Here is a 228,176-nt window from a genome sequence, read left to right as displayed (position 1 = left end):
CTTGATTCAGCAACGAATCAAGGGGCTTTCTGTTGTTTGGTACTTTGCAAAAAAAGTGTTATATTTGCGACCGACAATTATTTTATTAAACGTTTAAAGCAAATTTGAAAGGTATGAAAACTAAATTATTTTTGGCTGCTGTAGCAGTAACATTTTCTTTTGCAATGATGTCTTGTGCTGGTAACAAAACTACTAACGCTGCTTCTGAAGGTGAAGAAACAACCGTAGAAACTGTAGAAGCTGTTGTTGAATCTGATTCTTGCTGCCAGGCTAAAGATTCTTGTGCTACTGCTTGCGACAAAAAAGCTGATTGCGCAGAAAAGAAAGAATGTTGCGATAAGAAGTAATCTATTGATTTAGAACAATAAAGAAGAAGAGGGAGAGAATGCTGAAAAACATTCTGCTCCCTCTTTTCTTTTAGTGAAATATAGACCTGTATTCGTGATACATTTTTGGTAAAAATCGGCTTTAACTTATGAAATGATATTTTTTTCGATAAAAAAGTAACGTATTATTTGGTGGTAAAGAAATAATCCATACCTTTGCACCGTCAAACTATAAAAGAGACAAGAAATGAACCAGATGTTTATACATATTCTACTATGCGGTATTATTATTCTACTATCAAAGGTTAGTGGAAGTGAGTGCTGCGCGTAAATGTGTATAAATGAAAATATACGAAAGCCTTTCTCACTTCCAAGTGTGAAAGGCTTTTTTTAATGCTAATAATTATATAATATACATTGAATATGGACAATAGGTTATTTATTTTTGATACCACTCTTAGAGATGGTGAACAGGTTCCGGGATGCCAGTTGAATACAGTAGAGAAGATTCAGGTAGCAAAGGCATTGGAAGCGTTGGGAGTAGACGTGATTGAAGCCGGATTCCCCATTTCGAGCCCGGGAGATTTTAATTCAGTGATTGAGATTTCAAAAGCGGTGACTTGGCCTACTATCTGTGCTTTGACACGTGCAGTTCAAAAAGATATTGATGTTGCTGTAGATGCACTGAAATTTGCTAAACATAAACGTATTCATACCGGTATCGGTACTTCTGATTCGCACATTAAATATAAATTCAATTCGAATCGTGAGGAGATTATCGAACGTGCGGTAGCTGCCGTGAAATACGCCCGCCGTTTTGTGGACGATGTAGAGTTTTATGCAGAAGACGCAGGCCGTACGGATAATGAATATCTGGCACGTGTGGTGGAAGCCGTTATCAAAGCGGGAGCTACCGTAGTGAATATTCCTGATACAACGGGTTATTGCTTGCCTTCAGAATATGGTGCTAAGATAAAATACCTGATCGACCATGTAGACGGCATCGATAATGCCATACTTTCTACTCACTGTCACAACGACTTGGGTATGGCTACTGCCAATACGATAGCCGGTGTTTTGAACGGCGCACGTCAGGTGGAAGTTACCATCAACGGTATCGGCGAACGTGCAGGAAATACTGCCCTCGAAGAAATCGCCATGATTATCAAGAGTCACCACGAAATAGATATTCAGACCAATATCAATACACAGAAGATTTATCCGACCAGCCGCATGGTATCCAGCCTGATGAATATGCCGGTACAGCCGAATAAAGCGATCGTTGGACGTAATGCTTTCGCACATTCTTCAGGTATCCATCAGGACGGTGTGTTGAAGAATGTACAGACGTATGAGATTATTGATCCGCATGATGTGGGTATTGATGATAACTCTATCGTATTGACAGCCCGTAGCGGACGTGCCGCGTTGAAAAATCGTCTTTCTATTTTGGGAGTTGACTTGGAGCAGGAAAAGCTGGATAAGGTATATGATGAGTTCTTGAAGTTGGCTGATAAGAAGAAAGATATTAATGATGACGATATTTTAGTATTGGCAGGTGCAGACCGTAGCCAGAATCATCGCATCAAACTGGATTATTTGCAGGTGACGAGTGGTGTCGGCGTTCGTTCGGTAGCTAGTTTGGGATTGAACATTGCCGGTGAGAAGTTTGAGGCTTGTGCCAGTGGTAACGGTCCGGTAGATGCAGCTATCAAGGCATTGAAGAAGATTGTAGAACGCCACATGACTTTGAAAGAGTTTACTATTCAGGCTATCAGCAAGGGAAGTGATGATGTAGGTAAAGTACACATGCAGGTAGAATACGATAACCAGATTTATTATGGTTTTGGAGCTAATACAGATATTATTGCCGCTTCCGTAGAAGCTTATATTGACTGTATTAACAAATTCAAATCATAAAAAAGAGACTGACAGTCGTATCGGCATTTAAAATAGTAAATAGTAATTAGTAAAATAGTAAATAAACAGATGAATACATTATTTGATAAGATATGGGATGCCCACGTGGTGACTACTGTGGAAGATGGTCCTACACAGCTTTATATTGATCGCTTATATTGTCATGAAGTGACTAGTCCGCAAGCTTTTGCCGGATTGCGTGAACGTGGAATCGGAGTGTTGCGTCCGGAAAAGGTATTTTGTATGCCCGACCATAATACACCGACACACGATCAGGATAAGGAGATTGAAGATCCGATTTCTAAAACGCAGGTCGACACATTGACTAAGAATGCGAAGGATTTTGGTTTGACACACTACGGTATGATGCATCCGAAGAATGGAATTATCCATGTGGTAGGTCCCGAACGTGGTTTGACTTTGCCGGGAATGACGATTGTCTGCGGTGACTCCCACACTTCTACTCATGGTGCGATGGGAGCAATCGCTTTCGGTATCGGAACAAGTGAAGTGGAAATGGTATTGGCTTCGCAATGTATTCTTCAGTCAAGACCGAAAACAATGCGTATCACGGTAGACGGTGAACTGGGCAAAGGGGTGACTGCAAAAGATGTAGCTCTGTATATGATGTCTAAGATGACTACCAGCGGTGCTACCGGTTACTTCGTAGAATATGCAGGTTCGGCCATCCGCAATCTGACAATGGAGGGACGTCTTACCCTCTGTAACCTTTCTATCGAAATGGGTGCACGTGGTGGTATGGTTGCTCCGGACGAAGTGACTTTTGAATATATCAAGGGACGTGAAAGTGCTCCGCAAGGCGAAGCATGGGACAAGGCTTTGGCATATTGGAAGACATTGAAGAGTGATGACGATGCCGTATTCGACAAGGAAGTTCGTTTCGAAGCTGCTGATATTGAGCCGATGATTACTTACGGAACGAATCCGGGTATGGGTATGGGCATCACACAGCACATTCCTACGATGGAAGGAATGAGCGAAGCTGCACAGGTTTCATTCAAGAAATCAATGGACTACATGGGATTTCAACCGGGAGAATCTTTGTTGGGCAAAAAGATTGATTATGTATTCCTCGGCGCTTGTACAAACGGTCGTATCGAAGATTTCCGTGCATTTGCTTCCATCGTGAAAGGTCGCAAGAAAGCGGAAAATGTAATTGCATGGCTGGTTCCGGGTTCATGGATGGTAGACGCACAGATCCGTAAGGAAGGAATCGACAAGATTTTGACGGAAGCCGGATTTGCTATTCGTCAGCCGGGATGTTCTGCTTGTCTGGCAATGAACGATGATAAGATTCCTGCCGGGAAATATTCGGTATCTACCAGCAACCGTAACTTCGAAGGACGTCAGGGACCTGGTGCACGCACCTTGTTAGCTAGTCCTCTGGTGGCTGCTGCTGCTGCGGTGACAGGTGTGATTACCGATCCGAGAGAACTGATGTAATTTCAATCGTAAATAGTAAATCGTTAAATCGTAAATAAAAAGATGGCTAAGACAAAATTTAATATAATCACAAGTACTTGTGTACCTCTTCCTTTGGAAAACGTAGATACCGACCAGATTATTCCGGCACGTTTCTTGAAAGCAACCACTCGTGAAGAGAAATTCTTCGGTGATAACCTTTTTCGTGACTGGCGTTACAATGCAGACGGTTCTTTGAATAAGGATTTTGTGTTGAACAATCCTACTTACAGCGGACAGATATTGGTGGCAGGTAAGAACTTCGGTTCGGGTTCCAGCCGTGAACACGCAGCCTGGGCAATTGCCGGCTATGGTTTCCGTGTGGTGGTATCCAGTTTTTTTGCCGATATTCATAAGAATAATGAGTTGAACAACTTTGTGCTTCCGGTGGTTGTAACCGAGGAGTTTCTGCAAGAATTGTTTGCTTCGATAGAAGCAGACCCGAAGATGGAAGTGGAAGTGAATCTTCCCGAACAGACCATCACCAACAAGGCGACAGGTAAAAGTGAACATTTTGAAATCAATGCTTACAAGAAACTTTGTTTGATGAACGGATTGGACGATATCGATTTCTTGTTAAGCAATAAAGATAAAATAGAAGAATGGGAAAAGAAGGCGTGAAAATAGAAATCATGGACACAACGCTCCGTGATGGTGAACAAACCAGCGGAGTATCTTTCGTGCCTCATGAGAAACTAATGATCGCCCGTTTGCTGTTAGAAGATTTGAAGGTAGACCGGGTGGAGGTTGCTTCGGCGCGTGTGTCGGACGGTGAGTTTGAAGCCGTGAAGATGATTTGTGACTGGGCGGCCCGTCGTAATCTGCTCCATAAAGTGGAAGTGCTCGGCTTTGTTGACGGGCATACTTCTGTCGATTGGATTCAGCGTACCGGTTGCCGCGTGATTAATCTTCTTTGCAAAGGTTCACTGAAGCATTGTACGCAACAACTGAAAAAGACACCGGAAGAACATCTGGCAGATATCATTAATGTGGTGCATTATGCCGACGAACAGGATATAACCGTCAATGTTTATCTGGAAGATTGGAGTAACGGTATCAAGGATTCTCCCGAATATGTATTCCAGTTGATGGATGGATTGCAAGAGACGAGTGTCAAGCGTTATATGTTGCCTGACACGCTGGGTATCTTGAATCCTTTGCAAGTGATAGAGTATATGCGGAAGATGAAGAAACGTTATCCGAATACTCATCTCGATTTCCATGCGCACAATGACTATGATTTGGCAGTGAGCAACGTTCTTGCAGCCGTATTAAGCGGTGTCAAAGGACTGCATACCACCATCAACGGACTGGGCGAACGGGCTGGAAATGCTCCTCTCGCAAGTGTGCAAGCCATCCTGAAAGATCATTTCAATGCGGCGACCAATATCGACGAGAGCCGTTTGAATGATGTCAGCCGGGTAGTGGAGTCTTATTCGGGTATTATGATACCTGCCAATAAACCGATTGTAGGTGAGAATGTCTTTACACAAGTGGCAGGTGTGCATGCCGACGGCGATAACAAAAATAATCTTTACTGTAATGATTTGCTTCCCGAACGTTTTGGCCGCAAACGTGAATATGCGTTGGGCAAGACAAGCGGCAAAGCCAATATCCGCAAAAATCTCGAAGACCTCGGACTGGAGTTGGATGAAGATGCTATGCGCAAGGTGACGGAGCGTATCATCGAACTGGGCGACAAGAAAGAATTGGTGACACAGGAAGATTTGCCGTACATCGTTTCTGATGTGTTGAAGCATGGAGCGATTGGTGAGAAGGTCAAACTGAAGAGCTATTTTGTGAATCTGGCTCATGGATTGAAACCGATGGCTACGTTGAAGATAGAAATCAACGGAAAAGAGTACGAAGAGAGTTCAGGCGGTGATGGCCAGTATGATGCTTTTGTTCGTGCATTGCGTAAGATATATAAGGTGACATTGGGACGCAAATTCCCGATGCTGACCAATTATGCGGTGACAATCCCTCCCGGTGGGCGCACGGATGCATTTGTGCAGACAGTAATCACATGGAGTTATGACGAGCAGGTGTTCCGTACCCGCGGACTTGATGCCGATCAGACGGAAGCTGCCATCAAAGCTACTATGAAGATGTTGAACCTCATCGAAGATGAATACGAGAAGAGCAAGTGAGAGATAACTTGCCCAAAGAATGTTTTTTATAAGAATATATAAATAGAAGAATAAACGATTATGGATTTTAAAATTGCTGTATTAGCAGGCGACGGCATCGGACCGGAGATCTCTGTGCAAGGTGTAGATGTGATGAGTGCCGTTTGCGAGAAGTTTGGCCACAAAGTAAGTTACGAATATGCAATCTGTGGAGCTGATGCGATTGATAAAGTAGGCGATCCGTTTCCGGAAGCAACCTATCAGGTTTGTAAAGATGCGGATGCTGTTTTATTCTCTGCCGTAGGCGATCCGAAATTTGATAACGACCCTACTGCTAAGGTACGTCCGGAACAAGGTTTGTTGGCGATGCGTAAGAAATTGGGACTTTTCGCTAATATCCGTCCGGTGCAGACATTCAAATGCCTGATTCACAAATCTCCGTTGCGTGCGGAACTGGTAGAGAACGCAGATTTTATCTGTATCCGTGAGTTGACCGGAGGTATGTATTTCGGTGAAAAGTATCAGGATAATGACAAAGCGTATGATACCAACTATTATACTCGCCCGGAAATCGAACGTATCTTGAAAGTGGCTTTTGAATATGCGATGAAGCGCAGAAAACATCTGACGGTGGTAGATAAGGCAAACGTGTTGGCTTCTTCCCGTCTATGGCGTCAGATTGCACAGGAAATGGCTCCGAACTATCCGGAAGTGACAACAGATTATATGTTTGTGGACAATGCTGCAATGAAAATGATTCAGGAACCTGCTTTCTTCGATGTGATGGTAACGGAAAACACCTTCGGTGATATTCTGACTGACGAAGGTTCTGTAATCAGTGGTTCTATGGGCTTGCTTCCTTCTGCTTCCACAGGCGAGAGTACTCCGGTGTTTGAACCGATTCACGGTTCATGGCCGCAGGCTAAAGGATTGAATATTGCTAATCCGTTGGCACAAATTCTTTCCGTAGCTATGTTGTTCGAGTATTTCGATTGCAAAGAAGAGGGTGCGCTGATTCGTAAAGCAGTAGACGCTTCTTTGGATGAGAATGTACGTACACCGGAAATTCAGGTGGCTGACGGTGCTAAATACGGAACGAAAGAAGTAGGACAGTGGATTGTTGATTATATCAAGAAAGCTTGATATTCTACACCACAGATTACACCGATTCACACAGATTGCTGATGGAGCTGTATAACAGCCCTTTATAAATAATTTCACCCACGTTATAGCTATCTATAACGTGGGTGATTTTTAATATTCAGATTTTGTTTGATAACTCCACTTACTCTTCATTCTTTTTATGGAATATCTTTTTTATCATTTGAAATCTGTGTGAATCTGTGTAATCTGTGTAATCTGTGGTGAACCTTACCAGCTTTTAATTATGGAATATATAATGATACCGAGCATTGTCAGCAATCCTACATAAATAGTGACTGGCCATTGTTTTATATCTTTTCTCTTCGTACGGGTGGAAGGTTCCAAATAAATGGCTATTTTGTGAGCGATAGTACAGAATAACCAACCGCCGAATCCTCCGATAATACCTCCTACGAGTAAATCACCGGGATAATGTACCCCCAAGTATATACGTGTATAGCAGTTAAGGATTGCCCAAGTTACGATGAAAATACTTAGCCAACGTTTACGGAACAGAAATACTACAAACATGGCAAGACCCAATGAATTGGCCGCATGGCACGATGGGAAACCATAACTTCCTCCACGATACCCGTTTACGATATATACCATATCCACAATAGGGTTGTCCGGATTGGCGGGACGCAGGCGTGCCACTACCGGGCGGATGATACTGCTGCACATTTGGTCGGCAAAGGTTATCGTGAGTGCGATAGCTGCCACATAACATACGACTACTTTCCAGTGGAAATTTCTTAATAATATGTATAATATGGTGGCATACATGGGAACCCAGATTATTTTACCCGTGAAGGAACTCATGAAATAATCCCAGAAAGGGGAGTGTATACCATTGAAAGATAAGAAGATATTTGTATCTATCTCCGAAAGGAATTGCACGATTTCGCTATGTATCATCCGGCTTTATTGATCTATTTTTAACGTCGCAAATATACAATAAAGAATAGTAAATGTCCTATATTACCTTATAAATATTCCATATTTCTTAATAATTAGCGTTTGGCAAGATCATCGTAGAGCTTCTGTAAGAACGCTTTTCCTTTTTCCAGATTAGCTCCTTTGGCGGTGCCTTCGTCCAGTTGTACGGTATTGGCGTCAAGATTATACACCAATTGGTTGTCGGCAGTAATCATTCCGAAATAATCCGGCCGGGTAAAGTATGCGAAATGAGGAGAGCCCGGATTCAGGATATTCTTGCTGAAAGTAAATTCATCGTGCGGTAATCCTAATTGAGCGAGCAAAGTGGCGGCAATGTCAATTTGCGAAGCATAGGTATCTACTACCAGAGGTTGTTTAATTGCACCTCCGATTAAAATCAGCGGAATGGTTTGTCCGTCCAGCGGATTTTCTATCGGGTATGGGTATGCACCCTGATGATCGGGAACGAGTACAAACAGTGTGTTTTTCCATAACGGTGTTTCCTGATACTGTTTCACGAAATCTCCCACACAACTGTCGGCATACGCAAAGGAGTTGAGGACTTTATCATCCAGCCTGTGGAACGGAACTTCGAATGGTTCGTGGCTGCTTGATGTCTGAACCAGTTTCAGGAATGGCTCTTCTTGTTTTTCTTCTTTCAGGTCTTTCATCAGGCGCTGGAACAAAACGTGATCTTGTGCTCCCCATTTTCCGGTACGTTCGGACAGAGGGAAATCTTTATCGGAAATAATCTTCTCGATACCGGAAGATACCAGGTAAGAGCGCATATTGGTGAAATCGGCATCTCCTCCATAGTAATATTCGAGGCTGTATCCTGCATTTTTCAAGCTACGGGGGATGGAAGGAAGTTTGTCCGTCTTTTCGGGATATTTCATGATGCTGGTGCTCGGCTGTCCGGGATATCCGCTGATGATAGATGCCAGTCCGCGGTCTGTGCGGAAACTGCTGCCGTAGAAGTTGCTGAATAATACGCCTTCTTTTGCGAATTTATCCATGTTGACAGCCACATTGGGTTGTCCTCCGAAAGTTTCCATCAAGTGTGTGGAGAAACTCTCAAGGATAATGAAAATAATGTTCGGGCGTTGTGTATTCAATAATTGGGGGATGCTGTCGGTTACTGCGACGGGTTTGTCTACCATCTCTGCAAATAATTCGTCGGCTATTTTCGGGTCCATGAAGCGATACTGCTTATCGAAATTATTCTGATGGGTGGCAGAATACATGAAGCTGAATGCCGGATTAATGGCTGCATGATTCATGCGTTGGTCCTGACTGAAATACACCTTGCTTAAATTCATGGTGGATACGCTGAATCCGCCCCGGATAGGGATGAAGAGTGCCGCTGTCAGCAAAAGCAGTGCAAGCGAGACATTCTGGCGTCGATAAGGTATTTTCAGAGGCTTTTTCTCCCGGATAAGGACACAATAGAAAATACAGTATAGAATTGCTGCATAGATCAATATAGCCAGAATTCCAAGTAGTACGAACCAAAAACTGACACTTGCCATGGCATCTTTGGGAGAAGAGAAAAAATAGAAAATAGGAGTGGCGTCCAGACGGAATCCCCAAAAGCCATACAATCCCAGGTCGATGATAAAAATGCAGGCCATGACAAAGGCTATTACTCCGAAATATCCTTGCCGGATGCGGCGGAGTATGGATGAATTTGTCCAGGCGGAAGCAATGAGCAGGATTCCGGGGATAGCGGTCAGGTAGCCCGCAAGAGATAAATCCAGTGGTAATCCGTGCCACATGACGCGGAAATAGTCACCCAAAGATACATTAGTATATAAGTCATGGTAGTAAACCATGAAGATTGGTTTCTGAAGAACGAATAAAAGAACAAATAAAAAATAGGTCGTGAGAAATTGTATAATTCTCTTTTTCATATATGTAAACTTAAAAAGATTGAACGGATACAAAGTTACTATACTTTTCCTTATCTTTCTCATGATGTGATGTAAAACATACCTTTTTTTCCATATCTTTGTCGTGTCTGTGACAAAAATGAAGTAATAAGATGGCAAAGATTGCAAAGAAACTAACAGATTTAGTGGGGAATACCCCTTTGATGGAACTTTCCGGTTATAGTGGAAAGTATGGTCTGGAACAAAATATTATTGCCAAACTGGAGGCTTTTAATCCGGCGGGAAGTGTAAAAGACAGAGTCGCTCTTTCGATGATTGAAGATGCGGAAGCTCGTGGAGCATTGAAACCCGGTGTAACGATTATTGAGCCGACAAGCGGAAATACAGGTGTAGGGTTGGCAATGGTGGCTACTATTAAAGGGTATCACCTGATATTGACCATGCCCGAAACGATGAGTCTGGAACGGCGGAATTTGTTGAAAGCGTTGGGTGCGCAGATTGTATTGACAGATGGGCTGGGAGGGATGGCAGCTTCCATTGCCAAAGCGCAGGAGTTGCGTGATAGTATTCCCGGTTCGGTGATTTTGCAACAATTTGAAAATCCCGCCAATGCTGCTGTTCATGAACGGACAACGGGTGAAGAAATTTGGAGGGATACAGACGGTGAAGTGGCCGTTTTTGTAGCCGGAGTTGGTACCGGGGGAACAGTCTGCGGGGTAGCCCGTGCTTTGAAGAAACATAATCCGAATATTTATATTGTTGCTGTGGAACCGGCATCGTCTCCTGTGTTGGCAGGCGGAGAGGCGGCTTCGCATCGTATTCAAGGTATTGGAGCGAATTTTATCCCGAAGCTTTATGATGCTTCGGTGGTGGATGAAGTAATAGGCGTGCCAGATGATGAAGCGATTCGTGCAGGACGTGAGTTAGCGGCAACAGAAGGTCTGTTGGCGGGTATTTCTTCGGGAGCAGCTGTGTATGCCGCCCGTCAACTGTCACAACGTCCAGAATTTAAGAACAAAAAAATAGTAGCGTTGTTACCTGATACGGGAGAGCGTTATTTGTCGACCGAACTGTTTGCTTTTGACGCATATCCATTGGATTAATTCATTCACTATAAAAAGACCTGAACCATGGTAAGAATAATTATAGCTTTGCTTTTTTGTTTTCCGGCTGTTACCTTTGCGCAAACCTATCAGCAATTGTCCGAGAGAGCCATTGAGTGTATCGAAAAAGACAGTCTTCCCCAGGCAGAGGAACTTTTGCTTCAGGCTTTGAAGTTGGAACCGAAAAACGCAAAGAATGCACTGCTCTTTTCTAACTTGGGGTTGGTTCAGCGCCGTTTGGGCGAGTTTGATAAGGCATTGGAATCTTATTCTTTTGCACTGAACTTTGCTCCTTTGGCAGTCCCTATTTTGCTCGACCGTGCCGCCATTTATATGGAAATGGGAAAAACAGACCGTGCTTATACGGATTATTGCCAGGTGTTGGACGAGGACAAGCAGAACAAAGAAGCTTTGTTGATGCGTGCTTATATTTATGTGCTCCGCCGCGATTATCCGGCTGCGAGAATAGATTATAATCGTTTATTGGAACTCGATCCGCAGAGCTATAGCGGACGGCTGGGACTGGCTACTTTGGAGCAGAAAGAAGGAAAATTCCGGGAAGCTCTTGAGATATTGAATAAGATGCTTGCGGCCACTCCTGAAGATGCGACGCTCTATATTGCCCGTGCCGATGTGGAACGTGAGATGAAACATGAGGATTTGGCATTGGTCGATTTGGAGGAAGCCATCCGGTTGGATGCTGCCTCGGCTGATGCTTATCTGTTGCGTGGAAATATCTACCTGACACAGAAGAAGAAAGGACTGGCAAAAGCTGACTTTGAAAAAGCTATTTCATTGGGAGTGCCTCCGGCTGATTTGCACGAGCAATTGCGGCAATGCAAGTGAAGTTATTAATAAGCCAACTATATCTTTCCGGTTTACATAAGTGAGCGCCTTTTGTTATAGGCATTAGTTCGTTCCACAGTTGTTTCCCTTTAGTTCTACCTATGTGGAACTAAAGGGAAACAACTGTGGAACGGAAAGATAACCTTAGTGGAACGAATAATCATTAGTCAGGTGACTCGTTAATATATACTATTCAAGAATTTCTTTTATTCTACGAACTGTCTAATCAGATTTACGAAATCCTTTCCATATTTCTTTTTCTTGTGTTCGCCGATACCACTGATTTCTCCAAACTCTTCGATGGTGGTGGGACGTGAGATGCAAAGCAGATGCAACACTTTGTCTGACAAGACGATATAGGCGGGCAAAGCTTCCTGATCGGCAAGTTGTTTTCTTAATCCTCGCAATGCTTCGAACAAATCTTGGCTTTCGCCGCCTGCCGCGCCGAAGGGGAGTTCTTTGGCGATAACCACTTTTTTCTTTTTTCCTTTTCGGGTAACTGCTTCCTCATGCTGGATAACTACCAATGCCGCTTGTGTCCTTCCGAAGAGTACATCACTTCCGCTTGACGTTATTTTGAGATGATTATTCTCATTATAAGCTATTTCAAAGTAGCCGAGTTGCAGCATTTGAAGCAGATAGTCTTGCCAGTCACGAGGAGGAATATCGCGTCCGGCACCGAACGTTTTAAGTTCCTGATACCCTTTTCCGGTTACTTCCGCAGAATAGTTTCCACGAAGAATATCAATCAACACTCCTGTGCTGATTTGCTGTTCCGTACGTGCGATGGCACTTAATGCTTTTTGCACGATGACTGTACCGTCAAATCGTTGAGGGGGATTTTTACAAACATCGCAGTTACCGCAATCCTCTGTTGTTGTTTCTCCGAAGTAGCTTAATAAGATTCTTCGTCGGCAAATATCGGCCTCTGCGTATTGCTGCATACGTTGGAGCTTTTCCAGATTGATATTTTGCTGATTACTTTCCGAAGCGAATTTAGTTAGTAATATTAAGTCGCCTAATGAATAAAACAGGACAGTATTGCTGGGAAGCCCGTCACGTCCGGCACGTCCTATTTCCTGATAAAAGCTTTCTATACTTTTAGGCAGGTTATAATGTATCACCCAGCGGACATTTGATTTATCAATCCCCATTCCAAAAGCAATGGTGGCACATACCACCTGTATGCGGTCGTTAATAAAATCATTCTGTGTTTCGTCCCGGTGTTGAGTGGATAACCCCGCGTGATAAACCCCGCAACGGATACCCTGCTTTTGTAACATCTGTGCGACGGTTTCCGTCTTACTTCGGCTCATGCAGTAAATAATCCCGCTTTCTCCCCCGTGGCGGTGGATGAATTCTAAGATAGCCTTGTTCTTTTCCTTCGCTTGAAATCCACGTTTCACAGTCAGGCTGATGTTGGGACGGTCGAACGAGGAAATGAAGGTACGCGGATGGTTAAGATGCAATTGCCGTACGATGTCTTCGCGCGTGATTTTATCCGCGGTGGCGGTTAGTGCGACAATCGGTATTTGCGGAAATTGTTGGTGGAGCACTCCCATTTGTGTGTATTCCGGACGGAAATCATGTCCCCATTGCGAAATACAATGAGCTTCATCAATAGCAAACAGAGAGATGTTCATATCCCGCAACAAATAGTCCTTTTCAGCTAAAAGTTTTTCCGGTGAAATGTAAAGCAGCTTCAGGCGGCCTTCAATGCATGCGCGGCGCAGATTAGCGTTTTCTGTTTCGTCATTACTGCTGTTCAGCGCTCCGGCAGCGATGCCGTTTGCCAGCAATGCTTCTACCTGATCTTTCATCAATGAGATGAGGGGAGAAACGACAACGGCAGTACCTTCGCAAAGCAGTGCGGGAAGTTGGTAACAGATCGATTTCCCCCCACCAGTGGGCATTAATACCAATGCATCCTGTTTGTTCAGGATGTGGCGGATGATTTCTTCTTGCAGAGGACGGAAACTATCGTACCCGAAATATGTCTTTAAAGTCTCTCTCATTGATGCTGATTTATCCATGCTGCAAAGGTACATTTTTCTTTGGCAATTTTCATCATGTGTAGATTTCAGTTTCTGATATGAATTATAAATAAGTTAAAGTTTCTTATTATTCAAGGCTATTCCTTCTTTTTCAAGGTTTTTGATTGTTTATTTAGAAAAAAAATGCACAAAATAATTGTGTGTTTAAAAAAAAAGTAAGACATTTGTAACATGTTATGTTGCAAATGAGCAATTATTAACAAATGAACAAACCCTAACCAGTTAATTCAATGAGTGATTTAGAGAACAAAAAAACGGAAGAAACTCCGAAAAAACGTCCCTACAATTTGAGGGAAAAGAAAGAAAAGAAGGCTGCATACAGGTCTTTGATTAGACCGGAATTGGCAGACGAGTTGTATGACAAGATCCTGAATATCATCGTTGTACAGAAGAAGTACAAGGATCCTGACTATTCAGCTAAGGACTTGGCGAAAGAATTGAAGACGAATACTCGTTACCTTTCTGCAGTAGTAAACTCACGCTTTGGCATGAACTATTCTTGCCTGTTGAATGAATACAGAGTAAAAGATGCTTTGCATTTATTGACTGACAAACGTTATGCCGACAAAAATGTGGAAGAAATTAGTGCCATGGTTGGCTTTGCAAATCGTCAATCTTTTTACGCTGCATTTTACAAAAACGTAGGTGAGACTCCTAATGGATATCGCAAAAAACATCTCGAAAATAAGAAATAATTGCGCGTTCCGAAATTAGTCAAAAGGAATTACCTCTAAATGAAAGATTTTGGAGATAATTCCTTTTCTCATTTTAATTAATCAATGCTAGCATTATGAAAAAACATCTGATTTTAATGACAGTGGCCGCTACGCTTTTAACATCGTGCGGAGGAAGTAAAACAACAACTGCTGAAGCAGACAAATTTGATTATACAGTGGAACAATTTGCTGATTTACAGATATTGCGTTATAAAGTTCCCGGATTTGAGGAACTGACGCTGAAACAGAAGGAACTGATTTATTACCTGACAGAGGCTGCTTTGGAGGGAAGGGATATTCTGTTTGACCAGAATGGAAAATATAATTTGAGAATCCGTCGGATGCTCGAAGCAGTATATACAAACTATCAGGGAGATAAAACAACACCTGATTTTAAAAATATGGAGGTGTATCTGAAAAGGGTATGGTTCTCCAATGGTATTCATCATCACTATGGTACGGAGAAATTCGTGCCCAACTTCTCGCAGGAGTTCTTGAAACAGGCTGTACTCGGTATAGATGCCCAGTTGCTGCCGTTGGCGGAAGAACAGACTGCCGAACAACTTTGTGCCGAACTGTTTCCGGTGATTTTCGATCCGACTGTTATGCCGAAACGGGTAAACCAGGCAGATGGCGAAGATCTTGTGTTGACTTCTGCTTGTAACTATTATGACGGAGTGACGCAGAAAGAGGCAGAGAGTTTTTATAGCGCCCTGAAGGACCCGAAAGACGAAACACCGGTTTCTTACGGGCTGAACAGTCGGCTGGTCAAAGAAAACGGAAAGTTGGAGGAGAAAGTTTGGAAAGTAGGTGGACTCTATACACAGGCAATAGAGAAGATTGTTTATTGGCTGAAGAAAGCGGAAGGTGTAGCAGAGAATGAGGCACAAAAGGCCGTCATCACCAAACTGATTCAATTCTATGAAACAGGCAATCTGAAAGATTTCGATGAATATGCCATTCTTTGGGTGAAAGACCTTGATTCACGAATCGACTTTGTGAATGGATTTACTGAAAGTTACGGTGACCCGTTGGGTATGAAAGCGAGCTGGGAGTCTTTGGTGAATTTCAAAGATTTGGAATCAACGCACCGCACAGAGATAATCAGTAGCAATGCGCAGTGGTTTGAAGATCATTCTCCGGTAGATAAATCTTTCAAGAAAGAAAAGGTAAAAGGGGTATCGGCTAAAGTGATTACTGCCGCTATCCTTGCAGGTGATCTTTACCCGGCAACGGCTATCGGTATCAATCTGCCGAATGCAAACTGGATTCGTGCTCACCACGGCTCTAAATCGGTGACAATCGGAAATATAACAGATGCTTATAATAAAGCCGCTCACGGAAACGGATTCAACGAAGAATTTGTTTATAGCGATGCGGAAATACAACTGATCGATGCTTATTCTGATTTAACGGATGAGCTGCATACGGACTTGCACGAATGTTTGGGACACGGTTCCGGTAAGTTACTTCCGGGTGTAGATCCTGATGCTTTGAAAGCATACGGCTCTACCATCGAAGAGGCGCGTGCCGATTTGTTCGGATTGTATTATGTGGCTGACCCCAAGCTGGTGGAACTGGGACTTCTCTCTTCTCCCGATGCTTATAAAGCTCAATATTATACTTATCTGATGAACGGTCTGATGACGCAATTGGTACGTATCGAACCGGGAAATACTGTGGAAGAAGCTCACATGCGCAACCGCCAGTTGATAGCCCGCTGGGTATTTGAGAAGGGGGCTGCCGATAAAGTGGTGGAATTGGTGAAGAAAGACGGAAAGACTTATGTGGTTATCAATGACTATCAGAAAGTGCGCGAGCTTTTCGGCGAATTGTTGGCTGAAATCCAGCGGATCAAATCGACAGGTGACTTTGAAGGTGCCCGTTCATTGGTAGAAAACTATGCCGTAAAAGTAGATCCGGCTTTACATGCAGAAGTTCTGGAACGTTATAAGAAGTTGAATCTGGCTCCTTATAAAGGTTTTGTGAATCCGAAATACGAACTGGTGACAGATGAAAACGGAAACGTTACGGATGTCACGGTTTCTTATGATGAAGGTTATGTAGAACAAATGTTGCGTTACAGCACTGATTATTCTCCGCTGCCTTCCATAAACAACTGATCTGAAATGGATATTAAAGAACAATTGAAAGATATCAAGACACAGCTCCGTCTCTCTATGAACGGGGCTGTGTCCCAAAGTATGCGTGAGAAAGGGCTGGTTTATAAACTCAATTTCGGAGTGGAACTGCCTCGTATCAAGATGATTGCCGAAGGTTACGAAAAGAATCATGACCTGGCGCAGGCTTTATGGAAAGAGGAAATTCGCGAGTGTAAGATTCTGGCGGGAATGCTTCAGCCGATCGAAACGTTTTATCCCGAGATAGCCGATATTTGGGTGGAAAACATCCGGAATATCGAAATAGCAGAACTGACTTGTATGAATCTCTTCCAGCATTTACCGTATGCTCCGGCCAAATCTTTTCACTGGATTGCCGACGAACAGGAGTACGTGCAGACTTGTGGTTTCCTGACTGCCGCCCGTCTTCTGATGAAGAAAGGGGATATGACCGAACGTGCCTCCGGCGAATTGCTCGACCAGGCGATTTGTGCGGTACATTCCGACAGCTATCATATTCGTAACGCAGCTTTGCTGGTTATCCGCAAATATATGCAGCATAGCGAGGAACATGCTTTTCAAGTATGCCGCTTGGTGGAAGGTATGGCTGATTCTACCTTGGAAGGAGAGCAAATGCTCTACAATATGGTGAAAGAGGAGCTTGCTGTAGACTAATCTTATTTTCATGGAGTAAGTCCTTTTATTAAATAACGGTTTAATTTTTTAGACGCGGATAACACGGATGACGCGTCTAAAAAATAAACCGTCTTGTTATTCGTTTATTATATAAGCCAATCTACAAAACGAATGATAGCCTCCATTTAATTTATAAAAAAACTGTCTAACTCTGTGATGAACTAAAAAAACTTCTCTTTATCATTTGCTTTCCGCAAAAAAGGCTTAACTTTGTTCGCGCTAATTTTGGCTGATGATGGAAACTCAAAACGTGAAAGATACAGTAAGGCAGATATTCACGGAATATCTCACGGCGAACGGGCATCGAAAGACTCCTGAACGCTACGCCATACTCGATACTATTTATTCTATCGACGGTCATTTCGATATTGACATGCTTTATTCACGGATGATGGACCAGGAGAATTTCCGGGTGAGCCGGGCGACTCTCTACAACACCATTATTCTTCTTATCAATGCACGGCTGGTCATTAAGCATCAGTTCGGTACTTCCTCCCAATACGAAAAATCATATAATCGCGAGACACATCATCATCAGATATGTACTCAATGTGGTAAAGTGACCGAGTTTCAGAACGAGGAACTGCAGCAAGCCATTGAAAATACGAAATTGAGCCGCTTCCAGCTTTCGCATTACTCCTTATATATATATGGAGTATGTAGTAAGTGCGACAGAGCTAACAAACGGAAAAAAGTAAATAACAACAATAAAAAAGAAAAATGAAAGTAGATGTTCTATTAGGATTACAATGGGGCGACGAAGGTAAAGGAAAAGTAGTCGACGTTTTAACACCTAAGTATGATGTGGTTGCTCGTTTTCAGGGCGGCCCGAATGCCGGTCACACGCTTGAGTTTGAAGGACAGAAATATGTGCTTCGCTCTATTCCTTCCGGTATTTTTCAAGGAAACAAGGTAAACATCATCGGTAACGGTGTGGTACTTGATCCGGCATTGTTTAAAGCAGAGGCAGAAGCACTTGAAGCATCGGGTCATCCGCTGAAAGAACGTTTGCACATTTCAAAGAAAGCTCATCTTATTCTTCCGACACACCGTATTCTGGATGCTGCATACGAAGCAGCCAAAGGTGATGCTAAAGTAGGAACTACCGGTAAGGGTATCGGCCCTACTTACACGGATAAAGTGAGCCGTAACGGTGTTCGTGTAGGTGATATTCTTCATAATTTCGATCAGAAGTATGCTGCCGCAAAAGCTCGTCACGAACAAATTCTGAAGAGCTTGAATTATGAATACGATCTTACTGAACTGGAAAAAGCATGGTTGGAAGGTATCGAATACCTGAAACAATTCCATTTCGTAGATAGCGAACATGAAGTGAATAACCTGTTGAAGGATGGTAAGAGCGTGCTTTGTGAAGGAGCGCAGGGTACTATGCTTGATATTGATTTCGGTTCATATCCGTTTGTGACTTCTTCCAATACCGTATGTGCGGGAGCCTGCACCGGACTTGGAGTGGCACCTAACCGTATCGGTGAAGTATATGGTATCTTCAAGGCATACTGTACTCGTGTAGGAGCAGGTCCGTTCCCATCAGAACTGTTTGACGAAACAGGCGACAAGATGTGTACGTTGGGACATGAATTCGGTTCTGTAACCGGTCGTAAACGTCGTTGCGGATGGATCGACCTGGTAGCGTTGAAGTATTCCGTTATGATAAACGGAGTTACCAAATTGATTATGATGAAGAGCGATGTACTCGATACTTTCGAAACAATCAAAGCGTGTGTTGCTTACAAAGTGAACGGTGAAGAGATCGACTACTTCCCGTATGACATCACAGAAGGCGTAGAACCTGTATATGCAGAGCTTCCGGGCTGGCAGACAGATATGACCAAGATGCAGAGCGAAGATGAATTCCCGGAAGAATTCAACGCTTATCTGACTTTCCTGGAAGAACAACTTGGCGTAGAAATCAAGATTGTTTCTGTAGGACCGGACAGAGCACAGACGATCGAACGTTATACAGAAGAATAACCATTGATTTATTATATGGAGGAAAGGCGGAGATTGAAGAAAAACTCCGCCTTTTTTATTCAAGTCTTTGTAGTCTATTCTAAACACACAGAAAAATAATGTACGCCTTATGAAAACACGTTTTATTACTTTCCTTTTGTTGTTCGTCATGAACTTGGGAGCATTTGCACAGTCTCCTTATCAGCCTGCCGAAGAGAATCTGAAAGCACGGCAGGAATTTCAGGACAATAAGTTTGGTATTTTTCTTCATTGGGGGCTATATGCCATGCTCGCTACCGGTGAGTGGACTATGACAAACAATAATCTGAATTATAAAGAGTATGCCAAACTGGCAGGTGGATTTTATCCTTCCAAGTTTAATGCCGATAAATGGGTGGAGGCTATTAAAGCTTCGGGAGCCAAATATATCTGTTTTACTAGCCGTCATCACGAAGGTTTTTCTATGTTCGATACTAAGTATTCGGATTATAACGTAGTCAAAGCCACCCCTTTTAAAAGAGATATTGTGAAAGAACTGGCAGCTGCCTGTGCCAAGCAGGGAATCAAGCTTCATTTTTATTATTCTCATCTTGACTGGGCGCGTGAGGACTATCCCTGGGGACGTACAGGACAGGGGACGGGACGTTCGAACTCGAAAGGGGATTGGAAAAGCTATTATCAATTCATGAATAACCAGTTGACGGAGTTACTGACGAATTATGGTCCGATAGGTGCCATCTGGTTTGACGGATGGTGGGATCAACCTAAATCTTTTAACTGGGAATTACCAGAGCAGTATGCTTTGATTCATAAACTCCAACCGGACTGCCTGGTGGGTAACAATCATCATCAGACGCCTTTTGATGGAGAAGATATTCAGATTTTCGAACGCGATCTGCCGGGTGAGAATGCTTCGGGACTTTCTGGACAGGAGGTGAGTCGCCTGCCGTTGGAAACTTGCGAAACAATGAATGGTATGTGGGGATATAAGATTACCGACCAGAATTATAAATCTACAAAGACATTGATTCACTATCTGGTGAAGGCAGCCGGTAAGAATGCCAATCTTTTGATGAATATCGGCCCTCAACCTGATGGGGAACTTCCTGCGGTAGCTGTGCAACGCTTGGCAGAGATGGGAGAGTGGATGAAACAATATGGCGAAACGATCTATGGAACACGAAGCGGCATAGTTGCTCCGCATGATTGGGGAGTGACCACACAAAAAGGAAATAAACTCTATGTACATATCCTCGACCTGAAAGATGCAGCTTTGTTCCTGCCATTGACAGGCAAGAAGGTTAAGAAAGCAGTCTTGTTTAAAGATCAGTCTCCGGTTCGTTTCATAAAGACGAAAGCCGGTGTTTTGCTCGAATTCGCCGAGGTTCCGAAAGATATTGACTATGTGGTAGAACTGACAATTGACTAATTTTTAGCTAATTCTTCATAAAAGCAAGGGGAAACTATTCTGACATTGAACGTTTCCCCTTATTTTTGGCAAACAATTTGTTTATAAAGATATAGAGTAATAATTAAAATTGAAAAGTATATGATGTCTTATTGGGTATTATTTATAGGAATCGCTGTTGTAAGTTGGTTGGTACAGATGAATTTGCAAAACAAATTCAAGAAGTACTCTAAGATTCCTACAGGAAACGGAATGACAGGACGCGACGTTGCTTTAAAAATGTTGCATGACAATGGAATTTATGACGTACAGGTTACGCATACGCCGGGACGGTTGACCGACCACTACAATCCTACTAACAAAACGGTGAATTTGAGTGAAGGGGTGTATGAAAGTAACAGTATAATGGCAGCTGCCGTAGCAGCTCATGAATGTGGACACGCTGTACAACATGCACGCATGTATGCTCCGCTGAAAATGCGTAGTGCGCTGGTTCCGGTGGTAAACTTTGCCTCTTCCATTATGACGTGGGTATTGTTGGGTGGTATCTTGCTGATAGAGAGTTTCCCGCAGTTATTGCTGGCAGGTATTATCCTGTTTGCTATGACTACACTGTTCAGCTTTATCACGCTGCCGGTGGAAATCAATGCAAGTAAACGTGCGTTGGTATGGTTGAGTTCATCCGGCATTACTAATTCGTACAATCATGCACAGGCTGAGGATGCTCTTCGTTCTGCTGCTTATACGTATGTAGTTGCTGCATTAGGCTCACTGGCTACATTGGTATACTACATCATGATCTTCATGGGTAGAAGAGACTAAGAAATGAAAAAGGGAGAAAAGTACGTTTATTAACTTCTCTCCATAGAATATAAAAAGATCCTCCGCAGTCTTTTCGAAGACTATGGAGGATTTTTTGTATTGTTTAGGGTCTTACTTGAGTGTTTCTTTACGATATTGATAGGGGATGGACACAATACGGGTGATTTTTTCAAATATATGTAAGTATTGCTCGGAAATTTGCAGTAAATTTGCGCAATTAAAATTATAAACAGTAATATTATGGCAGCAAAACCAAGTATTCCTAAAGGAACTCGTGACTTTTCGCCGGTAGAAATGGCGAAGCGTAATTATATATTCAATACGATTCGTGACGTATATCATTTGTATGGTTTCCAGCAGATAGAGACTCCTTCGATGGAGATGCTTTCTACATTGATGGGAAAGTACGGCGATGAGGGAGATAAACTACTCTTTAAGATTCAGAATTCAGGAGATTACTTCTCCGGGATTACTGACGAAGAATTGTTAAGCCGTAATGCTGCCAAACTGGCAAGCAAATTCTGTGAGAAAGGTTTGCGTTACGACTTGACAGTGCCTTTTGCCCGTTATGTAGTGATGCATCGTGATGAGATCACTTTTCCGTTCAAACGCTATCAGATTCAACCGGTATGGCGTGCCGACCGCCCGCAGAAAGGACGTTATCGCGAATTTTATCAATGTGATGCCGATGTTGTAGGAAGCGATTCGTTATTGAACGAAGTGGAATTGATGCAGATTGTCGATACCGTTTTTAGTCGTTTCAATATTCGTGTATGTATTAAGATTAACAACCGTAAGATTCTTTCCGGTATTGCTGAAATTATAGGCGAATCGGATAAGATTGTAGATATTACCGTAGCAATTGACAAACTGGATAAAATTGGTCTGGATAATGTAAATGCCGAACTGAAAGAGAAGGGAATCAGTGATGAGGCTATTGCCAAGTTGCAGCCGATCATTCTTCTTAGTGGTACGAATGCGGAGAAATTGGCAACACTGAAGAATGTGTTATCAGCCAGTGAAGTAGGGCTGAAGGGAGTGGAAGAGAGTGAATTTATTCTGAATACATTGGAAACAATGGGCTTGAAGAATGAAATAGAGCTTGATCTTACATTGGCTCGCGGACTGAACTATTATACAGGAGCTATCTTTGAAGTGAAAGCACTGGATGTACAGATTGGCAGTATCACTGGTGGTGGTCGTTATGATAATCTGACCGGAGTATTCGGTATGGCAGGAGTGTCCGGAGTGGGTATCTCTTTTGGTGCAGACCGTATCTTCGATGTCCTGAACCAGCTCGAACTTTACCCGAAAGAAGCTGTAAACGGAACAGAACTTCTGTTTATCAACTTCGGTGAAAAGGAAGCTGCATACTCAATGGGAATTTTGGCTAAGGTACGTGCTGCCGGTATTCGTGCCGAGATTTTCCCGGATGTTGCCAAGATGAAGAAACAGATGAGTTATGCCAATGCGAAGAATATTCCGTTTGTAGCTATTGTCGGTGAGAACGAAATGAACGAAGGCAAAGTGATGTTGAAGAATATGGAGACAGGAGAACAGAACCTTGTTTCAGCAGACGAACTGATTGCTATTGTGAAGAAATAAGCAGATATATTAGAACTAAGTATGTCATCATAATTAGTTAATATAAAAAGGTCGTCTTAACATAAAAATGAAGTGAACCCCAAAAGTTAGATAAAGAACTTTTGGGGTTCGCTTCAAAATAAAAAAGAGAAGATTTCTTTTTTTAATATTTTATTTGATCTAGTATTCCATTGAGGAAAGCAATTGCTACTCCATAGTTCGTCATAGGAATGTGCTGCTCCCGCGCACGTTCGATGCGACTAAGTACGTATTTACGGTTAAACATACATGCTCCGCAATGGATAACTAAAGAGTAAGGAGTCAGATCTTGTGGAAAGTCGGTTCCTGCTACCATATCAATTTGCAGATTCTCTCCAATCCGTTTCCGTAACAAACGAGGAAGTTTCACTCTTCCTATATCTTCTGAAAGGGGAGCGTGCGTACAAGCTTCCGCTATCAGTACACGTGAGGATTCCGTCAGTCTTTCGATGACAGCTGCACTTTCTACATAATAGTGAATATCACCCTTATAACCTGCGAAAAGCACCGAGAAAGAAGTCAGTTCACTTTCCTTTGGTTTCTGTTCATAAATCGCTTTGAAAACTTGTGAATCGGTGATGATTAACTTCGGAGGACGGGCAAGGGCTTGTAGGGTTGCAGAAAACTTATCAGTGGTGCAAGTCATTACGAGGCATTTTTTATCCAGCAATTCACGGATAGTCTGCACTTGCGGTAAGATCAGTCTGCCTTTGGGAGCTTGGATATCCTGCGGCATTACTAAAAGTACAAGGTCATTCTCTGCAACAAGTTTCCCGGTAATATTTTGTTGGCCGAAGTCCGAAGGTAATTTTTCGAGGATGGCTTGCCGGATGAGTTCGATTCCTATCTTTTCTTTGGCACTGATAAGCAATGGACGTATTTTGCATTGTTCCTCAATATATGTAGCTGAACGATCGCTATTCTCTCGTATATCTATTTTATTCAATACCGGAATGACAGGGATATTCTTCTCTTTCAATAGCGTCAGTATCTCTTTTTCATGAGAAAAGGTAGTGTCTTCACATAATAACAATGCAATATCCGTTTTCTCAATAGCCTTTAAAGTCCGGCTGATACGTAGTTCTCCAAGCTCTCCTTCGTCATCGAACCCCGGAGTATCTATAAAAAGACAAGGACCAATACCTTGAATCTCCATTGCTTTGGACACAAGGTCGGTAGTCGTTCCAGGAGTATTTGAAACGAGCGCGGTGTCCTGTCCTGTCAACGCATTGATAAGAGAAGACTTACCACTATTCCGTCTGCCAAAAAGGGTGATATGAAGTCTGTTTGCATTTGGAGTATCTGTTAGGCTCATAATTGATAATTTTTCAACTTGTTAATTCGTGCGTAGCTAATTGGCAGATTGATATGTTAGCACATCAATGTATTATTTAAAATCTAAAGTCTCTTTGTCCTGCAGCTATTGCTTTGAGATTCCGGATCGCTATTTCCCTGATTTTGGGATTGGGGATTCGTTCAGTTTCTTTTAGAATCAGTTCCAATCCTTTCTGTCGCGTATCTTCTGAAGCATAATCTTCCAGGTACTCTTTTAGAGTCATCAGGGCATTCGGTCCGCAACAGTTTGCTATCTGACCGGATTTCACTAATGACATGAAACGGTCTCCCGTCCTTCCTTCCCGGTAACAGGCTGTACAGAAGCTGGGGATATATCCGAGTTCGAGCAACCAGTTGACCACCTCGTCCAATGTCCGGGTGTCGCTCACATCAAATTGGGCAGAATTATGATCGGGTAATTCCGTTTCAGCATATCCGCCTACACTGGTACGCGAACCGCCACTGATTTGTGAAATACCCAATTCGAGCACTTTCTTGCGTGATTCTTGCGATTCACGTGTAGAAATAATCATTCCCGTATAAGGAACGGCAATTCGGATAACAGCTACAATCTTGCTGAATATCTCATCCGAAATAGCGTTCGGGAAATCTTCCGCATCGATGTCATCTGCCGAACAGATGCGCGGCACACTGATTGTATGCGGCCCTACACCGAATTTGGCTTCCAAATGTTCGGCATGCATTAATAATCCGATAAAATCATACCGATAAGTATTCAAACCGAAAAGGACGCCAATGCCTACATCATCGATTCCTCCTTCCATCGCGCGGTCCATCGCTTCGGTGTGATAAGCGTAATTGCTTTTAGGTCCGGTGGGATGGAGAGCTTCGTAGTTATCTTTGTGATAAGTCTCTTGGAATAAGATATACGTGCCGATACCCGCTTCTTTCAATCGGCGATAATTTTCTATCGTAGTGGCTGCGATATTTACGTTTACCCGGCGGATAGCTCCATTTTTATGCTTGATACTATAAATCGTCTGAATAGATTCCAGAATATATTCTATCGGGTTCAGTGACGGATGCTCACCGGCTTCAAGAGCCAGTCGCTTATGTCCCATATCCTGCAAAGCAATTACCTCCCGGCGGATTTCTTCCTGTGTCAGTTTCTTGCGTGCAATAGTCTTGTTTTTGGCATGATACGGACAATATACGCAACCGTTTACGCAATGATTAGATAAATAAAGCGGTGCGAACATGACGATACGGTTGCCGTAAAACTTCTGTTTGATTTCTTTAGCGAGATGAAAGATACGTTCTATCAGGTCAGGTTGGTTACACTCCAGCAGAATGGCCGCTTCCCGGTGTGTCAGTCCCTTGCACAACGCTGCCTTTTCAATTAGTTGTTCAATCAGGACACGATTATCCTTATTGTTCTGTGCATATTCCAGCGTATCCAAAATTTCTTCGTGATGGATAAACTCTTCTGCTTTGGATGAATCTTTTTGGTATATCATAATATTCTTTGTTTTTTCACCACAGATTACACGGATTCACACAGATTAAAATTTAATTCGAAATAAATCTGTGTGAATCCGTGTAATCTGTGGTGCACTTAAAGTCGCCTCTTTCGGTAGATATCTCATAACCGATGGTATTCAACTGCTTTTGTAAGGTAGTCAGTCCTTCGGCGGATTCCGCTCCGAGTGAAGCTTTGTCATTGTATAATTCATATTTTCTCCGTTCCTCCCGGGGAGACAGGTTGGGCATAACCACATTTGCACCTGCCAATATACCCCGCTCTCTACCATCAGGAACAAGAGTGGCGAGAGCCGTTGTTGCCGGAATCAATGCGGATGGATGCATCAAACGGAAGATCGATAATAGAAGAATCGTCCGTTCCACCGTTCCGCTGGGATATTGGGCAAAAGGCGTATCATGATGGGGTAGGAAAGGACCGATGCCGATCATTTCCGGCTGTAGCTTTTCAATGAACAAGATATCCTCGATGATATGTTCTACTGTTTGCCCTGGGCTGCCGACCATAATTCCGGTTCCTGTCTGATAGCCGATGTCTTTTAAATCCGCTAAACATTGTAGGCGCTGTTTGCCGGACATTTCTGCCGGATGCAGTTGCCAGTAATGCGACTCATTATATGTTTCGTGACGTAACAGATAACGGTTGGCTCCGGCACGGAAGAAACGCTCGTATGCATCACGCGACTTTTCTCCGAGCGACAGTGTAATGGCACAATCCGGATAATCCTGCCTGATACGGGCAACAGTCATTTCTATCCGATCGTCTGTCAGTGCGGGATCTTCTCCTCCTTGCAGCACGAAAGTGCGGAAACCTAATTTATATCCTTGCCGGCAACAATCCAGTATACTTTCCAGGTTCAATCGGTAACGTTCGATATTGGGATTTCCTTTTCGGATGCCACAGTAATAACAGTTGTTCCGGCAGCAGTTACTGATTTCAATCAGTCCGCGGATATAAATCTTATTTCCGAAGTGGAGGAGTGCGACTTCCTGCGCCTGTTTATTGATGTAACGCAGAATTTCTGCGTCACATCCGGTCAACAGTTGCCGGAACTCTTCCGGTGTCAGTGTTCTTTCCTGTCGTAGTTTATCGATCCATTGTTTCATAGCTCTCTTTCCGTTTGAGCAGCTCTTGTGCCAGTTGGCGACGTCCCGAAACAATGTCATTATGCGTACTCGGTCCGGTGATACATCCTCCTTCGCATGCCATCACTTCAATAAACTGTCCGGCAGCCTTTCCTGTTTTGGCGCAGGCACGCAGCAGAGCGATATTCTTTTTATTGATGTCCGACACTTGTATCGCATTGATTTTCTCCGCTTCTTCTTTCAGATAAGCTTTGACAGCTCCCATCACACCACCTGCCTGTGCAAATCCGTGTGCTTCGCGAACGGAAGTATGTAATACGGAGAACTCCTGCATTTGTTCCAGCTGAATACCCAGCCCGTCAAGAATCGAACCGATTTCTTCGAACGTCAGAATATAATCCACGGCTTCATCGCGGCGTACTTCTTTTCGTTTTGCCACACAAGGACCGACAAATACAACCTTAGCATCCGGATGCTTCTCTTTGGCAATCCGTGCAGCGTAGTACATCGGTGATCCGGTGGTAGAAACATAAGGTTTCATATCCGGAATATGTTTCTCTACCAGTTCGATATAAGAAGGACAACAGGAAGTAGTCATAAACTTCTGTCCCTCTTCCAGTTTCTCCAGTAACTCGTGTGCTTCATTACTGGTGGTTGCCATAGCACCTTCGGCCACTTCGATCACATCAGTAAATCCAATTTCCTTGAAAGCACCGTACACTTGTCCGATAGAAGTTTTAAACTGTCCCAAAATAGACGGGGCGATGATGGCGACCATCTTTTCCCCTTTACGGATGCGCTGCAATACATCGAATGTTTGCGAGATTTCGAAGATAGCCCCGAACGGACAAGCATTCATGCATTTTCCACAGTAGATACACTTGCTTTCATCAATGTGCTCTATGCCGTGTTCATCTTTGCTGATAGCTTTTACCGGACAAGACTCTTCACAAGGTACGGGAATATATACAATAGCGTGATAAGGACAACTCTTGTGACAAATACCGCAACTGACACATGTGTCATGGTCAATCATTGCCTGACCGTTTTTCTTGAAACGTATCGCATCTTTAGGGCAGTTCATGTAACAACTACGTGCCACGCATCCGCGACAAAGGTTGGTTATTTCATAATTGATCTGTACACAGGAAGAACAAGCCTCGTCGATGACGCACATAATATTTTCCTTGTCCGGTTCGGGGCGGCTCAATGCCAATCGCGCATATTCGGAAAGCGGGGTAACTTCGTCGTGTTCGTCTGTCATATCCAATCCCATCAGAGGAAAAGTCTTGTACCTCCACACTGCGCGTTCTTTATGTACGCAACACCGTCCTAGGGGTTTTGATTTGCGTGGACTCAACTCAATCGGGAGCCGGTCTATCTTTTCCACTAATTCGTCGTTTTTCCAGAGTTTAACGAGGTCTGCCAGCAATTTATGCCGGACAATCATAATATTATTCGTAAATGCCATACTGTAATAAAGAGGTTGTTAGTTAGTTGGTGCAAAGATACGAACAGAATTTCAATATTTAAGTTTTTTGAAACATTCTTGTAACTTTTTTGTAGCCCTCGCGTGTTATCTTTGTAGTGGACAAAAAACTTAGAGGAGGCAGAGTTATGAATAGCAGTATTTTCGAACAACGTAGTCGTTTTGCCATGATTGGCGCATTGATGGTTATTATCAGCCTGCTGTTTTTATTCTACATGGGAAGTTCTTTGGTAAGCTCTACCAAAAAATATCTGGAGCAGATACAAGGGATAGAGATCACTTGTATCGACACAGACGAATAAAAACAAGCAACCGAAAGGTAGGATAACCCGGGGGAAATTTGTATTTTTGCCGGAAGAAAAAACAGACCTTATGGAAGAAAAGAATAGAGCCTGGAAAACGGTGAGTAGTAAATATCTATTTCGCCGTCCGTGGCTGACTGTGCGTTGCGAAGATATGTTGCTTCCCAACGGTAACCATATCCCCGAATATTATATTCTTGAGTATCCCGACTGGGTAAATACGATTGCCATTACAAAAGATGGTAAATTTGTTTTTGTTCGCCAGTACCGTCCGGGAATTGAACGAACTTGTTATGAACTTTGTGCCGGTGTCTGTGAGAAGGAAGACGCTTCACCGTTAGTGTCCGCCCAGCGTGAATTGTGGGAGGAAACAGGTTACGGAAAAGGAAACTGGCAGGAATATATGGTGATTTCCGCTAATCCAAGCACTCATACCAATCTGACTTATTGCTTTCTTGCTACAGACGTGGAACTGATAGACCATCAGCATCTGGAAGCTACTGAAGATATCAGCGTACATCTGCTTACATTGGAAGAGGTGAGGAGTCTGCTTGATAAGAACGAAATTATGCAAGCGCTGAATGCTGCTCCATTGTGGAAATATATAGCAAATCTGTAATATCGTTTGGAATTCTGTAGAGAAATAATAACTTTGGAGAAAATTTAAATTATCTAATTATGAAAACTATATTATGGAGTATTCTTTGTTTGTTTCTCTCCGGATGGGGAAGTATGCAAACAGTGTCAGCGCAGGACTTGCAAGAGATGGAAAAGAACTTGTCCGCTATCAATGAGGATTTGAATCAAAAGACAAAAGAATATAGTTGGCAGCTTGCGGCGGCTTATGCAGATTATTGTGAAGCAAACAATAAATATATAAGCTGGAACGACTTGCCTTATCTACAAACAGTTGTCGAATATGAACGTCCTGCTTCTTTGGAAACTTACCGACTGGCGCACAAAGCCAGTAAAGATGAATTGGATAAGTTTCTAAATACATATAAGGAATATAAGGATCTGACAAAGAAGCAGAAAGAAGCAGTAACCAAAGAGGAGAAGGATGCTGTATCGACTGCTTTTTCTGCATTCTGGAAGAAATTGAGAAGTGAAGAAAATCCTTATAAAGATTTGTATTATGCCGAACGGAAAGCGATCAGCAAATATCGGGCAGAAGCTTTGCGGTATGTGATTGCCCATTATAAAGAAAAAAAGCAGGAGATTCCGACTTCTTATATAAAATATGCTGAACGGTCTTATTTATTGCAGAAAGGTTCTGCTTTGGAGTTGTTGCAGAAAGAAATAAACGCATTGGAAAGTGTGCAGAGAGAACTTGTTCAGGATATAACAAGAGCAAGGTATGGGTTGGGTAAGACTGAAGATAAATAAAAGAGAGTTTCACACATAATTGATTAAGGTAATACGGGATGGAGAAATCCCTTTCTATATTGGGAGGTCTGGACTGAAAAGTTCAGACCTCTTTATCTTTTCCCTCAAGTACGTATAGAAAAGTTCTTTCCCCTCCTATGCAAACTTCTTTTGCATAGGAAGGAAACTTATTAAGGCTGTAGAGCAAACTATAATTGCAACTTTTGATTATATAAATGAAGGCTTCGTTTTTATAATTGCAAGCTTTGTTTTTATAATTGCAACTTGCGTTTATAGATTGGAGTAAGGGGAAAGTAACTTTTCCCCAAGAGAAAAGCAAGTTCTCACCTTATAGAAAAGAACTTTTCTAGTTATACTTTGGACGATAGGTAGTAGCGATTCGGGAATAGTGGTGTATGTTTGTTCAACGTTTATTCCAATACAAAAATAATAGTTTCATTTACAGGCGCCCAATCATAAATGAATTTGGCATGGGAAGTTGCATTTCGTACGCACATGTGCGAACGCGGTGTCGTTCCTAACGACGGACTATATTCTATCTGTGTCTTGCGGGGAGCATTGACCGGTACTCCGTGAATATAGGCTCCATCCGTGAAACGACTCGCATAAGGAGCATAACCTCCTGTCTCTTTCGAACCGTCTTTTAGAAATACCATCTTCGCCTTCTTTTCCTGTAATACAAACATTCCTAAAGGAGTTTCCTGTGCATACGGCGGCAGGTGGCGTCCCGTAGTGGAAGGATTCATGCTGCGAACCATCCATTGCCCTTCTCCGCTACGTTCGAGAGCAGCGATATTCTGATTGTGGCGGTCTACGAAAACAGCTTTGTTAAAAACAATCGTATCTCCGATTACTTTGACATACTTTTTAGGAATCATCCATTCATCTCCGGTAAACATTGGCTCTGCTTTTATGAATTTTTCCCCATCTTCGATAAAACGGGTTAGTTCTCCATCCTGACCGTATCGTTCGGGCACTAATGTGTCGGTCAACAAGTAAAGCGGAACGGATTGGTAACGTTCTATGCCGAGAGTATCCGCCACCCGTCCGTAAGCGTTTCTTTTGAAATTCTTCACAAGTGGTGCTTCTCCATTTCTATTTTTGTAATTCTGGAGAATTGCCCAAGTGGAAGGCTGCAATTGTATATTTTCAAGCAAAGCCAGCCGTTCTTTGATTTTGTCCCATTGAAACTGCCGGGTAGTGTCTTTATAAGGATAGGTGTCTTCCAATGTATATTGGTCATACAATAAATCTTTGGTGATTTGTATTTGCTCTGCTGTGAGTTTCTTTTCAACAGGTTTAACCTCGGGTTGAGTTATTGTATCTTGCGACAGCGAATCTGTCTGTTGTTGTTCATGTACAGGAGAAATCTCCCCTGTACGCGAAGTGCAGGAGTAGAAGACGCAAGAGGCAATGATGAGGCCGGATGCTATTCTATTCATATTATTTATACAGTGCATTTGATGGTTCGTTTACGAATATACATCATTATAAGGAATAATCCTTTTGTTTTGTTTAAAAAGTAGGTGACAAATATACTTTTTTGCCATACAGTGCAAGTTGTCAGTCATTTTGTCAGTCTATTTCTGACAAAGAATCATTTATTTACTTTGGCACGCTTTTCGCAATAACTTTAGCGTTCCGCCTGAAAGACGGTGGATAACATCTACAATTAAATGTATAACTAAAATATAACAAGTAACTATGAACATTAAACCATTAGCAGACAGAGTGCTTATCCTCCCTGCACCTGCAGAAGAAAAAACAATTGGTGGTATCATTATTCCTGATACAGCAAAAGAAAAACCTTTGAAGGGTGAAGTTGTGGCAGTAGGTCACGGTACGAAAGATGAAGAGATGGTATTGAAAGTAGGCGATACAGTTCTTTATGGTAAATATGCCGGAACAGAACTTGACGTTGAAGGTACTAAATATCTTATCATGCGTCAGAGCGATGTTCTCGCTGTTTTGGGTTAATTAATAATAGTAAATAGTAAATCTTTAAATAGTAAATAAAGAGATGGCAAAAGAAATATTATTCAATATCGATGCCCGTGACCAATTGAAAAAAGGTGTCGATGCTTTGGCAAATGCAGTAAAAGTAACTCTGGGCCCGAAAGGACGTAACGTTATCATTGAGAAGAAATTCGGTGCGCCGCACATCACAAAAGACGGTGTGACAGTAGCAAAAGAAATCGAATTGGCAGATGCTTACCAGAATACTGGTGCACAGCTGGTAAAAGAAGTTGCTTCTAAGACAGGTGACGATGCCGGTGACGGTACAACTACTGCAACCGTTCTTGCACAAGCTATCGTAGCTGAAGGTTTGAAGAACGTAACTGCCGGTGCTAGCCCGATGGATATCAAACGTGGTATCGACAAGGCTGTTGCCAAAGTGGTAGAATCAATCAAGGATCAGGCTGAAACTGTAGGTGACAACTATGACAAGATCGAACAAGTTGCTACCGTATCTGCAAACAACGACCCGGTAATCGGTAAATTGATTGCTGACGCTATGCGTAAAGTTTCTAAAGACGGTGTAATCACTATCGAAGAAGCAAAAGGTACAGACACTACTATCGGTGTAGTAGAAGGTATGCAGTTCGACCGTGGTTATTTGTCAGCTTACTTCGTGACAAATACAGAAAAAATGGAATGTGAGATGGAGAAACCTTACATCCTGATCTATGACAAGAAGATTTCTAACCTGAAAGATTTCTTGCCTATCCTCGAACCGGCTGTACAAACAGGTCGTCCTCTGTTGGTAATTGCAGAAGATGTAGATAGCGAAGCGTTGACTACATTGGTAGTAAACCGTCTGCGTTCTCAATTGAAGATCTGTGCTGTGAAGGCTCCGGGCTTCGGTGATCGTCGTAAAGAAATGTTGGAAGATATCGCTATCCTGACAGGTGGTGTTGTTATCAGCGAAGAAAAAGGTTTGAAACTGGAACAAGCTACTATCGAAATGTTGGGTACTGCTGACAAAGTTACAGTTACTAAAGACTATACAACTGTTGTAAACGGTGCAGGTAACAAAGATAGCATCAAAGAACGTTGCGAACAGATCAAAGCACAAATCGTGGCAACTAAGTCTGACTATGACCGTGAGAAATTGCAGGAACGTCTGGCTAAATTGTCAGGTGGTGTAGCTGTTCTCTATGTAGGTGCTGCTTCAGAAGTGGAAATGAAAGAAAAGAAAGACCGTGTAGATGATGCTTTGCGTGCAACTCGTGCTGCAATTGAAGAAGGTATCATCCCGGGTGGTGGCGTAGCTTATATCCGTGCAATTGATGCTATCGACGGCATGAAGGGTGACAATGCTGACGAAACAACCGGTGTTGAAATCATCAAACGTGCTATCGAAGAACCACTTCGTCAGATTGTTGCTAACGCTGGTAAAGAAGGTGCGGTAGTTGTTCAGAAAGTACGTGAAGGCAAGGGTGACTTTGGTTACAACGCTCGTTTGGATATTTACGAAAACTTGCATGCTGCCGGTGTAGTAGACCCTGCTAAGGTTGCTCGTGTAGCTTTGGAAAATGCAGCTTCTATCGCTGGTATGTTCCTGACTACTGAATGTGTAATTGTAGAAAAGAAGGAAGATAAACCTGAAATGCCAATGGGCGCTCCCGGAATGGGAGGCATGGGCGGAATGATGTAATTCCAGCTTTCGCTTAAGAATATATAAAGAAGATAAGAACCACTTTCCCTAATAAGGGGAGGTGGTTCTTTTTTTGTATTCCTGCAACATCTCTGCCTTCAATTTGTTCGATTGTTGGAATACCCTTATATTTATTGTCTAATTTATTAATAAATCGAGAGATGTTGAAAGTAGTAACATTTATGAAGCAAGTAGCCCGTGGGCTACAGATGGAGGGAAACTTTGGCACTGCCCATGTATACCGTAGCAGTCTCAATGCCATCATTGCTTATTGTGGGAAAGAGGATTTCACCTTCTATGAGGTGAGTCCGGAGTGGTTAAAAGGGTTCGAAGTGCATCTTCGTAGTCGTGGATGTAGTTGGAATACCGTCTCCACTTATTTGCGCACGTTTCGTGCAGTTTATAATCGTGCTGTCGATCTTCGTAAGGCACCTTATGTTCCTCACTTGTTCCGTTCTGTTTATACCGGTACTCGTGCCGATCATAAACGTGCGTTAGGTGAGGAGGATATAAAGAAAGTATTTGCCAGGTTATCACAGGCTTTTGTCGGTTCTCCGTCATTACGCAAGGCACAGGAATTATTTATCCTTATGTTTTTATTGCGCGGTTTGCCTTTTGTCGATCTCGCCTATTTGCGTAAAAGTGATTTACGTGACAATGTGATTACATATCGCAGACGTAAGACAGGCCGCACCTTGTCGGTGACTCTAACTGCAGAAGCGATGATTCTGGTAAAGAGATATATGAACCGTGACAGTTCTTCTCCTTATCTGTTTTCTTTGTTAAAGAGTCGTGAAGGGACTCCGGAGGCTTATCGTGAATATCAGTTGGCATTGCGCACATTCAATCGTCAGTTGATGTTGCTGGGCGAATTATTGGGGTTGGGCGATAGATTGAGCTCTTATACAGCGAAACATCATACAATCTCTATCTAATTGAAAATTAAACAGTTATTTCTGTTTAATTAATATCAGGTAACGATTTAGAAACGAGCGAATTACAATATTCTGTTTTCTTTTGCCTCTGTCAAAGAACGATTCTTTCAATGCAAATATACACTTTACTTGTGACAAAAGCAATCTTTTTCTACATTTAATCGACTTACAGTCAGCCTTAAAGAGGGTATCTGGTCTCATTCCATCTTCTTCCTCAAAAATAACATAGCAGTCTAAATTGGTTTATGTATGGGATAGGTCTTGTTCATTCGATCCGGTAGACTACTATACATAAAAGTATAAAGGCGAGATACGACAAGGAGATGCCATGCTTTTGTGTAAGGGGAATCTCTCTTAGCTTATCGCAGACCATGTATAGCTAAGTGTTTTGAGAATAAACAGTCTGTAAAAAACGGAAAGACACCGATTATGGGCCGTATCACCATCAATGGAACCCAAGCCGGTTTCAGTTGTAAGAAAGAAGTGTCCCTCGCTTTGTGGGACGTCAAAACCAACCGGGCCAAAGGCAAGTCCGAGGAGGCCCGTACACTCAATCAGGAGCTTGACAATATCAAGGCGCAAATCACCAGGCACTACCAGTACATCTGCGACCACGACAGTTTTGTTACAGCCAAGAAAGTCTATAACCGCTATGTCGGCTTCTCAGAGGAATGCCACACCCTTATGAACCTTTTCAGGGAACAGCTGGAACCGTATAAAAAGAAAATCGGCATAGAGAAAGCCGAAAGCACCTACTGCGGTCTGGTTGCCGATTACAAGAGTCTCCTGCTTTTCATGAAAAGCAAGAAGAATGCAGAGGATATTGTCATCGAAGAACTTGAGAAATCATTCATCGAGGATTACTACAACTGGATGCTCGGTACATGCGCTTTGGCAAACTCCACTGTCTTCGGGCGTGTCAATACCTTGAAGTGGCTGATGTATATCGCGCAGGAAAAAGGCTGGATACGGGTTCATCCGTTCGCATCATTCGAGTGTATGCCCGAATACAAGAGGCGTTCTTTCCTTTCCGAAGAGGAACTGCAAAGGATAATCCATATAGAACCGAGATACAAACGCCAGCGTGCCATGCGCGACATGTTCCTGTTCATGTGCTTCACCGGTCTTTCCTATGTGGACTTGAAAGCCATAACATACGATAATATCCATACCGACTCCGACGGCGGTACATGGCTGATGGGCAACCGTATAAAAACGGGAGTGGCGTATGTCGTAAAATTATTGCCCATTGCTATCGAACTGATTGAAAAATATAGGGGTACGGATGAAAAGAAAGACTCCCCGAATGTGTCTTTCCGGTAGGTGAATACAATGCCATGCGGCTCAGTCTTGGAATCATAGGCAGGAAATGCAACTCCGGGGCGAGGTCACCCCGCACATCGGACGCCACGCATTTGCCGTTCTGGCCATACTCAAGGGGATGCTGCTGGAAACTCTTCAGAAAGTGTTTGGGCATAAGTCCATCACATACGTCCTGCGCATCCATTCACTTGTCCGGCGCAGGCGGGGCAATCTTTTTCTGGAAGTCGCCCATCTGTACGACCAGCGTGCTGACCAGCTTTCTCAACTCCTAATACGCGCTTGTTTCAATAATTGTCAGTTCCATACTAAAATTCTTTTTAAGATTCTGAATATGCGACAAAGTAACGCACATCCTATATCCTTTCCAAACAGATAATATCAGAGTCTTCCGTTGGCGTGCATTGGCGTATCCAACGTTAAAAGAGAAGGTCCTTCACCTGCATCCATGCGGCAACGGAACTTCCATTCCCTTACTTGTTTTCCATAAATTTATAGGATTAATTTCTGGTGCATGATATTAATAGTCATTATTCTGTCTGCTTTTTTTGCTTGCATAATTGCAGCTAACAGTTATCTATTCCAGAACGCATTGTTATGGAAAATGGCAAGCTGTTTTGTTGGTTTATGGATATTGTGTATGATAATTACCGTCTTCGTTTGTCGTAAACTTGAATGCTCTAATTAAAACAGTACGGTTGTCATGCTTTGTGTGTTTTATTATAAATATTATGAATTATTTGGAATTGATATGTAATATAGATAATTTTGCAGTCGGGAAATGGTTTCGGGAGGTTTACGCCTTCCGAATGAAAAGGGAACCCGGTGAAAATCCGGGACAGTACCCGCTGCTGTGAGTCCACAAAAACGGACATCGAACTTTTGCCACTGGTGTAATACCGGGAAGGCACGATGACCGGGACGAGTCAGAAGACCTGCCATGACCGGAATGAGATTTACACCTGCGGGATATACGGGTCGTAATCAAATAGGGAATAGCTCATCGGCCATTCAATATTTGAAGACAGACATATTCCCGTTCGTGTAAGTCCGCACGAACGGGAATTTTTTGTGTTTGTTAATAATATGTTTTACATTAAAATGAGTGACCTATGAAAAGAAAATTACGCTTTCTGGCAGGTGCCTGTCTATTTACCGCAACCGCCTTGTTCTCTGGCTGTAGCTCGGACGATGACTTTTTGATGGACCCGGTTGATTCCGGAACTTCGCAAACCCGTGCTGTGACAAATTCGGACGGTACTTTAACTATCACTTTCGATGATTTCGATCCCGGCATGTTAGCAGGACCTACCTCGGCCGGAGAAAATCTTTATTCGTACCAAGGGTATCCTCAAGTAACCACCATTTACGACAATACTCCGGAAGAATATCTCTTCCTTTCAATGTTTAATACTGTAGGTGGAAGCACAGAGTATTCCAGCGGCGGCATCGCACTTTCCAACTGGAACATCCGCTCCAATCAGTCGGGAAATACCGGAGACTGGTGGTATTCTTATCTAAACCAATGTTCTGTCTATAACACTGCGGTGGAAGCGGAAGGACAGAATAAGGAAGCCGGGCACAGCGGTTCCAATTTCGGTGTCGTTTACGGATATGTGGATGCTTACAATCAGGCATGGATGGCTAAACCAGAATTTTATTTCAATGTTCCCCGGAAATTGGTCGGCCTGTGGATCTGCAACACCTCATACACTTATGGTGTCATTACTTATGGTAATCAGTTCGGTTCTACGGGGGTAGCGACTCCTCTGAAAGAGATGAAAGGGTATTTCCAAGTGAATCTGGAATGTTATGATGCGAATGGCGGTCTGATCCGCACTTACAAACGTCTTTTAGCCGATTATCGTAACGGCCAACAACAGGTTGATCCTATCACGACATGGGATTATTGGGAAATCAATGCCGAAGGGGTGCAAAGTGTGAAATTCAACTTCGAGGGTTCGGATTCGGGAGCATACGGTTTGAATACTCCGGCTTATATCTGTATTGATGATATCACCATACAATAAAAAGAATACAAGGATATCCCTTCTGTCGGGGGTATCCCTGTTATTTTTCTAAAATCCACACATCATGCATCGTTTTCACTATTTTATTATTTCTGCCTGTATGCTGTTCACCTCCTGCAACAAGGATGAAGTCATTACCGAAGAAGTAGGAGGACAACCTATAATAGAACTTGACAGCGAGACCGGTATTTACACGGTCAAGGTCGATCACGAATTGACTATCGCCCCGACATACCAGAATGTTGAAGATGCTCTTTTTGCTTGGACGATAGACGGTACGCTGGTTTCTTCGGGTCCGTCTCTTCAACGTACATGGAATGAATGCGGGGATTTTTATGTCAAACTAAGAGTAGACAATGCGGAAGGCTATGCCGAAGAGGAACTGAAAGTAGAAGTGAAAGAACTCACCCCTCCGGTCATCTCACTGGCACTACCTTCGCAGGGGCTAAAAGTCGTCCGGAATACCGATTACACATTTACTCCCGATATTCAGCATTCGGATGTCGAAGGGTTCAAAATCGAATGGGTACGGGAAGGAAAAATCGTTTCCACCGAGAATACTTATACTTTCAATGAAAAAGAACTCGGTGTTTATACGGTGACAATCAACGCTTCCAATATAGATGGGACAACAACGAAAGACGTAAGCGTAGAGGTCGTGGAAACGATGCCCTACGTTGTCAAATTCCCGACCCCGTCTTACCTGCAAACATCCACGGACAGGTACACTTTTGCCGACCGTCCTGTTTTCCTGCGTCCGTTGTTGGAGTATTTCGACAATCCCCGTTTTGAGTGGAGTGTGGACGGTCAGGTCATGGAAGGAGAAGTGGAACGCATGTTCAAGTTCACGCCGTCCGCACCCGGAGAATACACCGTCTCCTGTACTGTGTCGGAAGACACACCGACGGAAAAAATAAGCAGGAATATCGACAAAGGGAAAACGGCTGTCACTGCCACCGTAAAAGTCGTTTGTGTGGACAAAAAGGAACAAGACGGCTTCCGGGCTTCGGGAAGTTCCAAGCTCTGGAATAAAGTCTATGAATATACCCCAGCTCCCGGCCAATTTATCAACGAGACGAGCACGATAGGCGGTATGACCGGCAACGAAACATCCCCTGAAGCGGCTGTCGCATGGGCAACACAGCGTTTGAAAGACAAACTGCACGTCTCTTTAGGTTCTTTCGGGGGTTATATCATCGTCGGCTTCGACCACAGTATTCCCAATTCGGGTAACCAATATGATTTCTGTGTTCAGGGGAACGCCTTTGACGGCAGTTCCGAACCGGGTATCGTATGGGTCATGCAAGATATAAACGGAAACGGATTGCCGGATGACGAGTGGTACGAACTGAAAGGATCTGAAGCAGGCAAGGAAGAAACAATACAGAATTTTGAAGTGACCTATTACCGTCCGGAAGGCAAAAAAATGGATGTCCAATGGATCAGTTCCGACGGTAGAAACGGCTGGGTAGACTATCTGTCCGCTTATCATACACAAGACTATTATTATCCGGCTTGGATTTCGGAAAACAGTTATACCCTGACAGGCACTTGTCTGGCCGCCCGCAACACCCAAGATTCTCAAACCGGTTATTGGGATAATCAGAGTTATGACTGGGGGTACGTGGATAATTTCGGAAACGACCAGATAGAAGGCGGCAGTACGGTGGATGGAAGCGGACAAAGGAACGGTTTCAAAATTTCCAATGCCATCCATGCCGATGGAACGGAAGCCAATCTGCAATATATTGACTTTATCAAAATACAATGCGGTGTTCTGGCCAAAAGCGGCTGGCTGGGCGAAGTTTCTACGGAGGTATTTTCTTTTGAGGATCTAACCAAATAATAAAAATTACAAGTATGAAAATTTATTTTCTTCCCATGCTCCTATCCTTGTTCTTTTTGGGAGCGTGTGACAAAAACGATGAAATTATACCTGAAGATGCAGATGAAAATTTCATCACATCGGTCGTGATGACCGTGGACGGGAAATCGTACACGGCCGACATTACGGACAATACAGTAACAATAACCGTTCCCTATACGGTATCGCTGAACAACGCCGAAGTGGAATTCAAGTACACAACTTCTGCAACAATCATACCTGATCCTGAAACGGTAACGGACTGGGATAACGAACGAACCTTCCGGGTGACATCCTATAACGGAGATGCCCGCGAATATACCTATAAGGTCGTGAAAAGCGAGATAGAATCTGACGGAGATGTGGAGTTGAAGACCACCGAGGAGGTAGCTTCTTTTGCCGCAACCAAAACAACCGTTGTCAAAGGGAACCTGATTATCGGCTCTGATGCGGAAGAGGCAGAAAAAATCACTGACATATCTGCATTGGCATCTTTGAAAGAGGTTACTGGCAACATTGTCATTCGTAACAGTTACAACGGTGCAGACTTGACAGGGTTGGATAATATCGTTTCTGCCGGAGGTTTACAGGTAGGTTCGACCGATGTCGCCTCGAAAGCTACGGAACTTCACATGATTTCCATGAAAGCATTGGAAACGCTCTCCGGAGACATATCGGTATATAACGACCAAGTGACGTATGTCCTATTCGAGAAACTGGCAACTATTGAAGGAAGCGTGATGTTCAATGCGTCGTCGTTACAGAGTTTTGAGTTTCCGGTTCTGACTACTGTAGGTCAGGATCTGAATCTTCAAGGACTCAATGAAGAGAACACAGCAGCCGGTTCGATTGCGTCTTTGGAAATACCGGAACTGACAAGTGTCGGAGGGGTCTTGTCCGTAAACAATCTTGCCAAGCTGACTTCCATGAGCTTCCTTAAGCTGAAAGAGACCGGTGGCCTTGATTTCCATACCGTCCCCGTGATGTTGGAAACCATCAACCTTCCGGAAATCGAAACAGTAAACGGAAGTATTATTATGGAAGCCAATATGGAAGCTCCTCCTACCGGTAGTTTTGTTCCCCAACGAAATGACGTGCTTCAGGCTTTCGGTGGAATGGACAAACTGACAACGATAAAGGGACAGATAAAGATAAAGAATTTCACGGCACTCAAACAACTTCCCGACTGGAGCAAGATCACCACACTTGGAAGCATCACGCTGGATTATCTTGAAGATGTGAGCGGAACACTGCTGTTGCCGAACGCCCGATTTGAAACCTTCGGAGAAACAGCGCCCCAGATTGAAATTATAAACAAGGTGCAGCTCTCCAAAATTGAAACAGCCGAAGATTTGTCAAATGTAAATTTTGTCATCACCAGTCTCACGAATAATAAGTTCCCTGAAATCACGTTCAAGAATATCAAAGACTTCACTTGTAAGCCAACCACCAACAATACCGATTATACCATATCGACAATTCAACATGTATATGGAAATCTAAATGTGACAGGCCAAATGCGAAGCAATGCCAAATTTCCCGACTTGGAAATCATAGATGGATATGGATATATCCAAATACCCATGTTTGCTTCAATCACAATGCCAGTCTTGAAAGAAGTGGGAGGACAGTTCTATTTATCTGGAAATTTTACCAGTTGTAACTTGCCCTTACTATCCAAAGTTTGTTGTTCAGCTTCTCCTGTATATTATAAAGAGGGAGAGGGTTCGTTAGCAATATCTTTACAAAGTAAATCGCTGGATATTCCGGAATTGCTTCACGTAGGAGGTGAAGGGTTGTTCGTTAATAAAGCAACAGGCATTACTTGTGATAAATTACAGACTATAGATGGTACGCTACAGATAAAAAGTGCGACTTCTCTTTCTCAGGAAACACTTTCCATGGAGAAGTTGGAGACCTTGCATGGGGTTGTTTTTGACGGTTTGACGAAATTTACCGACTACACTTTCTTCGGCAAGTTTATAGAAAACGGAATGATTACGGGGGAAAGTTGGAGCGTGACGAAATGTGGGTATAACCCAACCTTCCAAAATATGAAGGACAAACAATATACGCAGCAGGATTAAACCTTATACCTTAACCAGAGTACCCGTAATGATTCGGGTACTCTTTTTTATCCGAATGACAATGAGCAGAACAATACAACGGATTTGCCTTTTTCTTTTCTGCCTGCCAGTTTTCGGCAGTTGCATGAAATGGGATTACGGAGAGATGGAAGATTTCTCTGTATCGGCCTCTGGTCTTTTCATTACCAACGAGGGGAATTTCCAGTACAGCAATGCCACGCTTTCCTACTACGATCCCGCCACGTGCGAAGTGGAGAATGAAGTGTTTTACCGTGCCAACGGGTTCAAGTTGGGCGATGTGGCCCAGTCTATGGTTATCCGGGACGGTATAGGCTGGATCGTGGTGAACAACTCGCATGTGATTTTCGCCATCGACATCAATACTTTCAAGGAAGTGGGCCGTATCACAGGTTTCACCTCACCCCGGTATATCCATTTTCTGTCGGATGAGAAAGCCTATGTGACGCAGATATGGGACTACCGTATCTTCATCATCAACCCCAAGACATACGAGATTACCGGCTATATCGAATGTCCAGACATGGACATGGAATCGGGTTCCACCGAACAAATGGTACAATACGGCAAGTACGTCTATGTGAACTGCTGGTCGTACCAGAACCGCATCCTGAAAATCGACACGGAGACGGACAAGGTCGTGGACGAACTGACCATCGGCATACAACCTACTTCGCTGGTCATGGACAAATACAACAAGATGTGGACCATCACGGATGGCGGTTACGAGGGCAGCCCATACGGTTACGAGGCACCGTCTCTCTATCGTATAGACGCCGAGACTTTCACCGTAGAGAAACAGTTCAAGTTTAAGCTGGGCGACTGGCCTTCGGAAGTCCAGCTCAACGGTACACGGGATACACTTTACTGGATCAACAACGATATTTGGCGAATGCCGGTGGAAGCCGACCGTGTTCCCGTCCGGCCTTTTCTGGAGTTTCGGGACACCAAATACTACGGCCTTACGGTCAATCCCAACAACGGGGAGGTATATGTGGCCGACGCTATTGATTACCAGCAACAAGGTATCGTGTATCGCTATTCGCCGCAAGGCAAGCTGATCGATGAATTTTACGTGGGAATCATTCCGGGAGCTTTCTGCTGGAAATAACGAGGAAGGAGGACAAAAATGAAAAGACATCTTATTCTATTGTTCGTGGGGGTAAGCCTGCCCTTTCTGCTTGCCGCCCAGCAGAAAAATTCCGTCAGCATTACCAAAAGGGTACTACGTATTCCGGAGGTTACGGTGGTGGGCAAACGACCTATGAAGGATATAGGCGTGCAACGAACCCGTTTCGATTCCATCGCCATGAAAGAGAACATCGCCTTGTCTATGGCCGATGTGCTGACATTCAACTCATCCGTTTTTGTCAAGAACTACGGACGCGCCACGTTATCCACCGTGGCTTTCCGGGGTACCTCTCCCTCGCATACCCAAGTGACGTGGAATGGTATGCGCATTAACAACCCGATGCTGGGCATGACGGATTTTTCCACCATCCCTTCTTACTTTATCGATGATGCCTCGCTGCTGCACGGAACGTCATCGGTAAACGAAACGGGCGGCGGCTTGGGTGGTCTGGTCAGGCTCTCCACTTCTCCGGCCAACCATGAAGGGTTCGGGTTGCAGTACGTGCAGGGAGTGGGGTCGTTCAGCACGTTCGACGAGTTTCTCCGCCTGACCTACGGTGACAAACACTGGCAGTCCTCCACCCGTGTGGTGTATTCCTCTTCCCCCAACGACTACAAATACCGAAACCGGGACAAGAAGGAAAACATCTATGACGAGGACAAGAACATCATCGGTTCCTATTACCCGACGGAACGCAACCGCAGCGGGGCTTATAAGGATCTGCACGTCTTGCAGGAAATTTATTATAACACGGGCGAAGGCGACAAGTTCGGGCTAAACGCCTGGTATATCAATTCCAACCGGGAACTGGCGATGCTCAGCACGGATTACGGGAACGACATGGACTTCGAGAACCGCCAAAGGGAGCAGACGTTTCGCGGCGTCCTCTCGTGGGATCGCGTGCGGGAGAAATGGAAGGTCGGTGTAAAAGGCGGCTATATACACACATGGATGGCCTATGATTACAAGCGGGACAAGGGAAACGGCGAAATGGCTTCGATGACCCGCTCACGCAGTAAGATTAACACGTTCTGCGGAAGTGCGGACGGGGATTATGCTCCTTCAGAGAAATGGCTGTTCACGGCCGGTGTTTCCGTACACCAGCATTTGGTGGAAAGCGCGGACAAAAATATCATCTCGCAGGAAGGTAACAAGGCTGTTGTCGGGTATGACAAGGGACGTGTCGAGTTTTCCGGTTCCGTTTCTGCGAAATGGCGGCCTGTCGATCGTTTTGCCGCCTCGCTTGTCCTTCGCGAGGATATGTTCGGTACGGAATGGGCCCCGGTTATCCCGGCTTTCTTCATCGACGGGGTACTGTCGAAAAAAGGCAATATCGTGGCGAAAGCATCCATCTCCCGGAACTACCGTTTTCCCACGCTGAACGACCTCTATTTTCTGCCGGGCGGTAATCCCGACCTGAAAAGCGAGCACGGCTTCACATACGACGTGGGGTTGTCGTTCTCGGTGGGGAAAGAAAATGTATATGCTTTGAGCGGTGGTATCAACTGGTTCGATTCGCACATCGACGACTGGATCATCTGGCTACCCACAACCAAGGGATTCTTCTCCCCCAGAAACCTCAAAAAGGTACATGCTTACGGGGCAGAGACCAACGCCCACCTTGATATAATGCTCGGAAAGGACTGGAAACTGGATATGAACGGAACTTTCTCGTGGACTCCCTCGATCAACGAGAGCGAACCGATGAGTCCGGCAGACCAATCCGTCGGCAAACAGTTGCCATACGTGCCGGAGTTTTCCGCAACGGTGACCGGACGTCTGTCATGGCGGACATGGAGCCTGCTTTACAAATGGTGTTATTACAGCCAGCGTTATACCATGTCGAGTAATGACTATACCCTGACGGGCTATCTGCCCCCTTACTTCATGAATAACGTGACACTGGAAAAACAGCTCTCTTTCCGATGGGCCGATCTGTCGCTAAAGGGCAGCATCAACAACCTGTTCGATGAAGAATACCTTTCCGTATTGTCCCGTCCCATGCCGGGCATCAATTTCGAGATATTCATCGGCATAACACCCAAGTTCGGAAAAAACAAAAATAGTAAACGATAATCTGCATCAATATGAACGCATTAAAGAATTTAAGCCTGATTTTGTTGCTTTCTCTGGCATTTACAGGCTGCCACAACAAAAGCTCAAAAATCAATGATTTCAACCTGCTGCTTTATGCTCCCGAATATGCCTCCGGCTTCGACATCAAAGGGGCGGGCGGGAAGGAAAGCGTACTGATAACCGTCAGGAATCCCTGGCAGGGAGCGGACAGTGTAACCACATGGCTGTTTATCGTCCGCAACGGTGAAGAGGTTCCCGAAGGGTTTGCAGGACAGGTACTCAAAGGAGACGCCAAACGTATCGTGGCGATGTCTTCCACTCATATCGCCATGCTTGACGCAATCGGTGAAGTCCGGTGTATAACCGGCGTTTCGGGAATCGACTACATTTCCAACCCAGACATCCAAGCCCGCCGCGACAGTATTGGCGATGTCGGCTATGAAGGGAACATCAACTACGAGTTGCTGCTCTCGCTCGATCCCGACCTCGTTCTGCTCTATGGGGTGAACGGCGCAAGCGCAATGGAAAGCAAACTCGAAGAACTCGACATACCGTTCATGTATGTCGGCGATTATCTTGAAGAGTCGCCTCTCGGCAAGGCCGAATGGATGGTAGTGCTTTCAGAAGTCACAGGAAAACGTGAGAAGGGTGAAAAAGCCTTTGCCGCAATCCCGGTCAGATACAACGCCTTGAAAAAGAAAGTGGCCGACAGTACCCTCGGCACTCCTTCGGTTATGCTTAATGTTCCCTATGGCGACTCGTGGTTCATGCCTTCAACCCAAAGTTATGTAGCCCGCTTGATTACTGATGCGGGAGGCCGCTATATCTACCAGAAGAACACGGGAAACGCTTCTATCCCCATTGACTTAGAAGAAGCATATCTGCTCGCGTCGGATGCGGACATGTGGTTGAACGTGGGAATGGCGAACTCCCTTGACGACTTGAAGGCATCATGTCCGAAATTCACCGATACCCGATGTTTCAAAAATGGAGAGGTGTATAACAACAACGCCCGTACCAACACAGCCGGGGGTAACGACTATTACGAGTCTGCCGTCGTGAATCCTGACATCGTGCTCCGCGACCTCGTGAAGATATTCCATCCTGAACTGGTGCAGGAAGAGTGTGTGTATTACAAGCAACTGAAATAGATGCGTTCCCGTTCGACTATATTATTCTCCATATTGATTACGCTCACGGTCGGTCTTTTTTTACTGGACTTGGCCGTGGGAGCTGTCAACATTCCGATCCGCGATGTATGGGCAGCACTGACCGGGGGAAATTGTTCCCGTGCCACGGAAAAAATCGTACTCAACATACGCCTCATAAAAGCTATAGTGGCACTGTTGGCCGGGGCTGCCTTATCGGTCAGCGGTCTTCAGATGCAGACCCTCTTCCGTAATCCTCTTGCCGGTCCCTATGTCCTTGGCATCAGTTCCGGTGCAAGTCTCGGTGTGGCACTTGTGGTACTTGCCGGGATCGGTTCATCAATAGGCATTGCCGGAGCAGCGTGGGTGGGTGCGGCTGTCGTGTTGCTCGTGATAACTGCCGTCGGACAGCGAATAAAAGACATCATGGTAATCCTGATTCTGGGCATGATGTTCTCATCGGGCGTAGGTGCTGTCGTGCAGATATTGCAGTACCTCAGCAAAGAGGAATCGCTGAAAGCCTTTGTCATTTGGACGATGGGGGCTTTGGGTGACGTCACCTCCGGACAACTTCTGATTCTTGTTCCATCGGTGTTTGCCGGACTGCTGTTGGCTGTACTGACCATCAAACCGCTTAACCTCCTGCTGTTCGGAGAGGAATATGCCGTAACAATGGGACTGAATATTCGGCGTTCACGCAGCCTGTTGTTTCTCTCGACAACGCTGCTCGCCGGAACGATAACCGCTTTTTGCGGTCCGATAGGTTTCATAGGTCTCGCTATGCCTCATGTCACAAGAATGCTTTTCCAAAATAGCGATCATCATGTCCTTCTGCCTGGAACAATTCTTTCGGGAGCATCGATATTGCTTCTTTGCGACATCATTTCTAAAATATTCACCTTGCCGATCAACGCCATTACAGCTCTATTGGGAATCCCAATCGTCGTATGGGTGGTTTTACGCAACAAATCCATCACCGCATGATAGAATTACAGCATTTTTCCATAGGTTACAAAGAAAACTCGTTGCTCCACGAGGTAAATGCCACGATAAAAAAAGGTCAACTGACAGCCCTTATCGGAAGAAACGGGACAGGAAAATCGACGTTGCTCCGCGCCATAGCCGGTCTGAACCGGTGTTATTCCGGAAAAATCATTCTCGACGGGCACGACATCGCCTGCATGAAAACCGAAGATATGGCAAAAACGCTGGCTATCGTCACGACCGAGCGCACGCGCATCGCCAACCTGCGGTGCAAGGATGTCGTAGCCATAGGCCGTGCTCCTTATACCAACTGGATAGGTAGGATGCAAGAAACAGATAAGGAGATAGTCATGCAATCGCTCATTTCGGTGGGAATGGAGGCTTATGCAAACCGCACGATGGATAAAATGTCGGATGGCGAATGCCAGCGTGTGATGATTGCTCGTGCATTGGCACAGGATACTCCTATCATTCTCCTTGATGAACCGACTTCCTTTCTTGACATGCCTAATCGCTACGAACTTGTGGCGTTGCTTCGTAGGCTTGTCCACGACGAGAAAAAATGTATCATGTTCTCGACACATGAACTTGACATCGCGTTGTCCATGTGCGATTCGATAGCATTGTTAGATACCCCGAATTTAAGTTGCTTGACCGCGTCTGAAATGCAGAAAAGCGGATACATTGACAGACTTTTCCAAAATGAAAACATCCGTTTCGACTCCTTATGCGGTACAATGATTTTGAAACAATGAGTATATACACTGTAGAAAATTTTACTTCAGACATCACTGTTGAAGGATACATCGCCGAATTCCGTGACGAACCACATTTTCTTGAACTTTGCAAACAATGTACCAATTACGGTAAAAGTTGGGGGTGTCCTCCATTTGATTTTGATACGGAATCGTTTCTCCGACAATACAAGTATGCACATCTTATGGCAACGAAGATAATCCCTGAAGACAAAGATATTCCGATTGAATATACACAAAAACTCATTTTACCGGAACGGATACGAATCGAGAGCGAATTATTGGATATGGAACGGAAATATGGAGGGCGTTCATTTGCCTATATAGGTAAATGTCTTCACTGCTCAGATAACGAGTGTACGCGTAACTGCGGCACACCATGCCGACACCCGGAAAAAGTGCGTCCGTCACTCGAAGCCTTCGGATTTGACATAGCCAAAACGCTTTCTGAACTTTTTAACATCGAACTTCTTTGGGGAAAGGATGGCAAATTACCTGAATATCTTGTTCTCGTAAGCGGATTTTTTCATAATGAATACGAACTTTGCAACATAGCATACTAATGATTCGGACATGAAATAAACAGACAAACTAACCACATTCGGTTCAATCTGTTTTGTGATTTCAAATGAATTATAGTTAGATATGTAAAAAGCGACGCTGGAGCTTGAAATAAGTAACGGTTTATCGGTGTATTCTCCGTTAAACCGTCCTGTTTTCGTTAAACGAAAACACAACTTGCTGTCCGCAGGAGCGGACCACATTTATCCAATAATTATTGTGTATTAGCCCATTGTATGGCTATTCTCCTGTGATTTACGAGGCATTTCCATCAGGTGTTTGCCGGCTGCTCTCCCCATAAAAGGGTGGATATCTCTCCATAATCATATGACTTACGTCCATAATTCGGGAATAAGGAGGCGAATATACGGGAAATCTGCCCTTTACATGCCCTATTGTCCATTAATGGATTGTTACTTCTACACATCTACAAATGGAGAGCGGCAGTGAGCCGTATATGGTTTATGGTTTTTCTGCATTATCTTCATTAATGGATTACTACTTCTACACTTCTGCAAATGGAGAATGTAGCCGTGTACACCTTATGGTCTTCCTTCATAATTCTCCATTAACGGATTAATACTTTTACACTCCCATAGACCGATAATTTAAGAATCCGTATCCGGACGGATGCGCGCTCTCACGCCTGCCCATAAGGATTAAAAAGGAACGGTGGACAAGGAAACGGAATCCCGCTCGCTTTTCCACACCACTACGGGCCTCTGATGTCGCCTCCGCATAGGAAGAACCGTCCGAACGGAACGGCATCTCCGTCCCCCCCGTCATGTGTATCATGACAATAACTGACTTTGGATGACTATAAGTGACAGGTGGTTTCATCCTGTTCTCTTCTTCCTTTATTTTGTATTCCGAGACAATACCAGTTGTGTAATTTAATAATTTAAGATTTTAAAATATGGATTCAGAAAAGGAAAAGAACCGGCTTTCCGATATCGTTCTCGAGAGGGTCGGACTCACGGGGAACCTTCTGTCAGCTCCCGTTTCCCCATCCCTGGAACCAGTGGTGGAGATACCAAGTCATGGAAGTCAGGTCCGGGCAGGGAAAGTGACAGGTCCGGAGGAATACAAGAGGAGGTTTCTGGTTCCCGCTCCCAGAGCCGCTGAGTGGAAGACCGCCTACATTGATGGGAGACTGCACCGCCGGATCGCCATGCTGGTCAGGGCCGCCGGCTGCGGCAGCATCTCCGGTTTTATCATCCGGTTGTTGGAACTCCATATGGAGGAACACAGGGAGGACATCGCCTCCCTGCTCGGTGAGGTCTACCGTCCCTGGGATGAGGACGGACAGCCGGGAGGAACACCTCGCCGATAAAACGTTGTCATTGTCCAAGAAGGCATATCATGACAGGAAAGAACGTAAAAGAGCGGATTGGTCTTGGCGGGATGGACGCGGACCGCATCCGTGAGATCATGGGGGAAGCGCCTGCCTGTCCCCGGAAGAGACGTGGAACGTCCGGTAACGACATTATACGTCCCGCAAGGAAAAATGGCCCCATGCAACCGTCCGTCTACGGGGAGGAATACCTGCATGGCATTGCGGGCGTGCAGCGTCGGTCGCTGCATATTCCCGCCGCCCTGCACCGGAAACTGTCCATCCTGGCGGGAGCCTCGAGAAACGGAAAGGTCACTCTGGAGGGGTTCATCAACCACCTTGTCTCGCGGCATCTGGAAGAATACAGGGAAACGACGGACATGATTCTGGAGGAGTCCCTGCCCGGCCCGGTCATAAAGGCTCGTCCCCCATGACAGGGGATCTCCCCCGATGGGAGCATTATTTTTGTTTCTGAAACAATAGTGTTTAACTTTTAATGAAAAAGAAGTATGATGAAAAAAGAAAAAGAGTTGTTGGTTGCCATCGCCAGCCAGAAGGGTGGCGTGGGAAAATCCGTCTTTACGGTACTGCTGGCCAGTGTCCTGCATTACCGCAAAGACGTGCGTGTGGCGGTTGTGGACTGTGACTCCCCGCAGCACAGCATCGCCCTGATGCGTGAGAGGGACATGGAGAATGTCATGAAAAATGACGACCTGAAGGTGAACCTGTACCGGCAGTACGAAAGAATCCGTAAGCCTGCCTATCCGGTCATCAAAAGCGACCCGGAAAAGGGGGTGGAAGACCTGCGGCGTTATATGGACGAAAAAGGGGAGACTTTCGATATCGTGCTCTTCGACCTTCCCGGAACGCTCCGCAGCGAGGGGGTGGTTCATACCGTTGCCGCGATGGACTATATCTTTGTCCCGCTCAAGGCGGACAATATCGTCATGCAGAGTTCCCTGCAGTTTACCAAGGTGCTGGAAGAGGAGCTGATCGCCAAGGGGAACTGCAACTTGAAAGGAATCCGGCTGTTCTGGAACATGGTGGATAGAAGGGGACGGAAGAATTTGTATGATGCCTGGAACCGGGTCATCCACAGGATGGGGCTGCGGCTGCTGTCCTCACACATTCCGAACACCCTCCGCTACAACAAGGAGGCGGACCCTGTCTGTAAGGGTGTCTTTCGTTCCACGCTGTTTCCACCCGATCCCCGTCAGGAGAAAGACTCCGGCCTTCCTGAACTGGTGGAGGAGATATGCCATGCCATCGGTCTGGAGGAATCCGATACCGAGCGGTAGCGGATGATAGGATACAGACACCTTGAATAAGGGCTTTTAGCCTAAGATAAAGTAAGATAATTGCATGATAATAAGTTTTTTACAGATGTGACTTCTCCTATAAAAGCATTACCTTAGTAGTGTAATGTGCGCCAAGAGGTCACACAAGTAATTGTTCAGCATCGTGTCTGAACCTATTGTTCCATCAATAGTAGCCTGAAGAGGCGTACGTGACTGGCAACGGTCGGGTGCGAAGCCCTCTTGACAACGACGTTCCAACCTAAGCATCATAGGCGAAGAATGTCAAAGCTGACTGATATGAGTAACCTAAGTGAATCGCCGTACCATCGTGACTATGAATTAGCTCACGGATATTTATGGGCCATTCCAAAAGGCAAGCAGTCAGGATAGTACGCTGTTACATCGTGCTACACGGATGTCGCACTGCTGGTGGATAGGCGGAGTCTAAGTCGGTCGTCAGTTATTTGTGCGAAACTTGGTAAGCCCGTATCTCTCCCGTCAGCCAATAACCGATGGGTGGCCAATTGTAAGAGCGGCCGAATGAGGTGCGGGTAAAGGATTGTGGAGAAAGCGAATGCCATGGTGTAATGCCCTGGATAAAGGTTTCAACGTCACCCTACGCGAAAGCGGGCAGACTTCCACAGGGTAATTCTTTGTGAAACGAATTGTAGAACTTCAAGTATAAAGAAACAGCAAAGGAACAAGGCGCAAGCCGAGTGTGCATCTTCAGCCGGACGCAAAACCGTGTGGAAAGGAATAGACTTCGCACGATGCGAACGTAAGGTATCAATCGTTCACTGACTGCTATGTTCGGTATTAATGCAGACTGAATCCTTAATCATTTATCCAAACTCTTGAAATATCAAAGCCTGATTTAAGTGCAGATAACTGATAGAGTTTGGATAAATGGAAAGTTTGAATAAAATACATTATTATCAATTTCTACAGATATTTTTCCTTGCGCTCACACCCCACTGCATATTTGAGAAAACAGAATGATTTAACATACTATTTTTCATATCCAATCTTTTTTAATACTCCCCATGATAATACTCACTATAAAAAGTCCAATCGAATAATTTTACGCGGTGATAAATGAAATTAATAGAAAGCGATTACCTTTGAAGAAAAAGTCTGTAATTTGGTCAAGAGAAAAGTACAATAGGTCAAAACATGGATATTATAATTCGCTTTATTTGCACTACCATTTTAAATCTAATTGTATTAATCCTTATTATAAACTTTAATATCTGCACTATGAAGAGAAAAGTACTATTAAGCACATTGTTTCTAATACTACATTTCACTGTAGCATTAGCACAGCAAGTAACTATTTCAGGGCAAGTGTTGGATGAGAAGAGTGAACCTCTTATCGGTGCCACGATAAATATCGAAGGTACCACCAATGCAGTAATCACCGATTTAGAAGGAAAGTTCACGATAAAAGTACTTCCTTCTGAAAAACTGGTCATCAGTTATCTGGGATATAAGCCCAAAACTATCACTATCGGAAAGAACCGAAGATTTGATATCATTCTAGACCCTTCAGTCACAGAGATGGATGAGGTGGTTGTTGTAGGCTATGGTAGCCAGCGAAAAAGTGATATTGCAACCGCCGTTGCTTCTGTGAATATAAAAGATATTGTAAACAGTAGTTCTACGCAGACGTTGCAAGCACTACAAGGCAAAATCAGCGGAGTACAGATTATCCCCACAGACGGTTCATTGTCAAGCGGAATGACTTTCAGAATCAGAGGTGTCAACTCCGTCACAGGAGGAACCCAGCCTCTCTTCGTCATTGATGGTGTACCAATGCCTACTCAACAGATCACCAATGAAGATACCGAAACGGTAAACAATCCTCTGCTGGGACTGAATCCAAATGATATTGAATCCAATTTGAATTATTGGAATCCTCGTCCTATCAAAAAGGATAATCCATATTTGACCGTCCAAAGGAAGCTCTCTCCACAGACTGTGGAGGATTTCGCCAATAGACTGTTCATCTACCAGGTAGGAAAAAACAATCATATCGGCTTTCCATTCCGCAAACCCTCCCAGATGGAAATCCTTAACTTTGAAATGAGGAACTATTTTGCAGAGACCAATACCAATTATAAAGCCTTTGCCACGGGTGGTGACAAGGCACAAAGCTGTTGGATGGCCAATTTTGTTCCTTTTGACAAGGTTACAGACATATATCTCTTTGAATCCGCTATTGACGCAATGAGTTTCTACGAAATAAACCATTATACTAAAGAAACCACATGCGCATTCATAAGCACGGGGGGATATGTCACCAAATCCCAAATAGAGAATATAAGCCGTATATTCCCATCTGATAAGGTAAAGTGGAATTGTTGCTATGACAATGATGCCAGCGGTAATGGTTTTGACATCACCACAGCATATTATCTCAAAGGTGAGGAATGTAAAGCTTTTGCAAGGACCAACACTGGAGACACATATAAGACCATCTATTTAAGTTTCCCGGATGGAAACACACAGACCTTCAAAGAAGATGCATTTTCCTCCGGCGAGTATCTTAAACAACATGGTATAGACAATGTAAATATCATCAAACCTTCACGGTACAAAGATTGGAATGAGCTTCTTGTCTATTACAAAAGATTTGATTTGAACCTGGGTCCAGGAATGAAATTCATCCCGGCTATCGAAAAGACCATATCCCAACTGAATCTAAGAGGATATGAACAATTGGCCAATAGTATCAGTTCTTCCACAAAAGAACTGGTGGATTCTCTGCTTGAGCAAGCCAATTACTGCATTTCCGCACCTCTTGCCGAGAGCGGCGCTTATACTCTTATGGTAGACTGTAATATCTTCATGGGGCTGGACACGATGGTACCGGTACCAAGCAACTTATATGTTATAGAAAAGTGCACGCAAAAAAAGATATCGGCACATGCCATAAATGAATTTCTTAAAAAAGAATATATAAACATTTTTAGAGACATGAGTTCATCTGATTTCAAAAATTTTCTAGAGAAAGACATCCTAACTTATACAAAGGGTGCTGTAGAAAAGAATTTTGAGAAAGTGATATTGACTTTCGGATGGAGCCTTAAACCTTCAATTCTAAAAAAAAAGAGTTTTGACTTAGAACATGGTATATAGCATAACAATACAGCATGATACCATAATAGTAGCTGTTTCAAGCAGACATGTTGTCACAATTCCTGCCAGGTTTAATGGAATGATTCTCGGGCTTTGGAACTTGATACAGATTTTCGTTGCCTACTGTAATGAGAATCCGAATTGGGTGAGTAATGTCCGGTCACTGTGGGGTGACCGATTCAAATAGGGACAGGTATGGAACGGATGCCTATTCATGCCCCTATTATAGCTGACACATGGACTTTTATACATTCTTGCACTTTTTAAGTGGGTAAAAAAGTACTATTTGTATTTTATACAAAAAATTGTTTGCTTAATGAAATGGAACATACATTGCCAATGATATTTAATACCTATATATAGGTATTAGATGCGTTTTTATACCCAAAAAATGGTATTTTTATAATCTTTTGTAATATCTAATTTTGCATCCTAAAATAGATCTTTTATCGAAGAGAGATACAGTTTCCTTATATTTGAACTGGGGCTTCTGTAAAGTGCGATAAATATGAGGCTGGAACGGAGCTATCAGAAGAATTTTGGAGAAAATCCGTTTTTTAACTTAGTTAGATCTATCAATGAAAATATAAGTATTTATCTGCGTTGTATTAAGATATAGCATATCAGAACTACAACCATCCCGTTTTTTATTTAGATTTGCAGTTTGCTTTTAATCACTCAAGATCCGTATTACTATGTATGGAACTTAAATAAAGTACTAATATATATTGGATTTTCCTAAATATAATGCAGTTGCTATATTGTTAGACAACAGACGGTTGAGGTCTGTGAGATTATGCAACGGCACCAACAAAAACAACATGTATTTTTAATAATTTTAGTTTTGTTACACACAATGGTTTGTTTTAATTTAAAATTTACATATAATTTTGCATTATTAATAAATATGATGTTACTTATGAAAAAAGGTATTTTGGGGTGTAATATTATATACTTGTTTATACTTATTTGCATAGGAATTGCCCTCCCTATCAAATCGCAAAACAATTACAAAGTAAAACTTACAGGCACTGTTTATGAGTACGACCACAACAACAAGCGTTTGCCTTTAGAATTTGCAGCTGTGTCTATTCCTGAAATTGCACTAGGGACAACCTCTGATGAAAATGGTAGATACATACTGGAAAACGTACCTACTGGTAAAATTCGTATGCAAATTCAATATTTGGGCAAAGTCTCCATTGACACCTTAATAAATGTAAATAAGGATTTGGTTCTTAATTTTACAATGAGGAATGAGGATTTTAAGTTGAAAGAAGTTACAGTAACTGCAACCAACAGCCGTTCAGGCAAATCCACATCTTCTCACATTTCCCGCTCTGCTATGGACCATATGCAAGCGACCAGTTTATATGATGTAATGTCATTGATGCCAGGTGGAATTTCACAGAATCAAGATATGAGTTCGGCACAACAGATTAACATCCGTCAAGTTTCCAGTTCCAGTGGTCCGGAAGCTCCGATGAATGCTATGGGCACCGCAATAATTCGTGATGGTGCCCCCATCTCAAATAATGCTAATCTATCTGCGATGAGCCCTACGGTATTAAGTGGTACGGAAACACCCGCTTCATTGGCCGGAGGTGCCTCGCCGGCTGGTGGAACCGATGTTCGTAGTATTTCTACTGAAAATATAGAGTCTATACAAATCGTTCGTGGTATCCCTTCTGTTGAATATGGTGATCTGACCTCAGGAGCAGTAATTATTAATACAAAAGCTGGTCGTGAGCCGCTACGTGTCAAAGCAAAAGCCAATCCCAATATCTATCAGGTGTCTATGGGAACCGGTTTTGAACTTGGAAAAAAGAAAGGCGCTTTAAATGTAAGTGCAGATTATGCTTATAATACGAATAATCCAATATCCAGTTACCAGCACTATCAGCGTGCCACAACAAAGTTGCTCTATTCAAATACTTTCTTTAATAATAAGTTACGTACCAATTCCAGCTTTGATTTTATTTATGGTAAGGATCAACGTGAACGTAATCCTGATGATGAACAAACTAAAACAGCTTCGGAAGGCCGCGATATAGGTTTTACTTTGAATACCAATGGTACATGGAATATAAATAAGGGCTGGTTAAAAACACTACGCTATGTATTGTCAGGTACGTATATGGATAAAGACAGTTATTATGAAACCGTATACAGTTCTGCTACATCTCCTTATTCCATGACCACTACAAACGGTGCGGTACTTAGTAACTTTGCAGGTCAGCATATCTATGATGCCAATGGTAATCAAATTACTAATTTTGGACCGGAAGACATAAATCATTATGCTGTTTATCTACCAAGCAGCTATTTGGGACACTATGAGATCGATAGTCGTGAAGTTAATTTGTTTGCTAAAGTGACGAGTTCTCTATTCAAGGCGAGCGGTCATGTAAACAACCGCATCTTGATTGGTGCGGATTTCCGGAGTGACGGTAACGTTGGTAAAGGAAAAACTTATGACCCAAGTACTCCTCCTTATCGTAGTCAATACGGTCATAATTCATCTTTCCGTCCACGTAACTATAAGGATATTCCTTTCATTAACCAATTTGGTGCATATGTGGAAGATAATTTCAAATGGTCCATAAGCGGTACGCATGATTTGAACATTCAGGCTGGTGTGCGTTATGATCATACCTCAGTAGTAGGAGGCATTTTCTCGCCACGTGTAAATGCATCCATTGATTTGATTCCGAATCTATTAAGTCTTCAGGGAGGTTACGGTATTGCTGCAAAGATGCCTTCTCTTCTCTATTTATATCCAGAAAATGCATATTTTGAATATATCAATATAAATGAGCTTACCAATGAAAATATTCCGGAAAGCCAGCGCTTGTTTATGACTACCACAGAAGTTCGGCAAGTAGATAACTCAGATTTGAAGATTGCCCAAAATCATAAAGCAGAAGTCGGTTTTAATTTACGAGTGGGTAAAACCAATCTGAATGTAATAGCTTATAAGGAGCGTCTGAAGGATGGTTATGTAATGAGCCAAACCTTCAACACCTTCAATACATTTATCTACAATGAATACCAGCGCACAGAAAACGGGATAGAGCTTAGTAGTAGCCTACCGGTATTGTCTACTTATGCAAAACCAACTAATAATTTAAATATAGAAACTAAAGGTTTAGAATTTGATTTGAATATCGGACGTATTGATGCTATCCGTACGGCCTTCCAAATAAATGGCTCATGGATGCGTACTAAGAGTTGGCGTCAGGGTTATAGCTTCTATGACAATAGCGAAGATGCTGCTTCAGCCCGTAAACCGGTGGCCATTTATTCTCAAGAAGGCAATGCAAGTTACAAACAACAATTTGTAACGACTTTACGTGCCACTCACAATATCCCGCGTATCGGTTTTGTTGTTACGATGACAGCACAAGCTATTTGGCAGCAGTCTAATTGGAATACATTTGGAAACGATTCTATACCTGTGGGCTATTTAGCATTGGAAGATGCGTCTGTAAATATGTTTCCCAAGGGGAAATATACCACTACCCAGCAAGTAAAGGATGCAGGATATGGATATATGTTGAATAATGTAAGTCATAATAATGCTATAAAAGAATCATACAGTCCTTATTTTTGTTTTAACTTGAATGTAACTAAAGAAATTAGCAATATGCTACGTGTTTCTTTCTTTGCCAACAATATGTTCAGAAGTTATCCGCGCAGAGAATCCAAACGTAATCCGGGTTCATATATTCAATTGAATAACCGATTTTTCTTTGGGCTGGAATTATCACTCACTTTATAATGTTTAGGAAGTTATGAAAAAATATTTAATATATTTGTTTACATTGGCAAGTACCCTTTTGATAGGATGCGATTCGTTCAGGGACATGTCTGGCACAGCAGAAGTGAATCCTATCACAGTGGATGTATATTTGGATATTACCGTTGAAAATATATCCACACTGAAAGATCTGACTGTAAAGTTCGACAATTACGATGAAGATTTACATTATGTAAAAGAAGTAACTGATAATAGTGTGAAAGTTGACGGAATTATCCCCGGAATTTATTCGGTAACAGTATCCGGTACAGCGATCGATACAGAAAACAATGAATACTACATCAATGGCAATTCTGTAAATGCGGCATTATTTAAGCATGGTAGCGCATTGAATATTGAAGTACAAGGGCTTAAAGTGAGCCCATTAATATTCAAGGAGATTTATTATTGCGGTAGCCGTCCGGAAAAAGGAGGAGTCTATTTCCGAGACCAGTTCTATGAGATATACAATAACTCTGCTGACATTTTGTATTTGGACGGTATTTATTTCGCAAATTTAACTCCGGGTACAGCTACCACTAAATTACCTATTTGGCCGGAAGCGGACGGTAATAATTATGCATATGGAGAACGTGTGTGGAAATTTCCAGGAAATGGAACCGAATATCCGTTAGCGCCAGGTGAATCTTGCATCATTTCTCAATTTGCCGCTAACCATCAGTTGGACATCTATAACCCTCAAAGTCCTATAGACGGCAGTAGTTCTGAGTTTGAGTTTAATATGAATAATCCAAACTTCCCTGACCAGGCAGCTTATGATATGCAACATGTTTTCTACCAAGGAAAAGCAGAGATGGGAAGTATACCACAATATTTGACATCCGTATTCGGAGGTGCTTATGTGATTTTTCGTGTTCCTGAAGGAGAAGCTTGGGATCCGGTCAACGATGAAAATATGAAGACAACAGATCTTAGCAAACCGAACAGCAATGTTTATTATGCAAAAATACCTATTAAATATGTATTGGATGCTGTTGAAGCAGTAAACAATGAGTCAAAGATGAATGCAAAACGTGTCCCCGGTGTACTTGATGCAGGTATTACTTGGGTAGGAGCTACTTATTGCGGTTTAGGTATTGCTCGCAAATTGTCCACAGACGAAGAAGGTAATCCTATTATTCGCGAAGAAACAGGTACATATATATATCAGGATACAAACAACAGTACGGATGACTTTGAACGTGGCGTTGTTCCTGTAATGCGTCGTAATGGAGCAAAAATGCCTTCATGGAATCACACATTGTAATAATTAACTAAAAAGACAGAACAATGAAAAAACAATATATGAACTATATGAAAAGCTGCCTGCTGGTAATGATAGCCTGCCTTGTAAGTATGGTGGGAGCGGCACAGGGCTTCTCTCCCGCCGCTATGGAACAATTGAAAACAAGACGACTATGGTCTCATTCACAGAATGCTGCCGGTATGCCATTCGATGATATTCAGAATTATTCGAATGTTATATTGGGATATGACTTACAGGACGGAAACTATTGCCGTCCGCAAGAGGGGCAGAAAGAGGCTATCGTAGGTGTATCCAGTGAAGGCTTTATCAATCTGAAAAATGCATATGTGTGGGGAGCATTTAATTTTGCACAAAAAAATCTGACAGATGCCGGATATAACGCCTCCATTGCCGATCCATTCAGGGGAATGCCTTACTATGTCGCAGACCAGCACTTAAGCAAATGGAGAAATCAATATTACGATCTGAAGTTTCGTGCAGCTACTCCTTTACTTGGTAATCATTGGGCATTGGGGTTGGAAGGTAATTATGTAGCTACATTAGCTGCCAAACAGCGCGACCCGCGTGTGGATACCCGTTTTTATACGCTGGGACTGACGCCGGGGATTACTTACAAGTTGAATAATTCACACAAGTTTGGTGCAAGTTTCAAGTATAGTTCTATCAAGGAAGACTCAAGAATGAGTAATGTCAACTCTTATGTGGATCAGGACTATTATATATTATACGGTTTGGGAACAGCCATAAAAGGAATAGGCAGCGGTGTAACCAGCAATTATATTGGAGACCATTTCGGTGGAGCTCTCCAGTACAACTTCAGTATGCCCTCTTTCAATTTACTGCTTGAGGGCAGTTACGATGTAAAAGCGGAAACTGTTCAGCAGAGCTATACGACTCCTAAAAAAATAGCCGGTGTAAAAGATAAAACTGCTCATGTTTCTTTAACGATGATTCAGGAAGGAAAGGACTATACCAATTATATGAGAACCACATATACAAATCGTAACATCGATGGTATTCAGTATATTTCTCAACGCGATAACTCTGAATCACAAAGTGGCTGGGTGGAATTATATAATAACATCCGTTCTACGTACAAGGCACAAACCGCTTCTCTTAATTATGCATTAAGCAGAAACCGCGGGAATGAATATAGTTGGAAAGCAGAATTAAATGTGAATTATACCAAGCAAGACGATGAATATTTAATGCCTAATTCTGTACAGAATGCAGAAAATTTATCTTTAGGCTTAGGTGGCAAAAAAAATTTTGTTTTAGGCAATAGTTTGAATCGCAGGCTTTTAATAGATGTTCATGTTGCGTATAACAATAATCTGGGAGGTGAATATGTATATGGTGGCAGCCATGCAGACTATCCAACTGTAACCGAATTACAACAAGGGCTGACTAATTATTATACCTGTGATTACTATCGTATTGGCGGGTCGATAACGTATTCGCAACAAGTCAGAGAAAACAGACGTATGAACTTATTTGCAAAAGTTGTATTCGATCGTGTAAATACCTCTGACTATGATTATGATGGGCGTACTCATTTATCGATAAGTTTAGGATGTAATTTTTAATGCTACATAACGAAATCTATATTACAAAACATGCGTAAATTAATAACTGGAAGTTTGATGCTCTGCAGCATATTATCTCTGCGGGCACAGACATTTGTTAAACCGGCTGTGAAAGTAAAGGACACCTCTTTTGCTGTAATTACAGATAAAGGGACATTTCAGGCTTGTGAAGCCGAGCTTAAAGCCTATCAGGAGATTCTAGGAATGGAAGGGTTGCCTACGTTCATCGTATACAATGAATGGAATAAACCGGAAGATGTAAAGAAAGTTATTGTTAAGCTCTACAAAAAGGATAAATTGGAAGGAGTGGTATTTGTCGGTGATATCCCTATTCCAATGCTCCGCAAAGCCCAGCATATGACTTCCGCTTTTAAAATGGATGAGAAAAACAATGACTGGAGAGATTCTTCAGTGCCCAGCGACCGTTTCTACGATGATTTCGACCTACAATTCGATTTTTTGAAACAGGACAGTGTCGAAAATAATTTCTTCTATTATAATTTGGCTATAAAATCTCCACAGCAAATTCGGTGTGACATATATTCTGCACGTGTCAAAGCTGTTGATAACGGCGAAGAACCGCATGCGCAAATCAGCCGCTATTTTAAAAAAGTGGTGGCTGAGCACCAGATAAACAATAAATTAGACCAATTCTTCTCCTATACAGGTGATGGCTCTTACTCTAACTCATTGACTGCATGGACACCGGAAACCTTTACTATTCGCGAACAAATGCCGGGCGTATTCGATAAAGAGGGACGGGCCCGTTTCATCCGTTATAATTTCAGCGATTATCCCAAGGACGATGTCATTAATATGCTGAAACGCACAGATCTGGACTTGTCTATTTTTCATGAGCATGGTATGCCCGAACGTCAATATCTTTCCGGTAGTCCCGCTACTAATAGGTGGAATGCTCATGTAGATGCAATGAAGTACTATTATCGTGGTTTAGCGCGTAGAAAGCAAAACAACAAAAAGTCTTTCGACGAAATGCTGGATATGATGAAAAACACATACGGTTTGGACACTACTTGGATTGCAGGCTATGATGATCCCAAAGTAATTGCAGAAGATTCTTTACTAGACCTGCGCACCGGTATTATCCTGTCGGAAGTTACAGAGTTTAAGCCTAATAGCCGTATGGTAATTTTCGATGCATGCTATAATGGTGATTTCCGAGAAAAAGATTACATTGCCGGACGTTATATCATGTCGGAAGGAAAATGCGTAACTACTTTTGCCAATTCAGTCAATGTACTGCAAGATAAAATGGCAAACGAGATGCTCGGCCTGTTAGGTATGGGAGCACGAGTGGGGCAATGGGCTAAATTGACGAATATTCTCGAATCGCACATTACCGGTGACCCTACTCTACGTTTTCAATCTATCAATGAGGTAGATGCCAATGCTTTGTTCAAAGAACCATATAGCGAGTCCCGCATGTTGGAGTTATTACAGTCGCCCTATGCCGACATACAGAATTTTGCTTTGCACAACCTTTATCGCAATGACTATCCGGGTATTTCTGATTTATTAAGAAAAACTTTTGAAACTTCCTCGTTCATGATGGTACGTTTCACCTGCTTGGCATTGCTTGAGAAGATTAGTGACAAAAACTTCCGGGAAGTCTTACACTTGGCCATTACGGATTCCTATGAATTTATTCGTCGCACCTCTGTTCGTATGATGCAACATGTGGGACTGAACGAGTATGTTTATCCGCAAATCAAAGCCTATGTAGAAGACAACCTATCCGAGCGTGTGGCATTTAATGTGAGTTTGGGGCTTCAAGTCTTTGATCAGGCAGCCGTACAGGCGGCAATTGATAAAGTAATGGCTGAGACCTATGTGTTGCAAGACAAGGAGGAGATGCGTAAGGTTTTGGAGAATGCCAATAATAGTCGTAGCATGCAAAAAGAGTTATTAAGCAAAGAAACTTCCGAACGTTGGCGCATCCTTTATTGCAATTCTCTGAAAAATCATATGGCACATGCCTGTGTAGACGGCCTCTTGGCTTTACTTACCGACTCCAGTGAAAGTGAAAAGCTAAAAACCTGTTTATTGGAGGCTTTTGCTTGGTTCACTCATTCTTATCGGAAGCCTGACATCCTTCGGGTATGCGATCAACTGAGAAAAGATAAGAGCTTATCCGAGAACCTTCGTGAAGAAGCCGACCGTACATATTACAGACTTAAAAATTAATTGGCCATGATTAAAAAAATAATATATCTGGCATTTCTTTTGCCATTGGCAGGAAATGCACAAACAACAGTCATAAAGCCATTGGTCAAACAACCTACCGCTTTTGCTATCATAACAGATAACCAAACTTATGCAAATACCAAAGATGCCATGCATCAGTACAAAACTGCGGTTGAAGATGATGGTTTGGCAACTTATCTGATCAGCGGTGACTGGCAAAATCCAGATCAAGTCAAACAGATAATCATCAAAACATATCAAGAATGCCCTTCATTGGAAGGTCTGGTTTTAATCGGCGATGTGCCTGTCGCATTGGTACGTAATGCGCAACACATGACTACTGCATTCAAAATGAATGAGAAAGCCTTTCCTTGGGATCAGTCTTCCGTACCTACCGACCGCTTTTATGATGATCTGAACTTAAAGTTTGAGTTCATCAGGCAAGACTCAGTAAATCATCAGCATTTCTACTACAAATTGACAGAAGACAGTCCCCAGCGGCTAAATCCTACTTTCTATTCAGCTCGTATCAAGTATCCGGAAAAAAAGGAAGGGGATAAATATGCGGCCATTGCCTCATATCTGAAGAAAGCTGCTGCTGCCAAGGCAGATAAGCATAATCAATTAGATCGGGTATTCTCATTCAATGGTGCTTCTTACAATTCCGATTGCCTGATTGTATGGATGGATGACGAAAAAGCTTATATGGAGAACTTTCCATTAGCTTTTGGTCGTCAAATGGGATTCAAACATTGGAACTTCCGAATGAAACACCCTATGAAATATAAGTTATTCAGCGAATTGCAACGAAAGGACCTTGACTTATTTATGTTTCATGAACATGGAATGCCAACAGGGCAGCTTATTAATGATGAATTGGCATGCACTGATTTCAATAATCGTTATAAAATGTTGAAGAGTACACTTTATAATGCAGTCATGTCCCATGTTGGAAAACGTGACAAAGACACCTTACGTATTCAGATGCAGGAAAAACGACAAGTGAATGAGGTGTTTTTTAAAGACCTGGACAATCCTAAGTTCTGGGAAGCAGACTCTCTTCACTACGCTGATGAACGTATCGTAACGGAAGATTTAATGAAGAGAAATCTTTCCACTAATCCGAAGATGATAATGTTTGATGCGTGCTACAACGGTTCTTTTCACGAAAACGACTATATAGCAGGACAATATATCTTTAATGACGGTCAGACATTAGTAGCACAAGGAAATACCCGTAACGTATTGCAAGACCGCTGGACTATTGAAATGATTGGTTTGTTGTCCCATGGTGTACGAGCCGGGCAATACAATAAGCTAATCGTATCACTTGAAGGTCATTTGTTTGGTGATCCCACTTTCCGTTTTGCTCCTATCGAAGCCAATACTTTAAGTACCGATATAACAATACACAAAGATGACAAAGCCTATTGGAAGAATTTGTTAAACAGCCCATACGCTGATGTACAAAGTTTGGCCATGCGTATGCTGGCTGACGCCGATACCCAAAAGGAATTATCTCCGTTGCTCCTGAAGAAGTACCGGGAAAGTGGCTTCAATACGGTTCGTATGGAAGCTATCAAGTTGTTGAGCCGTTATCAGGACGACAACTTCATCGAAGCATTACGCGAAGGTTTGAACGATACTTATGAAATGGTAGCTCGCCAAAGTGCCATTTATGCTGGATTTGTAGGTGACGATTCCTTATTGCCCGCTATTGTGGAAGCATTGGTCGAACATAATGAACGCTTACGCGTACAAATGAGTGCCAACAAGGCTTTAAGCCTTTATCCGAAAGAGAAAGTAGAAAAGACAATAGAAGACTTTTATGCAAAAGTTGACCGTTTGAATGAAAACGAAGAGAAAAAACGATTACTAAGAAGCCTGGAAAGAATGTTTGTACAAGAGGCAAAAGTCCATCAGACCTTGATGGATGTAGCTGCACCGGAAGCAAAACGTATCAGTGCAATCCGCAATGTGCGTAACTATACATTCCATTTCCACGTGGATGATTATTTGAATGTAATTCGTGATGCCGGTAATCCACAGGAAGTACGTGTAGTAATGGCCGAAGCATTAGGTTGGTTTACTAATTCTGTACAACGGCCACACATTCTTGAAGAAATAAAGAAGATGCAACAAACAGCCAATCTTCCGGAAGATTTAAAAGCAGAGCTTGAACAGACAATCAAAAGATTAAGTTTATAAATATGAATAAATACATCCTTTTGGCAATTACCGCTTTGTGCTTACAGGATATGCAGGCGCAAACAGTTGTACATCCTAGTATAAAAACAAAGACTACTTTTGCAATTGTAGTCGATCAGAAAAGTTATGATGAAGCGAAAAGTGAAATTGATGCTTATCGTACCAGTATAGAAAAAGAAGGTTTAGGTACTTACTTGCTAATTGATGATTGGAAAAGGCCCGAACCTATTCGTGAGCAACTTGTCAAATTGCATGAGAATGAGAAAACGCCTTTGGAGGGTTGCGTATTTATAGGTGACATCCCTATTCCAATGATTCGTGATGCACATCATCTATCTTCGGCTTTCAAAAGGTCTCCCAAAGCCAATTGGCAGAAATCAAGCGTTCCTTCCGACCGTTATTATGATGACTTCGGATTAAAATTTGATTATATTAAACAAGACAGTTTGATACCTGACTATCATTATATGACATTGCGTGCTGATTCTAAACAGTATATTTCACCGGATATTTATTCGGCCCGTATCCGTCCATTACATTTAGAAGGTGAGAACCGTTATCAGATGCTACGCGATTACTTAAAAAAGGCAGTTGCCGAAAAAGCAAAGCAAAATGCATTTGACCAACTGACTATGGCCCGTGGCCATGGTTACAATTCTGAAGATCCTTTGGCATGGAGCGGTGAGCAAATAGCCTTACGTGAGCAATTGCCGCAAATATTCAAATCGGGTAATACAGTGAAGTTCTATGATTTTAACATGCGCTATCCGATGAAACCATTATACTTGAACGAGATTCAGCGCGAAGGATTAGATGTCATGCTATTCCATCACCACGGTGGCCCCACCATGCAGTATATCAATGGCTATGAAAATGGTTCCGGTATTAATTTGAGTATTGAGAATGCCAAAATATTCTTGCGAAGCAAAGTGCCTTCATACGCCAAGAAACATGGGCGTGAAGCTGCTATCAAAGAATATGCCAAGCAGTATGGGGTGCCTGAAAGTTGGTGTGCGGAAGCTTTCGATGAGGAGAAAATAAAATCGGATTCCATTGTAAACCGTAATATGGATATCTATACTGAAGATATTCGTCTTTTGACTCCTAATGCGCGTTTTATATTGTTCGATGCTTGTTTCAACGGTTCTTTCCATTTGGATGACAACATTGTAGGCTCTTATATATTCAATAAGGGTAAGACCATTGCTACTATGGGATGTACGGTTAACACCATTCAAGATAAATGGCCGGATGAATTTCTCGGCTTGTTAGCTGCCGGTATGCGCATCGGGCAGTTCACTCGTTTTACCTGCTTCTTGGAAAATCATCTGATCGGTGACCCGACTTTTCACTTCACCAATAATGCCGGGCTGGATATGGACATCAACCAAGCTTTAGTTGCGCAGGAAGGAAATGTTACATTCTGGAAAAAACAGCTGAATTCCCCTATGGCTGACATGCAGGCAATGGCGCTCCGTCAATTGTCAATGGCAAATTATAGTGGTCTCGTTGAGTTGCTGAAGAAAAGTTACCACGAATCGAACTATTTCGTTGTGCGGTTGGAAGCATTACGCCTATTAGCTTTGAACTATCCGACAGAGGTTGCCGATGTATTGCAGACAGCCATGAACGACAGTTATGAACTGATCCGTCGTTATGCGGTGGAATACGTTGAAAAGAATTGCAATCCGGAATTGTTGCCGGCATGGATAGAAAGCTATTTATTACGCGGACATGAAAACCGCCATCGTTTCAGAATTTTTAGTGCTATCAACACGTTCGACCATGATATGGCTTTGAATGAATTGAAGAAACAGGCTGCCGATTGGTCTTTCTACGATTCTTCCTATGTGAATGAATTGTTAGAATACCTTCCTCGCCAAAAGAAAGGACTTGAAAGAGATTTTGCACTTATTGACAGTCCGGAAAGTACTACCAAACAGATACAAAGCGAAATAAGTAGGTTCCGAAATAAACCTATTGCTAAAGCTATTGAGCCATTACTGAACATTATAAAAAATGAAAGCCAAGAAGAAGAACTTCGCATATTGGCTGCTGAAACATTAGGCTGGTATAATTTATACTATAATAAAGCAGATATAATCAAAGAACTTAACACATTTAGAACTTCCAATCAAAAGCTAATGAACGAAGTTACCAAAACAATTAATAGGCTGAAAAGTCAAAATAGGTAGAATCATCCAAACGATGAGATAGACCGGATCCAAAGGGCGGTTCTGCCATTCCTGAGCAGCCTGGTTGACTTTGTTCGTGATGATGGAAATAGCTGATGTGGACAGTTCTATCTCATAGATTTCACGCATCTCCTCTTCTATGTCTGACACGCTCATTCCTTTGGCATATAGGGAGATAACAAGTTTTTCTTTAATATTATCGACACTATACAGGGACATTCAGTAAATGTCTATAGTATAACTCCTCAACCAGTTCCAGACACCAATCATTAAAACAGGGATATTCCTAAAATAATAAAATTTAAGGCAACTAATTCATTGCGAGTTAGTTGCCTTTTTTGTATCTTTAAGCATTCCCCCCAAAAAACGGTTTGACGGCCAAAACGGGGGTAATCTAAAATAAAAACACATGGTAAAGATACAAAAAATCTCAGAAATCGAACCTCGTTTAGGTTTTACCGAGTTCGATATGCTAAAAAAATATCGTCAAAGTTTTGCAACGAGTGAATTAGGTCGCCTCCATGCTCTGTTTCCTTTCTCGGAACTGGCCCGACAAATGCATTTGAAGTCCTCTGCTTTGGGTCGTAAAAGTTATTTTTCTCCCGAAGGTAAAATAGCCTTGATGGTCTTGAAGTCCTATACCAACTTTTCCGATGCACAACTGATTGAGCATTTAAACGGTAATATTCATTACCAGTTGTTTTGTGGTGTTCAGATTGATCCGCTTCATCCACTAACCAATCCTAAAATCGTTAGTGCAATTCGTCAGGAACTAGCGCATCGCCTTGACGTTGAGCCCCTCCAGCTCATTCTTGCCGAGCATTGGAAACCTTATCTTGAGAACCTTCATGTCTGTATGACCGATGCCACCTGTTATGAAAGTCATCTGCGTTTCCCTACTGATGTCAAACTCTTATGGGAAGGTATTGTATGGCTTCATCGTCATCTGTGCAAACATTGCCAGACCTTGCACATACAACGTCCCCGTAACAAGTATCTTGATGTACGCCGTGCCTATCTTGCTTATAGCAAACTGCGTAAACGCAGGAAATCACAGACTCGTATGATTACACGAAGGTTACTTCAGTTATTGGAAAATTCAATACTGCCAACAGATAATCCAAATGATCGCCTGTCATAATATAACAGGCATTGTTCATTACATAATTGTTGGCATCATATGCAAAAGCCATTTGGTTTCCGATTATTTTCCATACAATTTTTGGCTTAGAAAAATCCTCCCAATAACTGATGCTATCTTGTGTTTCAAACCACTCGTTACTAGTTTTCTTTCGGGCTTTTATTTTTTTGCCATTAACAATATGAGTTTCTCCTGTTTGTTCTAAACGCTCTATGCCAATTGACAGAAGATAATTTTTCACCGCAGGATAACTTTCTATATCATAATGCCGCGAAGGAAATGTGGCTATAATCCACAAGTCCGCCCATTCATATTCATATCTCTTGATATCCCTGCCACGAAGAATCGGTCGTATAAGTTCAGCCGTCCGAACACGTTCATCTTCTGTTTGACAATTCGCTAGTATCTCATCACGCTTTTCGGTAGAAATGATAAAAGCATCATTGAAACCAGTTTTTATCCCATAGTTGATTTGGATGTTCCAATCCTTCAAGGGTATTCCCACAGACTCAATCTTCTGCTTGATGCTCTGTTCAATGGGAGACAATATCACCCATGGGATAGAATCTGCAAAGTTACACTTCACGCCTTGTTGCTGCACGAAATCGCTCAAATTATTCAAGCCATTCGAATCTTGTACCAAACAAGCTTGTGTGTTAAAAATATTTGCTGCTTTTTGAGATAAAAGAATATTTGCTTCTACCGTTATTGCATCGAATATTTTTATACCTGCAAAATCTACCAACATAATAGGATTGGTCTTGCTTGCGAAATAACCTCGCAAGGCTTCACCATACCCTGCACGCATCCATTTATTAGACGTGATATAGCAAAGAAAACCATTGGGAGTAAGCAGGTTCATACCCAACTCATAGAAGAGGCAGTAAATATCACCAGTGCGTGCATAAGTTATGTAACCCATGCATTCTAATACATCGGCACTCTTACCCATAGATTGTAACTGAATGTAAGGTGGATTGCCAATGATACAGTCAAATCCCAAGAAGTTGCCTTCGGCATCGAGTACTTCTGGAAACTCTATACGCCATTCGAATGCACCAAGATAAATTTTGTTGGAGCGTATTTCCTCAAATATATTTTCTAAAGTCGCAATTTCTTTCTTTAAATCGGCAATGCGCTTGTCCGACGCTTTCTTTTCCTTTTTTGTCGGTTCAAACAGTTGAGGCGCTTGTAAGTTTGCCAACTCAGAGCGGCGTTTGTTCAATCTAACCAATCGTGCATCCCGGCGGTTGATCTCTGTTTTCAGTTTCGACTTGATTTCTGTTATAAACGTTTCCAAATCCTGCTTTTCGCTTTTACTTTGGGCATTTTTATATTTAGCTACAGCCTCCTTATATTGGCTGATGCTGATACTAGACTCTCGCAGTACGGTCTGAATACTGTCTGTCAAAGCGAATCGGTGAAGCAAAGAATTTCCACATTTGATGTTAATGTCGATATTTGGTAAGGTTTCTAAATAAGTGTAATTACTTTCAGCCGTATAGTAAGCATTCTTCAACAATTCAATCCACAGTCGTAGGCGGCAAATCTTCACAGAGTTGGGGTTAATATCAACGCCAAATAAACAGTTCTCAATGATTTGACGCTTCTCCTTGAAAAGAGTTTCCTGCATGCGGCGACTTTCCGCATTGAGTGGGTTGTAAGCAAATAAATTACCTTCGGTATCGGTAACAATCAGCTCGTCATTTTCAATGGCAAGTTGATAGTCCGCTTTGCGGATACGCTTACCGGTAGCATCTACCAAAATACCTAATTCGTATTTCAAGAGTATCAGTTCATTGAGAGCAGACACAAGAAAGTGACCCGAACCAACAGCTGGATCACACAGTCGCAAACTGTTAATTAGTTCATTAGCTTCGACTATATTGTCAATATGGTTGTATAGTTCTATACGGGTGGTACAATTCCAGCCATAATAACCATTAAACTTTTGCAACACGGTCTTGGTGATTGCTTCACGGCACATGAACATAGTGATAAAGCCTGGAGTGAATACTGAACCATCCTTGTGACCATTTATTTTCTCGAATATAAGCCCTAAAACAGAAGCATTGATGAGTGTTTTAGCCTCTTCTTGCACTTCTTCACTGCCTTCGCTCGCAAAGTTATAAGCGTCGAGAAAAGCAAACAAATATTGCAGGGTGGGTAATGCGTTGACTTGTAGATTGCGTTTTTTATTTCGTAATACGCTACTCGCCAAGACAGGAAGTACCGTACGTTGTGAAAGGCTGTTTATCTTAATTGTTTTACTTTCCAAATCTGTCACCTCGAAAAGAGAACTGTTAAGATAGGGAACGTAAGCAAAATCACGCATAATGGAGTGTGTGCGGCTGCCCATGTCACGTGCAAGCACTTGGAAAAAGAGTGTGTTGAGATCATCATAGTCATGAATCTTAGTTATTGAAAGAAATTTATAGATTGCATCTCCATTGTGGTATTTCAACATCTGAGCCTCCAACAGTTTCAAGAAAAGGATACGATTCATCCAAGTAATACACAATTCCATTGCAACATTGAATAACCGTTCCTCATAATCATTCCCATACAAACGACCATTTATGTGACGCAAACAATCTTCTGCATCCAGTTGGTTAATAGTATTCTCTAGTAATGAAGCCTCGTCACGCCGTTCCACAGCTTTGCGTACAATCACGGTTTTATTATTCTCTTTGCGTTCCTCAATACCAATAATGTGTAGCAGCTCAGTGTAGAATCCACGGTTGAGCGAATTGCTGTCATTTTGGAACGATAGCTTCAAAAGATGTGTATCGCTGAATATCTTATAAAGTTCGATAAGTTTGCGTGAAGCGCTACTGTCTGTTCTATCAAGCAGGTGTTGATAGTCTTGTAAGTTGAAGTAAGTGTATTCAAGGCTATCTTTCACCTCCTCAATATAGGTTGTTGCAATTTCAGTATAGAAGAAATCGGTTTTGTTACTGGTTTTGCGTCCATCCACAAAGTCTTGAAACTCACGACGTAATTGTTTGTTCTGATAGAATTTGCGTTCAAACTCATGGGCATCAAAAATAAAGAATTCATGAATATTAGTAGCGATGAGATATTTAATATCATTGTTCTTCTTATTGACACGTTCTTTAAGATAGTATAGCAATAATTCCTGCAAAGCCTTACGATTAAGATTGTCATTAGAAATCATCTCACCTTTGTTGGTGGTACTCTTTACTTCAATCAATAACCCTATATTGGACTTGATAGTTTTATCCAATCGGATAGCCAAATCAATATCTTCTTCGGGAGCCATGTAGTATGGCTTGTAGAACGTTTCACTCAGAAAATTACGTAAATGTTCTTTTTGCGTGTGTTCTCTTTGCCCATCCACAATATTGTCTCTCAATGTGCGAAGGGCATTTTTGAATAAGTCAAAATCTGTTGTTTCAATCGCAACCTGTCTATATGCTTTGTTCAAAACTTGATTCGGTTTGAGTAGTCCCATAATGTTTGGTAAATGAGTTAATAAAATACAAAGGTAGTCTAAAAACTTGATAATAAAGAATGAACGTATTGGTTTAACGAAAGTTTGTTCTACTGCCAGCCATTATCAACAAACAATAGCAGCAGTAGATTTGACATGATTCTACTTATTATATTGTAATAGCCAGCCAAAGTAATCTTTTCACATCCGGATCTATCACAGGTTGGATAAGTTGTTAACCTGAAGGTAACCGACCTGATGGTATAGGAACAGGAAGAAGTCTGTAATCATGGCATTTACCCGGATAGAGAAGCCACATTTTTTATTGCCGGACTTCCGGCATTGCCTCATCCATGTGTGAAAAGGAGTTTTTTCTTTCACCACAACGTTCCTTTCACATACCCAAAGGGGGTAGTGGATCCAGACCTGCTTCGGCTTTCTTTTTCCTTCCCATATGACAAAAACCGACTATCCATGACTATTCCTGCCAGTGTGCCGGTCGTGCTTGCCTCTCATGGTTTCTTCCCTTATATTCGCACTGATATTTAAACGAGTTGAAAATATGGAAATATGCTACATCGAGGCCGGTGTCCTTGAGAGGATGCTGGCGCGCGCCGAGAACCTGTCCGCACGTGTGGACAGATTGTATGAGAGAAACCGCTGTAAGGAACCCGGAGAGTGACTGGACGGCCAGGATGTCTGCCTGCGCCTTGACATCTCGCCGCGTACCCTGCAGACTCTCCGCGATACCGGACGGCTGGCGTTCACCCGCCTCCAGCGCAAGTTCTATTACAAGCCCGGGGATGTGGAGAAGTTGATGGTCTACGTCGGCATCAGACGCAAGGAGAAGGAGGTGAGAGAAAGAAGGAAGAACGGAAACCTTTAAAGAGCGGAAGAGATGGAAGGCATTATCGACAAGGAGAACGAACGTGTCCGCAGGTTCTTTGCCCTGCTGGACGACATGGAGAAAAAAGTGGAACGTCTTGCCCGTGACAACCGTCCTCCCTTCAACGGGGAACGGTTCCTGACCGACAGGGAGCTTTCCGGGATGTTGAAGATCAGCCGCAGGTGCCTGCAGGATTACAGGGACCAAGGACGGATTCCCTATATCCAGCTTGGCGGGAAGATCCTGTACAGGCAGTCGGACATCGAGAGGCTGCTGGAGGAGAACTATCACCCTGCATTGGTATAATATCGTATTTAAGTTTAAGGATTGTCGCCGGAATTGCATTTACGATTCCGGCGGCAGTTTTTATTTAGCCTGCGGCTTCCTTGCCGGCCGCGGGCTTTCTTCTTTCCATCAGCCGGTTCATGTCCGAGGATATCTTCCGGTCGGTGACCTGGGCGTAGACCTGCGTGCTGTCGATGTTCGTGTGGCCCATCATCCTGGCGATGCTCTCTATCGGAATACCTGCGGTCAGTGTCAGGGTCCCGAACGAATGCCGGGCCATGTGGTAGGACAGGTTCTCTTTCATGCCTAATGCCACGCCCATTCCATGTGCCTCATACCAGAGGACGTCGCGGACCGGCAGCGGGAATACCGGCCTGTCGTCATCCGTGGTGTTGTAAAGCTCCAGTATCTGTCCGGCTATGGGATGCAGCGGGATGAACGCCTCCACGTCCGTTTTGGCGCGGCGGATGCGGATATACCTTCTTCCTTCCGAAGTCGTTCCGATGTGACGGGGATGGAGAGCCCTCGTATCCGCGTAGGCCAGACCGGTCAGCGAGGAGAAGATGAACGTCCTGCGTGCCAGCTCCATCATCGGGTCGGGCAGCGGGGTTTCCATCATCCGCTTCAGTTCACTGCGGCTGATATGCCTTAGTTTAGGTGTTTCTTTCCTCTCGTATGCCACGTCCTCTATCGGATTGCCTCTTAGTATTTCCCGGTCCACGGCGATGTAGATGAGCCGGTTGAGCCAGCACAGGCAGTGGTTCACATGCCCGTTCCTGTGTCCCAGCTCCTTCTTGAGAAAGACCTTGAACGATTCGGCGAACTCCTCGGTGATGTCCGAAAAGGCGATGTCCTTCATCCCGCGGGATTCGATGAACTGCCTGAGGTTGAGCTGGGTGGTCTTCGACTGGCGGTAGGTGGAAGTGGAGTTGATCTCCTTGGAGCGGACCCTGAGCCGTTCGCGTTCCACCTCTCCGGCCTGCAGGAGGTATTCCGGTACGGAATTGGCGCCTGACACGGTGGTCTTGAGCAGTTCGGCCGTGACCACTCCCTGGTTCCTCAGCAGGTTCCCGTACGCCTCTTCCAACCGGCTGCGGAAGGCGGCAAGGCGGTTGTTCTCCCTGGCTGTTTTGATTTCACACTTCTTGCTGTCCCAGTCCCCGGGTTTGCAATAGACGCCTGTCGTGACTGCCGATTTCTTTCCGTCGATGCTGATCCGGCAGAGGACGGCGGTCGTGCCGTCCGATTTCACCTTGTTACGGTTGATGTAGAATAAGAGCTTGAATGTACTGCGCATGATAATGATTGTTTAGGGATTAAAGGATAAGTTTCAAATCGCGGGTTGCCTCGACGAACCTGTCCATGTCCTCGAACAGCTTCTTCGGGGTTACGCGCGCGTATATCTGGGTGGTCTTTATGTTGGAGTGTCCCAGCATTTTGCAGATGGTCTCTATCGGCACTCCCTCCTCGAGCGTGACCAGCGAGGCGAAAGAATGCCGTCCCATGTGGTAGACAAGGTCCTGGCTCAGCCCTGCCATCAGGCGCAGGGATTTCATATTGGCCCTGAGCGTGTGGTAGTCCTGCGGCGGGAAAAGAGTCTCGCGGGTATCGTCCCGGTATTTCTCAATCAACGCGACGGCTTCCGGAAGCAGCTTGACACGTCCGAGGTAGTCGGTTTTCTTTCGCTGGTATTTCAGCCAGAGGCTGCCCTCGTCATCCCGGAAGAGGTTCTTCCGGGTGATGCTTACCGCATCGGCATAGGCGGTGCCGGTGTAACAGGCGAAGAGGAAGAGGTCCCGGGTGATGACATGTGACCTGCGTTTTTCCGGTATCTCCAGATCACGCAGCTTCTCGAAATTCTCACGGCTGAGTGCTTTCGGTGTTGTCTCCTTCTGCTTGGGCAGCTTGAAGTGGCAGAAATGGTATTTCTCCGAGTGGCCCTCCTTGTAGGCGATGCGGCAGATCTTTTTCAAGATGGCCAGGTAGCCGCGAAGCGTGTCCACGGCATATCCCTTTTCCAGAAGGATGAAATCCTGATAGTCGCGGATGAACTGCTCGTTGAGCTGCCCGAAGACAAGGTCCGGAACCTTGAATTTCGCCTTGATGAATTCGGAAAGCGTGCGGTAGGTGAAGAGGTAGGTCGAGAGTGTGGTGGGCGCACGGTCCACACCGACACGGGCCTTCATTTCCCCGTTATGCCGGTCGAGAAGTTTGAGCAGGGTCATCTGCATGCCCGCATTGCCCTGGAACATGTCCCTGACCGCGGCGGCATCGAAATCCCTTTTTCTTTCCATGAGGGAATTGAAGGCCGAGTGTACGGCAAGCAGCAGTCTTTCTATTTTTTCATTGGTCTCCACCGCTTCCCGGCTCTTGCCGTTCAGCCGGCTCTCACGCGCGTTCCATAGTCCGGGGGTACAGGAGAGCTTGCAGCTGAACTGCGCCATCGTGCGGTTGAGGGTGATCCGTCCCATGATCGGGGCTTTGCCGGTCTTGTCCGGCTCGCTCTTTTTCAGGTAGAGCAGCACCTTGAATTTTTCCACTTTCATAACGCTCTTTTTTAGGTTGTAAAAATACTCCTTTGAAAAGCGTCCTTTGGCATGCAAAACATTGAGAAACAGTGAATACAAATCCGCTTTGTTCTTATCGGTAAAAATTCGGTTACCTGCCGTCGTTTCCGAAACAGGCGGCTAACAGTCTGGTAACTGAAACGTCGCAATATTTTGTTTTCTTTTGCAGGTCTGTCTGTTCTGCAATTCTCGCAAAATGCTTAATTATAAACGTTTTACGTTTAATTATCGTCATTCTGTTTTTTATTGCATTTCTAAATATTACTTATACCGCCCGCCATACCTGGGCTACAACAGCTTATTATTGTGAGATTCATCCGGGTATTATTTCCGAAGCAATGGGACATTCTTCCATCACTGTAACCGAAACGTATCTGAAGCCTTTCAGGAATAAGAAAATAGATGAAGCTAATAGACAGGTCGTTGATTTTGTGAAGCGTACTATTAGTGGATTAATCGCTTGATAAATAGTCTGTTACTTTGTAGGTAACGGGAATAAATACCGGTGCAAATATGAGCATATTTCTTAAAACAACCAAACGAAATCATACATTTTTTCTAATAAACCACTCAAAAAAGGAATAGGACAGATAAAACACGCGGATTCTTTGTATTAGGGCTTTGTTAACTTCTAAATTTTGCACAAGATTTCCCCTCCCCGCTACTTGCTTTCAAAAGCAGGGGTAAAAATGTTTCGTAGCATATCGTATCGTTTTTCAGTATTGACTACTCCCGAAGAGCAGGACAAAGGTTCTTCCGTTACCTACAAAGTAACGGGCATGCTATTATTGAAACTTAGTGTTTAATAATATATTATTAATGTAATTTTTAAGTAGTTATGAAAAGAAAATTTGTAAAAGTGATGTTCTTCGGGGCGCTGGCACTTTCTACTGTCACTTATGTAGGCTGTAAAGACTACGATGATGACATTGACAATCTGCAAACACAGATTGATGCTAATAAGGCTAGCATCGCTGATCTGCAGAAATTTGTAGATGCTGGTAATTGGGTGAAGAGTGTAGAACCTGTTACTGGTGGATTCAAGGTAACATTTAACGATGGAAAATCTTATAGTATCATAAATGGTGCTAAAGGTGATAAAGGTGACAAAGGTGATACAGGTGCTCCGGGAGTGGCTGGTGGTCAGGGAACTCCGGGATCAAAAGTGACTATTGATCCGGAGACCGGAGAATGGTTAATTGATAAAAAAGGTACTGGATGGTATGCAAAAGCTACAGACGGACATTCACCTTATATCGCGGATGGAACTAATGGTGATAAAGGCTATTGGTATTTTTGGGATGATAAGGCTAATGATGGAAAAGGCGGTTTCGTAAAAGGAGATAAAGCACAAGGCGACCGAGGCGAAGTTACGGAAGGAACAAATGGCAAATCTCCATATATTGAAGATGGATATTGGTATTATTATGATGATGCCGCTAGCAAATTTGTACAAGGTCCTCAGGCTACAGGTGCAGACGGAGTATCTCCTTTCATTGATGAGGATGGTTATTGGTGTTATTGGGATATCAATGCTGAAAATGAAGACGGAACTAAAGGTAAGTTAGTACGTGGAGATTATGCCCAAACAAGTGTATATGTTGTTGAAGCAGCAGACAGACCAGCATGGGAACTTCATGTCGGTGCACTTAATGAAGATGGATCTTATACTGATAAAACTATTATATTGCCAACAGCAGATAAATTGTCAAGTATGACTGTTGTGTCAATTGCTGATGGAAAAATTAGTGAAGGTATGAGTGAGGTAACAATGTATTATGGTATATTGGCTAAAGGTACTACTGTTAAGTTCCATAATGTAACTTATGGTTCTACAGAAAAAGCTACTACTTTAGTTGGTGCAAATAGCTCTGTAATGCATGCATTAATCAATCCGGTTAGTGTTGACTTCTCTGAATATCCTGTTGAATTGATTAATTCTCATGGGGAGGTTTGTTATACAGTTCTATCAAAAGAAAAGAATCTTTCTGAAAATCCTTTAACCACCCGTGCGGATGGCGAAAAGAAATGGAATCAGGGAATTTATGATCTTACAGTTTCTTTGATTGCTGATAAAGCAGCCGATAATAACTTGAATAATAAAGCGATAGCTTATGCTTTACGTGCTAAAGATGCTTGGGGAAATAACATCATATCAAATTATGATGTGAAGGTTATTGCTAAAAATGAGGCTTTGGATATTACTAATAAAGAAGTAGATGTGGTTTATACATCATCTGCAAAACTTGATGAATTGTTTGCTGCTGAATTGTCCAAAGTTGCAGCTCATTATTATTCTATTGAAAAGGCTGATTTGGAAGCTATTGGTGCTGTATTTGACGAAGCTACAAATACTATTTCCTCACCTACAAAACAAGGTACTATTGAAGTGAAAGTTAATTACTTGAAAACAGACGGTACAAAAGTTGAAGGAGGTAATGCTAAAACCTTTACAGTGAACTTTACTTATGACACGGGTGCTGATATTACTATCGCTGATGCTGTTGTTTGGAATCTGACTAAGGGTGCAGATGCCACAGATCCTTCAAATAATACCTCTGATCTTGTTGTTAACTCAACCGATGATTTATTCGCTATTCTGAACAAAGAGTTTACTGGCAAGAAGAAACCTACTGTAAGATTGAAGAGCATTGGATTTGCTGCTGGAGATAAGATTTCTGTTAATGGCAATGAGTATGCTTATGAAAGTGGTTCTATTGATCTTGTTGGTGCGCAACCTGTTACTATAACAGATAATAAAGGTAAAGTTACAGGATATAAGATTGCCTTCCAATTTAATCCGACTATGGTTGCAGCTGTAATGCATAATGCTGTTTTGGAAATTATTAATCCGGACTATCAACCAACATTGGGAGATGAAGTAATTAAGAAGGTAAATGTGAAAGTGGAAGTTAAGAATGCAGGTATATTTGCATTTACACCGTTAAGTGCTTATTTCACAAGTTCTGAAACTGCTATTGCTTATGGTACCCCTGATAAATCTAATGCAGTTGTAAATCAAGACTTGTATGCACTCTTTGATGAAATGAGCGCTGAAGATAAGGGACATATATCTTTTGATGAGAAAGCTCCTAACTTTGGTACTGATGATAATCCGGAAATGGGTGCAAATTGGTTAGTTAACAAAACAAACTCTGTAATTGCAGTTCCGTTGTACAAATCAACTAAGAATGATGGTGTATATTCAACGCGTCGTATGACTATTGCATACCAGCCGTTTGGAAATAAACGTTTGGCTACAATTTCTAAAGAGTTTAACTTAACTGTAAGATCTGCAATCAAAGAAGGTTCACATCCTGATATTGCTGCTAGTAAAGCTAAAGTATTGTCAATAAAGGAATCTGAAAAATTATTCAAGATTAAACCTGCTGATTTTACTGTTAAAGATGTAAAAGACGTTGCCGTGACAATTGCTAAGACAAGTAGAGATAGTAGAGTTACAGATGTTACTATAGAACTAAGTTCAGAGATTGCCAAATATGCTGAAATAGCCGGGGCAACTTCTACTCCCGTTGCGTTTGAAGGTGAATTAACTGTACAATTGAAAGCTACTACCCTATCCATTGCATCTAAAGTTGAAGGTTATGCCTTAGTGAAGATTACAGATACATGGGGAGCTGTTACAGAAGTTAAATGTCCGATAGTAATGAAAGCTGATGGAGCTAACTAAGTAACTATAAAAAGAAAACCCTTCTTCACCTTGTGTGAAGAATACGCCGAGAAGAAACAGAGTGAAGGATTTGGCTTGTGAAAGTCAATCCTTCCAATTCTGTTCTTCTTATAGAAAGGGATACCTCCCTTATTTCCCACAGGTATCTCTTTCCTTTATTTCATAACGTCTCCTTATTTGCACTAGAAACCAATTTGCTAGTCCCTTATTTCCCTATAGATTAAGGAGATGTTTTGAGAATATAGAAAACCCGGGCTTGCGAAAGTCCGGGTTTTCTTATTAGTCTTTATTTATCGGATTGAATAAGATGAAAGTCCTCATCATACAATCCCACGAGTAAACTTTGCCCTTTATCATCTACTTTTAGTCCGCCATATACGGCTTTTTGATAAAGAGTATCCTGTCCTTCTTCAAAGAAGAAAGATTCGGTGCCGAGGAAGAGGCGTCTATTTATTATTTTATATTTGATGACTAGCTCATTGTCGTTTACAGGTTCCAACGTGTTTTGTAATCGTACAATTTCTCCTACCTGATTACTGTCCGTTCGGAGTATGGCATAACCGCGTGTGTCGGTTTGCTCATCTGGCAGATTTGATGAGGCTTCCTTGTAGTTAAGTCTCATATAGTCTCCTTGCATAAGAGAGCGGGGATCGACGGGGGCTAGCTGCAACAAAACCAACTGTCCGTCTTTCAAGGTTTGCTCTTTCTGATAAACCGACCAGTTGAAATACCCCAATAGCAGTATCAGGTTTACGATAATCAATATTCGGCTATACTTTTTCATGTCTTGTTCTTTTTTGAGTGAAGAAATACCAGGCTGTAATACATGCAATTCCGATGAAGAAAAGCGTTATGGATTTGGTAAGCAGGCTCAAATTCAAATCATAATAGTATTTGGAAACAGCATAGATAAAGAGAAGGAGCGAGGCAGCACACTCCGCTTTGTAACCATAATGGAAACATATTAAAATCAGTAACAAGCTACCGGATAAATAAGGAGCAAACACGGTGGGCAGACAGATAACAATACAAAGAATGTAGATACCAACCTGATTCACCGGATGATCCACTTTCATGACCTGCATGATTCGTTGAACCATGATAAGAATTCCGATCCATATACAAACAGACAGTATGCAGGACACAAGCCAACTATTTGTTTCTGATATCATGTAATTGATTGATAATCCTCCCAGTGAGACGATACCGGATACGAATAATCCGAAATGAAATGATTTGTATTTGGAAAGGTAATTCTCTGTTCCTATACACTCAAACAACTTGTTTTCAAAGATGTTGGTAAATAGAAACACTCCAAGGATAGGGACTACGGCTATTTGCAAGGGATAAAACGAAGAAAAGACATGGGCAGCTTCTCCGAAGAAAGATATATTAAACAGAATGACTGAAAGAAAGGGGAGGATAAACCCTCTTGATAGCAAGAATGTGAGAATACTGATTCCCATAAGTGTAATGAAGAGGAGATTAATGCTGGCATTTATACCAAAGCCAATCAATACACATCCGGCTATGTATAAAGTGATGTTCATTGCATCCAGAAAAGACTGGACCACCATGCGGCTGATTGTTAGCGTAGTGAGAATTAATATACTTCCAGCAATCAGGCAAGAAATATCGGAGCGGAGGATTCTGGCAAGTGCCAGAAATCCCAAAAAGAAAATAGCCGTCAGGATTCCTCCGATAATGGATACGACTTGAATAGTGAGGTTATGCTTCTGTGCCATACCATTGCTTTTTTAGATGAAGAATGATGTAAATGAGCAAAGTTGTTCCGGTGATGACAATAACTCCTCCGTAGAAGAATATCTGAACATCCCTAAGATCACTTTGTGATATGAATGTAGTCAATAGAATTATTAATGCGGCAAACGGAATGATAGCCAGATAGAACAAGCTTTTTACTTTCCATCCATACCAAAGTCCCGCAGAAAATAGAAGGACAGTGCTTATGAGGGGAACAGACAATATAGCGTTCTCTTCGCAGATTGCCATCATTAACAGAAAACTGGTGTGTAGAATAGTAGCCAGTGAAAGAAGACTGACAAACCAACGATTGTTTCTGTCCAAATGACCTTTTGTGCTCATCCATTCCGTGATGATCGTTGCCAAGGCGCATATCCAGGTTACTGCATTGGCCAACAAAGTCATTTCCCAAGAGTTGGTATTAGCTATCTGTATATTGTACAACCATATTGTAGTGCAAAGTAATCCGATGAACGTCAGCCACAACGGAGCGAAACGGATAGCAACCGCCCAGAGAATGGTGAAAAGAGTCCATCCCAGGAAAAGATCGTAAGCATCGGCTCCCGTTTGGTAGATTTGTCCGAAGACAGCGAAAAGCGTACCTATCAGGAACGTAGCTCCGGTCAGGAGAATCTGTTTGACGAGCTTATTCCAACGGGTGAATGTAGCGAGCAGGACAAAAGCTACTAATAACACCTCTACTATTCCTAACTTTGCAAATTTAGGTAATTCATCCCAGTTGTAGGCAAAAAAGAAGATAATGCCTGCCACTGTAAAACCAACGCCCACTGCCAATAAAAAAACAGAAAGGAATTGATTCCATTGTTTTTTATCAGCGTACAGTGCTTGTCGGGATAAAGGCGAAGAGTCGGTCTTTTCCATGTGTTTTTACTTTTTGATGATTACAAACATAAGAAAATAAAATGATTATCACCTCAAGATAGACTATAAAAAGGTATGACTTACCTTATTGCAATAGACAATAATAGTAAGTCATACTTTGAGAGAGGTAATGAAAATATTAAAAATAGAATAACTTAAAATACCTCCCGTATATGTTTAAAGTTAGAATTGATCGTATCAATCACTTCTTGTGAACGGCCGTTGATTAACAACTTATACATTGACTGCGCAAAGCCCACCATTTGCCCGAATTCTATTTTGGGAGGCATAGCCAGTGCGTTCGGATCGGTCATGATATTAACAAGTACCGGACCGTCCAGTTCGAATGCATTCAATAAAGTAGTCAACACTTCTTCCGGATCGCTGACATTAAACCCGGTCATTCCCATTGCTTCGGCCACTTGAGCGAAGTCAGGATTCAACATGTTCGTTTGCCAGTCCGGCAGTCCGTCCACTTCCATTTCCAACTTCACCATTCCCAATGAACGGTTGTTGAATACGATGATTTTAATTGGCAACTTATATTGTACAACGGTTTCCAAGTCTCCTAAAGTCATCGATAATCCGCCATCTCCGCAAAGCGCAACTACCTGACGATCCGGATAAGCCAACGCGGCACCGATAGCTTGCGGCAACGCATTTGCCATCGAACCATGATTGAAGGAACCCAGCATGTGGCGTTTGCCCGTTGCTTGCAGATAACGTGCTCCCCATACACAAGTCATTCCCGTATCTACCGTAAACACAGCATCGTCCGAACTTAGTTTGTCTATTTCAGACATCACATATTCGGGATGAATCTTATTTACGCCCCCTTTATCTTCTGTGTAAGCGGCCAAATCTTTCTTTACTCCCTCGTATCTTTTGAGTTGTTTCAGTAAGAAAGAATCATCCGTTTTCGGATTCAGCATACGCAATAAAGACTGGATGCTAAGTTTGACGTCTCCGCAAAGTCCGATATCCACCTTTGCACGACGTCCCAGACGTTCGGGCTTTATATCAATCTGGGCTATCTTGATGTCATCCGGCAGGAAAGCAGAATATGGAAAGTCAGTGCCGAGCATGAGAAGCACTTCAGCTTCATGCATACTGTAATATCCCGAAGGCATTCCCAACAATCCCGTCATACCCACTTCATACGGATTCTCATATTGCACCTCCATCTTTCCTTTGAAAGTATATACCACCGGAGCATTCAGTTTCTCGGAAAGCGCGATTACTTCCTCGTGAGCTCCCCGGCAACCGATGCCACAGAAAAGAGTGATACGTGTATGTTTGTTTAGCAAGTCGGCCAATTGAGCCAAATCTTCTTCCGACGGGCAAACTTCCGGTGGGGCAGGATAGTTCCGGACCGACGAGTCGACAGCAACGGCAGAAGCCTTTGCCAAGTCTCCCGGTAGCCCGATGACGGACACCCCTTTACGGGTGACAGCCGTTTGTATGGCCGATTGGAGCATACGTGGAAATTGCTTGGGAGTAGTGGCTACTTCATTATAATAACTGCAATCGTTAAAAAGTTTGATTGTATTCGTCTCCTGAAAATACTCCGTACCGAATTCTCCGGTAGGAATCGTAGAAGCGATGGCGATTACCGGTGCCCCGGAACGGTGCGCGTCATACAAACCGTTGATAAGATGAACGTGTCCCGGTCCGCTACTTCCCGCGCAGCATCCCGGACGGCCGGTCAGTTGTGCTTCTGCAGCAGCGGCATACGCTCCTGTCTCTTCATGGCGCACATGTATCCATTTTATTTGATCGTTTTTTCTGACTGCTTCGTTTACCTCATTCAGACTGTCGCCTGTTACGGCGTAAATGCGTTCAACTCCGGATTTAACCAAAGTATCTATCAGTTGTTCTGCTATTTTTTTTGCCATAGCTGTAATTGGTTTAGGATTGATTTTTATGTAATAACAGATGTCTGCAAGGAAAAGTTCTAATTTAACATATGCTAATAACGCTTTTGTGTCGGGACACATCACCGCTTTTATGTTAAAAATAATTCTGTAACAACTTTTTAGTAAAGACGTATAAACAATTGCAATATCCTTTTGTTATCTTTATAGGCGAAATCTTAACCTAATGTATTAAACCTCTTAATTACTCTAGAAAAATGAATAGAAATGAAATCGGTATAAATGCCGGTAAGGTTTGGCAACTGCTTAGCAATAACGAGAAGTGGAGCTACGGACTTCTGAAGAGAAAATCCGGGTTGAAAGATAAAGAGCTGGGTGCCGCTTTAGGGTGGTTGTCAAGAGAGAACAAGATTGAGTTCGATCAGTGTGATGAAGAACTCTATGTATATCTCTGTGTGAATGTTTATATTGGCTAAAAGAATTTGGCACTTTAACGAAAACAGCAGAATCTCCGGAGGGATGACAGCCCGGTCAGCCCTTCGGAGATTCTCGTTTTTTATCCTTTTTCCTTTTAATGTATCTTCCTTTCAATTGATTTCCGGAAATAATTCTGTTACTTTGCACCACGAATTAAAATGCAAGAAACAATGAGAAGTTTTGCCTCTGACAATAATTCCGGTGTGCATCCGTTGGTAATGGAAGCCTTGAACCGGGCCAATATAGACCATTCTTTAGGATATGGCGATGACAAATGGACGGAAGAAGCCGTAGCGAAGATCAAAGAAACCTTCACCCCGAACTGTGTCCCTTTGTTTGTATTCAACGGAACAGGCAGCAATGTAGTAGCATTGCAACTGATGACCCGCCCGTATCATTCTATCTTTTGTGCGGAAACTGCTCATATCTATGTCGATGAGTGTGGCTCTCCCGTGAAAATGACAGGTTGTCAGATTCGCCCGATTGCTACTCCTGACGGTAAACTTACCCCGGAATTGATGCAACCTTACCTGCACGGTTTCGGCGACCAACACCATTCGCAACCCAGAGCTCTCTACATCTCCCAATGTACCGAACTTGGCACCATCTACACTCCCGAAGAGTTGAAACGCCTGACTGACTTTGCCCATCTGAATGGTATGTATGTACACATGGACGGAGCCAGAATAGCCAATGCCTGTGCCGCCCTGAATCTTTCCCTTAAAGAACTGACGGTGGATTGCGGAGTCGATATTCTTAGTTTCGGCGGAACGAAGAACGGACTGATGATGGGAGAGTGCGTGATTGTATTTAATAAAGACCTGCAATCGGAAGCCCGTTTCATCCGTAAGCAATCCGCCCAGCTCGCTTCGAAGATGCGTTACCTCTCTTGCCAGTTTACGGCATACCTCACTGACGACCTTTGGCTGAAGAATGCCAGCCACGCCAATGCGATGGCTGCCAAACTTCGTGCGGAATTAGAGAAACTGCCCGAAGTCACTTTTACTCAAAAAGCCGAGAGCAACCAACTATTCCTCATCCTGCCCCGCCCGGTTATCGACCGGATGCTGGAGTCTTATTTCTTTTATTTCTGGAACGAAGAGAAGGATGAAATCCGCTTGGTAACTTCTTTTGATACGACAGAAGAAGATGTGGACGAGTTTATAGGACTTTTGAAACGTTAAAAAGGAAATTCAGGACAACAAAAGCCTCTGAAACTCTGTTGTAATAAGAAGTTTGAAACTAACTTTGTCCGCAAAGTTTTCTACTTCTTATGATTATGAATACTAGACAGAACAGGCTAATCATATTCGCGCTTTTGTTGTTGACACAAACCCCGTTGGGCGCACAGCTGCATTCTACTAAAATTGAACTGCCGGAGGATTCTATATCTGTAACCATGGAAGATTCTGTTCCGGCAAAGCGCAGCTTCTTTAAAAAGTTTCTTGATTACTTCAATGACGCCAATAAGGAAAAAAAGAATAAAAAGTTTGATTTCAGTGTGATAGGTGGTCCCCACTATTCCAGTGACACCAAGTTCGGACTCGGACTGGTGGCAGCCGGATTATATCGCACCGATCGGAACGATTCGCTTCTTCCTCCCTCCAATGTCTCTCTTTACGGAGATGTGTCGACGGTCGGCTTCTATCTGTTGGGAATCCGTGGGAACCATCTGTTTCCGCAAGACAAATACCGCTTGAATTACAATCTCTATTTCTATTCTTTCCCCAGCCTGTATTGGGGACGGGGATATGACAATGGAGCCAACTCTGATAATGAAAGCGACTATAAACGTTTTCAAGCACAGGTGAAAGTCGATTTTATGTTCCGGCTGGCAAAGAACTTCTACATCGGCCCGATGGCCATATTCGATTATATCGACGGGCGGAACTTTGATAAACCGGAACTATGGGAAGGAATGGCGGCACGGACCACCAATACCAGCCTGGGACTTTCCCTCCTTTACGATTCACGTGATTTCCTGACAAATGCATCTCACGGCTATTACTTGCGGATAGACCAGCGATTCAGCCCGGCTTTTCTCGGCAATAAATATGCGTTTAGCAGCACCGAACTGACTACCAGCTATTATCAGCCCGTATGGAAAGGCGGAGTGCTGGCAGGACAATTCCACACATTGCTTACCTATGGCGATACCCCGTGGGGATTGATGGCAACGCTGGGAAGCTCTTACTCCATGCGCGGATATTACGAAGGACGCTATCGGGACAAAGGAGCAATGGATGCGCAAATAGAACTCCGGCAACACGTCTGGAAACGGAATGGAGTGGCAGTATGGGCAGGAGCGGGAACGATTTTTCCACGACTCTCCGAGTTTACTCCGAAGCATATTCTGCCTAATTATGGTTTCGGTTATCGTTGGGAGTTTAAGAAGAGAGTAAATGTACGTTTGGATTTAGGGTTTGGCAAACACCAGACCGGATTTATTTTTAATATCAATGAAGCTTTTTAAGAATATAAAGAATTGGTTGGAGAATCAGGAACATTTGTTTTATCTGTTCCTCTTCATCTTGATAGTACCCAACCTTGTGCTCTGTTTGACAGAGCCTTTACCGTTGATGGCAAAGGTGTGTAATGTGCTTTTGCCTTTCGGCTGCTATTATCTGTTGATGACTTTGTCGAGAAACTGTGGCAAGATGCTTTGGATTTTATTCCTGTTCCTGTTTTTCGGAGCCTTTCAGATTGTATTGCTTTATTTGTTCGGCCAGTCCATTATCGCTGTCGATATGTTTCTGAACTTGGTGACTACCAATTCGAGTGAAGCCCTCGAATTGCTTGATAATCTCACACCTGCCATTATTGCTGTCATCATACTCTACGTACCTGCCCTGATATTAGGGACCATTTCAATTGTACGTAAGCGGAAACTTACGGTAGAATTTATCCGCAGAGAACGGAAGAGAGCCTCCATAGTCTTTGGAATCTCCCTCCTTAGCCTTGTCGGAGCATATATGCAGGACCCGGGATATGAGTTGAAGTCCGATTTATATCCGCTGAACGTATGCTATAACGTAGGTCTAGCCTTCCAACGAACCGCCTTGACGCAGAATTATCACCGTACTTCGAAGGACTTTACTTTCCATGCCCTGCCTACGCATCCGAAAGAGAAACGGGAAGTATACGTAATGGTCGTAGGAGAAACCTCTCGTGCCCTGAACTGGCAACTGTATGGTTACGAACGTGAAACAAACCCGCTTTTATCCCGGCAATCGGGTTTGATTGCTTTCCCGAAAGTGCTGACAGAGTCGAATACGACACATAAAAGTGTCCCCATGTTGATGTCGGACGCTACCGCCTGCAACTACGATTCTATCTATCATCAGAAAGGAATCATCACCGCTTTCAAAGAGGCAGGTTTCCGGACAGCCTTTTTCTCCAACCAACGTTACAACCATTCGTTTATCGACTTCTTCGGAATGGAAGCCGATACGTACGATTTTATAAAAGAAGATTCTGTCAGCTCCTCCTATAATCCTTCTGACGACGAACTTCTGAAATTGGTGGAGCAGGAACTGGCTAAAGGTGCGACGAAACAATTTATCGTGCTCCACACCTACGGTTCTCACTTTAATTACCGCGAACGTTACCCGTCGGAAAGTGCTTTCTTTACGCCCGATTATCCGATGGAAGCAGAAAGAAAATACCGGGATAACCTGGTCAATGCCTATGACAACTCCATCCGTTATACGGACGGTTTCTTGTCACGCCTTATCCACATGTTGGAAAAACAGCAGATAGATGCCGCCATGCTCTACACTTCCGATCATGGTGAGGATATTTTCGACGATTCCCGCCATCTGTTCCTCCACGCTTCTCCCGTACCTTCTTATTATCAACTTCACGTGCCGTTCCTCATCTGGATGTCCGACAACTACCGTGAAACCTATCCCGAACATTGGAAAAATGCTGTGGATAATAAGGATAAGAATATTTCTTCCAGCAGTTCTTTCTTTCCGACCATGTTGTCTTTAGGCGGAATAGAAACTCCTTACCGGGATGATTCGCAATCTGTAACGGCTCCGCACTACGTCCTAAAACCGAGAGTTTATCTGAACGATCACAACGAACCCCGTCCGCTGGATGATTTGGGTATGAAGAAGCAAGACTTCCGGATGCTGGAAAAGAGGAATATCAAGTATTAAGTATTAGGTATTAATCCTTGTTAATTTCTGCATCCAAAAGCGGGATTGGCGTGTTATTTGCCGTATGATGTATGAACGATTAAATTCATAAAACATGGCCTATATAGATTATTACAAGATTCTTGGAGTAGACAAAAGTGCTTCGCAGAATGATATCAAAAAGGCTTTTCGTAAGTTGGCCCGAAAGTATCATCCTGACTTGAATCCTAATGACCCGAGTGCAAAGGATAAGTTTCAGGAAATCAATGAAGCCAATGAAGTACTAAGTGACCCAGAGAAACGTAAAAAGTATGACGAGTACGGAGAACATTGGAAACATGCCGATGAATTCGAAGCGCAGAAACGTGCACAGCAACAAGCCGGAGGCTTTGGCGGTGCAGGAGGTTTCGGCGGATTCGGCGGTGCGGGTCAGGGTTTCTCCGACGGTAACGGAAGTTATTGGTATAGTTCCGATGGAGAGGGATTCTCCGGTGGCAATGCCAGTGGATTTTCAGATTTCTTCGAATCCATGTTCGGACATCGGGGAGGAAGAGGACAAGGCTCTGCGGGATTCCGCGGACAGGACTTTAATGCCGAACTTCATCTTTCCCTTCGTGATGCTGCTCAAACGCATAAGCAGATATTGACCGTAAATGGTAAACAAGTGCGTATCACCATTCCTGCCGGTGTAGCCGACGGACAGGTTATTAAACTGAAAGGCTACGGAGCCGAAGGTGTCAACGGAGGACCTGCGGGCGACTTGTACATTACGTTTGTGATAGCCGAAGACCCGGTGTTCAAACGCCTGGGCGACGACCTGTACGTAGATGTGGAAGTAGACCTTTACTCTGCTGTATTGGGAGGTGAGAAAGTGATCGACACGCTGGACGGTAAAGTGAAACTGAAGATAAAACCGGAAACGCAGAACGGTACGAAAGTCCGACTGAAAGGTAAAGGATTCCCGGTTTATAAGAAGGAAGGACAATTCGGTGACTTGATTGTGACCTATTCCGTCAAGATTCCTACGAACTTGACCGACAAACAGAAAGAGTTGTTCCGTCAATTACAGAGTATGAACTAAAATGAATGAGCACTATGCAGACCGAATTAATTATTGTCAGTGAATACTGTCACAAATGTCATATTGAGCCTTCATTCATCGACTTGTTGGAAGAGGGCGGTTTGATTAACGTACATACCGAAGGCGGCGAACATTATCTGCTTTTGTCGGAACTCCCGAACGTGGAGCGTTACAGCAGAATGTACTACGACTTATCCATCAATATGGAAGGGATCGATGCCATTCATCATTTACTGGAAAAGATGGAAGATATGAGACGCGAAATGAGTTCGCTTCGCAAACAACTTCTGCTGTACCGGGAACGGGAAATAGAAGATATGGACTGGTAAAAAAATAGAGCCTCTGTTTGACCTGAACAGAGGCTCTATTTATAGTAAACGGAGGCTCTGATTCACTCAATCAGAGCCTCTGTTTTTTCAGGACGTTTGCATGGTTGTCAACTTATCCAATATACGTACAAATCTCTTCCAGATAGCGTGCGTCGATGGTGTCGAAACTATCTAGTTCATTACTGTCAATATCCAGCACTCCAACAACTTCACCTTGTTGGAGGATCGGTACTACTATTTCCGATTTCGAGTCCGAACTACAAGCAATGTGTCCGGGAAACTGTTCTACGTCAGGAACAATCAGTGTCCGGGCCTCTTTCCAAGCTGTGCCGCAAACTCCTTTGCCGAGGCGGATGCGGGTGCAGGCAATGGGACCCTGAAACGGACCCAGTACGAGTTCATCCTCTTTCACAAGGTAAAAGCCTACCCAAAAGAAACCGAAAGTCTGTTTGAGCGCTGCTGCAACGTTGGCAAGATTGGCTATGAGATCCGTTTCCGTACTTACCAGAGCGTGTAGTTGCGGAAGTAACTCCCGGTATTTCTCTTCCTTATTTCCTGTGCCGATGATTAAATTCTCTGCCATCTCTTTTCTATTTGATTTGGTTCAGGATGCTCGGATCTTTTATCTTATCGTCTTCTGCAAAGAAGATAATCTTAGTCAATATCTCGGCTGTCTTCGGATCTTCATCTACAAAAGGCAGGAACAGGCGTCCGCGATTTTGCGAATGTACCGGAAGAACGGCAATTTGCGCGCCGCCTTCCTGATGGATCACGCCGCTGCCCAGATGGATATTGTACTTACCCAGTTTGCCTTCGATGTGAGCGAAACTTCCTTTTATCGTCACGTTCTTGAAATGGAACAACGGCATTGTCAGTTCCACCAGCACGCTACGCATCTCGATGGTAGAGTGGCTGGTTTCCGGATCGACGCTTCCGGCATGGGCTACACTTACTGCCAAGTCTACGTCCCTCATCACTTCCGAGAAGATGACAGGAGGAATCTCCGAGATTTTCATCAGCTTGTAGTCCTTGCGGTTGTGGAAGCAGACATATTCTAACGTCGGAGCTTCGATGTCGGCAGGAGAGAACCAGTCTGCCATCGCATAGATGGTGGCGATGATGTTCTCTTTGTAATAGATCTTTTGCAAACCGTCTTCGTAGTCGGCTACCCAGCGACGTCCTTTCAGTACGGCAACCGTTTTCTGCGGTTGGATCTGATTGCCGGCGTAACGGCGGGATTGAGTGGCTTCCACTTCTTCCGGAGTCGGAACATAGAGCTCACGGAACACCTGTTTGAAAGGCTGGCGGATTGCTTTGTCGAACAGGAATTTCTGATAAGCATGCCAGTCACCGCTTGCGTACAAGTCTGTGGGATGGGCGATGCGTAACTCGTCTTTCGGTTTTAACGGTAGGCAAACGGCATTCACAGTCACCAGCAATCCGTCGGTGTAGAAGCCCGTCTGTCCGTTACAGATAAAGACAAGATGTCTCAACAATGGCCAGATGACAGGGTTCTGCATCAACTTGCGCAATTCGTTTTCTTCAAAACGGGTACAGTCTTCCATCGCCTGTTCCAGCATCACGCGGGAGCGGGTATACTGGTCTTTCAGTTTTTTGTGTACCGCTTTCAGTTCTTCTATATACGGATGCTTTTTCAGTTTGGCAGGCATACTGTTGAGCTCTTTGCCGTCTTTGATTTGTTTAATCTCCGATTTGCCTTCCTCGTTGATTTGTACGTACACTTCTACGCCGTCTATCTCTTTGGGAGACAGGTAGGGGAGAAGTTCTTTGATTAGTTCTGTTTCCATGCTCCAGGTCAGACGGGTAACGTCTCCGTAACCGGAGTTGCGTGCCAGGTTTTGCAGGGCGATGTTTACCGCTTTCTTTTCGCTTTCCTGCCTTTGAGCACCGAACTCCTTACTCTCTTTCAGGAACTTTTGCAGGTATTGATAACGATCCAGTAGTTCTTTGTCCGGTTTCCGTCCCAATGGGATGAGGCCGTAGCTCATCAATAAGTCTTTGTTGCGTTTGGCAACTATTTCTTTCTTTACATCTGCCGCCTTCACTGCGCCGTTGGTGGCATCGGCAAACTTGCGGGCACGGGTATGGCTATTGCTGCATGAGATATATTTGGCGGCATTGTAGACCACTTCGAAGCGTCGTTTGCCAATTGTCTTAAATGCATCCCTGAACCAGTCGATATCAAAAGCACCTTCCCGCAAGTCTTCCACGTCGATAGGGGTGTAGCGGGCGATGATTGCTTTTTTCTTGTCGTCACATGTTTCATTGGTATGGGCGTGGAAATAATAGGCGGCACTTGTCAGTCCTTTCCAGCCTATTGCCTTTTCGGTCAGTTCAATCCATTGCGGAGCGAACATGGCGGCTTCTACCAGTCGTTCGTCACTGATTTCGGCTTGCTTCGCCAGTTTCTTCAGATTTTCGCTGGTATCTGTCGGCAGGGGATGGCAAGCATGGAGCAAGCTGCTCAATACACCTCGTTTGGTGCTGCCCCAGTTGTAGCTGTCGCGTATGAACGTATCTTTGCCGAACGCTTGCAGAATGTGGATAAATGTGTCCGCTCCATAAATATAACTTAGTTCTTCCGCAAGGCTGGTAACTTGTGTCTCGGAGTCTCCCCGTTTCAGTTCGATTTCAAGAATCCGGTCTACTATCTTCTGTGCAAGAGAACGGAAGAGAGAGAAATCGACGTTTTTGATGTCGGCGTATCTTTCTTTTTCCTTATTGAAACGAACGTTGTCGTTCAATACCGTGGTGATTGCCTTGATCTGGGCGGGCGAACTGATGCGTCCCATCATTTCGCGGTATACTTCTTCTGTCGGGATGATTCCGAGCATCCATGCACGGGCGAAGTCCGTGGCATGAAGGTAAGAGTCTGTTTCTTCCAGTTCGGGTGTGTGTTCCATGTAGTTGGTGAGCTTGTAAAGTTGGTAGCGCACCGTGAAGTAGCGGATAAACAGATCATCACTCATAGGCTTTTGAGGCATTTCAAGCCAGAAATTCACGAACTTGTTGTTATGTATCGGGTAAACGATCTCCTTTTCTCCATATTCCAGTTTGTCCCGAAGCCATGCATGCTTGTTGGTGTACTGGCGGAAAATGTTTTTAGTATTCAGCAAAGGCAACAGTTGGAGCAGCATATTGACAGCCAATCGTTGGTAGACTGCTTCGTCTTTGTACTCGTATGACAATGCTTCGATAATATCACTCATCTGTTCGTAGTACGGCATCTTGCGGAGCTCTTTCTGCAATCCGCGGTAAGTGATGCCGGCATACATCCGGTTGACAAGCGGCTCGAAAGTGTTGCTTGATTTCTGGTCTGCCTTGATGTCTTCTTCATCCTCTTCATCGTAGTCGTCATCGTCTTTAGGTGCGCCTGTCGATGCAAGCATGAAACTCATCATCAGTAATTTGTCATAGCTTCCGATTTCTTCTTCGTAGAAGGCCTTCCACAGTTCCGGGAAACCGAGTCCGCTCAATCCTCCGTAGTTACTCCAGTTTATCAGGACACTGTTGCCTACCAGGCGTGCTTCTCCGTACCCATTCTTGAACTCTTCATTCTTATAGATTTCGATGTATTTGCTTAGTTTTTTAAATACAAGTTTAGCCCTTCCGAAGCAAATGAATTCGAATGCTTTTTTCACGTTGAATCCTTTATCTTGGGCAATCTCCGGCAGATTGACTTCAAGAGCCGGGTCGTACAGACCGAAGCCGTTATCTTTGGTATAGTGCTGTGCGGTGTTCTTTTCCGTTCCGTCGCCGATCAGAGATTCTATCAACACTTTTTCTTTCGCGTTCGGTTTCTGAATTTCTTTGACGGTGGGGATTAGTTCCTGATAGGTATCTTGCAGAAATTCTACGTTGTGAATAGTCTTCATCATATCCAATCCGGCCAGGCGGCGTTCGGCCACCTTGTCTGTTAGTAAGCGGCGGATACTGCCGGACAATTGTTCTTTCGGCTGTTTCATCAATAGATTGATGGCGTTGATACGCATCTCACTATATTTGAAGCGCAGCAACTCTTCTACTTTCTGATTCTGTTTGGGCGACAAAGTCATCTCGGACAATACTTTGTAGGCTTCGTCACGAACGTCCTGCGAACGGTCGCCCAGTGATTGCAGCACATATTCTTCCTGTAAATGGCTGGTCGGGGGATTTAATACGACGCCGATATAGCCTGCCCGCATATAGGTATCCAAAGAGGGCAGACAGGTGCAAAGATCGTCTTTCAATGCAGAATCGTTGGTCATCCAGGTGATATACGCCATCTTGAGAATGATTTCCGAACGGGTGAGCTCTGCACTTTCCCATGGGAATACGTATGGAGAATAAATCTCTTTAGCAGAGATGGACTGATAGACGTTCTTCAGATAGTCATAATGGCGGATCGCTTCTTCTTTGCTATCAAAATAATCATGGAGCGACGGGGCGTCCTTATGTCCTCCGTACCGGCTAAGATAGAGTCCGGACAGATACAGTGGCAGGATAGCCGCCACTACCGACGGTTCGTTATACCATTTTTCAAAAGCATCTTTACTGATACGGTGGTTCATGCCGGAGTATTGCGTACAGCGTAAAAAGTAAAGTAAGGTCTGCACCTGATATTTGGCACCGTCTTTAATTATTCCCGGAACAAGTGCCTGGATTTCTTCCGTATTATAGAATCCGATACTCCATAGAGCCAGATAAAGTTCGACCGTATCTTTGCTTTGAAGGGCTTTGCGTGCTTGTTCCCGGTCGTTCAGAAAACGGCGGATCAGTTCCACATATTTGTTGGTGATACGCTCGCTGCTGTCTTGTTCTCCGATACCCGTACAGACTGCAATGCCGCGTTTCACGGAGGCAAATCGTTGTAGGCCGTTGTTGCAGATCACCGAGAACAGATGGAGATAACTTTCGGGGCATCCTTCGTCCATCGTTTCCACGATAGCCTGACGGAGACCTTCCTGCAGTTTGGCTGCCAGCAGTAACTTCCCTTCCAGTTCCAGCAACGGGCGGTAACCGCTCACGGCGATAGCCTGGAGATGTCCCTGGTTGAGGCGGTTGGCATTATTCTCGCTGGTCAATACGTTGTTGAGGTATTCAATGACAGTTTGGTTGCCTTCTGCTATTTGGGCGGCCATCCAGTTTTGACAGTTCATCGCATCCTTGTATGTTTCTATTTCTTCCGGAGTGTTTCCTCCGTTCAGTATGGCTTGTTCGCTGAATCCGGTGGCACGTAGTTTTAGAAATTCCGTCAGCGCATCTATAATGTGACTGAAATGCAGAAGAGGATTCGCCGACCGCTGTGACCGGCGCGAATATCCATGAGTGTACGGACACCGTGCTTTGAGCTTCAGATAGGTGTGGAACAGGTTGGCATATTCGTCTCCCAATAGATAACGGAGCACTTTGTTCAACTTTCCGTCGAAAAGATTGGCAACACTCTTTATTTTCTCTTCCTGAATAATATGTATGATGCAAGGCTCTAGTTTATCGCTGTATGTGCCATACCGGGTATCCATGTTGAAGTATTGCATAAATACATCCAACAGTGTCATTGTCTCTTTGTCTAAACTGGTTCTCTTTTTCGTTAACCTTTCCAGGTACGGAGCAATCCGTTTGTTTAATGCGTCATTATAAATGAGTCTCATGATTATTTTCGTTTTAAGTGTGTTTATAAGAAAATGATTACCAAAGTCTTCCCGACAGCATAGCCAATCGGATGAAGGTGATGGTAGATTCTTCTTTGAGTCCGGTGGGAGAGGATAAGTCTTCAGTTTCCGTATCGTCAATGAAGATACGGAAAATTCCGTCCTCGTAAGATTGCAGGGCGTTGGTGATTGCTTCTACTTCTGCGGCAGGTTTGCCGTTATAGTTTACTGCAAACCCAACCTTGCCGGAAGTTGCTTTATTTTCCACTTCTTCCTGTGTGAGGTATTTCAGTACTTCGCTTTGTTGCAAGCGTTCATTATATTCACAGACTTGCCAACTGACGATGGCTTCAATCAACCCCTGTACATCGACAGGCGGAACAGGAAAATCGACAGGAATCTTTTCGATATTGCACTTTCGCTTTCCTAACTGTTTGACTTGGACATATACTCTCATATTCTCTTTATTGGGTGATCTGAATACTTGATGTAATAGCATTCAGATCGGTTTCGGCTTCTTCGTCATAGACAAGCATAACAATGGTAAAAGTTCGCTTCTTGCTTTCTTGGAAATAGTGTAATACAATTTGTTGTATGTCTTCTCCCGGTTCATCAGGAGCTCCGATGTGCAGAGGGTTTGTAGTTCTTGTCATGGATAGCCCGTTGATGTTGACATTGCTCTGCTTATAGTCTTCCGCTGGTTCTCCTTGTGCATTTCGCGGGAGAGTGAGCGATAACTTCTTGATATGTTCAAACTCTTTTTGTGTATCGTAGGTCAGAGCGGTAATCGTCAGTTGGTTGGCGCCGTTGACGAGCCTAAGCAACGGAGGTTCTGCGCTGGGAGTCAATCCTTTCGCTCCTGTTATTTTCCTCCAGTTGGTAGGATACTGGCAACTGAAATTTGTTTCTGCATCGTAATAAGAAAGCCATGTATCGTTATTGCCTACCGGAACGTATGGAGGATATTGACTGGTAGAAGAACTGTTGGCAGTCTCCCTGCCTGATTGGTTACCATTTTCGTTTTCTTCTTCCAGTTCACCATTCAGATAGGCTTCTACAATACCGCTTTCCCATTCGCCGCGTATGTCCTGATAAAGAGGGGGAACGTTCTTGCAAAGCATCAAGAAGCTGAACAGGAAAATACAAAAGATACCAAGCTCCCCAAGGATTGAAACGGTGCGTTGCGCATCGGCTTTTTCAAATTTATAGCTGCATACATAGATGATTCCCAGTAGGAAACCGCTTAATAACCCGCCGATATGTGCAGCGTTATCAATCCCGGCTTTCATGCCATAAACCAGATTGTAACCGACAAAAATAAGGATACTGGTCAATAACGCTTTCCGTTGTTCCTTTGCGATGCGATGGAAGAACAGGAAGGCGAGGAATATACCGTAGAGTCCGAAGATGGCTCCGGAGGCTCCGGCACTGATTGTCTCGCCGTGCATATAAAGACTGAATACTGCCGAGCATAATCCGGTCAGTAAATAAGACATGAACATCCGACGGCTTCCTATCAGTCCTTCCAGTAGAAGTCCTACGTACATGAAAGCGTACATATTCATCAGGAGATGAAAAGCACCGATATGTATGAAGTTGCAGGTCACTGCACGCCACCAGTCGCCTGTAAGGGTCAGCGGTCCGAAGTCGGCTCCCCATTTCAGCAGTGATAAGGTGGAAGGAGACATGATTCCCACTCCGGATGCAATCATCACAATAAATACAAGGATGTTGAGGTCTATCAGGATAGGTGTTGCCATAAAACCTTTGCGGGGAATAAAGAACGACCAGAAAGAGTTCCTTTTCTTTTCTTCCTCCAGATAGGCTTTCTCTTCTTCTGTGAGCGGACGGTTACACTCTTCCTCGAAATCTTTTGCCTTTTGGGTTAGCTCTTCCGGGGTAAGGGATGTTTTTATTTCTTCCATCGTCTCGCGTAGCTTTTGTATATTTTTTCTGTTCTTTCCATAGTCTACAAATTGTACGGAAGAGGATTGGCTGCGCACAGCTACTTCTCCGTCGCTTCCCGGTTCTATGGTGAAGGTTATTTCCTCTCCATGAGAATACATATTGAACGGGACTTCGAATCGTGCTCCTTCCGGAGTCACTTCCTCGATATTCCACTCCAGCTTTTGCGAAGCTTCGAGAGCTAGTATAAGGATTTCTGTTTTTGATAAACCCGGTAAATGCAGTTGGTCGTTATATGAAGGTTTGAGTGCCATATTTCTATTCTTATATAGAGTCGTCGATTAAAAATTACTTATCTCACTGACAAATGTATAGAATAATAATGAAAAATAATAGAATGTGACAAATAAAAAAGCATCCACTTCCTAAGAAGGGATGCTTTTATGAGATTTGATAGAGTATTTATTACTTTTTGTAGAATGCCAAGTCTTCTTTATCGAAGTTTTCGATGAAGTTTGAGTGCTTTTCTACTTCCGCTTCTGCATAGTTCAAATATACATGTGCAGATTTGGAGAACAGTTCGGAAGCCTTGCTGGCATCTTGAATCAGCAGGTGACACATGATAATGTCAGCAGCCATTTCCACCAGTTTGCGAGCGGTGAAGTCAAGCAATTCCTGGTCTTGTACTTCTTTCACTGCATTGGTGCTGACTTCGAATTTGTCAGCCATCTTTTTCAGACGAGACATCAGCGGTTCCATTTCCGGTGAGCAAGGAATGGTTTCGAACTCGCGGATGGTAGCGATGTACGAACCATTGGTTACGTAACGGATAGCGGCTACTGTCTGCAACTGGGTAGTTCCTTCGTAGATGCTGGTGATACGTGCGTCGCGATAGATACGTTGGCAAGCATATTCCATCATGAAACCTGAACCGCCGTGAATCTGAATACAGTCGTAAGCGTTTTGGTTCGCATATTCAGAGTTCATACCTTTAGCCAGCGGAGTAAAGCTGTCTGCTAATTTAGCATATTTCTTTTGTTCCTGGCGTTCTTCCGGAGTCAGTTTACGTTCGCGGGCGATGTCGTCCAATGCTTTGTAGATGTCTACGTAGCGAGATGTTTGATACAGTAAAGCACGTCCGGCATCCAGTTTGCCTTTCATGATAGCCAGCATGTCATACACAGCCGGGAATTCGATAATTGCTTTTCCGAACTGCTTACGGTCTTTAGCGTATGCCAAACCTTCATTGTAAGCTGCCTGGCTCAATCCTACAGATTGTGCGGCAATACCCAGACGGGCACCGTTCATCAGAGCCATTACGTATTTAATCAAACCGAGTTTGCGGTCACCGCAAAGTTCAGCTTTTGCATTCTTATATACCAATTCGCAGGTAGGAGAACCGTGGATACCGAGTTTGTTTTCGATACGGCGTACGTTCACGCCACCCTGACGCTTGTCATAGATGAACATAGACAAACCGCGTCCGTCTCTTGTTCCTTCTTCCGAACGTGCCAGTACGAGGTGAATATCCGCGTCACCATTTGTGATGAAACGTTTCACACCGTTCAGTAACCAGCATCCGTCTTTTTCGCTGTAAGTAGCTTTCAGCATAACAGATTGAAGGTCGGAACCAGCATCCGGTTCTGTCAAGTCCATTGACATGGTTTCACCTTGGCAGATGCGTGGAATAAAGCGGCTGTGTTGGTCGGAGTTACCAAACTCATAAAGAGTTTCGATACAGTCCTGCAATGACCAGATGTTTCCGAAACCTGCGTCGGCAGCAGCCACGATTTCTGCACACATGGTGTACGGGGTGATCGGGAAGTTCAGACCGCCGAACTTACGTGGCATGGTCATACCGTTCAAGCCGGCTTTCACCATTGCGTCCAGGTTCTGTTTGGTTCCTGATGCATATTCTACGCGACCATTGGCACAGTGAGGACCTTCTTCGTCTACACCTTCTGCGTTAGGGGCAATGATTTCTCCTGTGATTTCTCCGGTAATCTCCAACACTTTGTCATAAGAGTCTACAGCATCTTCGAAGTCCAGTGGAGCATAATCGAATTCATCTTTATCTCTGTAATTGCGTTCTTTGAGTTCGCAAATACGTTTCATCATCGGATTGTTCAAGTGAAACTTGAGTTCCGGTATGTCTGTATAATAATTAGCCATCTTTCCTTACTTGCTATTTTGTTTATAATACTTAATCATCTTCGGCACAACTTCTTCGATAGTTCCGTTGATTACGTAATCGGCAATCGTGTTGATCGGAGCATCCGGATCGTTATTGATGGAGATGATGATACCACTTTCCTGCATACCGGCAATATGCTGAATCTGTCCGGAGATACCGCAAGCGATGTAGAGTTTCGGACGAACCGTTACACCTGTCTGACCGATTTGGCGGTCGTGATCTGCAAAACCTGCGTCAACAGCAGCACGGCTGGCACCTACTTCTGCATGAAGTTCTTTAGCGAGGTCGAACAACAGGTCGAAGTTTTCTTTCGAGCCTACACCGTATCCGCCGGCTACGATAATCGGAGAACCTTTCAGGTTGTTCTTTGCTTTTTCTACGTGGCGTTCGATTACTTTCACTACATAGTCCGTATCAGCTACGTACTTTTTCACATCGTGACGGATTACTTCTCCCTGATAAGTCGGAGAGAGGATTTCTTTCTTCATCACACCTTCGCGAACGGTTGCCATCTGCGGGCGGTGTTCCGGGTTCACAATCGTAGCAACGATGTTACCGCCGAATGCCGGACGGATCTGATACAACAGGTTCTTGTAAGTCTTGCCTTCTTTCTTGTCTTCGTGGTCACCGATTTCAAGTGAAGTACAGTCGGCAGTCAATCCGCTGGTCAAAGCAGAAGAAACGCGCGGACCGAGGTCACGACCGATCACAGTAGCCCCCATCAGACAAATTTGCGGCTGTTCCTCTTTGAAAAGGTTCACCAGGATAGCTGTGTGAGGAAGTGAAGTATAAGGGTAAAGTCCTTCGCCGTCGAAAACGTGAAGTTTGTCTACTCCGTAAGGAAGGATTTGTTTTTCAATATCTTTGAGGCCGGTTCCGGCAACCACTGCTTCGAGCTGACAGTTCAACTGGTTGGCTAACGAACGACCTTTGGTCAGAAGTTCGAGGCTAACGTCTAAAACGTTACCTTCTTCTATTTCGCAATATACAAATAAGTTATTCATGATTATCCGATGGTGTGGTTAGCTAATAGTTCAACAATCAGGTCTTCCACGTCACGGTCGCTGCCGCTGATGGTTTTGCTCTCTTTAGCCTGGAACACGATGTTCTGGATGGCTTTCACTTTTGTCGGCGAACCGGACAGACCGCATTGTGCGAGGTCACCGTTTACGTCGGCTACGCTCCATTCTGCCAGATTCAGATAATCGCGCTTGTCATACAGGTCGGTATAATCAAGATTGCCTTGCTGCTTTTCAGTCACAGTTTTGGCATGCTTGTATTTCTGAACCAATTTAGCGTTACGCGGACGGCAAGGAGCTGCAGAACCGTTGACAGTAATCACGATAGGCAGCGGGCCTTCTACAGTTTCAACACCACCGTCGATGTGACGTTTCACCTTAATCTTACCATCGCCTACTTCCAGAATTTCTTCTGCGTATGTGATTTGCGTCAATCCCAGCTTTTCTGCTACCTGCGGACCTACCTGTGCCGTGTCACCGTCGATTGCCTGACGGCCACCGATAATAATGTCATACTCACCGATTTTGCGGATGGCAGTGGCAAGTGCGTAAGACGTAGCCAATGTGTCTGCACCAGCGAAAGCACGGTCAGTTAATAAGTAACCGTTATCTGCACCACGGAAAAGTCCTTCACGAATAATGTCGGCTGCCCGTCCCGGTCCCATTGTCAGAACGGTTACGGTAGAGCCTGGATGAGCATCTTTCAATCGGAGAGCTTGCTCGAGAGCATTCAGGTCTTCGGGGTTGAAGATGGCGGGGAGTGCCGCACGGTTAATCGTTCCGTCGGCTTTCATGGCATCTTTCCCAACGTTACGTGTGTCGGGAACTTGTTTTGCCAATACAACAATTTTCAAACTCATGCTATAAATTTTAGTATTAGTATTTCTACAAGTTAGCAGCCAGTAGTCAAGTAGTAATCTCTTGCTATCCAAACTATCCGGTTAACTATCAGCGTGCAAATTTACTCAAACGCTTGGTTCTGACAAGAAATCCGAGTAAAAAATGCACAGGTTTAAGAATTTTGAGCAAAATAGGAGGGTTTTTATAGATTTAATTTAGGGTTCCTCTTTAATAACTTATAATTAATGTGCATCCATAAACCTTTCATTCTTCCTCCTATTAAGTTGGTGATACTTTTACCCTCACACCCTCACCCTCTGGCTCAATCCATTTATTCATCGGGGTTGTAGGTGTGAGGGTAAAGGTGAGGGTAGGTGAGGGTTACTTTTTACCCTCACCCCAAACAATATCGGCAGTAAGGGGCTCCGCGATGGCATCACTTTATGTTGGTTTTAAAGTAACTATTCTTGTTATGTATTCTCTTAGGTATTTATGCGTTAATGCTTAGTAGTTCTTTTGTTAAGCTCTAATGCTTTGCAAGGGCTCACCCATGTGAACAAAGCTGTTTACGTATGTGGATATATTTGTTTGCAACTGATAGCCTGTTTGTTCACACAGGTGAGCCCTTGATAACTATTAAGCAAAGACACATAAACAATAGGGGAAAAGCATATGAAATGCGGGTATTTGTCAGATGAGATACTTGCTTCCTGGAAGATGAGCGTAAGAGTGATGATAACATGACTCAAGCGTTTGACTCCTTCAGCAGAACTTCGATGGCTCCAATAAAGTCAGTTGCTTTAGTTAGGCATCAATTCGTCTATTTCTTCCTCGCTTGAATAGGCAAAATCATCATAATCACTACTATGCCGACGTTCGAAAAGTAGGGAAAAACAACGTCCCAATTCACGTGACATACGACCGGTAGCGACGAAATGCAATCCTATCATCTGTTTGACACCTGCATGGGTACCAGGATTTAATAAGCAGAGCGACTGCTGCATAATAACAGGCATAATAAAGACGGTTTACAGCCGTATTATAATAGCCTTGTTGTTTTAGATAGGGTATTTCTTTCAGCGTTTCTTTAGCACGTAGAAAACGGTAAGCTGACAGTGCCTCAATATTTTCCCTGTTTAATTGTTCTTTCATAGTACGATCCCCTCTTTCATTACATTCATACCAAAAGGGACGGTTTTCCCAAATCTTTTTCAGCAAGACACGTGCATTTATTTGCACTCCCGTTTCTATTTCTATATCGTAGAGCGGAGTGATGATACGGTCTTCTTCTTTGACGGTCAATTTATTACCGTCAACCAATATCAATAAATCAATATCGCTATCAGGACGGGCATCCCCACGTGCCTCACTACCATATAAAATGGCTTGAGCTTCCGGTGCCACCTGTGTTAAAGCCTTCCGTATTCGTTCTACAATTTGTGGACGTTTCATATTTATTGCTTTTTATTTACGAACAAAGTTATATAAATTATTCGAGAAGCCAAGAGATACAGCTATTTATTCTCTTTAAGTGTTAAAATGACAGTTACTTATTTTATTGTATACCGATTTCGGCCAGTCCCATCGGTTTACTATCATGTATCATCCGTGTTGCTTTCAACTGAACATAGCGGGCGTTTACCGGAGTAAAGTAAACCGATTGCAGAATCGGATTATTCTTTATATTGGAAAATTCATCTTTGGCTACTACCTGATTGACAGCATTACTATCCGTGCCGACAGAGATTTCATAAGAGCTGATTATTCCTTTATTATATTCACTCTGGTCGGGGAGATAATGGAAGGAGGTAATTGTGTGTTCTTCTCCCAAATCAATCAATAATGTATTTCCGTTGATGAAACAGGTGGTCTGATTGTTTTTATCCATACATTTCTGTGCTTCCTCCGTATCTACTCCGGTGAGCGTGAACGGATAGCTCTTCAACTCTTCTGCTTTTGCAGTATATGTATCGGAAGTCTCTCCTGCATAATAGGCTTCTATGTTATTGATACAGAGGCAAGCTCGCGAATCTGTAAAACGGACACGGATCTTATCTGTGGTGACTGTCTCGAAACGAAGAAGGCGTTTATATCCGATAGTGGTCGTTTCTTCATTCAATTTTACCGGAAGCCATTCGCCTTCCTGGTTGTATTCTACAACGAATGATTTGACACGTTGCCCCAGCGGTATATATTCCTGTAACATCATGCGGTTGATCTTTTCCGTTTGAGGCAGGTCAAATTCGATTGTGGCAGAGTTGACACCGTCATTGGTAGCCCAATAAGTATCATACTCACCATCGGTTACCGCTTTTGCAGAGAATGTTTTTCCCCGTTCGTCCGATGCTTTGGGAGAAAGTCCGGCCAATAGGTTGTGTGCCAGTTGCTTTTGTACGTTCTGGTGGAAGTTTACGGCGTTGGCAGAGTCTGTCGGATGAATCAGTCCGTCACGATCGACCGGGAAGTTGAGTAACAATGTTGCGTTATGACCTACGCTACGGTAATACAGATCGGTCAATGCATCTGCTGTTTTCACACGGTCGTCTTCTTCCGGATGATAGAACCATCCCGGACGGATGGATACGTCACATTCTGCGGCTACCCATTGGTTGCCGTCGGCATGGCCATATTGCAATTCACGATATTTGGGGTAACCCGGATAAACTTCTCCGGCACGGAGAAAAGACCAGTTGGTAGCTCCTGCAAATCCGTTTTCGTTACCTACCCAACGGCAGCCCGGACCTCCATCCGAGAAGATAACAGCTTGTGGTTGCAACTCGTCGATCAACTTATAGGCTCGCGGATAATCGTAATAAGTTTTGCGGTCGATAGTACGGCTGTCTTTTGCTCCGCCATACCAGCCGTCTCCGCCATTGGCACCGTCAAACCAGATTTCAAAAACATCACCATAGTTGGTTAATAGCTCGTTGAGCTGTTTATAGAAGTATTCTACGTATTCGGGAGAACCATAGTTGGCTTGATGCCTGTCCCAGGGAGACAGATAAACAGCGAATTTAATGCCGTACTTCTTGCAGGCATCTGATAGTTCGCGAACGATGTCGCCTTTTCCGTCTTTATACGGGGTGTTACGGATGCAATATTCTGTCAGTTGAGTGGGCCACAGGCAGAATCCGTCGTGATGTTTGGCTGTCAGGATCACTCCTTTCATGCCGGATTTCACAAAGGTCTGTACCCATTGCTCGCAATCCAGTCGGGTAGGATTGAATGTTTTAGGATCGGAATCACCGTATCCCCATTCGCGGTCGTTGAATGTGTTAAGTCCGAAGTGTACGAAAGCGTATGTTTCCATTTTTTGCCATTCTACCTGTTTGGCTTCGGGAATGGGCAGGATAGCTTCCGGTGCTTTGACCGAATTACAGGCACTTAATAGAAGGAGGCCTGCTCCGAAAATAAGAAAGTGTTTTTTCATGGGGGTAATTTATTAGTTAATAATTGAGTGTAAGAATCATCTACAACGTAATTCCGAATACAAAATAAAGTTGCTCTTCATAGGGGTTGGCTATTAGTTTTCCGAATATGGGCAGAGAGAAGTTGGATGTTATTTTGATTTCTTTCGTTGCGGATAATCCGATATTGACTACATTGAATTTGTCGGAGTACATACTTTCCCAAGGGGTAAAACCAGCTTCGACACTCATGTTTACATCTTTCACGCTGAACGGATAACTCAATTCGCAATAGCTGGACCAGGCACGTTTTCCGTTTTCACGGTAGTCGTTTCCGGCAAAGGTGGTGTACCAGCTGACTGATAATGGAAATTTCTCACTAAGCATATACCCGGCTCCTACTTCAAAAGTATGTCCCGTGGAATGTGAACTGTAATTGAAGTATTTGAAAGGTTCTTCTTCTGTTTGGGTAAAATAGTTGTTGGCGTAGAGAGTCAGGTTTTTGTATTCGTACTCCAATGACAAGTCTATCTCATTATTCTTTTCGCGAAATTCGGTAGAACCCCATGCATAGACGGTCAGGCCTTTCCAGTTGAGGCCGAGCGAGGGTTGTACACTTGCATTACCGCTGTCTATACCACGCCAGATGTAGCTACTTACAAAATCTGCGGTTACAAAAACTTCTTGTGCCTGTGCAAAGGCTGTACATAATAAGATAGCAATAAGTAGGATTTGTTTTTTCATTTTATCGACTGTTTTTTCTCATTTTCGCGGGGTAAAGATACGCAATATATAGATAAATGATGACAGATGCGGAAAAAAAGAAAGCGGCTGCATCGTGCAGCCGCTTCTGAATCGGTTGTAAATTCTAAAAGTTATTTAGAAAGTAATATCCATCTTAACAACAAACGTGCGTGGAGCGGCAACTGCCATCGGGCGGTAGCTATATTCTTTATTTAACAAGTTGTTGACCATAAACTGAAAAGCTACCTCTTTGGACGCTTTTACTCCAAGGCGCATATCCACAGTGGCGTAGTCCGTATTATGTTTTTTCCAATAAGTAGCCAAAGTCTCTCCTTTAGAATAACCGAAAGCGATGCCGCGAACGTAATCCATCAAGTCGAGTTGTGCTTTCGGCCGTTCATCCATCATCAGGTAATCCACTGCGAGGATTTTACTCTTCCAGGCAACGTTCGCACCCAGATTGATACGTTTCCACTGGAAATCTACCGTCGCTTTAAAACTGTGTTTCGGACGATACTTCAGGTACTTTCCGGTGTTAGATTTTTCTTTCATTTGAAGAGGATCAGTATAAAGATCCTCCGCATCATTGCGTTCCTTATAATCCGCATCACGGGGTTCGGTGTATACATACCCTAAGTTATAGAACAACTTTGTGTTCTTGTTGAAGTTATAAACGCCGTTTGTTGATATTTCCACTCCGTAGATTTGTGCTTTCGATACGTTATGAAACTGTGCTCCGATTCCGAAACCTTGACCATCGGTTATCATCCGGATGGCATCACTGATGCTGTTAATCATCGTATAGTCCGCATTATTGAATAGTCCGAACTGGAATTCGACCATATCCTTATATTGCGTATAGAATCCTGCAACATCTACAAATCCCTGGAAATTGCCAATCTTATACCCTTGCTTGAATCCCAATTCCGCATTAAACCCTTTTTCCGGTTTGATATCCAGATTCGGGTAAACGCCGACTCCTCCGATATCCTTGCGCAGGTATTTCTCATTGATGGACGGGTTACGGTAACCTTGTCCGAAGCTGGCACGGATAAAACTGTAATCTGCCAACTGATAGTTCAATCCGGCACGGAACACGGGGCGGAATGGAACTTTAGTTCCGAACATCTTTGTTTCTGCTTCACGATGGTGATTGTTTACACGATAGTATTCGGCACGTACGCCGGCAGATACGCTTAGACGATCCCAAAAACGTTGGTCGTACTGGAAGAAAGCAGCTATGTTATCGCTTTTGTAGACTTCGTCCATGATGGCCGAATTATACCGTACATGCTCATAAGTGGCTCCGGTAGTGATTTGTGCGCCACTGTCCCATTTCTTGTTGAACTGATAATCGAGATAATAGTTAGTGCTTTTATCAGTCTGCGTCTTAGGAGTGTTTCGTGAAGGATTGAGTACGTCGGACACCCAGGGAATCAGGTCACCAGGCAATTGTCCGTTCGTCAGTCCTCCCAAATCACTGGGTAGTCCGTTGTCCATCACCCAGGAAATCAGATCACAATAATCGGCAGTTGTCGCGTTAGGGAAGATATTGCCTAATGAAGTGAATACTCCATTCATGGCGTCTTCCAGATTACCATTGATTAGTCCTGAACCGATTCCCACCAATGCCGGATAGAGCGAGCTGTAATCACCGCCTGCAATATTCTGTATCGTTTGGGCATCTGTCCCCATATTGCCCAGAATATCCATGATGGATGCTCCCTGGGTAGGACGTACGATATTGTCGGCACTATAATAGAAACGTCCCTTGATCTTATGTGACGTACCGTTTTCCGGATTCACGTAGTTGACAAACGGGTCGATATGGAAATTATTATCTTCCCTGCCCATGTTGGTGAAAGGAGAGGGCTTGTACACCTCTGTCGGTGAACGCCAGATAAAAAAGTCACCATATTGATTAGACAGGAAATCGATATTAAAACCATAGTTCAACAGTTTCATTCCCATGTCCGGTTGGTGATAGGTTAGGTTACCTCCCATGCGGAAACGTTTGTTATATCCTTGCTGGCGGTATCCTTCATCGGTGAAAAGATTGAGGCTGCCACTGACGTCGAAATTACCGATACGACGGGCGTGGGAGAGATCGAATCCTTCGTAAATCGGATTACGCACACCACTAAGAAGATTTCCGCGTAGAATTGGTTTGACCGAATATTTATCTTCTTTCCAGAAACTCTTGTCACTCCATTGGTATTCGTCATTCTCCGCATCACCATAGATACCGAGATATGCGCTGAAACGTGTTTTCGGAGCTAACCCCGGACGTGCGGTGCGGATATTGATGATACCATTCAAAGCCGATGAACCATATAAAACGGAAGAGGCTCCTTTGATTACTTCAATCTGCTCGATATTCTCCAAAGGTACGGTGTTCCAGTTGATTTCACCTGTCTTGGGATTCAGGGTACTCATACCATCCACCAGAATCTGACTGCGTGCACCTACTCCGTATGTCCATCCGCTACCACCACGTATGGAAGGTTGTTTGTCTACAATATCCACTCCCGGAAGAGTGCGGAGGGTGGACGATATATCCGTTGGTGCCTGACGGGCAATGTCACCCGCTTTCACTACATCCATGGAAACAGTGACATTACTCAATTTCTGTTCAAAGCGTCCGGCGCTGACCACGACTTCCTCCAATAGTTTGGTGCTTTCTTTCATGTAGACGTTTTTGGTAATTACCTCACGTCTGTCGATTACGATCGGCATCAGTACATCTTCGTAGCCCACATAACTGAATACGAGATCGACACCCCCTTCGGGCAGTTTGATTTCATAAGCCCCATGAATGTCGGACACTACTCCCTGATTACCCTGTAACTTATACGTAACGGCTGCTCCCACCAATGGCTCATTGGTATTTGCATCATATATATGTCCTTTCAGCGTTTGGGCAAAACTACTCCCAAGACTGGTGAAGCATAGTAGCAAATTTAGAATATATATTTTCTTCATTGTTTTCTTTTTTGATATTCATAGTTGATGTTTATTCTTGTGGCAGAAGATCCAATCCTAGGTCAATAGTATTGGCTGCATTCCATAAAACCGGCAGACCGTTTTCGTCATTTCCCATGAGAAGTCCGAGCAGGTTTTTAAATACAGTATTGTTAGCCATGCTTTCCGGCAACATTCCTTCCACTATCGGTTGTAGCCCGGGCAATAATTGAATGAAAGCAGTTGTCGACTCTTTGGTTAAGTAAAGATGGGTATGTCCGTCTTCCTCTTCTATATGAAAGATAATTCCTTCAGTCAGTAAGTAGAATACCTGCTGGAAGCTCGCCGTATCCATACTGGTTATGATACCGAGTAGTGGATTGTCGATCATGGAGTTCACGATTCCGAGCAACAGTTTCAGTTGCACAGGATTGGATTGGGCAAGAGCTTCCATAATTCCGGAAACCAGTCCTGAATCGATAGGAGTTTCACCGTCCTTGGTTGCCAGACTGATAATTGCCGGTAAGTTCAGGTTTATTTTAAGTCTACCGCTCTCCTCTGTCCAGGTGATTAGATTAATTGGTGAAGCGGTCCACGTACGGTCTGTCAATGCATTATTGATATCTTTTTCCGTCAGTAAACCAATCATAAACTTGGTGACAAATGTTGCGATGGTACCGACGTCTTTATCCGGATCTATGTTATTGATCGGTACGCTGCCGATGTAAACAGGACTCGTCGTATAATTGGCTACAAGGTTACCGTCGGGTTGTAGGGTGATTGTCTGAAGAAGTTGCGGTATGAAATAGCAAAGTGCATTTTGAATCAGTTTCATCCTTAAAAACAGTGTACTGCCCGCTTTGGTCAGTTCCACGTCATCCAGATGGACATAGAATCCTCCGGTTAAGATTTCATTCGTTTCTTTCCATACATATTGCCCTCCGCTGTAAGTGACAGTCATTTTCTTTCCTTTAGTGAAATTGGATATGCCATAACTTTTCTTCCATTTACTTTGCGGCATTACTACATCCAAATCTAGTTTCATTGTTTTCGGAGTGATGGCACCGCTGTATGTCACGGTTGCTCCTCCCATCGTGATGTTCTTGCCGCTAAATGTATAAGAGTCTTCCTGTTCGCACAGACTGATTGGAAGAGGAGTTTGTTTCTCTCCCGGAATAATGTCATTCAGTGTCAAGGTTCCTTTTTCACTGTCTTCTGTTTTAAAGTCGACAGTTTTTCCAACGAGTTTTTCCCCGCTGTAGGTCAGGTTTAAGTTCGCCGGTTTGATGTATGAGCCATACTCCTGGCAGAGTTCACCCGGCCAGAATAGCTTGTCATTATAGGTTTCCTCGCAAGATGTAAGGAGGAAAGCCGTACAAGCTACATAAAAAAGTCTTTTTAAAGTTCTCATTCTCTTCTAGGTTTTATTTCAACATATTTATTAAAACAATGCAAAGTACGGCTAATAGGTGACTGCCGTCAAGCTCCATTCTTGGGATTCAATATTCTATATTTGCTATTTTCTTAAATACAATCCTAATAAAGAAGAAAACAATGTTCTATTTGTAAGATATAATATACCATTTTTGAACTTGTTGTCCGGAATCCGGATGGAATGGATATTTTTGGTAAACTAAAAAAGAACTGACGATGACAACGAACGAATCCTTTCCTAAATTTGACCTTCCGGTTGACTTTATAGCAGATGACAGTATCACCGGAGATATCTTAAACTACTATGGTAATTTCCCCTGTAAAATAAAAGCCGGTGTCTTTGTGCTTTGTACGGAAGGGATGGTCAGAGCTACCATTAATTTGCTGGAGATTGTCATTCGTAAGAATGATTTCATCGTTGTTCTTCCTAATTCATTCATTCAGATACACGAAGTTTCGTCTGATACCCGTATTTCTTTTGCCGGTTTCTCGTCCGATTTTATGCTTTCGGGCAATTATGTGGAAATCCTGCTGGACTCTATGCCTATGATATTGAACAGTCCGGTCATTTCTCTGCAAGACGATGTTGCCGGCTTATACCGGAATGTATATCTTTTATTGATTCGTGCTTATACACTCCCACATTCATTAGAAAATAAAGAGATCATCCGTTCCGTACTGGCTATTTTTTTGCAGGGGACGAAAGAACTGTATAAACGCTATGGCAAAAAGTTCGATGAACCTTTGCGAAGAGAGCAGGAGTTGTACAGGCAGTTCATACAGTTGCTGATGGCTCATTATACCAATGAACATGAAGTGGCGTTTTATGCGAAGAAGTGTGGAGTTACTGCGGCACATTTCTCAAGTGCCATTCGCAGGGCAACCGGATACAGTCCGTTGGCAATCATTACAGAGATAATTATAATGAATGCGAAGGCCCAATTGAAAACCACCCGGTTGCCGGTGAAAGAAATAGCCTTCTCGTTAGGCTTTAACAATCATTCTTTTTTCAATAAATACTTTCGTAAAAAGGTGAAGATGACTCCGCTGGAATATCGCGAGAAATAAATCTGCGTCTGCTTAAAATTGGACTATACATAAAAATGGGATGTTTTATACATTCTCCCTGCTGTCAATCAGAGCCGGTATGCAAGAGGTTGATAAAAAATCGCTTAAATATGTATCGGGGAAATGCGAAAAGACAGCGCTTTGCTGATGGAAGATCCTTTTGGTACTTATTTGCTTTCAGAGTCGGAGTAAATGATTGATTCTTTTCCTATTATATAGCTATTTGCTATATAAAGAATCAATGGATTCTGAAGTGAATTAACTTAGAAATGGCTCTTCTTTCAGCCCAAAAATCCTTTCTCACCGATGAACGCTGGCTTGGTCGGTGAGCAAGGATGCGTTTCTCACCGACCAAGCCTGCGTTTCATTAAAAGCAAGGGTGCATTTATACCATAAAGACCGTCTGTTTTTCCTTGTATTTATGCATAATAAGGGGCTGTATGTGTATAATCTTGCATTAATTTATGCATTTTATTCTCTGCTTGATTTGATTCATAGCCACTGTCAAACGGTAGAATCTTAAAAATAGAACAAAACTGTTTACCGTTGAAATCCGTTCTTTGGTCGATTCTATTTGGAGGAAGAAAACAGCAGTCTTACTTTTGTTTCGATAACATGGAGTAATCCCGGAAAATAACTGCTTAAAAAAGCCTCAGAAGCTATTTGTAGCTAATGAGGCTTTTTATTTATAAAGGACGGGTACTCGTTTATTTGATTCCCAGTTTTTTAGCAATCTCTTTAGGCAGTGCGTCTTTGTGTACAAGAATATTCATAGTCTTGTAAGCAACGAATGCTTTGGAAGCATACCAGATACCATTGTATTTGCCTGATTTACCCCAAGAATTCTTCACCATGAAGTATTCTTTTCCGTTTTGGTCTTTAGCGATACCGTAGATTACCATTCCGTGGTCGTCCGTAGTTTCCCAATTGTCGAAAGCAACTTGGCGCATTTCTTGAGTGACGTCGATTTCCGGGTATGGTTTGGTTGTCATCATTTGACGTTTGTTAGCAGCAGTCAGGCCGGTCCAGCGAGCCATATCCGAACCGGAAAGTTCAGATTCTTTGTTTACATCCGGCATAACGGCGATACCGTCACGTGTGAATCCCTGTTCGCTGACGTCGCTACCCCATGCAAAAGTATAACCTTTCTTTATAGCATTGTCCATTACAGCCATCAGCTCTTCGATAGGCAGGTTGTAGGATAAACCATTGCGCCAATTATCCTGAATCTCGATTGCGAATTGAGAATAGAATGGATGATGTGTATAAGAAGTCAGTGATACATAGTCGTCACAGTTCAATCCCAGTGATTCAGAAAAAGTCTTCGGAGTATATTCTTTGCCTTTGTATGTGAACTTCTCCGGGCATGCTCCCAGATAAGTATCATAAATAGCGCTTAGTCCGTTTTTCCATACCGGAGTCAGTTTGCTCAACTTACCTTTCGCAATAGCATTGATGTAACCGGAAGCAACAGCATCCAGTTCGTTATGCACCGGCAACGTGTCACCGTACATGATACCCGGCATCACCTCTTGAGGAACAATACCATAATTCTTGATGCAGTACATTACATCATAAAAACTTCCGCCCGGGGAGAAAGAACTGTCACCATGATAGCGTACATAGTTTACTCCGCGATCCTGCATCGTTTTGTGTACGACAAACATTTCAGACAGGTCATACTCGCCTTTACCTAAGCGAAGCAATTCTGATTCAATGAATCCGAGAGTTGAGAAACTCCAGCAAGTGCTCGAACGATTTTGATTCTTGATAGAAGTAATCGGGTTTTCTTTCACTGTCGTGAAAACAAAACCTTCTTCAGGTTTTGCATCTTGTGCCATGATGTTTAGGCTGAACAAGCCTAAAGCAGCAATAAGGATTGTCTTTTTCATTCCTATGAAATTAATATTAAATTGTTTTGGCTACAAATATAGGAAAGTTTCACCACAGATTACACAGATTTACACAGATTATTTCACCACAGAGGACGCAGAGGACACAGAGGAAGATAAAGGAAAATTGAGATTAGGACAGACTGCAGGAAGCAGTTACCGCTCTAACTACTGGATTTACGACCCTTTGACAGACCTGTGGGATGGGGAGGATTTGACCGATTTCGAAGGAAGCACACGCTCGAAAGCTGTATGTTTTTCTACCGGAAAACGGGGAATTATAGCTACAGGAGGATCTTCCACTTATTATTACGATGATACCTGGGAGTTGAAACCATACGAATATGAAGAGAAATAAAAAAGTAATAGGTGTTAGTTGCTTTGTCTTACTGCTTTTAGTGGGAATCATGTATGTGTATGTGCATCCGGTAAATAGATACCGTTTGGAAGTGACCCGGGTTGGAGGTAGTGGGTGCGGCTATAAAATTTATGAGAGAGAGCGTTTGATAATTGTTCAACCTTTTTTATTGGCACAATCATGCCACCTTACTGGCACGACTGTGTCAATATGGTGGCACTGGAGTGCCAATACGATGGCACAAGGTAAAGCATTAAGTACAGATTATTTGTTCTCTTCTTCTTTGGGTGCTACTACATAATCTTCTTTGATAAACTCATCATACACACGCTTGGGATGATCGAATGGAGCGGTTCCATTCTTCTGTTCATTGAAGTTTTCCCTGCGGAATTGTTTCAGTTTCAGGTTATCTTCTGCATACTCTCTCAATTTCTTATGCTCATTTCCGTAGAGCGAACTTTCAGTCACGTCAGAATTGAGCAGGTTTTCTTTAGGAGTAATAGTAGGTAGGAGCACTTGTTCCAACAGACCACGATAGGCACCGTTATATTCGCACCATACAATATCGTTGGTTACAAATATACGATAGGAGTACTTTGACCATGCGGTTTTGATTTCAATAGATGTAGCATAAATTTCAATGGTAGCTTCTGAACCATACGCTTGGTCACGGATCACAACGGTCGTCCGACCGCTCAGTTCTTCCTTCACGGAAGTTTGCCACTTATCAGAGTGTAAGATTTCTTCGATAATTTCCGGCAAATTTTCTTTAATCTCAAACTGTATTCTCATGGTGCTTGCCTGCGGGCAGGACTTTTTTGATTTTTTCCTCCTTAAACAATTAAGCTAGCCTAAAGTTACATAGATTGAAGCAAAAAAACAAGATTTTATTTGAGAATTTGTTATTTTCGCCAAACTATCTGCCTTTTTCGTTTGTTTTTACCATAAATATGCACAAATCGTAAAAATAAAGTTTATGCGGAACAGGGCCCGGAAGAATTATGTCATTTATGTACTGATGTTACTCCTGTTTGGAGGGTTGATTTATGTTGCTATTGAAGAGGGTGACCGGTTTTCGCACTATGCGGTAAATGCGCAGAACATGGTACAGGGGAATCCATTCACTATGTTTCTCCAGTTTATACAGGATAATCTTCATCATCCGCTCACTACCTTGTTGATTCAGATTATAGCCGTACTGCTGATGGTGCGTCTTTTTGGCTATTTGTTCAGTCTGATCGGGCAACCGGGAGTGATTGGAGAGATTGTTGCCGGTATTGTGTTAGGCTCTTCCGTACTCGGCTTTTTCTTTCCGGATGCTTTTCATTTCCTTTTTCCGGCACACTCGCTTACCAATCTTGAACTGTTGAGTCAGGTGGGACTGATCCTTTTTATGTTTGTCATCGGTATGGAGCTGGATTTCAGTGTACTGAAAAATAAAATCAATGAAACGCTGGTGATTAGCCATGCCGGAATTTTAGTACCCTTCTTCCTGGGTATCTTGTCTTCTTACTGGGTGTACGAAGAATATGCAGCTGCCCAAACTCCGTTTCTTCCATTTGCTTTGTTTATAGGTATTTCTATGAGTATCACCGCTTTTCCGGTATTGGCGCGCATCATTCAGGAGCGGAATATGACGAAGACTCCTTTAGGGACGCTGACCATTGCTTCCGCTGCCAATGATGATGTGACAGCCTGGTGTCTGTTGGCAGTGGTGATTGCTATCTCCAAAGCAGGAAGTTTTGCCAGCGCACTTTATTCAGTGGGGCTGGCAGTTGTCTATATTGCGGTCATGTTTTTGGTCGTTCGCCCATTTCTGAAGAAAGTGGGAGAAGTATATGCCAACCGGGAAGCAATCAATAAAACATTCGTGGCATTTATTCTGCTCATTCTTATTATTTCTTCTTGCCTGACCGAGATTATTGGTATTCATGCACTGTTCGGAGCCTTTATGGCAGGGGTAGTGATGCCGTCCAATCTGGGTTTCCGGAAGGTGATGATGGAAAAGGTGGAGGATATTTCATTAGTATTCTTTTTACCTCTGTTCTTTGCCTTCACCGGATTGCGCACGGAAATCGGTTTGATAAACAGTCCGGAGTTGTGGATGGTATGTTTACTGTTGGTGACGGTTGCTGTTGTCGGCAAACTGGGTGGATGTGCCATTGCCGCCCGTTTGGTGGGTGAGTCGTGGAAGGATAGTCTGACGATAGGGACATTGATGAATACACGGGGATTGATGGAGCTTGTCGCTTTGAATATCGGTTATGAAATGGGAGTTCTTCCTCCCTCTATATTCGTAATTTTGGTCATTATGGCGCTAGTTACGACCTTTATGACTACTCCTTTGCTTCATTTGGTGGAACATATTTTCGTACGTCGGGAAGAAAAATTATCTTTGAAGCACAAATTGATATTTTGTTTCGGGCGTCCGGAATCCGGGCGTGTGTTGCTTTCCATTTATGATTTGTTATTTGGGAAGCAGTTGAAGAAAAATCATTTGATTGCAGCACACTATACGGTGGGCACGGATCTGAATCCGTTGAATGCCGAACATTATGCCAGCGAGAGTTTTGCTTTGCTCAATCAACAGGCAGCGAAATTGAATATCCAGGTAGATAACCATTATCGGGTGACAGACAAACTTGTACAGGAAATCATCCACTTTGTCCGTAAAGAACATCCTGATATGCTGCTTTTGGGAGCTAGGAGTCATTATCGTTCGGATATGCCGGGAACTCCGGGAGCTATTTTATGGTTAACGCTCTTCCGGGATAAGATTGATGAGATTATGGAGCAGGTGAAATGTCCCGTGGCCGTATTTGTCAATCGTCAGTATCGGGAAGGCTCGACGACCAGTTTCGTACTCGGCGGAATGATTGATCTGTTTCTTTTTTCCTATTTGGATAAGATGTTGCAGAACGGACACTCGGTACGTCTTTTCCTTTTTGATACGGACGATGAAGAGTTCCGTGGACGCATTGACGATTTGCAGGTGCGTTATCCGGAACAAACGATGATAGTGTGGTTTGCGGGAGTAGAAGATTTAGTGACTGAAGAGAAAGACGGATTATTGATAATGAGCCATCTTTCTTATACGAAATTATCCGAGGATGAGGCTGTGATGCGTGAATTGTCATCTTTGCTGGTAATCCGCCGGAATAAGAATACGGGAGATAAAAATGAAGGACTTGAAAATTGATGAATCTACGGGATTAGTGTTGGAAGGCGGGGGAATGCGTGGAGTATTCACCTGCGGTGTGCTTGATTATTTTATGGATCACGATATCCGGTTTCCCTATGCGATAGGAGTGTCTGCGGGTGCGTGCAACGGGTTGTCGTATGCATCACGGCAGCGGGGACGTGCCAAGTACAGCAACATTGACTTGTTGGAGAAGTATAATTATATCGGTCTGAAACATTTGTTCAAAAAGCGTAATATATTGGACTTTGATCTATTATTCAATGAGTTCCCCGAACATATTCTTCCTTACGATTATGAAACATACTTTGCTTCACCGGAACGTTTTGTGATGGTGACTACGAATTGCATCACGGGAGAAGCCAACTATTTCGAAGAGAAAAAAGACAGTCGCAGGGTGATTGATATTGTCCGCGCATCCAGCAGTCTCCCTTTTGTATGTCCTATTACTTATGTTGACGGGGTTCCCATGCTCGACGGAGGAATTGTAGATTCCATTCCTTTGCAAAGAGCCATTACGGATGGCTGCACGAGAAATGTTGTGGTACTCACCCGTAACCGGGGGTATCGGAAAGATTCGAAAGACATTCGTATCCCTTCGTTTGTATATCGGAAATATCCGAAGTTGCGCGAAGCGTTAAGTCGGCGGTGTGCTGTTTATAATGAGCAGTTGGAAATGGTAGAGCGCATGGAGGATGAAGGACAGATTATCGTTATTCGCCCGTTAAAACCTGTAGCCGTAGACCGCATCGAGAAAGATGTGCAAAAGTTGACAGAGTTTTATCAGGAAGGGTACGAATGTGCGAGAGCCTTACTTGAAGAATAAACAAGTTCTCCATAGTTGAACAATAGACAGGATCTCACATGCTTTTTTGTTTTTCTTGAATGTCAGATAGGATAATTGGACGTGTTCCCTTTTCATTTTGAATGGGTATATTGTTCGGCAGCCTTTTTTAGTTTCCTACCCATCAATTCTACCAGAGTCTTCGGATAAAGAACTTGTATTCCCTCGGCATATCCGAAGAATACTCGTTCTAACTCATGGTTGATGACGACTTCAATTTCCAGTATGACACTTCCGTCAGCCAATCTTTCCACCACTTGCTGGCTGCGGTGTATAGGCTTGGTTATGATGTAAGGTGCTTCGGCAGCCGCTACCTTGAAACCGACTTTCTCCGCTACACTTCCGGAGTTTTTAGTGACTCCTACCAGATCATCGAAGAACGTGTTCGGATCGAAGAACGTATTTTTTATGTAATGTTGTTGTGGCAGAACTTCCAATGATTGTATTCTGTCCAAAGCTAAATTTTGCAAGATCCGTCCGTTTCCTCTGACACCATAAACGAACCACCGGTTACGATACTCTTTTAATAGATAAGGATAAAAAATAAAGCTGTTGGCCGAACGTGCCTTGAACGAACGATATTTGAGCTGTATCGGATGCTCGTTTACAATCGCGTGATAGATCGTATCCAGATAATCCAGTCCTTTCAATGATTCATTCTTTTCAAAGTCAATGACAGGAGTGGTTTTCATCCGGGCAGAAGCGACATGGTCTTCCAGGCGGTTGATTATATCGCTCATTTCCGTGAAATAGGAGAAACCCTTAAATTGCCGTAACACTTCCACGGCTTCCGACATCGTTTTCAGGTCTTGTTCGTTCAGCGGAGTTTGTGTAATGCTGTATTCCGGATCTTCGTATTTATAGTATTTATTTTCGTACACTACAATCGGAGCGTTATAACCCAGCTTCTCGCTGCGCATCATCTGTATATCCATCTGTACCGTACGTTTGCTTATGCCTTTATCGATGCCTTCGTATTCATAAAGAGCATCCGAGCAAGCATCTACCAAATCTTCCAACGTCCAGCGTCGATAAGGATTACGCAGACAGTTATCAATTGTTTTATAACGAATTAAGGCATTTCTATTTGCTGGCATAAGTAGAAGAATAAAGATTTGCTTCAAAAGTAGAAAAATAAATTCAGGAAAACAAAGAGGTTGCAGGTCTTTATTTTTGGATGATAAAAAGAAAATTCTTAGGATTTGTATCAAATTTGATACCCTTTGAAACAAAGTTTATAGACGAAGGCGAAGATACCCCCTATCTTTGCCTTCGTCTATTTTAGATTAAAAGCTTGTATAAACTAGGAATACTTTGTTGCCATGAAAACAAACCCTTGGATGAAACTATGTAAAGGTGCAATACTTGCGTTAGCAGTCTCTTACGGACTGACTTATTGCCACACAACAAAAAGCAAGTTGACCTTGGAACAGAAAAGCGATAGCCTGACTGTCATCCATATCACCAATCCGACTAATTATATATTGCTTCCTATAGAAGAGGAAGCTGCGGAAAGTCAGGTTCTGCTTGATACCGGAGAGGCTGCGGATACCGATATGGATATTCGTCTGGCACAGACTCAAGTGGATTATTTTGTTCCCTTTGCTTTGCCTGCCGGAGCGAAGGCTGCCACCGTCCGTGTTCGTAATAAATCAAAGGATGCACTTTGCTGGAAAGAAATCAAGCTATCTGATACTTTTGATACAGCCAATACGGAAAAGTTCCGCCCTGTTTACCATCATACTCCTCTCTATGGCTGGATGAATGATGCCAACGGATTGGTGTATAAAGATGGAGAATATCATTTGTATTTTCAATATAACCCTTACGGTTCTAAATGGGGAAATATGCATTGGGGACATTCTGTCAGTAAGGACCTTGTACATTGGGAACATTTGGCCCCAGCTATTGCCCGTGATACATTGGGACATATCTTTTCCGGCAGCTCTATTGTCGATCAGGAGAATGTAGCGGGGTATGGAGTAGGGAGCATCCTGGTTTTTTATACTTCTGCCAGTGACAAAAACGGGCAGATCCAATGTCTTGCTTTTAGCAAGGATAATGGACGGACATTTACTAAATACGAGAAGAACCCCATCTTGTGCCCTGCGGATGGTTTGAGAGATTTCCGTGACCCGAAAGTGTTCCGGTATGAACCGGAAGATAAATGGGTGATGATTGTCTCCGCCGATAAAGAAATGCGTTTCTATGACTCTAAGAATCTGAAGGACTGGAACTATATGAGCAGCTTCGGAGAAGGATACGGAGTGCAACCTTGTCAATTTGAATGTCCGGACATGGTGGAACTTCCGGTAGATGGAGCTCTGAACCGTAAGAAATGGGCATTGATAGTGAACGTCAATCCAGGATGTTATTTTGGAGGAAGTGCCACTCAATACTTTACAGGAGACTTTGATGGAAAGAAATTCAGTTGTGATAGTCAGTCGAATGTCACGAAATGGTTGGATTGGGGCAAAGATCACTATGCTACCGTTTGTTTCTCAAACACTGGAGAACGGACGATTGCTGTTCCTTGGATGAGTAACTGGCAATATTGTAATATTGTCCCGACAAAGCAATTTCGTAGTGCTAACGCTTTGCCGCGTGAGTTAAGCCTTTATACACAAGACGGTGAAATTTATCTTTCAGCAGCTCCGGTACTGGAGATAAAGACTCTGCGAAAAGAAAAGAAAGAGATTCCGGCATTTACGGTTGCCAATGATTATCATATTGATTCTTTATTGGCTGATAATGATGGTGCTTATGAACTGGCATTGGAAATTACCGCCGGAGAAGCGGAGATAATGGGATTCAGCCTCTTTAATGATAAAGGGGAAAAGGTGGATATCTACTTCAATCTTCCGGAAAAGAGATTGGTTATGGACCGGACGAAAAGTGGTATCGTGGATTTCGGAAAGAAGAGTGTACCTCATGAAATAGAGGTTCACGACCGCAGAAAGACGACTTCCATCAATTATATAGATGATTTCGCATTAGCTACCTGGGCACCGATAAAGAAAGAGAATAAATATACGTTGGATGTCTTTGTTGATAAATGTTCTGTAGAAATATTCCTGAATGGAGGAAAGGTAGCAATGACTAATCTTATCTTTCCATCGGAACCATACAACCGTATGTGTTTTTATAGCAAAGGAGGTTCATTTCAAGTAGATTCATTCAATGCGTATCGGTTGGGTTTATAATAGAAATAGAAGTTACACAATAGATGTTTGCATAGATTCAGTAAAAGCAACAAGTATTGATTGCTTTTTAAGGATTCATAGGTTAGATTTATAAGTTAGGTTTTGTAGATTAGAATTAGGTATTTAGTAGCTGTCAGATGTGAAATCCGGCAGCTACTTTTTATTCATCAATTATTCATCAATTTCAATTGTATATCCTCCTTGGAATATCTCTTCCGGTTGTAAGTGCTGCATCCAGTCCTTATCTTTATATTCACCAGTATAATGTGCGCGGTCGCAACGTCCGTACCAAGGTTCGATGCAGACGAAAGGAGCATTCTTTGCAGGTGGAGACCAAAGACCGACTACCGGAGCGTTAAAATGTAAACTAAGATAAGCCTGTTTCTCTTTATTATATAAGGTAACTTTACGGACCTGTTCATTTTCCAGTATCAAAGCATCTTTATCAAAAGTATGCGTGTCCAGTGGTAATAATCCGTCTGTCAACTCTAAAGAATATTCTGTGGAAGGATCAGCGCATCCCTTTTCTGAAATGAGAATATATTTCAAACCGTTTTCCTTGTCAAATCCGAAGAACCCTCTTTCAGAATTGCTTGCATCGAACTCCGGCCAATAGAAAGCTGGATGTGCCCCAATCTGAAAATACATATCCTTTTCACCGCTATTCTTTACTTCCCACATAACCTCAATTTTCTTTCCCTGGATGCGATAGCCTATTTCCAGACAGAATGAAAAAGGGTATTTATGCAAAGTTTCTTCATTGCTGACAAGGCGGTAACGTACTTCATCCTCTTTTTCAGAAATAAGAGTAAATTCCATGTCACGGGCAAAACCATGTTGAGTAAGCGTATAAGGAATCCCTTCATTCCGATACTCATTTTCCCATACGCTCCCTACAATCGGGAATAGGACAGGAGAGTGACGTTTCCAAAAAGCAGGATTGGCTTGCCACAGATATTCTTTTCCATTGGCGACGATGCTGCAGAGTTCAGCTCCGTGAGGAGATACTTGAATCGTGAGTTGTTTGTTGGAGATTGTTTTCATATCGTTTATTTATTGGATTATTTTAAAGTTAATCTTTAAGTTCATCTTCCGATCCTTCTTTCGAGATGTCTTCAGGTTTGCCTTTCAGTAGGATACCACTTTTGGCATTAAGAGGAGAGATTACTCTTTTGCCTGTTTTTGCCTCCAGCTCCAGTCGGGCATTGCGGGCTACTTCTCCTCCTTGTTGAGCAATATCTATGTGGTCATTGAATGTTTCGGGATCGCTGGTTTCAGATATTTCTTTAGTAGAAAGTTCGGCAAGCATATTTAATACCAATTCTTTATTGGTCATATTATCCCGTAGGTTTTCTTTTTTCAATCCTTTAAATTGTTTGTACTCTTTAGATGTCATATCTGACCAAGTCTGATAAATAATATCTGTGAGTGTAGCGAATTGAACGCCTTCTTGCAATCCATGTTTCTTCCACTCATCAGTCAAGTCTTTACGGATTTCTATTGATTTCAGACGTTGGTTAATCCAGCTATCAGAGTATCCCATACGTTTATAATCCATTAAGGCCTGATCAATTGATAATTCGGGGTCTTGTATTTGGTTGAGCCGTTCGCTGGCAACCTTAGCCATCCATAGTTTGAAAGGTTCTGCCTTAAGAGAAGGAATAGATTGGATAAGGCGGAGAAGTTGTTCGGTATCGGCAACATCGGTAAGGCGCATTTTACCATCCGCTGCCTGCATTTTCAAACCGTTACAATTTGTAACGGTTTCGTTTCCTTCCGCTAGCAGTCTCTTTTTTAATACACGCCAATAAGTTTGAGGGTTACTGCTGTCTGTCAGAACAGCCACCACATCTACTATCGAAAAATACCACTTCTCTTGTTCATCATCCCATACTGTACGTACTCCTCTTTCTTCAAAGAGTTTTAAAGCTTGTTGCTTAGTCATGAATCTTATTTTTAGAGTTTATTATTTAATGAAGAGTCGTTCTTTCTTTGGGCTCATATCACTATACAAAGGTAGCGTTTTCTGCGATTATAAAAGAATATGAATCCAAGAATTCCCATAATGAAAGAAAACATGTATAAAACCCTATAAAATAGCGTTCTATGCAACAAATGTTATAGCCTTTGAAACATTTTTTTTAGTCGTTTGATATAAATCAACCGTAATTTGCATTATCGATATAGATAAAATTCGTACTTTTAATTTAATAACATCAAACTAATGCATCGTATTATGAAGAACAAAAAACTTCTTTGCAGCGTTTGTTTCCTGTTTACTTTCATGTCAGTCCTTTGGGGGCAAAGCATTACGGTGAAAGGAAACGTTACTTCTAAAACGGACGGACAGCCGGTCATCGGCGCCTCTGTTGTTGAAGCTACAGCTACTGCTAATGGAACAATTACTGATTTAGATGGTAATTTCACCCTTTCGGTTCCGGCTAACTCTACTTTAAAGATTACGTATATTGGTTATAAACCGGTGACCGTAAAATCGGCTGCTATCATTAATGTATTATTGGAAGAAGACACTCAAATGGTAGATGAAGTGGTTGTAACAGGTTATACCACTCAACGTAAAGCTGACCTGACCGGTGCTGTTTCCGTAGTGAAAGTAGACGAAATCCAGAAGCAAGGGGAGAACAACCCGGTGAAAGCACTTCAAGGCCGCGTGCCCGGTATGAACATTACAGCGGATGGAAATCCGAGCGGATCGGCTACCGTACGTATTCGCGGTATCGGTACGCTGAACAACAACGATCCTCTTTATATTATCGATGGAGTTCCTACCAAAGCCGGTATGCACGAATTGAACGGAAACGACATTGAATCCATTCAAGTACTGAAAGATGCTGCTTCAGCATCCATCTACGGTTCGCGTGCTGCAAATGGCGTTATCGTCATTACTACCAAACAAGGAAAGAAAGGCCAGATTAAAATCAATTTTGATGCTTCGGTTTCAGCTTCCATGTATCAAAGTAAGATGGACGTGTTGAATACGGAACAGTACGGACGTGCCATGTGGCAAGCCTATGTAAACGATGGTGAGAACCCGAACGGCAATGCTTTGGGATATAACTACAATTGGGGTTACGATGCCAACGGAAATCCGGTACTACACAGTATGAGTCTTTCCAAATACCTGGACTCAAAGAATACAATGCCTGTGGCAGATACCGACTGGTTTGATGAAATTACCCGTACAGGTGTTATCCAGCAATACAATCTCTCTGTCAGCAACGGTTCGGAGAAAGGTTCTTCCTTCTTTTCTCTGGGATATTACAAAAACCTGGGTGTAATTAAAGATACGGACTTCGACCGTTTCTCCGCCCGTATGAACAGCGATTATAAATTAATAGATGATATCTTGACTATCGGCCAGCATTTCACCTTAAACCGTACTTCGGAAGTACAAGCTCCCGGCGGAATTATTGAAACTGCTTTGGACATTCCTTCCGCTATCCCCGTTTATGCTTCGGATGGTTCATGGGGAGGACCGGTAGGCGGATGGCCGGACCGTCGTAATCCTCGCGCCGTACTCGAATACAACAAAGACAACCGATACACTTACTGGCGTATGTTCGGTGATGCTTATGTGAATCTAAGCCTCTTCAAAGGATTCAATGTTCGTTCTACTTTTGGCTTGGACTACGCAAACAAGCAAGCCCGTTACTTCACCTATCCTTATCAGGAAGGAACACAGACCAATAACGGCAAGAGTGCAGTGGAAGCCAAACAGGAACACTGGACCAAATGGATGTGGAATGCCGTTGCCACTTACCAGTTGGAAATAGGCAAGCATCGTGGAGACGTCATGGCAGGTATGGAGCTGAACCGGGAAGACGACAGCCATTTCTCCGGCTACAAAGAAGATTTCTCTATCCTTACTCCCGACTATATGTGGCCCGATGCAGGTAGCGGCACAGCACAGGCTTACGGTGCCGGCGAAGGTTACTCGCTTGTCTCTTTCTTCGGCAAAATGAACTATTCTTATGCTGACAAATATCTGCTTTCATTGACGCTCCGTCGTGACGGTTCTTCCCGCTTCGGTAAAAACCATCGTTATGCCACTTTCCCTTCCGTTTCTTTGGGATGGCGCATCACACAGGAGAGCTTTATGAAGGAACTGACTTGGTTGGACGATCTGAAACTGCGTGCTTCATGGGGACAGACCGGTAATCAGGAAATCTCCAACCTTGCCCGTTACACTATCTACGCTCCTAATTATGGAACAACAGATTCATTTGGAGGTCAAAGCTACGGTACGGCATACGATATTACAGGTTCTAACGGAGGTGGTACTCTGCCTTCCGGATTCAAACGTAACCAGATTGGTAATGACAATATCAAGTGGGAGACAACTACACAGACGAACGTCGGTATCGACTTCAGCCTGTTCAAACAATCCCTGTACGGCTCATTGGAATACTACTACAAGAAAACAACCGATATCCTGACTGAAATGGCAGGTGTGGGAGTATTGGGAGAAGGTGGCAACCGTTGGATTAATTCGGGCGCAATGAAAAACCAGGGTTTTGAATTCAACTTGGGCTACCGCAACAAGACTGCCTTCGGACTGACTTACGACTTGAACGGAAACATCTCCACTTACCGGAATGAAATTCTTGAACTGCCGGAGACAGTGGCTGCCAATGGAAAGTTTGGTGGTAATGGAGTAAAAAGTGTAGTCGGTCATACATACAACTCACAAGTGGGCTACATTGCCGACGGTATCTTCAAATCACAAGAAGAAGTGGACAATCACGCTACGCAGGAAGGTGCAGCCGTAGGCCGTATCCGCTACCGCGACATCGACCATAACGGTGTGATTGATGAAAAAGACCAGGAATGGATTTACGATCCGACTCCTGCTTTCAGCTACGGATTGAATATCTACCTGGAATATAAGAACTTCGACCTGACTATGTTCTGGCAAGGCGTTCAGGGAGTAGATATCATCAGTGACGTGAAGAAGAAAAGTGACTTCTGGAGTGCATCCAACGTCGGCTTCCTGAACAAAGGACCCCGTCTGCTCAATGCCTGGTCGCCTACTAATCCGAACTCTACGATTCCGGCATTGACCCGCAGCGATACAAACAATGAACAGCGTGTTTCCACTTACTTTGTTGAAAACGGTTCTTTCCTGAAACTGCGTAATATCCAATTAGGCTATACAGTTCCGGCAGTAATCTCCAAGAAGTTGAGAATGGAACGTTTACGTTTCTATTGCAGCGCACAAAATCTGCTGACGATCAAGAGTAAAGACTTTACGGGAGAAGACCCCGAAAACCCGAACTTCTCTTATCCGATCCCTGTGAATATCACCTTCGGACTTAACATCGGATTTTAATTCACTTCATTTATAAAACGAACTATCATGAAAAAGATACTATACATAGCAACCATCGGATTTACCTTGCTGACAAGCAGTTGCAACGATTTTCTGGATCGTCAGGTTCCGCAGGGTATTGTGACCGGCGATCAGATCGCTTCTCCCGAATACGTGGACAACCTCGTGATTTCAGCCTACGCCATTTGGGCAACAGGTGACGACATCAACTCTTCCTTCTCGCTTTGGAATTATGACGTACGTTCCGACGATTGTTATAAAGGCGGTTCCGGTACGGAAGATGGCGGTGTGTTCAACGCACTGGAAATTTCTAAAGGTATCAACACTACCGACTGGAACATCAACGATATATGGAAAAGACTGTATCAATGCATCACCCGTGCCAATACAGCCTTGCAGTCACTTGACCTGATGGATGAAAAGACTTATCCGTTGAAGGACCAGCGCATTGCTGAAATGAGATTCCTGCGCGGACACGCCCACTTCATGCTGAAGGAACTGTTTAAGAGGATCGTCATAGTAGACGATGAAAACATGGACCCGGATGCTTACAACGAGCTTTCGAATACTACCTATACCAATAACGAACAATGGCAAAAGATAGCAGACGACTTCCAGTTTGCCTACGACAATCTGCCGGAAGTGCAGATAGAAAAAGGACGTCCCACACAAGCTGCCGCTGCCGCTTACCTGGCAAAGACTTACCTGTTTAAAGCCTACCGTCAGGATGGAGTGAACAACAACCTTACCGGTATCGACGAAGAAGACCTGAAGCAGGTAGTGAAATATACCGACCCTCTCATCATGGCCAAAGCCGGTTACGGATTGGAAAATGATTATAGCATGAACTTCCTGCCTCAATATGAAAATGGCGCAGAGTCTGTATGGGCGATTCAATATTCTATCAACGACGGAACATACAACGGTAACCTGAACTGGGGAATGGGACTGACAACTCCGCAGATACTAGGCTGCTGTGACTTCCACAAACCGAGCCAAAATCTGGTGAACGCTTTCAAAACCGACTCGCAGGGAAAACCGTTGTTCAATACCTACGATAATGAGAACTACGAGGTTACGACGGACAATGTAGACCCCCGTTTATTCCACACGGTAGGTATGCCGGGCTTCCCTTATAAATACAACGAAGGCTACCTGATTCAGAAGAATGATGACTGGAGCCGTAGCAAGGGACTTTACGGATATTATGTTTCGCTCAAAGAGAATGTAGACCCGGACTGTGACTGCCTGAAGAAAGGTTCTTATTGGGCAAGTTCCCTGAATCATATCGTCATCCGTTATGCAGACGTATTGCTGATGCGTGCCGAAGCCCTGATACAGTTGAACGACGGACGCATTGCCGATGCCATCTCACTTATCAACGATGTACGCAGCCGTGCAGCCGGAAGTACAATGCTGATCTTCAATTACAAAGAAGAGTACGGAGTAAACTTTAAAGTAACTCCTTATGAACTGAAAGCATATACACAGGACGAAGCCATGAAAATGCTGAAATGGGAACGCCGTATAGAGTTCGGTATGGAAAGCTCACGTTTCTTTGACCTCGTAAGATGGGGAGAAGCCAAAGACGTTATCAATGCTTATTATGTGACCGAAGCAGCCCGTTGTTCTATTTACAAGAATGCAGGTTTCACGGAAAATAAGAACGAATACCTCCCAATCCCATTCGAACAGATCAGTGCCAGTAACGGAAATTATACACAGAATTTCGGTTGGTAATCATCAATCTTAAAACAAAGAATAAAATGAAATCAATCATAAAACAACTCTATACCATCCTGTTGGTGACTGTAGCATGCCTGACAGTTGCGGGATGTAGTGATGACTTCAAATCCAATCTTCGTCTGGACGGAGATGTATGGGTGAACTCTATCAAACTGGATGAATACGCAGGAACGATCGATTATCAAAACAAGACAATCGTAGTGGGAGTACCTTACGATTATGACGTTACCCGGATGGCCGTCAGTGAAATCAATCTTTCCGAAGGTGCTATGGCGAGCATCGCTGTTGGTGAAACAATCGACTTTTCTCTTCCCGTATCTTTGACCGTGAAAAATGGCGACGTACAGATGAGCTATACGATTACTGTGAAGAGAGACGAAGCAAAGATACTGACCTTTAAGTTGAATGATACTTATGTAGGAAAAGTAGACCAGCTATCAAAAACAATCTCTGTAGTTGTTCCACTGACAGTGGATATCACCCAGTTGAAAGGTACATTCACCGGATCGGATGGAGTCACTGTAACTCCGGCATCCGGCAGCATCCAGGACTTTACCAACCCTGTCACTTATACGGCAACTTACCGTTCGGCAGTGACTCCTTATGTAGTAACAGTTACTCAAGGAAATGTAATTCCGACTGCCTTTATCGGCACAGCTTCTTCTGTGAGCCAACTGACAAGTCCTGAAGAAAAAGCCGCTGCCCAGTGGATGATGGATAATATATCCATGTCCGAATACATCTCATTCAAAGATGTAGTAGACGGAAAAGTCGATTTAGGTAAATATACTGCAATCTGGTGGCATTTCCATGCGGACAATGGCGATAATCCTCCTTTGCCGGATGATGCGAAAGCTGCCGTAGAGAAATTTAAAGTCTACTATCAAAACGGTGGTAACCTATTGCTGACCCGCTATGCAACTTTCTATATTAAGGACCTTAGCATTGCAAAAGACGAGCGTGTACCCAATAACAGTTGGGGAGGAAACGAAGACTCACCCGAAATTACGTCTTCTCCGTGGAGCTTCCCGATTACCGGTAGCGAATCGCATCCGTTGTTCCAGGATTTAAGATGGAAAGATGGCGACAAATCGACAGTATATACTTGTGATGCCGGCTATGCGATAACCAATAGTACAGCACAATGGCATATCGGAACAGACTGGGGAGGTTATGCTGACTTGAACGAATGGCGTAACCTGACAGGAGGAATTGACCTGGCACGTGGAGGTGACGGTGCGGTAGTCATTGCCGAATTCGAGCCGCGCGCCAACAGCGGACGCACGATCTGTATCGGCTCCGGTTGTTACGACTGGTACGGTAAAGGCGTAGACGCTTCTGCCGACTACTACCACTACAACGTAGAGCAAATGACTCTGAATGCAATCAATTACTTATGTAAATAAAAGAATAAGCAATAATTATGAAAAATATGATCTTACATATAGCAATCACCACGCTGTTGGCCTCAATGAGCGCTTGCAGTGATGAGATGGATCCCGTATTGACTCAAAGAGACTGGGACGGTACAGCCACTTACTTCCAATCGGCCGACGAGCATGGCTTCTCGATGTACTATAAACCGCAGGTAGGCTTTATCGGCGACCCGATGCCATTCTATGATCCGGTTGCCAAAGACTTTAAAGTGATGTACCTGCAAGACTACCGTCCGAACCCCGAAGCTACTTACCACCCCATTTTCGGGGTGGCCACCAAAGACGGTGCTACTTATGAATCTCTCGGCGAACTGATTCCGTGTGGAGGTCGTGACGAACAGGATGCTGCCATCGGTACAGGAGGTACGATCTACAATCCGACGGATAAACTCTATTATACCTTCTACACCGGCAATAAATTCAAACCTTCTTCCGACCAGAATGCGCAGGTAGTTATGGTAGCCACCTCTCCCGACTTTAAAACGTGGACCAAGAACCGCACTTTCTATCTGAAAGGAGATACGTACGGCTATGACAAGAATGACTTCCGCGATCCGTTCCTGTTCCAGACCGAAGACGGCGTTTATCACATGCTGATTGCCACCCGTAAAAACGGAAAAGGACACATTGCCGAATTCACCTCTACTGACCTGAAAGAGTGGGCGTCTGCCGGCACATTTATGACCATGATGTGGGACCGTTTCTATGAATGTCCGGACGTATTCAGGATGGGAGACTGGTGGTATCTGGTCTATTCGGAACAAGCTTCCTTCATGCGCAAGGTACAATACTTCAAAGGCAGAACACTTGAAGAACTGAAAGCAACCACCGCCAATGATGCCGGAATATGGCCGGACAATCGGGAAGGTATGCTGGACAGCCGTGCATTCTATGCAGGCAAGACTGCTTCCGATGGAACCAACCGTTACATCTGGGGCTGGTGTCCTACCCGTGCCGGCAATGATAATGGAAACGTAGGGGATGTAGAACCCGAATGGGCTGGCAACTTGGTGGCACAACGCCTCATTCAGCACGAAGACGGTACATTGACTCTCGGAGTTCCCGATGCAATCGACCGTAAATACACTTCTGCACAAGAAGTAAAAGTGATGGCTAAAGACGGAAACGTAACAGAAAGCGGTAAAACCTATACGTTGGCCGAAGGAGCTTCCGTCATCTTCAACCGGTTGAAAGTGCACAACAAGATTTCCTTTACCGTAAAAGCATCCTCGAATGCAGATCGTTTTGGAATCTCTTTCGTTCGTGGAACGGACTCCAAATCATGGTATAGCATCCACGTCAACGCTGACGAGGGTAAAGCCAATTTCGAGAAAGACGGTGACAATGCCAAATACTTGTTTGATAACAAATTCAATATCCCGTCCGATAATGAATACCGGGTGACGATTTACAGTGACCAGTCGGTTTGTGTGACTTACATCAACGACCAGTTATCTTTCACGAACCGCATCTATCAAATGCAGAAGAATCCGTGGTCACTCTGCTGTTATAAAGGCGAAATCACTGTATCAGATATTCAAGTGAGCACCTATTAATAGAAAAGTAACATCTTTTACAGTGTTTGAAACAAAAGTGATAGGCGTTTCATCCCGGAGCGCCTATCTTTGCACTGTAACAACCTTAATACCATAAAGCATGAATTTAAGACTCTCTTCCAAACAAATTCAAACCTTCGCGGTTTTATTTTGTATGATTGTGATGAATATCTCTCTATCCGCCCGTGCGGACAACTCTCCTCTATTAATTAAAGATTTAGGAGAAGGACATTGCCTTGTACGTGTCAACACTAACCAGAAGTATCTGTTGTTGCCCGTAGAAGATGCATCGCCCGATGTGCGTATCAGCATGATTGTCAATAATAAAGAGGTAAAGAACTTCGATGTCCGTCTGGCCATCCATAAAGTCGATTACTTTGTTCCGGTAGACCTTTCCGACTATTCCGGCAAACTAATCTCTTTCAAATTTAAAATGAACTCCAACGACCCGGTGCGTGTCAACCTTTCGCCGGACAATACCGCTTGCTGCAAGGAAATGAAATTGTCCGATACGTTCGATACAAGCAACCGTGAAAAGTTCCGTCCCACCTATCATTTCTCTCCCCTTTACGGATGGATGAACGACCCAAACGGAATGGTATACAAAGACGGCGAATACCACCTTTTCTACCAATACAACCCTTATGGTTCCAAATGGGGAAATATGAACTGGGGACATGCCATCAGCAAAGACCTCGTAAACTGGGAACATCGCCCCGTAGCAATCGCCCCGGATGCATTTGGCACTATCTTCAGTGGCTCCGCCGTGATAGACCATCATAATACCGCCGGCTTCGGTGCAGGCGCCATCGTCGCCATCTATACACAAAACAGCGACCGTCAGGTACAAAGCATTGCTTACAGCACCGACAACGGACGTACCTTTACCAAATACGAAAACAATCCTGTATTAGTATCCGAAGCACGTGACTTCCGCGACCCGAAAGTATTCTGGTACGAAGGCACCAAACGCTGGATCATGGTATTGGCAGTAGGGCAGGAAATGCAATTCTTCTCTTCCCCCAACCTGAAAGACTGGACATTTGAAAGCAGCTTCGGCAAAGGACACGGCGCACACGGAAACGTTTGGGAATGTCCCGACTTATTCGAACTCCCGGTAGAAGGAACAAATGAAAAGAAATGGGTACTGCTTTGCAGCCTCGGCGACGGTCCTTTCGGTGACTCGGCTACTCAATATTTTGTAGGCTCCTTCAACGGAAAAGAGTTTGTAAACGAATCACCCTCCAAAACCAAATGGATGGACTGGGGAAAAGACCATTATGCCACCGTGACTTGGAGTGATGCTCCCGACAACCGCCGCATCGCTATCGCATGGATGAGCAACTGGCAATACGCAAACGATGTTCCTACCTCCCAATACCGTAGTCCGAACTCCGTTCCCCGCGACTTGAGCCTGTTTACCGTAGATGGTGAGACTTACCTCCAATCAGCTCCCTCTCCCGAACTGCTGGCTTTGCGCGATGCTTCCAAGAAACGCTCGTTCAAAGTGAACGGAACACGCACAATCAAAGAAATGATTCCCGGCAATGACGGTGCATACGAAATAGAACTGACGATTGAAAATCAACATGCAGACGTAATCGGCTTCCGTCTCTACAATGACAAAGGCGAAGAAGTGGATATGCAGTATGACATGAAAGAAAAGAAATTCTCGATGGATCGTCGCAAGAGCGGAGAGGTCAGCTTCAATGAGAATTTCCCGATGTTGACCTGGACAGCTATTGAAAGCGGAAAAGATGCATTAAAACTTCGCCTGTTTGTTGATAAATCCAGCGTTGAGGCCTTTGGAGACGGTGGACGCTTTGCGATGACCAATCAGGTATTCCCTTCGGAGCCTTACAATCATATCGACTTTTACAGTAAAGGAGGAGCTTATAAGGTAGACTCATTTGTAGTTTACAAGTTGAAACCATAAGCCCGTTCTATTCCGCTCCATGCGTTCTTTCCCTGTTTCCTTAGGGCAGAGTTTCTCTTTCCCAATGAGAGAGTACCCATAAAGCGGGGATATAGTTGCTCTAAACTTAAGCTATTGGTAATTCTTCACGGCCGTGACGAGATCCTACCACGGCCGTGGGAAGGTAACAATAACGTAGCTTTAGCACAACAAGGAACGGGATATACACCAACTATATAAAGGGCTGACGTGTACATTGAACTGATTTTACGATGAGGCGATTGACAATGTACGATTGATATTACTATTGAAATCATAAACGCCTATGTATACACGGCTAATTCGTAATACTGACTTCAATTGTACATCGTAAATCATCTGATCATAAATGAAACACTCTAATCGTACGTCTGATGATTTTTAGAATTACTACTTAATATAAAAGATAAATCAATGGAAAATAGTAAAAACTCTTCCCTTTCCAAACTAATCCCGGTGATGCTTTGCTTCTTCGCCATGGGATTCGTTGACCTGGTAGGCATTGCCTCCAATTATGTGAAGGCAGACCTCGGTCTGTCGGACTCGCAGGCGAATATCTTCCCTTCACTGGTATTCTTCTGGTTCCTGATTTTCTCCGTACCCACAGGCATGCTGATGAGCCGCATCGGTCAGAAGAAAACCGTGTTGCTTAGTTTGATTGTCACTTTTGCTTCTTTGTTATTGCCGGTTTTCGGAGACAGCTATATGCTGATGCTGATTTCTTTCTCCCTTTTGGGTATCGGAAATGCATTGATGCAGACTTCCCTGAATCCGTTGCTTTCTAACATCGTACGTGGCGACCGTTTGGCAAGTAGCCTGACTTTCGGCCAGTTTGTGAAAGCCATTGCCTCTTTCCTTGCTCCTTATATTGCCATGTGGGGAGCAACACAAGCCATCCCGACTTTCGATTTAGGCTGGCGCATCCTGTTCCCGATTTATATGATTGTAGCCGTCATTGCTATCCTGTTGCTCAATGTCACACAGATTAAAGAGGAAAAAGAAGAAGGTAAACCGTCTACTTTCGGACAATGTCTCGCTTTGCTTGGCAAACCGTTTATCCTGCTTTCTTTCATCGGTATCATGTGTCACGTTGGAATTGATGTGGGAACAAATACCACTGCCCCCAAGATTTTGATGGAACGTCTCGGCATGGGCCTTGATGATGCGGCTTTTGCAACAAGCCTTTATTTCATCTTCCGTACGGCAGGCTGCTTCCTCGGTTCTTTCATTTTACGTAAGATGTCACCGAAGTCTTTCTTCGGGATTAGCGTTGTGATGATGCTGATAGCGATGGCAGGTTTGTTTATATTCCATGACAAGACAATGATTTATGTATGCATCGGTCTGATTGGTTTCGGTAACTCCAATGTGTTCTCCGTAGTCTTCTCGCAGGCATTGCTTTACCTGCCGGGTAAGAAAAATGAAGTTTCCGGTCTGATGATTATGGGACTGTTCGGCGGCACGGTATTTCCGTTGGCTATGGGAGTAGCATCCGATGCCATGGGACAGAGTGGGGCAGTAGCCGTAATGACAGTGGGCGTGCTTTATCTCTTGTTCTATACGTTCCGTATTAAAAAATAATTTTATAACTTTGGAAACAATAAAATCCGTAGATCATGAATAATATAATCGTAGGAATGGGCGAGGCACTTTGGGATGTGTTGCCCGAAGGAAAGAAAATAGGTGGTGCTCCGGCAAACTTTGCCTATCATGTATCACAGTTTGGTTTTGACAGTCGCGTGGTGAGTGCCGTGGGCAAGGATGAGTTGGGAGATGAGATTCTGAACGTATTCAACGAGAAGAAACTGAAAACGCAGATTGAACAAGTGGATTATCCTACCGGTACGGTACAGGTGACACTGGATAACGAGGGTGTACCTTGTTACGAAATCAAAGAAGGCGTGGCATGGGATAACATACCTTTTACGGATGAACTGAAACGTTTGGCATTGAGTACGCGTGCCGTTTGCTTCGGTTCCCTGGCTCAACGTAATGAAGTGAGCCGTGCCACTATCAACCGTTTTCTGGATACGATGCCCGATATAGACGGACAACTGAAAATCTTTGATATTAATCTCCGCCAGGACTTCTACACCAAAGAGGTATTGCGCGAATCTTTCCGCCGTTGCAACATTCTGAAGATAAACGACGAAGAACTGGTGACCATCAGCCGTATGTTTGGCTATCCCGGCATCGACTTACAGGATAAATGTTGGATTCTGTTGGCAAAATACAACCTGAAGATGCTGATTCTGACTTGCGGAATTAATGGCAGTTATGTGTTTACCCCGGGTGTTGTCTCTTTCCAGGAGACACCGAGAGTTCCGGTTGCCGATACGGTGGGGGCAGGTGATTCCTTTACGGCTGCTTTCTGTGCTTCCATTTTGAATGGAAAACCGGTTCCCGAAGCTCACAAACTTGCTGTTGAAGTTTCTGCTTATGTCTGCACGCAAAGCGGTGCAATGCCCGAACTTCCGCAGGTTTTGAAAGACAGACTAATGTAATTGTTTGATGGAAAGTAAGTATAGAGGTATATCTCATTCCGTGGGAATATACCTCTTGTTCTTTTTGCATGATTCGTATGATATGAGAGGTAGGGGTATAAAAAAAGGAGCAACGCCTTGCTCCAACCTTTGTTAACCTTAAATCTAATACTATGAAAAACACATTGCAAAGATACGGACTTCTGCTAAATCTGCAAATAATCCAAATAAAAAGAGATGTTTTATAACATTTATTGAGTGTTTGTCTTACGCTTTATACTTTTGTTAATAGTTTCCGGTTGAATATTGGGAACTGTTTTGCATTTCTTTGGAGGGTAATGATGAGAATAATTGGGTGATAGATAGCATACTCACAGTTTTATTTCTTATTTTTGTTCTCAATCGTCCATTTGGGTCATAGAAAGAAATACGAAAAAAATGAGAATGATTAGAATGATGGGATATACAAAGTGGATAGCAGTCTTGCTCTGTCTTCTTGGCATGACGGCTTGTCGGCAGGATGCACCGCGTTTCCGTATCGGGGTGGCGCAATGTAGTGATGACTCCTGGCGGCATAAGATGAATGATGAAATTCTTCGCGAAGCAATGTTCTACGATGGGGTATCGGTTGAAATCCGGTCGGCTGCGGATGATAATCGCAAACAGGCGGAAGACGTTCATTATTTTATAGATGAAGGGGTTGACTTATTGATTATTTCTGCCAACGAAGCGGCCCCCATGACTCCGATTGTAGAGGAAGCCTATCAAAAGGGAATACCTGTCATCCTGGTAGACCGGAAGATTCTTTCTGATAAATATACTGCCTATATCGGTGCCGACAATTATGAAATAGGACGTGCGGTAGGTAATTATATTGCGTCAAGCCTGAAAGGAAAAGGGAATGTGGTGGAACTTACCGGACTGGGTGGCTCAACTCCTGCCATGGAACGCCATCAAGGATTTATGGCTGCTATCAGTAACTTTCCGGATATCAAACTGATTGATAAAGCGGATGCTGCGTGGGAGCGTGAACCGGCGGAAGTGGAAATGGATAGTATGCTCCGTCGGCATCCGAAGATAGACGCCGTGTATGCGCATAATGACCGTATCGCTCCGGGAGCTTATCAGGCTGCAAAGAAAGTGGGACGGGAGAAGGAAATGATTTTTGTCGGTATCGATGCTCTCCCCGGCAAAGGCAACGGATTGGAAATGGTACTCGACAGTGTGTTGAATGCTACTTTTATTTATCCGACCAATGGCGACAAAGTGATGCAACTGGCAATGAATATCCTTGAGAAAAAGCCTTATCCCCGGGAAACGGTCATGAACACTGCGGTGGTCGACTGTACGAATGCGCATGTCATGCAACTTCAGACAACTCACATCTCGGAACTGGATCAGAAGATTGAAACATTGAACGGACGTATCGGCGGATATCTGTCTCGTGTTGCTACACAGCAGGTGGTGATGTATGGCGGTTTGGTCATTCTTCTATTGGTGGCAGGCTTATTATTGGTAGTCTATAAATCTCTCCGTGCTAAAAATCGTCTGAATAAGGAACTTTCCGAGCAGAAGAAACAGTTGGAAGAGCAGCGGGACAAGTTAGAGGAACAACGCGACCAATTAGAAGAACAGCGGGACAAACTGGAAGAGCAACGGGATCAGCTCATCCAGCTTTCTCATCAACTGGAAGAGGCAACGCATGCCAAACTGGTTTTTTTCACAAATATATCTCACGATTTCCGTACTCCGCTGACATTGGTTGCCGATCCGGTAGAACATTTATTGGCCGATCATACACTAAGTGGAGATCAGCATCGAATGTTGATGCTGATTCAACGAAACGTGAATATCCTTTTGCGTCTTGTTAATCAGATTCTGGATTTCCGTAAATACGAGAACGGTAAGATGGAATATACACCTGTTCAGGTAGATGTTCTTTCCTCTTTTGAGGGCTGGAACGAATCATTCCTTGCAGCGGCCCGGAAGAAACACATTCATTTCTCTTTTGATAATATGCCGGATACGGATTACCATACATTGGCGGATATGGAAAAGTTGGAACGTATTTATTTTAATCTGCTTTCCAACGCGTTCAAGTTCACACCGGAAAATGGAAAGATAACGGTTCGTTTATCTTCCTTAACGAAAGAGGATACTCGCTGGATTCGTTTTACTATAGCCAATACCGGTTCAATGATTTCCGCCGAACATATCCGGAGCATTTTCGATCGTTTTTATAAAATAGACATGCACCATGCCGGTTCGGGAATCGGACTTGCATTGGTCAAAGCTTTCGTTGAATTGCATAAAGGTACAATTTCTGTGGAAAGTGATGAAAAGCAGGGCACTGTTTTTACCGTTGATTTACCGGTACAGACTTGTGAGACTATTCTGGCCGAAGATTCTCTAAAGTCATCAATCTCTGCAGTTCCTTTAAATCTTGCTTCTCCCGGTTCTCCCGCCTCTTCCGACCTGAATGGAACTTTTGCTGTCGAAGAAGAGGAACTGGAAAAAGGCTATGATTCTTCCAAGCCTTCCGTTTTGGTAATTGATGATAATGCAGATATCCGTTCGTATGTACGCGGATTACTCCATACCGATTATACTGTAATTGAAGCAGCAGACGGTTCGGAGGGCATCCGTAAAGCAATGAAATATGTCCCGGACTTGATAATCTCTGATGTGATGATGCCTGGTATTGATGGAATAGAGTGTTGTCGTCGGCTGAAAAGCGAACTGCAAACCTGCCATATCCCTGTCATCTTATTGACAGCCTGTTCTTTGGATGAACAACGGATTCAGGGATATGACGGAGGTGCGGATTCTTATATCTCCAAGCCCTTCAGTTCGCAATTGCTGTTGGCACGCGTTCGTAATCTGATAGATTCACATCGCCGCCTGAAACAGTTCTTTGGTGACGGACAAACGTTGGCGAAAGAGGATGTTTGCGATATGGATAAAGACTTTGTGGAAAAATTCAAGGCTTTGATTGAAGCAAAGATGGGAGACTCAAATTTGAATGTAGAAGATTTGGGTAAGGATATGGGATTAAGTCGTGTGCAGCTCTATCGCAAAATAAAATCCCTGACTAATTATTCTCCGAATGAATTGCTTCGCATCGCTCGTTTAAAGAAAGCTGCTTCCTTGCTTGCTTCGTCGGATATGACAGTGGCGGAGATTGGTTATGAAGTCGGTTTTAGTTCTCCTTCTTATTTTACCAAATGCTATAAAGAGCAGTTTGGCGAAAGTCCGACAGATTTGCTGAAAAGGAAAGGATAGAATCAAAACTATTCACGTCAGAATACAATAAATCCCGGTAACTTGAATTTTCAATGTTTACCGGGATTTATTGATATGTGTTAGTTATGAATCAATAAACTTTTATCTGCGTTTCCTTGGTTATACCAGTTTTGTTCGTTTTTGCCACTACTTTGCGCCCATTTTGCGAATCCTTTATAGGCTTCCAAGAAATTAGCTTTTTCAATAGCATGCGCTGCGTTGCCTGGTACTCTTAATCCCCAAATCAGGCGTCCTGCACTAAAATAATAATTATCATCTTCTTCGTCCCCGTTTGTATATACCGGTAGCAGATTTTTATCATTGAATGGATATTGGTAAGTGATCGGTTCAATACCATTCATATGGATTTCTGTTCCGCTATCATTACGTTTTAAATACAAGTCGAATTCATCGCCTTCTAATATTTCCTTTACTTCTTTTCTCTTCTTTAGGGTGATCAGAATATTGATCTCCGGTAAATCACTTGTTGCTACCAAAGCATTCTTTTCTGTATTATAATATTGGCTGCCTGCAGGTTTAGCCAGATTCTTAATTAAAGGGCTGTAATCAATGATAAGATGTTTATTGGGGACAAGATCTACTCCGTCGATCGCAGGAATCACATTTTTAGTTTCATAAACTTCTATACTTTCCACTTCGTCAGAATCTATTTCTTTCAGTCTTAAATAAGGAGAATAAGGGAATATTCCTCCGATAGCTTTTAGACGTAATCCTATTTGTATATACTGCGCAGTGTATTTTTTGTCAACCTTTTTAATACCTTGGAACTGCACCTTATAATTGACTACAAAATCATTAAAGTCATAATCTCCTAATGATGGGAATTGGTCTTCAAACATGATTGTTCCCCAACCATCTTTGGGATGAGAGATGACTCCTTTTGACAATTGGATGTCATCTTCTATATCATGCCCACGAGTGATTGACCGGGTGGTGTTAGATTTGGATTTGGCATCATTAGCAATGTTCAGTGAGAAACTTCTATCTGCATTTACAGGTATGGCTACTTTTTTGATTTCATTGGTGCTGGTTTTGTACTGGGCATACAATGTATTTACGTAGGTTGGGATGCTCAAAGGGAGACTTGAAATTTCTGTATCTACAGGAATGTCGGCTATTTTCTCTTCTTTACTACATGCTTCATCTAAAAAGAAGGAAACCATAGTGGGGGTAGTAGCAGCTACTGTTCCTGCGGCTACTTGAGTTAATTTCCATTGAAAGCCTGCGGGTATATTCAGGTCTTTTACTTGAATTTCTTTTTCGGGTTGTTTACTTTCATCATAAAGGTTCTTCTCACAGGAGCTGAAAGCGAATACTCCAAATAAACAAGAAGCGAATAGAATTGTCTTCTTTTTCATAACAGCAGTGCTTGTTTTGTTAATAATAGGGTTGCTTTTAATGGGTACAAAGGTCGGGATTATTTGTAAATAAAGCAAATAAAGTTGCATATTTTATTTGAAATACTTTTATTATTTGCAAATTCTTTCCTTTTTATCTAGTTTTGGAACTGAAATAAAGTAATGTTTGAGTGATGAAAGATTATAAAGTAGACAAAGCGAGTCTCTCCGCATCCTTTTGTCAAGAGGTGTATCAGGTTGTTCGGGAAATTCCGGTAGGTAAAGTTTCTACCTATGGGGGAATTGCCGCATTATTGGGAATGCCTCAATGTTCCCGTATGGTGGGGCGTGCCTTGAAACAGGTTCCGGATGATTTATCTACGCCTTGTCACCGGGTTGTCAATGCATCGGGACGCCTTGTTCCGGGTTGGACAGAGCAGAAACAACTCTTGTTGGAAGAAGGGATCTCTTTCAAGCAAAATGGATGCGTAGACTTGAAAAAGCATCTTTGGAATTACTCCGTATCTGAATGAAATTTGCATATTTAATCTATTTTCCTTACCTTTGTGCCAACAATATGCAAGAACAGACTGTTATTTATTTATGAAAATACTGTTTTCTACTGTTCATTGAGAGGATAATCTTATCAAATTCTATTCCTTTTAAACTACTCAGTCTGTCTTTTAAAACCATTTTAAAAAACGTCGGATCGTCATGTTGTCATGTGACATGACTGAACCATGCGAACATTCAACTTGTTTATCGTAAGTGAGAATGAGGAACGCAGCAGTTGAAAACAAAACAACTATTATAATCTAAACCAATATATTATATGAGTAAAATAGAAATAAAGGATTTGTACCTTATCTTTGGTAACGAGAAGCAGAAAGCCCTCAAGATGTTGAAAAAAGATAAGAGTAAAGAGGAAATTCTGAAAGATACCGGTTGTACGGTAGGAGTGAAAGATGCCAATCTTTCAATTAATGAAGGAGAGTTTTTCGTGATAATGGGACTCTCGGGAAGTGGAAAATCGACATTACTGCGTTGTATCAATCGTCTGATACGTCCTACTGCCGGGCAAGTGCTTGTAAACGGAGTAGATATATCTAAAATTTCCGAAAAAGAATTATTGCAGGTTCGTCGGAAAGAGCTGGCGATGGTTTTCCAGAATTTCGGTCTGTTACCTCACCGTTCCGTATTGAGCAATATCGCGTTCGGCCTCGAACTTCAGGGAGTGAAGAAAGAGGAACGTGAGAAGAAAGCGATGGAAAGCATGAAGCTTGTCGGATTGAAAGGATATGAAAATCAGATGGTGGGCGAGCTTTCCGGTGGAATGCAACAGCGTGTCGGACTGGCCCGCGCTCTGGCTAATAATCCCGAAGTACTTCTAATGGATGAGGCTTTCTCTGCGCTCGATCCTCTGATTCGTGTGCAAATGCAGGATGAACTGCTGGCTTTGCAGTCGAAGATGAAAAAAACAATTGTCTTTATTACCCATGACTTGAGTGAAGCGATTAAACTGGGCGACCGTATTGCTATTATGAAAGACGGAGAGGTGGTGCAGGTAGGTACTTCAGAAGAAATACTGACCGAACCGGCTAACGATTATGTAGCCCGTTTTGTTGAAAACGTGGACAGGAGTAAAATTATTACCGCTTCTTCTTTAATGATTGACAAACCACTGGTGGCCCGTCTGAAGAAAGAGGGACCTGAAGTATTGATTCGTAAGATGCGTGCGAAGAATATCACCGTATTACCTGTCATAGACGCCGATGATAAACTGGTCGGAGAAGTACGTCTGAACGACCTGCTTAAGTTACGTAGCAGACAGGAAAAATCCATTGAAACGATTGTGCGTACCGAAGTACATTCTGTATTGGAGGATACAGTGTTGGAGGATATACTTCCTTTAATGACAAAGAGCAATTCGCCGGTATGGGTGATTGATGAGACGCATGAGTTTTTAGGAACAATCCCGCTTTCCTCCTTAATCATCGAAGTGACGGGGAAAGATAAAGAAGAAATAAACGAAATAATTCAAAACGCAATAGATTTATGATAAATATAGGACAATATATAGAGACGGTCATCAATTGGATGATGGTACATTTTTCCACTTTCTTTGATGCCATAAATGCAGGCATCGGTAGTTTTATTATAGGATTCCAACACGTACTTTTTGGAATACCTTTTTATATAACCATTCTAGTGCTTGCTGCACTCGCATGGATGAAGGCAGGACGTGGTACGGCAATTTTCACCGCATTGGGATTATTACTGATTTATGGAATGGGATTTTGGGAGGCTACTATGCAAACCCTGGCTCTTGTTTTTTCATCTACCTGTCTGGCCCTGATTGTTGGTGTACCTTTAGGAGTGTGGACGGCAAACAGTCCGCGTGCAGAGAAAATACTTCGTCCTGTTCTCGACTTGATGCAGACGATGCCTGCTTTTGTTTATCTGATTCCTGCCGTTTTATTTTTCGGATTGGGAGCAGTGCCGGGAGTGTTTGCCACCATTATCTTTGCTATGCCTCCTGTGGTCCGCCTTACCGGATTGGGAATACGGCAAGTTCCTAAAAATGTAGTGGAAGCTTCCCGTTCGTTCGGAGCTACCCGTTGGCAGTTATTGTATAAAGTGCAGCTTCCTTTGGCGTTGCCCACTATCCTGACTGGTGTCAACCAGACAATAATGATGTCGCTTTCTATGGTTGTCATTGCTGCCATGATTGCTGCCGGTGGTCTGGGAGAAATTGTATTGAAAGGTATTACCCAAATGAAAATCGGACTTGGGTTTGAAGGTGGTATAGCAGTTGTTATTTTAGCTATTATCTTAGACCGTATCACACAAGGAATGGCAGGACGAAAAAATAAGAACTAAACGGAAAGGATAAAATACGTATGAGAATATATAAAATAGTAGGAATAGTATTGTCAGCTATGCTTTTGCTAGCTTCCTGTACTAATTCAGGCTTAGAGAAAAAGAAAGTAAAAATAGCCTATGCCAATTGGCTGGAAGGTATTGCCATGAGTCATTTGGCCAAGGTGGTATTGGAAGAGCATGGATATGAGGTTGAATTGCAAAATGCTGATCTTGCCCCTATTTTTGTATCTATGTCAGGAAAGAAATCTGATGTCTTTCTGGATGCATGGTTACCAATAACGATGAAAGATTATATGAATCAGTATGGAGACAGCATCGAATTTTTGGGGGAGGTATATGGAGAAGCCCGTGTAGGACTGGTTGTTCCTCAATATGTTACGATCCAGTCTATTAGTGAGCTGGAAGCTAATAAAGACCGTTTCTCTTCTGAAATAGTAGGAATTGATGCGGGAGCAGGGATAATGAAGACGACCGATAAGGCCATTGCTGCTTACGGACTTGATGGGTATACCCTCATGACTTCAAGTAGTTCCACCATGCTGGCTTCTTTGAAAAAAGCGATGGACAAAGGAGAATGGATTGTCATTACGGGGTGGACACCGCATTGGATGTTCGACCAGTTTGACTTGAAATTCTTGGATGATCCGAAGAAAGTATATGGAGACTTGGAAGAAATACATGCTATTGCATGGAAAGGATTCAGTGAGAAAGATCCGTTTGCTGCCGAATTCTTTGGCAACATTAAACTAACGACAGAAGAACTTAGCTCTTTTATGACAGCTATGAAGGATGCCCGGATGGATGAAGAAGAAATAGCCCGCAAATGGAGGGATGAACATCGGCAGTTGGTGGATAGTTGGATTCCGAAGTCAGAGAATAAATAGATTGGAGCATTGTGATTCTTAATTTTAAATATAAAATAGACATGAACTCTAGTGGGAAAAAGGGAGTACTGTTTATGTTAGACAGAGTTCATACAATAAAAAAACGGTAATCTTCTACAAGATTACCGTTTTATATTTATAGGGTATTACTATTATTCAGCACCCCAGTTTTCTCTAGCCAAACGTTTGTAGCTGTTGTAACGCCATTTAGCGTTTTCTTCAGCAGCTTTGAACAGTTCTTCAGCTTCAGTAGGATATTGTTTCATTACAGAAGCGTAACGAACTTCACCCTTCAAGAAACCTTGGAAATCTTCCCAGTTCGGTTCTTTGCTATCCAATTGGAATGGGTTCTTGCCTTCTTCTTCCAAAGCCGGGTTGTAACGCCACAAGTGCCAGTAACCGCACTTAACAGCTTTTTCTTCTTCTTCCTGGCTCTTACCCATACCTGCTTTCAGACCGTGGTTGATACATGGAGCATAAGCGATAATCAAAGATGGTCCTGGATATGCTTCAGCTTCACGGATAGCTTTCAGAGTTTGAGCTTGGTCAGCACCCATAGCGATCTGTGCAACATATACATAACCGTAAGTAGTAGCCATCAGACCGAGGTCTTTCTTACGTACGCGCTTACCAGCAGCAGCGAACTTAGCGATAGCACCTACCGGAGTAGCTTTAGAAGACTGACCACCTGTGTTAGAGTAAACTTCAGTATCCAGAACGAGGATGTTAACGTCCTTACCGGAAGCGATTACATGGTCAAGACCACCATAACCGATATCGTAAGAAGCACCGTCACCACCAATGATCCACTGGCTGCGTTTTACAAGATATTGTTGCAGTTCAGCGATTTGTTTGCAGTGGTTACATTTATCCTTGTTAGCTTCAACAACCGGAATGATCTTAGCAGCCAATTCCTTAGTCTTGTCCGCATCCAGCATATTGTTGATCCATTCAGCGAACAGTTCTTTCACTTCAGCAGGAGTGCAATCAGCAGCAATAGCCTCGTTCATCACTTTCACGAGACGAGCACGCATCTTTTCGTTAGCCAATTCCATACCCAAACCGAATTCACAGAAGTCTTCGAACAGTGAGTTAGCCCAAGCAGGACCGTGTCCGTTTTCGTTTGTAGTATACGGAGTAGAAGGAACAGAACCAGAGTAGATAGAAGAACATCCAGTAGCGTTAGCAACCATTTCACGGTCACCGAACAATTGAGAAATCAATTTCACGTATGGAGTTTCACCACAACCAGAGCAAGCGCCGGAGAACTCAAACAACGGAGTAGCGAACTGTGAGTTCTTCACGTTAGCCTTGATATCAACAAGATGTTGTTTAGTCTTCACGTTTTCAGCACAGTAAGTCCAGTTTTCAGCTTGAGCCAATTGGCTTTCGAGGTGTTTCATTGTCAATGCTTTGCCACCCTTCTTCGGATTACCCGGACAGATGTCAGCACAGTTACCGCAACCCAGACAGTCGAGAACGTCCACCTGGATACGGAATGTCATACCGTCGAATGCTTTACCTACAGCTTTCAGTTGTTCGAACTTAGCACCCTTCTGCTCTTCAGCGTCGAGTACGAACGGACGGATAGAAGCGTGAGGACAAACGTATGCACACTTGTTACACTGGATACAGTTTTCAGCATTCCATTCAGGAACGAATGCAGCTACACCACGTTTTTCGTATTTAGCAGTTCCTTGATACCAAGTACCGTCTTCGATACCCTTGAATGCAGATACCGGCAACAAGTCACCGTCTTGTGCATTGATCGGACGAACTACTTCGTTGATGAATGCAGGATCGTTGTTTTCAGCTTTTGCGTCATCCGGAAGGTTAGCCCAAGCAGGATCAACAGCCAAAGTCTTGTATTCACCACCACGGTCAACGGCAGCATAGTTCTTGTTAACAACGTCTTCACCCTTCTTGCCGTAAGACTTAACGATGAATTTCTTCATCTGCTCAACAGCTTGTTCTACAGGAATAACGCCTGTGATACGGAAGAATGCAGATTGAAGGATTGTGTTGGTACGGTTACCCAAACCAATTTCCAGTGCAATTTGTGTTGCGTTGATATAGTATACAGAAATGTTGTTCTGTGCGAAATATTTCTTAACCTTGTTAGGCAGGTTCTTAGCCAGTTCTTCACCTTCCCAGATTGTGTTCAGCAGGAAAGAACCGTTCTTACGCAAACCACGAGTTACATCGTACATGTGCAGGTAAGCCTGAACGTGACAAGCAACGAAGTTCGGAGTGTTTACCAAATAAGTAGAACGGATCGGATTATCACCGAAACGCAAGTGAGAACAAGTGAAACCACCCGACTTCTTAGAGTCATAAGAGAAGTAAGCCTGGCAGTGTTTGTCAGTGTTGTCACCGATAATCTTTACAGAGTTCTTGTTAGCACCTACTGTACCGTCAGCACCCAAACCGTAGAATTTAGCTTCGAACATACCTTCGCCGCCTAAAGCGATTTCTTCTTTTTGAGGAAGAGAAGTGAAAGTAACGTCGTCTACGATACCGATAGTGAAGTGGTTCTTCGGCATTGGCATAGCCAAGTTTTCGAATACTGAAAGAATTTGAGCAGGAGTAGTATCTTTTGAACCCAAACCGTAGCGACCGCCAACGATAACCGGAGCATTTTCTGCACCGTAGAAGCAGTCTTTAACGTCAAGGTAAAGAGGTTCACCGTTAGCACCCGGTTCTTTAGTACGGTCAAGAACTGCGATAGTCTTAGCAGTCTTAGGTACAGCAGCCAAGAAGTGTTTAGCAGAGAACGGACGATACAGGTGTACGGCAACCATACCCACTTTTTCGCCGTTTGCTACCAGGTAGTCGATAGCTTCGCGGGCAGCTTCTGTTACAGAACCCATAGCGATAATTACGCGTTCTGCATCTTCTGCACCATAGTAATCGAACAAACCGTATTTACGACCTGTGATCTTAGAAATTTCATTCATGTATTCTTCTACGATAGCAGGAACTGCTTCATAGTAGTTGTTGCATGATTCACGATGTTGGAAGAAATGGTCAGGATTTTCAGCCATACCACGAGCTACCGGTTTCATCGGGTTCAGTGCGCGGGCACGGAATTCAGCCAAAGCTTCCTGGTCGATCAGCGGAGCAAGATCATCATTTTCCAACATTTCAATCTTTTGGATTTCGTGAGATGTACGGAAACCATCGAAGAAGTTCATGAACGGAACGCGAGATTTGATGGTAGCCAAGTGAGCAACACCAGCCAAATCCATAACTTCCTGTACAGAGCCTTCAGCCAACATAGCAAAGCCAGTCTGACGAGCTGACATTACGTCTTGGTGGTCACCGAAGATACACAATGCGTGAGAAGCCAATGTACGAGCAGACACATGGAATACGCAAGGCAAGAACTCACCGGCAATTTTGTACATGTTAGGGATCATCAGGAGAAGACCCTGGGAAGCAGTGTAAGTAGTAGTCAACGCACCAGCCTGAAGAGAACCGTGAACTGCACCGGCAGCACCACCTTCAGATTGCATTTCCTGTACTAATACTGTTTCGCCGAAGATGTTCTTACGTCCTGCGGCAGCCCATTCGTCTACGTACTCAGCCATAGTCGAAGAAGGAGTGATGGGGTAGATAGCTGCTACTTCAGAGAACATATACGAGATATGCGCTGCAGCTTGGTTACCATCACAAGTGATGAATTTCTTCTGTTTAGTCATAACTAAATTAAATATTTAAGTAAATAAATCTTTTAATATAAAAAGCCGAACATCCAGAGAGGTATCTGGTTGCCCCGACCTATTTCAGCCTTATGCAACGCGTACGTTACATTCGGATTGTTCTTGATCTTTGCGCCTTCCTGGCAAATTTTGAACGGCATTACTTCGTCTACCATAAAAGAGACGTTTTTATCTCCTTTATGTACCTTATGGTCTTTCCATAAAGAATTTGCAAAGAATGTGTCGAGCACATCCTGCTCTTCCACTTTCACCGGATAGATGGAATACATCAGGTTGGAGTTGTGCATCATTATCTTTGAAGGTTTTTTAGGGAATTCTTCCCCTTTCGGATAAACCAGATTAATGAGTCGCGCATCTGCCAGATACTTGATATAGTTCATCACCGTGGCGCGAGATGTCTGTATGTCGCTTGCCAGTTGGCTCACATTTGGAGCTTTCGGCCCGTCGACAGCGAGCAAATATAGCAATTTTTTTATCTTTGAAAGATATTTCAGTTCAATTTGTTTGATGAGAAGTATATCTACTTCCACCATCATGTTCATCGTTTTCAGCAGATTCTCCGAAAAGTTACGTTTTTCAAGGAAGAACGGATAGAATCCGTGGTGCAGATAATCCTGAAAATAATCCAACGGACGGACTTTGGAGAGTACTCCTTTGGCAATCTGTTCGTGAGTGCTAAGAATTTCTTCGAGGCTATATGCCCTGAATTTCATGCCTGTTTGCAAGTTTAGGAATTCACGGAAAGAGAATCCACGCAGGTTATAGCTCTTGGCGATATCACGTAATTCAAGATTTTCTTCTTTCAGTCGCATCACGGACGAGCCGGTGAAGACAATTTTCAGGTTAGGAAAACGGTCGTAACACATGCGTAACTCTTTGCTCCATTCCGGATGTTTGAACACCTGGTCGATCAACAATACTTTTCCGCCACGTTTCTGAAATTCGTTGGCGAAGTCTACAATGCTGTGGCCCGAGAAATAGAAGTTGTTCATGTTGATGAACAGACAGGAACGGTCGTTCCCGAATTTCTCTTTGGCGTATTGGAGAAGGAAAGTGGTTTTTCCTACGCCACGTGTCCCTTTGATACCAATCAGGCGGTCGCTCCAGTCGATCTCGTCCATAAGATCGCGGCGAACGGGGGCATTGGTGTGCTCAACGAGGTAGGCGTGTGTGCGGTAGAATGATTCCATTTCAGTTCTTTGTTTTTCGGGTGGCAAATATACTGCTTTTTTTAGGATTTGCAAAGTAGAGATGGCAAAATTGTGTGTTTAATTCCAACTTTCTGTTTATTGTAGTCATTCCTGACTATTTCCTGTATATATTTGCAGAATAAAGTTTTGAATTCATTTGAAATGACAAAAAAGGCTCTTTATATATTCAATCCGGAACATGACTTGGCGTTGGCTAGCGGTGAAACAAATTATATGGCTCCGGCTTCTGCCAGACGTATGGCTTCCGAGTTGGCTTTGCTTCCGATGTGGTATGCAGAGGAGGGGAGTGCTGTATTAGCTCCTTCCGCTTATAATCTCGGCTATGTGAAGAAGATACAGGAATTATTAGGACTTTCGGTTGATTTGATGACAGAGCCGGAACTTGCTATTGAACCGAATTTGGATATTCGTCCTTGGGGATGGGATGTAGCTTTGCGGAAACGGCTTTCAGGGCTGGGCATGGATGAAGCCCTGCTTCCTTCTATGGAGCAATTAGACGGTTTGCGGGAATACTCCCATCGTTCTAAAGCCGTCTCATTGCTTCCGGAATTACAACTGAATGAATATTTCTGCGGAGAATCTTATTATTTGAAGACACAAGAAGAATGGAAAACCTTTGTGGAAGAGCGGGAATGCTGCCTGTTGAAAGCTCCGCTTTCGGGAAGCGGTAAAGGCTTGAACTGGTGTAAAGGCATATTTACTCCTTTTATTTCCGGTTGGTGTACGCGTGTGGCTGCTTCGCAGGGTGGAATCATTGCGGAACCTATATATAATAAGGTAGAAGACTTTGCCATGGAGTTTTATTCCGATGGTACAGGTGAAGTGACATTTATGGGATATTCTCTCTTCCATACCGGAAAGAGTGGAATGTATGAAGGGAATCGTTTGCTTTCTAATGAGGCAATCTGGAAACAACTTTCGCAATATGTCCCTTCAAAGGTTCTGACGGATTTGGAGAACTGTTTGAAATACAGACTTTCTGCGTTGGTAGGAACCGTTTATAAAGGTTATCTTGGAGTTGATATGATGATTTGTCGGTTTCCGGAAAATGAAAAGCCGGTTTTTCGGATTCATCCCTGTGTGGAAATTAATCTGCGCATGAATATGGGAGTTGTTGCGCGTTTTTTATATGACCGTTATGTACGTTCTGGTTCAACAGGGCGTTTTGTGATTGATTATCATCCTTCGGAAGGTGAAGCCTTGCAGGAACATGAACGAATGTCTGCAACTTATCCGTTGGAAATCAGGGAAGGTAGAGTGTACTCCGGTTATTTACCTTTGGTTCCTGTTCATAGGAGAAGTTGTTATCGGGCGTGGATATGGGTAACTCCTGATAATATTTAACTTACGGTATCAGATAGCCTTTATCGTCGATCTGCTTCAATGTCGCTTCTGCCGTGTAATCCGCGTCTAAATATATTCCTTTTTGCACCGGATTTGAATAGATATTAGATGCATCGGAATTTTATTTACTCTAGTAACAAAGAAAAAACGCTTAGTAGTAGAGTTCTATCTGACACCCGGGTCTCAATGGTACTGACACCCGGGTGTTGGCATACCTGAGACCCGGGTGTCATAGATGCTGAGACCCGGGTCTCAGATAGATTGTTTATACAGTGGAGAAAAATCTAAACTATATTATTTAATTTCTTTCCGTGCGGATCAGTTCATTTCTGCACCGTTTCACTCATTTCTATACCGTTTTGAAACAATAAGTCGATTCTAAATACCAGGTTTACTGCTGATCCGTTTGTTCCTGTGTCTCTGTACTTTCATTTCCATAGCGGTCAATAGCGGTCACTGCGAAATGCTTTTTTGTATTCCACGGCAGGATAGGGGCATACACGTAACTAGTTTCTCGGATATTTTGCGCAATGATATTTTCCGGTCGGTTGATATCTACCGGATAATCGTTAGAAGCATAAATAACATACATGGGCTTGTTGCGCTGATCGTTATCAGTAGCAGCTTGCCAGGTTAATTCCGTATATCCATTATCAATATGAGTAATTTTCAGTGCAGAAGGAGCAGTTGGCGCAACATTATCTAACCAAGGCATCGGAGGCTGTAAAGCAGGGTATGCATAAAAATTCTCGGATAATTCATCATAAATACCCTGTGTATTCTCCATCAGGTATTTCACCCGGTAATGCCCTTCACCCGCCATTTTCTGCTTGCGGATAAAGTTCATCTGACGATCTATTTCGTCGCGTGTCCATTTACCTTCATCGGGATGGAGAAAATAAATGCCGAGTCCCGGAATCACCTGCCGTCCGTTGCTCTGTTCCTGCCAGTCGAGGGCAAAAGGGTAGAAATTGTTTCCCTGAAAATACATCATCGGATAAATTTGATCCATAATACCTTCTCCCATCCAACCTTGCGGGTCCTGATAAACGGTAAAGAAAGCATTCCATCCCCGGGAGGGGTAACGAGAAGTATCACGGTATTTACCTACCGGGCAGGTACTTACTTTCACCCAAGGCTTCATAGCTTTTACACCTTTATATATATAACGTACAATTTCGGAGATATTATCCCGGCGCCACTGATCTAGGGTGCGTCCTTTATTATATCGGCGGAAATCATATTTATCAGGAAAAAGAGGAGCATTCTCCGGATAACGCAGATAGTCGAAATGCACTCCGTCCACATCATAACCGCTAACGACTTCCCGCACCAGTTTCATCAAGTACTCCTTCGTTGCCGGATGTCCCGGATTGAGGAAATATTCGCGCTTGTAAGGAACGCATATTTCTTTCATCCGCTTGGTGACAGACTGACTGCCGAGCGAAGCAACATGCTTCTTATTTCCTAGTGGGATAGTTACCATCCAGGCATGACATTCCATCCCTCGCTTATGACATTCTTCAACGGCAAAAGCCAGTGGATCATATCCTGGATTTCCTCCTGTCTTTCCGGTCAGGATCGAATTGAAAGGTTCGATTGCCGAAGGATATAATACATCTCCACGAGTACGGGTTTGAAATAGGATAGTGTTGAAGTTGGCAGCCTTCAACTTATCAAGAATATCTATTAACTCTTCTTTCTGCTTGCGGATTGTTTGAGGGGTTGTTGCACGTGTGCGAGGCCAATCCAGTCCGTACACCGCTGTCACCCATGCGGCACGAACTTCGTGCTTGGGTTGCGCAACAATTGAGAGGAAAGGAAACAAAAGTGAAAGAATGAAAATAGTATAGCGCATATCCTTTATTTTTTGTTTTAAATCCCTGCAAAGTTAGTAAAAGTGTCGGTATTGTTGGGCTGTTTCGTGAGATTATGTTACATTTGCCAAGTTAAAAAACGACACGCTATGATTACATTTACTCTATGCCTGCTGGCGTTGATAGTAGGCTATTTTACGTATGGACGCCTCATGGAACGCGTCTTTGGTCCTGACGACCGTAAAACACCGGCTCTTACCAAGGCGGATGGAGTGGACTATATTCCATTGCCTACCTGGAAGATTTTCATGATTCAATTTCTTAATATTGCCGGATTAGGTCCTATTTTCGGGGCAATCATGGGAGCGAAATTTGGTAGCTCTTCATACTTGTGGATTGTGCTGGGAAGTATTTTTGCGGGGGCAGTGCATGATTATTTTGCCGGAATGCTTTCTTTGCGTAATGGAGGTGAAAGCCTGCCGGAAATAATAGGCCGCTATTTGGGACTGACTACCAAGCAGGTGATGAGAGGATTCACTGTCATTTTAATGATTCTGGTGGGTTCGGTTTTTGTTGCAGGTCCTGCCGGATTGTTGGCTAAACTGACACCGGAAAGTTTGGATGCTACGTTTTGGATTATCGTTGTATTTGCATATTATATTCTGGCTACTTTGCTGCCTGTTGATAAAATAATAGGTAAAATCTACCCATTGTTTGCGGTTGCCTTGTTGTTTATGGCAGTAGGCATTTTGGTGATGCTCTATGTTAACCATCCGGCTTTGCCGGAGTTATGGGACGGATTGCAAAATACTAACCCGGAAGCGAGCGAACTTCCTATCTTCCCGATTATGTTTGTGAGTATTGCTTGTGGTGCCATTTCAGGTTTCCATGCTACGCAAAGCCCATTGATGGCCCGTTGTATGACTTCGGAACGGCATGGACGTCCGGTATTTTACGGTGCAATGATTACCGAGGGCATTGTTGCTCTTATTTGGGCTGCTGCCGCTACTTATTTTTTCCATGAAAACGGAATGGAAGAAAGCAATGCTTCTGTTATCGTTGATGCTATTACAAAAGAATGGTTGGGAGCAATCGGCGGAGTACTTGCCATTTTGGGAGTGATTGCAGCTCCGATAACTTCGGGAGATACGGCCTTCCGTTCTGCCCGTCTGATTGTGGCAGATTTCTTGGGGATGGAGCAAAAAAGTATGCGCCGTCGTTTGTACATTTGTATTCCGATGTTTGTAGTAGCTATTGGTTTGCTTTTGTATAGTTTGCGTGATGCAAACGGATTTAATATGATATGGCGTTATTTTGCCTGGGCAAATCAGACATTGGCTGTGTTTACCTTGTGGGCTATAACAGTTTTTCTGGCGGTATCCAAGAAACCTTATATCATTACTTTGGTACCGGCACTGTTTATGACATGTGTATGTTCTACTTATATATGTATTGCTCCTGAAGGATTAGGACTCTCGCATACAGTCTCCTATGGCGTTGGTATAGCGTGTGTAATGGTTGCGACTGTTTGGTTCTATATCAGGATAAATAAGCAAAAAACAAGAAAATTATCAGAATGAAGAAAATAAGAAAATCAACAGGAGTGGCGCTTGCATTCCTTATTTATGTATCCGTAACAGCGGCTTATTTGTTGCCTCGTAATACGGAAGTCAGCCTGACAGAGAAAATAATTACGGTGGCAGTTTCTTATGTCATCGTCCTCCTTCTTTGGCTGGTGCTTCGGAAAAAGGAACAAATGCGCGAACGCCGCAAAAAAGACGAACAATCTATTCACTTAAAAAAGTAAGTTTATGAAGAAATTAGCTTTGGCTCTTTGCTTATTGGCAGTCTCTTTTACTGCACAAGCGCAATTTGAGAAAGGAACTACGATTATTAATCCTTCATTGTCGGGGTTGGACTTTTCGTATAGTAAAAACGATAAAGCAAAGTTTGGAGTTGGTGCACAGGTCGGTACATTCTTTGCCGAGGGTATTGCCTTGATGGTAAATGCCGGAGCCGACTGGTCGAAACCGGTAGATGAGTATACACTGGGCACAGGAGTACGCTTCTACTTCAATAAAACCGGTATCTATCTGGGTGGTGGACTCGACTGGAACCGCTTCCGTTGGAGTGGTGGAAAACATCAGACAGACTGGGGACTGGGTATCGAAGCCGGATACGCTTACTTTCTTTCGCGTACGGTAACCATTGAACCTGCCGTTTATTATAAATGGCGTTTCAATGATGGAGATATGTCACGTTTCGGTGTGAAGATTGGATTCGGTTTCTACTTGTAAGAGAGATTGATTTTTTTCATATATTAAGCCCTTGCAGATATAGAACTTCTGCAAGGGCTTAATTACATAAATGTATTATTATAGTTTTGACGATTGCTTATCCTAGTTTTTCTTTCAGAAACTGCCCTGTATAGCTTGCTCCGCAGGCAGCAACTTCTTCCGGGGTACCCACTGCTACGATATTTCCGCCTTTATCTCCACCTTCCGGTCCGAGATCGATTACATAATCGGCACATTTGATGACGTCCATGTTATGCTCGATGATAACGATGCTGTGTCCCCGGCGAATCAATGCGTCGAAAGCATCCAGCAGTTTGCGGATATCATGAAAGTGTAATCCTGTAGTCGGTTCGTCAAAGATAAACATCGTTGGGTCAGCTTTCTCCTGACTTAAATAAAATGCGAGTTTGACACGTTGGTTTTCACCACCGGAAAGGGTAGAAGAAGCCTGTCCTAATTTGATATATCCCAGTCCTACATCCTGCAAAGGAAGCAACTTCTTCACAATTTTCTTCTGTCCATGTTCGTTGAAGAACTCAATCGCTTGGTTGACGGTCATCTCCAATACATCGTAGATACTTTTATCGTTGAATTTCACTTCCAGCGTGTCGGATTTGAAGCGTTTTCCATGACAAGATTCACACTCCAATACCAAGTCTGCCATAAATTGCATTTCTACAGTAATGGTTCCTTCTCCTTTACACTCTTCGCAACGTCCGCCTTCGCTATTGAAACTGAAGAATCCGGGGGTATATCCCATTTGCTTCGCCAAAGGTTGTTCGGACCATAGTTTACGGATTTCGTCGTAAGCCTTGATGTAAGTCACCGGATTTGAGCGCGATGATTTGCCAATCGGGTTCTGGTCTACAAATTCTACATTCCGCAGGTCACGCAAACTTCCTCCGATTGAAGAGAATTCTCCCGGTCGGTCGCTACATTCGTCTAATTCACGTTTCAATGCCCGGAAGAAAATATCTCTCACCAATGTACTCTTCCCGGAACCGGAAACACCCGTAACAACTGTCATTACATTGAGAGGGATACGTACGTTTACTCCTTTCAGATTATTCTCACGTGCGCCTTTCAATTCTATATAATTATTCCACGGGCGGCGATGCTCCGGAACAGGTATTTCATCTTCTCCTAAAAGATAACGTACCGTATAGCTGTTGCTTCCCTTCTTTAAATCCTTCATATCTCCCTGGTAAACAACTTCTCCACCTAGGCGTCCGGCATTGGGACCTATGTCGATAATGTAATCGGCTGCACGGATAATTTCTTCATCGTGCTCTACCACCACTACCGTATTTCCTAATTGTTGCAGTTGACGCAACACATGGAGCAGACGGTCTGTGTCACGGCTATGCAGTCCGATACTTGGTTCATCGAGAATATAAAGACTACCTACAAGGCTACTTCCCAGCGAGGTTGCCAGATTGATACGCTGGCTCTCTCCACCCGATAAGGAATTACTAAGCCGGTTCAAAGTCAGATAGCCCAAACCTACATCAATTAGAAAACGAATCCGGCTATTTATTTCAACCAGGATACGTCGGGATACGTTGTTGTCGTGTTCGTCCAGTTCCAAATGATCGAAGAATTCCTTCAGCTCTGTGATAGGCAAATCTACCAGTTCGGAAATGTTTTTTCCACCCACTCGTACATATCCGGCTTCCGGTTTCAGGCGGGTGCCGTGGCATTTCGGGCAAAGCGTCTTTCCCCGGTAACGCGCCAGCATCACCCGGTATTGTATCTTATATTGATTCTCTTCCAGCATCTTGAAAAAATCATTGATGCCGTGGAAATATTGGTTGCCCTCCCAAAGTAACCTGCGTTGCGCGTCTGTCAACTCATAATAAGGAGTGAAAATGGGGAAGTCGAATTTCTCCGCATTATGAATTAATTCTTCTTTCCATTCACCCATCTTTTCGCCACGCCAGCATACGATAGCTCCTTCATACACCGATAATGAACGATCCGGAACGACTAAGTGCTCGTCGATGCCGATTACTTTGCCGAATCCTTCGCACGCCGGACAAGCGCCGATAGGCGAGTTGAATGAAAACATCTGGTCGTTCGGTTCTTCAAAGATGATGCCGTCCGCTTCGAATTTAGTGCTGAAAGTATGAAGTTTCGTAGTTCCATCCGATAGAAAAAAACGCAGCATACAGGTTCCGTCGCCTTCATACATGGCTGTTTCGGCAGAATCTGTCAGTCGGCTGATGGCGTCCTTGCTGGTGGCAACCGCCATACGGTCGACCAGCAGATAGACTTCATCACCTGCCACAGGCGTATATTCATCGATTCGTTTCATTTCACCGTTCACTTCGATACGGTTGAATCCTTGTTTCAGGTCTATCTCCAATTGCTGTTGTAATGTGCGGTCTTCACGCAGGCGGATAGGCGTCAGTACCGTATATCTTGTGCCTTCCGGATAAGAAAGCATACAGTTGACGATGTCCTCTGTGGAGTGCTTCTTCACTTCCTGCCCGCTGATGGGACTATACGTTTTTCCCACCCGTGAATATAACAGGCGTAGATATTCGTAAATTTCAGTCGAGGTGCCCACGGTGGAACGGGGATTACGGCTGTTTACTTTTTGTTCGATGGCAATGGCGGGAGGAATCCCTTTGATAAAGTCACACTCCGGTTTGCTCATTCTCCCCAGGAACTGACGCGCGTAGCTGCTTAAGCTTTCTACGTAGCGGCGTTGTCCCTCTGCATAAAGGGTATCAAAAGCAAGTGATGATTTTCCCGAACCCGACAATCCGGTGATAACAACAAGTTTGTTGCGGGGAATATCTACATCGATGTTTTTGAGGTTGTTGACTCGTGCGCTTTTGATCGAAATATAGTTGTTTTCTGACATAAAATACTCCTTTTTTATGGTAGTCGGCAAAGTTAGCGAATTTATCGGGAGTTTGTATTATCTTTGCGTCACATTATTACGATTTAAGAATATTATGAAGCTGAAAAACTATCTTTTACTTTTAGCTCTTCTTCTGGTGGTAGGAGTGAGGGCACAGGTGCCATCAGGCAATAAATATCCTAAACGTGAATTCCGTGGAGCATGGATACAGGCTGTCAATGGCCAGTTTCGTGGCATTCCCACAGAGCGACTGAAGCAAATATTGATTAGCCAGTTGAATTCTCTTCAGGAAGCCGGAATTAATGCGATCATTTTTCAGGTGCGCCCTGAAGCGGATGCATTATACGCTTCCCAATATGAACCATGGAGCCGCTTCCTGACAGGAACGCAAGGGCAGACGCCTTCTCCTATGTGGGACCCGATGCAGTTTATGATTGAAGAATGTCAGAAACGGAATATGGAGTTTCATGCCTGGATCAATCCTTACCGTGTGAAGACTTCATTAAAGAATAAGTTGGCGCCGGAACATATTTATCACCAGCATCCGGAATGGTTTGTTACTTATGGCGATCAGCTATATTTCGACCCGGCACTTCCTGAAAGTCGGGAATATATCTGCAAAATTGTGACTGATATCGTGTCCCGCTATGATGTGGACGCTATCCACATGGATGATTATTTCTATCCTTATCCGGTTAATGGATTAGATTTCCCGGATAATGCGAGCTTTGCCCGTTATGGTGGAGGTTTCACAAACAAGGCAGATTGGCGTCGTAGTAATGTGAATGTGTTGATAAAGAAACTTCACGAAACGATTCGTGGCATCAAGCCTTGGGTGAAGTTTGGTGTCAGTCCGTTTGGTATCTATCGTAACCAGAAGAGTGACCCGTTGGGAAGTAATACCAATGGCTTGCAAAACTATGATGATCTTTATGCCGATGTACTGCTTTGGGCACGTGAAGGATGGATTGATTATAATATTCCGCAGATTTACTGGGAAATCGGCCATAAAGCGGCTGACTATGAGACATTGGTGAAATGGTGGGCTACTCATTCGGAAAACCGGCCGTTGTTCATTGGCCAGTCGGTGCCAAAGACTGTTCAGTTTGCCGATCCGCAGAATCCTTCTATCAATCAGCTTCCCCGTAAGATGGCTTTGCAACGTGCTTACCAAACAATTGGAGGCAGTTGTCAATGGTATGCGGCAGCTGTTGTTGAGAACCAGGGTAGATATCGCGATGCTTTAATCAGTGAATATCATAAATATCCTGCTTTGATTCCAGTCTTTGATTTTATGGATGATAAAGCTCCGGGCAAGGTACGTAAAATGAAAAAGGTATGGACGGAAGATGGCTATATCCTTTTTTGGACAGCTCCGAAAGCTGATACAGAGATGGATAAGGCAGTTCAATATGTAGTCTATCGTTTTGACAGTAAAGAAAAGGTGAATTTGGACGATCCTTCTCATATTGTAGCTATCACGCGCAATCCATTCTATAGACTTCCTTATGAAACAGGAAAAACAAAATGCCGTTATGTAGTGACAGCTTTAGATCGTTTACATAATGAATCGAAATCCGTAAGTAAGAAGTTAAAACTGTAAAGGTATAGAATAAACAACGATAAAACGGTGAACACTCTGCTGAATGATAACGCAGTTTATTCACCGTTTTTTTGTTTACTGTTTTTTTGTTTACTGTTCAGCCGCTCGTTATTAATAGAGCAGCAAACCTGCAATACCACAGGCGATAATCATTAATATCGGATTGGCTTTATATTTTCTTGTTCCGATGAATGCAATCAGAAAGATAATGATACTGATAACGAATGAATAAGTATCTTCCGTAGGCGAACCGAAGTTTTCTGCGTTCATTAATACCAACGCGGCGGAGGCGAGTAATCCGACTACTGCCGGGCGTAATCCATTAAAAATAGATTCTACTATCGGATGTTTCTGGTATTTTAGGAAGAATTTACTGATGGTCAACATCAAGATGAAAGAGGGAAGGACTACGGCAAAGGTAGCAATGATGGAACCCCATACGCTACCCGTAGAAGTAAACCCTACATAAGTAGCTGCGTTGATACCAATAGGTCCTGGAGTCATTTGGCTGATTGCGACAATATCCGTGAACTCCTGCGAACTCACCCATCCATAGCGGGTTACCACTTCGCCTTGAATCATGGAAAGCATGGCATAACCGCCACCGAAGCCAAAGAGCCCGATCTTGAAAAATGTATAGAATAACTGTAGGTAAATCATGTGATTAATAATTTATTATATAATAATTTTAGGCATGGATTACACGGATTTCCCGGCTTTTAGAATTATGAATCTGTAAAACAACAGCGTTAATCCGCGCCTTCTCAACTCTCCATTCTCAACTCTCAACTTTTCTAAATTTCCCCCACAGGAAACCTCCTACACCGGCCGCAATAATAATCCAGATAGGGGAGAAGCCCAACAGCCAGATTAATATTGCCGAGACAACAGGAATCCACAGATTGTAGCGGTTGATTTTTGCGGATCGTCCCATGGTAAAGGTCGGCGCCGCGATGAGTGCCACCACTGCCGGGCGAATTCCTTTAAAAATACGTTCCACTATCGGATTGTCTTTGAAACTATGAAAGAACAGGGCGATAGCCAATATAATAATGAAAGACGGCAAAATTGTTCCCAATGCTGTGATAATACTTCCCCGGATTCCACGCAGCTTATATCCTATAAAGATAGAAATATTGACTGCCAAAATTCCCGGTGCGGATTGGGAGATAGCCAGCAGATCGATAAAATCTTCCTGCGCAATCCATTTCCGTTTGGTGACAATTTCATTTTCAATCAGTGGCACCATTGCATATCCTCCTCCAATAGTAAAGGCGCCTATTTTAAAAAAGATTCCAAATGCTTCGAGATAAATGTTCATTCTTTCTTTTCTCCTCCTTCCTTACTAACTGCTTTTTTCTCTTTGCCATATTGACTGGGACTTACATTATAATGCTTCTTAAATACTTCGCGGAAGTACTTGGCGTCACTGAATCCCGTCATTTCTGCAATTTCTGTTATGCTATGTGTGTCTTCTTTTAGTAATTGTACGGCACGTTTCAGACGAATCAGCCGGATATAATCTCCCGGTGCCTGATCGGTTAATGCCCTTAATTTATTGTAAAAACTTGTGCGACTCATTCCCATCAGGCTGCATAATACATCTACCGTGAGAGCAGGATTGTCAATGTTATCTTCCACGTTCTTTTTGACGTTTGCTATGAATTTCCAGTCAATGTCTTGCGAACAGTTGATGCAGTCTTCATCATTTTCCTCATCATTCAGATCTAAATTTGCGAATTTGCTGCGCAATAGTGCACGGTTAGCCAGCAGATTGGCAACATTAGCTTTCAATATACCAATATTGAATGGCTTCACAACGTATTCATCCGCACCAATCTGAAGTCCCGAGAGAATATCTTTCTCATTATTCAAAGCAGTCAGCAGGATAACAGGAATGTGGGAGGTTTCGATATTATTCTTGATAGCTTGGCATAATTCATCCCCCCGCATTTCAGGCATCATAATGTCTGAAATAACCAGCTCTGGTTTGTACTCGGGAATAATCGTCAATGCTTCTTTTCCATTGGAGCAAACCTGTACGAAATACTCCTCGGATAACGTTTGCGACAGATAGTTGCGCAACTCATCATTATCTTCCACAATCAAGATGCGACGATGATTAATGTTCTCTTTCTTTTGTGCATTTTCGTAAATTTCAGGTGATGGAGGCGGAACGTTATCAATCGTATTTTCTATACGCTGTTTGCTCGGAGTTGCCAGATGTGCTTTCCGGAAGCGCTTGCTGTCTTTAGGGAATGTTATTTTGATAACCGATCCCTGGTTTTCGATGCTTGACAGATTAATCTTTCCTTTATGCAGGCGGACTAGCTTCCATACAAGCATCAGTCCGATACCACTTCCTGTTACTTTGGAATTAATAGCATTGCTGCCACGGAAATGAAGTTTGAACAATTTCTTTTGTTCATTGGCCGGGATGCCGATTCCTGTGTCTCTGACTTCCACGCTCCATGAGTCAGATGTTTCTGAAACGAAAACCTGTACATTTCCATTTTCCGGAGTATATTTCAGTGCGTTCGAAATGATGTTCTTAAAGATAGATTCCATCTTTTCTTTATCAAACCATACGTTCATATACCTGAAATTACTTTCATAAGTGAAGTTGATATGTTTGATGTTGGCGTACTGCTGGAACGCGTTGAATATTTCATTCATAAACGTGTTTAGCTCATGCTCTGAAATATATAATTCGGAAGAATATACGTCCGCTCTTTCAAAGTTGATAAGATTGGTGGTAAGACGTAATAGGGCATTTACGTTTCGTAATGCCGTATTCATGTTCGAAATACCTTCTTTACTCAACTCCTCTTTCTCGCGTAGTTCTTCCAAAGGTGCTTTGATAAGCGTCAATGGGGTACGGATATCATGTGCCGTATTGATAAAGAAGTGTATTTTCTCATCGGAGACTTTGCGTTGCTTCCTCAAAATCAGTATACGCAATAGGACGATGGCAATGAGACAAAGGATAGCTGTATAAACCAGCATGGCCCAGAATGTCAGCCAGAAAGGTTGGGCTATGATAATATCCATACTTCTTTCTTCAAGCATGATGCGTTTGTCTTCATTGGAGATGGCACGTACCCTTAGCGTATATTTGCCCGGGGCAAGATTGGTGTAACGAATCGTGTTCTCTGTTCCGGGTTTGCTCCATTTATCATAGAAACCTTCTAGCCTCCAAGAGTAAAGAATATTGGAAGGATAGTCATAGTTGATGGAAGAAACCTGCAAAGAGAATCTGTTTTGATTGTATTTTAACTTTAGTACCTTTGTATCATTGATGCTTGCTTTCAACGGAGAATCCTCATCACCCGGATAGATTGTTTGATAAAAAAGCTTGAAATCGCTGAAAATCATTTTAGAAGAATAACTTCTGGGCAATTTCATATCCTTGTCAAATTCCACTGCTCCGTCAGAACTGCCTAAAATGAATTTATTGTTTTTCCGTAACGTACCTGATAGCGTATTGAAATGGGTGGTCATCAATCCCATATCTTTGGTCCAGTTATAGAATTTTTTCTCATTGGGATAAAAACTTGTCAATCCGCTTTCTGTACTCATGATTATATCTTTGTCCGCATCCGATAATATGGTATAGATATTATTGGATATCAAAGCACAGTTTTCCGTGTGGTAATGAGTGAACAGTTTTTTATTAATATCGTAAATCAATAGTCCCGACCCGCTGGTACCTATATACAATGAACCGTTTTTTGCTTGGTACAGGGAATAGATATAGTTCGACTCTACCGGAAGTTTTATGCGCTCGAATTTTCCGGATTCTTTATCTAAAAGACATAGGCCGGTGGCACTACCGATCCACATACTTTTTTCATCTTTCTCAACGATGGCGGTAATGGAATTTAATCCATCATAAAACCGTACTTCCTGCGTCTTCAGATTAATACGCTTGAGGTTGTAGAATCCTCCCGACCAGATATAACCCTGCATATCTGTACGAATATCACGTATATATTTATCCGGTCGCTTGTTTGTATGAGTGTACAAAGGCGGCATGAAATAGCTGACACTGAACGTTTTCTTATCTATCTGGTAAGCACCGGAAGAGTACCCGCCTGCCCAGATAATTCCGGGAGCCACTTCGCATATAGTAAGAAAGATATGGCTTTTATTACCTTGCGACTCTTCAAAAGCACTAAGCACCGATCGCCATTGTCCGGTCTTTGAATTAAAAAAACTGATGCCATTGTTCGTTGCAAACCATAAATCTCCCTCTCTGTCTTCAATAATGGCATTTACTTGATCGTTGATTAAAGACTGTTTGTTACCGATGGAGTGCTTAATCCATTTGTAGCTCGTATAACGGTTGTTTTGTATCGTGATTCCGATGGGATAATTAGCCAGCCATATCCGTTCTTCATCATCCACAAAAATGTCATTGATACTGTTACCGTTCATGCCACAATTACTGTTATAATCAGCCACAATTTCGGGTACTATTTGATAAGTATCCATATTTATTTTGTGTACTCCTCCGCCATCGGTAGCTATTAATAACTCTTTGTCATTTAGCGGCTTGAACCGTGTGATACTGATATCTTTCAGGTTATAATCCGGTCGTATGACGGATTTGGTATTCATATCATAAACCATAATTCCCCGCAAGAAAGTGCCGATGAATAGTTTCCGAATCTTTTTGTCGAAGTGTAAATCGCTTACTTGGGCTTTCACGCTCTCCAACTTATCGCAATTGATAAGTTTCAATGCGTTGTTTTCTAATTGGGCATAATGAATCCCCATTTCCGTACCGATGAAGAAATGCGATTCGTCTATTTGTTCAATATCAGTGATTTCTTCACTTATATCATTCTTTATATGGGTGACTTGTTTGGTGTCCGTATTATAGAGAAAGATAGTATCTTTATTGCATAGCCAGATGTGTTTGTTCTGGTCGAGCCAGGCATAAGTGACCGGGTCCGGCTGTTCGCTGAAACTTTCCATCGGTAATTTATATACAAGACTGAAGCAGTCGTGAATCTGGTCATACCGGAATACTTTTCCTTTTTTCCCGATTTCCCATAAGACTCCTTCCTGATCAATATAAAGCCAGTTTAGATTTAACAGAGAGTTCACTTCTGCGTCACCATCCATTAACTTATATCGTTTAAACTCTTTTCCATTGTATCGATCAATACCTTCGTGCGTGAGGAACCACATGTATCCGGTTTTATCTTTTTGAATGCAGTAAACCCGCCGGTTACTTAACCCATCCTCCACTCCGAGATATCGATACGTCTGCGCGACACAAATTAGAGGAAACAATAAGATTAGAAAAAGCCATTTTTTCATACAAATAGGACTTTTAAGGGTTATTGAATCTTTTATGAGGGGGAAAGTTTGACAAAATTAAGAAGATTTTTTGATATTACAAAATTTTGATGAAAGATAACAGCGCTCCAAAAATGAAGAAAATAGACTATTTTATAACTATTTGTATATACTGTTTGTTTTCGGTATTTTGGTATCTATCAGAAGTCTTCCGGTAGAATGGAAAGTTCCGTAAAATAAGAGGCTGGCACTATTTAAAGTACCAGCCTCTGTAAAATATGGAAATGATTTATTTCATTTTCGCTTCCACCCACTTGCGGGCATTGACAAACGCTTCTATCCATGGAGTAACCTGATCGCTGTTCTTGCGGTCGGCCGGATAGCAACCGTTCTGCCATGGGAAGATGGAACGTTCCAAGTGAGGCATGATAGCCAAGTGGCGTCCGTCTGCGCTGGCCAGTGCTGCGATAGAATAATCGGAACCGTTCGGATTGCCCGGATATTCATCATAGCTATACTTCGCTACTACATTATATTTATCTTCGTCATATGGCAAAGAGAATTTTCCTTCTCCGTGAGCTACCCAGATACCCAGTTTGCTTCCACTTAAAGAGCCGAACATCACACTGCGGTTAGTCGGGATAGTAAGACCAAGGAAGCGTGATTCGAATTTGTGTGAATTGTTATGTAGCATTTTTCCTTTCTTCTTCAGTTCCGGGTTGATAAGATTGAGTTCCATCATCAGCTGGCAACCGTTGCAGACACCCAATGACAATGTATCTTCGCGTGCATAAAATTTATCCAATGCTTCTTTAGCTTTCGGGTTGAACAGGAATGCGCCTGCCCATCCTTTAGCAGAACCCAGTACATCGGAGTTAGAGAAACCACCGCAGTAAACGATCATGTTTACGTCTTCCAGTGTTTCGCGTCCGCTGATGAGGTCGGTCATTGTAACGTCTTTTACGTCGAAACCTGCCAAATAGAGTGAGTAAGCCATTTCGCGCTCACCGTTTGTACCCTTCTCACGGATGATAGCCGCACGGATACCGCTTGGGGTACGACGATCCGGAGTGATACCGTATTGAGAAAGCTTACCTTTGAATTCCGGCATGAAAGCGAATTCAACAGGTTGCATCTTATAGTTTTCAAAACGTGCTTTTGCGCAACCGTTCATAGATTGTTTGCGGTCGAGCAGGTAAGAAGAAGAATACCATACGTCACGCATATAATCGATACCAAACTGGTAAGTAGCACCGTCTTTAGATACCAAAATGTGGCGTTCGTCAGTCGGTTTACCCAGCTTTATATAGCCTACGCCTGCATCTTCCAGAATCTTCTTCACTTCATCCTTATGCTTGTCGCTGATCTGGATAACGATACCCGGATTTTCAGCAAACAGAATCTTAACGATATCCTGTTCTTTCATCTTGTCGAGGCTGATTTCCATACCGCCTTCTACATTAGAGAAGCACATTTCGAGCAATGTAGTGATCAAACCACCGGCAGAGATATCGTGTCCTGCAAGAATCAATCCTTTGTTGACAAGTTCCTGTACGGCAAGGAAAGCATCACGGAAATATTCGGCATCTTGTACGCAAGGTACTTCGTCACCAACTTTACCCAGAGATTGTGCAAAAGCCGAACCACCCAGTTTCAGTTCATCGAAGCTGAAGTCAATATGATAAAGCGTAGTCTTTTCATTGTTAACCAATACCGGAGATACCACTTTCTTCACGTCGGAAACTTCACCACCGGCAGAAACAATCACAGTTCCCGGAGAAATCACTTTCTCGCCGTTCGGATACTTCTGTGTCATAGATAGAGAGTCTTTTCCGGTAGGAACATTGATCTGCAGCGCGCAACAGAAATCGCTTAAAGCTTTTACAGCTGTGTAAAGACGGGCATCTTCACCTTCTTGAGAGCGGCAAGGCCACATCCAGTTGGCAGACAGTGAAATGCTATCCATACCTTCCGCCATTGGAGCCCAAACAAGATTGGTCAGCGCTTCGGATACAGAAAGAATAGAGCCGGCAGCCGGATCAGCCAATGCTGCTTGCGGAGCATGTCCGATAGAGGTAGCGATACCTTTCTCGCCACGGTAGTCGAGTGCTACGACACCGCAGTCGCTCAACGGCAACTGAAGTTCACCCTGACATTGCTGACGAGCCACTTTGCCTGTTACCGAACGGTCTACCTTGTTTGTCAACCAGTCTTTGCAGGCTACAGCTTCAAGCTGCAATACATTCGTCAGATATTCATGTAGTTTAGACAATTCGTATTTCGGCATTTCATAATGACGTTCTACGGTCTTGTCTACCATATAGGTTTTGGGAGAAGAACCGAACATCTGTTCTACGGCAAGGTCGAACGGACGTACACCGTCAGCCTGTTGGAAAGCGAAACGATGATCACCGGTTGTTTCACCGACTACGTACATTGGAGCGCGTTCGCGTTCGGCAATCTTACGTACATGTTCAATAGCCTCTTCTTTAATCAGCAGACCCATACGTTCCTGACTTTCGTTAGCGATGATTTCTTTGGCAGACAAAGTCTTGTCACCGATAGGCAACTTGCTCATATCGATCAAACCACCACATTCTTCCACGAGTTCGGACAGACAGTTTACGTGTCCGGCAGATCCGTGGTCATGGATAGAAACCACCGGATTCACCTCTTCTTCACAAAGAGCGCGTACTACGTTATTGGCACGTTTTTGCATTTCTGCGTTGGCACGTTGCACGGCATTCAACTCGATGCCACTGCTGTAACGACCGGTATCAACAGAAGATACGGAACCGCCACCCAGTCCGATACGGTAGTTGTCACCACCGATAACCACTACTTTGTTTCCAGCTTCCGGTGTGCCTTTCAGGCAGTCGCGTTGTGTACCGTAACCAACACCACCGGCAAGCATGATTACTTTGTCGTAACCATAAACTTCTTTGTTTTCTGTATGTTCGAAAGTCAGTACCGAACCGCAGATCAGCGGTTGGCCGAACTTGTTACCGAAGTCGGAAGCACCATTGGATGCTTTGATTAGAATCTGTTCCGGAGTCTGGTATAGCCATTTGCGTACCGGAAGAATCTCTTCCCATTCGCGTCCTTCTTCTGTGCGTGGATAAGAAGTCATGTAGACTGCAGTACCCGCAATCGGCCATGAACCTTTACCACCACCCATACGGTCGCGGATTTCACCGCCGGTACCGGTAGAAGCACCATTGAATGGCTCAACAGTAGTAGGGAAGTTATGAGTTTCCGCTTTCAGTGAGATAACACTCTTGATGTCCTTTACTTGGAAGAAATCAGGTTTTGAATGATCTGCCGGAGCAAATTGTTCCACAACCGGACCTTCAGCGAAGGCTACGTTATCTTTATAAGCAGAGATTATTTTATTCGGATTTTCCTGTGTAGTCTTTTTAATCATCTGGAACAGGGAAGATTCCTGCTCTACGCCGTCGATGATAAACGTTCCGCCGAAAATTTTGTGGCGGCAGTGTTCGGAGTTGATTTGTGCGAAACCGAATACTTCAGAGTCGGTCAGCTTCCGTCCGAGGTCCTTTTCTACTTTCTTCAGGTAGTCCATTTCTTCTTTGGAAAGAGCCAAACCTTCTTTTTCGTTGTACACTTCGAGATCTTCAATGTAGATGATTGGTTCCGGCTGACGGTTTGTCGTGAATACGTTTTGGTCGAGTCCTTTGTACATGCGTTGGAGCATCGGGTCGTAATCGGCATTTTCGTCCTTAACAGGGAAGTACTCCTCGATGCGGCTTATGCCTTCGAGCCCCATGTTTTGGGTGATTTCTACTGCGTTTGTACTCCAGGGAGTGATCATTTCGCGGCGTGGGCCAACGAAACAGCCTTTCAGGTTTTCTTCACTTTCCATCACGGCTTCGCCAAAAAGCCAGCAGAGTTTATTACTTTCGTCAGGGGTGAGCTGATGGTTGCTCTCTACGGCAATCACGCTCTTGGAAGGGGTTCTGAAAAAAAGAATCATGTTGTATATTTACGATTTTACGATTTACGATTTTACGATTGAAGTTCCTGCAGGAGAAACTCTTCTCTTTTTCTGTGGCGCAAAGATAATCAATTTCGTTGGTGGTAGGAAAAAAATAGAGAATAAATTCCTATACCTTATTTAATATGTTTATTTTCGATGTACGTTTTACTTATTATCGCTATATATAGTGATTCTTGTGTGGAAAAAACGTTAATATACTATCCCCATATCACAAAAAAGTGCGATATTTGCGACATGATTCAGATAGAGACAATATTCGATATATTAGTGAAAGGCTTTATTATTGGCGTTGTTGTGTCCGCACCCCTCGGTCCGGTGGGCGTATTATGCATCCAGAGGACTTTGAATAAGGGGCGTTGGTATGGATTTGTAACAGGTCTGGGAGCCTCTTTGAGCGATATAGCATACGCTTTGCTCACCGGCTACGGGATGAGCTTTGTGTTCGATTATATTAATAAGAATATTTTCTATCTGCAATTATTGGGGAGCATCATGCTACTCCTTTTTGGTATATATACCTTTCGTAGCAACCCGGTGCAGTCCATTCGTCCGGCTTCCTCCAGCAAAGGTTCTTATTTCCATAACTTTATTACCGCATTTTTCGTCACTCTCTCCAATCCCTTGATAATCTTTCTGTTTATCGGACTTTTCGCCCGTTTTGCCTTTGTGCAGCCGGGGGTGCTGGTCTTTGAAGAGATCACGGGATATCTTGCAATTGCTATAGGAGCATTGACCTGGTGGTTGGGTATCACTTATTTTGTGAATAAGGTGCGCACTAAATTCAATTTACGTGGTATCTGGATACTGAATCGTGTTGTAGGAAGTATCGTAATGCTGGTATCTGTTGCCGGATTGATTTATACTTTGTTGGGAGAGTCACTTTATTAAGAGATAACATAATGAATCAGATAGCACAACAACTGAAAGAGAAGAATATTGCCGAATACCTTATATATATGTGGCAAGAGGAAGACTTGATCCGTGCCAATCATTGTGAACCGGAAGAGATGGAGGCAAATGTAATTGCCCGCTATCCGGAAGAACAGCGGCCTGCCATGCGAGAATGGTATACCAACCTGATTACGATGATGGGCGAGGAAGGAGTACGGGAAAAGGGTCATCTGCAGATTAATAAAAATGTAATTATCAATCTGACAGAGTTGCACAACGCATTGTCCTCTTCTCCTAAATTTCCTTTTTACAGTGCTGCTTATTTCAAGGCATTACCGTTTATCGTAGAATTACGGAATAAAAACGGCAAGAAAGATGAACCCGAACTGGAAACCTGTTTTGAAGCGTTGTATGGAGTACTCCTGCTTCGTCTTCAAAAGAAGCCTATCAGCGAAGGAACTGCCAAGGCAGTGGAAGCTATCACTAGTTTCCTTTCTATGTTGGCAAATTATTATGATAAAGACCGTAAAGGTGAATTAAAACTGGATGAATAAATGAGAATTTTAGTAACGGGTGCCAACGGTCAGCTTGGCAATGAGATGCAGGTGCTTGCGAAAGAGAACCCGCAACATACGTATTATTTCACAGATGTGCAGGAACTCGATATCTGTGACAAGCAAGCTGTGTGGACTTATATGGCAGAGAAGCAGATTGAGCTTGTTGTTAATTGTGCTGCTTATACAGCTGTAGATAAAGCTGAAGATAATCAAGAATTAGCATACAAATTGAATTGTGAAGCACCGAAACAACTGGCAAGTGCAGCACAAGCCAATGGTGCTGCCATGATACAAGTATCTACTGACTATGTATTTGACGGTACTGCGCATACTCCATACACGGAAGACTGCAATCCTTGCCCGGATTCTGTATACGGCACCACTAAACTGGAAGGAGAAAAGGAGGTAATGAATCACTGCGAGCAAGCAGTCGTTATCCGTACCGCATGGCTCTATTCTATTTTTGGCAATAATTTCGTAAAGACGATGCTTCGTCTTGGAAAAGAGCGTGACAGCCTGGGAGTTGTTTTCGACCAGATCGGGACTCCGACGTATGCCAATGACCTGGCACGGGCCATCTATGCTATTATTAATAAAGGTATTGTTCGCGGTATCTACCATTTCAGCAATGAGGGAGTTTGTTCCTGGTATGATTTCACGGTAGCTATTCATCGTCTGGCAGGAATAACCACCTGCAAAGTGAAACCTTTGCATACAGCCGAATATCCCGCGAAAGCAAACCGCCCGGCATATTCCGTGCTTGATAAAACAAAAATAAAAACAACGTTCGATATAGAGATTCCTCATTGGGAGGAGAGCCTCAAACAATGCTTGATAAAATTAGGAATGAAAAATGAAGAATGAAGAATTTCGATGCGGCTTTATAGATAGCGTAACAATTCTTCTTTCATCATTCATCATTCATCATTCTTCATTCTTCATTCATATTAATATATGGCAGATAATACAGAAATTTTGAGACGGCGAACGTTCGCCATTATTGCGCATCCGGATGCCGGTAAGACATCATTGACGGAAAAGCTATTGCTTTTCGGTGGTCAGATACAGGTAGCAGGTGCTGTAAAGAGTAATAAGATTAAAAAGACGGCTACGTCCGACTGGATGGAAATCGAGAAACAACGTGGTATTTCGGTAACGACTTCCGTGATGGAATTCGACTATCGGGACTATAAGATTAACATTCTCGATACTCCCGGTCACCAGGACTTTGCCGAAGATACATATCGCACACTGACAGCTGTAGACAGTGTTATCATCGTTGTAGACGGTGCGAAAGGTGTGGAAACGCAGACACGTAAACTGATGGAGGTGTGCCGTATGAGAAAGACTCCGGTAATAATCTTCGTCAACAAAATGGACCGTGAAGGAAAAGATCCGTTCGATTTGCTTGATGAACTTGAAGAAGAACTGATGATTCAGGTTCGTCCCTTGTCCTGGCCGATAGAGCAGGGAGCACGTTTTAAAGGGGTATACAATATCTATGAACAGAAACTGGACTTGTATCAGCCATCCAAACAGATGGTAACAGAGAAAGTGGCAGTCGATATTCATTCGGAAGAACTGGATCAGCAGATTGGCAAGTCGTTGGCAGACAAACTGCGTGGCGATTTGGAACTGATTGAGGGTGTTTATCCGGAATTTGATTCTGAATCCTATTTGGCAGGAGACTGTGCGCCTGTATTCTTTGGATCAGCGCTGAACAACTTCGGTGTGCAAGAGTTGCTGAACTGTTTCGTAGAGATAGCTCCCAGCCCTCGTCCTGTACAGGCAGAAGAGCGTGAAGTGAAACCTGACGAACCGAAATTTACCGGATTCATCTTTAAGATAACCGCCAACATTGATCCCAACCATCGTTCTTGTGTGGCATTCTGTAAGATTTGTTCCGGTAAGTTTGTTCGCAATGCTCCATATACACACGTCCGTCATGGAAAGACCATGCGTTTTTCGTCGCCTACCCAGTTTATGGCACAGCGTAAAACAACGATTGATGAAGCTTATGCAGGAGATATTATCGGTCTGCCGGATAATGGTACCTTTAAGATTGGCGATACGCTGACAGAAGGTGAAATGCTTCATTTCCGCGGATTGCCGAGCTTCTCGCCGGAGATGTTCAAGTATATTGAAAATGCCGATCCGATGAAGCAGAAACAGTTGGCGAAAGGTATCGATCAGTTGATGGATGAAGGTGTGGCACAGTTGTTTGTCAATCAGTTCAATGGCCGTAAGATTATCGGTACGGTGGGACAGTTGCAGTTTGAGGTCATTCAGTACCGTTTGTTGAATGAATACAATGCGTCCTGTCGCTGGGAACCGGTAAGTCTTTATAAAGCCTGTTGGGTAGAAAGCGATGATCCCGCAGAACTGGAAGCCTTCAAGAAACGTAAATACCAGTATATGGCAAAGGATAGAGAAGGGCGCGATGTGTTCCTGGCAGACTCCGGTTATGTACTTCAGATGGCGCAGATGGACTTTAAACACATCAAATTCCACTTTACAAGTGAGTTTTAAAACATATTCCGTTGATTTTAACTAAAAAATCAGGTAAAAAAAGGAAAAAAATATCTCATATAAATGAGTGAATAGAAATGAAGACACTATCCTGGGATAAAATTCAGCAAGGGGATGAAGAGGCATTCCGGCAGCTTTATGAGCAATATGCAGATTTACTGTATGGATATGGCATGAAGATAGCCGGTGATGAGACTCTGGTAACCGAGGCGATACAGTCGTTGTTTGTTTACATCTTTGAGAAAAGAGAAACTTGCACGGCTCCTCAATCCATACCCGCTTACTTATGTGTTTCGTTGAGACACATGATAGTGAACGAACTGAAAAAGGAGAATAGTGGCTCATTAAAATCACTGGATGAAGTAGGCACAAATGAATATCAGTTTGATCTGGAGATTGATATTGAAACTGCTATTATCCGTTCAGAGTTAGAAAAAGAACAGCTAGAAGTTTTGCAGAAAGAGCTGAACAATTTGACAAAGCAACAGCGGGAGGTATTGTATCTTAAGTATTATAAGAAGATGAGTCCGGAAGAAATAGCCCAGGTGATGGGACTCACTTCACGTACGGTTTACAATACTACTCATATGGCTATCTCCAGTTTGCGGGAGCGTATGAGCAAATCTTTCTTGTTGTTGGTAGCAGCTAATTTGTGGATTTTTAATTGAGGTGTGAGATATGGAAAAGTGGACAGAATCTTTAGATAAATACTTAGAAGAAGGAAAACTTCCTCTGGTTGGCGAAATCTTTTCTCGTAAAAAAGAAATAGGTGATAAGCTGAAGTTGCAACGTGAGGAGAGCCATAAGATCGCCTTAAGCCGGAGAAGAAAGCAAGGTGCGGGGAGAAGTTTCTCTTTCTCATGGGGAGTGGCAGCGGCAGTTGTCCTTCTTTTGGGGATAGGCGGTTACTTCCTGGCAGAAGAAAAGGTGGTGACTGATAACACTGCTATGAACTATGAATTGCCGGATGGCAGTACTGTGCAGGTGATGGAAAATTCCCGCCTGACTTACAATCATATCACATGGCTTTGGGAGCGCAAATTGCAACTATTGGGTAAAGCCTCTTTTAACGTAACCAAAGGCAAGACATTCACGGTCCGTACAGAAGCCGGCGACGTAACCGTACTGGGAACGAAATTCCTCATCGATCAGCAAGGAAAGAAGATGACCGTCAACTGTGAGGAAGGAAGTGTGCAAGTCGAGACTGCTGTAGGTAAGCGTACATTGCTTGCCGGGGAAAGCGTTCATTGCGATGAGAACAAGATTGTGCCGGTAGAGAAAAAGGCAGAAGAATCGGAGTTCCCCGAGGTGTTGGGGTATGAAGACGATCCGCTAATAAATGTAGTGGCAGATATTGAGCATATATTTGAAGTAACAGTCGTCGGACATGAGAAATGCGAGGGGCTGACCTACAACGGGACGGTCTTAACGAAAGACCTGAACGCCACACTGGAAAAAGTCTTTGGATCGTGTGGGATCAGTTATCAAATTCGAGGGAAAGAAATTATTTTGCAATAAAAAAAGCCTCTTCTGACTATCCAGAAGAGGCTTTTTTGTTTTTCTTCAAATTTTCTTCATTTTTTCTTGGTAAAAAAACAACAGATGCTTCTCTTTCTAATAGATGAGCTATTTAATGATATTTGAAGAAAACGGTAGAATTGATTAGAAGATTAAATGTTGTAGTAGAAGAAATTAGAAATTATCCGGCAGAAATAAGGCCGGGATTCAGAACAAACAATAGATGTTTTATAGAGAATTACAAGCTAAACTCAAAACAAACAATAGATGCTTTTTATAAAATTTAAATTTAACCCAAAACAAACAATGTTTTAAAAGAAATGCAAACTAGGGCTCAAAGCAAACAATAGACAGCGGCAGATGAATTATTCCTGCCACAAACGTAAGCTGGAAAGATTCCCTCATCGGACGTGATATGAGCTTTAGAGGCTTGTTTTTTCCGATTAAACAGACTTAGTTGGCTTAAAAAAAGGGTTTTTCAACTAGACTGCTACGCTAATTAAAAGAATGAAAGCCGTGATGGCGCATGAGAGGTTTAACAAGGCCGGTTTTATCTGGTAGTTTAATAGTAGGTTAAGAGAGTATGAAACCAGAAAAGGGCTGAACCGGTCTATCATTGAGTATTTTTATTTAATAATTGTTTTATCAGAGTGTGAGAGAAAGTTGAGGGGCTTTCTCTCACATTTTTTGTAGGAACAATAGATAGGACGATTTACTATTGGACTATTTACCATTTACTATTTGGGTTATGCAATAGAAGCAGATAGTAAATAAGATAAATGGGAATTTAGTTTAGATGTGGATGGCACGCTAAATCATAAATCATAAATCATAAATCATTAAACTTCCCCAGTTTTCCAATCAGAGAAATGACGTTTTTATACATTATATTCCTTTCTTAATTTATTTTATAATAAAAATTTGGTATTTTCGGACGCTTTTTAGACGAACAACTTAAAATACTAATAGTTTATTATATGGAAAATATCGAAACAGCGATCCTGCTGATGGTGGTCGGAATGGCTACCGTGTTTGTTATTCTGCTGATTGTGATTTATTTAGGTAAGTTGTTGATTACATTAGTCAACAAGTATGCTCCTGAAGAAGTGGTTCCTGTGAAGCGGGAAGCATCGCAAGGTCCTGCCCCTGTTCCGGGAAACATCTTAGCCGCCATTACAGCTGCTGTAAATGTGGTGACACAAGGTAAAGGAAAAATCACTAAAGTAGAAAAATTATAAATCTATAAAGAATATCACTGAAAGACATGAAAAGAGAAGTAAAGTTTAGTTTGGTTTTCCGAGATATGTGGCAATCTGCCGGAAAATACGTACCTCGTGTAGACCAACTCGTAAAGGTAGCTCCTGCCATCATTGAAATGGGCTGTTTTGCCCGCGTAGAAACAAACGGCGGAGGTTTTGAACAGGTAAATTTATTGTTTGGTGAAAACCCGAATAAAGCGGTGCGCGAATGGACAAAACCGTTCCACGAAGCCGGTATTCAAACCCACATGCTCGACCGCGCACTGAACGGACTCCGTATGAGCCCCGTTCCGGCAGACGTCCGCAAATTATTCTACAAAGTAAAGAAAGCACAAGGAACAGATATTACCCGTACGTTCTGCGGATTGAACGACGTGCGTAACATCGCTCCTTCCATCACATACGCAAAGGAAGCAGGCATGATTTCGCAATGCTCGCTTTGCATCACTCATTCGCCTATCCATACCGTAGAGTACTACACCAATATGGCGCTGGAACTTATCAAACTGGGAGCAGACGAAATCTGTATCAAAGACATGGCAGGTATCGGTCGTCCCGTATCGTTAGGTAAGATTGTAGCAAATATCAAGGCAGCACATCCCGAAATCCCCGTTCAGTATCACAGTCATGCAGGTCCCGGATTCAATATGGCAAGTATCCTCGAAGTATGCGAAGCCGGTTGCGACTACATCGACGTAGGCATGGAACCACTATCATGGGGAACAGGCCATGCTGACTTGCTTAGTGTGCAGGCAATGCTGAAAGACGCCGGATATCAAGTGCCCGAAATCAATATGGAAGCCTACATGAAAGTGCGCGGCATGATTCAGGAATTTATGGACGACTTCCTCGGCTTGTATATCAGCCCGAAAAACCGTCTGATGAACTCCTTGCTGATTGCTCCCGGACTTCCCGGCGGTATGATGGGTAGTCTGATGGCCGACCTCGAATCCAATTTGGAATCAATCAATAAATATAAGGCAAAACACAATCTGCCGTTTATGACGCAAGACCAGTTGCTTATCAAGCTCTTTGATGAAGTGGCATACGTATGGCCTCGTGTCGGTTATCCTCCATTGGTGACTCCGTTCAGCCAATACGTGAAGAACCTCGCCATGATGAACGTGATGGCCATGGAAAAAGGAAAAGAACGTTGGGGAATGATTGCCGATGATATCTGGGATATGATTCTGGGTAAAGCCGGACGTCTGCCGGGTAAACTTGCTCCCGAAATCATTGAAAAGGCAGAACGTGAAGGCCGTAAGTTCTTTGAAGGTGATCCGCAGAATAACTATCCCGATGCCCTCGACAAATATCGCAAACTGATGAAAGAGAACAAATGGGAAGTAGGACAGGACGACGAAGAACTCTTCGAATATGCTATGCACCCGGCTCAATATGAGGCTTACAAGAGTGGCAAAGCAAAAGAAGACTTCCTGGAAGACGTAGCCAAACGTCGTGCCGAAAAAGATAAATCTCCGGAAGAAGATGCCAAACCGAAGACACTGACCGTACAAGTGGACGGACAGGCCTATCGTGTGACGGTAGCATACGGTGATACCGAACTACCTGCTGCTCCTGCGGGTGCTGCCGCTGCTCCGGCAGGAGAGGGTAAAGAAGTACTTTCTCCGTTGGAAGGCAAGTTCTTCTTAGTGAAAGGTGCGCAGGAAACTCCTTTGCAAGTAGGTGACACTGTGAAAGAAGGTGATGTAATCTGCTATGTAGAAGCGATGAAGACCTACAATGCCATCCGTGCAGAGTTTGGCGGTACAGTGACTGCTATCTGTGTCAATCCGGGAGATGCTGTTTCAGAAGATGACGTATTAATGAAGATAGGATAATGAACGAAATATTTGAGAACTTATATGACATGACTGCGTTCAGCAATATCATTGCCGAACCGCAGTTCCTGATAATGTATGCCATCGCGTTCGTTCTGCTCTATTTGGGTATTAAGAAACAGTACGAGCCGTTGCTGCTTGTCCCCATCGCTTTCGGTGTGTTGCTAGCCAACTTCCCCGGAGGAGATATGGGCGTGATTCAGGCCGACGAAAATGGTATGGTGATGGTAAACGGAGTGTTGAAGAACATCTGGGAAATGCCTTTGCATGACATTGCCCACGAACTGGGAATCATGAACTTCATCTATTATATGTTGATTAAAACAGGTTTCCTGCCTCCGATCATCTTTATGGGTGTCGGTGCGCTGACGGACTTCGGGCCGATGTTGCGTAACCTGCATCTTTCTATATTCGGTGCAGCTGCACAGTTGGGTATCTTTACCGTATTGCTGGTAGCCATTCTGATGGGATTCACTCCACAGGAAGCCGCTTCTCTGGGCATTATCGGTGGCGCGGATGGTCCGACAGCCATCTTTACCACCATCAAACTGGCTCCGCATTTGCTGGGCCCGATTGCCATTGCCGCTTATTCGTACATGGCGCTCGTTCCGGTGATTATTCCGCTGGTAGTGAAGCTGTTCTGTACGAAGAAAGAGTTGAGCATCAACATGAAAGAACAGGAAAAGAAATACCCTTCGAAGACTGAAATCAAGAACCTGCGTGTATTGAAGATTATCTTCCCGATTGTGGTAACTACTATTGTTGCCCTCTTCGTGCCGAGTGCAGTGCCTTTGGTGGGTATGTTGATGTTTGGTAATCTGGTGAAAGAAATCGGAACCAACACATTCCGCTTGTTCGATGCCGCTTCCAATAGCATCATGAATGCTGCTACCATCTTCCTCGGACTGTCTGTAGGAGCAACGATGACAGCCGAAGCATTCCTCAACTGGACAACAATCGGTATTGTGATCGGTGGATTCCTTGCATTTGCACTTTCTATAACCGGTGGTATTTTCTTTGTGAAACTGGTAAATCTCTTCTCGAAGAAGAAAATCAATCCGCTTATCGGCGCCACTGGTTTGAGTGCCGTTCCGATGGCGAGCCGTGTAGCCAATGAGATTGCTTTGAAATACGATCCGAAGAATCACGTATTGCAGTATTGCATGGCAAGCAATATCTCCGGAGTAATCGGTTCTGCCGTAGCTGCGGGTGTGTTGATTTCCTTCCTTGCGTAAGCGGGGAGAATCTTCATCATTGAAGATCTTATTTCTTCATGGAGAAATACTTTTTATACATTCAAGTTTGGCAGACTCATTTGATAACGCTACCTTTGTGAGTAATGTATAACAGTAAAAACGGAAAGCGTATGAGCACAATGTTATTAGAGGCGGAAAAGAATGCACTGATTCGTCAGATTCTGGATGTGGATGATATAGCTATCCTGAAAAAGATAAGATCAATGTTGAATCATGAAGAAGAACAGGTGAGGGCGGTTGCTGAAGAGGCAACTCCTTATCGGACAAAGACCGAAATTCTGGAAAGCCTTGATGAAGCGTGCAAGGAATTGAAGTTGAATCTGGAAGGTAAGCTGGATTTTAAGCCAGCGGAGGATTTGCTGGATGAGTTGTGATATAACGTATTCTCCTCGTTTTGCGAGAGAATTGAAAAAATTGAGCAAACATTACAAATCTCTGAAGTTGGATTATGCCAATTTATTGGAATCTCTGAAAGCGAATCCTGAACAAGGAGTCAGCTTGGGGAATAATCTTCGTAAGGTTCGCATGGCCATTACTTCGAAGAATAAAGGAAAGAGCGGAGGTGCGCGAGTGATAACCTATACGGTGATTCTGACAGAGATAGATTCGGAAATAAAGTTGCTTACTATCTATGACAAGTCCGAATGTGAAAGTTTGACAGATAAGGAAATAGAAGATATCCTGAAGCAAAACGGTATTTTGTAGTCCTTATGATATAAAAAGAAATCGTCCTGTTTCACGGTTACGTGATAACAGGACGATTTCTTTTATAAGACTAAGACTTTGTGAACAAGTTTCTTTTGTTTCTAAATTTATTCACTGATAACCTTTCTATATTCCGCTACCGCCATCTTTTCCGACAGATACGCATTAATCAGATTGGTGTGCGCCTGCGTCCATGACAATTGTGCGGAGAGTACATCCACCATGTTTGCCTTTCCCTCATTATACGAGAAAGAAACCAAATCAAGATTTTCATTAGCCAGACTCATAGTTTCTTTGGCGGTTTTCACTTGATATTCCGTTTCCGTCAGTTTGGTCAGGGCGGCAGAAAGTTCCTCGTTGATATTATCCGTCACATAACTTTGTTGCAGTTTTTGTATGCCGATATACGCTTTCTGCTGACGGTTTGTTTTGAACCGGGCTCCCCAACGGAAGATTGGTATATTCAGGTTAATGCCGACGATGGGATTGAAAGAAACATCATAACCGAGGTTAGGTGTAGCTGTAGCCCATCCACCGCTGAAATACATATTCAACTGCGGGTTGAACTGGCTAAGAGCCGCTTTGCGTTGCGCCTGACTTTTCATGATATTCACCTCCGTACTTTCGTAATCCGCGCGACGTTGCAGTACATTCTCCAGAGAAAGGATCTGCACCGGAGCGGAAGCCGTGTCAATCGTGTACAGACTGTCTACGGGATTGTTCGGCTCTTCTCCCATCAGGATATTCAGCTTTTGCAGCGCCAGCGTATAGTTCTGACGCGCCTTGATATATTGCAATTCCGCTTCTTTCAACCGGGTGGAAATCATTAATAAGTCCGTGCGACTAATCATCCCGTCGTTGAAACGATCCTGAATGATGTCATACTGTTGCTTCACAATACTTTGATACTTATCCGCCGCCTGCAACATAGCCTGTGAAGCGGAAGCATTCCAGTAAACCGCATCGCTCTGATAATGAATCTGGTCGATGGTAAGCTCCTCATTTAGTTGATTCAGCTTTTCATCCGCTTTGGCAATCTTGTGCTGGGCGTTGAGTGCCCCGCCCGTGTACAACGGTTGCGAGACGATAAATACACCTTGATAGGTGTGGTTGCGGTATTCGCCTACCGGTTCGTTCCAGGCATTAAGGTCGCTCATGTTGAGTGTCCCGTCCGCATTGACATCAATTTTTGGCAAGAATCCCGTGTGAGCAATCTTTCGTGCTTCCGTACTTGCCATCGTCTTTAGTTTCTGTTGCTTCAGAATCTGACTGTAAGCTTCCACTTTATCCCGGTAAGCTTCCCGGCTAAGATAGGGCTGCTGTGCTCCGGCTGTGAGGCCAAGGAGCAGCAGAGACAGAGTTATAAGTTGAGTTTTCATTTTATTCAATCTAAACAATAAATTCAAGTTTCATATAAGAGAAGGCAATCAGCCTTTGATTCTTTGAATGGCACAATAGGCTACCGGAAGAACAAACAATGTCAGTGCCGAAGCCACTAACAAACCTCCCATAATCGTAGCCGCCATACCGCCGAACATCGCGTCGAACAACAATGGCAACATACCCAGAATGGTAGTGCCGGACGCCATTGCTACGGGGACAATACGACTCGTTGTAGCACTGACAACAGCATCCAACGGCTTTTTGCCCGTTTTTGCCTCCAGATCAATCTGTTCCACCAGTACAATCGCATTTTTGATATTCATCCCAATCAGTCCGAGCAAACCAAGGATGGAGAAGAAGTCGAACGACTTGCCTAACAACACCAATCCCAAAACGATACCGATAAAAATAAGCGGTAACATCAACAAGATCACTGTCGGCTTACGATACGTCCTGAACAGGAACAACAGCGTGACGAACATCAGGAAGAACGTCAACGGTAAATTCTTGGCCAACGCCTCGTTAGACTCCACCTGACTTTCCTGTTCCCCGAAATACTTCATCGTATACCCCTCCGGCACTTTTATCTCTTTCTGCACCAGCGGCCAAACCTCATTGAAAGCAGCAATCGCATTCACTCCGCGACGCGGATCGCATTGCGCCATCATCACCATTTGCCGGTTGTAATCCTTCACATTCGAGAAACGATATTGGAAATCAAATTCCGATACCACCTGTTCCAGACTGGTCGTTTCATTCCCCGTGCCGAACACGGGCAACGTGCGCAGGTCATTGATGCGGAACGAATCCACCGTGTTATCCTTCAATAAGATAGGAAGCACCTGATCGCCCTGCCGGTACTCTCCAAGTGTCATACCTGTGGTTCCGATCTGGATACTTTGTGCCATTCCCTGACGCGATACCCCTAACGGTTGCGCCCGTTCGGGACTATATACAGGCTTCCATACAGGAACTTTATTTCCCCACGAATTGCGCACATTGATTAAATCCGGATTCCGGTGCATAATCTCCAAAGCCTGGTTGGTGAGCGCCACAAGCGTGTCTACATTCGGACCGATAAACCCGATTTCGATAGCGGCATCCACCGCAGGCGACAGTTTGAACAGACTGGTACGGGTAATCGCATTCGGATAATTCGCCTTCATGTACGCGTCGAAATCTTCTTCATACTCTTTTGTATATTTACTGTCCGTCAATTCAACCAATACATTGGCAAAATTCGGTTTCGGACCTACCGAAGTAGAAGCCAGGTAATACCTTAACGGTGTGCTACCGAAGGTGATCGACACTTTCTTCACTTCCGGCTGCTTTGCCAGATGCTCTTCCACGGATTTCATCTCTTTCACTACATCATTGATGCTATACCCGTCGGGATAAAACATGTCCGCCCGGAAATAAGGCTTATCGAGAGAAGGGAAGAAGTTTTGCGGCATCATTCCCATGATAACCAGCGAAGCAACAAAGAGCACTACCATCGAACCCAGTGTCAATGTTTTCCTGCGAATCAGCGTGCGGAGGATGGAGGCGAATTTGTGATAGAACGGTTTGTCATACGGGTCTTTCGTGCCGTCCTTTGCTTTCGCTTTCAGGATGAAATTACCGAAAACAGTGGTCTGCGTCAGCGCGAGCACCCAGCTCAATCCTAGCGAGATGGCAAGCACCACAAAAAGCGGTTTCACGATTTCTGCCACGGCAGAAGGAGCAAGGTAGAGTGGGAGGAACGAACAGATAGCGATGAACGTAGCCCCAAGCAATCCCCATTGCGGACCGGTTGCGCCGTCTATCAGCGCTTTCCGCCGGTCTACTCCGCGGGCGATGGCAATCTGTGCGTTGTCCGTTACCACGATGGCGTTATCCACCAGCATCCCCATGGCGATGATAAATCCCGCCAATGATGTACGGTTCAGTCCGACACCGAAGAAAGACATGATAAGTAATGTGCCGCCAATAGAGAAAATCAGTGACGAGCCGATCAGCACACCTGCGCGCAAACCCATCACCAACATGATAATCACAATTACAATCAGAATCGATTCGATCAGATTGATGATAAATCCGTTGTTGGCTTCGTTGGCAATTTCGTTCTCCAGATACAGGCTTTGCAGTTCCAGTCCCACAGGCATCAGTGGCAGCAATTCGTCCAGTTTGGCTTTCACGTTCTTGCCCGTCTGCACCACGTCCCGTTGCGGGTCGGTGGAGACGCCGATGCCGATGGCACGTTTGCCGTTCACGTGCATGATGTTGGATGGAGGGTCCATGTATCCTTTTTCGATGACGGCGATATCGCCCAGTTTCACCTGTCCGGCTTTGGTGGTAATCACCTGGTTGCGGATATCGTCTACGGTGGTATACATACCGTTGGCAGTCACTCGTAGCTGTTGTTCGCCGGCACGGATTTCTCCGGTATTGATAATCTGGTTCTGCGATTGCAACAGACTGGCAAGCTGTTTCGGGTCGATGCCCATACCTACGAGCTTATTGGTGGAAATAAAAATATTGACCACCTCCGTCTGCGTCCCGAATAGGGCGACTTTCATCACCCCGTCCGCCGTCACTACCTGTGTCTTGATTCGTTCCGCCCAGTTGCGCATCTCTTCGTATGTGTAACCGTCGTCCGCCGTCAGACCGTAATAGATGCCGAACACGTCGCCGAAATCATCGGAAACCGTCGGTGCGGAAGCACCGCTCGGCAATTGTGGCTGTATATTAAGCACCTTCCGTCGCAATTCATCCCACTTCTGCGGAATGGAGCTTGCCGACAAGGAAGGTTGCAACTCGAATGTGATTTTTGAGAGCCCGTACATCGATTCCGATTTTATCTTGTACACACCGCTCATACTCTGGATCTCGCGAGAGATAGGCTCGGTAATCAACCGCTCCACTTCTGCCGGTTCGGCACCCGGATAGCGGGTCATAATAACCGCCGACTTTATGACGAAAGGAGCATCCTCTTTCTTACCCAGCTTGCCGAAGGAAGTGATTCCCCCAATCAGCAATACAGCAAGAAAGAAATAGATGATTTTCGTATTATCTAATGAATATTTGGCTAAACTCATAATAAATGATCGTTGATAATTGATGAATGACAGCGGATAAATGATTACATAATCATTTACCAACTATCACCTGTCAACAGTTGTGATAGATTCTCCTTCTACTAGTTGGTATACGCCTGCTATGACGATTTTTTCACCGGGTTTCAAACCTTCCGAGATGAGCGCCTGTGCTTCTCCGGTCGGGGCGTTGACGGTCACTTCCCGTTTGTGGACTTTATTGTCTTCTACCACCCAGACATACATTTTATTCCCTTCGCTTTCGCCGAATACGGCACTAAGCGGTACAATCGTCCAGCTATCCTGTACCAACGGACCTACATCTGCCGTGAAACGGATGCTGCACGTGAAACCGGGTTTCACTGCATACAGATCGCGGTCGAATGACGGATCGTCAATCGTGATGCTGACCGGAATTCCTGTGCCATCCGTAGAAATATCAAGATATTCTTCCAGTTTCGCTTGAAACACGTGTCCTTTAAATGTGTCGAACTCTACAAGGAAACGCGGGTCTTTGGCGCGCAACAAATAAAGATACGCATCCGGAATGGTGAATTTGATACGCAGATTGTGTGTATTGACAAGCTGCACGATACCCTCACCGGAGTTGACACGCTGATAGTTTTCCACCAGTCGTTTTTCGATTGAACCGTCGAAAGGAGCTGTCAGCTTGGTGTCGCGCATGTTGTTGGCAGACAGTTCGTATTCAGACTTCGCCTTCTGGAAGTTGGCGAGGCTGATTTCATATTCCTGCACGGAGATCGCTTGCCGGGAGAGGAGCCGTTTGTTACGTTCCACTTGTGCCGAAGCCGTTTCGTATGCCGATTTCGTGGCGGCATATTGCAACGCGATGTCTCTGGGGTCGATAGCCGCGATGAGCTGTCCTTTTTTCACTTTCTGTCCTTCGATGACAGGAAGCTGGATGATTTGTCCGTTGACCCGGAAAGCCAGCTTCACATATTCCACCGCTTCCACGATTCCCGAGAAATCTTTTCTGATAATCGATCTTGACTCGACAATCGTAGTCTTTACAGGACGTGCAGTTGTCGTTGTCGTTTCTTTTTTCTGTCCGCAGCCAGCCAGCAAGATTGCAGCCGCCAGGACGAATCCAAATTCCTTTTTCATATACCACGTTGATGTTTAGAGGTTTTGCGTTGATAAATAGCGAATAATATACTAAAACAACTCCTGTTTATTTATGTTCAATATTCCTGTCTTTTCATATCCTGCCTCTTAACCTTTATATGGAATACAAAAAAACGGGAACTTTACCGTTTCTAAGGTAAAATTCCCGTCCAACTCTTTTGTTTCATTTTACATCATCAGGTTCTGACCTCCAATGACGCCTGCAATAGCAGTAGCAACCGCAATGACGACTTTTAAAATCGTATTCCAAATGGATTTCTTCATAATTCAACACCTCCTTTCCATACCACATTATCCTCTATTACCTATTCTATCACGCTGCCGGATCGGGCGCTTCCTGACCACCGCCGCTTGGTTTGTCATCACCCGAACCTCCGGCGTTTCCACCGCCTCCCGCTCCCAGTGCTTTCGTCAACTGGTTGACGTGGATATATGTCGCTCCCTGAATCAGCGCACGGGTGATATTTCCACCGGCATCCCGCGTATATTCCGGGGTAAACTGGCAACGCAATCCCGTGATTTGTGCCGGACTAACATCGGCTTCCTCATCCACCCCCTTGCAGCGTGACTGGCACACCAGGGTAAATGTGCCCAATCCTTCGAGCTTCACTGTCCGGCTGTTGAGCAACTGCTCGCGCATCACTGCCATCAGGTTTCGGATCACGTTGTGCACGTCACCGGCCGTCAGTGATGACCGTTCGGCAATCGTTTCGCCAATCATTTGCGTATCCACTACGTTTCCCATTTTAATCAGGCAGGGATGCCATTTCTTCTTTTTGTCCTTCGATGCGATATTGGACTGAACCGCTTTGTAAATCAACATACTGATTTCCTCCTTTTTAAGTGAATAAATAAGATTTTATTGAGTCAGTAAACGAACGTTTTCTGTCTCTTTTACAGTAGCAAAGATACCCCAACCGGCAGGGGAGGAAACATGAAACGGTATCTGCCGGTAAGTGAAGGCAAACGCTTGAATATCTGTGTATTTGCTTGCATTTCTACGCAAAAAACAGTATCTTTACATGACGTAAATAATAAATTAAAAGAAGAAAATCTATGAAGAAAACGGAATTGGCATTACTCTATATGCCGTATGCAAGTGCCGATGTGGCAAGAAGACATTTAAATAAATGCATCCGCCGAAACCGGGAGCTGCTGGAGGCTCTCGAAGCTACCGGCTGGGCGTTTTGGATACATTGGCTCACACCGTTGCAGGTGGAGCTGATTGAGAAGTATTTGGGAGAGCCTTAATCCCTAAATCCATCCCTCTGACGAGAATAAGTCTTTGGCTCCCTTCCACGGTTGCACCTGCATGCCCGGTTCGGGTGGCGGCGTACAAGGGGAATATCTTCCGTTGGTCACATCGTAGCAGAACGCTGCGTTTCCCTTTGTTCCGAAATTACGGAAACGGGTTTTCTCGACGTGTATATACACGATCCCCATTTCATCCTGACGGTCTACCACTATTCCGTAGTCCGTCATGTTGAAAAAGTTGGCCGAGCCGTTGATGTCATACATGGTGGGAACTTCCGTTTTCTGCGTGCCGTATTGCTTGTTCATCTTTCTCGGATGCGCCACCAGAATGACGAGGCAGGAGTTGAGCCGGGCAAAACGTGCCAGACTATTCATGAATGAACCGATATACCCTGTCTCCGTCATGCCTGCCGGGATCTGATGGTTGATGTAATTGTACGGGTCGATGACAAACACACGGATGCCGTGACGGTGTACCAGTTCGCGTGCCTTCGACAAGACGTTGCCCAGTGTGAAATCCCCGTCCGGGAGAATGTGCCAGACGCGTTGCGAAAGATAATCCACTACGCGGGCGAATTCCTCCTCCGTAGAGAAATCTTTGCGGAAACGGTGTCCCAGCAGTTTCTCCGCCAGTTTGGCATGATGATACTCGATTGGCGTGTTCTCCGGACTGAAATATCCCGCTCGCCAATCTTGGCGGGTACAGAGCCGGAGCACTATTTCATCTACAAAGTCCGATTTGCCATGTCCGGGAATACCGGTGACGGTGAGCACCCGCCCCGTTTCCAGCCTCATGATTTCGTCCAGATTCGGTATTCCCAATTCCACGCCCGAGGTATACCCCTCTTCAAACAGTTGGTGCAATCCCTCCCGTAAGTCTTCTGCCGTAAACGTACCTTCCAGGCGGGGGATGGGAGCGTCCTCCAGTGCCTTCAGTAGTGCGTCCGGGCCTTCCGCTACGAGCAGTTCGTTGGCGTCCTTGTATGCTTCGCCGTAGGTGACGATACGGCAGCGGTCTACCCCCAGCCGTCGGGAGAGTTCCCGGCACAGTTCCCGTCCCTTGCGGTCGGTGTCCACCGACAGATAAATCACTTGTTTCTGCTCGAAATGAGATTCCGACAATTCGTCCAGCCAGTCCAGTTGACTGTTGGCACCGTTCGGCACGGAAATGACATCCGTCCGGCCGACAGCCATGTAGGAGAGAGCATCAAATTCTCCTTCCACGAGGATGCACTCCGGCGTGTCGCGGATGGCGTCGATGTTGTAAGGGATGGTGCGCGCTCCTTGTAGCAATTTGAAGTGCTTTTGTGAGTCGCGGAACTTCGTGTTCACCAATTCCCCGTTTTCAAAAAAGTTGAAGCAGAGACAGTCCCTCTTTTCCCAACCTTTCTCCTTTCCGGATATAGGCATCGAGATGGAGGCGAAAGCCACGCCAGCTTCCACCAATACTTCCGGCGGAATGTGGCGGACGTCACGACACCATTCAATTTGCTTTTGTGTGAGTGCCCCTTGCTCTGGGTCGCCGTGCGGCTTTTCAGTGGGCGGACAACTGGAGTTACTACCTGTTGCCGTTGGAAATTTGACCAACGGATCACCCAGCTTTCTGCCTTTTCCGGCATATATGGCTGCCGAACCGTGTGCGCCGCAGTAGTGGCACAAATACAGTTTGGTATCGAGGTTGACACTTAGTGATTTATCACGCTTATCCGTCCGTTGGGCATGACACCAGGGACATTTTGTTTTCATTTTGCCGCTTGTGCGACCGTGGGTATCAATACCCAGTTCTTTGAATCTATCCATATTTAGTAAATGATTGAGAGATAATATGCTATCGTGTCCATTCGTTCGTCACCGGATTCCAGATATGTGCCGCCGAAGGTCGCGGCTTGGCATAAGCGGGGATGGGATGCCCGTCGTAGGTACGTATTCCGTTGGTGATGGTTTCGTAGGGCGAACATTGCTGTTGCTCTTGCCGGTTTTTGAGAAACTTCTTCAGTGCCACCTGCGTTGTGGATGACACATGGCTTCCCTGCCGGGTGAGATTGGCGAAATAGTTTTTTATTTCGTGCAGGCTGTTCATCGAGCTTTCATTCCCCCGTAAGATGATTTGCTCCCGTAAATAGTTGAAGAACCATTCTTTTTCTTCCATCATCAGCCGGGGGATGCCCGACTGAATGGCTACGACTTCATACCAGGACGTGTCGTTCATTGCCTCCTGTAGATTTTCTTCCCATGCGTTGGGGCGCATATCGGGGGTCACAGCGTTCAAGTCCGTCACCTTCAAACCATTTTCTTCTTCTTTTTCTTTTCCGCTTTCTTCAGAAGAAGAATTTTTTTTGTTTATTTCTTTATTTATAATGGGGGATGGATTTTTCTGTATATTTGACGTTTTTTTCATTTCCCGAGTGTTAAAATTTTCTTCATTTCCGTTGGTTTTCAGAGAGTTATTGACGTGCGGTTTCGTGTTGCGCTTTTTTTCATCTTCCATGTTGTCAAGTGCTTCCCTATAGTCGTCTATTGCTTTAGAATGGAGGTTCATTTTCTCATCCAGATAAAAGAGTCCGTAATTGTATAATACGCTTTCCATCAGTTCGTCGCTCACATCATAAAGGTTCTGGATGAAGGAAGCAGTTTGCGGTGCCAGAAAATGTTGTGGCTGTTGATAGAGCTTTTCCATCACAAGCCAATATAGTCCGTAGGCTTTCAGTCCGTCTTGCATAATCATCCGCAGCAGTTCGTTGTCGGTGTATGCCAGTAGGGGGTGCGGGAAATAACTTCTGATGGCAGATTCTTCGCAAAAGTCGGCATAGAGTATATGCGAGTTGTATCCTTTGCCGGGACGCCGGAAATAATGGTGGTAGAGGAGCTCAAGATGTTCGGGTTGGGCATGGAATATATTGGCGATGATTCCCATTGTCTGGATATTGACGCAGCATTTAAGCTGTGCATGAGCTTCTTCGAGCATCACCCAGTATAGTCCGTATATTTCCAGTCCTTGTTCCCGTATCAAAATACTCATGGGTATATTGCTGGAAGAAGAAGTGGGGTGATTGAAGTAACCGTTATGAATCGGTTTTCTCTTTTGTGATGCGTTGTTCGATTGTTTGGTATTTGCTGAATTAGATGTTGTCATAATAAAATATATTAGTTTCTGTTTTAAATTCTATTTTTCTGAAAATGCAGATACGAAGAATCCGGCCACTTCTTTGGAAAGCAGCAAATATCGTACTCATTCTTCATGATGGAATCGGAGTATTCTCTTCGTGTATGTAATCTGTAATATAGGGAATTTTCGGAGCAGGGGAGATTTAATTCCGAAGTTCTGAAAAAGCAATGCTGGAAAAACAGATAACTGCCTCTGTCAAAAAACAAGGAAGCAGCATTGACATGATTTTTTCTCTTACTTGCGGTTGCAAAGTAACTACTTTATTTCGTATATGTCCTACAACTTTCCTAATTTAATCCATGAAATTAATTTTTTTTCACAGAAGAGCCGAATACAATCCCTGCCACTCGACACGTAAGCCATTTTCTACAATGCACGTCATAGTATGGGAGAAACCTGTTGGAGGGGTTTTCGTAGTAGGGGCGGCCGAAATAGTGTTCATATTCTGTCAGTGTCCCTGTAATGGAAAGGCAGGTTCCGTCTGTTCGTTGCAGGCAGAAATCGGCGTTGTCCCATCTCATCCGGTCTATCAGTTCTTCTACTTGGTATGCACGGCGCATAGATTCTCCCAGTGTCAACAGTGTGCCGTAATTCTCTTCCGCATCTTGGCGGATAATAGCTGCCCGACGGGAAACCGTCAGGCAACTGTCATTCTTCATCGTTTTTTTCATACAGATTTCTTTGTGCTGAAATGCTCACATTTCAGTTCTTGTTAGTGGTGTAAATGTAGTGAATTTACTTGACTTTACAAAGGATAAAATTACTTATATAATAGATGATTAGTTAAATAAATGGAATAAAATATTTTGTATTTTTCATTGTCTGAATATAGGCTTTAAAGAGCTTATGGAGGAGTTTAAAGAAAGCTGTGGAGGGAATGGAAATAGGCTGCAAAGGGCAAAGGACGGCCCTCCTTATCCTCTGTGGTGAAAACCGTGCAATAATGTCCCACATGGTAATTGGTACACTGATAATTATTCACCATTGAAACCTTTTGCGCAGCCTTTTTATCCAACTGTCACTACGTATAACGTTGTTATTCTTTCCAATCGCTTTTTTCAAATCCCGGATCCGTTCATTTTGTCTCTTCATTGCTGCCTGTATTTCGTTTATCAACGTCTTTATTTCCTTCTGCAGCTGAATTTCCTTTTCTTTCAATTGAATAATGTGGGCGTATTTCTCGCAGACCATTGTTTTGTCTATGCACAGTTGTTCCAGCGTATCAATATATTCTGCTGTAATGCCGGCTTTACTTCGGCGAAAGAGTTCCAGAATACATTCTTCGTCAACGTTCGGAACATTGTCTATGTATAACATAGGGAATTGTCCCATTTCCACCCAAAGCAGGATCGCTTCTTTTTCGATGTGATACTTAATCACTGCTTTTTCTACACTAATCCATTTTGGCATATCGCTTTTGTTTTAATGTGTTATAAAAAAAGGAGTAAATAACGTATTGTCCGGAGAGGTGCAACGAACACCCACGATTTTTATGATTTCGGTCGGGTGGGGAATTGGTTGGGGTATAAGGATTGTTGAAACCGACCGGATACAATAAAGCGTGAGTGCTGTTGTACCATTATCTAAACTTGAGGCTTAGCAACACCCTTGTAGAAGACAATGATAACAACAGACACCCACGCCAAACGTTTATATATAACACATCTCTAATCGATATGTTGATATACGACCATCTACGTGGAGTATCTGCTGTATCATCTCTCTCTACAAAGAACTGCTAATTTTCAAGTTTGAGAGACAATACGTTATTTACTCCATTAAGGAATAAAAACCGCTTTTGCCTGTTTCATCACGCTGATGGGCAGAAAGCGTATGACAAAGATATATGTTTTTTTCGGAATAGGATGGAAAAGAGGAAATAAATGCAGGAAATATGGTATGAGAATAGAGAGTATGGTATAAAGATGGTAAATATGCTATACGGGTGGCAAATATAATGTGATGATAAAAAGGAGGGAGGCAAAAGTAAAACCATCTATTAGATTGATATTATTTAGGTACGGATTACACGGATTTCACGGTTCCATTAGATAAAACCGCGAAATCCGTGTAATCCGTGCCTAAATGAAAGCCATAAAAGTCTTTTGACCTCGCATTGTCTTTCCGTGCAATTCTTTTTTTAGCTGCGATTTCTTTTGGGCTTTCCGGAGAAGATAGTCAGTTCAAGAATTGCAAAGATGATTTCCGTTGTGGTATATCCGGTAAATGTATATTCCAAATTTTCATTTTCGGAGAAATATTTGAGATAAACGGTTGGAGTGCCATTGTGGAAGTCGAGAAAAAGATAAGAAGTATAATCATAGATGCCAAGATCGGCAAACTCGTTCAGAATCGCTGTGTTGAAAATCGTGCATTGGCCTGTCTTTGATTCATTTCCGGACATTTCGAATCTGCGATGTTCTTTTGCGAGAGCGTCTTTATTCACATGCCTGAATTGTTCTTGCAGCTCTTTACTGAAAGAAAGGCGTTGTCTGATGAAATTAAAAACTTCTTCCTTTGTCATTTGTTTTAAATCGGTTATTTCCATTTTTTATTAATTATTGGGGTAAAGGTACTTTCTTTATTTGGTAATAAATCGGATTCAGTCATATTTCTTTTATTTATTTTTCGGCTTATAACCCTAAAAGAATCTGAATTTATGGATTTATTTAGGGTTATAACCCTAAAAACTTTCCGAAAATAGTATATCTTTGTGCTTATAACCCTAAAAACTTTTGAATATGATTAATCGTGAACAGTATATGGAACAAATCGTTCCTTTTATAGATAAGCCGTTTGTGAAAGTGATAACGGGTATTCGTCGCAGTGGAAAGTCGGTAGTGCTGCGTCTGATTCGTGACGAACTGTTGAGGAGAGGAGTTCGTGAAGAACGTATCATCTATCTGAATTTTGAAAGTTTTCAGTGGATAGATCTGAAAGAGGCGAAGGCTTTGTATACTTATATTCGGGGGCAGGCAGGAGATGCGGGTAAATATTATATTCTCTTGGATGAAATTCAGGAAGTGGACGGTTGGGAAAAAGTGGTCAACTCACTTCTGGTAGATTTGGATACGGATATTTATGTGACCGGCTCCAACTCACGTATGTTATCGTCCGAACTGGCAACTTATTTAACGGGACGGTATGTCGCTTTCCATGTCATGACCTTGTCTTTTAGAGAATATCTGACTTTCCATGACTTGCAGGCCAATGATCCGACACTCAACCGGAAGGAGGAATTTCAGAAATATCTCCGTATGGGAGGATTCCCGGCCATACATACTGCCGATTATGGATATGAGGCTATCTATAAAATTGTCTACGACATCTATTCTTCTGTCATTCTTCGTGACACGGTGCAGCGTCACAATATCCGGAATGTGGAGCTGCTCGAACGGGTAGTGAAGTTTGTTTTCGATAATATAGGCAATAAGCTGAACGCTAAAAATATAGCCGATTACTTCAAAAGTCAGCAACGGAAGGTGGATATGAATACCATCTATAATTATCTGAATGCATTGGAAAGTGCTTTTATCATTCAACGTATTCCCCGATATGATATTAAAGGAAAGGAAATTCTGCAGACGAATGAGAAGTATTTTGTAAGTGACCTTTCTTTGATTTATTCCGTGATGGGCTATCGTGACCGGTTGATTGCAGGTATGTTGGAGAATCTGGTTTGTCTGGAGTTGAAAAGGAGGGGTTATGAAGTGTATGTAGGCAAACAGGATGATAAAGAAGTGGATTTTGTAGCCATCCGTCGGGAAGAAAAGATTTATGTGCAAGTAACGTATCAGTTAGCTTCACAGGCCACTGTTGAGAGGGAGTTTGCTCCTTTGCTCGCCATTAACGACCATTATCCTAAATATGTAGTTAGCATGGACAGCTTGTGGCAGGATAATGTGGAAGGTGTCAGGCATCGTCATATAGCCGATTTCTTGTTGGATGATATTTAACGCTGACAGGCGGGGGCTTTCGGACTGACCTGCTGTTTGTTGTGAGGAGGATAGAAGAGGATGAAAAACGAATGTGGGGCAGGATAGAAAACGAAAAAGAGGAAATTCTCTGCGAGAATCTCCTCTTTTTTCATCTTTCACGAAAGATCGAATTATTTCTTCTTACGGTCACCGTAACGGCTCATGAACTTATCAACACGACCTGCAGTATCTACCAATGTAGATTTACCTGTATAGAACGGGTGAGAAGTGTTTGAGATTTCAATCTTCAGCAACGGATAAGTTTCACCTTCGAATTCGATGGTTTCTTTAGTTGCTACAGTTGATCTAGACAAAAACATGTCACCATTTGACATATCTTTAAATACTACCGGACGGTATGATTCTGGATGAAGGCCTTTTTTCATTTCAGTATCTGTTTTTTTAATTTATATTCTGTTACTATTTTGGTAAGAAATAGTGTAATGGTCATTTTCAGAGCGCAAAGATAATGCTTTTCTGTGAAATAGAAAAAGGTTTTCTAAAATTTCTGATTTCTAATTTATGATTTCTGATTTGCTATGCAGATTTTGGTGATTAAATGGATGAAAAATGAGGTATAAATAAGGTATAAATAAGGAGATATAAATCCGAAGGCATAAATCAGAATTCAGAAATCATAAATCCCAAAGTTTGCAAGGTAGACATTACAATCTAATGTCACACTCGTATTCCTGCTAAATTTTGCAGTCTGATTTAAACCTTTTTCTACTATATTTTTCTTTCCGATGTTCGTTATTCGATGGATAATGCTTACTTTTGCGTAGAATTTTTATTCACTAACAATAAACTTTAAACAAAATGGTAAATTACAAAGATTTAGGATTGGTAAACACAAGAGAAATGTTTGCTAAGGCTATCAAAGGTGGATATGCTATCCCAGCATTCAACTTCAACAATATGGAACAAATGCAGGCTATCATCAAGGCTGCTGTTGAAACTAAATCTCCTGTGATTCTTCAGGTTTCTAAAGGTGCTCGTCAGTATGCTAACGCTACTTTGTTGCGTTACATGGCACAGGGTGCTGTAGAATATGCTAAAGAATTAGGCTGCGCACATCCGGAAATCGTTCTTCACCTTGACCACGGAGATACATTCGAAACTTGCAAATCTTGTATCGATTCAGGTTTCTCTTCAGTAATGATCGATGGTTCTCATCTTCCTTACGAAGAAAACGTAGCATTGACTAAGAAAGTTGTTGAATACGCTCACCAGTTTGACGTAACTGTAGAAGGTGAACTTGGCGTATTGGCTGGTGTAGAAGATGAAGTTTCTTCCGACCATCACACATATACTGACCCTGAAGAAGTAATCGACTTCGCTACTCGCACTGGTTGCGACTCTTTGGCTATCTCAATCGGTACTTCTCACGGTGCTTACAAATTTACTCCGGAACAATGCCACATCGACCCGAAGACTGGCCGTATGGTTCCTCCTCCATTGGCTTTCGAAGTATTGGACGCTGTAATGGAAAAACTTCCGGGATTCCCTATCGTTCTTCACGGATCATCTTCAGTTCCGGAAGAAGAAGTGGAAACTATCAACAAATATGGTGGTGCACTGAAAGCTGCTATCGGCATTCCGGAAGAAGAATTGCGTAAAGCTGCTAAGTCTGCTGTTTGCAAAATCAACATCGACTCTGACTCTCGTCTGGCTATGACTGCTGCTATCCGTAAGACTTTCGCTGAAAAACCAGCTGAATTCGACCCACGTAAGTATCTTGGCCCGGCTCGTGACAACATGGAAAAACTGTACAAGCACAAAATCATCAACGTGCTCGGTTCTGACAACAAATTGGCACAGTAATAATCTCCGGATTATTCCATAAATAAAAGAAAGGCTGCTACCGATAAACCGGTAGCAGCCTTTTAGTTGCTTTATAGTTCTTATCTATTTATCTTTCTTTGGGAGAGGAAGTTGTGGAGAGGAATTTTGAAAGAAGTCTTCTATTTTTTGTTTACTTTGAATATCTTTCAGCCAGTTGGCGGCGGCATTATAATAATTGGATTTTCCTAAAACAAGTTCGCCTCTCTCGTTCATTTCCGCTTCTTCTTTAGTGTCTTTAGGACGTGTTTTTAGGAATGCTTCCAAATAGCGTTCCGCATTTTTCTTATCTTTCAAGTCATAGAAGTATATATAGGCCATGTCATACAATAGTTTGTGGTTTTGTTTGTCATACCGCTGGTAGCGTTCTTTGATGGATGCAATCTGTTCTTTGTACATTTGTGCCATCTTGTAACAGTCGGTCATCCCGATGTAAAGTCGAGTCATACTGCTATCTTTGGGAATGGATAGATCAATGGCTTTTTCCAGATAGTCTACGCCCTCTTTTTTCCAGGAAGTTTTGGAACAGGCGCGACCGAGGTAATAAAGGAGATTGATATTGTTGGGATCATATTTACGGGCGACTTCCAAAAAATCATGAGCTTCGTAGTACTTCTCTGCTGCATAGTAACTGATGCCTAAATAATAACAAGTATGAAAAGAACTGTCTCCTTGGCTGACAAGATATTCATAACGTTGGATGGCAGTGGGGTAGTCTTGTTTCAAGCAGTATGCTAAAGCGTTCTGCCGGTTGACGGAAATGTTGGTACTGTCAATTTGCCGGTATTTTTCTGTAGCTTCGATGGCTTCGTCGAAATAAGAACCGGATATATTTAGAGCGCCTAGTTTGCTGGCAGCCAGATAATCGTCGGGATATTTAGCCTGGATATTGTAATAGCAACCTGCAGCGGGAAGAAGTTCGCCCATTCCTTCAAAGCTTTGAGCTTGTAGATGCAGGACAATGGCAGAACTGTCTTTTTCTGTCATCAGACTACTTTCACCAAGCGCCTCGCTAAACTTCTGTTGGGAGAGAAGCAAACTGATATATTGAATACGTACATATTTGTTTTCCGGATTCAGATCGAGTGCATGTTCATAATATTTCAGGGCTTGATTATAGTTAGCTAATGTCCGGCAACATTCGGCTGCTTCGATGAAAGCACGAGTATTTGTGGTATCATTACGGATAATTTCCTGATAGGTGGCAAGTGCCTCTGTGGTGAGCCCTAGTCCGCGCAATGCTTTGCCTTTCTGCAATAGCAGGGGAGGGGTGGATTTCTTTTGGGCAATGAGGGAAAGGGCAGTCTCATAATCGTAATTTGCCATGGCTTCTTGAATAGGGTCTGTATGTTGCGCTATTAAAGGAATAGTATAGCAAAGAAAGAATAGAATGATAATCCGTTTCATAATATTTTATTTTAGTTGTTTGACTTATCTGTTGCAAGTTACTAAAAATATTATAATTACGAATTGTTCGTAGGCTGTTTTAGATAGATTAACGAAATGATAAGAGAAGATAACACAACGGAATGCGATACGATGCATACGCCATAGCAAATGCAATACTTTTTAGGCGGTAAGTTCTTACAATAAAAAATCACCTTTACTACAATGATGCAGTAAAGGTGATTTTATAAATTCAAGGCTTTTAGGATAATCTTATTTTTTGTTTTAAGAACTGTTCAAATAAGCGTCCCCTCTTGCCTTATATCTTACATCAAGAATCCAAGCAGGATACCGGCAGCAACAGCTGAACCGATCACTCCGGCAACGTTCGGACCCATAGCGTGCATCAGCAAATAGTTGGTCGAATCGTATTCCAAACCAATCACTTGCGAGATACGTGCAGAGTCGGGAACAGCAGAAACACCTGCATTACCGATCAACGGATTGATCTTATTACCCTTCTTCAGGAAGATATTGAAGATCTTAACGAAGATGACACCGGAGGCAGTTGCAATAACAAATGACAATGCACCGAGAGCAAAGATCTTGATAGAGTCGAGCGTCAGGAATTCGGAAGCTTGCGTAGAAGCACCTACTGTCAGACCCAACAGGATAGTGATTGTATCAATCAACGGACCACTGGCTGTATTAGCCAAACGGCGGGTTACACCACTTTCTTTCAACAGGTTACCGAAGAACAGCATACCCAGCAAAGGCAGACCGGAAGGAACCAGAAAACAAGTCAGCAACAAACCGATGATCGGGAAAATCACCTTCTCCGTGTGAGAAACGGCACGCGGCGGTTTCATGCGGATGACACGTTCGTTCTTGGTGGTGAGCAGACGCATGATAGGCGGCTGTATCACCGGAACCAACGCCATATAGGAGTAGGCGGACACCGCAATGGCTCCCATCAGGTTAGGTGCTAGCTTGGAAGAAAGGAAGATGGCCGTCGGACCGTCTGCTCCACCAATGATACCGATAGCACCGGCTTGCATTGGGTCGAAACCCATTTCCAATGCAATCATATATGCACCGAAGATACCGAACTGTGCAGCTGCACCAATCAGCATCAATTTTGGATTAGAGATAAGTGCCGAGAAGTCCGTCATGGCACCGATACCCAAAAAGATGAGTGGCGGATACCAGCCGGAGGTCACTCCCTGATACAATATATTCAATACAGAACCTTCTTCATAAATACCGACTTTCAGCCCGGCATCCATATTAAAAGGTATATTACCGATCAACATACCGAAACCGATAGGAATCAGCAACATTGGTTCGAACTCTTTGGCTATTGCCAAATAGATGAATACCAAGCCAACGAGAATCATGACTACATGCCCTACCGTAGCATTGGCAAAGCCTGTGTATGTCCAGAAGTCGGCCAGGTTATTTCCTAAAAAGTTTATAAAGTCTCCCATATTATTCAATAATTACGAGGTCATTACCTTCAAGAACAGAGTCTCCCTTGTTGACGTTGATGGCAGTAATCTTACCGTCCTTATCCGCATTGATATTGTTTTCCATCTTCATGGCTTCCAATATGATAATGGTCTGTCCTTTCTTTACAGTATCGCCTACATTCACTTTGATGTCGAGGATCACACCCGGCAGCGGAGATTTTACTCCTGATTTTCCGGTAGATGGAGCGGTCGGTTTCACTACTTGAGTAGGAGCAGCAGGAGCATTAGGCATCGGGCGTACTGTCACGGGTTTCGCAACAGGCTTCGGCTGTTTCTCCATTTCTACTTTATAGTGTGTACCGTTCACTTCTACATGAGCGATGTTGTCTTCAATATCTCCGATGGTTACTTTATATGAGTTACCGTTGATTTTATATTTATATTCTTTCATCGTTTTTACTTTTTAAAAGGTGACTTACTTTCTGGGAGGAGTTTCACGCAAAGTGTAAATCTTCGAACTCCATGGTGAGTAGCTGCGTTTTACGCGGGTGATGGTCAGTACCGTTTCTTCTACGTCGTGCACCTCATCCTGCATTTCGTGTAATGCCATAGAAATAGCAGCGTATACTTCGCCCGGAGCCTGTGACAGTTCCTTAGCTTCATGCTTGTCAATGCCTTTAGATTTCATAGCGTTACGCTTGCTCAAATTAACAGCTACTTTTCCTACAATCTTAAAAGCAATAAAGAGAAGAATCAATCCGCAGAATACTACGCTCATGGCAGAAATGGACATTCCAACGCCATCAGCATCGTGTTCTTCAAACTTTTCCATCTTGGAATTGCTGTCAAGAGTCTTGTTGTTGGTGCTCGGAGTCACGTATTTGTCACCGCTTCCACTTTTTACTTCCCATTCAGCTGCCCCGTCGCTTACACGAGCGTATGATTGGTTGGGACCGAGCGCGCCTGCGGGCACTACAATCTGGTCGAGCAACTTTTTGCCGGAGTCGAACAGACCAACCCAATTAGCTGTTTCTGGATTCAGCTTGAAGCTGGTATGGAAAGTACCACGGTTAGGTTCGCCATCTGCCCAGAATAGTGCATGTTGGCGTGGTTTCACTAAAGTAAGTATATCACCTTTCGGGATAAAATAAGTAACTGTATCGCCCGGTTGGCTACTTACTTTCAGCAAGCAAGCTGCCAGGTCGGCGCTACCGAATGATTTATTGAATATTTCAATCCATGCGCTGTGCAATCCGTAATCGTCCTGAAAATTACTCTGATTGTCTATCAGGATTTCGTTTAGCACCAGCTTATTGTTCGACTTTTGCTCTCCACAAGAAGTCAAACCAATCAGCAACAGCAAAGAAAGGAATATTCCGATTTTGGTTTTGTTCATAATCGTTCTTGTTTTAATGTGAAAAGTAGGATTACAACGGAATATTACCATGCTTCTTAGCCGGATTACTCAATTTCTTGGTCTGCAACTGCTGCAAAGCTCGGATAACACGGAAACGTGTGTTGCGCGGTTCAATCACATCGTCGATGTAGCCATATTTAGCTGCATTGTAAGGATTGGCGAACAGTTTCGTGTATTCTGCTTCTTTCTCTGCAAGGAATTGAGCAGGGTTTTCCTGATCTTTGGCTTCGCGTGCGTACAATACTTCTACTGCTCCTGCACCACCCATTACTGCGATTTCGGCAGTAGGCCATGCGTAGTTCATGTCACCGCGAAGTTGCTTACAGCTCATCACGATGTGAGAACCACCGTAAGATTTACGCAATGTAATAGTAACCTTAGGCACAGTAGCTTCACCGTAAGCATACAACAGTTTAGCACCATGAAGGATAACGCCATTGTATTCCTGACCTGTTCCCGGAAGGAATCCCGGTACGTCTACCAACGATACGATAGGAATATTGAATGCATCGCAGAAACGAACGAAACGTGCGCCTTTACGAGATGCGTTGCTGTCGAGCACACCAGCCAGATACTTAGGCTGATTAGCAACGATACCTACCGATTGGCCGTTGAAGCGGGCGAAACCGATGATGATATTCTTTGCATAATCTTTCTGGATTTCAAGGAATTCACCGTTGTCCACAATAGCGCCGATCACTTCGTACATGTCATACGGTTTAGTAGGGCTGTCGGGGATAATATCGTTCAAAGAATCTTCCAGACGGTCGATTGGGTCTGTGCAATCTACATAAGGAGCTTCTTCGAGGTTGTTTTGAGGAATATAGCTCAACAGTTTGCGAATCAGTTCGAAACCTTCTTCTTCTGTTTGGGCGGTGAAATGAGTCACACCCGATTTAGTGGAGTGAACGCTTGCGCCACCGAGGTTTTCCTGGCTAACGTCTTCACCTGTAACGGTCTTCACCACTTTCGGTCCGGTGAGGAACATATAAGAAGTGCCTTCCATCATCAGTGTAAAGTCGGTCAGAGCCGGAGAATAAACAGCACCACCGGCACAAGGACCGAAGATACCGGAAATCTGCGGAATAACACCTGAAGCAAGGATGTTGCGTTGGAAGATTTCTGCATAACCTGCCAAAGCGTTGATACCTTCCTGGATACGTGCACCACCCGAGTCGTTGATACCGATACAAGGAGCACCCATCTTCATGGCCTGATCCATAATTTTACAAATCTTCAATGACATTGTTTCTGACAGTGAACCGGCAGAAACAGTGAAGTCCTGTGCGAACACATATACCAGACGTCCTTCGATTGTACCGCAGCCGGTTACTACACCGTCTCCCGGATAATGTTTTTTCTCCATTCCGAAGTTCGTGCATCTGTGCTCAACGAACATGTCCATTTCTTCGAAGCTACCCTCGTCAAGCAGCATAGCCAAACGCTCGCGTGCTGTGTATTTCCCTTTTTCATGTTGCTTCGCAATTGCTTTTTCGCCGCCTCCGATACGTGCTACGGCACGGCGTTCAATAAGCTCTTTAATTTTTTCAAGTTGATTACTCATGAGTTCTTGTTAGTTTTAGAGTTTATGATTAATGTTCGCAGAGTTCTGTTAACACACCCAAAGTTGATTTCGGGTGAAGGAAAGCGATATTCAAACCTTCAGCACCTTTGCGGGGAGCTTTGTCGATAAGGCGGATTTCTTTGCTTTCTGCTTCTGCCAAAGCATTGGCTACGCCATCTTCTACAGCAAAGGCTACATGATGAACACCTGCACCTTTGTTTTCAATGAATTTGGCAATAGTACTCTCCGGGCAAGTCGGCTCCAACAGTTCAATTTTGGTTTCGCCTACTTTTAAAAAAGCAGTTCTTACTTTCTGATCTTCCACTGTTTCAATGTTGTAACACTTCAGACCTAATACATTTTCGTAGTAAGGAAGGGCTTCTTCGATGCTTTTTACAGCAATGCCCAGATGTTCAATGTGTGAAATCTTCATAACTATACTTTTTTTATTTGGTTTTAATCATGTGCTTATATGGCATAAAACAGCACAAAGAAAGACATTTCTTACCTAATAAAGAAATATTTCTGCATTTAATTATTGGATTATTAAACAGAAAAAATGGTAGGGAAGGAGTATGAAGAGTTGTTTTGTAATCTTGAGATTACATTTAGACATAAAATTTGACTAAGAGTTTGTTCAGCCAATTCCAATTGACACGGAACCAGCGGCGGGTACTGCTCTGCTTTCCTCCGAATCGGAGAACGAAATCACGATAACCGTGTTTGCGGAACGGAAGTCCTACATCCATAAATTCCATGTGACGGAATCCCCGTTGGCGGGCGTCTTCCAATGCCTTCCAAACGGCCAGCACTCCCGGATACTGAAGTGCGTATGTCTTTTTCATTCCTCCGGAAAACCAAAGGTACGCGTCATCTCCCGAGTAGATACAGACGGAACCGCCAATGATTTTCTCTTTGTATTTTACTACGAATATTTTTGCCTGCTGTCCTTTGATTAGCATATCGTTCATGTGACGGAAAAAGTCGTTGGCAGGGAAATATCTGCGTATGCGGGAGGAATAAACCTTGTGCAGCATCCGTGAGAAATCGTGTATTTCTTCCACGGTATGTGCCTCCTCTACTTTGGCTCCATTCTTGAGTCCTTTTTTTATCTGACGGATGCGTGACGGGCTGAATCGGTCTTCCGTCTTTTTCATACTGTGCAGCGAATTGCGTACCCGCAGCCAATTGACAGGGAAATAATCATTGGCACGGAAAACCCGGTAACCGAACATTGAATTGTTTAGGTTCCGGAATTCGATCAGGACACAGCTACGCGATGCTTCTTGTGTGAGATGTTCGAGCATATCGCCAAAGATTTCTTCTGCCTTTTCTTTGTTGGTCGAAAGCGACTCATCCAGAAATTCACCTTCGCTATATACTACGCAATGTTTTACTAAAGAGGAGGGAAGCCACTTTTTCGCTTTGCGGATGGCGGCAAGCAGGCGTGCCACAGGTCTGCCGTCTTCTGTTGCTACTATTAATAAAGGAGTATAGCCCGGAGTCGCTTCATAAATCTGAAATAACTCTTTGGAATGGAAGGCGTTTTTTCCCGGCAATTCAGGAATGTCCTTCCCATGATAATATGTGGTTAGTTTAAGTGGCATCTAGGTACAAATTTACACTTTTTATTCTTTATTCAACAACAAAACAGAGATTTTGTTGGAACTGCCTGATATATATAGTTGTAAAAAATGCACCTTTATATATTTTTTCTATCTTTGTGTAATCGAACAGAACTTTTAAAAAGCGGAACTATGTTAGAAGAAATTTTAGCTTACAACAAGCAATTTGTTGAGAACAAGGGATACGAATCGTATATTACCAATAAATATCCCGATAAGAAAATAGCTATTCTTTCCTGTATGGACACCCGACTGACTGCTTTGCTTCCAGCCGCATTAGGAATTAAGAATGGCGATGTGAAAATGATAAAAAATGCAGGTGGCGTTATTTCCCATCCTTTCGGTAGCGTGATACGTAGTTTACTTGTGGCTATTTTTGAGTTGGGGGTAGAGGAAATAATGGTGATTGCTCATTCTGACTGTGGAGCTTGCCACATGCACAGTGAAGTAATGCTCGAAAAAATGAAAGCACGCGGAATCAATCCGGATTATATTGATATGATGCGTTTCTGCGGAGTTGACTTTCATTCGTGGCTGGATGGCTTCGAAGATACGGAAAAGTCGGTGAGAGGAACGGTAGATTTTATCGTGCGTCATCCTTTGATCCCTTCAGATGTGACAGTCTACGGGTTTATTATTGATTCTACGACCGGGGAATTAACTCGGATTGTATAGATAATTAGATAGATTAGGTAAATAGATAAACTTCTTTTTTAATCCTCTAAATATAGTGGCGCTATCCTATCATGATAGTGACGCCATTCCTATTGTATAGTGTCGCTATGTCTGGAGGATAGTGACGCTATTTTGAAGACAAAAAAATAAGGCAGCTTTTTATCGGCTGCCTTTATCTTTCTGCGGTTATATACTTTCTTTGACTGGTGCACTCGTTTGTGACAAATAGGGTGCCCGTACATCTCAATTTCTGCCTCACGGCTAGCTTTACGATTCGCTTTAATGTAATCGTCTTGTGTAATTCGCTTTTTCATAATGAAATTATTTATCTGTGCAAAGATACAATATATTCTTCATTTAGTGGAGTATTTGGCACTCTTTTCATGTCATAGATTCCCTTCTGACAATAGAAATGAAAAAGATACTTTTATTTCCTATTACGCTCGGTTTGCATTATCTTTGCATACATTAATCAAATGAAACCGGAAAATAATATGGAAAATTTCAGTGAATTAATAAAGAACCGTCGTAGTATGCGGAAGTTCACCGATGAAGAGTTGACACAAGATCAGGTCGTTACGTTGATGAAAGCAGCTTTGATGTCTCCCTCTTCCAAACGTAGTAATAGTTGGCAGTTTGTAGTGATTGATGATAAAGAGGTATTGAAAGAATTGTCTCATTGCAAGGAACAAGCTTCTTCGTTCATTGCCGACGCAGCTTTAGCTATTGTGGTAATGGCCGATCCGTTGGCTAGTGATGTTTGGATTGAAGATGCTGCTATTGCTTCTATCATGATACAGTTGCAGGCCGAAGATCTCGGCTTGGGAAGCTGCTGGGTGCAGGTCCGCGAACGTTTCACTGCTACCGGAATGCCTTCCGATGAATTTGTCCATGGAATCCTGGGTATTCCTCTGCAACTTCAAATTCTTTCCGTTATTGCTATCGGACATAAAGGGATGGAACGTAAACCTTTCAACGAAGAACATCTTCAATGGGAGAAAATTCATATTAATAAATTCGGAGGAAAATAAATATGGGAGCTGCTAAAGCGAGTAACAGCAAAGATACTTATTTGGCTACTGCTGTTACCTTTATCGTTATCGGAGCACTTTATCTGATTGATAAACTGATTCATTTCTCTACTATTGGACTACCCTGGGTGATGAATAAGGACAATATGTTATTATATGCTTCGATCTGTTTTCTTATTTTTAAACGCGACAAATCAATTGGTTTTGTTTTGCTTGGTCTTTGGCTGGTGATGAATATCAGTTTGGTAATATCATTGCTGGGTTCGTTATCCGGGTATCTGCTGCCATTGACTTTGCTCATTGTCGGCATCATTTTATTCTGGTTTGCAAAACGGTAAGGAAATAATGAAGAGAAGTATAGAAGATACACCGATTGTGTTTATTGGCGCAGGTAATCTGGCTACTAATCTGGCGAAGGCTCTCTATCATAAAGGCTTCCGTATTGTGCAGGTATATAGCCGGACCATGGAATCTGCCCGTACTTTAGCCGAGAAAGTTGAAGCTGAATATACTACAGATTTACAGGAAGTCTCCAAAGATGCCAAATTGTATATTGTATCTTTGAAAGATGCCGCTTTAGTAGATTTGTTGCCGCAGATAACAGAAGGGAAACAGAATTCTTTGTTGGTGCATACCGCGGGAAGTATCCCGATGAGTATTTGGGAAGGGTATGCAGAACGGTATGGAGTATTTTATCCGATGCAGACATTCAGCAAACAACGTGAAGTCAATTTTCAGGAAGTGCCTTTCTTTGTTGAAGCGAAACGACCGGAAGATGTAGAGCTCTTGAAAGCTGTTGCCGCCACTCTTTCGGAGAAAGTTTACGAAGCTTCTTCCGAGCAGCGTAAAAGCCTCCATTTGGCTGCTGTTTTTATCTGCAATTTCACAAATCACATGTATGCATTAGCTGCTGATTTGCTTGAAAAATACAACTTGCCTTTCGATGTCATGCTTCCGCTGATAGATGAAACGGCACGTAAAGTACACGAACTGGCACCGCGTGATGCACAGACCGGACCCGCTGTCCGTTACGATGAGAATGTGATGAACAATCATCTTGCCATGTTGGTAGATTCTCCGGCATTGCAGGAAATATATAAACTAATGAGCAAAAGTATCCATGAGCACCATCAACTATGATTTATCCCGTATCAAGGCTTTAGCTTTTGACGTAGACGGAGTATTGAGTTCGACAACCGTACCTTTGCATCCTTCCGGAGAGCCGATGCGTACTGTGAATATCAAAGATGGGTACGCTATCCAGTTGGCTGTGAAAAAAGGACTTCACATAGCCATCATCACCGGTGGCCGTACAGAAGCAGTGCGTATCCGTTTTGAAGGACTGGGAGTGAAGGATCTGTATATGGGATCCGCCGTCAAGATACACGACTATCGTGATTTTCGTGATAAATACGGACTGACCGATGATGAAATTCTCTATATGGGCGATGATGTTCCGGATATTGAAGTGATGCGTGAATGTGGACTTCCATGTTGTCCGAAAGATGCCGTGCCGGAAGTGAAATCCGTAGCAAAGTATATCTCTTATGCAGACGGCGGACGTGGTTGCGGACGTGATGTAGTGGAGCAAGTACTGAAAGCTCATGGTCTGTGGATGGCAGAAGATGCTTTCGGCTGGTGAAATCAACTGGTGACATCAATAAAAAGTATTTTCAACCATAAACCATAAATTATAAATCATAAATCGAATCATGCTTGATAATTTAAAGAAATATCAGATTATACTAGCCTCCAATTCTCCCCGTCGGAAAGAATTGATGTCAGGCTTGGGAGTGGACTATGTAGTCAGAACATTGCCGGATGTAGACGAGTCATATCCGGATACATTGGTTGGTGCTGAAATACCCGAATATATTGCTCGTGAAAAGGCAGATGCCTACCGTACCATGATGCAGCCGGGAGAATTATTGATTACAGCAGATACCATCGTCTGGCTGGATGGAAAAGTACTTGGAAAACCGGAGGGCAGGGAAGGAGCCATTGAAATGCTTCGTGCTCTTTCGGGAAAGTCTCATCAGGTTTTCACAGGTGTTTGCCTGACTACTACCGAATGGCAAAAAAGCTTTACCGCTTCCTCTGAAGTATTGTTTGATGTCTTGTCAGAAGATGAAATCCAGTATTATGTCGACCGCTATCAGCCGATGGATAAGGCAGGAGCGTATGGCGTTCAGGAATGGATCGGGTATATCGGTGTGAAATCAATTTCAGGTAGCTTCTATAATATTATGGGACTTCCCATACAGAAGTTGTATGGAGAGTTGAAAAAGTTATAGTAAGGATTCTGAATCTATCTGAATATTTCTACTTAATCCAATAATATGAAAAGGCTGCCTCAAAATAGAAAATGAGGCAGCCTTTTTCTGTATTCTTAAGCAGGGATATTTACTGAATATCCCGAATTGAAAGATGCAGGAGACTATAATAAATCCAACATCAGAGGAATGTCCTCTTCTCGAATCCCTTGTGTGAGAAGAGATTCTTCATCTTTGTGGAACATCTCCAAGAATCTTTCCCGGTTCCCACTAGCTGTAATGGCTTTTCCGTAGAAAACGGCAGCTTTCTGAATATCTCCCATTACCCAGGCCACATGCCCTGCGTTCATATAATCAATAGCCAGCGGCTTTTGTTTAATAATCTTTTCATAATATTTCATCGCCTGTTCATATTTCTGACTGATGAACGAGCACCAACCGATGCCGCGCCACGCCTTTATACAATTGTTCTCGATGAAATCCAACTTGAAGAAATAATTCAGAGCTTCCTCATATTGTCCCAGTTCAGCTAGGCAACTACCGATATAGAAAGTCACATTGGTATCTTCCGGAGCAGCTTCTTCTACCTTTTTATAATAAGTGAGTGCAGCCTGATAGTTTCTGTTTAACCGGTAACAAATAGCCAGGTGGCGATTGTTCCAAATATTATCCGGCTTCAGCGTGTCTGCTTTCAGATAAGCCTGAATAGCTTCTGCATATTTCTTTCTTTTCTGTAATGCATAGCCAAACTTCTGATAATATTCTGCACTTTCTCCTTCGAATCCTCCAATAGACTCCAGTTCTTCATAAATTTCAATAGCCTCGTCCCAACGTTCCTTTGCCAGATAAAAATCGGCAATGGGGAATAATACATCTTCCCAATACAAGATATTGTCGAGTGCAGGAACGTGATGAAGGTCGAGTTTCTCTTTAAAAATATCTCTGAACTCACTCTTGCGTACACTAAGTTTGAAGAAACGGTACAAGTCGTGCAGGTATTGGTTACTGACCGTTCCCGGACGTTCATTGAACCTCTTCATTGTTTCAACATTCGATTTCTCTGCCAATTCTGCCACCTGCTGTTCGTTCAACTGACTCAACATCATATCTTGTTGCGACTGTGGCAATTGATGAATCGTGAAAAAGAGCGAGTACTTATCGCTGTTGCTGAAAAATCCCGATTGAAGAATTAAATCCAGTAAACTACTGCCTTGATTTCCCGCTTGTTTCATTGCTCTGAGTACATTGGACTGTTGTTTGCTGAATGGATAAAACCAGTTATGCACCTCGCGGAAGAATGGATAATTTTTCAATGCGGCAAAAGTGCTCATATACACATCTGCGCCCTCTAATTGCAATTCGTTCATTTCACGCAATTTATCTCCCAGGCCGGACTTCTCGAACGCATCTTCCCAATCCGGGTTCATATCATTGTTTTCTTCATCGTTTTCTTCAAAACCGAACCGCATATTTTTCATGGAGGAAACATTCTTCAGCATTTCAGGAATAATCTCTTCCCTCATCTTTTTATCAATCTTTTCCGTTTCCTGACACAATAGCATTTGGCGGTAAATACGTGCGACGTCTTCTCTGAATGAAGGTATTTCCTCCATGAGATCTACCCTTTTGATAAGTTCCGGATAAAAAGAAAGACGGCTTCTGTAGATGTGGAAGATAATCATTGTACCTACCAATGCCCGTTGGCTGACGTTGACGTTAGGGTGTTCGTAAGCATTGAGCAGCCACATTATTTTTCGTAAGTCGAAACATTCCATCAAGCTCAATGTGAGGGCACTGACAAATAAGCATAAGTCATCTCCCGGAAGTAATTCCGAGGCAAGCATAGCTTTTGCGTCTTCCTCGTCCTCGGGAGTCCATGCACTGTTTGTCCATGTTCTTATAAACATAAACTTGAGCGTATCTTCATGCCGTCTTAATACTTCATCCATCTTTTCGTCAGACAGTAATCCGCTGACTGCCAAGTCGTCATTAAATGACTCCAATATGTGTAATATTGTTTTGATACCATAGTTCGACAAGTCCGCCGATCTGGGAGTGCGGCGTACCTCATGATAATATCTTGATGAAGCGTTGTCCAACATGAGCAAACGTGATTGGTCGGCAATTCCCCAGGTGTCTGCTACCATTTTTTGATACAGATTCCACCGGTCAGGGTCGTTTGCTCCCTGTTTCATGTATTCCAGCATATATTTGTAAGAGGTCTGCAATTGTTCCAGGCGAGTGCGCAAATCCCAGTCAGGACACTGCCACAGCAAAGATTCCAACTGCATTAAGGCTTCTTTGAGTCTTTTCTCTTCAAGTAAAGTACGTATATATGCGTATTGTTCATTAATCGTTTTTTCGTTCATCATTCTTTAATTATTTATTTTTTCCAATCCAGGTCAAACGTTTCCAGAGACCCTCAAAAGGACCGTGTTTATGGTGTCGGAGCCACCACGAACAAAATACCATTTGTAATAGAACAAAAAGGATGCCAAAAAGGAAACTGTAAGTGATTCCTAAATATCGTCCAAGTTCGAATCCCCAATGATAGAACAAAAGAGAACCGAAAATAGATTGCCCGAGGTAGTTCGTTAAACTCATTTTACCATAAGATGTGAAACGCATAAAGAAACTGCGGTCTTTCACACGGTAGAAAGTCAGCAGTAATCCCGTTACCAGCAATACCATGAAGCTAAGGCTGCTGAATGAACTTAATATCAATTGCAAGGGAACAAGGATGGCACTTCGTTCGATGAATTCCGGCAGCATATTGTTCAATCCGTAGATGGGGAAGAAGCAGAGAAGCGAAACGGCCAATGCCTTTAACCACAGGCGTTCGTTCTGTTCGCTGTACAGGAAATATTTACGGCGACCGACAAGCATTCCGAATAAGAATAACCCCGGTGTCTGTAAGATACGTCCATGTTCCAGTGCCCAGGTCATGTTGGCCAGTTGTCCTTCCCACATATTCATTCGGACTGTTTCGAGGAAAGTTCCGTTCTTTTGTACGTCGAAAGCAATGCTGAAATAATAACTTGCCAAACTTTTTCCTGCCACATAGTCAGGATTACACAAAGCATAAATCAATTTCACCCAGTCGATAGGTTGTAGAATTAATAAAGTAGCGAAGATGACAACCGTGCGGTCACTCATCCGGCAGAATATCGGAAGGATAATTCCTAAAATCGCATACATAGTCAATATTTCACCGGTAAAGAAAGCGGCATTGAACTGTCCTATCATGAAGAGAATGAATAATCTCCATAAAAAACGCAAGCGGAAATCTTTCCCTCTCCGTTGTTGGTTGTTGTCCTGAATGTAGAAACTAAAACCGAAGAGCAGGGCAAACACAGCGTATGCTTTGTTACTGAATGTGAAGAATAACCCTCTCCAAATAGCCTGATCGGTAAATTTCATCCATTCAAAAGGTACTTCTTCTGGGAAAGAATAGAAATTAAAATGTTCAATACTGTGTAAGAGAATAATTCCCATTACTGCTAATCCTCTTAATACGTCGGCCACGTCTATTCGGGCGTTGGTTTCCGCGATTTTGTGTTCCATGATTTCTTCGTTTCTGTTATTTATAAGATTGATATTCTATAATTATTTGATTCCGCTGTTTCAATACTGCTACTTCAGCCCTAATACCGGATGCTAATACTTAATACTTGATACTTGATTAAAATCTTACCTGCACCTGTGCCTGTATCAGATTGGAGTCTTTTTGTCCGTCTCCTTTCTTGTCGCAAAAGGTATATTGTGCTTGTAAGCGGCATCTAGGGTAGAACCAGTATTGTACGCCTGCAATATAGTTATTCTGTTTGAAATCAGCAGCTTTGTTCGGGTTGAAATAATCGAACGAAGCGATGAAATCGAAATTCCGGGCGAAGCGTACACTGCCTGTTGCATAGAAACCTTCGCTTTTCACACTCCGGTCTTTTCCGGCAAGATATTCCGTACGCAGATTAAAGGTGGAAGTGGTGACAACCCCTCCTGCACTCCAACGTTTCTTGGCGTAATTTTCTCCTGCTTTTATTCCGGTATATTCCGAATCTGCTATGGCATGTCCTGTTCCGCGGATAAACGAACCACCTACGGATAACCATTTCAGCGGATTAACCATCAAGTTACCGACTACATCTTTTTGACTGTTTTTGTCTTTGGTGTTCAATCCCTGTCCGTTCATTACAGCCACTTTGTATTGCAGGAAGTCGCGAAATAATTTTCCGTGAAGCATCATGCCGATATCCCGTCCGGACGTCATTCCGTAACACTTATCGCTACCGCTTACTCCCGCCAGATAACAAACCGACTGTGAATAACAATTGATGAGTTCTACTGTGGTAGGAGATAATTCATTTTCTATGGTATAAGGAACCTTGAATTCACCGATACGTGCCGTAAGTCCGGGGAGAAACTGATAATCGGTATACACTTCGAGTAACATGCCTCCATTGTAGAAGTCATACATAAAATCACAAGTCCACCGTTTGGTGATCTTTCCGTGTGCCATGAAAATAATTCGCTTGATGTCGAATGTATTGTCCGGGTTCGCTGCATCGTCATAAGTATATCCCAATTGGGCATATCCGGAGAGACTAATCCGTTCTTTCAGTGTGTTGACAACTTGATTTAGTGGTGTCTGCTCCTGTGCCAGGAGAGGATTTTGCATACCTGTAATGCATAATACAAAGGTTAAGAATTGGAGTAGTGTTTTTCGCATGAGTTAGTTGTTATTTGATTTTGATTATGGTTGATACTGTGGGGATATACGTTGTGTCAATCAGATTCCGTTCAGAGTAGGTTTCGGGGATTCGATGGTTTTCTTTCAACCAGTGTATAGCTTTATCTATCCCTTCAGCCGAAGGGCGTTTTGCTTTTTGATAATTGGGGAGGGCGACGAGTCCTGTCAGATTTTCCGGTACACCTATTTCTATCAGCACTTGCTCCCATTCCTTCTGTGGATGCATTTTTATATAATCTACTCCCAGATTATAACCTGTGATGAGTAGTTCGATTTCTTTTCTTTTTTGGTTGAGCGCTTTTCGTGAAAAAGCGGTAGCCGTAAAATCAATGCCCAACTCCTGTGTACTTACCAATGAACGATGCTGGCTGTTCATGGCGATGGATGCGGCAGGGTCGGGCAGGAAAGAGGCGTCAATCTGATTGTACTGCAACATTTGCAGCCGGAGAGGAAGCTGGCCGATTTCCGGCATATTCATTTCTGAAAGACTGATTCCGGCTTTGTTTAATAACTGGTCGGTAGCATATTCGATAACTGTGTTGCGTGACACAGCAATATTCTTTTCCTTGAGCTGTTCCTGTTGATTGATATTACTTTCTTTAGAGACAATGAAACAGAAATAACCATCATTTTTCAAGACGAACCCTAAATCTGCATGATGGATAGCTTGCAGCACTACTGCGCTGGGATAATCGGTAATCATGCCATCCATTTTCCCGGTCTGGAAAGCAGCGTCCCGGTCGTTGGCAGAGTTGAATGAAAGAATAGTCAGGTTCAGCCCTAATGAATCGTAGATACCTTGTGTTTTAGCTATATGGAAAGGGAGTCCGTCCAGTGTGGGCATCATGCCCAGGGTGAGTGGTTGCAGTTCGGTTAGAGGTAAAAAAGAGCCGTCTCCTTTTTTACTCTGGCAGGAGTAAAGGAAGAGAAGGATGAACCAAAAGAGTAGTATCGGTCTTTTCATACCTCGTTTTTGTAAATAAGAGGAACTCCGTTTTTTATAAATAAGGGCAACTCTTTTCACAAAGAACTGCCCTCTTATCATTAACTATTTAAAAAATTAACTAATTATCTAGTTCTATTATTCTTGAATAGCAGCGATACCCGGAAGAACTTTTCCTTCGATTGCTTCGAGCAATGCGCCACCACCGGTTGAAACGTAAGATACACCGCTAGCCAAACCGAACTTGTTAACACAAGCTACAGAGTCGCCACCACCCACAAGTGAGAATGCGCCGTTCTTAGTTGCTTCAACGATTGCTTCACCTACTGCACGTGAGCCGTGAGTGAAGTTGTCAAATTCGAATACGCCTGTAGGACCGTTCCAAAGAATAGTCTTAGATTCTTTGATAACGTTAGCGAAGATTTCTTCAGTCTTAGGACCGATGTCAAGACCTTCCCATCCGTCAGGAATTTCGTCAACAGCACAGAATTTAGTATTTGCGTCGTTAGAGAATGCGTCAGCAATCTTAGCGTCAACAGCCAATACCAGGTTTACACCTTTTTCTTTTGCTTTCTTCATCAAATCCAAAGCCAGGTCAAGTTTGTCGTCCTCACAGATAGAGATACCGATTTTACCACCCATTGCCTTAGTAAATGTATAAGTCATACCACCGGCGATGATTAAGTTGTCTACCTTGCTCAACAGGTTTTCGATGATTTCGATTTTAGAAGAAACTTTAGAACCACCCATGATAGCAGTGAACGGACGTTTGATGTCGTTCAATACTTTATCAACGGCTTTCACTTCTTTTTCCATCAGGTAACCGAACATCTTGTTGTTTACATCGAAATATTTAGCGATCAATGCTGTAGAAGCGTGTGCACGGTGAGCAGTACCGAATGCGTCGTTTACGTAGCAGTCAGCGTAAGAAGCCAATTTCTTGGTAAATTCTTTCTGGCTTTCTTTTACTGCTTTCTTGGCAGCAGCTTTTTCTTCGTCAGTTGCATCTTCAGCCAAACCTCTTGGTTTGCCTTCTTCTTCAGCGTAGAAGCGAAGGTTTTCGAGCAACAGCACTTCTCCCGGTTGCAGAGCAGCAGCTTTTACAGCAGCTTCTTCGCCCATGCAGTCGTTAGCGAACTGAACTTCAACGCCCAGCAATTCAGACAGATGCTTGATGATATGTTTCAAAGAGAATTTATCGGCAACGCCTTTCGGACGGCCCAGGTGAGAGCCAATGATGATGCTTCCGCCGTCTGCCAGGATCTTCTTCAAAGTAGGAAGAGCTGCACGCATACGAGTGTCATCTGTAATGTTGAAGTTTTCGTCCAGGGGTACATTGAAGTCCACGCGAACAAATGCCTTTTTACCGGCAAAATTGAATTTGTCAATTGTCTGCATAATACTCTATTTTTATTTAAAAGTGTTTTTAAAATTCTTCTTTTAGAACGACCGCAAAGTTACTATTTATTTCGGTTCCTTGCTATTAAATCGTTATTTATTCTTGGCTTTTGGTTCCTCTTTTGTAACTTTATAGGTGTTACAGAAATATTTGCACATCATTTGCAAACCACAGGTGTCACATTTGGGAGCGCGTGCCTGACAAACATAACGACCATGCAGAATGAGCCAATGGTGGGCAATCGGTATTAGTTTTTCCGGAATATTCTTCACCAATTCTTTTTCCACACTGAACGGGGTAGTGCAACTATCCGGCACCAGTCCGATGCGATGGCTGACACGGAATACGTGTGTATCTACCGCCATTGCAGCCTTATTAAACACAACCGACTGGATGACATTGGCTGTTTTTCTTCCTACACCGGGTAGCTTTACTAAGTCTTCCAGATTGTCGGGCACCTGACTATTGAAGTCATTCACCAGCATCTTTGCCATACCGACCAGATGTTTGGCTTTATTGTTCGGATAGGACACGCTTCGTATATATTCGAAAATAACTTCCGGCGTAGTGGCTGCCAGTGCTTCCGGAGTCGGAAAATCTTTATACAAAGGGGGAGTGATCATATTCACCCGTTTGTCCGTACATTGTGCAGAAAGAATAACAGCGATCAGCAACTCATACGGATTGTTGTAATGCAGTTCGGTCTCGGCTACAGGTACATTGTCTTGAAACCAGGCGATTACTTTCTCATAACGTTCTTTCTTTCTCATCGTAGCTTGTTTTTATGGTAATGAGGTGTCACTTTTAGTTTGAAATAGAGGGCGGAAACTACCGTCAGGCAGGCTCCGAAAAGATAAGCCTTATCAAATGTACTAATTTCTGCGATATATCCACCGGTCAGCATACCGATACCGATTCCTACGTCCCAAGAGGTAAGATAGGTGGAAGTGGCTGTTCCCCGCTGGCTATTGGGGGCAAGGTTGACAAACAACGTATTAAATGCCGGAAACATGATTCCAAATCCGACTCCCATCAACAATGCGATGCCAAAAAACAGGATGTTGCAAACAGTATCATTCCATTGAATCAGATATACACAGGCTGAAAGCAGGAAGAAACTGCAGACAACCAGGTATAATCCGGCTATTATTACTTGTGTTATCTTTCCGCGATCCACCAGTTTTCCCGAAAAGATGCGGGAGATTGCCATGCCGACAGCCATAAAAGTAAAGAAGAATCCGGTTTGCGTGTTCAATCCTATTTGGCGGGCATACATGGCGACATAGTTGGTTGTCATTCCGTAAGGGATGGAAAGTAACAATAGGCTAAGTCCGGCTGGCAGTCCTTTCATCAAAATAAAACGGTCGAGTGAAATCGGTTCCCGTTTCACAGGAGGTTTATAGGGCGTTTTCACCAGACTGGCGCATAGGAAACCTAAAATGCAGGAACCGAATGCGTAACAGAAGATCGTAGCAAAAGAGACTCCTGCATCGTGCAGAAACAGTCCGAACATCGGCCCGATGGACATAGCTGTATTGTTGGTAAGCCCGTAATAGCCTAAACCTTCCCCACGGCGGGAAGATGGCATAATGTCTATCACTACCGTGTTTCCTCCTACTGTAACCATTCCGAAAGAGACGCCATGAATGATTCGGAATATAATAAATAAGGTAAGGGAGCCGGCTATTAAATATCCACCGAACATCATCATAAAGATGAAGTAAGCAAACAGATAAAGAGGTTTGCGGGCAAACGTGTCGAGCAGATAACCGGAAAACGGACGGATGCAGAGAGCGGCTACTGTATAGCAGGAAAGTACAATACCAATAGTGGAATTTCCAGTTTGGAAGAATTCTGATAAATAGAACGGCAAAACAGGAATCAACAACCAAAAGCCGAAGTAGAGCAGGAAGTTGGCTGCCAAGATGAAACAATAACTGGGAGTAATGAGTCTATCCTTTGCCATAATGAATGTATTTGTTTCACCACAGAGGACGCAGAGGACGCAGAGTCTCACGGAGTTTTTTCTTTCTAATGACTTTCTATGAAAAACGAGTCGTAGTTGATACGGCTGAAATAAAAACTCTGTGTCCTCTGCGTCCTCTGTGGTGAAATCTAAATTTAGTAAGCGCTCTCGAATTCTTTCAGGAAGCGAGTATCATTTTCAGAGAACATACGCAGGTCTTTCACCTGATATTTCAGATTTGTGATACGTTCGATACCCATACCGAGAGCATAACCGCTGTATATTTTGCTGTCTATACCGTTAGATTCAAGTACGTTCGGGTCTACCATACCGCAACCGAGGATTTCTACCCAGCCGGTGTGTTTACAGAACGGACAACCTTTACCGCCGCAGATATTACAGCTGATGTCCATTTCCGCACTAGGTTCAGTGAACGGGAAGTAAGACGGACGCAGACGAATCTTTGTATCAGCGCCGAACATTTCTTTAGCGAAAAGCAACAATACTTGTTTCAAGTCGGTGAACGATACGTTTTTGTCTACATACAACGCTTCTACCTGATGGAAGAAACAGTGTGCGCGATAGCTGATTGCTTCATTACGATACACACGTCCCGGACAGATGATGCGGATAGGAGGTTGTGAAGTTTCCATCACACGGGTCTGTACGGAAGAAGTATGCGTGCGCAATACTACGTCCGGGTGAGCTTCGATAAAGAAAGTGTCCTGCATATCGCGTGCCGGATGATCTTCGGCAAAGTTCAGTGCCGAGAATACATGCCAGTCATCTTCAATTTCCGGACCTTCGGCAATACTGAATCCCAGGCGGGCAAAGATATCAATGATTTCGTTCTTTACAATGGTGAGCGGGTGGCGTGTACCGAGTTTCACGGGATAAGCCGAACGCGTCAAATCCAATCCGTCACAATCATTGTCCTGACTTTCAAACAATTCTTTCAGCGCGTTGATTTTGTCCTGCGCTTTTGTTTTCAGTTCATTCAGTCTCATGCCGACTTCTTTTTTCTGATCGGCAGCTACATTACGGAAATCTGCCATTAAGTCGTTAATGGCTCCCTTCTTACTTAGGTATTTGATGCGGAGAGCTTCGAGTTCTTCGGCATTGGAGGCGTGTAAGGCTTCCACCTCTTTCAGAAGTTGTTCAATCTTAGCTATCATATTTTCGATGTATTGTTATTCAGTTTCTTAGTAAAAACCGTGCAAAGATATAATTTTATCACGAACCATCGAAATAATTTGTATCTTTGTTGCCGATATGTACCGAAAATCCGGCAACTTATGAAAAAGATTGTTTTCTGTCTTCTGCTTTTAACCTTTTCTTTTCGCCTGGCGGCCCAGATTGACTATTTGGAGCCGGTGAAACCTTTTTCTTCTTATACAGGCGAGTTAGGCGAATATTACCGTAGTGTGTTTTCTTTACTAAATACTGGCTTTCAGAAACAGCCATACGCGCGTTTCGCAGCTATCCCTTCTTTTTCGCCGGAGTATGCAATGTCGGTAGAAAGGAAAAATGGGCGTTATACGCTGATTTCGAATACACTATCTCGTACCTATTGGCAGGCGGAGAAGGGGACAGTGACGGTGGATACTAAATCGGTTGTCATTAGCGCTTCCCTGTATCAGTCTTTAGGGGCTATCTTTCGTTTGGTGACAGAGCAGGTGCAGGATCTGGATGGTTCTACGGCCGGTTTAGATGGAATTGTCTATTACTTTTCTTCTACAGACGCAAAAGGCAAAGAGCGGATGGGACGAAAATGGTCGCCGGAAAAAGGAACGTTGATGGAACGTCTTGTATTGGTTTGTCAGTCGGCATATATGTTATCTCGGGGAGAGAATATTTCGGAACAGACATTGGCGGAAGAGGCTGCTTCTTTATTGAAAGCATTGCAACAGCGTAGTAAGGAAGAACCGGATGCTTATAAACAACCGATGTATGTTGGAATTTATCCGGTAGGTCCCCGCGCAAAGACGCTTTCCGGAAGGCAGGTGGAAGAACCTGCTCATTTCTCTGCGATGAGTCCGGAAGAATATATTGCCAATGAAATGGTTTATCCGGCAGGACTTTTAGAGAAGAATGTTTCGGGTTATGCTTTATGTGAGTTTACTATTGATAAGGAAGGGGTTATCCTTCGTCCTCATATTCTACGTTCCACTCATCCGGAATTTGCAGAGGAGGCTCTCCGCATTGTTAAAGGGATGCCGAAATGGTCCCCTGCATTGGCGGGAGGAAAGCCGGCGGATAGTAATTATACTCTTTATATTCCTTTCCGTCCGCAACTTTATCGGAAAAATAAGTAACTTTGTATTCAAAGTCCGATTAATAAAAAAGAGATATTGCATTTATAACTTGAATTCAGCAGCCTCTCTCTAATAAATAAAAAAAATAAATTTGCTGTCATCTGTCACAGATTGCAACTTAACTGTTTGATTATGAAAAGTAAATGGCGTGACAGCAACGTGGTGACAGCACTGTGACGGCAATAGTGCTGTCACTGCAAAGCCAAGGAGAAATAAACGCACTACAAAGGTGTGATAGAGGTGCATACCCGAATCAAGTCAAAATCACAGATGAAGTTTCATTGCCTAAATAGTATTAACTACAGGCAGATAGGCTATTCTATTTATTACCCTTGTACTTACGGGGCGGGATCTGCCTTGTGACTGATAGTTTCAAGCCTTGAAACTATTTGTTCTGCGGCTTGAAACTACAGTTTCGTAGGCTTGAAACTTTTGTTTCTCTTGCTTGGAACTATTAGTTTCTTACTGATGAAACTATAGTTTCTCACCGATGGAACTGTAGTTTCTCGCCGATGAAACAACCTTTACTCTATAATAGCCTGATTATGTTGGAGTACTTTTGATAGTATAATAACATGATTGATTTCTTCAAAAATCATTAAAACAGAAAACTTTTCTTCGTTTGTATTGTCTTATAGCCATAAACTTTTAAAACGAGAACTTATGGATGATATGATTAACAGGCATGATTCGATAGCCGAAGAAAATATCGAACCGAATGGCCGTCCGGCCAAGGACCAGTTTGAAGAATGGAGCGGCGAGGTTGCCGACCGTGCGGATGACGTATTCAAGAATGACAAGAAAGACGGTCCTATTAAAGACCGCGAGAAACGTATAAAAGAAATGGACGAAGTGATAAAAAAGGACCTTGAGTAAAGGTCCTTTTCTTTTTTTCTTTAGTTTGCCGGAGTAACGATAGGTTCTTTGATAAAAATACTCCCTATCTCAATTGTTTTGTCATCAAATACATCTAGTCTAATATTTATCGATTCCTTTTCGGAAAGACTTATGAATTTTCCTTGAATATAATACTTCTGATTATCAATAAGATTGGAGGCTTCTTCCTCATCTAAAGCCGTTATAATTCTGAAAGAAATATTATACTTTCCGGTTTTTTGAAGGCTGCTACAGGTAAAGGATATAAGATATTTATATCCTTTATTATCGGTACTTTTAACTTTATCCATAGAAGCGAATTTGACTGCTATATCAGAAAGGAAATCAGGGTTATTCTCAAGTTCCTTTTCTAACAAAGAACGCAATTCTTTTCCTGCTTTTTTTCTTTGGATGTCATTGTTGAAACAATTAGGATGTCTAGATATATATGCGTCTAAAAAAGCATTTATTTTTTCTCCATCAGCGTTCCCTTCTTCTAGCATTGCGTTTACTGCTGCTATGCTATCATTGAGGCGTATATCATAGTCTGCATTGTTTGATTGTGTTGTTTTTGAAGACTTGTTTCCGTAGCAGGAAATTAAGCATGGGATGATTAGAAGAATAGTGGCAAATTTTGTGATGTTCATGTCCAGTACACTATTAAAGTTCAAAGTTGGGAGAGAAAAAAGTGGAGCGTATCGGACTCGAACCGATCACCTTAACACTGCCAGTGTTACGCTCTAGCCAGATGAGCTAACGCCCCTTTTTTGTCTTATATGATAACGTTTGTAAACGAATCCTTTTTTGTTGCCGCAAATATAATGCATTATTCTGAAATAATTGCTATGTTTGCGGTAAATAATAGTATGAAATTAAGATATGCTGATTTATAATACAACTTTTCAAGTGGACGATGACGTTCACGACAATTTCATGATTTGGATAAAAGAGAGTTATATCCCTGAAGTACAGAAACACGGTGCGTTGAAGGCACCGCGTATTTGCCGGATATTGAGTCATCGGGAAGAAGGAAGTGCGTATTCTTTGCAATGGGAGGTAGAAAGCAGTGGGTTATTACATCGCTGGCATTTGGAACAGGGGGTGCGATTGAATGACGAACTGGTAAAAATATTTAAAGATAAAGTGATCGGATTTCCGACCTTGATGGAGGTGATAGAGTGATTCAACCGGTAAAAGAAAAGATAATCCTGGGAATTGACCCCGGTACGACAATCATGGGATACGGGGTTCTAAGAGTGAGAGGAACCAAACCAGAAATGATTGCGATGGGGATTATCGACTTGCGTAAATTTGCCAATCACTATCTGAAACTTCGCCATATCCATGAACGGGTATTGAGTATTATTGAAAGTTATCTACCGGATGAGTTGGCTATTGAAGCACCTTTCTTCGGAAAAAATGTACAATCGATGTTGAAGTTAGGGCGTGCACAAGGGGTAGCAATGGCAGTAGCGTTGAGCCGGGATATTCCAATCACCGAATATGCCCCTTTGAAGATAAAAATGGCTATCACCGGAAACGGGCAGGCATCAAAAGAACAAGTGGCGGATATGCTGCAAAGGATGCTACGGTTCTCAAAAGATGATATGCCTACTTTTATGGATGCAACAGATGGTTTGGCAGCGGCTTATTGTCATTTCCTGCAAATGGGGCGACCGGCAATGGAAAAAGGGTATAGTAGTTGGAAGGATTTTATAGCGAAGAATCCGGATAAGGTGAAATAAAGCATTTAATTTTATGGGGGATAGATATGGTGTGTAGCATAGGGGGAGGTTTAGAATGAAGATAGGAAATAATTATTTAGCGATATTGGGTGTGACTACAGTGACAACAGTGATGAGTTGTTCCCCAACGAAGAAGGAATATACTTCTTTTGAATTATATCCGGTTCGTATGGGAAGCCTTACAGAGATGGAATATACGCCGTTGGCAACCAAATTTTTCCTTTGGTCACCAACAGCAGAAGAGGTGCGCCTGATGCTCTATGATGCCGGAGAAGGCGGACATGCTTACGAAACAGTAAAGATGGAACTCGGTGAGAATGGAACCTGGACGACATCCGTAGATAAGGATCTGCTTGGCAAATACTATGCTTTCAATGTAAAAATCAACGATAAATGGCAGGGCGACACGCCGGGGATTAATGCTCACGCTGTAGGAGTGAACGGAAAGCGTGCAGCTATCATCGACTGGAAGACTACCAATCCGGAGGGGTGGGAGAGTGACCGACGTCCTTCTCTGAAATCTCCTGCTGATATGATTATCTATGAAATGCATCATCGTGACTTCTCTGTCGACTCTACTTCGGGAATAAAGAATAAAGGCAAATACCTTGCACTGACTGAACATGGGACGGTGAATTCCGGCAATCAGCCAACAGGTATCGATCATTTGGTAGAGCTGGGAGTGACACATGTGCATCTTCTTCCTTCTTCTGATTATGCTTCTATCGACGAAACAAAATTAGATGAAAATCACTATAACTGGGGATATGATCCGGTAAATTATAATGTGCCGGATGGTTCTTATTCAACCGATCCTTATCAGCCTGCCGTTCGCGTGAAAGAGTTCAAACAGATGGTACAAGCGTTGCATAGAGCTGGAATACGCGTGATAATGGACGTGGTTTACAATCACACTTTTAATACACTTGAAAGTAATTTTGAACGTACCGTTCCCGGCTATTTTTACCGTCAGAAAGAGGATGGCACATTGGCAAATGGTTCAGGGTGTGGCAATGAAACAGCAAGTGAACGGCCTATGATGCGTAAGTTCATGATAGAGTCCGTTCTTTATTGGATAAAAGAATATCATATTGACGGCTTCCGCTTTGACTTGATGGGGGTGCATGATATTGAAACAATGAACGAGATTCGAAAGGCTGTCAACAAAGTCGATCCTACTATTTGTATCTATGGAGAAGGTTGGGCGGCTGAAGCTCCTCAATATCCGGCAGATTCATTGGCGATGAAAGGGAATATTTCCCAGATGCCCGGAATTGCGGTATTCTCGGACGAATTACGTGACGGGCTTTGCGGACCAGTATGGAAAAAGGAGAAAGGAGCTTTTCTTGCCGGAGTTCCGGGAGGAGAAATGAGTGTAAAATTCGGAATTGTTGGAGCTATTAAGCATCCGCAAGTACGTTGTGATTCCGTAAACTATAGCCAGAAGCCGTGGGCGGAACAGCCTACCCAGATGATTAGTTATGTTTCCTGTCATGATGGTTTGTGTCTTGTAGACCGATTGAAGGCAAGTATGCCGGGAGTTACTCCCGAACAGTTGGTTCGACTTGATAAACTGGCACAAACGGTAGTCTTAACTTCACAGGGAATTCCTTTTATCTATGCAGGTGAAGAAGTGATGCGTGATAAACAAGGGATAGACAATAGTTATAAGAGTCCGGATGCCATCAATGCCATTGACTGGAGACGCAAAACGACAAACGGAGATATTTTCACGTACTATAAACGACTCATTGATCTTCGTAAGTCTCATCCGGCTTTCCGTATGGGAAATGCAGAAATGGTCCGGAAGCATCTGGAGTTCCTTCCGGTTGAAGGGCAAAACCTGATTGCGTTTCGCCTCAAAGAGCGTGCGAATGGAGATAGCTGGGAAGATATTATCGTAGCCTTTAATTCCCGTACGACTCCTGCACGACTGGAAATTCCTGTTGGTAAATATACGGTAGTATGTAAAGATGGAGTGATAGATGTGCGTGGATTGGGTACGCAAACCGGACCGGAGGTGATTGTTCCCGGTCAGTCTGCGTTGATTATGTACAAGTAGTTTTTTTCTGTTTACTACAATTCCGAGATACTCAAGTTTTTTATGCAGTAGACTGGCTACCTGTTTCAGTCTAATGGAACAAATGAAATCATGTGCCGGCTGGTTAGTCGGCACTTTTTATTTATAGCATATATAACAACTCAACGTTGGTTGCCGGCATTTCTATCATCTTTAAATAGATAGAATGAATAACAATAACTACTGTAATCCGTTCTTTCTAAATCCTTCATTTTCCTCCTATTCATCGGCAATCTTAATTTGGATGTAACATTACGACAAGTATTTGTAACATACGTAAACGATGATGTAACAAGCGAGTAATGATTTGAATCAAAATCTTTGGGTAAGCGGAGAGAAACTTCCTAAGTTTGCAAAGTGGAATTCAGGATGGAGTGTTTTTCTTTCCGGATTACTATGAAATAAAGACATAAAAGAAAAGATGGATAATGAATAAGTATTGGTTTTATAAGGTTGGGTTAGTAGTTGTGTTCCTTTGCTTCGCTCTGTTGGGTGAAGCAAAGGTTAAACTTCCCGCTCTTGTTTCCGACGGAATGGTGCTTCAACGTGGGGAGCCTGTCAATATTTGGGGAACGGCTGATCCTGATGAAACTGTTAGTATAACTTTTCAAAAAAAGAAATATAAGACCGTTGCCGATGCGCAAGGCAACTGGAAAGTGATCTTGCCTGCCTTGAAAGCTGGTGGTCCTTACACGATGATTATTAATGATATAGAGTTGAAGGATATTCTTGTGGGTGACGTTTGGGTATGTTCCGGTCAGTCGAATATGGAATTACCTGTTTCACGGGTTACAGACCGTTTTCGGGATGAAATATCTGCGGACAATGATTATCCGATGGTACGTTATATAAAAACTCCTCTATTGTATAACTTTCATGCCCCGCAGACAGATATTCCGGGAATCTTCTGGAAGGCTATGACTCCTGAAAATGTGATGTCTTTCTCTGCTTTGGTTTATTTCTTTGCTAAAGATTACTTTCAGAAAACAAAGGTTCCGGTAGGAATCATAAACTCCAGTGTCGGAGGTTCACCGATAGAAGCGTGGATCAGTGAGGAAGGTTTGAAACCTTTTCCTTATTATCTGAACGAAAAACGTATCTACGAATCAGATGACTTGGTAGAATCAATGAAAAAAGAAGAGAGCAAGAAAAGCCGTGCCTGGAATGTAGCACTGTATCAGGGAGATAAAGGAATGCATGAAACCATCCCTTGGTATGCTGCCGGCTATGATGACAGTGATTGGACACCGACTGATTTGTTTGCTTCCGGTTGGGCTACTAACGGATTGAATACAATCAATGGTTCCCATTGGTTCCGTAGAGATTTTCAAGTGTCCGGGCAACAAGCGGGAGAGAAGGCAACTCTTCGCCTGGGATGCATCGTAGATGCAGACTCCGTCTATGTAAATGGTACGTTTGTGGGAACTGTTTCTTATCAATATCCACCACGTATCTATACCATTCCCGCCGGATTGTTGAAAGCTGGAAAAAACACGATAACCATACGTCTTTTCAGTTATGGCGGTTTCCCTCATTTTGTAAAAGAGAAACCCTATAAGATACTTTTCGGAAAAGGCCAGCCGGAAAAAGGAGAATCGGAGATTAGTCTGGAAGGTGATTGGAAATATCGCCTCGGCGCTCCCATGCCTGCTGCTCCGGGACAGACTGCTTTCCATTATAAACCCGTAGGACTTTATAATGCTATGATTGCTCCTTTGTTGAATTATACGGTATCCGGTGTTATCTGGTATCAGGGTGAATCGAATGTGTCTCGCAGAAATGAGTATAAAGACCTGTTGACGGCGATGATTGCGGATTGGAGACAGCATTGGAATCGACCTGATATGCCTTTCTATGTGATTGAACTGGCGGATTTCCTCTCACCCGAAGATAAAGGAGGGCGTGCTGCCTGGGCAGAATTCAGGAAAGTGCAGGCAGAAGTAGCCAATACAAATAAAAATGTCACTCTAATTAAAAATGGTGATTTAGGAGAATGGAATGATATTCATCCATTGGATAAAAAGACGTTGGGACAACGTGTTTCCCAGGCGGTCTTTCAACAAAGAGTCAAATAAATTAAAAAAGAGATTAGTACCATGAAAACACAGACTCAAAAAGTGTCGATGGCCGAGAAAATCGGTTATAGCTTGGGTGATGGTTCGGCGAACCTGATTTTTCAGATGATGATGATGTTCCAACTCTTCTTCTATACAGATGTGTTTGGAATCAAAGCAACAGCAGCAGGTATGATATTGCTGGTCGCACGCATTTTCGATGCGTTTGTCGATCCGGTGGTAGGTATCCTGTCCGACAGAACCAATACCCGTTGGGGTAAATACCGTCCCTGGTTGTTGTGGACAGCTATTCCTTTTGCCGTATTCTTCATTCTGGCATTTACGACACCCGATTTGAGTGAGCGTGGGAAGATTATTTATGCAGGTATCACTTATACCTTATTAATGTCTATTTACTCCTTCAATAATACCCCGTATGCCTCTTTGGGCGGTGTGATGACAAGTGACATCAAAGAACGTACCAGTATCTCGTCCGTCCGTTTTGTGACAGCTACAATCGCCACTTTTGTTGTGCAGGGGCTTACTTTGCCGTTAGTCTCCAAGTTCGGGCAAGGAGACGATCAACGTGGATGGTTCCTGACAATTACCCTGTTTGCCATTATCGGAGTTGTTCTTTTAGTAATCACATTCTTCTCTGCCAAAGAGCGTATCACGCCTCCTGTAGGTCAGAAAACTTCCGTGAAACAGGATTTTAAAGATATCGTAAGCAGCCGTCCATGGAAAGCGATGTTTATCCTAACCCTCTTTTTGTTTACGACATTGGCTATGTGGGGCAGCAGTATGTCTTACTACTTTAATTATTTCGTAGATAAAACAGCCCTTTTTGATTTCTTGCAGAACTTCGGATTAGTACGGATAGAAGGAGAAACTTATGGTATGTGGCACACTTTCCTTGATGCTTTCGGACTGATTGCGCAGCCCGATCATAGTAATGTGTTTGCTGTAGGTTTCAGTTTGTTCAATATGATTGGGCAGGTTATCACTTTGGCGGGTGTAATATTGCTTTCCGGATTTCTTTCTAATATCTTTGGCAAGCGGAATGTGTTTTTGATCTGCCTGGCACTGACAGCCTTTTTTACAGCCCTGTTTTTTGTGGTAGATTCGACAAACATAAGTATGATCTTTATTATTAACTGTTTGAAGAGTTTGGCATACGCACCTACTATTCCATTGCTTTGGGCAATGATGGGAGATGTTGCCGATCATTCAGAATGGGTGAACCATCGTCGTGCGACAGGGTTTGTATTTGCAGGTGTAGTCTTTGCCCTGAAAGCCGGACTAGGTATAGGGGGAGCTATTTGCGGTGCGATTGTCGATTCGTTCGGTTTTGTATCTAATACAGTGCAGACGGAAAGCGCTATTTTCGGTATCCGTTTGACATCCAGCGTGATTCCTGCCATCACTTTCTTTGTAGGAGTAATTGCTTTGTTCTTTTATCCTATTTCTAAAAAGTTGAATGAGCATATTCAGGACGATTTGGCAAAACGCCGTCTGGAAAACAATTGATTAATAACTATAACTAATAGATAGACTATATGAAGACTTCGACAAGAACAACCGCAGTTTCTTTGTTGGCTGCTGTAGCCCTGATAACTAGTACTTCGGTAGCTTTTGCACAAGAAACAAAGACTTTGAAAGAAGCTTTGAAGGATAAATTCCTGATAGGAACAGCAGTGAATACACGACAAGCATCCGGTCAGGATAAGGCAGGAGTGCGCGTAATTCAGGAACAATTTAATGCTATTGTAGCAGAGAATTGTATGAAAAGTCAGGAAATGCATCCGAAGGAGAACCGTTATAATTTCACACAGGCAGATGAATTTGTTGCTTTTGGAGAGAAAAATCATTTGGCAATCACAGGACATACGTTGATTTGGCATTCGCAGCTTTCTCCCTGGTTCTGCGTGGATGAGAATGGCAAAAATGTGTCTCCGGAAGTATTGAAGAAACGGATGAAAGATCATATCACCACTATTGTGAAGCGTTACAAAGGCCGTATTAAAGGTTGGGATGTGGTGAATGAAGCGATTGAAGATAATGGTGCATATCGTAAGACTAAGTTTTATGAAATTCTAGGTGAAGAATATATCCCATTGGCTTTTCAATATGCACACGAGGCCGATCCGGATGCAGAGCTTTATTATAACGATTATTCAATGGCTCAACCGGGCAGAAGAGCGGCGGTTGTGAAGATGGTGAAAGACTTGAAGAAACGCGGTATCCGTATTGATGCGGTGGGGATGCAAGGACACATCGGCATGGACTATCCGAAAATCAGCGAGTTTGAAGAAAGTATGCTTGCCTTTGCCGGAGCGGGAGTGAAGGTAATGATAACAGAATTGGATCTGACTGTATTGCCATCACCCGACCCCAAGGTTGGTGCGGAAGTCTCGGCATCTTTTGAATATAAAAAAGAGATGAATCCTTATTCGGACGGATTACCGGAAGAAGTATCAAAAGCATGGACAGAGAGAATGAATGATTTCTTCCGTCTGTTCCTGAAACATCAGGATATCATAACAAGAGTTACAGTTTGGGGAGTAGCCGATCAGGATTCGTGGCGTAACGACTGGCCGATGAGAGGACGTACGGATTATCCATTGCTTTTCGACCGCAATCATCAGCCGAAGCCGGTAGTTGATTTGATTATAAAAGAGGCTATGCAGAAATGATCATTTGGAGTTCACTTCACCACAGAGGACACGGAGGATACAGAGTTCTTCTCTCTCTTTCCGTAAGTAAAACAGAGCGATAAATATACGATTACGTGAGACTCTGTGTTACTCTATAGTGAATAAAAAGATTAAACCTCTGTGTTCTCCGTGTCCTCTGTGGTGAAATAGAAATTCCCATTTATAAAATTAATTTAGAACTGTTGCAATAAGAATAAAACCATGAAAACAGAAAAAAGATATTTAGTTCCCGGTGATTATATGGCTGATCCTGCCGTACACGTGTTTGATGGCAAACTTTACATTTATCCCTCGCATGATTGGGAGAGTGGTATTGCCGAGAATGATAATGGAGATCATTTCAATATGAAAGATTACCATGTGTATTCTATGGATGATGTAATGAATGGAGAGATTACTGACCATGGGGTTGTACTTTCTACGGGAGATATTCCTTGGGCAGGCCGTCAGCTTTGGGACTGTGATGTTGCTTTTAAAGACGGCAAATACTATATGTATTTTCCATTGAAAGACCAAAATGACATATTCCGTATCGGAGTAGCTGTGAGCGATAAACCATACGGACCTTTTGTTCCGGAAGCAAACCCGATGAAAGGAAGTTATAGCATTGATCCGGCTGTTTGGAATGATGGAGATGGTAATTATTATATGTATTTTGGCGGACTGTGGGGTGGACAGCTTCAACGTTACCGGAATAATAAAGCATTGGAATCAGCCATTTTACCCGAAGGAAAGGAAGAGGCCTTGCCATCCCGTGTCGTTCGTTTGAGTGATGATATGATGGAGTTTGCGGAAGAACCGCGTCCGTTAGTCATTCTGGATGAAAACGGTAAACCTCTGACAGCAGGAGATACAGAACGTCGTTTCTTCGAAGCTTCCTGGGTACATAAGTATAATGGGAAATATTATTTCTCTTACTCTACAGGCGATACCCATCTACTTTGTTACGCGATAGGTGACAACCCATACGGACCATTTACTTATCAGGGAGTTATCCTGACTCCGGTAGTGGGATGGACTACTCATCATGCTATTGTTGAGTTCAAAGGAAAATGGTATCTGTTCCATCACGATTGCGTACCTTCCGAAGGGAAAACCTGGCTTCGCAGCTTAAAAGTCTGTGAACTGCAATACGATGCTGATGGAAAAATCATCACGATTGAAGGATTGGATGAATAGTCGCTAAATGATTATTTTGCGGAGTG

General features: G+C 43.3%; 173 protein-coding genes, 1 tRNA gene, 9 pseudogenes and 1 riboswitch. Of the genes and pseudogenes, 106 read left to right on the top strand and 77 right to left on the bottom strand.

Going from position 1 to position 228,176, the window contains the following annotated elements; genetic code table 11:
• Positions 1 to 113: 113 nt before the first annotated feature.
• The 6 genes from DW862_RS04925 to leuB all read left to right on the top strand — a co-directional run bounded on the left by DW862_RS04925 (position 114) and on the right by leuB (position 7,000).
• On the top strand, positions 114 to 347 hold the full coding sequence (locus tag DW862_RS04925; protein ID WP_004311794.1) for a hypothetical protein: 234 nt from the start codon (positions 114 to 116) through the stop codon (positions 345 to 347).
• A 402-nt stretch (positions 348 to 749) separates the two neighbouring features.
• Complete coding sequence (locus DW862_RS04920) at positions 750 to 2,246, top strand: 2-isopropylmalate synthase (protein WP_004315472.1); 1,497 nt, start codon at positions 750 to 752, stop codon at positions 2,244 to 2,246.
• 69 nt (positions 2,247 to 2,315) lie between these two features.
• Positions 2,316 to 3,710, top strand: a complete 1,395-nt coding sequence (leuC, locus tag DW862_RS04915) for a 3-isopropylmalate dehydratase large subunit (protein WP_004311792.1) — start codon at positions 2,316 to 2,318, stop codon at positions 3,708 to 3,710.
• A gap of 42 nt (positions 3,711 to 3,752) precedes the next feature.
• Positions 3,753 to 4,349, top strand: coding sequence for a 3-isopropylmalate dehydratase small subunit (gene leuD, locus DW862_RS04910; RefSeq protein WP_120067379.1), 597 nt, complete (start codon positions 3,753 to 3,755; stop codon positions 4,347 to 4,349).
• Complete coding sequence (locus DW862_RS04905; RefSeq protein ID WP_004315473.1) at positions 4,331 to 5,878, top strand: alpha-isopropylmalate synthase regulatory domain-containing protein; 1,548 nt, start codon at positions 4,331 to 4,333, stop codon at positions 5,876 to 5,878. The genes leuD and DW862_RS04905 overlap by 19 nt, the downstream gene beginning before the upstream one ends.
• A gap of 60 nt (positions 5,879 to 5,938) precedes the next feature.
• On the top strand, positions 5,939 to 7,000 hold the full coding sequence (gene leuB / locus DW862_RS04900; RefSeq protein ID WP_004311790.1) for a 3-isopropylmalate dehydrogenase: 1,062 nt from the start codon (positions 5,939 to 5,941) through the stop codon (positions 6,998 to 7,000).
• A 228-nt stretch (positions 7,001 to 7,228) separates the two neighbouring features.
• Here the strand turns inward: leuB and DW862_RS04895 are convergent, their stop codons facing one another.
• Both DW862_RS04895 and DW862_RS04890 read right to left on the bottom strand, forming a co-directional pair.
• Positions 7,229 to 7,918 (bottom strand): phosphatase PAP2 family protein, encoded by a 690-nt coding sequence (locus DW862_RS04895; protein WP_009039272.1) that lies wholly within the window; start codon positions 7,916 to 7,918, stop codon positions 7,229 to 7,231.
• 95 nt (positions 7,919 to 8,013) lie between these two features.
• The gene (locus DW862_RS04890; protein ID WP_008025860.1) at positions 8,014 to 9,849 is read right to left on the bottom strand and encodes an LTA synthase family protein; all 1,836 of its coding nucleotides are present in this window, start codon (positions 9,847 to 9,849) and stop codon (positions 8,014 to 8,016) included.
• 131 nt (positions 9,850 to 9,980) lie between these two features.
• Here DW862_RS04890 and cysK point away from each other — a divergent pair, with 131 nt between their 5' ends.
• Together cysK and DW862_RS04880 are read left to right on the top strand one after the other, a co-directional pair.
• Positions 9,981 to 10,931, top strand: coding sequence for a cysteine synthase A (cysK, locus tag DW862_RS04885; RefSeq protein ID WP_120067378.1), 951 nt, complete (start codon positions 9,981 to 9,983; stop codon positions 10,929 to 10,931).
• Positions 10,932 to 10,958: 27 nt separating this feature from the next.
• Complete coding sequence (locus DW862_RS04880) at positions 10,959 to 11,777, top strand: lipopolysaccharide assembly protein LapB (RefSeq protein WP_120067377.1); 819 nt, start codon at positions 10,959 to 10,961, stop codon at positions 11,775 to 11,777.
• Positions 11,778 to 11,983: 206 nt separating this feature from the next.
• On the opposite strand, the gene recQ is transcribed toward DW862_RS04880, so the two are convergent.
• Positions 11,984 to 13,792, bottom strand: coding sequence for a DNA helicase RecQ (recQ, locus tag DW862_RS04875; RefSeq protein ID WP_117810332.1), 1,809 nt, complete (start codon positions 13,790 to 13,792; stop codon positions 11,984 to 11,986).
• A 269-nt stretch (positions 13,793 to 14,061) separates the two neighbouring features.
• Between recQ and DW862_RS04870 the strand changes: the two genes are divergently transcribed.
• From DW862_RS04870 to hisS, 8 genes are all read left to right on the top strand, one after another.
• Positions 14,062 to 14,526, top strand: a complete 465-nt coding sequence (locus DW862_RS04870; protein ID WP_004301101.1) for an AraC family transcriptional regulator — start codon at positions 14,062 to 14,064, stop codon at positions 14,524 to 14,526.
• A 95-nt stretch (positions 14,527 to 14,621) separates the two neighbouring features.
• Positions 14,622 to 16,670 carry a dihydrofolate reductase gene (locus tag DW862_RS04865; RefSeq protein WP_165861879.1) on the top strand — a complete coding sequence of 683 codons (2,049 nt, stop codon included), beginning with the start codon at positions 14,622 to 14,624 and terminating at the stop codon, positions 16,668 to 16,670.
• 6 nt (positions 16,671 to 16,676) lie between these two features.
• The gene (locus DW862_RS04860; protein ID WP_004314019.1) at positions 16,677 to 17,342 is read left to right on the top strand and encodes a DNA alkylation repair protein; all 666 of its coding nucleotides are present in this window, start codon (positions 16,677 to 16,679) and stop codon (positions 17,340 to 17,342) included.
• Between the two features lie 256 nt (positions 17,343 to 17,598).
• Entirely contained in the window at positions 17,599 to 18,087 is a 489-nt protein-coding gene (locus DW862_RS04855; protein ID WP_008025868.1) for a Fur family transcriptional regulator, read from the top strand.
• A complete protein-coding gene (locus DW862_RS04850) occupies positions 18,084 to 19,355 on the top strand; it encodes an adenylosuccinate synthase (RefSeq protein WP_004301093.1) in 1,272 nt (423 codons plus the stop codon). The genes DW862_RS04855 and DW862_RS04850 overlap by 4 nt, the downstream gene beginning before the upstream one ends.
• A 109-nt stretch (positions 19,356 to 19,464) precedes the next feature.
• Positions 19,465 to 20,763 carry an alpha-L-fucosidase gene (locus tag DW862_RS04845; RefSeq protein WP_087318954.1) on the top strand — a complete coding sequence of 433 codons (1,299 nt, stop codon included), beginning with the start codon at positions 19,465 to 19,467 and terminating at the stop codon, positions 20,761 to 20,763.
• A gap of 120 nt (positions 20,764 to 20,883) precedes the next feature.
• Positions 20,884 to 21,564 (top strand): zinc metallopeptidase, encoded by a 681-nt coding sequence (locus tag DW862_RS04840; protein ID WP_008025873.1) that lies wholly within the window; start codon positions 20,884 to 20,886, stop codon positions 21,562 to 21,564.
• A 240-nt stretch (positions 21,565 to 21,804) separates the two neighbouring features.
• Complete coding sequence (gene hisS, locus DW862_RS04835) at positions 21,805 to 23,169, top strand: histidine--tRNA ligase (RefSeq protein ID WP_118219970.1); 1,365 nt, start codon at positions 21,805 to 21,807, stop codon at positions 23,167 to 23,169.
• Positions 23,170 to 23,311: 142 nt separating this feature from the next.
• Here the strand turns inward: hisS and hydF are convergent, their stop codons facing one another.
• The 4 genes from hydF to DW862_RS04815 form a co-directional block, all read right to left on the bottom strand.
• Entirely contained in the window at positions 23,312 to 24,502 is a 1,191-nt protein-coding gene (hydF, locus tag DW862_RS04830; RefSeq protein ID WP_120067375.1) for a [FeFe] hydrogenase H-cluster maturation GTPase HydF, read from the bottom strand.
• Positions 24,503 to 24,578: 76 nt separating this feature from the next.
• The gene (gene hydG, locus DW862_RS04825) at positions 24,579 to 26,000 is read right to left on the bottom strand and encodes a [FeFe] hydrogenase H-cluster radical SAM maturase HydG (RefSeq protein ID WP_165861878.1); all 1,422 of its coding nucleotides are present in this window, start codon (positions 25,998 to 26,000) and stop codon (positions 24,579 to 24,581) included.
• A gap of 52 nt (positions 26,001 to 26,052) precedes the next feature.
• Positions 26,053 to 27,129, bottom strand: a complete 1,077-nt coding sequence (gene hydE, locus DW862_RS04820; protein ID WP_120067374.1) for a [FeFe] hydrogenase H-cluster radical SAM maturase HydE — start codon at positions 27,127 to 27,129, stop codon at positions 26,053 to 26,055.
• Complete coding sequence (locus DW862_RS04815; RefSeq protein WP_120067373.1) at positions 27,110 to 28,579, bottom strand: 4Fe-4S dicluster domain-containing protein; 1,470 nt, start codon at positions 28,577 to 28,579, stop codon at positions 27,110 to 27,112. Before DW862_RS04815 ends, hydE begins: the two co-directional genes overlap by 20 nt.
• A 146-nt stretch (positions 28,580 to 28,725) precedes the next feature.
• Between DW862_RS04815 and DW862_RS25810 the strand changes: the two genes are divergently transcribed.
• The 3 genes from DW862_RS25810 (at position 28,726) to DW862_RS04805 (ending at position 30,285) form a co-directional block, all read left to right on the top strand.
• A complete protein-coding gene (locus tag DW862_RS25810; protein ID WP_008015767.1) occupies positions 28,726 to 28,899 on the top strand; it encodes a hypothetical protein in 174 nt (57 codons plus the stop codon).
• Between the two features lie 70 nt (positions 28,900 to 28,969).
• The gene (locus DW862_RS04810) at positions 28,970 to 29,518 is read left to right on the top strand and encodes an NUDIX hydrolase (RefSeq protein WP_004314010.1); all 549 of its coding nucleotides are present in this window, start codon (positions 28,970 to 28,972) and stop codon (positions 29,516 to 29,518) included.
• 59 nt (positions 29,519 to 29,577) lie between these two features.
• A complete protein-coding gene (locus DW862_RS04805) occupies positions 29,578 to 30,285 on the top strand; it encodes a DUF5039 family protein (RefSeq protein WP_087322711.1) in 708 nt (235 codons plus the stop codon).
• A gap of 410 nt (positions 30,286 to 30,695) precedes the next feature.
• On the opposite strand, the gene DW862_RS04795 is transcribed toward DW862_RS04805, so the two are convergent.
• Entirely contained in the window at positions 30,696 to 31,745 is a 1,050-nt protein-coding gene (locus tag DW862_RS04795) for a L,D-transpeptidase (RefSeq protein WP_120067371.1), read from the bottom strand.
• A gap of 244 nt (positions 31,746 to 31,989) precedes the next feature.
• Between DW862_RS04795 and DW862_RS04790 the strand changes: the two genes are divergently transcribed.
• The 14 genes and pseudogenes from DW862_RS04790 to DW862_RS04720 all read left to right on the top strand — a co-directional run bounded on the left by DW862_RS04790 (position 31,990) and on the right by DW862_RS04720 (position 48,855).
• Positions 31,990 to 32,262 carry a co-chaperone GroES gene (locus DW862_RS04790; RefSeq protein ID WP_004314007.1) on the top strand — a complete coding sequence of 91 codons (273 nt, stop codon included), beginning with the start codon at positions 31,990 to 31,992 and terminating at the stop codon, positions 32,260 to 32,262.
• A 43-nt stretch (positions 32,263 to 32,305) separates the two neighbouring features.
• On the top strand, positions 32,306 to 33,943 hold the full coding sequence (gene groL / locus DW862_RS04785) for a chaperonin GroEL (protein ID WP_004314006.1): 1,638 nt from the start codon (positions 32,306 to 32,308) through the stop codon (positions 33,941 to 33,943).
• A gap of 161 nt (positions 33,944 to 34,104) precedes the next feature.
• A pseudogene (locus tag DW862_RS04780) lies at positions 34,105 to 34,860 on the top strand (tyrosine-type recombinase/integrase); the annotation flags it as partial.
• A gap of 447 nt (positions 34,861 to 35,307) precedes the next feature.
• Positions 35,308 to 36,201, top strand: coding sequence for a phage integrase SAM-like domain-containing protein (locus DW862_RS04770; protein ID WP_004289225.1), 894 nt, complete (start codon positions 35,308 to 35,310; stop codon positions 36,199 to 36,201).
• 46 nt (positions 36,202 to 36,247) lie between these two features.
• Positions 36,248 to 36,577, top strand: coding sequence for a hypothetical protein (locus DW862_RS26700; protein ID WP_004289226.1), 330 nt, complete (start codon positions 36,248 to 36,250; stop codon positions 36,575 to 36,577).
• Between the two features lie 386 nt (positions 36,578 to 36,963).
• A riboswitch (cobalamin riboswitch) is annotated at positions 36,964 to 37,156 on the top strand.
• 154 nt (positions 37,157 to 37,310) lie between these two features.
• A complete protein-coding gene (locus DW862_RS04760) occupies positions 37,311 to 38,228 on the top strand; it encodes a DUF4465 domain-containing protein (RefSeq protein WP_004289228.1) in 918 nt (305 codons plus the stop codon).
• Positions 38,229 to 38,292: 64 nt separating this feature from the next.
• The gene (locus tag DW862_RS04755) at positions 38,293 to 40,074 is read left to right on the top strand and encodes a PKD-like domain-containing protein (protein ID WP_004293827.1); all 1,782 of its coding nucleotides are present in this window, start codon (positions 38,293 to 38,295) and stop codon (positions 40,072 to 40,074) included.
• Positions 40,075 to 40,088: 14 nt separating this feature from the next.
• Positions 40,089 to 42,179 carry a lipoprotein gene (locus DW862_RS04750; RefSeq protein WP_004311297.1) on the top strand — a complete coding sequence of 697 codons (2,091 nt, stop codon included), beginning with the start codon at positions 40,089 to 40,091 and terminating at the stop codon, positions 42,177 to 42,179.
• A gap of 28 nt (positions 42,180 to 42,207) precedes the next feature.
• Positions 42,208 to 43,308 carry a YncE family protein gene (locus DW862_RS04745; RefSeq protein ID WP_004293828.1) on the top strand — a complete coding sequence of 367 codons (1,101 nt, stop codon included), beginning with the start codon at positions 42,208 to 42,210 and terminating at the stop codon, positions 43,306 to 43,308.
• A gap of 18 nt (positions 43,309 to 43,326) precedes the next feature.
• Positions 43,327 to 45,405 carry a TonB-dependent siderophore receptor gene (locus DW862_RS04740; protein WP_120067370.1) on the top strand — a complete coding sequence of 693 codons (2,079 nt, stop codon included), beginning with the start codon at positions 43,327 to 43,329 and terminating at the stop codon, positions 45,403 to 45,405.
• A gap of 11 nt (positions 45,406 to 45,416) precedes the next feature.
• Positions 45,417 to 46,556, top strand: coding sequence for an ABC transporter substrate-binding protein (locus DW862_RS04735; protein ID WP_004289233.1), 1,140 nt, complete (start codon positions 45,417 to 45,419; stop codon positions 46,554 to 46,556).
• Entirely contained in the window at positions 46,557 to 47,537 is a 981-nt protein-coding gene (locus DW862_RS04730; RefSeq protein ID WP_004311292.1) for an iron ABC transporter permease, read from the top strand. It abuts the gene before it with no gap.
• On the top strand, positions 47,534 to 48,292 hold the full coding sequence (locus DW862_RS04725) for an ABC transporter ATP-binding protein (protein WP_007748724.1): 759 nt from the start codon (positions 47,534 to 47,536) through the stop codon (positions 48,290 to 48,292). The genes DW862_RS04730 and DW862_RS04725 overlap by 4 nt, the downstream gene beginning before the upstream one ends.
• Positions 48,289 to 48,855, top strand: coding sequence for a DUF2284 domain-containing protein (locus DW862_RS04720; RefSeq protein ID WP_004289236.1), 567 nt, complete (start codon positions 48,289 to 48,291; stop codon positions 48,853 to 48,855). Before DW862_RS04725 ends, DW862_RS04720 begins: the two co-directional genes overlap by 4 nt.
• A gap of 583 nt (positions 48,856 to 49,438) precedes the next feature.
• Here the strand turns inward: DW862_RS04720 and DW862_RS04710 are convergent.
• Positions 49,439 to 49,648, bottom strand: coding sequence for a hypothetical protein (locus tag DW862_RS04710; RefSeq protein WP_005829337.1), 210 nt, complete (start codon positions 49,646 to 49,648; stop codon positions 49,439 to 49,441).
• A 121-nt stretch (positions 49,649 to 49,769) separates the two neighbouring features.
• Between DW862_RS04710 and DW862_RS04705 the strand changes: the two genes are divergently transcribed.
• From DW862_RS04705 to DW862_RS04695, 3 genes are all read left to right on the top strand, one after another.
• Positions 49,770 to 50,186: a DUF3408 domain-containing protein gene (locus DW862_RS04705; RefSeq protein ID WP_004327094.1), complete on the top strand. Its 417-nt coding sequence runs from the start codon at positions 49,770 to 49,772 to the stop codon at positions 50,184 to 50,186.
• Between the two features lie 29 nt (positions 50,187 to 50,215).
• Complete coding sequence (locus tag DW862_RS04700) at positions 50,216 to 50,620, top strand: DUF3408 domain-containing protein (protein WP_004315818.1); 405 nt, start codon at positions 50,216 to 50,218, stop codon at positions 50,618 to 50,620.
• 75 nt (positions 50,621 to 50,695) lie between these two features.
• Positions 50,696 to 51,484, top strand: a complete 789-nt coding sequence (locus DW862_RS04695) for a ParA family protein (protein ID WP_004311277.1) — start codon at positions 50,696 to 50,698, stop codon at positions 51,482 to 51,484.
• A 108-nt stretch (positions 51,485 to 51,592) separates the two neighbouring features.
• On the opposite strand, the gene DW862_RS25805 is transcribed toward DW862_RS04695, so the two are convergent.
• Entirely contained in the window at positions 51,593 to 51,754 is a 162-nt protein-coding gene (locus DW862_RS25805; protein WP_153862836.1) for a hypothetical protein, read from the bottom strand.
• A gap of 987 nt (positions 51,755 to 52,741) precedes the next feature.
• Between DW862_RS25805 and DW862_RS04690 the strand changes: the two genes are divergently transcribed.
• The 7 genes from DW862_RS04690 to DW862_RS04655 all read left to right on the top strand — a co-directional run bounded on the left by DW862_RS04690 (position 52,742) and on the right by DW862_RS04655 (position 67,882).
• The gene (locus DW862_RS04690; RefSeq protein WP_004327093.1) at positions 52,742 to 54,622 is read left to right on the top strand and encodes a carboxypeptidase-like regulatory domain-containing protein; all 1,881 of its coding nucleotides are present in this window, start codon (positions 52,742 to 52,744) and stop codon (positions 54,620 to 54,622) included.
• A gap of 910 nt (positions 54,623 to 55,532) precedes the next feature.
• On the top strand, positions 55,533 to 58,403 hold the full coding sequence (locus tag DW862_RS04680) for a TonB-dependent receptor (protein WP_004311273.1): 2,871 nt from the start codon (positions 55,533 to 55,535) through the stop codon (positions 58,401 to 58,403).
• A gap of 13 nt (positions 58,404 to 58,416) precedes the next feature.
• Complete coding sequence (locus tag DW862_RS04675; protein WP_004312956.1) at positions 58,417 to 59,688, top strand: DUF4876 domain-containing protein; 1,272 nt, start codon at positions 58,417 to 58,419, stop codon at positions 59,686 to 59,688.
• A 23-nt stretch (positions 59,689 to 59,711) separates the two neighbouring features.
• Positions 59,712 to 61,274: a DUF6850 family outer membrane beta-barrel protein gene (locus tag DW862_RS04670; RefSeq protein WP_008768947.1), complete on the top strand. Its 1,563-nt coding sequence runs from the start codon at positions 59,712 to 59,714 to the stop codon at positions 61,272 to 61,274.
• 30 nt (positions 61,275 to 61,304) lie between these two features.
• Positions 61,305 to 63,479 (top strand): HEAT repeat domain-containing protein, encoded by a 2,175-nt coding sequence (locus tag DW862_RS04665; RefSeq protein WP_005651733.1) that lies wholly within the window; start codon positions 61,305 to 61,307, stop codon positions 63,477 to 63,479.
• A gap of 6 nt (positions 63,480 to 63,485) precedes the next feature.
• Complete coding sequence (locus tag DW862_RS04660; protein ID WP_004311266.1) at positions 63,486 to 65,687, top strand: HEAT repeat domain-containing protein; 2,202 nt, start codon at positions 63,486 to 63,488, stop codon at positions 65,685 to 65,687.
• 2 nt (positions 65,688 to 65,689) lie between these two features.
• The gene (locus DW862_RS04655; RefSeq protein ID WP_004311265.1) at positions 65,690 to 67,882 is read left to right on the top strand and encodes a hypothetical protein; all 2,193 of its coding nucleotides are present in this window, start codon (positions 65,690 to 65,692) and stop codon (positions 67,880 to 67,882) included.
• A gap of 3 nt (positions 67,883 to 67,885) precedes the next feature.
• Here DW862_RS04655 and DW862_RS04650 read toward each other — a convergent pair.
• A pseudogene (locus DW862_RS04650) lies at positions 67,886 to 68,059 on the bottom strand (transposase); the annotation flags it as partial.
• A 232-nt stretch (positions 68,060 to 68,291) separates the two neighbouring features.
• Between DW862_RS04650 and DW862_RS04645 the strand changes: the two are divergent.
• Positions 68,292 to 68,978 (top strand): annotated as a pseudogene (locus DW862_RS04645) (transposase); the annotation flags it as partial.
• On the opposite strand, the gene DW862_RS04640 reads toward DW862_RS04645, so the two are convergent.
• Positions 68,950 to 72,498, bottom strand: coding sequence for an Eco57I restriction-modification methylase domain-containing protein (locus tag DW862_RS04640; protein ID WP_004311263.1), 3,549 nt, complete (start codon positions 72,496 to 72,498; stop codon positions 68,950 to 68,952). The pseudogene DW862_RS04645 and the gene DW862_RS04640 overlap by 29 nt on opposite strands.
• Before the next feature lie 195 nt (positions 72,499 to 72,693).
• Complete coding sequence (locus DW862_RS04635) at positions 72,694 to 72,861, bottom strand: hypothetical protein (RefSeq protein ID WP_004311262.1); 168 nt, start codon at positions 72,859 to 72,861, stop codon at positions 72,694 to 72,696.
• Between the two features lie 298 nt (positions 72,862 to 73,159).
• Between DW862_RS04635 and DW862_RS04625 the strand changes: the two genes are divergently transcribed.
• Together DW862_RS04625 and DW862_RS04620 are read left to right on the top strand one after the other, a co-directional pair.
• The gene (locus tag DW862_RS04625; protein ID WP_032849094.1) at positions 73,160 to 73,363 is read left to right on the top strand and encodes a helix-turn-helix domain-containing protein; all 204 of its coding nucleotides are present in this window, start codon (positions 73,160 to 73,162) and stop codon (positions 73,361 to 73,363) included.
• Positions 73,364 to 73,375: 12 nt separating this feature from the next.
• Positions 73,376 to 73,669: a helix-turn-helix domain-containing protein gene (locus DW862_RS04620; RefSeq protein WP_004311261.1), complete on the top strand. Its 294-nt coding sequence runs from the start codon at positions 73,376 to 73,378 to the stop codon at positions 73,667 to 73,669.
• Between the two features lie 64 nt (positions 73,670 to 73,733).
• Here DW862_RS04620 and DW862_RS04615 read toward each other — a convergent pair whose 3' ends face one another.
• Positions 73,734 to 74,945 carry a site-specific integrase gene (locus DW862_RS04615; protein ID WP_008768946.1) on the bottom strand — a complete coding sequence of 404 codons (1,212 nt, stop codon included), beginning with the start codon at positions 74,943 to 74,945 and terminating at the stop codon, positions 73,734 to 73,736.
• A 19-nt stretch (positions 74,946 to 74,964) separates the two neighbouring features.
• Positions 74,965 to 76,194, bottom strand: a complete 1,230-nt coding sequence (locus DW862_RS04610; protein WP_004311259.1) for a site-specific integrase — start codon at positions 76,192 to 76,194, stop codon at positions 74,965 to 74,967.
• An 859-nt stretch (positions 76,195 to 77,053) separates the two neighbouring features.
• On the opposite strand from DW862_RS04610, the gene DW862_RS04600 reads away from it, so the two are divergent.
• A complete protein-coding gene (locus tag DW862_RS04600) occupies positions 77,054 to 79,906 on the top strand; it encodes a PL29 family lyase N-terminal domain-containing protein (protein ID WP_120067367.1) in 2,853 nt (950 codons plus the stop codon).
• Between the two features lie 286 nt (positions 79,907 to 80,192).
• Here the strand turns inward: DW862_RS04600 and DW862_RS04595 are convergent, their stop codons facing one another.
• The 4 genes and pseudogenes from DW862_RS04595 to DW862_RS26695 form a co-directional block, all read right to left on the bottom strand.
• Positions 80,193 to 80,690: a GDYXXLXY domain-containing protein gene (locus tag DW862_RS04595; RefSeq protein WP_120067366.1), complete on the bottom strand. Its 498-nt coding sequence runs from the start codon at positions 80,688 to 80,690 to the stop codon at positions 80,193 to 80,195.
• A complete protein-coding gene (locus DW862_RS04590) occupies positions 80,677 to 81,651 on the bottom strand; it encodes a DUF4401 domain-containing protein (protein ID WP_120067365.1) in 975 nt (324 codons plus the stop codon). Before DW862_RS04590 ends, DW862_RS04595 begins: the two co-directional genes overlap by 14 nt.
• Positions 81,635 to 82,552 carry a DUF2157 domain-containing protein gene (locus tag DW862_RS04585; protein ID WP_120067364.1) on the bottom strand — a complete coding sequence of 306 codons (918 nt, stop codon included), beginning with the start codon at positions 82,550 to 82,552 and terminating at the stop codon, positions 81,635 to 81,637. The genes DW862_RS04590 and DW862_RS04585 overlap by 17 nt, the downstream gene beginning before the upstream one ends.
• Before the next feature lie 155 nt (positions 82,553 to 82,707).
• Positions 82,708 to 83,247, bottom strand: a pseudogene (locus DW862_RS26695) (thiamine pyrophosphate-dependent enzyme); the annotation flags it as partial.
• On the opposite strand from DW862_RS26695, the pseudogene DW862_RS26690 reads away from it, so the two are divergent.
• Positions 83,247 to 83,315 (top strand): annotated as a pseudogene (locus DW862_RS26690) (hypothetical protein); the annotation flags it as partial. The pseudogenes DW862_RS26695 and DW862_RS26690 overlap by 1 nt on opposite strands.
• Before the next feature lie 235 nt (positions 83,316 to 83,550).
• On the opposite strand, the pseudogene DW862_RS26685 reads toward DW862_RS26690, so the two are convergent.
• A pseudogene (locus DW862_RS26685) lies at positions 83,551 to 84,447 on the bottom strand (thiamine pyrophosphate-binding protein); the annotation flags it as partial.
• A gap of 236 nt (positions 84,448 to 84,683) precedes the next feature.
• On the opposite strand from DW862_RS26685, the gene DW862_RS04575 reads away from it, so the two are divergent.
• The 6 genes from DW862_RS04575 to DW862_RS04550 all read left to right on the top strand — a co-directional run bounded on the left by DW862_RS04575 (position 84,684) and on the right by DW862_RS04550 (position 90,455).
• Positions 84,684 to 84,902 carry a winged helix-turn-helix domain-containing protein gene (locus tag DW862_RS04575; protein WP_120067363.1) on the top strand — a complete coding sequence of 73 codons (219 nt, stop codon included), beginning with the start codon at positions 84,684 to 84,686 and terminating at the stop codon, positions 84,900 to 84,902.
• Between the two features lie 171 nt (positions 84,903 to 85,073).
• Positions 85,074 to 86,087: a low specificity L-threonine aldolase gene (locus DW862_RS04570; protein WP_004321633.1), complete on the top strand. Its 1,014-nt coding sequence runs from the start codon at positions 85,074 to 85,076 to the stop codon at positions 86,085 to 86,087.
• An 89-nt stretch (positions 86,088 to 86,176) separates the two neighbouring features.
• On the top strand, positions 86,177 to 87,376 hold the full coding sequence (locus DW862_RS04565; RefSeq protein ID WP_182425243.1) for a BamA/TamA family outer membrane protein: 1,200 nt from the start codon (positions 86,177 to 86,179) through the stop codon (positions 87,374 to 87,376).
• Entirely contained in the window at positions 87,363 to 89,066 is a 1,704-nt protein-coding gene (locus DW862_RS04560) for a phosphoethanolamine transferase (protein ID WP_120067362.1), read from the top strand. The genes DW862_RS04565 and DW862_RS04560 overlap by 14 nt, the downstream gene beginning before the upstream one ends.
• A 94-nt stretch (positions 89,067 to 89,160) precedes the next feature.
• The gene (locus DW862_RS04555; RefSeq protein ID WP_055278935.1) at positions 89,161 to 90,126 is read left to right on the top strand and encodes a DnaJ C-terminal domain-containing protein; all 966 of its coding nucleotides are present in this window, start codon (positions 89,161 to 89,163) and stop codon (positions 90,124 to 90,126) included.
• A 14-nt stretch (positions 90,127 to 90,140) separates the two neighbouring features.
• Positions 90,141 to 90,455 carry a chaperone modulator CbpM gene (locus tag DW862_RS04550; protein WP_008025905.1) on the top strand — a complete coding sequence of 105 codons (315 nt, stop codon included), beginning with the start codon at positions 90,141 to 90,143 and terminating at the stop codon, positions 90,453 to 90,455.
• Between the two features lie 112 nt (positions 90,456 to 90,567).
• On the opposite strand, the gene DW862_RS04545 is transcribed toward DW862_RS04550, so the two are convergent.
• The 13 genes and pseudogenes from DW862_RS04545 to DW862_RS04480 form a co-directional block, all read right to left on the bottom strand.
• On the bottom strand, positions 90,568 to 91,038 hold the full coding sequence (locus DW862_RS04545; RefSeq protein ID WP_120067361.1) for a GAF domain-containing protein: 471 nt from the start codon (positions 91,036 to 91,038) through the stop codon (positions 90,568 to 90,570).
• A gap of 7 nt (positions 91,039 to 91,045) precedes the next feature.
• Entirely contained in the window at positions 91,046 to 96,106 is a 5,061-nt protein-coding gene (locus tag DW862_RS04540) for a DUF4132 domain-containing protein (protein WP_120067360.1), read from the bottom strand.
• A 37-nt stretch (positions 96,107 to 96,143) separates the two neighbouring features.
• Complete coding sequence (locus tag DW862_RS04535; protein WP_004314240.1) at positions 96,144 to 96,563, bottom strand: hypothetical protein; 420 nt, start codon at positions 96,561 to 96,563, stop codon at positions 96,144 to 96,146.
• A gap of 7 nt (positions 96,564 to 96,570) precedes the next feature.
• Complete coding sequence (locus DW862_RS04530; protein ID WP_120067359.1) at positions 96,571 to 98,325, bottom strand: rhomboid family intramembrane serine protease; 1,755 nt, start codon at positions 98,323 to 98,325, stop codon at positions 96,571 to 96,573.
• Positions 98,326 to 98,476: 151 nt separating this feature from the next.
• Positions 98,477 to 100,183 (bottom strand): acyl-CoA dehydrogenase family protein, encoded by a 1,707-nt coding sequence (locus tag DW862_RS04525; protein WP_120067358.1) that lies wholly within the window; start codon positions 100,181 to 100,183, stop codon positions 98,477 to 98,479.
• 6 nt (positions 100,184 to 100,189) lie between these two features.
• Positions 100,190 to 101,209 carry an electron transfer flavoprotein subunit alpha/FixB family protein gene (locus tag DW862_RS04520; RefSeq protein ID WP_055278939.1) on the bottom strand — a complete coding sequence of 340 codons (1,020 nt, stop codon included), beginning with the start codon at positions 101,207 to 101,209 and terminating at the stop codon, positions 100,190 to 100,192.
• 2 nt (positions 101,210 to 101,211) lie between these two features.
• Positions 101,212 to 102,084, bottom strand: coding sequence for an electron transfer flavoprotein subunit beta/FixA family protein (locus DW862_RS04515; RefSeq protein ID WP_004314244.1), 873 nt, complete (start codon positions 102,082 to 102,084; stop codon positions 101,212 to 101,214).
• Between the two features lie 725 nt (positions 102,085 to 102,809).
• Positions 102,810 to 103,216, bottom strand: a pseudogene (locus DW862_RS26140) (HEPN domain-containing protein).
• Positions 103,213 to 103,516: pseudogene (locus DW862_RS04500) on the bottom strand (nucleotidyltransferase domain-containing protein). Before DW862_RS04500 ends, DW862_RS26140 begins: the two co-directional pseudogenes overlap by 4 nt.
• Before the next feature lie 103 nt (positions 103,517 to 103,619).
• A complete protein-coding gene (locus DW862_RS04495; protein WP_120067355.1) occupies positions 103,620 to 105,494 on the bottom strand; it encodes an alpha-L-fucosidase in 1,875 nt (624 codons plus the stop codon).
• Between the two features lie 40 nt (positions 105,495 to 105,534).
• On the bottom strand, positions 105,535 to 106,215 hold the full coding sequence (locus DW862_RS04490) for a hypothetical protein (RefSeq protein ID WP_120067354.1): 681 nt from the start codon (positions 106,213 to 106,215) through the stop codon (positions 105,535 to 105,537).
• 135 nt (positions 106,216 to 106,350) lie between these two features.
• Positions 106,351 to 109,197 carry a TonB-dependent receptor gene (locus DW862_RS04485; protein WP_120067353.1) on the bottom strand — a complete coding sequence of 949 codons (2,847 nt, stop codon included), beginning with the start codon at positions 109,195 to 109,197 and terminating at the stop codon, positions 106,351 to 106,353.
• Between the two features lie 31 nt (positions 109,198 to 109,228).
• Positions 109,229 to 110,587: a DUF4925 domain-containing protein gene (locus DW862_RS04480; RefSeq protein WP_049703466.1), complete on the bottom strand. Its 1,359-nt coding sequence runs from the start codon at positions 110,585 to 110,587 to the stop codon at positions 109,229 to 109,231.
• A 239-nt stretch (positions 110,588 to 110,826) separates the two neighbouring features.
• On the opposite strand from DW862_RS04480, the gene DW862_RS04475 reads away from it, so the two are divergent.
• Positions 110,827 to 111,678 (top strand): AraC family transcriptional regulator, encoded by an 852-nt coding sequence (locus tag DW862_RS04475; RefSeq protein WP_117683565.1) that lies wholly within the window; start codon positions 110,827 to 110,829, stop codon positions 111,676 to 111,678.
• Positions 111,679 to 112,385: 707 nt separating this feature from the next.
• Here DW862_RS04475 and DW862_RS04465 read toward each other — a convergent pair.
• Positions 112,386 to 113,570 carry an aminopeptidase C gene (locus tag DW862_RS04465; RefSeq protein ID WP_049703468.1) on the bottom strand — a complete coding sequence of 395 codons (1,185 nt, stop codon included), beginning with the start codon at positions 113,568 to 113,570 and terminating at the stop codon, positions 112,386 to 112,388.
• Between the two features lie 124 nt (positions 113,571 to 113,694).
• Between DW862_RS04465 and DW862_RS04460 the strand changes: the two are divergent.
• Positions 113,695 to 113,928, top strand: a pseudogene (locus DW862_RS04460) (hypothetical protein); the annotation flags it as partial.
• Positions 113,915 to 114,229 (top strand): hypothetical protein, encoded by a 315-nt coding sequence (locus DW862_RS04455; RefSeq protein ID WP_120067352.1) that lies wholly within the window; start codon positions 113,915 to 113,917, stop codon positions 114,227 to 114,229. The pseudogene DW862_RS04460 and the gene DW862_RS04455, both read left to right, overlap by 14 nt.
• Here DW862_RS04455 and DW862_RS04450 read toward each other — a convergent pair.
• Positions 114,193 to 114,720 (bottom strand): hypothetical protein, encoded by a 528-nt coding sequence (locus DW862_RS04450; protein WP_004314253.1) that lies wholly within the window; start codon positions 114,718 to 114,720, stop codon positions 114,193 to 114,195. The genes DW862_RS04455 and DW862_RS04450 overlap by 37 nt on opposite strands.
• 184 nt (positions 114,721 to 114,904) lie before the next feature.
• Between DW862_RS04450 and DW862_RS04445 the strand changes: the two genes are divergently transcribed.
• Positions 114,905 to 117,127: a cation:proton antiporter gene (locus DW862_RS04445; RefSeq protein WP_120067351.1), complete on the top strand. Its 2,223-nt coding sequence runs from the start codon at positions 114,905 to 114,907 to the stop codon at positions 117,125 to 117,127.
• Complete coding sequence (locus tag DW862_RS04440; RefSeq protein WP_120067350.1) at positions 117,108 to 117,953, top strand: patatin family protein; 846 nt, start codon at positions 117,108 to 117,110, stop codon at positions 117,951 to 117,953. The genes DW862_RS04445 and DW862_RS04440 overlap by 20 nt, the downstream gene beginning before the upstream one ends.
• A gap of 92 nt (positions 117,954 to 118,045) precedes the next feature.
• Here the strand turns inward: DW862_RS04440 and DW862_RS04435 are convergent, their stop codons facing one another.
• On the bottom strand, positions 118,046 to 119,068 hold the full coding sequence (locus tag DW862_RS04435; protein WP_117683568.1) for a YafY family protein: 1,023 nt from the start codon (positions 119,066 to 119,068) through the stop codon (positions 118,046 to 118,048).
• Positions 119,069 to 119,293: 225 nt separating this feature from the next.
• On the opposite strand from DW862_RS04435, the gene DW862_RS04430 reads away from it, so the two are divergent.
• Positions 119,294 to 121,174: a DUF4980 domain-containing protein gene (locus DW862_RS04430; protein ID WP_120067349.1), complete on the top strand. Its 1,881-nt coding sequence runs from the start codon at positions 119,294 to 119,296 to the stop codon at positions 121,172 to 121,174.
• Positions 121,175 to 121,345: 171 nt separating this feature from the next.
• Here the strand turns inward: DW862_RS04430 and DW862_RS04425 are convergent, their stop codons facing one another.
• Positions 121,346 to 122,218: an aldose 1-epimerase family protein gene (locus DW862_RS04425; RefSeq protein ID WP_120067348.1), complete on the bottom strand. Its 873-nt coding sequence runs from the start codon at positions 122,216 to 122,218 to the stop codon at positions 121,346 to 121,348.
• A gap of 28 nt (positions 122,219 to 122,246) precedes the next feature.
• A complete protein-coding gene (locus DW862_RS04420) occupies positions 122,247 to 123,119 on the bottom strand; it encodes a Bro-N domain-containing protein (RefSeq protein ID WP_120067347.1) in 873 nt (290 codons plus the stop codon).
• Between the two features lie 291 nt (positions 123,120 to 123,410).
• Between DW862_RS04420 and DW862_RS04415 the strand changes: the two genes are divergently transcribed.
• The 8 genes from DW862_RS04415 to DW862_RS04375 all read left to right on the top strand — a co-directional run bounded on the left by DW862_RS04415 (position 123,411) and on the right by DW862_RS04375 (position 138,981).
• Positions 123,411 to 126,524, top strand: coding sequence for a TonB-dependent receptor (locus tag DW862_RS04415; RefSeq protein ID WP_165861876.1), 3,114 nt, complete (start codon positions 123,411 to 123,413; stop codon positions 126,522 to 126,524).
• A gap of 27 nt (positions 126,525 to 126,551) precedes the next feature.
• Positions 126,552 to 128,264 carry a RagB/SusD family nutrient uptake outer membrane protein gene (locus DW862_RS04410; protein WP_120067345.1) on the top strand — a complete coding sequence of 571 codons (1,713 nt, stop codon included), beginning with the start codon at positions 126,552 to 126,554 and terminating at the stop codon, positions 128,262 to 128,264.
• 26 nt (positions 128,265 to 128,290) lie between these two features.
• Positions 128,291 to 129,676, top strand: coding sequence for a DUF4960 domain-containing protein (locus DW862_RS04405; protein ID WP_120067344.1), 1,386 nt, complete (start codon positions 128,291 to 128,293; stop codon positions 129,674 to 129,676).
• 17 nt (positions 129,677 to 129,693) lie between these two features.
• The gene (locus DW862_RS04400) at positions 129,694 to 131,262 is read left to right on the top strand and encodes a glycoside hydrolase family 32 protein (protein ID WP_165861875.1); all 1,569 of its coding nucleotides are present in this window, start codon (positions 129,694 to 129,696) and stop codon (positions 131,260 to 131,262) included.
• A 100-nt stretch (positions 131,263 to 131,362) separates the two neighbouring features.
• Positions 131,363 to 133,198: a DUF4980 domain-containing protein gene (locus DW862_RS04395; RefSeq protein WP_120067342.1), complete on the top strand. Its 1,836-nt coding sequence runs from the start codon at positions 131,363 to 131,365 to the stop codon at positions 133,196 to 133,198.
• A gap of 432 nt (positions 133,199 to 133,630) precedes the next feature.
• Complete coding sequence (locus tag DW862_RS04390) at positions 133,631 to 134,797, top strand: MFS transporter (protein ID WP_120067341.1); 1,167 nt, start codon at positions 133,631 to 133,633, stop codon at positions 134,795 to 134,797.
• A gap of 35 nt (positions 134,798 to 134,832) precedes the next feature.
• Positions 134,833 to 135,720: a carbohydrate kinase gene (locus tag DW862_RS04385; RefSeq protein ID WP_008025948.1), complete on the top strand. Its 888-nt coding sequence runs from the start codon at positions 134,833 to 134,835 to the stop codon at positions 135,718 to 135,720.
• Between the two features lie 435 nt (positions 135,721 to 136,155).
• Positions 136,156 to 138,981 (top strand): substrate-binding domain-containing protein, encoded by a 2,826-nt coding sequence (locus DW862_RS04375; protein ID WP_353844346.1) that lies wholly within the window; start codon positions 136,156 to 136,158, stop codon positions 138,979 to 138,981.
• Between the two features lie 80 nt (positions 138,982 to 139,061).
• Here DW862_RS04375 and DW862_RS04370 read toward each other — a convergent pair whose 3' ends face one another.
• On the bottom strand, positions 139,062 to 140,450 hold the full coding sequence (locus tag DW862_RS04370; protein WP_074705388.1) for an LruC domain-containing protein: 1,389 nt from the start codon (positions 140,448 to 140,450) through the stop codon (positions 139,062 to 139,064).
• An 83-nt stretch (positions 140,451 to 140,533) separates the two neighbouring features.
• Between DW862_RS04370 and DW862_RS04365 the strand changes: the two genes are divergently transcribed.
• The 4 genes from DW862_RS04365 (at position 140,534) to DW862_RS04350 (ending at position 144,106) form a co-directional block, all read left to right on the top strand.
• Positions 140,534 to 140,872: an MGMT family protein gene (locus DW862_RS04365; RefSeq protein WP_120067339.1), complete on the top strand. Its 339-nt coding sequence runs from the start codon at positions 140,534 to 140,536 to the stop codon at positions 140,870 to 140,872.
• Positions 140,873 to 141,171: 299 nt separating this feature from the next.
• Positions 141,172 to 142,398, top strand: coding sequence for a glycine betaine/L-proline ABC transporter ATP-binding protein (locus tag DW862_RS04360; RefSeq protein ID WP_004321560.1), 1,227 nt, complete (start codon positions 141,172 to 141,174; stop codon positions 142,396 to 142,398).
• Complete coding sequence (locus DW862_RS04355) at positions 142,395 to 143,219, top strand: proline/glycine betaine ABC transporter permease (protein WP_004311730.1); 825 nt, start codon at positions 142,395 to 142,397, stop codon at positions 143,217 to 143,219. The genes DW862_RS04360 and DW862_RS04355 overlap by 4 nt, the downstream gene beginning before the upstream one ends.
• Positions 143,220 to 143,239: 20 nt before the next feature.
• Positions 143,240 to 144,106, top strand: a complete 867-nt coding sequence (locus DW862_RS04350; RefSeq protein ID WP_120067338.1) for a glycine betaine ABC transporter substrate-binding protein — start codon at positions 143,240 to 143,242, stop codon at positions 144,104 to 144,106.
• A 152-nt stretch (positions 144,107 to 144,258) separates the two neighbouring features.
• Here the strand turns inward: DW862_RS04350 and nifJ are convergent, their stop codons facing one another.
• Both nifJ and DW862_RS04340 read right to left on the bottom strand, forming a co-directional pair.
• Positions 144,259 to 147,807, bottom strand: a complete 3,549-nt coding sequence (nifJ, locus tag DW862_RS04345; RefSeq protein ID WP_049703482.1) for a pyruvate:ferredoxin (flavodoxin) oxidoreductase — start codon at positions 147,805 to 147,807, stop codon at positions 144,259 to 144,261.
• Positions 147,808 to 147,839: 32 nt separating this feature from the next.
• Positions 147,840 to 149,018 (bottom strand): ATP-binding protein, encoded by a 1,179-nt coding sequence (locus DW862_RS04340; protein WP_004311727.1) that lies wholly within the window; start codon positions 149,016 to 149,018, stop codon positions 147,840 to 147,842.
• A gap of 162 nt (positions 149,019 to 149,180) precedes the next feature.
• Between DW862_RS04340 and DW862_RS04335 the strand changes: the two genes are divergently transcribed.
• Complete coding sequence (locus tag DW862_RS04335) at positions 149,181 to 150,383, top strand: hypothetical protein (protein WP_120067337.1); 1,203 nt, start codon at positions 149,181 to 149,183, stop codon at positions 150,381 to 150,383.
• A 391-nt stretch (positions 150,384 to 150,774) separates the two neighbouring features.
• Here DW862_RS04335 and DW862_RS04330 read toward each other — a convergent pair whose 3' ends face one another.
• Positions 150,775 to 152,241, bottom strand: coding sequence for a glycoside hydrolase family 10 protein (locus DW862_RS04330; RefSeq protein WP_120067336.1), 1,467 nt, complete (start codon positions 152,239 to 152,241; stop codon positions 150,775 to 150,777).
• A gap of 108 nt (positions 152,242 to 152,349) precedes the next feature.
• Between DW862_RS04330 and DW862_RS04325 the strand changes: the two genes are divergently transcribed.
• The 3 genes from DW862_RS04325 to DW862_RS04315 are packed head-to-tail and all read left to right on the top strand — an operon-like array spanning position 152,350 to position 154,497.
• Positions 152,350 to 153,780, top strand: a complete 1,431-nt coding sequence (locus tag DW862_RS04325) for a carbon starvation protein A (RefSeq protein ID WP_120067335.1) — start codon at positions 152,350 to 152,352, stop codon at positions 153,778 to 153,780.
• Complete coding sequence (locus DW862_RS04320) at positions 153,777 to 154,007, top strand: hypothetical protein (protein ID WP_004300962.1); 231 nt, start codon at positions 153,777 to 153,779, stop codon at positions 154,005 to 154,007. The genes DW862_RS04325 and DW862_RS04320 overlap by 4 nt, the downstream gene beginning before the upstream one ends.
• Positions 154,008 to 154,011: 4 nt before the next feature.
• Positions 154,012 to 154,497 (top strand): outer membrane beta-barrel protein, encoded by a 486-nt coding sequence (locus tag DW862_RS04315; protein WP_004300961.1) that lies wholly within the window; start codon positions 154,012 to 154,014, stop codon positions 154,495 to 154,497.
• 97 nt (positions 154,498 to 154,594) lie between these two features.
• Here the strand turns inward: DW862_RS04315 and uvrA are convergent, their stop codons facing one another.
• Positions 154,595 to 157,366: an excinuclease ABC subunit UvrA gene (gene uvrA / locus DW862_RS04310; protein WP_120067334.1), complete on the bottom strand. Its 2,772-nt coding sequence runs from the start codon at positions 157,364 to 157,366 to the stop codon at positions 154,595 to 154,597.
• A 16-nt stretch (positions 157,367 to 157,382) separates the two neighbouring features.
• Here uvrA and DW862_RS04305 point away from each other — a divergent pair, with 16 nt between their 5' ends.
• On the top strand, positions 157,383 to 158,969 hold the full coding sequence (locus tag DW862_RS04305; RefSeq protein WP_182425092.1) for a glycoside hydrolase family 10 protein: 1,587 nt from the start codon (positions 157,383 to 157,385) through the stop codon (positions 158,967 to 158,969).
• Positions 158,970 to 159,080: 111 nt separating this feature from the next.
• Here DW862_RS04305 and DW862_RS04300 read toward each other — a convergent pair whose 3' ends face one another.
• The 4 genes from DW862_RS04300 to purL form a co-directional block, all read right to left on the bottom strand.
• The gene (locus DW862_RS04300) at positions 159,081 to 159,629 is read right to left on the bottom strand and encodes a chromate transporter (RefSeq protein ID WP_004300958.1); all 549 of its coding nucleotides are present in this window, start codon (positions 159,627 to 159,629) and stop codon (positions 159,081 to 159,083) included.
• A gap of 118 nt (positions 159,630 to 159,747) precedes the next feature.
• Positions 159,748 to 160,290, bottom strand: a complete 543-nt coding sequence (locus DW862_RS04295) for a chromate transporter (RefSeq protein WP_004300957.1) — start codon at positions 160,288 to 160,290, stop codon at positions 159,748 to 159,750.
• Positions 160,287 to 164,297: a two-component regulator propeller domain-containing protein gene (locus tag DW862_RS04290; protein WP_120067333.1), complete on the bottom strand. Its 4,011-nt coding sequence runs from the start codon at positions 164,295 to 164,297 to the stop codon at positions 160,287 to 160,289. The genes DW862_RS04295 and DW862_RS04290 overlap by 4 nt, the downstream gene beginning before the upstream one ends.
• Positions 164,298 to 164,565: 268 nt before the next feature.
• Positions 164,566 to 168,270, bottom strand: a complete 3,705-nt coding sequence (gene purL, locus DW862_RS04285) for a phosphoribosylformylglycinamidine synthase (RefSeq protein ID WP_009040525.1) — start codon at positions 168,268 to 168,270, stop codon at positions 164,566 to 164,568.
• Between the two features lie 258 nt (positions 168,271 to 168,528).
• Between purL and DW862_RS04280 the strand changes: the two genes are divergently transcribed.
• The 11 genes from DW862_RS04280 (at position 168,529) to DW862_RS04230 (ending at position 178,850) form a co-directional block, all read left to right on the top strand.
• Positions 168,529 to 169,182: a LysE family translocator gene (locus DW862_RS04280; protein ID WP_004310295.1), complete on the top strand. Its 654-nt coding sequence runs from the start codon at positions 168,529 to 168,531 to the stop codon at positions 169,180 to 169,182.
• A gap of 11 nt (positions 169,183 to 169,193) precedes the next feature.
• Positions 169,194 to 169,739 carry a DUF4924 family protein gene (locus DW862_RS04275; RefSeq protein WP_004304427.1) on the top strand — a complete coding sequence of 182 codons (546 nt, stop codon included), beginning with the start codon at positions 169,194 to 169,196 and terminating at the stop codon, positions 169,737 to 169,739.
• The gene (rfbD, locus tag DW862_RS04270; RefSeq protein WP_004304426.1) at positions 169,740 to 170,606 is read left to right on the top strand and encodes a dTDP-4-dehydrorhamnose reductase; all 867 of its coding nucleotides are present in this window, start codon (positions 169,740 to 169,742) and stop codon (positions 170,604 to 170,606) included. It begins immediately after the preceding gene.
• 90 nt (positions 170,607 to 170,696) lie between these two features.
• On the top strand, positions 170,697 to 172,271 hold the full coding sequence (locus tag DW862_RS04265; RefSeq protein ID WP_004304425.1) for a peptide chain release factor 3: 1,575 nt from the start codon (positions 170,697 to 170,699) through the stop codon (positions 172,269 to 172,271).
• 77 nt (positions 172,272 to 172,348) lie between these two features.
• Positions 172,349 to 172,939 (top strand): RNA polymerase sigma factor, encoded by a 591-nt coding sequence (locus tag DW862_RS04260; RefSeq protein ID WP_008025991.1) that lies wholly within the window; start codon positions 172,349 to 172,351, stop codon positions 172,937 to 172,939.
• A 10-nt stretch (positions 172,940 to 172,949) separates the two neighbouring features.
• On the top strand, positions 172,950 to 173,789 hold the full coding sequence (locus DW862_RS04255) for a FecR family protein (protein ID WP_004304423.1): 840 nt from the start codon (positions 172,950 to 172,952) through the stop codon (positions 173,787 to 173,789).
• A 977-nt stretch (positions 173,790 to 174,766) separates the two neighbouring features.
• Positions 174,767 to 175,027: an OadG family protein gene (locus DW862_RS04250; RefSeq protein WP_004300941.1), complete on the top strand. Its 261-nt coding sequence runs from the start codon at positions 174,767 to 174,769 to the stop codon at positions 175,025 to 175,027.
• Positions 175,028 to 175,053: 26 nt separating this feature from the next.
• Complete coding sequence (locus tag DW862_RS04245) at positions 175,054 to 176,889, top strand: biotin/lipoyl-containing protein (RefSeq protein WP_004314195.1); 1,836 nt, start codon at positions 175,054 to 175,056, stop codon at positions 176,887 to 176,889.
• A complete protein-coding gene (locus DW862_RS04240) occupies positions 176,889 to 178,124 on the top strand; it encodes a sodium ion-translocating decarboxylase subunit beta (protein WP_004300937.1) in 1,236 nt (411 codons plus the stop codon). The genes DW862_RS04245 and DW862_RS04240 overlap by 1 nt, the downstream gene beginning before the upstream one ends.
• A gap of 131 nt (positions 178,125 to 178,255) precedes the next feature.
• Positions 178,256 to 178,519, top strand: coding sequence for a hypothetical protein (locus tag DW862_RS04235; protein ID WP_120067381.1), 264 nt, complete (start codon positions 178,256 to 178,258; stop codon positions 178,517 to 178,519).
• Positions 178,509 to 178,850: a hypothetical protein gene (locus DW862_RS04230; RefSeq protein ID WP_008025994.1), complete on the top strand. Its 342-nt coding sequence runs from the start codon at positions 178,509 to 178,511 to the stop codon at positions 178,848 to 178,850. Before DW862_RS04235 ends, DW862_RS04230 begins: the two co-directional genes overlap by 11 nt.
• Before the next feature lie 107 nt (positions 178,851 to 178,957).
• On the opposite strand, the gene DW862_RS04225 is transcribed toward DW862_RS04230, so the two are convergent.
• From DW862_RS04225 to DW862_RS25795, 6 genes are all read right to left on the bottom strand, one after another.
• Positions 178,958 to 180,229, bottom strand: coding sequence for a TolC family protein (locus DW862_RS04225; RefSeq protein ID WP_004321526.1), 1,272 nt, complete (start codon positions 180,227 to 180,229; stop codon positions 178,958 to 178,960).
• Between the two features lie 48 nt (positions 180,230 to 180,277).
• A complete protein-coding gene (locus tag DW862_RS04220; protein WP_120067332.1) occupies positions 180,278 to 183,310 on the bottom strand; it encodes an efflux RND transporter permease subunit in 3,033 nt (1,010 codons plus the stop codon).
• Positions 183,311 to 183,376: 66 nt separating this feature from the next.
• Positions 183,377 to 184,432 (bottom strand): efflux RND transporter periplasmic adaptor subunit, encoded by a 1,056-nt coding sequence (locus DW862_RS04215; RefSeq protein ID WP_004300926.1) that lies wholly within the window; start codon positions 184,430 to 184,432, stop codon positions 183,377 to 183,379.
• A 189-nt stretch (positions 184,433 to 184,621) separates the two neighbouring features.
• Complete coding sequence (locus DW862_RS25800; protein ID WP_149939068.1) at positions 184,622 to 184,717, bottom strand: smalltalk protein; 96 nt, start codon at positions 184,715 to 184,717, stop codon at positions 184,622 to 184,624.
• A 49-nt stretch (positions 184,718 to 184,766) separates the two neighbouring features.
• Positions 184,767 to 185,276: an HU family DNA-binding protein gene (locus tag DW862_RS04210; RefSeq protein ID WP_004311390.1), complete on the bottom strand. Its 510-nt coding sequence runs from the start codon at positions 185,274 to 185,276 to the stop codon at positions 184,767 to 184,769.
• A 36-nt stretch (positions 185,277 to 185,312) separates the two neighbouring features.
• A complete protein-coding gene (locus DW862_RS25795) occupies positions 185,313 to 185,459 on the bottom strand; it encodes a hypothetical protein (protein ID WP_008771318.1) in 147 nt (48 codons plus the stop codon).
• Positions 185,460 to 185,509: 50 nt separating this feature from the next.
• On the opposite strand from DW862_RS25795, the gene DW862_RS04205 reads away from it, so the two are divergent.
• Positions 185,510 to 185,704, top strand: coding sequence for a DUF4248 domain-containing protein (locus tag DW862_RS04205; RefSeq protein ID WP_004304415.1), 195 nt, complete (start codon positions 185,510 to 185,512; stop codon positions 185,702 to 185,704).
• A 3-nt stretch (positions 185,705 to 185,707) separates the two neighbouring features.
• Here the strand turns inward: DW862_RS04205 and DW862_RS04200 are convergent, their stop codons facing one another.
• From DW862_RS04200 to DW862_RS04180, 5 genes are all read right to left on the bottom strand, one after another.
• Positions 185,708 to 187,507, bottom strand: coding sequence for a toprim domain-containing protein (locus DW862_RS04200; protein WP_004314206.1), 1,800 nt, complete (start codon positions 187,505 to 187,507; stop codon positions 185,708 to 185,710).
• 28 nt (positions 187,508 to 187,535) lie between these two features.
• Entirely contained in the window at positions 187,536 to 188,840 is a 1,305-nt protein-coding gene (locus tag DW862_RS04195) for a Lin1244/Lin1753 domain-containing protein (protein WP_120067331.1), read from the bottom strand.
• A gap of 338 nt (positions 188,841 to 189,178) precedes the next feature.
• Complete coding sequence (locus DW862_RS04190) at positions 189,179 to 189,544, bottom strand: SH3 beta-barrel fold-containing protein (RefSeq protein ID WP_004311392.1); 366 nt, start codon at positions 189,542 to 189,544, stop codon at positions 189,179 to 189,181.
• 307 nt (positions 189,545 to 189,851) lie between these two features.
• Positions 189,852 to 190,283, bottom strand: a complete 432-nt coding sequence (locus DW862_RS04185; protein WP_120067330.1) for a hypothetical protein — start codon at positions 190,281 to 190,283, stop codon at positions 189,852 to 189,854.
• A gap of 730 nt (positions 190,284 to 191,013) precedes the next feature.
• Positions 191,014 to 191,421 (bottom strand): hypothetical protein, encoded by a 408-nt coding sequence (locus DW862_RS04180; RefSeq protein WP_004321524.1) that lies wholly within the window; start codon positions 191,419 to 191,421, stop codon positions 191,014 to 191,016.
• Between the two features lie 193 nt (positions 191,422 to 191,614).
• Here DW862_RS04180 and DW862_RS04175 point away from each other — a divergent pair, with 193 nt between their 5' ends.
• Positions 191,615 to 192,829: an ATP-binding protein gene (locus tag DW862_RS04175; RefSeq protein WP_120067329.1), complete on the top strand. Its 1,215-nt coding sequence runs from the start codon at positions 191,615 to 191,617 to the stop codon at positions 192,827 to 192,829.
• 152 nt (positions 192,830 to 192,981) lie between these two features.
• Here DW862_RS04175 and DW862_RS04170 read toward each other — a convergent pair whose 3' ends face one another.
• Positions 192,982 to 193,236, bottom strand: a complete 255-nt coding sequence (locus tag DW862_RS04170; RefSeq protein WP_004300906.1) for a type B 50S ribosomal protein L31 — start codon at positions 193,234 to 193,236, stop codon at positions 192,982 to 192,984.
• A gap of 433 nt (positions 193,237 to 193,669) precedes the next feature.
• On the opposite strand from DW862_RS04170, the gene DW862_RS04165 reads away from it, so the two are divergent.
• The gene (locus tag DW862_RS04165; RefSeq protein WP_009040531.1) at positions 193,670 to 194,674 is read left to right on the top strand and encodes a class II fructose-bisphosphate aldolase; all 1,005 of its coding nucleotides are present in this window, start codon (positions 193,670 to 193,672) and stop codon (positions 194,672 to 194,674) included.
• Between the two features lie 84 nt (positions 194,675 to 194,758).
• On the opposite strand, the gene DW862_RS04160 is transcribed toward DW862_RS04165, so the two are convergent.
• The 7 genes from DW862_RS04160 to DW862_RS04130 form a co-directional block, all read right to left on the bottom strand.
• Positions 194,759 to 196,099 (bottom strand): tetratricopeptide repeat protein, encoded by a 1,341-nt coding sequence (locus DW862_RS04160; protein WP_120067328.1) that lies wholly within the window; start codon positions 196,097 to 196,099, stop codon positions 194,759 to 194,761.
• A gap of 305 nt (positions 196,100 to 196,404) precedes the next feature.
• Complete coding sequence (locus tag DW862_RS04155; RefSeq protein WP_117611226.1) at positions 196,405 to 197,565, bottom strand: sodium ion-translocating decarboxylase subunit beta; 1,161 nt, start codon at positions 197,563 to 197,565, stop codon at positions 196,405 to 196,407.
• A 1-nt stretch (position 197,566) separates the two neighbouring features.
• Positions 197,567 to 197,998 (bottom strand): biotin/lipoyl-containing protein, encoded by a 432-nt coding sequence (locus DW862_RS04150; RefSeq protein WP_004300895.1) that lies wholly within the window; start codon positions 197,996 to 197,998, stop codon positions 197,567 to 197,569.
• A gap of 24 nt (positions 197,999 to 198,022) precedes the next feature.
• The gene (locus tag DW862_RS04145; RefSeq protein WP_004314216.1) at positions 198,023 to 198,943 is read right to left on the bottom strand and encodes an OadG family transporter subunit; all 921 of its coding nucleotides are present in this window, start codon (positions 198,941 to 198,943) and stop codon (positions 198,023 to 198,025) included.
• Between the two features lie 31 nt (positions 198,944 to 198,974).
• Positions 198,975 to 200,528: an acyl-CoA carboxylase subunit beta gene (locus tag DW862_RS04140; RefSeq protein ID WP_004300890.1), complete on the bottom strand. Its 1,554-nt coding sequence runs from the start codon at positions 200,526 to 200,528 to the stop codon at positions 198,975 to 198,977.
• Positions 200,529 to 200,556: 28 nt separating this feature from the next.
• Positions 200,557 to 200,961 carry a methylmalonyl-CoA epimerase gene (gene mce / locus DW862_RS04135; RefSeq protein ID WP_002561104.1) on the bottom strand — a complete coding sequence of 135 codons (405 nt, stop codon included), beginning with the start codon at positions 200,959 to 200,961 and terminating at the stop codon, positions 200,557 to 200,559.
• 175 nt (positions 200,962 to 201,136) lie between these two features.
• Positions 201,137 to 202,135, bottom strand: coding sequence for a GNAT family N-acetyltransferase (locus DW862_RS04130; protein WP_015533022.1), 999 nt, complete (start codon positions 202,133 to 202,135; stop codon positions 201,137 to 201,139).
• Positions 202,136 to 202,285: 150 nt separating this feature from the next.
• Here DW862_RS04130 and DW862_RS04125 point away from each other — a divergent pair, with 150 nt between their 5' ends.
• Complete coding sequence (locus tag DW862_RS04125) at positions 202,286 to 202,828, top strand: carbonic anhydrase (protein ID WP_004300877.1); 543 nt, start codon at positions 202,286 to 202,288, stop codon at positions 202,826 to 202,828.
• A gap of 89 nt (positions 202,829 to 202,917) precedes the next feature.
• Here the strand turns inward: DW862_RS04125 and DW862_RS04120 are convergent, their stop codons facing one another.
• Positions 202,918 to 203,142, bottom strand: a complete 225-nt coding sequence (locus tag DW862_RS04120; protein WP_008026002.1) for a hypothetical protein — start codon at positions 203,140 to 203,142, stop codon at positions 202,918 to 202,920.
• A 180-nt stretch (positions 203,143 to 203,322) separates the two neighbouring features.
• Here DW862_RS04120 and DW862_RS04115 point away from each other — a divergent pair, with 180 nt between their 5' ends.
• The 5 genes from DW862_RS04115 to DW862_RS04095 all read left to right on the top strand — a co-directional run bounded on the left by DW862_RS04115 (position 203,323) and on the right by DW862_RS04095 (position 206,153).
• Positions 203,323 to 203,859 (top strand): nitroreductase family protein, encoded by a 537-nt coding sequence (locus DW862_RS04115; protein ID WP_087317818.1) that lies wholly within the window; start codon positions 203,323 to 203,325, stop codon positions 203,857 to 203,859.
• Between the two features lie 2 nt (positions 203,860 to 203,861).
• A complete protein-coding gene (locus tag DW862_RS04110; protein WP_004314220.1) occupies positions 203,862 to 204,197 on the top strand; it encodes a hypothetical protein in 336 nt (111 codons plus the stop codon).
• A gap of 7 nt (positions 204,198 to 204,204) precedes the next feature.
• Entirely contained in the window at positions 204,205 to 204,999 is a 795-nt protein-coding gene (locus tag DW862_RS04105) for a Rossmann-like and DUF2520 domain-containing protein (protein WP_087317770.1), read from the top strand.
• Complete coding sequence (locus DW862_RS04100; protein WP_008026011.1) at positions 204,980 to 205,501, top strand: HAD family hydrolase; 522 nt, start codon at positions 204,980 to 204,982, stop codon at positions 205,499 to 205,501. Before DW862_RS04105 ends, DW862_RS04100 begins: the two co-directional genes overlap by 20 nt.
• A gap of 70 nt (positions 205,502 to 205,571) precedes the next feature.
• On the top strand, positions 205,572 to 206,153 hold the full coding sequence (locus DW862_RS04095; protein WP_008026013.1) for a Maf-like protein: 582 nt from the start codon (positions 205,572 to 205,574) through the stop codon (positions 206,151 to 206,153).
• Between the two features lie 143 nt (positions 206,154 to 206,296).
• Here DW862_RS04095 and DW862_RS04090 read toward each other — a convergent pair whose 3' ends face one another.
• The 8 genes from DW862_RS04090 to pheS all read right to left on the bottom strand — a co-directional run bounded on the left by DW862_RS04090 (position 206,297) and on the right by pheS (position 216,362).
• The gene (locus tag DW862_RS04090) at positions 206,297 to 208,504 is read right to left on the bottom strand and encodes a tetratricopeptide repeat protein (RefSeq protein WP_182422561.1); all 2,208 of its coding nucleotides are present in this window, start codon (positions 208,502 to 208,504) and stop codon (positions 206,297 to 206,299) included.
• A gap of 7 nt (positions 208,505 to 208,511) precedes the next feature.
• Positions 208,512 to 209,696: a DUF418 domain-containing protein gene (locus tag DW862_RS04085; protein ID WP_120067327.1), complete on the bottom strand. Its 1,185-nt coding sequence runs from the start codon at positions 209,694 to 209,696 to the stop codon at positions 208,512 to 208,514.
• A gap of 118 nt (positions 209,697 to 209,814) precedes the next feature.
• On the bottom strand, positions 209,815 to 210,858 hold the full coding sequence (locus DW862_RS04080) for a hypothetical protein (protein WP_004314227.1): 1,044 nt from the start codon (positions 210,856 to 210,858) through the stop codon (positions 209,815 to 209,817).
• Between the two features lie 10 nt (positions 210,859 to 210,868).
• Complete coding sequence (locus tag DW862_RS04075) at positions 210,869 to 211,843, bottom strand: ABC transporter substrate-binding protein (RefSeq protein ID WP_120067326.1); 975 nt, start codon at positions 211,841 to 211,843, stop codon at positions 210,869 to 210,871.
• A gap of 117 nt (positions 211,844 to 211,960) precedes the next feature.
• On the bottom strand, positions 211,961 to 213,220 hold the full coding sequence (gene pgk / locus DW862_RS04070; RefSeq protein WP_004300866.1) for a phosphoglycerate kinase: 1,260 nt from the start codon (positions 213,218 to 213,220) through the stop codon (positions 211,961 to 211,963).
• A gap of 93 nt (positions 213,221 to 213,313) precedes the next feature.
• Entirely contained in the window at positions 213,314 to 213,991 is a 678-nt protein-coding gene (gene nth / locus DW862_RS04065) for an endonuclease III (protein WP_049703499.1), read from the bottom strand.
• Entirely contained in the window at positions 213,988 to 215,187 is a 1,200-nt protein-coding gene (locus DW862_RS04060) for an MFS transporter (protein WP_004314230.1), read from the bottom strand. The genes nth and DW862_RS04060 overlap by 4 nt, the downstream gene beginning before the upstream one ends.
• 155 nt (positions 215,188 to 215,342) lie before the next feature.
• Positions 215,343 to 216,362 (bottom strand): phenylalanine--tRNA ligase subunit alpha, encoded by a 1,020-nt coding sequence (gene pheS / locus DW862_RS04055; protein WP_120067325.1) that lies wholly within the window; start codon positions 216,360 to 216,362, stop codon positions 215,343 to 215,345.
• Between the two features lie 120 nt (positions 216,363 to 216,482).
• On the opposite strand from pheS, the gene DW862_RS04050 reads away from it, so the two are divergent.
• Both DW862_RS04050 and DW862_RS04045 read left to right on the top strand, forming a co-directional pair.
• Positions 216,483 to 217,502 (top strand): energy transducer TonB, encoded by a 1,020-nt coding sequence (locus DW862_RS04050; RefSeq protein ID WP_117809705.1) that lies wholly within the window; start codon positions 216,483 to 216,485, stop codon positions 217,500 to 217,502.
• A gap of 663 nt (positions 217,503 to 218,165) precedes the next feature.
• Complete coding sequence (locus tag DW862_RS04045; RefSeq protein ID WP_004312688.1) at positions 218,166 to 218,378, top strand: hypothetical protein; 213 nt, start codon at positions 218,166 to 218,168, stop codon at positions 218,376 to 218,378.
• Between the two features lie 20 nt (positions 218,379 to 218,398).
• On the opposite strand, the gene DW862_RS04040 is transcribed toward DW862_RS04045, so the two are convergent.
• Both DW862_RS04040 and DW862_RS04035 read right to left on the bottom strand, forming a co-directional pair.
• Positions 218,399 to 219,025, bottom strand: coding sequence for a hypothetical protein (locus tag DW862_RS04040; RefSeq protein ID WP_008026027.1), 627 nt, complete (start codon positions 219,023 to 219,025; stop codon positions 218,399 to 218,401).
• Between the two features lie 42 nt (positions 219,026 to 219,067).
• A tRNA-Ala gene (locus DW862_RS04035) sits at positions 219,068 to 219,141 on the bottom strand.
• A gap of 116 nt (positions 219,142 to 219,257) precedes the next feature.
• Here DW862_RS04035 and DW862_RS04030 point away from each other — a divergent pair.
• From DW862_RS04030 to DW862_RS04000, 7 genes are all read left to right on the top strand, one after another.
• Positions 219,258 to 219,560 carry a DUF4286 family protein gene (locus DW862_RS04030; protein ID WP_004312687.1) on the top strand — a complete coding sequence of 101 codons (303 nt, stop codon included), beginning with the start codon at positions 219,258 to 219,260 and terminating at the stop codon, positions 219,558 to 219,560.
• Complete coding sequence (gene ruvC, locus DW862_RS04025; RefSeq protein WP_004312686.1) at positions 219,557 to 220,123, top strand: crossover junction endodeoxyribonuclease RuvC; 567 nt, start codon at positions 219,557 to 219,559, stop codon at positions 220,121 to 220,123. The genes DW862_RS04030 and ruvC overlap by 4 nt, the downstream gene beginning before the upstream one ends.
• Before the next feature lie 55 nt (positions 220,124 to 220,178).
• Entirely contained in the window at positions 220,179 to 222,185 is a 2,007-nt protein-coding gene (gene pulA, locus DW862_RS04020) for a type I pullulanase (RefSeq protein ID WP_120067324.1), read from the top strand.
• 446 nt (positions 222,186 to 222,631) lie between these two features.
• A complete protein-coding gene (locus DW862_RS04015; RefSeq protein ID WP_120067323.1) occupies positions 222,632 to 224,278 on the top strand; it encodes a sialate O-acetylesterase in 1,647 nt (548 codons plus the stop codon).
• Positions 224,279 to 224,299: 21 nt separating this feature from the next.
• Complete coding sequence (locus DW862_RS04010; RefSeq protein ID WP_004312683.1) at positions 224,300 to 225,784, top strand: MFS transporter; 1,485 nt, start codon at positions 224,300 to 224,302, stop codon at positions 225,782 to 225,784.
• A 29-nt stretch (positions 225,785 to 225,813) separates the two neighbouring features.
• A complete protein-coding gene (locus DW862_RS04005) occupies positions 225,814 to 226,950 on the top strand; it encodes an endo-1,4-beta-xylanase (protein ID WP_117809710.1) in 1,137 nt (378 codons plus the stop codon).
• A gap of 222 nt (positions 226,951 to 227,172) precedes the next feature.
• Positions 227,173 to 228,150: a glycoside hydrolase family 43 protein gene (locus DW862_RS04000; RefSeq protein WP_120067322.1), complete on the top strand. Its 978-nt coding sequence runs from the start codon at positions 227,173 to 227,175 to the stop codon at positions 228,148 to 228,150.
• Positions 228,151 to 228,176: the final 26 nt, after the last annotated feature.

The organism is Bacteroides sp. AM37-9, from assembly GCF_003603455.1.
Classification (GTDB): Bacteria; Bacteroidota; Bacteroidia; order Bacteroidales; family Bacteroidaceae; genus Bacteroides; species Bacteroides xylanisolvens.
Note: the sequence above shows the minus strand (reverse complement) of the source record. Positions and strands in the feature narration are given on the sequence as shown.

Coding starts and splice junctions, on each gene's coding strand:
- DW862_RS04925 (WP_004311794.1), top strand. CDS start 114: ATGAAAACTAAATTATTTTTGGCTGCTGTAGCAGTAACATTTTCTTTT.
- DW862_RS04920 (WP_004315472.1), top strand. CDS start 750: ATGGACAATAGGTTATTTATTTTTGATACCACTCTTAGAGATGGTGAA.
- leuC (WP_004311792.1), top strand. CDS start 2,316: ATGAATACATTATTTGATAAGATATGGGATGCCCACGTGGTGACTACT.
- leuD (WP_120067379.1), top strand. CDS start 3,753: ATGGCTAAGACAAAATTTAATATAATCACAAGTACTTGTGTACCTCTT.
- DW862_RS04905 (WP_004315473.1), top strand. CDS start 4,331: ATGGGAAAAGAAGGCGTGAAAATAGAAATCATGGACACAACGCTCCGT.
- leuB (WP_004311790.1), top strand. CDS start 5,939: ATGGATTTTAAAATTGCTGTATTAGCAGGCGACGGCATCGGACCGGAG.
- DW862_RS04895 (WP_009039272.1), bottom strand. CDS start 7,918: ATGATACATAGCGAAATCGTGCAATTCCTTTCGGAGATAGATACAAAT.
- DW862_RS04890 (WP_008025860.1), bottom strand. CDS start 9,849: ATGAAAAAGAGAATTATACAATTTCTCACGACCTATTTTTTATTTGTT.
- cysK (WP_120067378.1), top strand. CDS start 9,981: ATGGCAAAGATTGCAAAGAAACTAACAGATTTAGTGGGGAATACCCCT.
- DW862_RS04880 (WP_120067377.1), top strand. CDS start 10,959: ATGGTAAGAATAATTATAGCTTTGCTTTTTTGTTTTCCGGCTGTTACC.
- recQ (WP_117810332.1), bottom strand. CDS start 13,792: ATGAGAGAGACTTTAAAGACATATTTCGGGTACGATAGTTTCCGTCCT.
- DW862_RS04870 (WP_004301101.1), top strand. CDS start 14,062: ATGAGTGATTTAGAGAACAAAAAAACGGAAGAAACTCCGAAAAAACGT.
- DW862_RS04865 (WP_165861879.1), top strand. CDS start 14,622: ATGAAAAAACATCTGATTTTAATGACAGTGGCCGCTACGCTTTTAACA.
- DW862_RS04860 (WP_004314019.1), top strand. CDS start 16,677: ATGGATATTAAAGAACAATTGAAAGATATCAAGACACAGCTCCGTCTC.
- DW862_RS04855 (WP_008025868.1), top strand. CDS start 17,599: ATGGAAACTCAAAACGTGAAAGATACAGTAAGGCAGATATTCACGGAA.
- DW862_RS04850 (WP_004301093.1), top strand. CDS start 18,084: ATGAAAGTAGATGTTCTATTAGGATTACAATGGGGCGACGAAGGTAAA.
- DW862_RS04845 (WP_087318954.1), top strand. CDS start 19,465: ATGAAAACACGTTTTATTACTTTCCTTTTGTTGTTCGTCATGAACTTG.
- DW862_RS04840 (WP_008025873.1), top strand. CDS start 20,884: ATGATGTCTTATTGGGTATTATTTATAGGAATCGCTGTTGTAAGTTGG.
- hisS (WP_118219970.1), top strand. CDS start 21,805: ATGGCAGCAAAACCAAGTATTCCTAAAGGAACTCGTGACTTTTCGCCG.
- hydF (WP_120067375.1), bottom strand. CDS start 24,502: ATGAGCCTAACAGATACTCCAAATGCAAACAGACTTCATATCACCCTT.
- hydG (WP_165861878.1), bottom strand. CDS start 26,000: ATGATATACCAAAAAGATTCATCCAAAGCAGAAGAGTTTATCCATCAC.
- hydE (WP_120067374.1), bottom strand. CDS start 27,129: ATGAAACAATGGATCGATAAACTACGACAGGAAAGAACACTGACACCG.
- DW862_RS04815 (WP_120067373.1), bottom strand. CDS start 28,579: ATGGCATTTACGAATAATATTATGATTGTCCGGCATAAATTGCTGGCA.
- DW862_RS25810 (WP_008015767.1), top strand. CDS start 28,726: ATGAATAGCAGTATTTTCGAACAACGTAGTCGTTTTGCCATGATTGGC.
- DW862_RS04810 (WP_004314010.1), top strand. CDS start 28,970: ATGGAAGAAAAGAATAGAGCCTGGAAAACGGTGAGTAGTAAATATCTA.
- DW862_RS04805 (WP_087322711.1), top strand. CDS start 29,578: ATGAAAACTATATTATGGAGTATTCTTTGTTTGTTTCTCTCCGGATGG.
- DW862_RS04795 (WP_120067371.1), bottom strand. CDS start 31,745: ATGCACTGTATAAATAATATGAATAGAATAGCATCCGGCCTCATCATT.
- DW862_RS04790 (WP_004314007.1), top strand. CDS start 31,990: ATGAACATTAAACCATTAGCAGACAGAGTGCTTATCCTCCCTGCACCT.
- groL (WP_004314006.1), top strand. CDS start 32,306: ATGGCAAAAGAAATATTATTCAATATCGATGCCCGTGACCAATTGAAA.
- DW862_RS04770 (WP_004289225.1), top strand. CDS start 35,308: ATGGGCCGTATCACCATCAATGGAACCCAAGCCGGTTTCAGTTGTAAG.
- DW862_RS26700 (WP_004289226.1), top strand. CDS start 36,248: ATGCAACTCCGGGGCGAGGTCACCCCGCACATCGGACGCCACGCATTT.
- DW862_RS04760 (WP_004289228.1), top strand. CDS start 37,311: ATGAAAAGAAAATTACGCTTTCTGGCAGGTGCCTGTCTATTTACCGCA.
- DW862_RS04755 (WP_004293827.1), top strand. CDS start 38,293: ATGCATCGTTTTCACTATTTTATTATTTCTGCCTGTATGCTGTTCACC.
- DW862_RS04750 (WP_004311297.1), top strand. CDS start 40,089: ATGAAAATTTATTTTCTTCCCATGCTCCTATCCTTGTTCTTTTTGGGA.
- DW862_RS04745 (WP_004293828.1), top strand. CDS start 42,208: ATGATTCGGGTACTCTTTTTTATCCGAATGACAATGAGCAGAACAATA.
- DW862_RS04740 (WP_120067370.1), top strand. CDS start 43,327: ATGAAAAGACATCTTATTCTATTGTTCGTGGGGGTAAGCCTGCCCTTT.
- DW862_RS04735 (WP_004289233.1), top strand. CDS start 45,417: ATGAACGCATTAAAGAATTTAAGCCTGATTTTGTTGCTTTCTCTGGCA.
- DW862_RS04730 (WP_004311292.1), top strand. CDS start 46,557: ATGCGTTCCCGTTCGACTATATTATTCTCCATATTGATTACGCTCACG.
- DW862_RS04725 (WP_007748724.1), top strand. CDS start 47,534: ATGATAGAATTACAGCATTTTTCCATAGGTTACAAAGAAAACTCGTTG.
- DW862_RS04720 (WP_004289236.1), top strand. CDS start 48,289: ATGAGTATATACACTGTAGAAAATTTTACTTCAGACATCACTGTTGAA.
- DW862_RS04710 (WP_005829337.1), bottom strand. CDS start 49,648: ATGATACACATGACGGGGGGGACGGAGATGCCGTTCCGTTCGGACGGT.
- DW862_RS04705 (WP_004327094.1), top strand. CDS start 49,770: ATGGATTCAGAAAAGGAAAAGAACCGGCTTTCCGATATCGTTCTCGAG.
- DW862_RS04700 (WP_004315818.1), top strand. CDS start 50,216: ATGACAGGAAAGAACGTAAAAGAGCGGATTGGTCTTGGCGGGATGGAC.
- DW862_RS04695 (WP_004311277.1), top strand. CDS start 50,696: ATGATGAAAAAAGAAAAAGAGTTGTTGGTTGCCATCGCCAGCCAGAAG.
- DW862_RS25805 (WP_153862836.1), bottom strand. CDS start 51,754: ATGATGCTTAGGTTGGAACGTCGTTGTCAAGAGGGCTTCGCACCCGAC.
- DW862_RS04690 (WP_004327093.1), top strand. CDS start 52,742: ATGAAGAGAAAAGTACTATTAAGCACATTGTTTCTAATACTACATTTC.
- DW862_RS04680 (WP_004311273.1), top strand. CDS start 55,533: ATGTTACTTATGAAAAAAGGTATTTTGGGGTGTAATATTATATACTTG.
- DW862_RS04675 (WP_004312956.1), top strand. CDS start 58,417: ATGAAAAAATATTTAATATATTTGTTTACATTGGCAAGTACCCTTTTG.
- DW862_RS04670 (WP_008768947.1), top strand. CDS start 59,712: ATGAAAAAACAATATATGAACTATATGAAAAGCTGCCTGCTGGTAATG.
- DW862_RS04665 (WP_005651733.1), top strand. CDS start 61,305: ATGCGTAAATTAATAACTGGAAGTTTGATGCTCTGCAGCATATTATCT.
- DW862_RS04660 (WP_004311266.1), top strand. CDS start 63,486: ATGATTAAAAAAATAATATATCTGGCATTTCTTTTGCCATTGGCAGGA.
- DW862_RS04655 (WP_004311265.1), top strand. CDS start 65,690: ATGAATAAATACATCCTTTTGGCAATTACCGCTTTGTGCTTACAGGAT.
- DW862_RS04640 (WP_004311263.1), bottom strand. CDS start 72,498: ATGGGACTACTCAAACCGAATCAAGTTTTGAACAAAGCATATAGACAG.
- DW862_RS04620 (WP_004311261.1), top strand. CDS start 73,376: ATGGAAGGCATTATCGACAAGGAGAACGAACGTGTCCGCAGGTTCTTT.
- DW862_RS04615 (WP_008768946.1), bottom strand. CDS start 74,945: ATGCGCAGTACATTCAAGCTCTTATTCTACATCAACCGTAACAAGGTG.
- DW862_RS04610 (WP_004311259.1), bottom strand. CDS start 76,194: ATGAAAGTGGAAAAATTCAAGGTGCTGCTCTACCTGAAAAAGAGCGAG.
- DW862_RS04600 (WP_120067367.1), top strand. CDS start 77,054: ATGAAAAGAAAATTTGTAAAAGTGATGTTCTTCGGGGCGCTGGCACTT.
- DW862_RS04595 (WP_120067366.1), bottom strand. CDS start 80,690: ATGAAAAAGTATAGCCGAATATTGATTATCGTAAACCTGATACTGCTA.
- DW862_RS04590 (WP_120067365.1), bottom strand. CDS start 81,651: ATGGCACAGAAGCATAACCTCACTATTCAAGTCGTATCCATTATCGGA.
- DW862_RS04585 (WP_120067364.1), bottom strand. CDS start 82,552: ATGGAAAAGACCGACTCTTCGCCTTTATCCCGACAAGCACTGTACGCT.
- DW862_RS04575 (WP_120067363.1), top strand. CDS start 84,684: ATGAATAGAAATGAAATCGGTATAAATGCCGGTAAGGTTTGGCAACTG.
- DW862_RS04570 (WP_004321633.1), top strand. CDS start 85,074: ATGAGAAGTTTTGCCTCTGACAATAATTCCGGTGTGCATCCGTTGGTA.
- DW862_RS04565 (WP_182425243.1), top strand. CDS start 86,177: ATGATTATGAATACTAGACAGAACAGGCTAATCATATTCGCGCTTTTG.
- DW862_RS04560 (WP_120067362.1), top strand. CDS start 87,363: ATGAAGCTTTTTAAGAATATAAAGAATTGGTTGGAGAATCAGGAACAT.
- DW862_RS04555 (WP_055278935.1), top strand. CDS start 89,161: ATGGCCTATATAGATTATTACAAGATTCTTGGAGTAGACAAAAGTGCT.
- DW862_RS04550 (WP_008025905.1), top strand. CDS start 90,141: ATGCAGACCGAATTAATTATTGTCAGTGAATACTGTCACAAATGTCAT.
- DW862_RS04545 (WP_120067361.1), bottom strand. CDS start 91,038: ATGGCAGAGAATTTAATCATCGGCACAGGAAATAAGGAAGAGAAATAC.
- DW862_RS04540 (WP_120067360.1), bottom strand. CDS start 96,106: ATGAGACTCATTTATAATGACGCATTAAACAAACGGATTGCTCCGTAC.
- DW862_RS04535 (WP_004314240.1), bottom strand. CDS start 96,563: ATGAGAGTATATGTCCAAGTCAAACAGTTAGGAAAGCGAAAGTGCAAT.
- DW862_RS04530 (WP_120067359.1), bottom strand. CDS start 98,325: ATGGCACTCAAACCTTCATATAACGACCAACTGCATTTACCGGGTTTA.
- DW862_RS04525 (WP_120067358.1), bottom strand. CDS start 100,183: ATGGCTAATTATTATACAGACATACCGGAACTCAAGTTTCACTTGAAC.
- DW862_RS04520 (WP_055278939.1), bottom strand. CDS start 101,209: ATGAATAACTTATTTGTATATTGCGAAATAGAAGAAGGTAACGTTTTA.
- DW862_RS04515 (WP_004314244.1), bottom strand. CDS start 102,084: ATGAGTTTGAAAATTGTTGTATTGGCAAAACAAGTTCCCGACACACGT.
- DW862_RS04495 (WP_120067355.1), bottom strand. CDS start 105,494: ATGAAAAAACACTTTCTTATTTTCGGAGCAGGCCTCCTTCTATTAAGT.
- DW862_RS04490 (WP_120067354.1), bottom strand. CDS start 106,215: ATGAAAAAACAAATCCTACTTATTGCTATCTTATTATGTACAGCCTTT.
- DW862_RS04485 (WP_120067353.1), bottom strand. CDS start 109,197: ATGAAGAAAATATATATTCTAAATTTGCTACTATGCTTCACCAGTCTT.
- DW862_RS04480 (WP_049703466.1), bottom strand. CDS start 110,587: ATGAGAACTTTAAAAAGACTTTTTTATGTAGCTTGTACGGCTTTCCTC.
- DW862_RS04475 (WP_117683565.1), top strand. CDS start 110,827: ATGACAACGAACGAATCCTTTCCTAAATTTGACCTTCCGGTTGACTTT.
- DW862_RS04465 (WP_049703468.1), bottom strand. CDS start 113,570: ATGAAAAAGACAATCCTTATTGCTGCTTTAGGCTTGTTCAGCCTAAAC.
- DW862_RS04455 (WP_120067352.1), top strand. CDS start 113,915: ATGAAGAGAAATAAAAAAGTAATAGGTGTTAGTTGCTTTGTCTTACTG.
- DW862_RS04450 (WP_004314253.1), bottom strand. CDS start 114,720: ATGAGAATACAGTTTGAGATTAAAGAAAATTTGCCGGAAATTATCGAA.
- DW862_RS04445 (WP_120067351.1), top strand. CDS start 114,905: ATGCGGAACAGGGCCCGGAAGAATTATGTCATTTATGTACTGATGTTA.
- DW862_RS04440 (WP_120067350.1), top strand. CDS start 117,108: ATGAAGGACTTGAAAATTGATGAATCTACGGGATTAGTGTTGGAAGGC.
- DW862_RS04435 (WP_117683568.1), bottom strand. CDS start 119,068: ATGCCAGCAAATAGAAATGCCTTAATTCGTTATAAAACAATTGATAAC.
- DW862_RS04430 (WP_120067349.1), top strand. CDS start 119,294: ATGAAAACAAACCCTTGGATGAAACTATGTAAAGGTGCAATACTTGCG.
- DW862_RS04425 (WP_120067348.1), bottom strand. CDS start 122,218: ATGAAAACAATCTCCAACAAACAACTCACGATTCAAGTATCTCCTCAC.
- DW862_RS04420 (WP_120067347.1), bottom strand. CDS start 123,119: ATGACTAAGCAACAAGCTTTAAAACTCTTTGAAGAAAGAGGAGTACGT.
- DW862_RS04415 (WP_165861876.1), top strand. CDS start 123,411: ATGAAGAACAAAAAACTTCTTTGCAGCGTTTGTTTCCTGTTTACTTTC.
- DW862_RS04410 (WP_120067345.1), top strand. CDS start 126,552: ATGAAAAAGATACTATACATAGCAACCATCGGATTTACCTTGCTGACA.
- DW862_RS04405 (WP_120067344.1), top strand. CDS start 128,291: ATGAAATCAATCATAAAACAACTCTATACCATCCTGTTGGTGACTGTA.
- DW862_RS04400 (WP_165861875.1), top strand. CDS start 129,694: ATGAAAAATATGATCTTACATATAGCAATCACCACGCTGTTGGCCTCA.
- DW862_RS04395 (WP_120067342.1), top strand. CDS start 131,363: ATGAATTTAAGACTCTCTTCCAAACAAATTCAAACCTTCGCGGTTTTA.
- DW862_RS04390 (WP_120067341.1), top strand. CDS start 133,631: ATGGAAAATAGTAAAAACTCTTCCCTTTCCAAACTAATCCCGGTGATG.
- DW862_RS04385 (WP_008025948.1), top strand. CDS start 134,833: ATGAATAATATAATCGTAGGAATGGGCGAGGCACTTTGGGATGTGTTG.
- DW862_RS04375 (WP_353844346.1), top strand. CDS start 136,156: ATGGGATATACAAAGTGGATAGCAGTCTTGCTCTGTCTTCTTGGCATG.
- DW862_RS04370 (WP_074705388.1), bottom strand. CDS start 140,450: ATGCAACTTTATTTGCTTTATTTACAAATAATCCCGACCTTTGTACCC.
- DW862_RS04365 (WP_120067339.1), top strand. CDS start 140,534: ATGAAAGATTATAAAGTAGACAAAGCGAGTCTCTCCGCATCCTTTTGT.
- DW862_RS04360 (WP_004321560.1), top strand. CDS start 141,172: ATGAGTAAAATAGAAATAAAGGATTTGTACCTTATCTTTGGTAACGAG.
- DW862_RS04355 (WP_004311730.1), top strand. CDS start 142,395: ATGATAAATATAGGACAATATATAGAGACGGTCATCAATTGGATGATG.
- DW862_RS04350 (WP_120067338.1), top strand. CDS start 143,240: ATGAGAATATATAAAATAGTAGGAATAGTATTGTCAGCTATGCTTTTG.
- nifJ (WP_049703482.1), bottom strand. CDS start 147,807: ATGACTAAACAGAAGAAATTCATCACTTGTGATGGTAACCAAGCTGCA.
- DW862_RS04340 (WP_004311727.1), bottom strand. CDS start 149,018: ATGGAATCATTCTACCGCACACACGCCTACCTCGTTGAGCACACCAAT.
- DW862_RS04335 (WP_120067337.1), top strand. CDS start 149,181: ATGACAAAAAAGGCTCTTTATATATTCAATCCGGAACATGACTTGGCG.
- DW862_RS04330 (WP_120067336.1), bottom strand. CDS start 152,241: ATGCGCTATACTATTTTCATTCTTTCACTTTTGTTTCCTTTCCTCTCA.
- DW862_RS04325 (WP_120067335.1), top strand. CDS start 152,350: ATGATTACATTTACTCTATGCCTGCTGGCGTTGATAGTAGGCTATTTT.
- DW862_RS04320 (WP_004300962.1), top strand. CDS start 153,777: ATGAAGAAAATAAGAAAATCAACAGGAGTGGCGCTTGCATTCCTTATT.
- DW862_RS04315 (WP_004300961.1), top strand. CDS start 154,012: ATGAAGAAATTAGCTTTGGCTCTTTGCTTATTGGCAGTCTCTTTTACT.
- uvrA (WP_120067334.1), bottom strand. CDS start 157,366: ATGTCAGAAAACAACTATATTTCGATCAAAAGCGCACGAGTCAACAAC.
- DW862_RS04305 (WP_182425092.1), top strand. CDS start 157,383: ATGGTAGTCGGCAAAGTTAGCGAATTTATCGGGAGTTTGTATTATCTT.
- DW862_RS04300 (WP_004300958.1), bottom strand. CDS start 159,629: ATGATTTACCTACAGTTATTCTATACATTTTTCAAGATCGGGCTCTTT.
- DW862_RS04295 (WP_004300957.1), bottom strand. CDS start 160,290: ATGAACATTTATCTCGAAGCATTTGGAATCTTTTTTAAAATAGGCGCC.
- DW862_RS04290 (WP_120067333.1), bottom strand. CDS start 164,297: ATGAAAAAATGGCTTTTTCTAATCTTATTGTTTCCTCTAATTTGTGTC.
- purL (WP_009040525.1), bottom strand. CDS start 168,270: ATGATTCTTTTTTTCAGAACCCCTTCCAAGAGCGTGATTGCCGTAGAG.
- DW862_RS04280 (WP_004310295.1), top strand. CDS start 168,529: ATGATTCAGATAGAGACAATATTCGATATATTAGTGAAAGGCTTTATT.
- DW862_RS04275 (WP_004304427.1), top strand. CDS start 169,194: ATGAATCAGATAGCACAACAACTGAAAGAGAAGAATATTGCCGAATAC.
- rfbD (WP_004304426.1), top strand. CDS start 169,740: ATGAGAATTTTAGTAACGGGTGCCAACGGTCAGCTTGGCAATGAGATG.
- DW862_RS04265 (WP_004304425.1), top strand. CDS start 170,697: ATGGCAGATAATACAGAAATTTTGAGACGGCGAACGTTCGCCATTATT.
- DW862_RS04260 (WP_008025991.1), top strand. CDS start 172,349: ATGAAGACACTATCCTGGGATAAAATTCAGCAAGGGGATGAAGAGGCA.
- DW862_RS04255 (WP_004304423.1), top strand. CDS start 172,950: ATGGAAAAGTGGACAGAATCTTTAGATAAATACTTAGAAGAAGGAAAA.
- DW862_RS04250 (WP_004300941.1), top strand. CDS start 174,767: ATGGAAAATATCGAAACAGCGATCCTGCTGATGGTGGTCGGAATGGCT.
- DW862_RS04245 (WP_004314195.1), top strand. CDS start 175,054: ATGAAAAGAGAAGTAAAGTTTAGTTTGGTTTTCCGAGATATGTGGCAA.
- DW862_RS04240 (WP_004300937.1), top strand. CDS start 176,889: ATGAACGAAATATTTGAGAACTTATATGACATGACTGCGTTCAGCAAT.
- DW862_RS04235 (WP_120067381.1), top strand. CDS start 178,256: ATGAGCACAATGTTATTAGAGGCGGAAAAGAATGCACTGATTCGTCAG.
- DW862_RS04230 (WP_008025994.1), top strand. CDS start 178,509: ATGAGTTGTGATATAACGTATTCTCCTCGTTTTGCGAGAGAATTGAAA.
- DW862_RS04225 (WP_004321526.1), bottom strand. CDS start 180,229: ATGAAAACTCAACTTATAACTCTGTCTCTGCTGCTCCTTGGCCTCACA.
- DW862_RS04220 (WP_120067332.1), bottom strand. CDS start 183,310: ATGAGTTTAGCCAAATATTCATTAGATAATACGAAAATCATCTATTTC.
- DW862_RS04215 (WP_004300926.1), bottom strand. CDS start 184,432: ATGAAAAAGGAATTTGGATTCGTCCTGGCGGCTGCAATCTTGCTGGCT.
- DW862_RS25800 (WP_149939068.1), bottom strand. CDS start 184,717: ATGAAGAAATCCATTTGGAATACGATTTTAAAAGTCGTCATTGCGGTT.
- DW862_RS04210 (WP_004311390.1), bottom strand. CDS start 185,276: ATGTTGATTTACAAAGCGGTTCAGTCCAATATCGCATCGAAGGACAAA.
- DW862_RS04205 (WP_004304415.1), top strand. CDS start 185,510: ATGAAGAAAACGGAATTGGCATTACTCTATATGCCGTATGCAAGTGCC.
- DW862_RS04200 (WP_004314206.1), bottom strand. CDS start 187,507: ATGGATAGATTCAAAGAACTGGGTATTGATACCCACGGTCGCACAAGC.
- DW862_RS04195 (WP_120067331.1), bottom strand. CDS start 188,840: ATGACAACATCTAATTCAGCAAATACCAAACAATCGAACAACGCATCA.
- DW862_RS04190 (WP_004311392.1), bottom strand. CDS start 189,544: ATGAAAAAAACGATGAAGAATGACAGTTGCCTGACGGTTTCCCGTCGG.
- DW862_RS04185 (WP_120067330.1), bottom strand. CDS start 190,283: ATGCCAAAATGGATTAGTGTAGAAAAAGCAGTGATTAAGTATCACATC.
- DW862_RS04180 (WP_004321524.1), bottom strand. CDS start 191,421: ATGGAAATAACCGATTTAAAACAAATGACAAAGGAAGAAGTTTTTAAT.
- DW862_RS04175 (WP_120067329.1), top strand. CDS start 191,615: ATGATTAATCGTGAACAGTATATGGAACAAATCGTTCCTTTTATAGAT.
- DW862_RS04170 (WP_004300906.1), bottom strand. CDS start 193,236: ATGAAAAAAGGCCTTCATCCAGAATCATACCGTCCGGTAGTATTTAAA.
- DW862_RS04165 (WP_009040531.1), top strand. CDS start 193,670: ATGGTAAATTACAAAGATTTAGGATTGGTAAACACAAGAGAAATGTTT.
- DW862_RS04160 (WP_120067328.1), bottom strand. CDS start 196,099: ATGAAACGGATTATCATTCTATTCTTTCTTTGCTATACTATTCCTTTA.
- DW862_RS04155 (WP_117611226.1), bottom strand. CDS start 197,565: ATGGGAGACTTTATAAACTTTTTAGGAAATAACCTGGCCGACTTCTGG.
- DW862_RS04150 (WP_004300895.1), bottom strand. CDS start 197,998: ATGAAAGAATATAAATATAAAATCAACGGTAACTCATATAAAGTAACC.
- DW862_RS04145 (WP_004314216.1), bottom strand. CDS start 198,943: ATGAACAAAACCAAAATCGGAATATTCCTTTCTTTGCTGTTGCTGATT.
- DW862_RS04140 (WP_004300890.1), bottom strand. CDS start 200,528: ATGAGTAATCAACTTGAAAAAATTAAAGAGCTTATTGAACGCCGTGCC.
- mce (WP_002561104.1), bottom strand. CDS start 200,961: ATGAAGATTTCACACATTGAACATCTGGGCATTGCTGTAAAAAGCATC.
- DW862_RS04130 (WP_015533022.1), bottom strand. CDS start 202,135: ATGCCACTTAAACTAACCACATATTATCATGGGAAGGACATTCCTGAA.
- DW862_RS04125 (WP_004300877.1), top strand. CDS start 202,286: ATGTTAGAAGAAATTTTAGCTTACAACAAGCAATTTGTTGAGAACAAG.
- DW862_RS04120 (WP_008026002.1), bottom strand. CDS start 203,142: ATGAAAAAGCGAATTACACAAGACGATTACATTAAAGCGAATCGTAAA.
- DW862_RS04115 (WP_087317818.1), top strand. CDS start 203,323: ATGGAAAATTTCAGTGAATTAATAAAGAACCGTCGTAGTATGCGGAAG.
- DW862_RS04110 (WP_004314220.1), top strand. CDS start 203,862: ATGGGAGCTGCTAAAGCGAGTAACAGCAAAGATACTTATTTGGCTACT.
- DW862_RS04105 (WP_087317770.1), top strand. CDS start 204,205: ATGAAGAGAAGTATAGAAGATACACCGATTGTGTTTATTGGCGCAGGT.
- DW862_RS04100 (WP_008026011.1), top strand. CDS start 204,980: ATGAGCACCATCAACTATGATTTATCCCGTATCAAGGCTTTAGCTTTT.
- DW862_RS04095 (WP_008026013.1), top strand. CDS start 205,572: ATGCTTGATAATTTAAAGAAATATCAGATTATACTAGCCTCCAATTCT.
- DW862_RS04090 (WP_182422561.1), bottom strand. CDS start 208,504: ATGATGAACGAAAAAACGATTAATGAACAATACGCATATATACGTACT.
- DW862_RS04085 (WP_120067327.1), bottom strand. CDS start 209,696: ATGGAACACAAAATCGCGGAAACCAACGCCCGAATAGACGTGGCCGAC.
- DW862_RS04080 (WP_004314227.1), bottom strand. CDS start 210,858: ATGCGAAAAACACTACTCCAATTCTTAACCTTTGTATTATGCATTACA.
- DW862_RS04075 (WP_120067326.1), bottom strand. CDS start 211,843: ATGAAAAGACCGATACTACTCTTTTGGTTCATCCTTCTCTTCCTTTAC.
- pgk (WP_004300866.1), bottom strand. CDS start 213,220: ATGCAGACAATTGACAAATTCAATTTTGCCGGTAAAAAGGCATTTGTT.
- nth (WP_049703499.1), bottom strand. CDS start 213,991: ATGAGAAAGAAAGAACGTTATGAGAAAGTAATCGCCTGGTTTCAAGAC.
- DW862_RS04060 (WP_004314230.1), bottom strand. CDS start 215,187: ATGGCAAAGGATAGACTCATTACTCCCAGTTATTGTTTCATCTTGGCA.
- pheS (WP_120067325.1), bottom strand. CDS start 216,362: ATGATAGCTAAGATTGAACAACTTCTGAAAGAGGTGGAAGCCTTACAC.
- DW862_RS04050 (WP_117809705.1), top strand. CDS start 216,483: ATGAAAAAGATTGTTTTCTGTCTTCTGCTTTTAACCTTTTCTTTTCGC.
- DW862_RS04045 (WP_004312688.1), top strand. CDS start 218,166: ATGGATGATATGATTAACAGGCATGATTCGATAGCCGAAGAAAATATC.
- DW862_RS04040 (WP_008026027.1), bottom strand. CDS start 219,025: ATGAACATCACAAAATTTGCCACTATTCTTCTAATCATCCCATGCTTA.
- DW862_RS04030 (WP_004312687.1), top strand. CDS start 219,258: ATGCTGATTTATAATACAACTTTTCAAGTGGACGATGACGTTCACGAC.
- pulA (WP_120067324.1), top strand. CDS start 220,179: ATGAAGATAGGAAATAATTATTTAGCGATATTGGGTGTGACTACAGTG.
- DW862_RS04015 (WP_120067323.1), top strand. CDS start 222,632: ATGAATAAGTATTGGTTTTATAAGGTTGGGTTAGTAGTTGTGTTCCTT.
- DW862_RS04010 (WP_004312683.1), top strand. CDS start 224,300: ATGAAAACACAGACTCAAAAAGTGTCGATGGCCGAGAAAATCGGTTAT.
- DW862_RS04005 (WP_117809710.1), top strand. CDS start 225,814: ATGAAGACTTCGACAAGAACAACCGCAGTTTCTTTGTTGGCTGCTGTA.
- DW862_RS04000 (WP_120067322.1), top strand. CDS start 227,173: ATGAAAACAGAAAAAAGATATTTAGTTCCCGGTGATTATATGGCTGAT.